Source organism: Novosphingobium sp. BL-A-28-Hi1-0D, from assembly GCF_055521755.1.
This window is the reverse complement of the sequence record NZ_CM145502.1, coordinates 3,398,654-3,621,759: the sequence shown is the minus strand read 5'-3', so window position 1 is coordinate 3,621,759 and position 223,106 is coordinate 3,398,654. Positions and strand designations below refer to the sequence as shown.

Here is a 223,106-nt window from a genome sequence, read left to right as displayed (position 1 = left end):
GGGCCTTTCTCGCGTCCGATCACGGATTTCAGCCCGCTCGCTACTGGCCTCCAGATAGCCCTGGTCAAGGCCAACCTTCTCCAGCACGCGGTGTTCGTCCAAGGCTCGCTAAATGCGCGCGATGTGGTGCAGACCTGTACTGCGGTTCCCGATACGCCAACCGGCAAGAAGCGTCTGGCCAACGGCATCCAGATTTTCCCCGGCTCGGTGCCAATCTATCGCGGCGGCAAGTTGGTCGGTGCCATCGGCATTTCGGGCGACGGTATCGATCAGGACGACATGATCGCTTTCCTGGGCGCGCATAATGGCGGCGCAAAAGTCGGCGGGATCGGCAATGCGCCCAAGGAAATCCGCGCCGATACCATCGTCGTGCCCGTGGGGCAGGGCGTGCGCCTGCGCTACGTGAACTGTCCCTTCGCCCCGTTCCTCGATACGAGCGAACAGAACGCCTGCGAGGGCAAGTGATGCAGCAGGTGGCTATCCTTCTCGCCCCGGTGCTTGGTATCGCACAGCCGCATAGCCAGCCTGCACCGCTAACCTTCTACATGCAGGACGCATCGGGGATGGCACCGGGTGCTGCCGAACCGCAGCAGGCACCAACGGCTGACAGCAAGGCTGCGCTCCCGGGTGGCGAAACGGACGCCGAGGGCGCACTAATTGACGGACGCCGCCGCCCCGGTTTCAACAAGCAGCTCCCCGAAAAGGTCGAGCAGGACAATCCCGGCGCAGTCAACGCCCCGCCTCCCGAAGCCTTCTATGACAAGTACGATGGTGAAGGCCCGGTCGGCGATCTCGGCCTTGATGTCAGCCTGCCCGATCGCTGGCGCATCATGGCCTCGCTCTGCCCGAAGAAGGACCCGGCGACCGGCAAGAAGGACCGCGCGCTCTACACCCTGTTCCCCAAGCTCGAATATGCCTGCCACTCGCAGCTCGATCCGTTCCATCACAACCTGCTCAAGGGTGACCGTCCGCTGGCCAAGGGCAAGCGCCCCGGCTTCCTCAAAGACGATGACTGGTACCTGATCGCAGGCGCCGTGTCTGATACTGTGGTTGAGCCGCGCAGCTTCCCGATTCCCGTCGGCAACCAGACCACGACCAACCCCAACGAGATCGATACCTTCGGCCGCAGCCACAGCCTCGTGCTGTCGCAGACTTTCATCGCCAGCGTCTCGCTGCTCAAGGGCATGACCGCGTTCAAGCCGCCGGTGGTCGAATACCGCATCGCGATTGCGGGCAACCTCAATCACGTCGAAGTGCCTGAACGTCGCGTGCTGTTTGTCGAGCCTTCAAAGGGTACCAAGCGCACCGATGGCTTCATCGGCCTGCAGGAAGCCTTCATCGATTATCACATCGGTCGGTTCGATTCGAAGCGCTTCGATTTCATCTCCTTGCGCACCGGTATCCAGCCGATGCAGTCGGATTTCCGCGGCTTTCTGTTCAACGACAACCAGCTCGGCATCCGCCTGTTCGGCAACCGCGACAACAACCGCGTCCAGTTCAATCTCGCCGCGTTTTGGCGGCTCGAGAAGGAAACCAATTCAGGCCTCAACGACATCAGCCAGACGCCTCGACGCGACTGGGTGTTCATGGCCAACCTCTATCGCCAGGATTTTCCCGCCGTCGGCGTAACCAGCCAGATCTCGGTTACTTACAACATGAACCGCGAACGCAATCAGGTTCATGTCGACACCAACGGTTTCCCAGTCCGCCCGGCGCTGATCGGCGATCTGCGCGGGCGTGAATATGACGTGGTCTATCTGGGATACGCGGCTGACGGTCATATCGGTCGCCTGAACCTAACCGCTCAGGCCTATGCTGCACTGGGCGAGGACCGGAACAACTTCCTCACCAGCCGTCCGGCCGAGATCAAGGCGTTCATGGCCGCTGCCGAACTCAGCTACGACATCGACTGGTCACGCATCCGGCTCTCGGGGCTGTGGGCGAGCGGTGACAGCGACCCCTACGACAAGACCGAAGGCGGCTTCGACGCGATCTTCGAGAACCCTCAGTTTGCAGGCGCCGATACGAGCTATTGGATCCGCCAGACCATCCCGTTCGCGGGCGGTGGCCGCAACATCTCGGTCAATGGCCGCAACGGCATCCTCAACTCGCTGCGCTCCTCGAAAGAGCAAGGCCAGTCGAACTTTACAAACCCCGGCACGATGCTGGTCGGCCTTGGCACCGATTTCGACCTGACGCCCACCTTGCGCGTCTCGACCAACGTCAACCACTTGTGGTTCGAGAACACCAAAGTGCTGCAGGTCCTGCGCAACGAAGGGTCGATCCCCAAGGACATCGGCTGGGACGCGTCGGTCTCGGCGATCTGGCGTCCCAACGCCTCGCAGAATCTTGTTTTCCGCCTTTCGGGCGCAGTGCTTGATCCGGGGGCGGGGTTTGATGACCTGTTCGCCCAGCAGGGCAAGGCAAGCCGCTTCTATTCCGTCCTCGCCAACGCGACCCTGGCCTTCTGATGACCCAGCACATGACCAACACGCGCAGCTTCCGCAAACTTCCGCTGGCATGGCTGGTGGCAGCGCTCGCCGCGCTGCTGGTGCCGAGCGCGCTCTACGCTTCGGGCGAGGAGACGCCGCAGAAGGTCACGCACACCCGCGCACCTGCCGCTCCGCGCGGCCAGCCGGGCGACACTGCGGAAGAGCAGTGGGCCTACGTCGACAAGCAGAACGCCGGCTGCGTCAGCTGCCACACCAAGAGCGATCACCGAACGATGCACGCCAGCCCCGCCGTGGTGCTGTCGTGCGCGGATTGCCATGGCGGCAACACCAAGGTCGTGGCTGACCGTTCGTGGAACCGCAATTCCATCGATTACGTCGCGGCAATGAAGGACGCTCACGTCCTGCCGAAGTATCCCGTGGCCTGGGGCTGGCCGTCCTCGGCAAACCCCAAGCGTTCCTATGCGCTGCTGGCCAAGGAAAGCCCGGAATTCATCCGCTTCATCAACCCCTCGGACTATCGCGTCGCGCGTGATTCCTGCGGGGCCTGCCACATGTCGATCATCGAGGCGTCAGAGCGCTCGCTGATGTCGACCGGCGCAATGCTGTGGGGCGGCGCGGCCTATAACAACGGCATCGTGCCCTTCAAGAATTACCTCTTCGGTGAAAGCTTTACCCGCAATGGTGAGCCTGCGCTGCTCAAGTCGGCGTCGAAGGAAATCGGCCCCGATGGCAAGCCGATGTGGGGCACTGTCACACCCAAGGAGAAGGCGCGCGGCGCGCTGCCGATCATGTATCCGCTGCCGCGCTGGCATACGATCCCGCCGGGCGACGTGTTCCGCGTGTTCGAGGACGGCGGCCGCACGATCAACCCGCAGTTCCCCGAAATCGGTCTGCCCAACTCGACCGGTCTGATCCAGCGTCTTGAAGAGCCGGGCCGTCCTGACCTCAAGCAGTCCAACCGTGGCCCCGCTACAGGCCTGCGCGTCGCGATTCCGGTGCTCAACATCCACAAGACGCGCCTGAACGACCCGTTTCTGTTCCAGATGGGCACCAACGACCAGCCGGGCGACTATCGTTCCTCGGGCTGCGCCGCGTGCCACGTGATTTACGCGAACGATCGCGAACCGCGCCACTCGCTGAACTACGGCAAGTGCGGGCGTGACGGGCAGACGATCACCGCTGACCCCACGATCAATGCCCTGCGCGAAGGCCAGCACCGCAAGGGGGCCTATGGCTCCTATGATGCCGCAAAGGAGGAACACCACGACAAGGTTCGTGGCACCGTACTTGGCGGCAAGGGCAGCTACCTCGGTGGCGACAAGACCGATCCCGAGCAGGCAAAGGACATGGAAGGTGATTGCGCCCGCGCGATCTCTTCCGCCGAACAGCTTGTCTATGCCCCGGCCAAGGGCGTCGCCCCGCATGGTACGATGGACCATGACAAGATGGATCAGGCCTCGGCCCATGCCATGGCGGGGCTTGATGCCAAGGGCCATCCCAAGAAGGGCGACCATGGCGAGGACTCGCACGACTCCGATGGCCCGGTCGCCATGCAGGATCGCGAACGCGGCCACCCGCTGGTCCACGCCTTCACCCGCGCCATCCCGACCGCGCAGTGCATGAACTGCCACATGCACCAGCCGAACATCTTCCTGAACTCCTACCTCGGCTACACGATGTGGGACTACGAATCCGATGCGCCCAGCATGTGGCCCGGGCCCGAGAACCGCGCGCCCAAGCCTGCGGGCATGTCTGACGAGGACTACGCCAAGACGTTCAAGAAGCAGTTCTATCCCAACATCGACGAGCAGCGCGAAGTGCTCGACCGCAATCCGGAAGGTGCGTCCACGCGAGGTCTGTGGCGCGATGTCGAATTCCTGCGCAACGTCTATGACCTGAACGACAAGCTCGAACGCACCCAGTTCGCCGATTACCACGGCCACGGCTGGAACTTCCGCGCTATCCTCAAGCGTGACCGTCGCGGCAACCTGCTCGATGACGAGGGCGATATGTCGTCCTACGGCACCGACAAGGCGCACATCATCTCGCCCGATGACCCGGAAAAGTTCCGCAAGGCGGGCGAGGGCAAGTTCGTCGAACCAGGCGAGAGCAATCCCGGCAAGGCGGTCCACATGATGGACATCCACGCCCAGCTAGGCATGCAGTGCGCCGATTGCCATTTCTCGCAGGACAGCCACGGCAATGGCATGATCTACGGCGAAGTCGCCAATGCGGTCGAGATCGGGTGCAAGGATTGCCACGGCACGCCTGACAGCTACCCGACGCTGCTGACCTCGAACATGGCTGCGCCGGAAAAGGGCAACAACCTTGCCCTGCTGCGCAACGCCGATGGCCAGCGCCGCTTTGAATGGTACAACGAGGCTGACGGCCGCCGCGTGCTGGTGCAGCGCTCGATCATCGATCCGAACCTGTCCTGGCGCGTCAGCCTGGTGAAGGATTCGGTCGACGCACGCTATGCCGGCAAGATGGACTCGACCGGCAAGCCGATCTTCAATCCCAAGGCCGCGCGCGCCAAGCTGATGGCCAAGTCCGCATCTGATGACGGCGTCTACAAGTTCGGCACCGGCGTGCCCAAGGAGCAGCGCGCCCACCGTGACGACGACATGGCCTGCTTCACCTGCCACCTTTCGTGGACCACCTCGTGCGCAGGCTGCCACCTGCCGATCGAGGCGAACTGGAAGTCGGCCACCCACAAGTACGAGGAAGACTACACCCGCAACTACGCGACCTATAACCCGCAGATCGCGCGTGATGACATGTTCCAACTCGGCAAGCACCAGCGCAACAAGTCGTCGGGCTCCGATCCGGTGCAGTTCGATGCGGCAGGCAACCCCGTCAGCGGTAAGGCGATTACCGCGCCCATCCGCTCGACCTCGGCGCTGATCCTGTCCTCGACCAACATCAACCGCGAACGCATCTACGTGCAGCAGCCGCCTATCTCCTCGATCGGTTACTCCAGCCAGGCCTTCGCGCCGCACTTCCCGCACACCGTCCGCAAGAACGAGACGAAGCAGTGCACCGACTGCCATGTCAGTCAGGACGAGGACAACAACGCCACGATGGCGCAGTTGCTCCTGCTCGGCACCAACTACGTGAACTTCGTCGGCATGAACGCCTGGTTCGGCCTCGACGGCGGTTTCGAAGCGGTCCGCGTGACCGAATGGGACGAGCCGCAGGCCGTGATCGGCTCCTATCTCCACCGCTACGCCTATCCGGACTTCTGGAAGCAGCACGTGGAAGACAACGGTCGCGAACTGAAGAACTGGACCCGCGGCAAATCGTTCGATGGCAAGCTCTCGGGCGAAACCACCGGGCACGAGCAATTCACCAATGTGGTCGAAGGCACCAGGGACGCGGTCCGCTGCTTGCAGATGCGTGGCGAATACATGTTCGTCGCCGAAGGTAAGGGCGGCTTCCGCGCCTATGACATCGCGGCTGTCGGCAACAAGGGCTTCTCCGAGCGCATCGTGAAGGCCCCGTTCTCACCGCTCGGCCACGATACCCATGTCGCCACCACCAACGCGACCTGCATGGCCTTGCCAACCAACCAGTCGATCGCGCCCACGCGCAACACGCCTGAGCTGCGCGGCCTCAATCAGGAGCAGCCGTTCTCGCCGATCTACAGCTATGCCTTTGTCACTGACGCGGTTGAAGGCCTGATCGCGGTCAACGTCGATACGCTGGCCGATGGCGAGTTCCGCAACAACTTCTTCGACCGCGCGCTGACCTTCAATCCGGACGGCGTGCTCACCGGCGCAAGGCACATCACGCTGGCGGGCGATTACGCCTACATCGTGACTGACAAGGCGCTGGTCACCGTCCACCTGCCCAAGCCGTGGTCCCCGCAGAAGCCCTGCGAGGTGAGTGAAAAGAAAGGCGGAGAGACCTGCCTTGATCCGCGCATCACCTCGGTTGTGCCCTTGCGCGATCCGCGCGCCACGGCGGTCCAGTTCCGCTACCTCTGGGTGACGACGGCCAACGGGCTTGAGCTGATGGACATCACCAATCTGGCCCAACCCAAGGCGGTGCCCTCCGCCACGGTGCCGCTGGCCGATGCCCGCCGCGTCTATCTTGCCCGTACTTACGCCTATGTCGCGGCCAAGTCGCAAGGGTTGGTGATCGTCGACATCACCGCACCGACGCGCCCGTCGATCTACACCAGCTACACCGCTGACGGGCAACTCAACGATGCCGAGGACGTGATTGTTGCGTCCACCAATGCCTCGCTCTTTGCCTACGTCGCCGATGGCCGGAACGGGATGAAGGTGCTGCAGCTGACGTCGCCTGCCAGCCAGCCGAACTTTTATGGCTTCTCGCCCGAGCCCAAGCCGGAACTGATCGCCTGGGCCCGCACGCCCACGCCAGCTCTCGCGCTGTCCAAGGGGCTCGACCGCGATCGCGGAGTGGATGAAACCGGCGGCCAGATGGCGGTCTTCGGTCGCCTCGGTTCGCGTCCTTTCACGCGGCCGGAGATGGAAGAGCTGTTCCTCAACAGCAAGGGCGACGTGTTCCGCGTCTCGAATGCCGTGGACATGAGCCTGTGGGTCGGCGCAAAGCCCGCCCCGATGCTGGCGAAGATCGACAAATAGAGTTTCACTGTTGGAGAGGAGAGCGGGTGCCTCACGGGGCACCCGCCGATCTCTCAGTCCGCGTCGAGCAGCAGGATCGCGCACTCCACTTCCAGCAGCGATGACGGCAGTAGTTCGTGGTCAACCCGTGTTACCGCAGCATCGGCCACCAGCTCGCGCCGCAGCTTGAACTCGTGCTCTGGCAACGCCGCCACGAAGGCCTCGCCATCGCTCACCGCATCGCTTCCGGCGAAACGCAGCACCAAGCGGTGGCGTGCCCCTGAAAAGGTGATGCTCGCCCAGGGCGTTTCGCCATGGCTGATGATTTCCGCCAGCGGTCCGGCGATTTCGCGTATCGCACGTAACAGCCGGTCGGCCGTCGTCGTCAGGGCACGCGGCGGTGCAGGAGTTTGCGCGACGGACTTCGTCTCGAAGGCGCTCGGATCAAGCAGCATGGACATTCACTCCATAATTGTTCATGAAATGTTCCACGCGTGATATCAGCGCGGAACGGGGCTCGCGGCCATTGCGCAAGTCGCCCACGAAGCGGGGGTCATGTGCGGCAAGGCGGCCGAATTTGGTGACGGGCATCCCCGTCTGGCGCAGGAAACTCTCGACCTTGCGGAGCAGCATGTTCTCTCACCCTCCTGATGCTGGCGTCTCGGAGACGACTCGAAATAGGATTTTTCCTATGTTGATCTCCAAATCCTACAATGCTAGGAAAAGTCCTTCGATATCGGAGGAAGGTTGAAATGGCCCTGCAGGATGGCGAATCGGATGATGGTGCCCGGTCCCGTCTCGTTGCACTCGCGGCGCAGCGTGGCGTCAGCCTCTCCGCGCTCTCTGCGCTGATCGGCCGCAACACCACTTATCTCCAGCAGTTCGTGCGCAAGGGCAGCCCCCGCAAGCTCGAGGAGAACGACCGTCGCACGCTGGCGGAATTCTTCGGCGTGCCCGAGAGCGACCTTGGCGCACAGCAGCGAGGCGGTGTTCTTGCCGTGGGGCAGGGGAGTGTGACCACTGCGCCTCCCGTACGCGCCATTACTCCCGAATGGGCTGACATTCCCCGCCTGCCGCTTGGCGCATCAGCTGGCCCCGGCACCCTGCCTGCAGAGGAAATCCCCTCCGGCCGCCTGCGCTTCAATCACCGCTGGCTCAAGGGGCAAGGCCTCGAACCCGCCATGCTCACCGTGATCGAAGTCGAGGGCGACTCGATGGAGCCGACCTTGCGTGACGGTGACGAGATCCTTGTCGACCGCACCCCGCGCCCCTTGCGCGCCGGGATCCACGTCATCCGCCTCGACGATGTGCTGTTGGTCAAGCGCCTCGAACCCGGCCCCGGCGGCACCTTGCGCGTCATATCCGACAATGCCGCCTATCCCCGCCTCGAACGTGCCGCCAGTGAAGTGGAGATTGTCGGTCGTGTCGTCTGGAAGGGCGGGCGGCTTTAGGCCCGGAACTCCATCTGGATCAGCGGGTACGGCCGTCCTTGCCCGTCGAGCGCCGAGCGCCCCGTTTCAGCAAATCCCATACGAGCATAGAAGGCGCGTGCGCCCATGTTCTGCTCGTTCACCTCGAGCTTCGTCGCACCCAACACCTCTACCGCGTGCCGCACCAGCGCATGGCCAATTCCTTGGCCATGGCACGCCGGATCGACGAACAGTGCCTCGATCACGCCGCTTGCGGCGAGCAGGAACCCCGTCGCCTGGTCCGAAAAATCGACCGCGAGCACGAGGGGCGCCTGTGGCAGAAATCCAGCTACCTCCACGCCGATTGCAAGACGATCGCCAAGCAGAAGAAAGTCATGCGTTGCATCGACAGCGGCGGCCCAGATCGCCAGCGCGCGGGAGCCATCTTCAGGGCGTGATCGGCGTAGCTTGTGCATCGCGGCACGTTATGTCGACGACCTGACCATTGCAATTGTCGCTCCCGCGTTCCAAATCCCCAACATGACCCAGCCCACAGCCGAACCCGCCTTCAAGGTCGCGATCATCCCCGTGACCCCGCTCCAGCAGAATTGCACGCTGGTCTGGTGCACGAAGACCATGAAGGGCGCCTTCATCGATGCAGGCGGTGATCTCGAAAAGCTGCGCAAGGCGATCGAAGTCACCGGGGTGACGATCGAGAAGCTGCTCGTGACCCACGGCCACCTCGATCACTGCGGCAGCGTTGGCATTTTCGCGCGCGAACTTGGGGTGCCGATCGAAGGGCCGCATGAGGCTGACCGCTTCTGGATCGCGCAGCTCGATGAGGATTCGCAGCGCTGGGGCATCCCTGCCGAGGTGTTCGAGCCCAATCGCTGGCTCCATGATGGCGACAAGGTCACCGTCGGAGAAGTCGAACTCGACGTGATCCACTGCCCCGGCCACACGCCTGGCCACGTGATCTTCCATCACGCACCGTCACAGGTCGCCATTGTCGGGGATGTGCTGTTCCAGGGCTCGATCGGGCGCACCGATTTCCCGATGGGCAACCATCAGGATCTTATCGATTCGATCACGCAGAAGCTCTGGCCACTCGGCAACGACGTGACTTTCGTGCCCGGCCACGGCCCCAACAGCACCTTCGGCCGCGAACGCCAGACCAACGTCTACGTCAGCGACTATGCGCTGAGCTGAGCAGACGCGCTCAAGATATTCCCCTCCCGCAGGCGGGAGGGGGTAGGGGTGGGCAGGATGCTACGCCACCCCCGAAACATTCACATATCCAGAGCGATCGATACCGCCCAAACGCCAAGGCCGAGCTGCGAAAGCATGGTCGTAAGCGTCCCCACGCCGCGCAGGAAGCCGAGCGGACCGCCGTCCATGCCCACGCCGTGGCCGACACGGCCAAGCATGTAGAGGGCTGCAACGCCCATCAGGTAAGGATTGCCGGTACGGGCAAGCTCGACCGCCGCGATAAGCACCAGCACGATCGGTGTGTTCTCGATGAAGTTCGCCTGCGCGCGCATGCGGGCGATCAGTTCCATGTCGCCGCCGTCGCCGATGCTGATCTTCTTGGCGGTGCGAACCATGCCGATGCGGATGGAAAGCCAGATGTTGATGGCAGCGGCCGCAGCAGCCGCGCACAGCGTGATTGGCAGGATTGTCATTCCTCAGGTTATCCCCTCTCAGATGGCCCCCATGTGAGGGTCCGTCGCCAAAGCTAGCGCGCCCCAGCTTGCAAAGCATCAGAAAATCCGTATAGGCGCGCCTTCGCCCAGCGATCGGCGAATCCCGTGACTTGTGGCGTCCTTCGCCGCGTGCGGGTCCTGTGCCAAACAGGGCTTGTGCGAAGGTCCGGTTTTCCCTATCGCGCCCGCAACAAAACTATGCAATTCTAAGAACAGGTGCCGAGATGGCCGTCCCCAAAAGAAAGACTTCGCCCTCACGCCGGGGCATGCGCCGCAGCCATGACGCACTGAGCGTCGAAGCGTTCCACGAATGCTCGAACTGCGGTGAACTCAAGCGTCCGCACAACCTGTGCAACGCTTGCGGTCACTACAACGGTCGCGAAGTCATCGCCGTCGGGCTCTAAGCCTTCAAACGGGGGGGACTGAGGACATGAGCCTGCCGCGTATCGCCGTTGATGCGATGGGCGGCGATGAGGGCGTGCGCGTGATGGTCGAAGGCGCGGCGCTTGCCCGTCGTCGTCATGACCGCTTCAAGTTCCTCCTCGTCGGTGATGAGGCCCGCATCAAGCAGGCCCTCGAAAACCATCCAAACCTGCGTGAAGCTTCTGAAATACTCCATGCACCCGATGTGGTGTCGGGGGATGAGAAGCCGACGCAGGCCCTTCGCCGTGCCAAGACCACCTCGATGGGGCTGGCGATCAATGCGGTGAAGCAGGGTCATGCCGGGGCTGCGGTCAGCGCTGGCAATACCGGTGCGCTCATGGCCATGGCCAAGCTCGCGCTGCGCACCATGCCGGGGATTGACCGGCCGGCCCTTTCTGCACTTCTGCCAACGCTCGGCGAACATGACCTCATCATGCTCGATCTTGGCGCCAACACCGATTGCGATGCCCGCAACCTGGTGCAGTTTGCGATCATGGGTGCGGCCTATGCCCGCATCGTCAATGGCCTCGAATCGCCCCGCGTCCGCCTGCTCAACATCGGCACGGAAGAGACCAAGGGTACCGATTCCCTGCGCGATGCCGCCAACCAGCTCAAGGAACTGGCGGGGGACCTGGCGATGACATTCGACGGCTTCACCGAAGCCGACAAGCTTTCGCGCGGCGATTGCGACGTCGTCGTTACCGATGGCTTCTCCGGCAATATCGCATTGAAGTCGATGGAGGGCGCTGCCCGTTTCGTGGCGGACCTGCTGCGCCGCAGCTTCTCCTCGTCGCTGCGCTCGAAGTTCGGCTTCCTGATCTCGCGCCCGGCGACCGAGCTGCTCAAGCATCACCTTGATCCCAACAACCACAACGGGGCCGTGTTCCTCGGCCTCAATGGCGTCGTGGTGAAGAGCCATGGCAGCGCTTCGGCGCTCGGCGTGGCCAATGCCGTTGCGGTAACAGCCCGACTGCTGGAGGAAAACCTGACCGAGCGCATCGAAGCCGACCTTGCGCGCCTCGGCGCGGAAGCCATTCGCACCGGCGGTCGCGGCAAGTCAGCTCCCGTCAGCAGCGAGGACGCGGCATGAGCCTGCGCGCGGTCATCCGAGGCAGCGGCTCCGCCCTGCCGCAGCGCTGTGTGACCAACGCTGAAATGGCGCAGATGGTCGACACTACCGACGAATGGATCGTCGAGCGCACCGGTATCCGCCAGCGCTACCTCGCGAGCGAAGGCGAAACGACGTCCACGCTCGCCACCGAAGCGGCCCGCAAGGCTCTCGAAGCGGCTGGAATCGATGCTGCAAAGGTCGATCTGATCGTTCTCGCCACGGCAACGCCCGACCAGACGTTTCCGGCCACTGCCACGATCGTGCAGCATAACCTCGGCTGCAACGGCGGCATCGCCTTCGATGTAGCGGCGGTCTGCTCGGGTTTCCTCTACGCGCTCGCCACTGCGGATTCGATGATCCGCACCGGCATGGCCAAGTGCGCACTGGTGATCGGCGCTGAGACCTTCAGCAAGATTCTTGACTGGGAAGACCGCACAACCTGCGTTCTATTCGGCGATGGTGCAGGCGCGGTCGTGCTAGAAGCGCAGGACGTTGACGAAAACGATCCTGCCGCCCCCGGCGTGATTGCCACGCGCCTCCACGCCGATGGCGCGCACAACGAACTGCTCTATGTCGATGGTGGTCCGTCCACCACCGGCACGGTCGGCAAGGTCCGCATGAAGGGCCGCGAGGTGTTCCGCCACGCCGTCACCAATCTGGCCAACGTCCTGCGGGAAGTGCTTGAAACTTCAGGGCATGATGCAACCGAGATCGACTGGGTCGTGCCGCATCAGGCCAACTTCCGCATTCTCGACGCCACCGCGCGCAAGCTCGATCTGCCTGCGGAAAAGGTCGTCGTTACGGTTGATCGCCACGCCAACACCAGCGCAGCATCGGTGCCGCTCGCCTTCGATACTGCCGTCCGCGATGGCCGGATCAAAAAGGGTGACCTCGTGATGTTCGAGGCGATGGGTGGCGGCTTCACCTGGGGCGCCAGCCTCGCGCGCATCTGAAGTCCCACGCACTTCGTCGTTGCGAGGGGCGTAGCGACGAAGCAATCCATAGTCAGCGCAAGACCGCCCTGGATTGCTTCGCTGCGCTCGCAATGACGGAGATGCAGGGCAATCCTCAACCAACCGTCCCACACCGGCCCAGTCTTATCCTTCCCCTGCAACGCATTGCATTGCGTTCCGCAGAATCAGCGTTATTGTCCATCGCCTTGGCGTCTTCTGACTTCTGGGGGGAATTAAGGATGCGTTCTGTAGGTACACTGACCCGGGCTGATCTGGCCGAGAGCATCAACCGACGTGTTGGGCTGTCGCGTGCGGATTCGCTCGAAATGGTTGAATCCATCCTGCAGCATATGTGCGATGCACTGGCTGAGGGTGAAAACGTGAAGATTTCGGGCTTCGGCACTTTCCTGCTGCGCGACAAGGCGGAGCGGATCGGCCGCAATCCCAAGACCGGCATCGAAGTGCCGATCACGCCGCGCCGCGTCCTCAGCTTCCGCGCCGCGTCCTCAGCTTCCGCGCCAGCCAGATGCTGAAGGACCGCATCGGCCAGGGCTGATCGCCAGCGGATGAACGCGCCCGAACTTCCCGGTGCCGGACCTGATCCGGAAGACGGCAAGGAACCGGGCGCATTCCGCACGATTGGCGAAGTGGCCAAGACGCTCGGCATCCGCCAGCACGTCCTGCGCTATTGGGAAGAGCAATTTCCCATGCTCCGCCCGCTCACCCGAGCGGGCGGCCGCCGCTACTACCGCCCCGAAGACGTCGCCCTCATCACCGAAATCCACCGCCTCCTCCACAAGGAAGGCTTCACGATCAAGGGCGCAAGGCAAGCGCTGCGCGGGAAGAAGGGGGTGGCTGTGGCTGTGCTCCCGTCGCCGGAGGCTGCGCCCATGGCCCCGGATGAACAATCCGCCGCCCCACTCGTGAACTACCTCCAATCCATCCGCGACCGGCTGGCTGCGGCGTTGGAGGAATAGGCGGCGCGAGCTATCGACCAACAATCCGTCGTTTCCTCCGCGCAGAACGGGCTATGTCCCTCGCGAGAATGCGCGCTTTAGCATGCCTGCACGAGGGACATGGGCCGCTAGGCAAGTCGAACCAACACCGGCTCATCAAGATTGGGACAGAATGCAATTGGACCGGTGCAAGTGATTTTTTCGGCCAGTGCTAATTCGCGCAAGCGCCATGTTGTGAAGCTGTCGGCTATAAAATGTCCCGCATTCCATAGAGCAATCGTTGCATCTGCTGAAACTCGATGAGCTTTGCGCCATTGAGTGGAGCATTTTTCAAGGATGATCTCGTCGAAAAAATCATCCTGCGCACTAAAGAGTGTACCGTTCTCCAATAGTCGCAAGTTGGTTCTATCATTGCAAAGTTCGACCCAGCGACTTCTTGCAAATCGCTTCGTATCTAGTGACCCTGAATTTGCATTTTTCAGCAAGTATTGATACTGTTCGACACCAAGTTCACCAATACCTCTCGGTGCTTGCCCCTGCCAAGTTCCTGGAAAGCAATGTTCCACCATAATGAACGATGCCCGCTCGACGCCAAAATGGTGAAGGTACCAATGAAGACCACAAAGCTCCTCGGTATTCTGTGGTGCGACCCAAACCAGATGTTCGTCACTTTGCTCAAGCTTAGTCAGAAACTCTTTAGCTCCGCTGGCGATCCAATCCCAGCTTTCGTCAACGGAGGTCGGGCTGGCATGAAACGGCAAATTTTGATTCAGCCAAGTTTGGCGTTCGCCAAAATCTTCGGTGGTGATCGGTCCCCAAGAGAGATCGTCGGTAATGTCTACCACTCTCTTGCGCTGATCGCGTAAATTGAGCGCTTGGCGAAGACTACCGGCACCTGACGAACTGAAGGTTACGTGGATCAATGGCTTAACCCAAGAAACATGTCAGACTCGCTGTTCCTCAATCCACCAACACCGGCCCCAACGTCGGATCCAGATCCCGCGGACGCTTGATCTCCACCAACCGAGCGCAGCCTTCCACCACGTCAGCCCAGTCATCCACATCAAGCTCCATCACCGCAAACGTCGCGGTCGGGAACTTCTCCTCCACCACTTCGCGCAAAGGCGAGGAGCCGTCATCCGGCACGAGGTCGAAGATCAGGTCCTCCAGCCCCGGATTGTGCCCGATCATCAGCACGCTCTTGGGATCGCCAGACAGTTCCTTGAGCAGGTCGATCAGCGTGGCCGAACTAGCAAGGTAGATGCGCCGGTCCCATTCGATCTTGAACGTGCACTTCCACGCCTTGCTGCTTTCCTCGACCGTCTCGGCCGCGCGGACGGCGGGGCTGGCGATCATGCGGTCAAACGTGCGGCCGGTATCGCGGATATATTCGCCCATCGCCCGCGCGCCGCGCTTGCCGCGCTCGTTCAGCGGGCGGTCGAAGTCCCGCGCGCGCGCGTCGCTCCAGTCGGATTTGGCATGGCGGAAAAGGGCGAGTGTCTTCACGAAATCCCCTCACGCGGCGGCTCTGCTCTCTCCCGTCCAGAAACACTGGCGCTCACGCTTTGTAAAGCCACATCGAGCGTTACCCGGCGGATCGGCGTGCCCGCCGGAAAGGCCGAGAGCAGCCGCGAGGGGAAGGCCGAGGACAGCACCACGAAGTGTCCCTTGTCCCCGGCAGAGCGGATCAGCCGCCCGAACGCCTGCGCCAGCCGCGCCCGGATGATCCTGTCGTCATAGGCCGACCCGCCGCCTGCCATCCGCCGCGCGCGGTGCAGGATCGAAGGCTTGGGCCACGGCACTTGCTCCATCACCACCAGCCGCAGCGAATCCCCCGGCACGTCCACCCCGTCACGCAGGGCATCGGTGCCGAGCAACGAGGCACGCGGATCGTCGCGGAAGATGTCGACCAGCGTGCCCGTGTCTATCGGATCGACATGCTGCGCGAACAGCGGCAAGCCACCGCGCGCCAGCCGGTCGGCAATCCGGCCATAGACCGCGCGCAACCGCCGGATCGCCGTAAACAGCCCCAGCGCGCCGCCGCCAGAAGCCTCGATCAGCCGCCCATAGGCCGCCGCCAGCGCCGGAATGTCGCCCTTGGGCACGTCGGTCACGATCAGCACTTCGGCCTGGGACGCGTAGTCGAACGGACTGTCAGCCGTGAACAGGCGCGGGGCGATGTCCAGATGCGGCGCGCCGCTGCGCTCCACCGCGCTGGACCAATCATCGCCATCGCGCAGCGTTGCCGAGGTCATCATAACCCCGTGCGAGGGCGCCAGCACCGCATTGGCAAAGGGCTTCATCGGATCGAGGTAATGCCGATGCAGCCCCACATCCCATTCGCGCCCGTCCGACCGCTCGACCGCGATCCAGTCGACAAAATCGGGATCGCCCGGACCACCCAGCCGCGCCAGTAGCGCAATCCACCCCGCAATCAGATCGCTGCGCCAACCGATAGCACTGCGCGCCCCTTCGATCCGCGCCCGCGCTGGTCCATCGAGCCAGTCCGGCCCATCCTCGACAATCGCCTCAAGCCGCAACCCCAGCCGCACCAGCGGCTTGCGCAACGCCTCCAGCGCCTCTTGCGCCCGCCCGGCAACCTCGATGAACCCGCCGTCCAGCTGCGCAATCTCGGTCTCGAGCCCATAGCCCGCTTCCTGCCCGCCGCTCTCGTCGCGCGCATAGGCCAGCGCCCGCGCCGCGCTGAGCAGGTCTTCAATCGGCCCAGAAGGTGTGCCCTCAACCACCCGTGCCAGCCAGCCTTCCGAGGGCAGGGCCTCTGCCGCGTCACGCGCCTGCGCAATCGCGCGTTCGCCTTCCTCGTCATAGCTGGCAACATCGGCCAGTCGCGCCGAAAGCCCGCGCCGCCGTCCGCGAGACTTGCCCTCCGGCCCGATCACCCAGCGCCGTAGCTCGATCGTCTCGGCCCCAGTCAGTGCCGCCGAGAACGTCGAATCCGCCGCCTCGAACACATGGTGGCCTTCGTCGAACACGATCCGCGTAGGCCGCTGCGCCGCATCACGCCCGCGCGCCGCGTTGACCATCACCAGCGCATGGTTGGCAATCACCAATTCCGCATCGGCAGAGGCCCGCGCGGCGCGTTCGATGAAGCATTTCCGGTAATGCGGACACCCGGCATAGACGCATTCGCCGCGCTGGTCGGTCAGCGCCGCAATCCCGCGCTTGCGGAACAGCGTGCCGAGCCAGCCCGGCAGGTCCCCGCCGATCATGTCGCCATCCTGCGAATACGCCGCCCAGCGCGCCACCAGTTGCGCCAGAATCGCCGCCCTCCCGGCAAACCCGCCCTGCAGCGCGTCCTCAAGGTTCAGCAGGCACAGGTAGTTCTCGCGCCCTTTGCGCACCACCACCGGCGGCTTGCCATTGCGCGAGGCCGGGAACGCGCGCCTGCTCTCGCGCCGCAATTGCCGCTGCAGCGCCTTGGTGTAGGTCGAAACCCAGACCGTGCCGCCCGATTGCTCGGCCCACAGCGACGACGGCGCGAGATAGCCAAAGGTCTTGCCCGTGCCCGTGCCCGCCTGCGCCAGCACCACGTGCGGCTGGCCCTGTCCCTGCCGCGGCGCGAACATCCGCGCCGCCTCGCGCGCATAGTCCTGCTGCGTCGGTCGGGCTTCTGCCCCGGCGCCGGTCAGTTCCGCCAGCCGCGCCACCACCGCATCGCCGCCCAACACGACTTGCGCAGGCTGCGGCCACTCCGCCGTCTCCTCCCACTCCGGCAACTTGGCGAAGAGCCAGCGCTCCGCCCGCTCCGGTTTCTTTATCCGGGGGCCAAGCAATGTCGCCCAAGGCCACCTCATCCGCACAAGCGATTGCAGCGCCGTCCAGGCCCCCTCACGCTCCGCCCAGTCCGCGCTTTCGCACGTGGCCAGCAGAGCCTCCGCCGCTTCCTGCAGCAGCTGCGGCACCTTGTCGTCGCCTGAAGGTTCGTCCAGTCCCAGGGCATGGGCCAGCCCCTTGGGCGTCGGCACCATGAATCGCGCGGGGTGCACGAACGCGAACAGCTCCAGCAGATCGAGCCCTGAAAGATCGGGATAGCCAAGCCTGCTCGCCACCAGTGGCGCATTGAGCATGAGCAGCGGCGTATCGGCCGCCGCCACGATCGCATCGCCCTTGCCAACCCCGCGCGTGGCAAAGCCATCGCGCAGCCAGCACCCGCCATGGCTTGCATGAATCGCTGGCAGCGAAAGGGCAGGGCGCTCCGTCACGCCCCAGCGTTAGAACAGGAATGGAACATCGGGCAACCCCGCCGCAGATGAAAAAGCAGACCTTTCACCGCGATTCACCACTGCCCTTAAAACCCGCTGCGGGCCGCCGTCCTTCTCCACAGTTACAGAAACCGGAGCATTTCGCAGTCACGCTCCGGCCCATAGTGGAGAATGGGACATGGCAGTCATCAACACCAACATCAGCGCCATCCGCGCGACCAATGCTTCGAACTCGGCCAACAAGATGCTCGGCAGCGCGATGGAGCGCCTCTCAACCGGCAAGCGCATCAACGGCGCCAAGGACGATGCCGCAGGCCTCGCGATCAGCACCACGATGACCTCGCAGATCAAGGGCATGGGCCAGGGCATCCGCAACGCCAATGACGGCATCTCTTTTGCCCAGACCGCCGACGGCGCGCTGAACGAAGTCACCGCCATGCTGCAGCGGGTCCGCGAATTGGCCGTGCAGTCCAAGTCGGCGACCTATCAGGACACCGACCGCGAATATATGGACGCCGAAGTCCAGGAACTGAACACCCAGATCAACGACGTGCTGAACAACGTGAAGTTCAACGGCAACAACGTCTTCGGCACGGCCGACACCACGTTTGACATTCAGGTTGGCGCAGAGACCACCGATGTTGTCACCATCACCAGCAAGGGCATCGCCAATGTCGCGTTTGACGTGACTAGCGTTGGCAATGCCAGCACCACGATGGACGATGTCGATACCTCGCTCGCCGAAGTCAGCGCCGCCCGCGCTTCGTTCGGTGCCGCCCAGAACCGGCTGGAATCGGTGATCAACAACCTGAACGACAACGTCACCAACCTGTCCGATGCCCGCTCGCGGATCATGGATACCGACTATTCGGCGGAAACCACCGCCATGGCCAAGGCCCAGATCCTTTCGCAGGCCTCGACCGCAATGATTGCTCAGGCCAACCAGGCCCAGCAGAACGTCCTCTCGCTTCTGAAATAAGCCTCCCTCAGAAGCCTCCACGGAAGGGCGGGATCGCGTGCGCGCGGTTCCGCCCTTTCGGCGTTCGCTTGATTACCCCCTTTTCACTTGCACCAACCGCCCCCACGCGCAAAAGGGCGGGCACTATGACCGATGCAATCCACACCGCCGCACAGACCTCCAAGGCTTGGCCCTTCGAGGAAGCCCGCAAGATTATCAAGCGGTATCCCGGCGGCAAACGCGATGCGTCTGGCGCACTGGTCCCGGTACTGTTCGAGACCGGTTACGGCCCCTCGGGCCTCCCTCATATCGGCACCTTCCAGGAAGTCCTGCGCACTACCTTCGTGCGTCGCGCCTATGAAGTGCTCACTGGCGGCCACCCCACGCGCCTAGTCGCCTTTTCCGATGACATGGACGGCCTGCGCAAGGTGCCCGACAACGTGCCCAACAAGGCGCTGCTCGATGCCCACCTCGGCCATCCGCTCAGCCGCATTCCCGATCCGTTCGAGAAGTTCGAAAGCTTCGCGCACCACAACAACGCGATGCTGCGCGATTTTCTCGATCGCTTCGGTTTCGACTACGAATTCGTCTCGGCCTCCGATCGTTACAATTCGGGCGAATTCGATGACGCGCTGAAGAACGTCCTGCGCAACTGGCAGGCAATCATGGACATCATGCTCCCAACCTTGCGCGAAGAACGCCGCAAGACCTACTCGCCGGTCCTGCCGGTCTCGCCCACCACCGGCGAGGTCCTGCAGGTCCCGGTCGAAGTGGTTGACGCCGAAGCCGGGATCGTCCGCTTCACCGACAGCAACGGCAAAACCATCGAACACACGATCCTCGGCGGCTGGTCCAAGCTGCAGTGGAAGGTTGACTGGGCGATGCGCTGGGTCGCGCTTGGCGTCGATTACGAAATGTGCGGCAAGGATCTTACCGACAGCGTCACCCAGTCCGGCAAGATCGCTCGCGTGCTCGGAGGCCAGCGCCCCGAAGGCCTGATCTACGAACTCTTCCTCGATGAGAAGGGCGAGAAGATCTCCAAGTCCAAGGGCAACGGCCTGACGATCGAGCAGTGGCTTGAATACGGCAGCGAGGAATCGCTCGGCTTCTTCCTGTTCCGCGAACCCAAGAGCGCCAAGTCGCTCCACGTCGGAATCATCCCCCGCGCGGTCGACGAATACTGGCAGTTCCGTGAAAAGATCCCCGGCCAGCCGGTCGAGCAGCAGCTCGGCAACCCTGTGTGGCACTTGCTGCGCACAAACGGCTACCATGGCGGCGAGGGGGAGAGCCTGCCGGTCACCTACGGCCTCCTGCTCAATCTCGTCGGCGTGCTCGGCGCGCAGGCCACGCGCGATCAGGTCTGGTCCTATCTCGGCAACTATGTCGAGAACGCCGATCCCGCCGCGCACCCCGCGCTCGACGGTCTTGTCACCCGCGCGCTCGCCTACAACCGCGATTTCATCGCTCCCACGCTACAGCGCCGCAAGCCGGAGGAGAACGAGGCGAAGGCCCTTGCCGCGCTCGATGAGGAACTCGCTGGAACCTCGGACGACGCCACCGCCGAAGAACTCCAGAACATCGTCTACGAGATCGGCAAGGACCCGCACTACGGCTTCGAAACCTTGCGCGACTGGTTCAAGGCGCTGTACGAAACCCTGCTCGGCTCCAGCGCCGGCCCTCGCATGGGCAGCTTCATCGCGCTCTATGGCGTCACCAACACCCGCAAACTGATCGCCGAAGCGCTGGGCGACTGACAGGTCTCACCCGTTCGTTCTGAGCCAACGTCCTTCGACAGGCTCAGGACGAGCGGGGGTGAGGTAACTACTTTCTCCCCTCCCGCAGGCGGGAGGGGTTGGGGGTGGGCCAGCAACAGCTGCTAACACAGAAGGCGCTATCGCCAAACTCCGCTCATGCTGAGCTTGTCGAAGCATCACCCTGAGCCTGTCGAAGGGTGTCACCGCGCCGCCCGCGTCCGCGCAATCCACCCGCGCACCTTGCCCTCAAGCACCGCCATCGGCAAAGCCCCGCTGCCCAGAACCTGATCGTGGAACTGCCGGATGTCGAACTTGCGCCCCAGCGCGCCTTCGGCCTCCTTGCGCAGCCGCTGGATCGTCAGCGCGCCGATCTTGTACGAAAGCGCCTGACCCGGCACCGCGACATAGCGGTCCACTTCCGCTTCTGCGTCGCTGCGCCCCATGCCTGAGTTCGCGAGCATGTAGTCCACCGCCTGCTCACGGCTCCAGCCCTTGGTGTGCAGCCCGGTATCGACGACCAGCCGCATCGCCCGCAGCATCTCGTCGTCGAGCGTGCCCCAGTGCTGCATCGGGTCCTTGTAGAATCCCATCTCGTAGCCTAGCGTTTCGGCATAGAGCGCCCAGCCTTCGATATAGGCCGTGTTTCCGCCAAACCGCTGGAAGTCGGGCAGGCTCGAATTCTCCTGCGCCAGACTGATCTGGAAGTGATGCCCCGGCGCACCCTCGTGCATGTAAAGCGTTGTCATCCCGGTCAGGAACCGGCTCTTGAGGTCATAGGTATTGAAGAAGAACGTCCCCGGTATCGATCCGTCGGGCGATCCTTGCGCATAGCTTCCGCCCGCCTCGAACTTCGCGCGATAGGCCGGGTAGGGCTGGATCTGCAGCTGGGTGCGCGGCAGGTGCAGGAAGTAGCGCGGCGCCAGCGCATCGACCCTGCGCGCCGCCAGCCGGAAGCCCTCGGCCAGATCCGCCTCGGTCCTGGGATGATAGCGTGGATTGGCGCGCAGATCGTCGAAGAAGGCGCGCAAGGGCCCCGCAAAGCCCAGCTCGTTCTTTACCATCTCCATCTCGCGCTGGATGCGCGCCACCTCGCGAAGGCCCAGGTCATGGACCGCTGCGGGATCGAGATCGAGCGTCGTATTCGCCCGCACCAGCTCGCGATAGAGTTCTGCCCCGCCGGGCAGGGCCGAAAGCCCCACCTGTTCGCGCGCGACCGGACGATACTCATTGGCAAGAAACCGGCGCAGCGTCCGGTAGGCGGGATAGACATCATGTCGCACCGCGTTGCCCAGTTCCCGCCGCAACCGGACGCGCTCGCTCACCGGCACGTCCTGCGGGAAGCTGCGCGCCGGTGACATGAACGGCGAGCGCTCCATCGGCTGGGCGAGCAGCGCATCGATCTGCGCGACCATGTTGTCCACGGTGAGCCGCGGCTCGGTCACGCCAGTGGCCATCCCCTCGCGGAAGCGGGCGATGGCGTTGTCGAACACGCGACCCAGCACCCGGTGGCGCGCGATCAGCAGCTCATAATCGCCCGTCGTGTCGAGCGCCACGCCGCTGCCGGGCGATGACAGCTCGGGGTAGGCGACATGGAAGCCGCCGAAGTGATTGAACGGCCGCAACTCCAGCAAGGTCTGCGTTTCCGGAGCCAGCAGCGCCTGCTCGGTCCGCTTGGCGTCCTCCATGACCGCGCGCGAGATGCGGTGCCCCTCGTCCAGCCGCGCCGGATCGATCTGCGCCAGCCGCGCCAGCACCTCGGCATTGGCCTCTCGCCGCTCGGCCGCCAGCTGCGGCGTGAACAGCATCAGCAACTCGTCTGCCGAAACCTTCTGCCCCTGCTGCAGCGCGCCCAGCGGATCGAGCGCGAAGCCGCGCCGCATCTCATCGGCAAGCAGCCGGTCGAGCACGGCATTCTGCGAGAGCTGCGCTGCAGGCGCGGGCTCTGCGTCGATCCGGGCGACAGCGCGTTCGTCAGCCAGCGCATGGCCAAACGCCGCGCCCCCGGGCGCAGCCAGAGCGAGCGCCAGTGCAAGCCCGGTCAGTGTCGCGCGCAGGCCTACTGCCACGGGCGCGCCCGGTACCATTTGGTCAGGACGTACTTCACGCCTTTCACCACCGGCATGCCGGCGTGCATCGCGTTGGGGTTGGGCGTGCCATCAGGCTTCATGTTGTTCCAGATCAGCAGGGCGCCCGGCTGGGGCGGTATCGAAAGGTCGACGCGGGGAAAGTCAGTCGTCCCGCCTTCCTCCACGGCGTTGAGATAGGCCATTGCCGTCCAACTACGCTGTCCCCCGCGCTTCTGTTCCGCGTCCCAGAACGGCTGCGAGGGCAGGAAATGGTCATAGTGTCCGCGAAACTCCTGTCCCGGTTCATAGCGTTGCCCCTGGATCGTCTCGCCCAGCGCGGGATCGATGCCCATCAGATCGTCGATCCGCCGCTGCAACATCAGCACGAACGGATCGAATGGATCGACGTCACCGGTGTAGCTCGTTCGCCCCGTCGCGTCGCTACCCTTGTATGTGGGCGAGGGCCGCGCCACGGCATCAACGATGGCAATCAGGCGATCACATTCGGCCTTCGAGAAAAAGTCGGCAACGCCAAATATTTCAAGCTCGTCGCGTGGAATCCGGTAAACGCCGGCGTCCTGCTGAAGACGTTTCCGAACAGTTTCGCCAACCTTGCGAAGTGCGCTCGTCTCGGCAGTTGATTGGGACTTCTTTGCAAACAAGGCCATACTCGGGCGTCTCATATTCTAGCACTGATGTTCTGTCTCACCAGATCAATTGGTCCGAATTGGACGCATGATACGAATTTCATAAAGCATTCTGCAACTGATTGCGTTAACCACGGGCGTAGTCGAACTTGTAAGCGGTCGCCAATTGATCACGAACGTCGGTCGGACATGCGCGTTAAAGGTGCCGTCTGCCGCCCTTCAGCGCAAGGGTTTTGCCCCGATGCCAAGGTCAGTTGTCGCCCGCCCGGGAGCATTGCTTGGACGCCATTTCCGATCACGATCCCGAAAGCCTGCGTCTGGCCGTAGCGCTTTACGCCCTGCGCCGGAAGCGCGATGCCATTTCAGGACGAAAGAGCCTGTTCGGCGAACCTGGGTGGGATATCCTTCTTGATCTGTACATTGCCGATCGTCGTCGCACCGAGATCCAGGTTTCGAGCGTGTGCCTTGATGCGGGCGTTCCTTCAACCACGATCCTGCGCTGGATCGCTCGGCTGGAAGAGGACAACCTCGTCTATCGCGAAGCGGATACGAATGATGCGCGTCGCCGCTACGTCCGCCTGACGGACGAAGGTCGAAATCTGATGCGCAGCGTGCTGAAAGCACTTTCGGCCACTGGCCTTTAACCTTTGCTCTCATTCACATTAGCAAAAGGCCCCCGCACCGATCGGTGCAGGGGCCTTTCAGGTTACGCCGGACTTACCAGAAGAAGTCGTAGATCACGTCCACCACTTCGCCCGAGTATGTGTCGACCAGCAGCACGTCGTCCCAGTACCGCACCCAGCGATAGCCGCCATAGGCCGGTGGCAGGCGATAGGACCATGGATCGTTGATCCAGTAGTTCTGGCCATAGAAGCCCGAGTTCAGGAATATCCCGATCGACAGGCGGTTGTAGTTGTACCCGCGATAGGGTGCGTAGTAACGGGGCAGGCGGTAGATGCCGCGATTGACAGAGCGATAGTGGCTCCAGTTGTAGCGGTTGTCACGGCGCCAGTCGTTGCTCCAGCGGCGATAGTCCCCGGCACCATGGTTGCGCCAGTTGTCGCGCCGCCAGTTGTCGTTGCGCCAGCTGTCGTTGCCCCGGTAATCGCGGTTGCGGTTGCGGTCGCTGTATGTGCCGTTACGGTCACGGTTCCACTCCCGTCCATCACGGTTCCATTCGCGCCCGTCACGGTTCAGGTCACGACCGTTGCGGTCGCGGCCATCCCGGTTCCAGTCGCGGCCATCGCGGTCACGGCCATCGCGATTCCAGTTGCGGCCGGCATCGGGGTTGGTCCCGTTCCACCGTGTCCCGTCCCAACCGCGCTGCGGCACCGCAGGTGTCCCTGCACGGTCCGGAGCAGGACGGTTCACCGTGCCCGACTGCCAGTCACGGCCCTGTGAACGACCCCAGTCGCGCTGCGAACCCTCGGCACGGCCCTGCCATGCCGGCTGCGCAGGCCTGTCAGGGCGCTGCTGTGCCTGCGGGTTGGAACCGCCCCATGGCGAACGCTGAGGCTGTGCCCGTGCCTGTGGCGGCAATTGCGGCCGGAACTGAGGTTGCGGCTGCGGCTGGCGTTGAGGACGCGCTTCGCCCTGTGGTTCACGGCGCCATTCCGGGCGCTGGCCCTGACCTGCCTGCTGGTTGCGAAAGTCGCCGCCACCACGCTGCCAGCCGCGCCCGCGCTCTTCGCGCTGCTCGGACTGCGCGAATGCCGCCGAAGGAATTGCCGTCGCGGTCATCGCCACGGCCAGCGCCGCGAGCGCGCTGCTTCTGAAGATTGACTTGGGCAACATGGTCGCCGACCTTTCCCGATAACCAGATCGCAAATCGTTCCGCGATCCGTGATGTCGTCTTGTTAGATGATTCGCGCTGTCCCAAGTCTGAACCGGTGTGATAGCTTCTCGTTCATGTTCGGTTGGAGAAAGATGAATGGATTTGACGCTCGACAGCGTCCTTGCCGATGCAGTTTCAAGGCTCCAGACGGCGGCACGCGATCGCCACCACGCGATGCACACCCCGGTCGTTGCAACGCCTGAAGCGGACATGCGCGTCATGGTCCTGCGCGAGGCCAGCGAGGGCCTTGCCACCTTGCGCTTCCATACCGATTTGCGCAGCCCCAAGGCGGACAGGATCGGCGCGGGCGCACCTGTCGGCGTGCTCGCCTATGACCCCGCCGATCGCGTCCAGTTGCGCATGCGCGGGGAAGGGCGGATCGAACATTGCGGCCCAACAGCCGACGCCGCGTGGGAGCGCGCCACCGCCTCCAGTCGCCGCTGCTACCTCGCCGGAACAGGTCCCTCGGGCGTCCTTGCCGCCCCCGGTTCAGCGCTGCCGGACCATCTGCTCCACCGCGCACCGACGCTCGACGAAACGCTCCCCGCGCGCGAGAACTTCTGCGTCCTGCTCGTCGAAGTCCGCTCGCTTGACTGGCTCCACCTCACCCACGAAGGCGGGATCCGCGCCCGCTTCACCCGGCCTGATGCAAGCGCGCCATGGCGTGGGGAATGGCTGGCGCCGTGACGGTTGCTTCGGGATGGAAGGCAGGAGGTCTCTCGCAGAGACGCAGAGAAGAAAGGGGAGACGCGAAGATGTAGCGCGCGCGGCGCAGCCGCTCTAAAACTCTGTAGTTTTCGCTGTATTCGACCTCTGATCAACAAAGCGGCTACGCCGCACTTACTTCCCCTCTGCGTCTCCCTTTTCTTCTCTGCGTCTCTGCGAGAAACAAAAAACGCCCCGCCAGCCACAAAGACCGACGGGGCGCTCCAATCACAAACCGCGTAAGATCAGCGCGTCAGCTTCTTGTACGCCAGCGCGGTCGGACGATCCGCAGCATCGCCCAGACGGCGGCGCTTGTCTTCTTCATAGGCCGCGAAGTTGCCTTCGAACCATTCGACGTGGCTGTTGCCTTCGAACGCGAGGATATGCGTGGCCAGACGGTCAAGGAAGAAGCGGTCGTGCGAGATGACCACGGCGCAACCGGCGAAGTTCTCGATCGCGTCTTCCAGCGCCGCCAGCGTTTCGACGTCGAGGTCGTTGGTCGGTTCGTCGAGCAGCAGCACGTTGCCGCCTGCCTTCAGCATCTTGGCCATGTGCACGCGGTTGCGTTCACCACCCGAAAGCTTGCCGACGTTCTTCTGCTGGTCCGGCCCCTTGAAGTTGAACGCGCCGACATAGGCACGCGTGCTCATGTCCTGCCCGTTGACCTTCATGTAATCGAGGCCGTCGGAGATTTCCTGCCACACGTTGTTGGCGGGGTTCAGGTCGTCGCGGCTCTGGTCGACATAGCCGAGGTGGACGGTCGAACCGATTTCGACGGTGCCGCTGTCGGGCTGTTCCTTGCCGGTGAGGATCTTGAACAGCGTCGACTTGCCCGCGCCGTTCGGCCCGATCACGCCAACGATGCCACCGGGCGGCAGCATGAACGAAAGGTCTTCGAACAGCAGCTTGTCGCCATAGGCCTTCGAGATGTTCTTGACCTCGATCACCTTGCCGCCAAGGCGCTCGGGCACCTGGATGACGATCTGGGCCTTGCCGATCGGGCGGTTGTCCTGGGCGTTCTGCAGTTCCTCGAACTTGCGGATACGCGCCTTGGACTTGGTCTGGCGCGCCGCCGGGGTCTGGCGAATCCACTCGAGTTCGCGCTGCAGCGCCTTCTGCTTGCCGCTTTCCTCGCGCTCTTCCTGGGCCATGCGCTTGGCCTTGGTCTCGAGGTAGGTCGAGTAGTTGCCCTCGTAGGGGAAGTACTTTCCGCGGTCGAGTTCGAGGATCCAGCCCACAACGTTGTCAAGGAAGTAGCGGTCGTGGGTGATCATCAGCACCGCACCGGCATAGTCCTTCAGATGGTTTTCCAGCCATTCGACGGATTCTGCGTCAAGGTGGTTGGTCGGTTCGTCGAGCAGCAGGATCGAGGGCTTCTGGATGAGAAGGCGGGTCAGCGCGATACGGCGCTTCTCACCGCCCGAAAGGCTTGCCACCGACCAGTCGCCCGGCGGGCAGCGCAGCGCTTCCATGGCAATCTCAAGCTGGTTGTCGAGCGTCCAGCCATCGACCGCGTCGATCTTGTCCTGCAACTCGGCCATCTCTGCGCCCAACGCGTCGAAGTCGGCGTCTTCTTCGGCCATTTCCATGCCGATCGCATTGAAACGCTCGACCATGTCGGCAATCTCGCGCGCGCCGTCCTTGACGTTCTCGAGCACGGTCTTGCTCTCGTCGAGCTGCGGTTCCTGTTCAAGGTAGCCGACGGTGATGTTCTCGCCCGGCCAGGCTTCGCCGGTGAAGTCCTTGTCGATGCCGGCCATGATCTTGATCAGGGTCGATTTACCAGCACCGTTCGGGCCGACGATGCCGATCTTGGCACCTTGGTAGAACTGCAGGTTGATATTGCTCAGCACCGGCTTCTGCGCGCCGGGGAAGGTCTTCGTCATGTCCTTCATGACGTAGGCGTATTGGGCAGCCATCTCGGGTCCTTGGGTAGAAGGCAAAAACTGTTGCGCGCCCTCTATCCGAGCGCGGGGGGTGGGGCAAGCGCGGCATGTCTGACAAGGGCGCGGGACGGGGCTTGGCAGGCCGTGGCCCGAGCGATAGCAAGAGCCATGCGAAACAACCTCCGCGCCCTTGCGCTCACCGCCGCCCTTTGTTCTTCAACCGCTTACGCGCAGGATGCCAAGGGCGACGTAGCGTGGGATCTGCTCGCAGGCCTCACCAGCGAAGTCGGACCGCGCCTTGCCGGCAGCGAGGGCGAAGCCCGTGCGCGGGTCTGGGCTGAAGCAAGGTTGAAGGCGCTCGGCTTCAGCAAGGTCTCGGTCGAACCCTTCCCGATCCGCGGCTACGTGCGCGGAAAGGACGAGGCGAGCCTCATCGCCCCGATCCCGTTCAGGCTGGCCGTCACTGCCCTTGGTTACAGCGGCACCACGCCGGACAAGGGAATCGAAGGCGAAGTCGTCTATTTCCCGACACTTGATGCGCTCAAGGCCGCGCCCGCAGGCTCGCTCACCGGCAAGATCGCCTTCATCGATCATGCCATGAAACGCAGCCAGGACGGCAGTGGCTACGGCCCCTACGGTCAGGTCCGCCGCGCCGGGCCGGGGATCGCGTCGGCGAAGGGCGCTCTGGGTGTATTGATCCGCTCCATCGGTACCGACAGCCATCGCAACCCGCACACCGGCGGCACCAATTTTCCTGATGGAATCAAGCCGATACCGGCGGGTGCCGTCTCCAACCCCGACGCCGACCTGATCGCCCGCATCGCCCGCAGCGGCAAACCCATCCGCCTCAACCTGACGCTCACCGGCAAGACCACCGAGGGCATGACGTCGGGCAACGTGATCGGTGATCTCCCCGGCCGCGATCCCTCGCTCCCGCCGATCCTGCTTGGCTGCCATCTCGACAGCTGGGATCTCGGCACCGGCGCGATCGACGATGCGGCTGGCTGCGCAATCATCACCGCCGCCGCACTGAAAGCGCAGGAAGGCGGCACGCCCTTGCGCACCATTCGCGTGCTCTGGGCCGGGTCTGAAGAGATCGGCGGGTTTGGAGGCAAGGCCTATGCCGAACGTCACGCCGAGCCTCATGCCCTTGCCATGGAAAGCGATTTCGGGGCGGGCAAGGTCTGGCGCGTGCAGTTCAACATGGGCGACAAGGCCCTGACCGACCGCATCGCCGCCGCGCTTTCGCCCATGGGAGTCGTGCGCGGGAGTGGCAAGGCGGATGGCGGGACGGACGTCGAGCCGGTGATCGAAAAGCAGAAGCTCAGCGTGGTCGATCTCAACCAGGACGGCACCTACTACTTCGACCTGCACCACACCCCGGACGATACCCTCGACAAGGTCGATCCTTCCGATCTGGCGCAAAATGTCGTGGCCTGGACCGAGGTTCTGAAGATCGTTGCGAACGAGGCGGGGCCGATCGCATCTGCCCCCTGACGGCTGTGCAATGGCGGGCCCGAGTTGGGGCTTTGCCTCGAGGAGTTGGGGGGGAGTTGCCCGTTGGCCTCGGAGAGTTGGAAAGTTACCGCGCGTCTTCGGGAAACTCGACGACGGTGGTCACGCCACTTGTCCCGTCGATGGTCACCGTGCCGCCGAGCTGTGCGGCAAAGCCCCGGATAATCGTGGTTCCGAGCCCGCGATGGCGTGGAACCTGCGCGTCAGGATCGGCTGAAAGTCCGCGTCCGTTGTCGGCAATGGTCAGGCGCAGCTGCCCTTCCGCGACCCGCTCCAGTTGCAGCCGGACTTCGCCGGATTGGCCATCGGCAAAGGCATGCTTGATGCTGTTGTTGAGCACTTCGGTGATCAGCAACATCAGCGTCATCATCCGGTCAATGGCCAGCCGGGCGTCGACTGCATTCACCGGAACCGAGACATGCGCGGCTTCGGCCACGTCCTTGGCTTGGGCAACCACGCTCTCGATCTGTTCGGGCAGGGGGAGGCCGCTGGCGGCGGGATCGTAGAGCTGGCGGTGGACGCGGCCCATCAGTTCGATCCGCTGGTCGGCGCTTTCCAGCACGGCGAGCGCGGTCTCTGGCGCACGCTCGATCTGGCGGCGCTGCAGGCGGAGCATCGATGAGACCGAGGCGAGGTTGTTGGCAACGCGGTGCTGCAACTCCTTGAAAAGCAGAGTTTGCTGGTCAGCCATGGCAGCAAGCTGACGCTGGCTTTCGAGCAGGCGTTCCTGCCGCTGCTGGAGCCCGTCGATCAAAAGGATGTCGACCACTACGACTGCTGCAAAGAACAGAAGGGCAGTGGCGACTGGCCATGACAGGGCGAAGGAATTCGCAGGGGGGATAAAGAAGTACCAGGAGGACAGCAGGCTCAGCAACCCGCACAGCGCACCCGGTCCGCGTCCCGCGACGAAGGTGGTGACGATGACCGCCGGGAAAAAGGTGAGGAACGGAAAGCCGGGCGGGAGAATATGCTCGGACGCATGCCGTATCAGGGTTGCAAGTGCTACGAGTGCAATCGAAAAAGCATAACCCGACAGTCTTCCGCTGAGCGGCCGGATAAGAGTGCGCGGAAAACTTGTCATCTTGCGCTGACGACTGCCATTGGCCGCAGCGCTTTGCAACGTAACAATTGCAACTGGATGAAAAGAAGGGGCCGACATCCTCGATGCCGACCCCTTAATGCTTTCAGCAACTTACTTTAGTCGATCAGATGCGCTCGATGATGATTGCCGGGGCCATGCCGCCGGCGGCGCACATCGTGACGAGGCCGTAGCGTCCGCCCGAGCGCTCGAGCTCGTCCAGCGCGGTGCCGATGAGGATCGATCCGGTCGCACCGATCGGGTGGCCGAGAGCCATGGCGCCGCCGTTGATGTTGACCTTGTCGCGGTCGAGTTCGAGGTCGCGGATGAACTTTTCGGCAACGACGGCAAAGGCTTCGTTGATTTCCCAGACGTCGATGTCTTCCTTGCTCAGGCCTGCCTTGGCCAGCACCTTCTTCGCGGCCGGGACCGGGGCGTTGAGCATAAGCGTGGGATCATCGCCCTGGTTGGCGTAGGCAACGATGCGCGCACGCGGCTTGAGTCCGTGCTGTTCGGCGTAGGCGGGCGAGACGATCAGCAGCGCGGCCGCACCGTCGACAACGCCCGAGGAGTTGCCGGCGTGGTGCACGCCCTTCCATTCCAGTTCGGGATAGCGGCGCTGGATCTGCTTGCGGAACGTCGTGCCGCCAAGGTCGAAGTCGGCGATGCCGTCAAAACTGGCCTTGAGCGAGGACAGCCCTTCCATCGTGGTTTCGGGACGCGGGAATTCCTCGTGATCGAGCGCCACGGTACCGTCCGGGTTGTAGACGGTGACCACTGACTTGTTGAAGCGACCTTCGCGGATCGCGCGGTCGGCGCGCTCCTGGCTGACGAGGGCGAGGGCGTCGAGCGCCTGACGGTCGATCCCTTCGCGCGCGGCAATCGCATCGCCGCACACGCCCTGATGCGATTGCGGATGGATCGCATCGAGTTCCATGTTGCCCGAACCCATGCCGAGCGGCCGGATGCCCGCGTTGGCCTGTTCTGCGCCATGGGCAGCAGTGAAGCTCATCATCTCGGTGCCGCCAGCGATCACGCAGTCTTCCATGCCGGACATGACCGATGCGCAGGCGAGGTTCACCGAGGTGATGCCGCCGCCGCAGAAGCGGTCGAGCGTGGTGCCCGAGGCCGAGATGTCATAGCCCGCCGCCAGAGCGGCCATGCGGCCAAGGTCGCCACCCTGCTTGCCTACCTGCGAGGAGGTCGACCAGATGATGTCATCGACCGTCGAAGTGTCGAGATTGTTGCGGTCTTTCAACGCCTTGAGTACGGTGGCGGCAAGGTGCTGCGGGTGCAGGTGCGAAAGCGCGCCCTTGCCGGGCTTGCCAACCCCGCGCGGGGTGCGGACGGCGTCGATGATATAGGCTTCGGGCATCGGGACTCTCTCCGTCTGGAATTATTTAACCGAACGATTAACTTGTCTTGCCCACTCGTGCAAGCCCTATCCCGAAGGCTCGACAGCGGCCCCGCAACGTGCCAGCCTTGGCACTATCCCTTCACGAGAGGCCTTCATGCTTCATCACGAACTGCTCGAACAGGCACGCGGGTTTTCCGATGCCATTGTCGCCCTGCGCCGCGCGATCCACGCCGAGCCCGAGCTTGGCCTGCAGACCCCGAAGACGCGCGACAAGGTGCGGGCGGCGCTTGCCCATCTGCCGCTCGAATGGCGCGAAGGGCCGTCGACGACGGGTCTTGTTGCAACGCTGAAAGGCAAGGCGGGGCCCGGTCGCCGGGTATTGCTGCGCGGTGACATGGACGCGCTGCCGATGAACGAGGAGACTGGGCTCGATTTCGCCTCGACCATTCCCGGCGCGATGCACGCCTGCGGGCACGATACCCACACCGCAATGCTGGCTGGCGCGGCAGAACTGCTTTGCGCACGGGCCGACCGGTTGGCGGGCGAAGTGCAGTTCATGTTCCAGCCGGGCGAGGAAGGCTTCCACGGCGCGCGGTTCATGCTGGATGATGGGCTGATCGATCCGTTGCCCGATGCCGCCTTTGCCCTGCACGTGATGCCCAACAGCCCGCACGGGCTCGTGGCCGGGCGCACAGGTGCCTTGCTTGCTTCGGCCGACCAGTTCGACATTGTCGTGCAGGGACGCGGCGGCCACGCCTCGATGCCTCACGACGCGCTCGATCCGGTGCCGGTGGCCTGCGAGATCGTCACCGCGTTGCAGTCGCTGGTAACGCGCAAGTTTCCGGTGAGCGATCCGGTGGTGGCGACTGTCGCCAAGATCGAGGCCGGCACCGCCCACAACGTGATCGCAGATCGCGTGGCGATGCGCGGCACCCTGCGCACGCTTTCGCCCACGAACCGCGCTCGCCTGCGCGAAGTGCTGGAGCACGCGGCACAGCATATCGCAGCGGCCCACGGCATGACTGCCGACGTCACGATCACGCCGGGCTTCCCGGTGACGGTATGCGACGGGCGCGCGGTGGACCTTGGCGAACAGGTGGTTCGCGAACTGACCGGCGATCACGGCTTCCACCGCCTCGAAAATCCGATCATGGGGGCCGAAGATTTCTCCTATGTGCTGGAGAAAGTGCCCGGTGCGATGTTCTTCCTTGGCGTGGCTCACGAGGGCGTGGACTGGCGCTCGTGCTGCTCGATCCATTCGACGCGGATGATGGTCGATGAAAGCGTCCTGCCGCTGGGCACCGCCGTGCTGGCAGGCTGCGCCGAGAAATTCCTGCGCGAAGGTTTTGCTGCGTGATCTGGTGGAATGGGGAAATGCCTTCGCTCGAGCGGCTGACGCGTCTCGGGAGTTCCTCGATGCCCGCGCATCTCGGGATCGAGTTCGTCGATTGCGGAGAGGACTGGATCAGCGCGCGGATGCCGGTGGATCATCGCACCCACCAACCTTTCGGACGGCTGCACGGCGGCGCTTCGGTGGCGCTGGCAGAGACGATCGGTTCGATGGCCGGCTCGATGGTGATCGATCCGGAAGGGTTGGCCTGCGTCGGCATGGAGATCAACGCCAACCACTTGCGGCCGGTGCGCGATGGGTGGGTCTACGCAACGGCTCGGCCTGAAGCGCTGGGGCGCAGCACACACGTCTGGTCCATCCGCATTGTCGACGAAGCGGACAAGCTGGTCTGCATTTCCCGGCTGACGCTGGCTGTGATTCCGCTGGAACGGAAGTGACGCTGTTGTTTTTAATGCCTTTTAGGGGAACCAAGCGGTAGCGTTTGCATTTCGGTGGCAGGTGCCACTGATATGACCCACAACAGTTTTGACGATACCCCCATGCCTGGACGGACGGATCAGGCCCACACCGCGTTTGACGCCTCGGTAGCCCGCTTCCGCGCGCAACACCCGGAAGATACTTTTGCCGGAGCGTCCGGCGTGCTGTTCGAACAGGCCATGGCGCAGACGCGCATGGCGATCTGCCTGTGCGATCCGCACAAGGCCGACATGCCGATCGTCTTTGCCAACCGCGCCTTCCGCCATCTGACCGGATACGAAGAGCACGAGATTGTCGGGCGCAATTGCCGTTTCCTGCAAGGGCCGCACAGCGATCGCTCGTCGCTGGCCCGCATCCGCAACGCCATTGCGCGCGAGGACGTCACCGTCGTCGAACTGCTGAACTATCGCAAGGATGGCACGGCCTTCTGGAACGCGCTGCATCTTGGGCCGGTCTATGATGCAGAAGGCCGGCTGGTCTATTTCTTCGGCAGCCAGTGGGACGTTTCGGACGTGCGCGCCGCGCGAGCCGACGAGCTACATGCCCGCGAACTCGCGCGCGAGCTTTCGCACCGCATGAAGAACATGTTCGCGGTAATCGGCAGCATCGTCAATTTCACCGGCCGCGTGCGCGGGATCGAAACCGAGGCGCGCGAGATCAACGACCGCATCCAGGCACTCGGGCGGGCTTACGAGACGACGCTTGACGATTCACGGCGCGGCACTGTCGAAGTGGGTCAGGCGATCCGCGCGGTGCTGGCACCCTACGACCCTGATGGCACGCGCATTCGCTTTGAAGGCAATGGGCTGCGTTCGGACTTCGCGTCTGTCTCTGTCCTGGGGCTTTCGCTGCATGAACTGGCCGTCAATGCGATCCGCCACGGAGCGCTCAGCACCGACAAGGGCTGGGTCACCGTGGCATGGCGCAAGAACGGTTCAGCCGATGGTCCGGCAATTCGCATCGATTGGGTGGAACACGGTCGCGGTTCAGGCGTCCCTGACAATGACAGTGCTTTCAGCGGTGCTGATGGAATCGTGGATCGGATGCTTGACATGGCAAGGGGAGGGATCGTCAGAGAATGGCACAGCGAAGGGCTCCGCGCGAAACTCAACATTCCGCTGCGGGAGTCCGCTGAATGAGCGGCATGCTTCCTTCATCGGGCGAACCGTGCCGCGTGCTGGTACTCGACGACGAACCGCTGATCCTGCTCGATCTCGAGTTTGCGGTGGAGGACGCAGGGTGCAAGCCGCTTACCGCGCTCGATCTGGTCGAAGCGCTTTCCATTGTGCGAAACCACGCCATTTCTGCAGCTATCCTCGATGTGTCACTGGGGCAGGGCCAGACCTGCGAGCAGGTGGCCCGGGCTTTGGCCGACATGGGCGTGCCTTATGTGCTCCATACCGGCGATCTGGACCGCATGGACGAGGCTGTGCGCAGCCTTGGCGGCACACTGGTGCCCAAGCCGACTCCGGCCTCGGTCGTGGTCGCCCGTGCGCTTGAACCGCTGGCTGCGCGTCACCCGTGAGGACTTGCGCCTGATCCGACTACCGAGCATGGCGGGGCGGGCGGCAAGGACGATTCCATGGATACCTCCACCGATGCCCGCGTGATCACGCTGGCCGGCATACACAACTTTCGCGATTACGGCGGCTACGGCGCGCGAGCAGGGCAGTTGCGCCGCGGCGTGCTCTGGCGGTCCGGCCAGCACAGCGAGGCGACGCCCGAAGATCTCGGCGTCGTCCATGGCCTCGGCATTGCCACGGTGATCGACCTGCGCGGCGACAGCGAGCGGCGGGGCAATCCCTGTCTGCGCCATGAGGAATGGTCCGGCCACGTGCTGTTCCATCCTGGCGAAACGGCAAGTGCCGAAGGCCGCGCGGTCCATGAGGAAATGGCAGCGCAAGTCCGCACCGCCGAAGACGCGCGCAATGCCATGCTTCGCCTTTACGAAACGCTGCCGTTCCGACCTGTGCTGGTCGGTACCTACCGGCTCTACATGAAGGCTCTGGCCGAGCGGGAGAGCCCGAGCCTGCTGCATTGCCTTGCGGGCAAGGACCGCACCGGGCTGGCCGCCGCGCTGGTTCACAACCTGCTTGGCGTGCACCACGATGACATGGTCGCCGATTATCTGCTGACCAACACGGCCGGCAATGCCGAAGCCCGTATCGAGGCAGGCGCGCGGCATGTGCGTGAAGGCTTCGGTCTGTCGATGGACGATGCGGCCGTGCGCGTGCTGATGGGCGTCGACGCGCAGTTCCTCGACCGCTCCCTTGCCACGATTGCCGATCGGCATGGCAGTGTCGAAGCCTACGCGCGCGATGTGCTGGGCGTGACGCCTGAGATGCTGGCAGCGATCGAGCGCAATCTGGTCGAGGCCTGAGCGCTTAGGCGGTTTTCACGTAGGCGTCGAGCCGAGCGATCATCCCGGCCTTTTCTGCCTCAGGTAGCCAAGCCGCTTCGAAACCGTAGCGGGTCATCCTGACCAGCTCCTCGCGTGTAAGGCGGCTGCGGTCGACCGCGCGGATCAGCACGTCGTCGATGTATTCGCTGCCCATGTAGGCCGGGTCATCGGACGAGATCGTGACTTTCAGCCCAGCGTCGAGCATCGCCCGGACGACGTCCACGGGCACCTTCTCGGTGCGGCGCAGCGTTCCTGAGAAGGTGGGGCAGACGGTGAAGTAGATGCCGCGTTCCTTTGCGATTGCGACGAGTTCAGGCGATTGGACAATGTTTCCGCCATGGTCGATGCGATCGACCTTGAGGTCGGTTAGCACGGTGCGGATGTTCTTTAGCGTATCGGTCTGGTCGACGTCACAATGCGCGGTGACCTTCAGCCCGTTGGCGCGGGCCTTGGCGAAGTGTTCGCGGAACTTCTCGGGCGGGTTGCCGGCCTCGTCGCTGTCGAGCCCGACGCCTACCAGATCGGCCTTGAACGGCAGCGCGGCATCGAGCGCGGCCATCGCACTTTCGGCGGAGAGATCGCGGACGAAGCACAGGATCAGTTGCGAACGGATGCCGAGTTTTTCTTGCGCATCGCGCCGCGCACGGGTGATGCCGCCGATCACGTCTGCCATGGGCACGCCGCGCTTGAGGTGCTCCTGCGGATCGAAGAACATCTCGGCATAGATCACCTTCTGCGATACCGCTTTTGACAGGTACGCATAGGCGAGGTCGTAGAAATCCGGCTCCTTTTGCAGAACCTTCATGCCGTCATAGTAGATGGCCAGGAAGCTCGGCAGGTCGTGGTACCGGTAGCTCGCCTTCATCGCGGCAACGTCGGCGAAGGGCAGGTTCATGCCGTTGCGCCTTGCCAGAGCGAACTTCATTTCGGCCTCCAGCGTACCTTCGAGGTGGACGTGATATTCGCTTTTGGGCAGGCCGTGGATGAACTTTGCCAGCGCCGGATCGGTAACGGGGGCGACTGCACTCGCGTGTCGGCCCAGCATGAGCCCGCCGCCAAGCGCTGCAAAACCCTTCACGAAATCCCTGCGATGCATCGGTCGTGCCCCTGTTGTGTCCCGTGGCACTTGTCGGGCGGGGCGGAGGCTCAAGTCAAAATCCTTTTGCGCAACGCCGCGTTGGCAAAATTCGCGCAGGGTCCCGCGAAGAAAATCTGTCCGATACCTGCGGATAAAGCCCCTTTGGCGGACTCGCTTTTGCCCCGCGCGCTGCTTATCTCGCCAACCGACTGGAGGAGTTTTCCATGGCGACCACGCACAAGACCCGCATGCTCATCATCGGTTCCGGCCCGGCCGGGCTTTCCGCCGCGATCTATGGCGCGCGCGCAGGCATGCAGCCGATCGTGGTGCAGGGCTTGCAGCCCGGCGGCCAGCTGACCATCACGACCGACGTCGAGAACTATCCCGGCTTTCGCGATGTGATCCAGGGCCCGTGGCTGATGCAGGAAATGCAGGCCCAAGCAGAGCATGTCGGCACGCGGATGATGTGGGACACGATCCTCGACGTCAGCCTCGATGGCAGTCCATTCCGCGCCGTGGGCGACAGCGGCGACATCTACGAAGGCGACGTGCTGGTCATCGCCACGGGCGCACAGGCCAAGTGGCTGGGCGTCCCGGGCGAGCAGGAGTTTTCGGGCAAGGGCGTCTCGGCCTGTGCCACGTGCGACGGGTTCTTCTATCGCGGCAAGAAGGTCGTGGTGATCGGCGGTGGCAACACCGCGGTCGAAGAAGCGCTTTACCTCACCAACCATTCGCCCGACGTCACGCTGATCCATCGTCGCGACAGCTTGCGCGCCGAGAAGATCCTGCAGGACCGTCTCTTCGCGCATCCCAACGTCAAGGTGCTGTGGAACGCCAAGGTTGACAGCTTCGTGGGCGAGGCGGGCAAGGGGCTGACCGGCGTGAAGGTGGTCGACACGGTGACCGGCGCTGAGTCCGTGGTCGAGACCGACGGCGCATTCGTCGCCATCGGCCATGCGCCCGCGACCGAACTGTTCAAGGGCAAGCTCGAACTCGACGAGAGCGGCTACATCGTTGTCGAGCCCGGCACCCCCAAGACTGCGATCCCCGGCGTTTTCGCCTGCGGTGACGTGATGGACCACACCTATCGTCAGGCCGTCACGGCGGCAGGCACCGGTTGCATGGCCGCGCTCGATTCCGAACGCTTCCTTGCCGAACTGGACTTCAAGGCCGCGCAGGCGGTTACCGCCTAAGCACCTCGATCAGCCGCGCGCGGAGCCATTCGCGCGCGGCTAGGTCGGAGAAGCTGTGCGAGGCGCTATCGATGCGCTGGATGCGCGGGTCGGTTCTGTCCCAGACCTCGCTGAACATCTGCGCAGTGCGATCACGGCTGGCTAGAAGGATTGTGGTCTCTCCGGCGAAGGCGGCCAGCCTTGCCTTCATTTCCTCGACCAGTCCGTGTGGCGCGGCGGATGGCGCGGCGGCACTGCGCAGGCCCTTGGCGAGCTTGGCAAGATTGACCCTGCCAGTCAGCAGGCGCCAGATTTCGCGCGGATTGGCAAGCTTGGCGAGATAGCGGCTTCGGATGGCCGAGGCAGGTATGGCCTCGGGCGCTTCCTCGCCATCGATGGTCCACGGATTGGCGAGTACCAAGGCGTCCAAGTCCAGCGCCGGCGCATTGAGCATCAGTGCCGCCGCCGCATCGCAATTGCCGAACGCCACCACGCGCGAGAGGTGCGGCATCGCCGCGCGGAAGGCGGCAAGGGCGGCGGCTATGTCAGGCCCGGAGTGGCGGAAGGTAAGGTTCTCGCCTTCGCTGTCACCCACCCCGCGCCGGTCGTAGCGGAACACCGGAAAGCCTTCGCCCGCAAGGCTTGCCGCAAGTTGCGCCTGTCCGCTCCACGCGCCTGAGCGCAACTCGTTGCCGCCCGAGACGATCAGCAGGCCCGCAGAATGGCTTGCCGTTTCGCGGTCGAGCGTGCCGACCAGCGTTGCGCCCTCGCAGGAGAAGGTCAGGTGGTGCCGGGTCATCAGGCGATAAACCGTGCCAGCGCCGCCGACTGCGCAGGGGCTGCGGCAGGCTCGGCCCGCAGCCAGAGGCCACCACCGCCGAGTTCCGACTGCGCGATCAGACGCTGGCCTTCGATCTCGGGTAAGGCATGCTCGAGACCCGCAATCAGCGAGGCCCCGCAGCGCCAGCCTGCCAATTCAAGCCCCTCGGTGCGCCCGCGTTCGAGCAAGTCCGCGCTCTCCTCATGCCTGCCTGCCTCACGCGCAGCGATGACCCTTGCGCGGAGCATTTGGCGCAGGATCGATGCGCCCTTGGCCGGTTCCAGCACCCATCCGGGCAAGGCATTCGGAAACACCAGCGCTCCGCCGCGCACCGAAAGCACTTCGCTCGCACCGAAGTGGCGCGCGGCCAGCACCATCGCGCTGCGCCAGCCATGGAGGCTTTGCGCGGTGAAGTCCTGCAGGCTTTCGTTGCAGCCGGGCAGGTCTGGCAGGAAGGTGTCGATCCCGGCATGATCGAGCAGTCGCATCGTATCGACCAGCATCCGCCGCATGCGGTTGGCTTCGTCAAACAGGGCAGGGACGATCAGCAGTCGCCGGGCGCGGTCGCGATCAAGGGCAAGCGCGTATTCCTCGCTCTGGCCATGCGGGCCGGGGCAAGGCCAGATTGCGATCACGCCGCTACTTTGGCTTCCAGGAACGACAGCAGGTTGCCGTAGCTCTCGAGCAGTTCACCATCGACCTCGTCGTCCTCGATCACGATGTCGAGCCGGTCCTCGATCTCGGTCAGCAGGCCCGCGACAGCCATCGAATCGAGCTCGGGCAACTCGCCGAACAGGCCGGTGGAGGCATCGAACCCCGCCACGCGGTCGGCTGAAAGGCCGAGTACGTCCTGAAGGATCGCGCGCAGTGTGCTGTCGGTGTCGCTCATCAGTGTTCCGGCTGCCATTGTGTAGTTCATCGCGCCCTTAACCATCGTGGTTCGGGGAAACAAGGGGTTGCAGCTTGCGACGCAGCAGAGCGCGCAGCAACGAGGGCCAGTGCCGGACAGAAGTTTTGCGCCAAGCCCGCACGCGCCAGCGGGTACGGACCTCTTCCATCCAGTCGCGCTTGTAGGGATCGTCGCCGGTGCCGAAGTCGATCAGCGAAACGTGATCGCGGTCGATGACATGCTCGAACATCGCGGCGCTGAGCAGGGTGCCGGGCGATTGCTTGCGGAAGCGTTCGTCATGCGCGAGCTTGTGGATGAACGCCGTCCCGCCCTCGACCGTCCAGAACTGCGCGGCAACCGGCTGCCCGTCGATCTCGGCAAGACCGAGGCGCAGGCGACCTGCCTCGCCCTCCATTTGCGCCCATGCGCGCACGAATGCGGGCGAGCCTTCGCCGGGCTTCCAGCTCAATGTGTAGATTGCCTCGTAAGCATCCCAATCTGCTTGGGAAAATCCGGTGACAAGGCGCAGATGCACTTCGCCCTTGCGGCCTCTGCGGCGCACCGTTTCGCGCAAGGCGCCAGGGCGCTCGGCCCAGTATTCGGCAAAGCTGCGGCCGTTGACGGGCAGGATATGGTTCGCGTCGCACGGTTCGGTGATCGTGATCCATCCGGCCTTGCGAAAGGCGCTGGCCAAGGCTTGGGCTTCGCCTTCAGGCATCGGAGCGAACATGGCGCGGCCATGGGGAAGGCTTTGTACAAGGTCTGACAGACCAGTCACATCTCCAAGTGGAGAAACGAAAAAATTGTACCAGTTTGCGAGAGGACCCACATGGCTACCAACATCCAGCCATGGCAGAGCAGTAGTCATGGCCCCGTCGCTGGCCACCCCGATCCACGCCTTATCGGCATCAAGGCAGTGCTCGGCCAGCAGGGCGAGCCAGTCCAGCCGCTCGAACGGCGAGGGGCCTTGCACCGCGATCACGCGCGGGTCGGCTTGCGCTTCCTTAAGACTGGCGTGATAGACGTCCAACGCTCTTGCCATTCCCCATAGAGACCCGAGTGCCCGAAACGCCCGATCCCACCGTGTATCCGCTTGATCACCTTGCCCTTCGCGGCGAGCGGAATGCTCCTGCGCTGGTGCTCAAGGATCGCACGCTAAGCCACGAAGCGTTAAATGCGCGTGTAGGAAGCCTTGCGAAGTGGTTGAAATCGCGTGTCGGTGATGCGGGCGCGCGTGTGGCGACATGGCTGCCCAAGACCGAACTCGCCTGCCTGATGCCGCTGGCGGCGGTGCGGGCGGGGCTGGTCCATGTGCCGGTCAACCCGCTGCTCAAGCGTGCGCAAGTGGCGCATATCCTTGGCGATAGCGGTGCGGCTTTGCTGATTGCCAACAAGGGGCGGCTCGATACGCTTGAGGCAGGAGACGCTGCCTGTCCCGTGATCGAAGAGGCCGCCGTCTGGGTACAAGTGGAAGCCGAAGGAGGCGAACTGCCGCCGTCCGACGCTGCGCCCGACAGCCTTGCCGCGATCCTCTACACCAGTGGTTCCACTGGGCGGCCCAAGGGGGTGATGCTCAGCCAGGCCAATCTCTGGCTGGGCGCGGTGAGCGTGGCGCATTACCTGAAGATTGCGCCGCAGGATCGAGTGCTGGCGGTGCTGCCGCTGGCTTTCGACTACGGCCAGAATCAGCTGCTGTCGACCTGGTACGCAGGCGGAAGCGTGGTCCCGCTGGATTACCTCACGCCGCGTGATGTGGTGAAGGCGGTAGCAAAGCATGGCGTCACCACCATCGCCGCCGTGCCGCCGCTTTGGTTGCAACTGGCGGAGCTGGATTGGCCGGAAGAGGCCGCTTCGTCGCTGCGGCGGCTGACCAACAGCGGGGGTGCATTGACGCTATCGCTTGTCCGGGCGCTGCGCACCACGTTCCCTGCGGCCGATCTGTACCCGATGTATGGCCTGACCGAAGCGTTCCGTTCCACTTATCTTGATCCAGCGCTGGTTGACGCGCATCCGACGTCAATCGGCAAGGCCATTCCCTTTGCAGAAATCCTTGTTGTCAATGATTTGGGCGGAGAAGCTCAGGCAGAAGAGGAGGGGGAGCTGGTCCATACCGGGCCGCTGGTCGCGCAAGGGTACTGGCAGGATGCCGAGCGGACGGCGGAGCGGTTCAAGCCTGCGCCTGCGTTTTCGAAGCTTGGCGGCATGGCGGTGTGGTCGGGCGACCGGGTGAAGCGCGACCCGCAAGGGCTATTGCACTTCGTCGGGCGGCGCGATGCGATGATCAAGACCAGCGGCAACCGCGTCAGCCCGCAGGAAGTGGAAGAGGCCGCCGTGGCGACGGGGCTTGTGGCCGAGGCCGTGGCGCTGGGTCTGCCCGATGCGCAACTTGGGCAGGCGATCCATCTTGTGGCGCGCGGCGTTCCTGGTGCCGAGCAGGCAGACCTGATCTCCGCGCTGACCCGCGCCCTGCCCAATTTCATGGTGCCGCGTCACGTTCACTGGCGCGAAGTCATGCCGGTCAGCCCCAATGGGAAGTTGGACCGGGTTGCACTCGCAGCGGAACTGGCCAAGGACATGACGCCATGAAACCGCTCGGCCCCATTCCCGCAGGCTACGAAGCCCTCGATGGCGTGCTGGCTATTGCCGGCCGCAAGGTGACCGATCTGGTGGCTGAGGCTGGCCGTACCCCTATTTTCGTCTATTCGTGCGATCTGCTCAGCGCCCGCGTAGCTGCCCTGCGTGCGGCAATGCCGGAGCGGTTGGCGATCCATTATGCCGTCAAAGCAAATCCTTATCAGCCATTGCTCAAGCATATGCTGGGCTTGGTCGATGGGTTCGACATCGCATCGGGCGGAGAACTGGAGATTGTGCGCACGGCGGGTATCGATCCGGCGCGGGTCAGCTTTGCCGGGCCGGGCAAGCGCGATGCGGAACTTGAAGCGGCGATTGCTGTCGGGGCGACGCTGAACCTCGAATCCGAGGGCGAAGCGAGCCGCGCGCTGGCGATTGCAGAGCGCCTCGGCATCGCGCCGCGTCTTGCCATCCGGGTGAATCCCGATTTCGATCTCAAGGGATCGGGGATGAAGATGGGCGGCGGGGCCAAGCCTTTCGGCATCGATGCCGAGCGTGTGCCTGCCCTGGCGCGCAAGCTGATCGCGGCAGGTGCGGACTGGCGCGGCTTCCATATCTTCGCGGGCAGCCAGGCGCTCTCGGCTGACGCCATCATCGAAACGCAAGGCCAGACATTGGCGCTTGCGGCGCGTCTGGCCCAAGAATCGGGCTCGGCGCTGCCCAAGTGCAATCTGGGCGGGGGCTTTGGCATTCCCTACTTCCCGGGCGACGAGCCGGTAGATATTGCCGCCGTCGGTGCTGCGCTGGCGGAGCGGTTCGCCGAACTGCCCGAGGTGCTGCAAGACACCGCATTCTGCATTGAACTCGGCCGCTATCTCGTTGGCGAGGCAGGCGTTTATCTCGCCACTGTGGTCGACCGGAAGGAGAGCCATGGCGAGACCTATCTCGTCACCGATGGCGGGCTTCACCACCAGCTGGCCGCGTCCGGCAACTTCGGCACGGTCGTCCGCCGCAACTATCCCAGCGCCATTGCCACGCGGTTTGGCGTGGCCGTGGAGGAAGAGGCAAGCATCGTCGGCTGCCTGTGCACGCCGCTTGACCGGCTGGCCGACAAGGGCGGTTTTCCGCGGGCTGACGTCGGCGATATCGTCGCCATTTTCTGTGCCGGGGCCTATGGTGCCAGTGCCAGCCCGGCGATGTTCCTCGGCCAGGGTCCGGCGGCGGAAATGCTTGTCTGACAATCGCATAGGTTCCCGCCGTTAACCCCTGACCTGAGGCCAGTCCCGTTACGGGACGCGACCGAATGGCCGCTTGGCGTCACGCCTTCAAGCAATCAAGGCTAACGCAATCTTCACCCTTTTTGGCGATAGCCAGCGGTGAATTGCGGCTCTGCGCGCGCTGTCTGCGGACAGGGCAAGCCGGGAACCACCGCAGCAAGAAGGACAGTCCATGCCGTTCAATTCGCGTCTTACCCGTATGCTTGCCGGCACGGCCATGCTGAGCCTTGCCTTGTCGGGTTGCGGCGGCGTCGGCAGCGGGCCGCAGTTGCCGCCTGCTTCGTTCGTGGCGCTGCAGGAAGGGCCGGGCGAGGAGTACGTGATCGGCCCGCTCGACGAGCTGACGATCTTCGTCTGGCGCAATCCGGAACTCGGCGCGAGCGTGCAGGTCCGTCCCGACGGACGCATCACCACGCCGCTGATCACCGACATGCCGGCTGTGGGCAAGACGCCTTCGATGCTGGCCGAAGACATCAAGCTCCAGCTCTCGCAGTATATCCAGGAGCCGATCGTTTCGGTCATCGTCAACAAGTTTGCCGGGACCTTCAGCCAGCAGGTGCGCATCGTCGGCGCGACCGAGAAGCCGGCCTCGATCCCGTTCCGCGCCAACATGACCCTGCTCGACGCGATGATCGCGGTTGGCGGGCTGTCGGAATATGCGGCGGGCAACAAGGCGCGGCTGGTGCGGTTCGACAAGCAGTCCGGCAACCAGAAGGAATATGCCGTGCGCATCGGCGATCTGCTGCGCAAGGGCGATACCAAGGCCAACGTCCTGCTCATGCCCGGTGACGTGATCATCATCCCCGAGAGCACGTTCTGAGCCGCCGATGACCAGCATCTACGAAGAAGTGCGCATCGCGCTCCATGGCATCTGGCACCGCCGCTGGATCGCGCTCGGCATTACCTGGGCGGTCTGTGCGCTGGGCTGGCTGATCGTGGCGATGGTGCCCAACAGCTATGAATCCAAGGCGCGCATCTTCGTCCAGATCGACGACGTGCTGGCCGACCAGATCGGCATCGGCGGCGACCGCAAGCGCGACATCGAGCGCGTCCGTCAGACGCTGACCAGCGCGGTCAATCTCGAGAAGGTCGTCCGCGCCACCCGTCTGGGCGACAAGGTGACCTCCGACAAGCAGATGCAGGCCGCAGTCGAAAGCCTCGGCAAGCAGGTGACGGTCGTCAGCCAGCAGGACAACCTGTTCGAGATCACCGGCACGGCAGGCGGCGGCGGGCGCAACGATGGCGAGAACGCCAAGCTGGCGCAGGACGTCGTCCAGAAGATGATCGACATCTTCCGCGAGGAGAACCTTGCCGGCGGTCGCGGCGAGATGACCGATACGCTGGCCTTCATGGACCAGCAGCTGGCTGACCGGAAAAAGGCGCTGGAAGCGGCGGAACTGAAGCGCACCGAGTTTGAATCGAAGAACGCAGGGTTCATCCCCGGCGCAGGCTCGCTCACCACCCGGCTCGAAGCCGCGCGCAACCAGATGCGCGATGTCGAATCGAACCTGCTGGCGGCACAGAGCGCGCTCGCCTCGATCAACGGCCAGCTTTCTGGCACGCCGCAGACGATTGCAATTCCGGGCGTTTCAGGCGGGGCCAAGGGCGCGCTTGCCCAGGCCATGTCCGATCTTGGCGCCATGCGCGCGCGCGGGCTGACCGACAGCCATCCGGACGTGATCTCCGCCAAGGCCCAGATCGCCAACCTGCAGAAGGCAGCGGCGGGCGAGGGCAGTGGCGGCGGTGCGCCGAACCCGGCCTACAGCTCGCTCGTCTCGATCAAGGCCGACCGCGAGGCGAGCCTCGTCTCGCTGCAGTCGCGCCGCGCCTCGCTCCAGGCCGAAATCTCGCAGCTCACCGCGCAGCAGTACAGCGAGCCCACAGTGGCCGCCGAGGCTGCACGCATCAACCGCGATTACGACGTGCTCAAGGAGCAGTACGACAAGCTGCTGCGCGACCGCGAGCAGCTCCGCCTGCGCGGCCAGGTCGAGACCGAGCGCGACGCGGTGAAGTTCGAAGTGATCGACCCGCCGACGATGCCGCGTGGCCCCGCTGCGCCGGACCGTCCGCTGCTGCTGTTCCTCGTGCTGATCGTGGGCATCGGTGCAGGCTGTGGCGGCGCCTTCGCCATCGGCCAGCTCCGTTCGGCCTATTCGACCACAGGCCAGCTCGAACGCGCGACCGGCCTTCCGGTGCTCGGCGGCATTTCCGAGGCGATCACCCGCACCGCACGGGCGGAGCGTGCGCGACGCCTCAAGTGGTTCGCAGGCGGCGTTGCCGGTCTGTTCGTGATGCTCTTCGTCCTCTTAGGGGTCGAGATGCTCAAGCGCGGCATGGTGGCCTGAGGAGAGATGCGATGACCGACCAGAGCAAGATCCCTCTGCCCGCCTCCGGCCCCTCGCTGATCGAGCGCGCTTCGGGTGCCTTTGACTTCCGCACCCTGACGCGGCCGGTCGTCCCTGACTTGCCGCCCGCGCCCACGCCCAAAGTGGTCGCCGCGCCAGCACCCAAGCCGTTCGTCGCTCCGGTAGCCTTGCCCGAGCCTGAACCCGAGCCCGAGGTACGCCAGTTCACAGGCCCGCGCCATGCGATCGACCGGGCGCACTTGCGCGAACAGTGCCTGATCGAACCCGAAAGCAGCGTCACCGGCCTGCTCGAGGAGTTCCGCATCGTGAAGCGCCAGCTGCTTCGCACCGCCGCCGAATCGCGCGGGGACCTGCATGGCGAGCGCATCCTCGTCGCCTCGGCTCATCCCGGCGAGGGCAAGACCTTCTGCGCGGTCAACCTCGCGCTGTCCATGGCGGCGGAGAAGGACACCGAAGTCCTGCTGGTGGACGCCGATTTCGCCAAGCCTTCGGTGCTCTCGACGCTCGGCCTGCCCGGCGGCCCCGGCCTGATGGACGCGCTGGCCGATCCCGACATCGCGGTTGAGGATTGTGTGCTCGGCACCGACATTGCCGGGCTCTATGTCCTGCCCGCTGGCAACGCCACCGGGTCTGACACCGAATACCTCGCGTCTGCCCGCACCGAGGTGGTGCTCGAGCGGCTGACGCGTCATTCGCCCAACCGCATCGTCATCTTCGATTCGCCCCCGGTGCTCGCCGCATCGCCCGCCAGCGTGCTCGCCCACCATGTCGGGCAGACGGTCGTGGTCGTGCGCGCCGATCTTACCGGCGAGGCTGCGCTGCGCGATGCGGTCAGCCTGCTCGGCGCGTGTGAAGACATCAAGCTCCTGCTCAACAGCACCCGGTTCTCGACCACCGGCCGTCGTTTCGGCACTTATTACGGATACAAGGAATGATCCGGACACGGCTTCCTCTGCGCATCACCGCTCTGGTCGGAGCTATGCTCCTGGCCGGGCCGCTGCATGCGCAATCGCTCGAATACGAGAGTGTCGATGGCGATACGCCGTCGGACAAGGCCGATGGGCCGGGCAAGAGCAAGGGCCGTGGCGTGACCTCGCGCGGCGCAGGCGGCGGGCCGCGCACCACCATCCGCCCCTATATCGAGGCAACGCAGAACGTGCTGTGGGAGCTTTCCCCCGGCGATGAAGTGCTGACCTACAGCACGATTGCCGCAGGCGTGGACATGAACCTCGATGGCCGCCGCACGCAGGGCGCGGTCTCGGTGCGTTACGAGCGTCGCATCTCGCAATCCAACCGCGTGCCCGATGGCGATACGCTGTCCGGTCTCGCCCGCGTCAAGCACGACCTGATCCCGCGTACGCTTTCAGTGGAAGCAGGCGCGCTTGCCGCCCGCACCCGCGTGGAGGGCAGTGGCGCATCGACGCTCAACCCGCTCGCCGCCAACGACGCGGTCAGCCAGGTCTATTCGATCTACGCAGGCCCTGCCGTCTCGACCCACGTCGGCGACGTCGCGCTCGCCGGGTCCTACATGCTCGGCTACACCAAGGTGCAGCAGAAGGACGCGGTCCAGCTTACCCCCGGCCAGCCGCTGACCGACATCTTCGACGATTCGGTCTCGCAATCGGCACAAGTCTCGGCGGGCATAGCGCCCGGCACGGTGCTTCCGGTCGGCATAACCGCCAGCGGCTCCTACTTTCAGGAAGACGTGACCAACCTCGACCAGCGCGTGCGTGACATGCGCGCAGGGGTGCAGTTGACGTACCCGGTGACCATGGAACTCGCGCTCGTCGGGGCAGTGGGCTACGAGAACGTCCAGGTGTCCTCGCGCGATGCCGTACGCGATGACAACGGCGTCCCGGTCCTCGGCAGCAATGGCCGATACGTCACCGACAAGTCGCGCCCGCGCGAATTGGCCTACGATACCGAAGGCTTCACCTGGGACGCAGGCGTGATGTGGCGGCCCAGCCGTCGCACCGCGCTCTCGGCCTTCGTCGGCCGTCGCTATGACAGCACGACCTACTACGGCAGCTTCTCCTACAACCCCAACGTGCGCAGTTCGCTCACGGTATCGGTCTATGACAACGTCTCGGGCTTCGGCGGACAGGTGAACCGCGCACTGCGCGATCTGCCGACCGACTTTCAGGTCAACCGCGATCCGTTCAACGGCCAGATCAGCGGTTGCGCGATCGGGTCCGAATCAGGCGGATGCGTCAACAATGCGCTGTCCTCGGTCGCCAGTTCGGTGTTCCGCGCCCGCGGCGTGAACGCCACATACGCTCACCGCATCGGCCGGATGCAGGCCGGCATCGGAGCAGGCTACATCCGCCGCAAGTTCATTGCCCGCGAGGATTCGGTGCTCGGCGCGGCGAACGGCGTGGTGGACGAGAGCTTCTATGTCGACGCAGGCCTCAACGGCCCGATCGATCGCCGTTCGAGCTTTGCCGTCTCGGCTTATGCCGCCTGGTTCCAGTCGGGCGCGTCCAGCCTTGGCGATGTGACCACGGTCGGCGCCAACGCCGCCTACTTCCGCAACCTGACCGACCGCCTCGTGGCGACCGCAGCGGTCGGTTTGGACAGTGTTAACCGTAAAGTGATTGAAGACCAGGTAGTAGCCTCGGGCCTTGTCGGCCTGCGCTATTCCTTCTGACGCCCGGAGACGGCTTCGATGTACGATGAATTCTATGGTCTTTCGGGTCGCCCGTTCCAGCTGACGCCCGATCCGCGCTTCTATTTCGAGAGCGGAACGCACCGCAAGGCCTTGTCTTATCTGGGTTATGGCCTTGCACAGGGGGAGGGCTTCATCGTCATCACCGGCGAGGTCGGCGCCGGCAAGTCCACACTCGCCGCGCACCTCATGGCCACGGTTGACCGCCAGCGACTCACTGCCGCGCAGATCGTTACTTCCGCTCTCGATGGCGAGGAACTGATCCACGTTGCGGCGCGCGCTTTCGGGCTGGAAGTCGCAGGCCACGACAAGGCCACCGCACTCGCTCAGATCGAGGCCTTCCTGCACCATGAAGCGCGCGAAGGTCGTCGCTGCCTGCTGGTGGTGGACGAATCGCAGAACCTCTCGGTCGAAGCATTGGAAGAGCTGCGCATGCTCTCCAACTTCCAGTTGGGCGCGCATCCGCTCCTGCAGATCCTGCTGCTCGGCCAGCCCGAATTCCGCACACTGATCCAGACCTCGCCTGAACTGGAGCAGCTGCGCCAGCGCGTCATCGCCTCGCATCATCTCGATGCGATGGAGCCCGCCGAAGTCGGTGCCTATGTCGAACACAGGTTGGCGCTGGTTGGCTGGCAGGGACGCCCGCAGTTCGATGCGCGGGTCTATGCCGATCTCGCCAAGGCCAGCGGAGGTGTGCCGCGCCGGATCAACCAGATCGTCAACCGCCTGATGCTGATGGGCGCGGTCGAACAGCGCGATCATATCGATGCGGCAATGCTGCAAGCCGTGCTGACTGACCTTGCCGGCGATGGCGCTTTCGGCAAGCCGCAAGTTGCCGTAACGCCCGCTCCCGCCGCAGACGTGCCGAAAATCGAGCTTCCGGTGGCCCCGGCTCCCGTGGCCGCGCCTGCCGCTCCCGCAATTGACGACAGCGCATGGCGCGTTGCTCTGGCCGAGCGTGACGAGCAGATTGCCGAATTGCAGCAGGCGATCATCGAACTGGCCGACATGCGCGCCGCGCCCGTCGCCCCCGTGCCCGATTTCGATCTGGCCGCCCAGCTCGAGGAAGCGAACCGCCGCATTGCCGCGCTGGAACAGCGTCCGGGTGACGAAGCCGTGCTCGAAGCGCTGGCCGAGGCGCAGCGCCGCGTCGCCGCGCTCGAATCGCGCACCAGCGAGCAGGAGCAGGCGATCCGCCACACGCTGACCATGCTGATCGAGTGGATTGAGGCCGAAGACTTCCATCGCGCTGCTGCTTGAGCGACGCATCAGGGGATAGTGCAATGTCGTCCGGGGTGCTGAACGGCCGTGTGCTGAACGGATTGTCGGTTGACGTGGAAGACTGGTTCCAGGTCGGCGCGTTCGAAACCGTGATCGACCGGGGAGACTGGGACGGGCTGACCTGTCGCGTCGAGCGCAACTGCCAGCAGATCCTTGCCCTGTTCGACGAGGCGGGCGTCAAGGGCACGTTCTTTACGCTGGGCTGGATTGCCGAACGTTACCCCGCGATGATGCGCCGGATTGCCGCTGCAGGCCACGAAATCGCCAGCCATGGCTGGGATCACGCCCGCGTGTTCGCGCTGGGGCGCGAGGCTTTTGCCGCGGACATCGAACGTGCGCGCAAGGTGCTGGAAGACGTGACCGGCCAGCGCGTCAACGGCTACCGCGCGCCGAGCTTCTCCATTGATGCCCGCACTCCTTGGGCGCACGAAGTGCTGGCAGAGCAGGGCTATGTCTATTCCTCATCGGTCGCCCCAATCGTCCACGATCATTACGGCTGGCGCGAAGCGCCGCGCTTTGCCTTTCGCCCGGTTTCGGGTGCAGACCTGATCGAGATCCCGGTGACCACCGCCGAAGTTGCGGGCCGGCGCATGGCGGCGGGCGGGGGCGGTTTCTTCCGGCTGCTGCCCTATGCCATCTCGCGCTGGGCGATCCGGCAGGTGAACGAGCGCGATTGTCGTCCGGCGGTGTTCTACTTCCACCCGTGGGAAATCGATCCCGACCAGCCGCGCCCACCGGTCGCCCCGCTCAAGTCACGGCTGCGGCACTATACCAACCTCGATGTCATGGCCGCCAAACTGGCGCGTCTGGTGCGCGAATTCCGCTGGGGCCGCATGGACGAGGTTGCCGTCATCGAAGCGGCGCGCACGCCCTTGCGCAAGGCTGCATGAACGCTCCGTTCTTCCCGTCCAGCGCCGTCGCACGCGTGGCCGATCCGGGGGACCGGACGGCGATAGCGCGCTTTCTGGCTGACCATCCCGATACCACCGCCTTCCATCGCAGCGAATGGCTCGATGCCGTCGAACGCTCGACCGGGCACCGCACCCACGTTCTCCTGTCAGAGCAGGACGGTGCCATCCGTGGTGTCCTGCCGCTGAATGAGGTTCATTCCCCGCTGTTCGGCCGCGCGCTTGTCTCCACCGGTTTCGGCGTGGGCGGCGGCGTGGTGGGTGAGGGCGATGCTGTGCTGTTTTCAGCCGCGCAGGAACTGGCCGTGCGTCTCAACTGCCCGACGCTCGAACTGCGCGGCGGGCCCTTGCCGCAAGGCGAGGGCTGGCATGTGAAGACCGATAGCCACGCAGGCTTCGTCATCGCTCTCGCAGCCGATGACGAAGCGCAACTGCTCGCCATCCCCCGCAAGCAGCGCGCCGAAGTGCGGCGTGGTTTGGGCCATGGCATGGAAGTGCGGACCGGGCGCAGCGCCCAAGACCGCGCGATGCACTATGCCGTCTATGCCGAATCCGTCCGCAATCTTGGCACCCCGGTATTCCCGCAACGCCTGTTCGATGCAGTGATGGATGCGTTCGGAGAGGATACCGACATCCTGACCGTGCTCCACGAAGGTGAGCCGCTCGCCTCGGTGCTGAGCCTCTACCATCGCGGCGCAGTCATGCCTTACTGGGGCGGCGGCACCCATGCCGCGCGGACCATGCGCGCAAACGATGTGATGTACTACGCGCTGATGAACCATGCGCGCGGGCGCGGGTGTGATCGCTTCGACTTCGGCCGTTCGAAGGTCGATACCGGCGCCTACCAATTCAAGCGCAACTGGGGCTTCACGCCCGAACCGCTTGCCTATGCGACATGGACCGCAGACGGGCAGGCCCCGCGCGACGTCAACCCGCTGAGCCCGCGCTACAAGGCCAAGATCGCGCTGTGGCAGAAACTGCCGCTCGGCCTCGCCAACCGCATCGGCCCGTTCATCGCCAACGGCCTTGCATGAGCGAAGTCCTGTTCCTCGCCCACCGCATCCCGTTCCCGCCCGATCGCGGCGACAAGATCCGCTCGTGCCACGTCCTGCGCCACATCGCGAAGCTGGCCACGGTCCACGTCGCCTGCTTTGCCGATGACGAAGGCGACATGGGCCATGAGCCGGACCTTGCTGCCGTTGCCGCCAGCCATTGCCTCGTACCCCGCACCCGCTCGCTCAAGCTGGCAGGCGTCGAGGCTCTTGCCAGTGCCAAACCCGTCAGCCTCACCGCCTTTGCCGACAAGCGCATCGCCGCCTACGTCGCGCAAGTTCTGGCTGAGCGCCCAGTAAGCGCGATCTACGTGTTCTCCGGCCAGATGGCGCAATACATCCCCGCGGACTTTCCGGGGCGCGTGGTGATGGACTTCGTCGACGTCGATTCGGCCAAGTTCGAAGCCTACGCCGCCGCCGCGCGCTTCCCCGTCAGCCGCCTTTACGCCCGCGAAGCACGCCTGCTCTCGCGCTTTGAAAGTGACATTGCCCGCCGCGCCCATGCGAGCCTACTCGTCACGCCCGAGGAAGCCGCACTCTTCCGCCAGCGCCTGACCCCCGGTGCAGAGCCGCGCGTGCTCGCGGTCGGCAACGGCATCGACACCGATTTCTTCGATCCCGAAGGGATGCCGCCCGCGCCGGAAATGGCAAGCGAGGGGCCGCAGCTGACCTTCACCGGCCAGATGGATTACCCGCCCAACGTGGCTGCCGTGGAAATGTTCGCCCGCGAAGTCATGCCGCAGATCCGCGCCACCTTTCCGCAGGCCCGCTTCAACGTCGTCGGCCGCGCCCCCACGCTCGCCGTCCGCACGCTCGAAGGCATGCATGGCACGCGCGTCACCGGCGCAGTGATCGACGTGCGTCCATGGCTGGCCGGAGCCGACCTCGTCGTCGCGCCACTGACCATCGCGCGCGGCGTGCAGAACAAGGTGCTCGAGGCCATGGCCATGGCCCGCCCGGTCCTCGCCACACCCGAGGCCGCCACAGGCATCCCCGCGCGTGAGGGCCAGGAGCTGGTCGTCGCCAGCGGAGCTGATGCTCTCGCCAGAACGGCGCTCAGCCTGCTCCACGACAAGGTCCGCGCCGCCACCATCGGCCAATCGGCCCGCGCCTTCGTGCTCGAAAAGTGTGGCTGGGCCGGAGTTCTCGCCCCCCTTGCTGACCTGCTCGGTCTGACCGGCCCAGAGTCCCCCCGTGTCGCCGCCTGACTTCGCGCTCAAGGCCCCGCTCGGCCGCGCCTTTGCCGCGCTGCCCGCGTCATGGCGTCGTGCGCTTGCTCTGCTGGCGCTGGCGTGGACCGGCAACGTCGTGCTCTTCGCCTCCGACTGGCAGGCGATGTTCCTGCAGTGGTGGGACAGCTCGACCTACAACCACGTCCTGCTCATCCCTTTCATCCTCGGCTGGCTGATCTCGCTGCGCTGGCGCGAAGTCGTGCGGATCGAACCGCAGGCGTGGTGGCCCGGCCTGATCCCCTTTGCTGGAGCCGCGTTTCTCTGGCTGCTCGGCACTTTCGCCGGACTCTCGCTCGCGACCCAGCTCGGCGTTGTGCTGATGGCGCAGGCGAGCGTGCTGGTCCTGCTCGGCCCCCGCGCCTGCGCCGCTCTGCTTTTCCCCATCGCCTACATGCTGTTCCTCGTCCCCGCAGGCGACGAGCTGATCCCCGCGCTCCAGACCATCACCGCGAAGATCTCGATGGCCATGCTCGACCTGAGCAACGTGCCCGCGCACATCGAAGGCGTGTTCATCACCACCCCCGGCGGCTATTTCGAGGTGGCCGAGGCGTGCTCCGGCGTGAAGTTCCTGATCGCGATGATCGCCTACGGAGCGCTCGTCGCCAACGTCTGCTTCGCCTCATGGAGCCGCCGCGCCGCCTTCATGGCGCTAAGCATCGCCATGCCGATCCTTGCCAATGGCGTGCGCGCATGGGGCACGATCTTCATTGCCGAGCATCGCGGCATCGAATTCGCCGCCGGGTTCGACCACATCTTCTACGGCTGGATATTCTTCGCGCTGGTCATGGCACTCGTCATGGGGCTGGCCTGGCGCTTCTTCGACCGCGCGATCGATGACCGCATGATCGATGCCGAAGCCCTGAACCGCAACGCCTTGCTGGCGAGGCTCTCAGCGTTTTCCATGGGGCAGGGCAGGGCTTTGGCCGCGCTCACAGCCCTCGCTCTCGTCTTCACCGGCTGGAGCGCATGGGCAGGCCGCCTTGAAGCCCCCGTGCCCGCACGAATAGCGTTCCCCACCGTTCCCGGCTGGACCCAGGTCGATTACACCCCGCAAGCCGCATGGAAACCGCTCCACACCGGCGCCGCCCATGTCCTGCTCGGCCGCTTCCGCGATGATGCGGGACACATCGTCGACGTCTCCTACGCGCTCTACGCCACGCAGGATGATGGCCGCGAGGCTGGCGGCTTCGGCCAGGGTGCAATCCCGCTCGGCAGCGGCTGGGCATGGGAAAGCTCGCCCGCCCCGCTGGCGCAAGGCCACGCCGACCGCATCCAGACCGTAGGCCCCGTCCACCGCTTGGCCGAGACCTTCTACCGCTCCGGCCCGCTGTTCACCGGCAGCAACACCCGCCTCAAGCTCGAGAACATCCTCGACCGCCTGCTGCTGCGCGAGCGCACCACCGCCACGCTGATCCTCTCTGCCGAAGATGCCATTCCCGGCCAGCCTCCGGCAGAAGCCTCCCTGCGCGCCTTCCTCAAGGCAACCGGACCCGTGGAGGCGTGGATGGACCGCGCCGCCACAGGCCGCTAGGCTTCCTTCGCATGTGCGGAATCGCCGGAATCATCCATACCGAAGGCCTGAAGCCGGTCGACCCTGACCGGGTCCGCCGCATGTGCGATGCCATTGCGCATCGCGGGCCGGACGGGGAGGGCGTGTGGACCGCACCCGGCGTGGGCCTCGGCCACCGCCGCCTGTCGATCATCGACCTTGCCGGATCGCCCCAGCCGATGATCGCGGCAGAAGGCGACGCGGTGATCGTGTTCAACGGCGAAATCTACAATTTCAGGGACTTGCGCGAGGAACTTCAGGCGCTGGGCGCCACCTTCCGCACCGATGGCGATACCGAGGTGATCCTGCAGGCGTGGCGGCACTGGGGCCTCGATTGCCTGCCCCGCCTCCACGGCATGTTCGCCTTCGCGCTCCACGACTTGCGCCAGCGCACCACCCTGCTGGTCCGCGACCGCTTCGGCGTGAAGCCGCTGTTCACCGCGCGCCTTGCCGATGGTGCGGTGATCTTCGGCTCGGAACTCAAGGCGCTGCTGGCGCATCCGTCGCTCAGGCGCGAGATCGATCCGCTGGCGGTGGAGGACTACCTCGCCTGGGGATACGTCCCCGATCACCGCTCGATCCTCAAGGGCGTAGAGAAGCTGCCCGCCGGACACTATCAGCTCCTGCGCCCCGATGCCCCGCCACCCGCGCCGGTACAGTGGTGGGACATTTCCTTTGCCGACCGCGAGAAGGGCAAGGCGGACGACCTCGGCGCACACCTTCTCCACCACATGCGCGAAGCCGTCACCTCGCGCATGCTCGCCGACGTCCCTTTGGGCGCATTCCTGTCGGGCGGAGTCGACAGCTCCAGCGTCGTCGCGCTCATGGCCGAAGCAAGCACGACCCCGGTCAAGACCTGCTCGATCGGCTTCGATGTCGCCGCGCTCGACGAAACAGCTTACGCCGACCGCATCGCCGCGCAGTTCCATACCCAGCACTGGAAACGCACGGTCTCGCCCGAGGACTTCTCGCTGGTCGACAGGCTGGCGGGAATGTTCGACGAACCTTTTGCCGACGCTTCCGCGCTTCCCACCTTCCGCGTCTGCGAACTGGCGCGCGAGCATGTGACCGTGGCGCTGTCCGGTGATGGCGCGGACGAGGCTTTTGCCGGTTACCGCCGCCAGACTTTCCAGCACCGCGAGGAACATGCCCGCGCACTTCTGCCTTCTGCTCTGCGCAAGCCGCTGTTCGGCGCGCTTGGCCAGCTCTGGCCCAAGGCGGACTGGGCACCACGCCCCTTGCGCGCCAAGACCACGCTGCTCAGCCTCGCCGGCAATGGCGAAGAAGGCTATGCTCGCGCCCTCGCCGTCACCTCGGCCGATTTGCGCGACACGCTCTACAGCCCCGATTTCAAGCGTTTGCGCGGCGGTTATCGCGCCGAACAGCCACTGGTCGATCTTATGCGCAAGGCGCCCGCGCGCTCAGGCCTCGATCGCGCCCAGTATGCCGATCTCAAGTTCTACATGCCCGGTGACATCCTGACCAAGGTGGACCGCACCAGCATGGCCGTGAGCCTAGAAGCGCGCGAACCGCTGCTCGATCACCGCCTCGTCGAATTCGGCGCGCGCCTGCCCGAGGGGCTGCGGGTCAAGGGATCTACGGGCAAGTGGCTGGTCAAGGAAACCATGCGCCGCTACCTGCCCGCAGACGTGCTGTTCCGCCCCAAGATGGGCTTTGTGACGCCCATCGCGCAGTGGTTGCGCGGGCCACTTGCCGAAGAAGCGCGCGGCCTTGCAGCAAGTGGCGCGCTCGCCCGCACCGGCTGGTTCGACAGCGCGCGGATCGACATGTTGGCCGAGGCCCACATTTCCGGTCGCGCAGACCATAGTCGTCTGATCTGGCAACTGCTGATGTTGCGGAAATCCTTGGATCGGCTTGGTTGATACGGGATTAAGTTTGTCCGCTCGGTAAGATGATCTTCACCAATCCGGACTAATCCAGCGTTGAAACAATGCCGCTGGAACCATGCTGAAGAAACTGCGCTCACCGCTGTATCTCGCGCTGCTTATCCCGGCGTTGCTGGCGCTTACCGATTTTCTGACGCCGATCGATCACGGTTACTGGAACGTTCGGTACAAGCTGAACCAGCATCCAGCTGACAGTTCCATCGTCGTCATCGAACTCGACGGCAACACCGAACACTCTGATGATCCGACTGTCTCCGCCTCGCGTCTGGCCAGCGTGCTCGAACGTGTCCGGCGGCAGATGCCCTATCGCGTGTACGTCGATGCGCCGGTGAAGTACGGCGCCGATGCGGCAGGCGACCGGAAACTTGTCGACGCGGTTCGGGCATTCGGCACAGGCGTGTCTCTCGTGGTGCGCAGCACGAACGTCGGCAGCCTGGAGCGCGGTGATTCGTTCAAGGATCTCAAGCTTCCCCCACCGGCGCTGGCAGTCGAAGCACCGGTCGTCGTATCGGCGTGGAATGCGAACTTTCTCGATTACGCCGTATTCTCGCCATACGTGGTCGAGGTAAAAGGCAAACGGTACCCAACTTTTGCCGCTTCGCTTGCCGGTGTCGGCTCTGGCATCCAGGACACGTTCCAACCCGATTTTCTGGTTGCACCTGATTCGGTTCCCCGAGTGCGCGAAGCGTCGCTGGCCAGCGGCAACTATGTGCCCGGACTTCTGACGGGGCGAACCGTAATTGTCACGCAGGCCGACAACGCTCCGCCCATTGGTTACTTTGGCAGCGGGCGGGTCCATCCGCTGGCGGTTGATATCGCGGGCGCTTCGGGCCTGGCCAAGCCCATGTCGTTCTGGTTTGGCCAACTCCCGCTTCTGATTCTTGTGTGGCTGCTCATGCGCGCCGGTTCGCGCAATGCGATGAAGCGGAAAAAGCTTTTCCTTCACGGCAGCGCCATTCTGTCGGCAATTCTTGTTCCGACGCTGCTCCAGATCGTCGGTATCAAGCTCGACGTTGGCGCAGCTCTCGCAGCGATCTGCGTCTATGGCGGTGGGCGCATCTGGCAACTGCGCGTTCGGCGAGTTCAGCACACCAGTGCCTCTGGCCTGCCAAACCTTCTGGCGCTCAGCGAGAAGCCCTTTGAGGTCGGCCGGGACGTGATCGTCGCCGTCATTGCGAGATACGAGGAAATTCTGGCGACCTTGCCCAAGGATCTTCACGGGGAATGCGCCCGTCAGATCGCGCGGCGTCTCTCCGTCGGATCGGGCATCGAGACGATCTACAACGGTGAGGGCGGCCACTTCGCCTGGACGGAAGAGGCGCGTCCGCTGGAGATGCAGCTGAACCACCTCGAAGGTTTGCGGGCCCTGTTTTCTGCACCATTGCAGATCGGCACCTACACTTTCGATACGAACATCCACTTCGGGCTGGATCGCAACGAAGGTCTCGATGCCCAGACCCGCGTCAATTCCGCTGTTGCCAGCGCGAACGATGCAATGAACAGCGGGCGTTCTGTCGAGCTTTTCGAAGCGGAGCGGCTTGCCGAAGCTTCATGGGAACTCTCTCTCCATGCGCGAATCGACGAAGGTCTTCGCAACGGAGAAATCTGGCTCGCATACCAGAGCCAGTGGGACATGCGCGAAGGCGTGCCATGCGGTGCAGAGGCGCTCATTCGCTGGAATCACCCCACCCGCGGCCCGATTGCGCCTGACGCCTTCATCCTGCAGGCCGAGCGTGCAGGGCGCATTGATGCGCTGACGTATTGGGTGTTCGAGGAAGCGATAACCGCTGCGCTCGCGCTGAATGGGCCGCTGCGGCGCTTCCAGATGAGCGTCAATCTCTCGGCACAAATGGTCGACAAGCCTTCGCTGGTCTCCACGCTTGTCGAAATCGTGCGGCGCCGAAACATCGATCCACGCTTGCTGACGGTCGAAGTTACCGAAACATCTAGCGTGCGCAACCGGCCGGCAGCGGTGCAAAACCTCTCGCAACTGCGCGCGATGGGCTTCAGGCTTTCGATCGATGACTTCGGCACAGGCGAGGCGAGCCTTGCCTATCTCGCCGACTTGCCGAGCGACGAATTGAAGCTGGATCGTCGCTTCGTTTCGCGCCTGCTGACTCACGAGCGTGAAAGCCACATCATACGTTCGACGATCGAATTGGCGCACGCTCTCGGGCAGACCGTGGTGGCCGAAGGAATCGAAGACGAAGCGACCTATCGTGCACTTGCCAGAATGGGTTGCGACGTTGGGCAGGGGTATTTTCTAGGTCGCCCACAGAGCTTTGCCGAGTTTAATCAGAGCCTTCTCAAAACGGGACGTCGCCAGATCGGAGTCGTTTAGAAGTTGTTAACCATATCCGATGCTGTTAACCATGAGCTTCCTAATGTGGATGGAGGCTCACATGTCGGCTTTGAACGCAATCATCGAAATCCTGCGCTGGATCTTCCAGTAAGGGCAACTTTCTGAGTTTTCTTTGAAAATTCAGTGTTTTGCAAGGTTACTGCGCTGCCGCTTCGAATGCGGCAGCGTAAAACCTTTGCCTCGGTCAATAAGGCCCCAAGTGATTCGTGGTTAACAGACTGAGCGCTGTCATGTGGAGCTTTTGGCTCCAGTTTGCACGATTCAGTCTTCGCCGTGGCCCAATGCCAGATAGTCCTGGCTCTGCATTTCCATTAAGCGGCTGACGGTGCGGTCAAACATGAACCGCCCTTCCTCATCACCCTTACCGCTCCAGTCATAAAGCTCGGCAGGCTCCGCGTCGGCGGTGGCGATGAGCTTGACCTTGTGCTCGTAGAGCGCGTCGATCAACGTGATGAACCGCGCGGTCTCGTTGCGCAGGTCTGCGCCGAGGCGCGGGATCGCGACGATGATCACGGTGTGGTAATGGCGCGCGATCGCAAGGTAATCCGCCGCGCCGCGTGCTTCGCTGCATAGGCGCTTGAAGCTGAACACGCCCACGCCCTTGAGGCTCTTGGGCACGTGGAGCAGGCGCCCGCCGCCGACGTCGAGCTCGCAGGCAGGCACGTGCTCGCTGTCTTCGGGCGGATAGTCGGTGAGACGGAAGAAGGCCTCGCGGACCTTCGCGGTCGATTCGGGCCCCACTGGCACGTGCCAGGTGCCCACGCCCTTCATGCGCTCCAGCCGGTAGTCGGTCGGGCCGTTGAGTGTGAGGACGTCGAGCCGCCCTTCGATCAGGGCAATGAACGGCAGGAAGTGTTCGCGGTTGAGGCCGTTCTTGTAGAGGTCTTGCGGCGCTCGGTTTGATGTTGTGACCACGGTGACGCCGCCATCGACCATCAGGGCGGTGAACAGGCGGCTCATGATCATCGCGTCGGCGCTGTTGTTGACGACCATCTCGTCGAAGCACAACACCCGCGTCTCGGCGGCGATGGCGGCGGCGACAGGCGGGATCGGGTCGCCGCTTTCCTTCTTCCGCTCCTCCCGCAGGCGGGCGTGAACGTCGAGCATGAATTCGTGGAAGTGCGCGCGGCGTTTGGCCGGGACGAACAGGTTGTCGTGGAACAGGTCCATCAGCATTGATTTGCCGCGCCCGACGCCGCCCCACATGTAGACGCCGCGCGGGGGGGCAGGGGGCTTGGCGCCGAACAGCTTGCCGAACAGACCCGGCGCAGGTGGCGGGGTTTCCAGTTCCTGCTGCAGCGCATCGAGCCGGGCAGCCGCGGCGGCCTGTTCGGGATCGGGCAGCAACTCGCCTGCTGAAACAAGCTCGTGGTAGCGCTGGAGGACCGAGGTCATCGCCCCGACAAATTCTTCAGGGTGGGCTTGCGGATCGTGCCGTTGAATGCGGCGATGGTGTCGCTGCCCTGTTCGACGAGACCGCGCAGGAAGACGAGGCGGCCGGTTTCGCGCAGCACTTCGACCACGGCGTCGAGCGGTTCGCCCACGCGGCCCGCGCCGATGAACTGGGTGGACAGGTCGAGCGTGACCGAGCCTGCCGCGTCACCCTGGAGCAGGGTGCGCATCCCGGCGAACAGGGCGATGTCGATCAGGGCCAGCGTGACGCCGCCGTGGACCGCTTCGAGCAAGTTCGAGTGGCGGCGTTCGGGGAACATGCGCAGCCGGGATACGCGCACGCCATCGGCGCGCTCCTCGATCCGGGTGAGCATCCGTCCCATCGTCTGGGCGTTGAACCGGGTCTCGTCGGTCAGGTTCCAGGTGAACCAGCCGGGGTGATCCTCGGCCGGTTCGTAACGGAAAGCTTGCGCACTCACCGGCTTAGACGAGGCGCTCGGCCTGCATCTTCTTGATTTCGGCGATGGCGCGGGCGGGCGAGAGACCCTTGGGGCAGACGTTCGCGCAGTTCATGATGGTGTGGCAGCGATAGAGGCGGAAGGGATCTTCCAGCTCGTCAAGCCGTTCGCCGGTCATCTCGTCGCGGCTGTCGGCCAGCCAGCGGTAGGCCTGGAGCAGGATGGCCGGGCCAAGGAACTTGTCGGAGTTCCACCAGTAGCTCGGGCACGAGGTGCTGCAGCAGGCGCACAGGATGCACTCGTACAGACCGTCGAGCTTTTCGCGCTGTTCAGGGCTCTGCAGGCGCTCCTTGCCCGACGGCGTGGGGCTGACGGTTTGCAGCCAGGGACGGATCGAGGCGTACTGCGCGTAGAAGTGGGTGAAATCGGGGACAAGGTCCTTGATCACTTCCATGTGCGGGAGCGGCGTGATGCGGATTTCGCCGTCGAGATCCTCGATCGCGGTGGTGCAGGCCAGGCCATTGCGGCCGTTCATGTTCATCGCGCACGAACCGCAGATGCCTTCGCGGCAGGAGCGGCGGAAGGTGAGGGTGGGGTCCTGCTCACCCTTCATCTTGATCAGCGCATCGAGCACCATCGGGCCGCACTGTTCGAGGTCGATGTCGAACGTGTCGTAGCGCGGGTTTTCACCCGAATCCGGATCGTAACGATAGACCTTGAACTTGCGGACCTTGCCGTTGGTGGCTGCCGCGTGGTGGCGGGCCTTGCCGGTGATCTTGGAGTTCTTCGGGAGCGAGAAGGTCGCCATCGTTCTGTCCTGTCCTTCGCACGTGCTTTGCGGCTTGATGAGTCGTCCTTAGCGATTGCAGCGCCGGGGGCAAGAGGGTGGTTCCTGCCCAAAGGTTGAGGTGCGCCTCTTTGTCAGCCGTTCGCGTATGTGAAAGGGGTTTACGGGGTTTACACAGTCCAGAGAAACCCTGGCGGGACTTTTTGGGGGCGGAATTCGGGATTTTGTACCTGTTTTGTTCACATATGAGAAAAGTGAGCGCCCCTCCGTCAGCCTCTTTGCGGCTGCCACCACCCCGTCTGCGCTTTGCGAAAACAGGGAGGATATGGCGTTGTGGTGGTTGGCTTGCATCAGCATGGCCGCACCATGCCATTTTACCTTCGTGTAGGACAGCGACGAATAAGGTGGTTCGTGCACTTGATCCCGTCGGCAATCTCTCTAGCCTGAAGCGACGCAATTCGTGGGGGACTTGTGCGAATACTTTCGACGGCGATGGCAGTGCTGCTCCTGTCTGCCGGAAATCTGAGCGCGCAATCTGTCCCATCCAGTCAGGCAGACGGGAAGACCGGGGCGTCCACACCTGCTGCCGTCACCGTTCAAGCACCTCTGCCGGCATCGGCCTATGCGCAATTGCCGTTTGTCGAGGGTGCACGCCTTTCGCCCGACGGACTATGGATTGCGGGGCAGTTTGCCGTGAACGGCAGCCAGCGGATCGTGGTGATTTCGCCGTTCGATTCCAGTTCTCTCAATCAGGCCGGACTGCCCGACGATGTCGAGGTCAGTTCGATGCAGTGGGTCGGCAACGACAACCTGCTGATCCGGATCCGGGCGATCCGGCCATTCGATGGCGGGGACAGGGCATATATCTCACGCGTCGTCTCGCTCAACCGCCAGACCGACAAGTACACAAAGCTGATGTGGGAACTCGGTGGGCAGAATGCCTCGGACGTCCTGTGGGTGCCCACCGACGGTTCGACCAGGATACTGTTGGGCGGGCAGAACTCGATCTACATGGGCGATGACTTCTGGCCGGCGGTCTATTCGGTCGATGTTACCAACGGCCGCCACACGACCGAAGCGAGCCCGCGGGCCGAAGTGCTGGACTGGATCGCCGATACGTCAGGCGTCGTGCGCGCCGCCATTTCCAATGACCGGGCAAAGGGCACGCGGACCCTGCTTTATCGCGGGAAAAAGGGAACCGCGTTCGATCGCAGGGATCGCCGCGCATTTGACGATCTCGAAGTGCCGGTGCTGATCCGTGCCAATGAGAACAAGATGCTTGTCCTGCGCCCGGGCACGGATGGCCGTGACGCGCTCGTCGAGATCGACGGCGACAGCGGCGCAGTCCTGCAGACGCTCTACCAGGCCGAGCCGGGCGTGGACATCGAGGGCGTGCGCTACGACGATTCGGGCAACGAGGTTCTGGGAGTCTATCTCGGCGGCAATGCGCCAGAACCGCTTCACTGGCTCGACCCTGCGCTCGACGAGTTGCAGAAAGCTTTCGAAAAAAGCCTGAAGGGTAGGCGCGCTCGGATCGTGTCCCTTTCTGCCAATCGTCAGCGCATGCTGGTGCGCGTGGACAAGCCCGACGAGGCGGGGCGGCTCTATTACTTCGATACCGCGGACGGGAATCTTCACCTTTTTGCCAATCTCAACAGCGCGACGAATGGCACCCGCGCGGGCAAGATGGAAAAAGTCCGCTACAAGGCGCGTGACGGGCTTGAGATCGAAGCGATCATGACCACTCCCCCCGGACGCGAGGCGAAGAACCTGCCCGTGGTGATCCTGCCGCATGGCGGACCCTGGGCACATGACACCATGGACTGGGACTACTGGGCCCAGTTCATCGCCAGCCGCGGATATCTGGTGATCCAGCCAAATTTCCGTGGGTCGACCGGCTATGGCGAAGCGTTCCTCAAGAAGGGCGAGGGTCAGCTTGGCCTTGCCATGCAGGACGACGTGAATGACGCGCTGGCCTGGGCCGCGAAGCAGGGGCTCGCCGATGCAAGCCGCGCCTGCGTGGTAGGGGCGAGCTATGGCGGCTACGTGGCGATGTGGGGCGCGGCACGCGATCCGGACATGTGGAGGTGTTCGATCTCGATCGCAGGCGTTGCAAACTTGCGCCGTGAAGTGAACGACTTCGGAGACCTGCTCTTCGGCAAGCGTTACCGCGAACAATGGGAGAAGATGACCCCGGATTTCCCGGCCGTATCACCGATGAACCATATCGATGCGATCAAGGTGCCGATGCTGTTGATCCACGGCAAGAAGGACCTGACCGTGGATCACGCGCAATCGCAGAGCATGTTCAACAAGATGAAGGCGGCGGGCAAGAACGTCGAGTTCGTATCGCTGCCCAAGGCGGATCACTACTTCACCCGCGAGCCGGACCGGCTGGCGCTGCTGTCGGCCATCGAGGCGTTTCTGGCCAAGCACAATCCGGTGGATTGAATGGCCCCTCCGTCAGCGCTTCGCGCTGCCACCTCCCCATTTGCACTTTGTGAAAATGGGAGGCGTATGTTGTGCCGTTTTCGTGGCTGCTCTGCTTGATCCTCCCTGTTTTTGCGGAGCACAAACGGGGAGGTGGCAATCGCGCCAGCGATTGACGGAGGGCTCCTTGCCTAGGCAGAAGCAGGAGCGGAATGTTGCTCTGGCGCGCAAGTTGCGCTCGGGCATGTCTCTGCCGGAAGTGATGCTGTGGCAGAGGCTGCGTCAGTCTGATGAGGCGAAGTTTCGTCGGCAGCATCCGCTTGGGTGTTATGTGCTCGACCTCTATTGTGCTTCTGCCCGCTTGTGCATTGAGGTTGACGGAATCTCGCATGACATGGGCACGCGGCCGTTGCGTGATCTGGAGCGGGATGCCTGGCTGGCGGGGCAGGGCGTGCGGGTGGTGCGGGTTCCGGCGGCCGAGGTGCTGCAGGATGTTGACGGGATTGCCGAGGCGGTTTTGCGGCTTTGTCGTTGTTCTTGAAAATGGCCCCTCCGTCAGCGCTTCGCGCTGCCACCTCCCCATTTGCACTGCGTGAAAATGGGGAGGAGCACGGGGCAGGGGACTGTGTTGTGCCGTTTTCGTGGCTGTTCTGCTTGATCCTCCCTGTTTTTGCGGAGCACAAATGGGGAGGTGGCAATCGCGTCAGCGATTGACGGAGGGGCGTCAGCGGGTTTTTACCGCAGCGCCCCATTCCATCCAGGCCGCCCATTTTGGCATGCCGTCCATGTATTGGTGACCGGGATGTTCCAGTTGGAATCCGGCTTGCAGGACGGGTGCGGTTACGGTGCGTGAAAGGTGGCAGCCGCCCATCAGGGGTTTCCAGACCGGCTCTATCCGCCGCTGGCACTTTGCGACATTCGCGTCAGGGCTGAGGCCATGCTCAAGGAAGAGGAGCGTGCCGCCGGGCTTGAGGATGCGGCGCAGTTCGGAAAGGACCTGTTGCGGATCGTCGACGGAACAGAGCGTGTAAGTGCAGACGGCGGTGTCGAAGCTCTCGTCCTCGAACGGGATGTCTTCGCCCACGCCTTCGCGGATGTCGGCCTGCCAGCCCTTTTTTGCAGCGGCCTCGCGGGCGTAATCGAGCAATTTGCCTGAAGGGTCGATCCCGGCAAACCCGGTGACGCGGGCGCTATCGTAGAACTGTTGGTTGAGGCCGCCGCCGCAGCCGATCTCGAACACGCGGCCCTGCGCGCGGGGCACGACACCGGCGCGCAGTTCCATGATCCCCGGCGATCCGCAAGCGCACTTTATCACGCGCGGCACTACATGCGCGTCCCATACCGCCTTCAGTCCCATCGTCTTCCCCCATTTTCTGAACGAAGATTGCCGATTTCAGTAAGGCGATGCAATCGTTGTGAGGGGCCGTTTCACTTGCGTGCGGGGCAGCCTTCCCGGGCGAGGCCCATGGCCCAGAGGATGCCCTGATCGAGCAGTTTCACGCTTTCGGGCTGGCTGTAGTTCTCGGGCCGGTGGCCGATGGCGGTGTAGAAGCTGCGGCCCTTTGCGAGGCAGCGGGTCCAGGCGATGGGATGGTCGCCCATGGCAAGCTTGCGACCGAAGCCTTCGCCGGGCTTGTAGGTGCTTTCATCCAGCGTTGCGAGCACGCGGACGCCGGGGCCGCGTGGGCTGCGGTCGAAGGAGTACCATTCTTCGGTCATGCGCCAGTCTGCCGGGAGGCCCTGCGCGGCGGGGTGGGCCTTGTCCTCGACGACGACGCGGGCTTCCTGGAATTGCGGGGTCATCGGGTGGCCGATGAAGCGGGCGCCGATCAGGCTATCGGCGTACCAGTCCCAGAAAAACTGCGGATCGCCGCCAGACCCATGGATGCCGGCAAAGCCCCCGCCGCGCTCGATCCATGTGCGGAAGGCGGCGCGCTGCGGAATGGTCAGGGCATCGCCGCTGACGTTGTTCCAGACGACGGCCTTGAAGCGCGCGAGGTCGGCTGCGTTGAACACGCCGCCCTTGTCGGTGAAGACGATGCCCCAGCCGTGGCGCGCGGCGATCTGGCGCAGGGCGGTTTCGGCGGCGTTGACCGAGGGGCTGTCGCGGAAGCCGGTGATCTTGCCGAAGACGAGGACGGATTCGCGCGGCAGATTGGCGGGGAGGGCGGGGCGGTCGTTGTCGTAAATGCGGCAGCGGGCGGCGACGTCGGCAGGCTTGAGCCTGACCTTGGCGAGACCTTTGTCGAGCTTTGCCACGAATGCCGGATCGCCCTTGCCGAGCATGGTCATGACCGAGCGCGGGGTGACGATGCGGTCAAAACCGGGGGGCAGGGCATTGCCGCCAAAGGGCTTCATCATCTTGTCCGCAAGACCGGGAGAAGCGGCTTCGACGACGGCGCGGGCGGCGGGAACGACGAGCACGTCGGCCAGCGGGGACTGGGTCGAGAGGGTCTGGCGGCCGAGCGGGCAATCCATCACGCCAGCGGCCTGAGCGCCGCCGCTCCAAAGTGCCAGCGCGGCTGCAGCCGTCATCATGATTCTCTTTCCCATCCCGCGCTCCATTCTTCGTGTTTGCGCTACCTTGGCGAGGCTGACAGCGATGGTCAATCGCCTGCGCTGGCACGCTCGCGCGAATGACGTATTGTCCCGCGCTTGTGAAAGTTCACGAAGGATGACTGATGGCCGGGGGACAAGTGGAAGCAGGGGAGAACAGGCTCGAGGCGGCGCTGCACGCGCGGCACGTGGCGATGATCGCGATTGGCGGGATCATCGGGGCGGGGCTGTTCGTCGGCTCGTCGACCTCGATCGCGCAGATCGGACCGGCAGTGGTGGTGAGCTACGGGCTCGCGGGACTTGTCATCCTCATGATCATGCGGATGCTGAGCGAGATGGCGATGCTCCATCCGGGGGCAGGATCGTTCACCGAGCATGTGCGGATCGGACTGGGGCCGCTGGCGGGGTTCGTCGCGGGGTGGCTCTACTGGTACTTCTGGGTGATCGTGGTTGCCATTGAAGCCATTGCCGGAGCGGTGATCCTGGCGCTGTGGCTGCCTTTCGAGGTGTGGCAGATTGGCTGCGTGCTGCTGGCGCTTATGACGGTGGTGAACCTGTTTTCGGCGCGGTCTTATGGCGAGTTCGAGTTCTGGCTTTCGACCGCGAAAGTGGCGGCGATCCTTGGGTTCATCGTGATTGCGGGACTTTGGGCGTTTGGCGTGACCTCGCCTGCGGGCAATACTTTTGCCAACCTGACCGCGCACGGCGGCTTTGCGCCAAAGGGCTGGGGCGCGGTGATCGGTGGGGTGACCAGCGTGATCTTCGCGCTGTGCGGAGCGGAGATCGCGACGGTGGCAGCGGCGGAATCGCATGCACCGGCCAAGGTGATCGCGCGGATGACCGGCTCGGTCGCGCTGCGCATCCTGCTGTTCTACGTGCTCTCGCTGATCCTGATCGTGGCGGTGCAGCCGTGGAACACGGTGGTGCCGGGGCAGAGCCCGTTTGCGAGCTCGCTGGCGCTGATGGGCATTCCCGGGGCTGCGACGATCATGAACGCGGTGGTGCTGGTGGCGGTGCTGTCGTGCCTCAATTCGGGGCTATACGTGACCTCGCGCGCGCTGTTTGGCCTTGCGCGGCATGGCGATGCTCCGCAGGCGCTGATCCGGTTGAACAAGCGCAAGGTGCCGGCGCGGGCGACGATCATTGCCAGTCTGTTCGGCTATGGCGCGATGGCGGCTTCGGTGCTTTCGCCCGAGGGGGTGTTCAGCTTTCTGGTGAGCGCTTCGGGCGCGCTGATGCTGGTGATCTACCTGATGGTCTGCCTCGCGCAGGTGCGGATGCGCAAGATTACCGAGGCGACGGCGCCCGAGACTCTGCACCTGAGGATGTGGCTTTTCCCGTGGCTGTCCTACGCGACGATTGGCGCGATCGGGGTGGTGCTGGTGGCGATGGCGCTGGTGCCCGAGTTGCGCCCGCAGTTTCTCGCCAGCGCGGTGACGGTGGGGATTGCCGCTGCCGCATGGTTTCTCTTCCGCCGACAAAGGACCTGACCGCCGATGAAAACCGCCCGCCTGCTCGCCCTCGCTCTTGCCGCTCTGCCGCTTCCTGCCTTTGCCGAGCAGGCCGACCTGCTGTTGGTGAACGGCAAGGTGCTGACGGTCGACAAGGACTTCTCGGTCCGCTCGACAGTGGCGGTGAAGGACGGGAAGATCGCGGCGGTGGGCGGGCCGGAAGTGGCAAAGGCGTGGAAGGCTGCGCGCACGGTGGACCTGAAGGGGCGCACGCTGATGCCGGGGTTCATCGATGCGCACCTTCACCTTATCAGCGTGTCGCCGCGTTCGGTGGAGCCTGCCAAGGCGCGCTCGATTGTCGAGATCGGCGCGATGGTTTCGGCCAAGGCCAAGGCGCTGGGGGCTGGCGAGTGGGTTATCGGATCGGGCTGGGACGAGGCGCTGCTGGCCGAGAAGCGCAATCCCACGCGGGCCGATCTTGATGCCATGGCGCCCGACAATCCGGTGGTGCTTGTCCGCGCGGGCGCGCACAGTGCGGTTGCCAATTCGCTGGCGCTCAAGCTTGCAGGGATCGACCGGAATACGCCTGACCCTGACGGAGGGTTGATCGAACATGGCCCGGATGGCGAGCCCAATGGCATCGTGCGCGAGCGCACGGACCTGATCCTCAAGCTGGTTCCGCCGAGCACGCCTGCGCAGATGCGGCCGAGCTATGTGAAGTCGCTGAAAGACCTGTTGGCGCTGGGTATCACCAGCTTCATGGAGGCGTGGACGACCATCGACGACGAGCCGGTCGAGCAGGGTGGCGTGCCCGGTGGCGGTGGCAATGGCGTGCGGGCGCATACCTTCAAGCAGTTGCGGGCGATCTATGCCGAGGAGGGCGAAAGCCTGCCGCGCGCGACGCTCTACATCATGTATCCCGGTGCCGAGCGGCTGAAGAAGTTTCCTTATCACACGGGGTATGGTGACGACCGGCTGAAGCTCGGCCCCATCGGGGAAAGCGCCTATGATGGAGGCTTTACCGGGCCGACGGCGCGCACGTCAAAGGATTACAAGGGCCAGCCGGGTTTTCGCGGCACGACGTTCATGAGCGAAAGTGCGCTGCACGAGATGGTGGCGACGTCGGCCTCGCTCGGCTGGCAGCTGGGCATCCATGCCATCGGGGACGAGGCGATCAACACCGTCGCCTTGGCCTATCACGACGTGCTGGCGACGCGGCCGAAGAGCGATCATCGCTGGTTCCTCTCGCACTTTACCATGCTGCCGACCGAGCAGACGATGAAGACGATGGCGGCGGACGGCGTGTGGACGACGGCGCAGCCGAACTTCACCTACAATCTCGAAGGCCGCTACCTGCAGGTGCTCGACGGGGAGCGGCTGGACCGGATCAATCCGGTGGCAACGCCGATCTCCTATGGCGTGAACGTTGTGATGAGCAGCGACAACCTGCCGATCGGGCCGATGGTGGGGCTCTATGCTGCCGTGACGCGCAAGGGGCTGACCGGGCACCAGTTCGCTTTGCAGGAAGCGATCACGCGCGAGGAGGCGATCCGGCTCTACACCGCCAAGGCGGCGGCGCTGGCATGGGATGAGGGCAAGAAGGGCAGCATCGAGCCGGGCAAGTTTGCCGACATGATCGTGCTGGACAGTGATCCTTTGAGCGTGCCGGCGGAGCAATTGCTGACGACGAAAGTGGATATGACGTTTGTGGGGGGCAAGCTGGTCTGGAACCGGACGGGGGAGTAGATTTTCCCCTCCGTCATTCGCTGAAGCGAATGCCACCTCCCCATTTGTGCTTTGCAAAAATGGGGAGGATCGCACGAAATCTGGCCCATTTGCGCTTTGCAAAAATGGGGAGGATCGCACGAAATCTGGCCCATTTGCGCTTTGCAAAAAATGGGGAGGATCATGTTCCGGGAAACGGAAAAGGCCCCGCCATTGCTGGCGGGGCCTTTCTGTTTCCAGACTTGCGGTGCCTCAGGCGCCGAAGGTGCGCTGCCACCAGCCGCGGCGTGGCGAGGATGCTTCGCCTTCCTCGGCACTTGCGGAAGCTTCGTCGGCGACCGGTGCTTCGGCGGTGACCGCTTCGGCAGGAGCTGCGTCGGAGGCGACGGCGTCGGCCTTTTTGCGGCGGGTGCGCTTGGGCTTTTCGGCCGGGGCTTCAGCTGCCGCTTCTGCTTCAGGAGCAGGTGCCTCGGCAGCAGGCGCCTCTGCCTCTGCTTCTGCTTCCGGAGCGGCCTCGACCTTCTTCTTGCGCGTGCGCTTGGGCTTTTCCCCGACCGGGGCAGGGGCCTCCTCGGCTACTGCTTCGACAGCGGGAGCTTCTGCGGCGGGAGCGGCTTCCTCGGCAACCGGTGCTTCGGCGGCAGGAGCGGCCTTCTTGCGACGGGTGCGCTTGGGCTTTTCTGTGACCGGAGCTTCCTCAGGCGCGGGTGCGGCTTCGGCTTCCACCAGAGCGGGCGCTTCGGCGGCCACGGGTTCAGCCGGAGCATCATCGCCATCGCTGTCCTCGACGCCGCCTTCGGCCTGATCCGAACCCGCTTCGCCGTTCTCACGGCCACCGCGCCTACGACGACCACGACGGCGACGCTTGCGGGGACCACGGTCCGTACCGTCGTCGTTCTCGTCGGTGCGGGCAGCTTCGTTGCCTTCAGCCTCGTTGCCTTCGCCGTCAGCTTCACCATCGGCGGCTTCGGCTTCATTGCCTTCGCCTTCGCTGATCTCGCTGCCGTCCTCGTTGCGATCGCGGTTGCGGCCCCGGCGGCGCTTGCGGCGCTTGCGACGGCCATCGCTGCCGCGCTCTTCGGATTCACGCTGGCCGGAACGTTCGCCACCTTCATCGGCATCGCGATTGCGGCCGCGACGGGGCTGTTCCTCGACTTCTTCTTCTTCGTCGAAGTCCTCCTCGACGATATCGTCCTCTTCAGGCTCGATGATCGGTTCGAAGCGGGGGACGAATTCAGGCTTGGGCCCGCGCGAGGCGACGCGCATCTTCGCGCCTTCGTTCTCGCCTTCGGGGATCACTTCGACAGTGACGCCGTAGCGCTCCTCGATCTCGGCCAGATCGCTGCGCTTGGCGTTCAGGACGTAGATCGCGGCTTCCTGCGACGCATAGAGCGTGACGACGTTGCCCTTGCCCTTGGCAGCTTCGTCTTCGATCAGGCGCAGCGCGGACAGGCCAGCCGACGAGGCGGTGCGGACGAGGCCGGTGCCATCGCAGTGCGGGCAGCCGCGCGTGGTCGCTTCGAGCACGCCGGTGCGCAGACGCTGGCGGCTCATTTCCATCAGGCCGAAGCCCGAGATGCGACCGACCTGGATGCGGGCGCGGTCGTTTTTGAGCGCGTCCTTCATCGCCTTTTCGACCTTACGGACGTTCGATCCGTATTCCATGTCGATGAAGTCGATGACCACGAGGCCCGCCATGTCGCGCAGCCGGAGCTGGCGGGCGATTTCGCGGGCGGCTTCGAGGTTGGTGGCGACCGCAGTCTGCTCGATGCCGTGTTCCTTGGTGGAACGGCCCGAGTTGATGTCGATCGAGACGAGCGCCTCGGTCGGGTTGATGACGAGGTAGCCACCGCTCTTCAGCTGGACGACCGGATCGTACATCGCGGTGAGCTGGTCTTCGGCGCCATAGCGCTGGAATAGCGGCACCGGATCGACATAGGCCTTCACGCGCTTGGCGTGGCTGGGCATCAGGAGCTTCATGAAGTCCTTGGCCGCACGGTAGCCATGCTCGCCCTCGACGACGACTTCCTCGATCTCGCGGTTGTAGATGTCGCGGATCGCGCGCTTGATCAGGTCGGAGTCCGAGTGGATCAGCGCGGGCGCGACCGACTTCATCGTGCGTTCGCGAATCTCGTCCCACAGGCGGGCGAGGTAATCGAAGTCGCGCTTGATCTCGGGCTTGGTGCGCTGGAGGCCTGCGGTGCGGACGATGCAGGACATCGAGCGCGGCAGTTCCATCTCGGTGATGATCGTCTTCAACCGCTTGCGGTCAGCCGAGGAGCTGATCTTGCGGCTGATGCCGCCGCCATGGCTGCTGTTCGGCATGAGCACGCAGTAGCGGCCTGCGAGGCTGAGGTAGGTGGTGAGGGCAGCGCCCTTGTTGCCACGCTCTTCCTTGACGACCTGGACGAGCAGCACCTGGCGGCGCTGGATCACGTCCTGGATCTTGTAGCGGCGGCGCAGCGCCATGCGCTTGGCGCGCAGTTCGTCGGCTTCCTTGCCCTGCGAACGGCCACCCTGACGGCGACGGCCCTGATTGCGGCCGCGACGGCGGTTGTTGTCGCCCTCTTCGCCTTCCTCTTCCGAGGTTTCGGTGGACTCGTCGCCTTCTTCGCCTTCGTGATCGAAGCCGTTTTCGACGACGCCGCCTTCGATGGTGGCGACCTGATCCTTTTCGGACGTGTCGACTTCGGTCACGCCCTCATCGGAGTCGTAGCCTTCGTTATCGCCGTAGTCTTCGTCGTCACCATCCTCGGCGGCGCGCAGAGCGGCCTCTTCCTCGGCGTGAGCGGCTTCTTCCGCCAGCAGGGCCTCGCGGTCCTCCTTGGGGATCTGGTAGTAATCGGGATGGATTTCGCTGAAGGCGAGGAACCCGTGACGGTTGCCGCCGAAATCGACGAACGCCGCCTGAAGCGAGGGTTCTACACGTGTTACCTTGGCGAGGTAGATATTGCCCTTGATCTGCTTATGATCGGCAGATTCAAAGTCGAACTCTTCAATCCGATTGCCCTTCAGCACCGCCACCCGGGTTTCTTCCTGGTGGCGCGCATCGATTAGCATGCGCGTGGTCATTACAAATTCTCCAGCCGCGCCGCCGCTGGGTTTCCACTTGGGTCAACCATGCGTTTCTGGCGCGGATCGTTTGGGATGCACGAAGGCCCTGCGCACGGATTGCTCCGTTGCGGTGGCCATTCGCGAATGCGGGTTTGCCGGATCGGAGCGTTGCGGCGCGCAGCATATCGGCTGCCTTGCCCTGTCGCTCGCCGCCCGGCGGCGGTTGGTTTGCGTCTGCTGTGAGGACAACTCGCGGCGAAATGCGCGTGCCGCCAACCGTCCAAGCCGCGACCGCCCCGGTGGGGCAGACAGGCAGGAACGAAACGCGGCTCATCATCACGGCATCAACCTTGTGGCATGGAGAGGGGGCGTTCGAGCCTGTTTCTCTCCACGTAGGCGGGATCTTCGCCAGCGGCCTGTCCCTCGCCCACCGCGGCGCAAATGTGCGCTTTCCGGCGGTTTCGACGTGGATGTGCCGGTGCTGGCTCGCCCCGGTAGATGGTTGCTAGCACTGCAATTGCAAAGCGGCAATTAAAACAATGTCGGGAAAGGCGCGTTAACCATACCTGCGTTTTCGGTCTGGACCGCCGGGGGTGGGGCGGGGCATAGGTCGTGGCAGATGGAGAGCCGGGGCGTAATCATAGCGGTGTTTGCAGCGCCAGTGCTGGCTGCTGCGGCGATGTGGGCGGCGTTCTCGACTGGCGTCGCCTCGATCGAACCACGCTATGTGATCCGGCTGACGATGCCCGAGAGTGGCGGGCGCATCGGCTTGCCCAAGGTCGAAGGGCCGCCCGATGCGGGGCGTCCGCTGGTGGTGATCGATGCGGGGCATGGCGGGCACGATCCCGGGGCAAGCGGCGCCGCGGGGGAGCGGGAGAAGGACCTGACGCTCCTGCTGGCGCAGAGTTTGCGCGATGCCTTGCTGGCCGAGGGGCGGGTTCGCGTGGCGATGACGCGCGATACGGACCGGTTCCTGGTGCTGGAAGAACGCGCTGATATCGCGCACCGGCTGGGCGCGGACCTGTTCGTTTCCGTTCATGCCGATGCGGCGCAGAGCGAGACGGCACAAGGGGCTACGGTTTATACACTGTCGGACAAGGCGTCGGACGCGGTGGCAGGCGCGCTGGCGGCGCGGGAGAACAAGGCGGATACCGTCAACGGAGTGAAGCTCGACGGGCAGGGGGCAGCGGTTTCATCGATCCTGGTCGATCTGGCGCGGCGCGAGATGCGCGAGCGGTCGGTGCGGTTCGGCGAACTGGTGGTGCGCGAGGGCCAACAGGCGCTGCGTTTTCACGAGACACCGCGCAGGGAGGCGGCGTTCGTGGTGCTCAAATCGCTCGACCTGCCTTCGGCACTGATCGAGGCGGGCTATATCAGCAATGCCGAGGATGCGCGGGCTATGCGTGATCCGGCGTGGCGGCGGGTGTTTGCAGCGTCTGTGGCGCGGGCGATCGAGATATTCCTGGCCGAGGCACAGGTCCCTGCGGCGGCGGAGAATGCGGCGCTTCGGTGAGTGGAGAAGGTTCGCTCTGGCTTGCCACGGCGCGGGCGTGCTAGAGGCGCTGCAACATGGCTGAAGAGACGTCCCAGCAATCCCGGTTCAAGCTCATCCGCGACGAAGGTCGTGCTCGGTGGCGGACCGCGTCCTCATGGTATCGCGCGAAGTGGGGCGCCAGCCGCCGGTTCCGGGTGCTGAACTATCTGGTCGGGGCGTTGCTCGTCGGCTGGTTCGTGCTGTGGGTAACCGTTATCCGCACGATGCCTTCGGCGGACATGCTGCTGACCTATCAGCCGCCTCTGCCGACGATGGTGCGCGGCAACGATGGCGAGATCGTATCGAGCTATGCCCGCGAGCGCCGCGTGCAGTTGCGCTTCGTCGATTTTCCCGAACCGCTGATCAACGCGTTTCTTTCGGCCGAAGACAAGACGTTCTGGACGCATGGCGGGATCGATTATCTCGGTTTTGCGGGGGCCGTGGTCGATTATGCGAGGAAGGCTGGCTCGGACGAGCGGGCCAAGGGTGGTTCGACCATCACGCAGCAGGTGGCGAAGAATATCCTGCTGGGTGACGAGTATTCGATCACGCGCAAGCTCAAGGAAATGGTGCTGGCGCGCAGGATCGAGGGCGTGCTGGACAAGCAGCAGATCCTTGAGCTGTACCTCAACGAAATTCCGCTGGGACGGCAGAGCTTTGGCGTGCAGGCGGCATCGCGTGCCTATTTCGACAAGGACGTGGGCGATCTGCAGCTGCATGAGGCAGCGTTCCTCGCGATCCTGCCCAAGGCGCCCGAACGCTATGGCCGCGCCAAGTACGAGGGCATGGCGATTGCCCGGCGCAACTGGGTGCTCGACCAGATGGTCAAGAACGGCTGGGCAACGCCGCAGGCCGCCGCTGCCGCAAAGGCGATGCCGCTGGGTCTCAAGCCGCGCCGGGCGGAGAACTACACGGCGGATGCGGGGTATTTCCTCGAGGAAGTGCGCCGCCAGCTGATCGAGAAGTTTGGCGAGAAGGCCGAGGACGGACCGCACAGCGTGTATGCAGGCGGGCTGTGGGTGCGCACCTCGCTCGACACGCAGTTGCAGACGGCTTCGCAGAACGCGCTGCGGGCGGCGCTTTTGCGCTATTCGGGCGGACGCGCTTGGCACGGGCCAATCGCGCGGGTCGATGTGGATGGCGACCGGTGGCAGACCGAGCTGATCACCAGCAACATATCGATCAATTACCAGAACTGGCGCATCGGCGTGCTGCTTTCGCGCAGCGGGTCGAGCGGACAGGTGGGCTTTGCCGATGGCAAGACCGCGAGCCTGATCGGTTTGCCGGACAAGATCCGTCCGGGAGACGTGACGGCAGTGGCGCCGGTCAACGGATCTACCTACGCGGTGCGCACGGTGCCCGAGGTTTCGGGCGGCATGGTGGTGGAAGACCCGCAGAACGGACGCGTGCTGGCGATGCAGGGCGGGTTCGATGCGCGGCTTGGGTCGTTCAATCGCGCGACGCAGGCCAACCGCCAGCCGGGTTCGACGATCAAGCCCTTCGTCTATGCGACGGGCCTCGACAACGGGATGACCCCGGCCTCGATGGTCGTCGACGGGCCGTTCTGCGTGTATCAGGGCGCGGCGCTGGGCGAGAAGTGCTTCCGCAACTTCAACAACGAAGGCGGCGCCGGCAGCCACACGATGCGTTGGGGCCTTGAGCAATCGCGCAACCTGATGACCGTGCGGATCGCCAACGATACCGGCATGGACCGGGTGGTGCGCACGATCAAGGCGGTGGGCATCGGCGAATACGAGCCGTACCTGTCGATGGCGCTGGGCGCAGGCGATACGACCGTGATGAAGATGGTCAACGCCTATGCGGCACTGGCCAATCAGGGCCGCCAGCACAGTCCGAGCCTGATCGACTACGTGCAGGACCGCAACGGCAAGGTGATCTGGCGCTCGGACAACCGGCGCTGCGATGGCTGCTCGATGCCGCAGTGGGACGGCAAGCCGATGCCGCGCCTGAAGGCAACGGGCAAGCAGGTTATGGACGCGCGCACGGCCTATCAGGTGGTGCATATGCTCGAAGGCGTGGTGGTGCGGGGCACGGCGGTGACGCTGCGCGACCTGAACCTGCCGCTGTTCGGCAAGACGGGCACGACCTCCGGGCCGACCAATGTGTGGTTCGTCGGCGGATCGCCCGATATCATCGCGGGGGTCTATATCGGGTATGACCAGCCGCGCAGCCTTGGCGGCTATGCACAGGGCGGACGGATCGCCGCGCCGGTGTTCAAGCAACTGGTGCAGGAAACGCGCTCGCGCTGGAAGGACATTCCCTTTGCCGCGCCAGAAGGCGTGCGCATGGTCAAGATCGACCGTGTTTCGGGCAAGCGCGTGTTCGGCGGAACGCCAGAGGACGACGTGGCCAAGGCATCGGTCATCTGGGAAGCGTTCAAGCCCGACACCGAGCCGCGGCGCACGGCGCGCGAGGGCGAGGTGAGCGCCAAGCAGGCGGTCGTTGACGCACTGCGCAGGGCGCGCGCGGCGCGCGGCATTCCTGCAGGCGGCGAAGAGGATGCGCCGGTCGAGCAGGACTTTCTGGAGGAGCAGGGCGGGATCTATTGATCCTGCCTATTCCGGCCTGCCCTCAAAGGCATTGGCGGGATGTCCTTTCGTCTGGTAGCGTACCGCGCATGAAGCTCCGCAACCTTGCCGCTGCCGCAGCAGCCTTCGCCTTTGTCGCCTCCGCTCCGGCATCTGCCGAACTCACGGCCGGTGCGCGCGCGCCCGACTTTGCCGCCAAGGGTGCGCTGGCTGGCAAGCCGTTCTCGTTCAGCCTGAAGGAGGCGCTGAAGAAGGGGCCGGTGGTCCTGTACTTCTATCCCAAGGCCTTCACGCAAGGCTGCACGCTGGAAGCCCACGCCTTTGCCGAGGCCAGCGACGACTTCAAGGCGGCTGGCGCGACGGTGATCGGCATGTCGAACGACAAGATCGAGACGCTGCAGAAGTTCTCGACCGAAGCCTGCCGTGACAAGTTTGCCGTGGCCGCCGCGACGCCGCAGGTGATCAAGTCCTATGACGTCGCGCTCAAGGCCGTGGGTATTCCGACCGGGCTGACCAAGCGCACCAGCTATGTCATCGCGCGCGATGGCAAGATCGTCATGGTCCACTCCGAAATGGACTATCGCGACCATGTGAAGCTGACGCTGGCCGCCGTGCGCAAGCTCGCCGGAGCGCGCTGAACGCAGAAGCAAGACACGCTTGGGCTTTACATGCCTGCCCGCTTCGCTAAGCGGCGCAGTTCGTTTTGCGTTTGACCGGAGTTGTTTCCATGCGTGCCGAGGGGCAGGCCCATATCGACCGCATCAATGCCGCGCTGGCACTGGTGCGAAAGTTCCTCGACTGGGACCGCGCCGTGCGCCGTCTGGACGAGCTGAACGCGCGCGTCGAGGACCCCAAGCTGTGGGATGATCCCAAGAAGGCCGAAGAGGTGATGCGCGAGCGCCGTCGCCTTGAAGCCTCGATCGGGACGGTGAACGAGATCGGTCAGGAAATGGCCGATGCGATCGAGTTCATCGAGCTTGGCGAAATGGAAGACGACGAGGCCACGGTGAACGAGGGCCTGGCCACGCTTGCCGCGCTGGCGGACCGTGCCGACAACGACAAGGTGCAGGCGCTGCTGGCCGGTGAAGCCGATGCCAACAACTGCTTCCTTGAAGTTCACGCGGGCGCCGGGGGCACCGAAAGCCAGGACTGGGCGGAAATGCTCCAGCGCATGTACACACGCTGGGCCGAACGCCATGGCTACAAGGTCGATCTGGTCGACTATCACGCGGGCGAAGCTGCCGGGATCAAGAGCGCGACGCTGCTGATCAAGGGCGAGAACGCCTATGGCTATGCCAAGACCGAGAGCGGCGTGCATCGCCTCGTCCGCATTAGCCCCTACGACAGCTCGGCGCGGCGGCACACCTCGTTCAGCTCGGTCTGGGTCTATCCCGAGATTGATGACAACATCGAGGTCGAGATCAATCCGGCCGACCTGAAGATCGATACCTATCGTGCTTCGGGTGCTGGCGGCCAGCACGTCAACACCACCGATTCGGCGGTGCGCATCACCCACGTGCCCACCGGGATCATCGTGGCGAGCCAGAACGACCGCAGCCAGCACAAGAACCGCGCAACCGCGATGGGCATGTTGAAGGCGCGCATCTACGAGGCGGAACTGGCCAAGCGCGAAGCTGCCGCGAGCGGCGAGTATCAGGCCAAGACCGAGATCGGCTGGGGCCACCAGATCCGCTCCTACGTGCTGCAGCCCTACCAGCAGGTGAAGGATCTGCGCACCGGCGTGGTCTCGACCAATCCCACCGAAGTGCTCGACGGGGCGCTCGATCCGTTCATGGCAGCGGCGCTGTCGCAGAAGGTGACGGGCGAGAAGGTTGCGGTGGAGGACGACGACTGATGGGCCGGGCTTCGGCCCATGCCAAGGTTGCCGTGGCCGTTCTGGCCCTTTTCGGCGTTGCTGCTTGCCAGCCAAAGGTTGAAGACAAGCGCGCCGAAACCGCGCGCGCGTTTCCGCTCGCCGATCGCCCTGTTTCCAAAGTCGTCAGCAGCCAGTTCTCGACCGAGGCCGACCGCGACCGGCAGGGCGAGGCGAACATGGTGATGGACCTTGCCGGGGTGAAGCCGGGCATGAGCGTGGCCGACATCGGCGCGGGCGAGGGCTACTACACGGTGCGCCTTGCCGAGCGGGTGGGGCCAGGCGGGCGCGTCCTGGCGCAGGATATCGATGGCGATGCGCTTCGGAGGTTGGGCTCTCGCGTCGAGAAGGATCGGCTGGACAACGTCTCGATCAAGCCGGGGGCGGAGGACGACCCGAGGCTGCCCGAGCGCAGCTTTGACCGCATCTTCATGGTCCATATGTATCACGAGGTGACCGAGCCATATGCCTTTCTGTGGCGGGTGTGGCCGGCGCTCAAGCCTGGAGGTCGGGTAGTGGTGGTCGACGTCGACCGCTGGACCGACAAGCATGGCATTCCTCCGGCGCTGCTGATCTGCGAACTGGAGGCGGTGGGCTTTCGCTTGGATGAATTTCACCGTAAACCGGAAATTGCCGGATATTACGCCCAGTTTACGGCCGCAGAGACGCGGCCCGAGCCGGGCAGTATCAGGCCATGCCGCCTCAAAGCGGCCAAGGGTGCGAGCGCGACAAGCGCGTTGAAAGGAAATTGATGTCTGCGTTCAAGGGGTTGAAGCCGATTCTCTATGGTGGCCGTGAAGTTTGGCCACTGGTCGAGGGCGGCAAGGGTGTGGCGGCAACGAACCACATGAGTTCGGGTGCCTGGGCCGCAGCCGGCGGTATCGGGACGGTCAGCGCGGTCAATGCCGACAGCTACGACGCCGAAGGCAAGATCATTCCACAGATTTATGATGCGCTGACCCGCAAGGAGCGGCACGAGCAACTGATCCAGTACGCCATCGATGGCGCTGTCGAACAGGTGAAGCGCGCCTACGACATCTCGGGCGGCAAGGGCGCGATCAACATCAACGTGCTGTGGGAAATGGGCGGGGCGCAAGCCGTGCTCGAAGGCGTGCTGGAAAAGACGCGCGGACTGGTGACGGGCGTGACCTGCGGCGCGGGGATGCCGTACAAGCTTTCCGAGATCGCGGCGCGGTTCAACGTGAACTACCTGCCTATCGTTTCTTCAGGCCGCGCCTTCCGGGCGCTTTGGAAGCGCGCCTATCACAAGGTTTCGCACCTGCTGGCAGCAGTGGTCTATGAAGACCCGTGGCTGGCGGGCGGGCACAATGGCTTGTCGAACGCGGAAGATCCCAAGAAGCCGGAAGATCCCTATCCCCGCGTCAAGGCGCTGCGCGACGTGATGCGCGCCGAGGGCGTTTCGGATGACGTGCCGATCGTGATGGCGGGCGGCGTGTGGTTCCTGCGCGAGTGGAACGACTGGATCGACAATCCCGAGCTGGGCGCAATCGCCTTCCAGTTCGGAACGCGGCCGCTGCTGACCGAGGAAAGCCCGATCCCGCAGGGGTGGAAGGACCACCTGCGTACCCTCGAGCCGGGTGACGTGCTGCTGCACCGGTTTTCGCCGACGGGGTTCTATTCCTCGGCAGTGCGCAATCCGTTCCTGCGCGCGCTCGAGGCGCGTTCGGAGCGGCAGATTCCGTATTCGCGCGTGGCGGCGGGCGAGCATACCGCGCAACTCGATGTCGGCGTGCGCGGCAAGAACTTCTGGGTTACGCCAAACGATCTGGCGCGTGCCCGCGAATGGTATGGTGCCGGGTTTGTTCATGCGCTGCGCACGCCCGATGACACGATGGTGTTCGTGACGCCGCAGGAGCGCGAGGAGATCCAGCAGGACCAGAAGGACTGCATGGGCTGCCTGTCGCACTGCGGGTTCTCGTCATGGAAGGACCATGACGACTACACCACGGGGCGCCTCGCCGATCCGCGCAGCTTCTGCATTCAGAAGACGCTGCAGGACATCGCGCATGGCGGGGACATCGACAAGAACCTGATGTTTGCAGGCCACGCGGCGTACCGCTTCAAGCAGGACCCGTTCTATTCCAACAACTTCACGCCGACGGTGAAGCAGCTGGTCGACCGTATCCTTACGGGCGACTGACGGCTGCGACAGGCTCGGAAACTTCGGCGGGGGCGCGGACGCGCTCCTCGCCGGGCTTGCGGAAGTGCTGGTCCAGCATGCGCTCCAGAACGAACATGCGCACGGCCAGCGCGGCATCGTCTGCAGACAATGCATTGCCAGCTCTCGCAAGCGCATCAAACCGGGCGCGGGCCTGCCGGAAGGTCTCGCCCGGATGCATAACACTCTCCACACGCTGGCGTAGAGCAAGGGTTGCCGAAATCAGCTCGAGCGCTTCGGCCTCTGTGCATTCGCCTGCAGCTGCACGATCCTGAAGTCGGCAGAAGTAACTTGAGCAGACTTTGGGACGCCATTTGTCGTAGATCGTGCAGGCTTTGCCATCGAGATAATGACAGGGGAGCGCGAAACCTTCGCCGCCAGTGGCTGGGCTGCACGTGGTAAAACCGGCACTTGCCGCTGCGGTGACCTCGTTGGTATCGAGTTGAGCATCGTCGTAAACTGTACCGTTGCAACACATGCCGCAGGAAAGGCACAACCTGCTTGCAAGTGAGATAGTGCTGTCCGCCGTTGCCATTGGCGCAGGATAGAAAAATGAACCCGAGCGGGCTATATGTTGAACGTTAACTCAGTGCCTTTCAAATCGCTAATACGTACTGACCAACTATTGTTCGCAGATGCGAAAGCTCTGAAGGTATCAGCGGTCCATGCTACGACGCGCCATCAGGCGGTCGCGATCGCCGAGCCGAAATTCGGCGTCCAGAAAGCGCTCAAGGACAAATAGCCGCACGGCGAAGGTGGCTTCCGCAGGGTCGAGTTGGCCACGCTTGGCAGAAATGGTTTCCAGGTATTGGCGGGCGTGTGAACGAGGAATGTCATTTGGCAGTTGAGCCGACATCGCATCGCGCAAATCCTGCGCTTTGGCGATCAGTGCGAGTGCTTCGTCCTCGGTGATTTCTCCTGAACCCGCGCGCGCCTGGACGCGGCAGAAGTAATCGCCGCAAACCGAAGGCCGCCAATCTCGGTAGCGTGTGCAGGCCCGGCCTTCGAGGTAATGACACGGGAGCTCGAATGCAGAGTAGCCGTTTTCGGTGCGGATGGTGGTGAAACCGAGCGCCATTGCCTGCGCGAGCTCATCCTCGCGGGCGACGGCGTGGGGATAGACCGTGCTGTCGCAACAAAGCCCGCAGGCGAGGCAGAGCTTGCTCGCGAGGGAAAGAGGTTCTGTACCGGCTGCCATGATCCAAAATTACAGTACGGCAGTGCAGCAATCTATCGGTCGGAAGTTAATGCCATGGCAAAATTACGTTAGCAGTTAATCGCACTTTAGTTAGCAAATAGCTTGGCAATCCTATGGGCTTGCGCTTGCTTTCGCGCTGCTGCGGGAAAACATGGCTTTGCCGGGACTGCGAAAGTAGCGATCGAGCAGGAGATCGAAAGCGGTCAATCGCAGAAGGAATGCCGTGTGCGCTGCAGCGAGGGCAGGGTCGGCGGCAATCTTCTGGCGACGCTCGCGTGCCTGGTTGAGCGTCTCGCCGTCGAGCAGGTACGGTTTGATCTGCTCACGCGCTCGAAGCATCTCGGATACGCGTCGGAAGGCTTCGGTGCTTTCGACTTCGCCCTTGCGCAGGGCCTTGAGCGTCTTGCAGCGGAAGGTGCGGCACGTGCCGGGACGCCGCTCGTAGACCTGGCAGCGCTGTTCGATCGAGTGCGGGCAGGGCTGGTAGAAGATCGCGTCGTCCGTGCGCGATTCCAGCGTGAAGAGATCGCCAAGCCGTGCTTCTTCGTCCTTGGTGATCTCGACAAACGAGAACATTGTGCCGTCACAGCAGGCGGCACAGCCGGTGCACAGGTCCTGCTCGAGCAGGGGAGGATCGGCTTCGGCCATGCTGGTCATGGCTGGAGCTTATGGACCAACATGCTGCAGCGCAAGGTGCGCCCTCTGGCGGGCGCACCTTGGCGGCGTACGGTTCAGTCGAATTCCCAGGCGCGTTCGCCGTGACTGGTGATGTCGAGGCCTTCGCGTTCTTCGTCCTCGGTCACGCGCATCGGGATGACCATCGATACCATCAACGCACAGACGACAGTGGCAAAGGCGCTCCACAGTGCAACGATGCCGACGCCCGCGACTTGCGCGACGATCTGGCGAGCCAGGTTCATGCCGTCGGCAAAGCCGGTGCCGCCGAAGGAAGGCGCGATGAAGATGGCAAGCAGGACCGAGCCGAGCATGCCGCCGACGCCGTGGACGGCGAAGACGTCGAGCGAATCGTCGATCTCGAGGCGCTGCTTGACCAGCTGGATCATCGGATAGCACACGACCGCCGCGAGAGCGCCGAACACCATGGCCGATCCAGGCGCGATGAAGCCTGCAGCCGGGGTGACGGTGGCGAGGCCAGCGACTGCGCCGGTGGCAAAGCCGACCGAAGTGGGCTTGCCGACGCTCATCTTTTCGATGCCGAGCCAGACCAACGCAGCAACGCAAGCAGCGATATGGGTGTTGATGATCGCCGAGGCGGCATCATCGTTGGCCGCAAGTGCGGAGCCGCCATTGAAGCCGAACCAGCCCACCCAGAGCAGCGCGGCACCGGCCATGGTCAGCGCGGGGCTGTGCGGCAGCATGAGCGTCTTGGGAAAGCCTGAGCGCTTGCCAAGCAGCATGGCAACGACCAGCGCCGAGATGCCGGCCGTTGTGTGGACGACGATGCCGCCAGCAAAGTCGAGCGTGCCGAAACGGGTGGCCAGCCAGCCGCCGCCCCAGATCCAGTGCGCGACCGGTGCATAGACCAGCAGGCCCCACAGCGCCGAGAAGGCGACAACCCAGCCGAAGCGCGCGCGATCGATCCACGCGCCGACCATGAGCGCAGGCGTGATCAGGGCAAAGCACATCTGGAACAGCGCAAATGCGCTTTCGGGGATGGCGGTGTTGGCGCGAACGTTGCCGAGATTGAGCAGCATCCAAGCGTTGCCACTGCCGAGCCAGCCGCCAGACACGTCGCCGAAAGCGAGCGTATAGCCGACCGCAACCCACAAAACCGAAGCAACAGCGGCAATCGCGCCGACCTGCACCAGCACAGCAAGAAAGCCCTTGGCGCGCACAAGGCCACCGTAGAACAGGGTCAACCCCGGCATGGCCATCATCAGCACGAAGGCGGAAGATACCAGAATCCAGGCCGTGTCGCCTGAATTGGCCGCGTCCTCGACGCTGACCGCACTTTGGGCATGGGCCAATGCCGGCAGCAACATTGCCCCGGCGGCGAGCGCAGTCGCCACAATCTTTCGCATGTACAGCTCTCCCCCTCGCACGGGGCAACCCGTGCCAGATACTCTCCGGGAGCGGCCTTAAAGCAACAATGCGGCAGCGCACAAGCATGGGCGCAAACGTTTGTTGTGCGAAATGCGACGAACGGGTTTGGAATCTGACCGCCGCAAGGCTTCAGACGAGACCCTCAAGCACCTGATCGGGCGGGCGGTGGCCGTCCGCCCAGAAGCGGATATTTGCGATGACCTTGTCGCCCGAAGCCTGCCGACCTTCGAATGTGGCACTGCCCATGTGCGGCAGGATCGCAACGTTGTGGTGCGCGAGCAGGCGGGCATCGACCTGTGGTTCGTGTTCGAAAACATCGAGGCCTGCGCCACCGATGCGTCCTTCGACGAGCGCCTGGATCAGTGCCTCTTCCTCGACCAGCGTGCCGCGCGCGGTGTTCACCAGATAGGCCTCGGGCTTCATCAGCGCGATGCGCCGCGCGTCGATCATGTGGTGCGTTTCAGGCGTGGCGGGGCAGTGCAGGGTGAGGATGTCGGCTTCGGCGACAAGGGTGTCGAGGTCGGGCTCAAAGCGGGCACCGAACATGGTTTCGAGCGCTTCGGGCAAGCGGTGGCGGCTGTGATAGACGACGTTGAGGCCGAAGGCGCGGGCGCGGTGGGCCACGGCCTGTCCGATGCGGCCCATGCCGACGATGGCCAGAGTCTTGCCGGCGATGCGGTGCCCGAGCATGGTCGAGGGGGCCCAGCCTTCCCATTTGCCCGCGCGCAACGTCCGTCCGCCATAGTTGAGGCGGCGTGCGACGGAGATGATCAGCGCGATGGTCATGTCGGCGGTATCGTCGGTGAACACGCCTGGGGTGTTGGTCACGATGATCTTGCGGGCGCGGGCGGCGGAAAGGTCGATGTGTTCGGTCCCGGCCCCGAAGTTTGCAATCAGGCCGAGTTGCGGGCCGGCTTCAGCGATCATCGCGGCGTCAATCCGGTCGGTCACCGTGGGAACGAGAACGTGTGCCGTCTGCATGGCCGCGACAAGCTGCTCGCGACTCATGGCGCGGTCGTCTGCGCTGAGCGTGACGTCGAACAATTCGCTCATGCGTGCTTCCGTCTCGGGCAGGAGACGGCGGGTGACGACGACGCGGGGAATGCCTTCGACGCGGCGGGTCGGGCGATAGTCGGCGGAACTGGGCATGGGGGAGAAGCTAGGCCTGCGGACCGCCACCGGTCAAGCGGTGCCAGGGTCCGGACGCAATCAGGGGTCATGATGGACGGTCGATAGTGGACAGGCGATAGTGGACAGGAGGCTATGCGGTGTTGCTCTTCGGCTACATTTTTGCGACGGCTGGCTTATGACCAAGAGTTACGCCCGGTTTCTTGCCGTCGTTAGTGCAATCCTCGTTTCCATGGCAATCGGCCCTGCCGGCACGCTCCATGCGCAGGAGGATGACGATGGCGTGCCGTACTGGGTCTCCACCCGCAAGGACACGGCCAACATGCGCGTCGGACCGGGGCGCGAATACCGCATCAACTGGACCTACACGCGCAAGGGCGTGCCGATGAAGGTGCTGCGCGTGATGGGCGGCTGGCGACTGGTAGAAGACCCGGATGGCGCGCGCGGCTGGGTGCTGCAGCAGTTCCTAAGCCGCGAACGCACGGGTATCGTGAAGGGCAGCATTACTGCGCTGCGCGAGAACAAGGACGGCACGGGGCGGCTACTGTGGCGCGTGGCGCCCGGCGTCATGGGCAGGATCGGCGATTGCAAGGCCGGATGGTGTGCGTTCGATGTCGACGGACGCAAAGGCTTTATCCGCGCCGGTGCGGTTTGGGGTGCAGGGCAGCCCTGACGATCGAGCGACATGGCTTGAAACGAAAAACCCCGGCCTTGCGACCGGGGTTTTCGTTTTTTGTGCGATGCGCTTGCCGTCAGACGAGTTCGACAGCCAATGCGGTTGCTTCGCCGCCGCCGATGCAGAGGCTGGCGACGCCCTTCTTGAGGCCGTGCTTCTTGAGCGCGGCGATCAGGGTGGTGACGATGCGGGTGCCCGAAGCTCCGATCGGGTGGCCCAGAGCGGTGGCGCCGCCGTGAACGTTGATCTTCTCGTGCGGGATGCCGAGATCGTGCATCGCGAACATGGCGACGCAGGCGAAGGCTTCGTTGACTTCGAACAGGTCAACATCGGCAATGGACCAGCCCGCCTTGTCGAGAACCTTCTTGATCGCACCGACCGGGGCGACAGTGAAGTCCTTGGGCTCCTGCGCGTGGGCGGCAAGGGCAATGACCTTGGCGACGGGCGTCAGGCCTGCAGCCTTGGCGACGCTTTCACGGGCGAGGACGACAGCAGCAGCACCGTCGGAGATCGACGACGAGGTGGCGGCGGTGATCGTGCCGTCCTTGGCGAAGGCGGGCTTGAGCGACGGGATCTTGTCAGGGCGGCCCTTGCCGGGGGCTTCGTCGGTATCGACGGTGACTTCGCCCGCGCGGGTCTTCACGGTGACCGGCGCGATCTCGTCCTTGAAAGTGCCATCGGCAACGGCCGTCTGAGCGCGGCGCAGCGATTCGACGGTGTAGGTGTCCTGCTGTTCGCGGGTCAGCTGGTAGGCGTTTGCGGTGTCCTGCGCGAAGGTGCCCATGGCGCGACCGGCTTCGTAGGCGTCTTCGAGGCCATCGAGGAACATGTGGTCGTAGGCGGTGTCATGGCCGATGCGGGCGCCCGAGCGGTGCTTCTTGAGCAGGTAGGGGGCGTTGGTCATCGATTCCATGCCACCGGCGACGACGACGTCGACGCTGCCCGAGGCGAGGGCTTCGGCACCCATGATGATCGTCTGCATGCCCGAGCCGCAGACCTTGTTCACCGTGGTCGCCTGCACCGACTTGGGCAGGCCAGCCTTGATCGCGGCCTGACGGGCAGGGGCCTGGCCGAGGCCTGCGGGCAGGACGCAGCCCATGTAGATGCGCTCGATGCTTTCGGGTGCGACGCCCGCGCGCTCGACAGCGGCCTTGACGGCGGTGGCGCCGAGATCGGTGGCGGCGACATCGGCGAGCGAGCCCTGCATCGCGCCCATCGGGGTGCGGGCGTAGGACAGGATGACAACGGGATCGGCGGACGAGAACTGTGCCATGGCTTGACTGTCCTTTGCGTTTGGCCCTTGTGTCCGGGCGCTGATGGGCGGGCTTGCAAGCGCCCGACTTTCCGCCGCTACATAGTGCTGCAGTGCAGCGAACGCAAATGGGGCATTGGTAGAACGGATGCTTGGAGCCGCATTTTCGCCGCCGTTGCCCGGAATTGCGCTGATAGGTGCATCCGTTCTGGGAGCGATTGTCGGCAGCTTCCTTGGCGCGGCGCTGGTGCGCTTGCCGGAAGGGCGCTCGGTGGTGACGGGGCGCTCGGCCTGCGACGGGTGCGGCAAGGCTTTGACGGTGGTGGAATTGGTGCCGGTCCTCTCGTGGCTGGCGCAGCGGGGCAAGTGCAGGGCCTGCGGGGCGCGGATCGGCGGATGGCAACTGGCCTGCGAGCTTGGCGGTGCGGCGGTGGGCATGGGCGCGGTGCTGGTGGCGCGTGAGGGGCTGGTGCTCGCGGCCATGTTGCTGGGCTGGCAACTGCTGCTGCTGGCATTGCTCGATCTGCGCCATCTGTGGCTGCCGCGCGCGCTTGTTGCTGTGCTGGCGGGGAGTGGTGCGCTGGTCGTGCTGGCGCGGGCGTGGTTCGCGCAGGATGTGGGGCCCGTGCAGATTGCTGCGGGGGGAGGTGCGCTCGGGTTCCTGATGCTGTGGCTGATCGCGCGATTCTATCTGAAGGCAAGGGGGCGTGAGGGCATGGGGTCGGGCGATCCGCCACTACTGGGTGCAATCGGGCTGTGGCTGGGACCTCTGGGCGTGGTCGAGACGATGCTTGGAGCGAGCATTCTGGGGATCGCGGCGGCTATTGTCATGCTTGTAAGCAAGCGTAAGATCGATGCCGAAACGGCACTGCCGCTGGGGACCTGCCTTGCCGCTACGGCATGGCCGCTGTTCCTGCTGCAGGGGCTGGGATGAGGCGATTCGGGGGGAGTCAGGAATGCTCAAGGAAACTGCGCGCGACGAGATGATGGCGGCGCTGGGCAAGCAGCGCGAGGCCTTCACGGCGGCGCGGCCGGAACCGCTCTCTACCCGGCACGACCGGCTTGAACGCTGCGCGCGGATGATGCTGGAGCATGGCGAGGACTTCGCGCGGGCGATGAGCGCCGATTTCGGCCATCGCAGCCACGAGCAGTCGATGCTGACCGACGTGATGCCCTCGATGAGCCTGATCCGCTATTCGCAGAAGCGGATGAAGGGGTGGAGCAAGCCGGAGAAGCGGCATGTGAACTTCCCGCTGAACCTTCTGGGGGCGCGGGCCGAGGTCCGTTACGAGCCCAAGGGCGTGATCGGGATCGTCGCTCCGTGGAACTTTCCGGTCGGGCTGACGATGGGGCCGCTGGCGCAGGCCTTTGCAGCGGGGAACCGTGCGATGCTCAAGCCCAGCGAGTTTACCGAGCGCACTTCGGAGCTGATGGCCGAGCTGTTCCCGAAGTTCTTTGGCGAGGATGAGGTGGCCGTGATTCTCGGAGGGCCGCAGACGGGCCAAGACTTCTGCTCGCTGCCCTTCGATCACCTGCTGTTCACCGGGGCGACCTCGATCGGCAAGCACGTGCTCCATGCGGCGGCGGACAATCTGGTGCCGGTGACGCTGGAACTGGGCGGCAAATCGCCGACGATCCTTGGGCGCAGCGCAGACGTTGCGAAGGCGGCGGAGCGGATCGCGCTGGGCAAGATGATGAACGCAGGCCAGATCTGCCTTGCGCCGGACTACATGCTCGTTCCCGAAGAACTGGAGCACAAGGCCATCGGCGCAGTGCAGGCGAGCGTGACGCAGATGTATCCGACGCTGCTGGCGAATGACGACTATACCTCGGTGATCAACCGGCGGCACCGTGACCGGCTGGTCGGGCTGGTGGATGATGCCGTGGCCAAGGGAGCCGAGGCCATCGTGGTCAATCCGGGGAACGAGAACTTCGAGGGATCGAATGGCAACAAGCTGCCGCTGACGATCCTCAGGAACGTGACCGACGACATGAAGGTCATGCAGGACGAGATTTTCGGGCCGGTGCTTCCGGTGAAAACCTATCGCTCGATCGATCAGGCCATCGACTATATCAACGCGCATGACCGGCCGCTGGGGCTCTATTACTTCGGCGAGGATTCAGGTGAGCGCGAGACGGTGCTGACGCGGACGATCTCGGGCGGGGTGACCGTCAACGATGTTATTTTTCATGTCTCGGCCGACGATCTGCCGTTCGGCGGGGTGGGGCCTTCGGGGATGGGGAGCTACCATGGCGTCGAGGGCTTCCGCTCGTTTAGCCATGCGCGCGCAGTCTACAGCCAGCCGAAGATCGATCTGGCCAAGATCGCAGGACTCAAGCCACCTTACGGCGCTGCGACGGCGCGGACGCTCAAGATGCAGCTGAAGTAAGCGACACATACGAATTCGCTCGGCTGCAACCCGGTGCCGGGTCGATCAGGTCTGGGCGAAAAGGAAGGGCAAATCCGCCCTTACCGCATTGCACACCACTTGCGCAGGCGCGCTGTCGGGACTAGGGCGCACCCGAACCTGCAGCTTCGCGAGTCAGCCCTTTGGTCGATCTGTCTCAATACCTGCCGATCCTGATCTTTCTCGGGATCGCCCTGGCACTTTCATCGGCGTTCGTGTTCCTTCCCATGGGCGTTTCGCGCCTGACGGGGGCTCACAATCCGAATGCCGAGAAGCTGAGCGAGTATGAATGCGGCTTTCCCGCGTTCGAAGATCCGCGCAGCCAGTTTGACGTGCGGTTCTATCTCGTCGCGATCCTGTTCATCATCTTCGATCTCGAAGCCGCGTTCCTGTTTCCCTGGGCGGTAAGCCTGAAGGAAACCGGTTGGGCCGGGTGGACGACCATGATGGTCTTCCTCGGCGAACTGGTGATCGGCTTCATCTATGCCTGGAAGAAGGGCGCGCTGGACTGGGAATGAGCAACATGGCCACGTCTCCCCTCATCACCGCAAATCAGGGTGCGGTTGCCGCGCCCGATCAGGCGTTTTTCGACAGCCTCAATGCCGAGGTCAACGACAAGGGCTTCCTCGTCACCAGCACCGAGGAACTGTTCCAGTGGGCCCGCACCGGCTCGCTGTGGTGGATGACCTTCGGGCTCGCCTGCTGCGCGGTCGAGATGATCCACGTCAACATGCCCCGCTACGACATGGAGCGCTTCGGCGTTGCCCCGCGCGCCTCTCCGCGCCAGTCGGACGTGATGATCGTGGCCGGCACGCTGTGCAACAAGATGGCCCCGGCGCTGCGCAAGGTCTACGACCAGATGTCGGACCCCAAGTATGTGATCTCGATGGGTTCGTGCGCCAACGGCGGCGGCTATTACCACTACAGCTATTCGGTGGTGCGCGGCTGCGATCGCATCGTGCCGGTGGACATCTATGTCCCCGGCTGCCCGCCGACCGCCGAAGCGCTGCTCTATGGCGTGATGCAGCTGCAGCGGAAGATCCGCCGCGCCGGCACGATCGAGCGCTGAGGAGCAAGGAACAATGACCGTTCTCCACTCCGCGCCGCGCTGGTCCTCGAACGAGGGCGTGAAGGATGCGCTGGCGGCTGCGCTCGGCGCGATGCTGGTTTCGGCTGACGAAGAGCATGGCGAAATCCTGTTGACCGTCGCGCGTGACAGCGTCGAGGGTGCCCTGCGCCTGCTGCGCGACCAGCACGAATACCAGCAGCTGATGGACATCGCGGGCGTCGACTATCCGCAGCGCGCCGAGCGCTTCGACGTCTGCTATTGCCTGCTTTCGGTGACGAAAAACCACCGCGTGATCGTGAAGGTTTCGACCGACGAGACGACGCCGGTGCCGACCGTGACGACGCTCTGGCCGAACGCCGGCTGGTATGAGCGGGAAGTCTACGACATGTTCGGCGTGCTGTTCGCGGGCAATCCGGACCTGCGCCGCATCCTGACCGACTACGGCTTCCAGGGTCACCCGTTCCGTAAGGACTTCCCGCTGACCGGCTATGTCGAGCTGCGCTATTCGGAAGAAGACAAGCGCGTGGTCTATGAGCCGGTGCAACTGGCGCAGGACCTTCGCCAGTTTGACTTCATGAGCCCGTGGGAAGGTGCCGACTACGTGCTGCCGGGTGACGAGAAGGCTGCAACGCCGCCGCCCGCACCTGCACCGGTGGCGACCAAGCCGGACACCAAGGGCGATCCTAAGGCCGACGTGCCGAAGACGACCGAGAGCAAGGCCGACACCGGCGCTGGCGATAAGGCCAACGACGCTGCCGCGAAGCCGGTTGCCGAAGCGGCGGCGCCTGCCGTGAGCAAGACCGACGAGCCTGCTGCGCCCGAGCCGACCGAAGATCGCCCGGCGAAGAAGCCGCGCGCGAAGAAGGTGGCCGACACCGAAGGCGCGACCGAACCGGCCGACAAGCCCAAGCGGACGCGCGCGAAGAAGACCGATGGAGAAGGCGCATGAGCCTGAGCCTCGAACAGTCGCCGACCACCGGCGACGAGGTCATCACCAACTACACGATCAACTTCGGGCCTCAGCACCCGGCAGCGCACGGCGTGCTGCGCATGGTGATGGAGCTTGACGGCGAGATCATCGAGCGCATCGATCCGCACGTCGGCCTGCTGCATCGCGGCACCGAGAAGCTGATCGAGCACAAGACCTACCTGCAGGCGCTGCCGTACTTTGATCGGCTCGACTACTGTTCGCCGCTCGGCATGGAGCACTCCTATGTGCTGGCGGTCGAAAAGCTGCTGAACATCGAGGTTCCGCTGCGGGCGCAGTACCTGCGCGTGTTGTTTGCCGAGCTGACCCGCATCTGCAACCACATGCTCAACCTCGGTTCGCACGTCATGGACGTCGGCGCGATGACGCCGAACCTGTGGCTGTTCGAAATCCGCGAGGACTGCCTCAACTTCTTCGAGCGCGCATCGGGCGCGCGCATGCACTCGGCTTGGTTCCGCCCCGGCGGCGTGCACCAGGACGTACCACTCAAGCTGCTGACCGACATGGCGGACTGGATCGACGAGCGTCTGTTCCCGCTGTTCGAGGACGCAATGAGCCTCGTTGTCGACAACCGCATCTTCAAGCAGCGCAATGTCGACATCGCTATCGTCTCCAAGGAAGACGCGCTGCGCTGGGGCTTCTCCGGCCCGATGATCCGTGGCTCGGGCATTCCGTGGGACCTGCGCAAGAGCCAGCCCTACGACGTATACGACCGCATGGACTTTGCCGTGCCCGTGGGCACAAATGGCGATTGCTATGATCGCTTCATGGTCCGCGTGGAAGAAGTGCGCCAGTCGGCCCGCATCATGCGCCAGTGCATTGCTGAAATGCCCGAAGGCCCCGTTGCCAGCACCGACCGCAAGGTTGTCCCGCCCAAGCGCGCCGAGATGAAGCAGTCGATGGAAGCGCTGATCCATCACTTCAAGCTCTACACCGAAGGCTTCCACGTTCCGGCGGGTGAAGTCTATGTCGCGACCGAGAGCCCCAAGGGCGAGTTCGGCGTCTATCTGATCTCGGACGGAAGCAACAAGCCGTACCGCTGCAAGATCCGCCCGACTGCGTTCAGCCACCTTCAGGCGATGGACTTCATGAGCGTCGGCCACATGCTGCCCGACGTGACCGCGATCATCGGCGCGATCGACGTGGTGTTCGGGGAGTGCGACCGGTGAGCAACCTCGAAACCGCCAAGGCCATGATTGCCGCCTACAACGCGCAGGACGTGGATACCTACGTCTCGTACATGACCGACGATGCCTGCGAGGCGAACTATCGCGGGGATGTGGTGCGTGAGGGCAAGGAGGGCACGCGTTCGGGCCTTGCCGCCGCGTTTGCGCGTTGGCCGCAGAACCATGCCGAGATCGTCGAGGCTCAGGCCATCGGCAACTACGTGCTGATGCGCGAGCATGTGACGCGCGGCCCCGCCACCGATGGTTCGGCACTGGTCGAGCCTTTCGACGTGATCGCAGTCTATTCTTTCGAGGGCGACAAGTGCTCTCGGGTGGAGTTTATCCGGTGAAGTCCACGTTTGACCTCATGCGCCTGTGGGCCATGCTGACGGGCCTCGCGCTCGCCGCATGGTACTTTGGCGAACTGTATCTTGGCGCGAAGGCGACCGAGACGCTGCCGATGCTGATCGCCGCCATCGGTGGGTTCGAGCTGTTCCACTATGCGCAGGACATCCTGATCAAGCGGGGGCGGAGCAATGGCTGATCGCTTTATCGAACCGGACAGCCCCGAACTGCGCGCCCGCTGGGGCGGCTTTGCGTGGACGCCCGAGAATGCCGAGCAGGCCAAGGTCATCGTCGCGCGCTATCCGGCGGGGCGTCAGCGCTCGGCAGTGATGCCGCTGCTCGATCTGGCGCAGCGTCAGGTGGGGGCTGAGCTTAACACGCAGGGCTGGCTGCCGATCCCGGTGATGGAATACGTGGCCAAGTACCTCGACATGCCGGTGATCCGCGTGGTCGAGGTGGCGACGTTCTATACGATGTACAACATCGCCCCGATCGGCCGCTTCCACGTGCAGGTCTGCGGCACCACGCCGTGCATGCTGCGCGGGTCGGACGACATCATGGCCGCCTGCAAGGGCAAGGGCCTGAAGAAGGGCCACACCACGGCGGACGGCATGTTCACGCTGACCGAAGTCGAGTGCATGGGCAACTGCGCCTCGGCCCCGATGGTCCAGATCAACGACGACAATTACGAAGACCTCACCGCCGCCGACATGGAGCGCATCCTTGACGAGCTGGCCGCGGGCAAGCAGCCGAAGACCGGCACGCAGCTGCCGGGGCGCCACACGGTGGAGCCGGCGGGGGCGCTCAGCAACCTGACGGCGATGGTTGACGCCAACCACGATTACCGAGGGGAGTGGTAAGATGGCCCTTCAGGACAAGGATCGCATCTTCACCAACGTCTACGGCTTCCAGCCGTGGAACCTTGCTGCCGCGAGGGCGCGCGGGGACTGGGACAACACCAAGGCCCTGATGGAGCGCGGGCAGGACGCGATCATCGAGGAAATCAAGGCCTCGGGCCTGCGCGGCCGTGGCGGTGCGGGCTTCCCCACCGGCATGAAGTGGTCGTTCATGCCCAAGGAATCGAAGGATGGCCGTCCGAGCTTCCTGGTGATCAACGCCGACGAATCCGAACCCGGTTCGTGCAAGGACCGCGAGATCATCCGCCACGACCCGCACAAGCTGATCGAAGGCGCGCTGATCGCAGGCTATGCGATGCGCGCGCGCGCTGCCTACATCTACATTCGCGGCGAATACATCCGCGAGGCCGAGACGCTGTTCGCCGCCGTGCAGGAGGCCTATGACGCCGGCCTGATCGGCAAGAACGCTTCCGGCTCGGGCTACGATTTCGACGTCTTCGTGCATCGCGGCGCGGGCGCCTATATCTGCGGTGAAGAGACCGCGATGATCGAAAGCCTCGAAGGCAAGAAGGGCCAGCCCCGTCTCAAGCCGCCGTTCCCGGCAGGCGCGGGCCTCTATGGCTGCCCGACCACGGTCAACAACGTGGAATCGATCGCGGTTGCGCCGACGATCCTGCGTCGCGGCGCTTCGTGGTTCTCCTCGTTCGGTCGCGAGAACAACAAGGGCACCAAGCTCTTCCAGATCAGCGGCCACGTGAACCGGCCCTGCGTGGTCGAGGAAGAGATGAGCATCCCGTTCAGCGAGCTGATCGAGAAGCACTGCGGTGGCATCCGTGGCGGCAAGGACAACCTGCTCGCCGTGATCCCCGGCGGCTCGTCGGTTCCGCTGGTTCCGGCGGCCGAGATCTGGGACGCGCCGATGGACTTCGATGGTCTTCGCGCGCTGGGCTCGGGCCTTGGCACCGCAGCGGTCATTGTCATGGACAAGTCCACCGACATCGTCCGCGCGATCAGCCGCCTTTCGTACTTCTACAAGCATGAAAGCTGCGGCCAGTGCACGCCGTGCCGCGAAGGTACTGGCTGGATGTGGCGCGTGATGGAACGCCTGCGCACCGGCGATGCAGAGGTCGAGGAAATCGACATGCTGTTCAACGTGACCAAGCAGGTCGAAGGCCACACCATCTGCGCTCTGGGTGATGCGGCCGCCTGGCCGATCCAGGGCCTGATCAAGCACTTCCGCCCTGAGATCGAGCGCCGGATTGCCGAGAACGCTCGGCCAGCACTGTCAGAGGCAGCAGAATAATGCCTAAAGTCAAAGTCGACGGCGTAGAGCTCGAAGTCCCCGCAGGCGCTACTGTCCTGCAGGCGTGCGAGTTGGCCGGCAAGGAAATCCCGCGCTTCTGCTATCATGAGCGGCTGAGCATTGCGGGCAATTGCCGCATGTGTCTGGTCGAAGTGAAGCCGGGGCCGCCCAAGCCGCAGGCTTCGTGCGCGCTGCCCGCTACCGAGGGCCAGGAAATCCGCACCGACAGCGAGATGGTCAAGAAGGCGCGGGAAGGGGTGATGGAGTTTCTCCTCATCAACCACCCGCTCGATTGCCCGATCTGCGATCAGGGCGGCGAGTGCGACCTGCAGGACCAGTCCGTCGCCTATGGCCGCGGCGCTTCGCGCTATCACGAGAACAAGCGCGCGGTGACCGAGAAGTACATGGGCCCGCTCATCAAGACGACGATGACGCGCTGCATCCATTGCACCCGCTGCGTGCGCTTCAGCGAGGAAGTGGCGGGCGTGGACGAGATCGGCGCGCTCTATCGCGGCGAGACGATGCAGATTTCCACCTATCTGGAAAAGGCTGCGGCGCACGAGCTTTCGGCCAACGTGATCGACCTGTGCCCGGTCGGCGCGCTGACCAGCCGCCCCTATGCGTTCGAAGCGCGTCCGTGGGAGCTGAAGAAGACGCTGTCGATCGACGTTTCGGACGCGCTGGGTTCGAACATCCGGCTCGACAGCCGTGGCCGCGAAGTGCTGCGCATCCTGCCGCGCGTGAACGACGACGTGAACGAGGAATGGCTGTCCGACCGTGGCCGCTACATGGTTGACGGGCTGACCCGCCGCCGCCTCGACAAGCCGTGGCTGCGCCGTGACGGCAAGCTGGTTGCCGCGACCTGGGCCGAGGCGTTCGAGGCTGTCGCGAAGATCAATCCAGGCTCGTCGGTGGCGGTGATCGCGGGCGATCTGGTCGATTGCGAGACGATGTTTGCGGCCAAGAAGCTGGCAGGGGCTCTGGGGTCGACGCTGCTCGAGGGCCGTCAGACGGGTCTGGCCTATGACACGTCGAACCTTGCGGCGGTGAACTTCAACTCGGGCCTGGCTGGCATCGAGGATGCGGACGCGGTGCTGATCGTGGGTTCGATGATCCGCGACGAAGCGCCGCTGCTCAACACCCGCCTGCGCAAGGCGGTGAAGAAGGGCGCGAAAGTGTTCGTGGTCGGCCCGCAGTGGGACCCGACCTATCCGGCGACGTTCCTCGGCGACGATCTGGCGGTGCTGGGCAACCTGCCTGCCGAAGTCAGCGATGTGTTCGGTGCGGCGCAGAAGCCTGCGATCATTCTGGGCGGTGCGGCTCTCGGCAAGGGCGCGCTCGGTGCTGGTCTGGCCTTTGCCGAGCAGTTCAATCTGGTGCGTGAGGGCTGGAACGGCTTCAATGCCCTTCACATGGCGGCGAGCCGCATGGGCGGGCTGATGCTGGGCTATGCGCAGGCTGGCGGCATTGCTGATCTGGTTGCGGCCAAGCCCAAGATGGTGATCTCGCTGGGCGCAGACGAGGTGGATTTCACCAGGTTTGCAGGCTCCATGATCGTCCACATCGGCCACCATGGTGACAAGGCGGCGCATGCTGCCGACGTGATCCTGCCCGCCGCCGCGTTCAGCGAGAAGGACGGCACTTACGTCAACACCGAAGGCCGCGTGCAGTATGCCGAGAAGGCCGTGTTCGCGCCGGGCGATGCCCGCGAGGACTGGACGATCCTGCGTGCGATGGCCGATGCGCTCGGCGTTTCGGTCGGCTTCGACAGCTTCGAACAGCTTCGCGCGGCGATGGTGGCTGAAGTTCCGGCGCTGGGCGTGGAAGGTCTGGCCGATTACGGCGCGCTGCCCTCGGCCCCTTCGGGCGCGAAGGCTGAGGGCGTGATCGCGGGCTATCCGATCAAGGACCGCTACCTGACCAACGCCATCGCCCGTTCCAGCCCGACGCTGCAGCGCTGCTCGGCGGAACTGCTGCATGGTGAGACATTTGCGGAGGCCGCCGAATGAGAGTGCGCGCCGCTATCCAAACAAGCCACGTCACCCTGAACTTGTTTCAGGGTCCATGGTGCCCCACCGCACAATCCGTGCAGGTTGAGGGATGGATGCTGAAACAAGTTCAGCATGACGAAACTGGAGGTCAGGGGGCATGACCGAATTCTTCCAGAACCTTGGCCTCTCGTACGAGTGGGCCTGGGGCATTGCCACCGTATGCGGGATCCTGCTGATCGCATTTCCGCTGATGCTTGGCGTTGCCATGATCATCTATGCCGACCGCAAGATCTGGGCGGCGATGGCGCTGCGCAAGGGGCCGAACGTGGTTGGGCCGCTTGGCCTGCTGCAGTCGTTCGCCGACGGTCTGAAGGTGTTCCTGCAGGAAACCATCATCCCTTCGGCTGCGAACAAGGGCCTGTTCCTGATCGCGCCGATCATCACCTTCACCGTCGCGCTGATGGCCTGGGCGGTGATCCCGTTCAATTCGGGTGCGGTGCTGGCCAACATCAACGTCGGCCTGCTCTACGTGCTCGCGATCTCGTCGCTCGGCGTTTACGGCGTGGTGATTGCGGGCTGGTCGTCCAACTCGAAGTACCCGTTCTTCTCGGCGATGCGCGCTTCGGCGCAGATGATCTCCTATGAAGTCTCGATCGGCTTCATCCTGATCTGCGTGGTGCTGTGGGCGGGGACGTTCAACCTGAACGACATCGTCAAGGCGCAGCAGAGCCACGTCTGGATCATCAACGGCTTCGTCGCGAACCCGCTGCTGTTCCCGATGTGGGTGATGTTCCTGATCTCGGGCATGGCCGAAACCGCACGCGCACCGTTCGACCTGACCGAGGCGGAATCGGAGCTGGTTGCGGGCTATCAGACCGAATACTCGTCGATGGCCTTCGCGCTTTACTGGCTCGGCGAATATGCCAACGTGCTGCTGATGTGCGCGCTGAACGCGGTGCTGTTCTGGGGCGGATACCTGCCGCCGCTCGACATTCCGGTGCTCTACCTTGTGCCGGGCTTCGTGTGGCTGCTGCTCAAGATCCTGTTCTTCTTCTTCATCTTCAGCTGGGTAAAGGCGACCGTCCCGCGCTATCGCTATGACCAGCTGATGCGCCTGGGCTGGAAGATCTTCCTGCCCGTATCGCTGCTGTTCGTGTTCCTCGTCAGCGGCTACCTCATGGCTACCGGACACTTCGCATGACCGTCGGACAGCTCATCAAGAGCTTCACCCTTTGGGAGTTCGTGAAGGCGCACTGGCTGACCTTGAAGTATCTCTTCAAGCCCAAGGCGACCATCAACTACCCGTTCGAGAAGAACCCGCTTTCGCCGCGCTTCCGTGGTGAACATGCGCTGCGCCGTTATCCCAGCGGCGAAGAGCGCTGCATCGCGTGCAAGCTGTGCGAAGCGGTGTGTCCGGCGCAGGCAATCACGATCGAGGCCGAACCGCGTGAGGACGGCAGCCGCCGCACCACGCGCTACGATATCGACATGACCAAGTGCATCTTCTGCGGCTTTTGCCAGGAAGCCTGCCCGGTCGATGCCATCGTCGAGGGGCCGAACTTCGAATACGCGACCGAAACGCGCGAGGAGCTGCTTTACGACAAGGCCAAGCTGCTCGCGAACGGGGACAAGTGGGAGCGGGCGATTGCCGCGAACCTTGAAGCCGATGCGCCGTATCGCTAGGGGGCCGCGCCAATGATTCAGGTATTCGCCTTCTATCTCTTCGCCACGCTCTGCATCTTCAGCGGTGCGGTGACGATCCTTGCGCGCAATCCGGTGCATTCGGTGCTCTGGCTGATCCTCGCGTTCTTCAACGCTGCCGGCCTGATGGTGCTGGTGGGCGCGGAGTTCATCGCGATGCTGCTGGTCATCGTCTATGTCGGCGCGGTCGCGGTGCTGTTTCTGTTCGTGGTCATGATGCTCGACATCGACTTTGCCGAACTGCGCGCAGGGTTCGTGAAGAACTTCCCGCTCGGGCTGGCGCTGGCGGTCGTGCTGTTCGTCGAACTGTTCGTCGGCCTGATCGTGCGCGGTGCTGGTTCCGTGGCATTGGGCAAGGCTGACGGGTCGGCTGCGCAAGCCGCTGACATGTCGAACATTCAGGCCATCGGCGCGCTGCTCTACACCCGTTACCTGTTCCTGTTCGAAGCAGCGGGCCTTGTCCTGCTGGTGGCCATGATCGGCGCGATTGTGTTGACGCACCGTGAGCGCAGCGGGACACGCGGCCAGAACGTCTCGAAGCAGAACGCGCGTCGTCCGGAAGAGGCGACGATCAATCTCCAGCCTGAGATCGGCAAGGGGGTCCAGATCTGATGATCGGCATCGAACACTATCTCGTCGTCAGCTCGATCCTGTTCGTGCTCGGCGTGCTCGGCATCTTCCTCAACCGGAAGAACGTGATCATCATCCTGATGGCGATCGAACTGATCCTGCTTTCGGTGAACCTCAACCTCGTCGCGTTCAGCGCATTCCTGCACGACCTCGTCGGCCAGGTCTTCGCGATGTTCGTGCTGACGGTGGCTGCGGGCGAAGCCGCGATCGGGCTTGCCATTCTCGTTATCTACTTCCGTGGCCGCGGCACGATTGCCGTTGACGATGTCAACCGGATGAAGGGCTAAGCGCATGTCTTCCATCCTGATCATCGTATTCCTGCCGCTTCTGGCAGCGATCATCGCGGGCCTCGGCAACAAGAAGCTGGGCGCGGTTCCGGCCAAGGTCGTGACCACCGGCGCGCTGTTCATCTCGTGCGCGCTGTCATGGCCGATCTTCCTCTCGTTCCTTGGCGGGACTGCCGAGGCGAGCGTGACGCCGGTGCTGCACTGGGTATCGTCGGGTGACCTCGACTTCTCGTGGGCGCTGCGGGTCGACACGCTGACCGCGGTCATGCTGGTGGTCATCACCAGCGTCTCGGCGCTCGTCCACCTGTACTCATGGGGGTACATGAGCGAGGAGCCGGATCAGCCGCGCTTCTTCGCGTACCTCTCGCTGTTCACCTTCGCCATGCTCATGCTGGTGACGGCGGACAACCTCGTGCAGATGTTCTTCGGCTGGGAAGGCGTTGGCCTTGCCTCGTACCTGCTGATCGGCTTCTGGTTCCGCAAGCCCTCGGCCAATGCTGCCGCGATGAAGGCCTTTGTGGTCAACCGCGTGGGCGACCTTGGCTTCATGATGGGCATCTTCGGGACGTTCCTGGTGTTCGGCACCGTGTCGATCCCGGCGATCCTCGAAGCCGCGCCCGGCATGGCTGGATCGACCATCGGGTTCCTTGGGGCTCGCTTCGACACGATGACTGTGCTGTGCCTGCTGCTGTTCATCGGCGCGATGGGCAAGTCCGCGCAGCTCGGCCTGCACACCTGGTTGCCTGACGCGATGGAAGGCCCGACGCCGGTGTCGGCGCTGATCCACGCGGCAACGATGGTGACCGCGGGCGTGTTCATGGTCTGCCGTCTTTCGCCGATGTTCGAAGTCAGCCCTACGGCGCTGTCGTTCGTGACCTTCATCGGCGCGATGACCTGCATCTTTGCGGCAACGGTTGGCACGACGCAGACCGACATCAAGCGCGTGATCGCCTATTCGACCTGTTCGCAGTTGGGCTACATGTTCTTCGCAGCGGGCGTCTCGGCCTATGGCGCGGCGATGTTCCACCTGTTCACGCACGCCTTCTTCAAGGCGCTGCTGTTCCTCGGTGCAGGCTCGGTGATCCACGCGATGCACCATGAGCAGGACATGCGGTACTACGGCGGCCTGCGGAAGCAGATCCCGTTGACCTACTGGGCGATGATGATGGGCACGCTGGCGATTACCGGCGTCGGCATCGTCGATGTGTTCGGCTTTGCGGGCTTCTACTCGAAGGACGCGATCCTCGAGGCGGCCTATGCCAAGGGTACCGAGCTGGGGCACTTTGCCTTCTTCATCGGCATCTTCGCAGCGCTGCTGACCAGCTTCTATTCGTGGCGTCTGGTGTTCCTGACGTTCTTCGGCAAGCCACGCTGGGAGCAGTCGGAGCATATCCAGCACGCGGTTCACGATGCACATGGGCATGACGATCATGCGCATGGCCACGATGACCACGCGCATGCCCATCACCATGACGATCATGCGCATGGCCACGATGACCACGCGCATGCCCATCACCATGACGAGCACAGCGACGGTACGGCGGGCTACCACCCGCACGAGAGCCCGCTGAACATGCTGGTTCCGCTCGGTGTGCTCTCGCTCGGCGCGGTGTTTGCGGGCTTCGTGTTCCATCACGCGTTCATCAGCGAAGGCACGGGCGAGTTCTGGAAGGGTTCGCTGGTGTTCGCCGAACACACGCTCCATGCGATGCACGGCGTGCCGACGTGGGTGAAGTGGGCGCCGTTTGCGGTGATGGCCACCGGCCTGTTCATCGCCTGGTATGCCTATATCAAGAACACGAAGTTCCCTGCGGCCTTCGTCGACCAGTTCGGGTTCCTCTACAAGTTCCTGCTCAACAAGTGGTACTTCGACGAACTCTACCACGCCATTTTCGTGGTTCCCGCGATGTGGCTGGGCCGGGTGTTTTGGAAGGTTGTCGACCAGGGCGTGATCGACCGTTTCGGCCCGAACGGTGCCGCATGGGTCGTGGCCCAAGGCAGCCGCGCCGCCGCCAAGCTCCAGTCGGGGTATCTCTATAGCTATGCGCTGGTCATGCTCGTCGGCCTTGTCGGCGCGATCAGCTGGGTGATCGCACAATGACCGGTTTTCCGATCCTCTCGCTGATGCTGCTGGTGCCGCTGGTAGCGGCCGTGGCCTGCCTCGTCGTGCCGCGCGAACAGGCGCGCTCCGTCGCGCTCGTCGCCACGCTGATCGATTTCGTGCTCGGTGTGATCCTCTGGGCGAACTACGACATCGGCGGTGCGCAGTGGCAGTTCACTGAAAGTGCGGCGCTGTTCGCAGGCTTCTCGTGGAAGCTCGGCATCGATGGCATCGCGCTGCTGCTGATCGCGCTGACGGTGTTCCTGATGCCGATCTGCATCGGCGCCAGCTGGACCTCGATCGACAAGCGCCAAGGCGAATACTACGCAGCGTTCCTGCTGATGGAAACGCTGATGATCGGCGTGTTCGCGGCGCAGGACCTGTTCCTGTTCTACATCATGTTCGAGGCAGGCCTGATCCCGATGTACCTGATCATCGGCGTGTGGGGCGGGGCTGAGCGTATCTACGCCAGCTACAAGTTCTTCCTCTACACGCTGCTCGGCTCGGTGCTGATGCTGATCGCGATGTTCTGGATGGTGAACGAGGCCGGCACGACCGACATCCCGACGCTGATGGCCTACAACTTCCCGGCGCAGGCGCAGACCTGGCTGTGGCTGGCCTTCTTCGCGAGCTTTGCGGTGAAGATGCCGATGTGGCCGGTCCACACCTGGCTGCCCGACGCGCACGTTCAGGCGCCCACTGGCGGCTCGGTGATCCTTGCAGGCGTGCTGCTGAAGATGGGCGGCTATGGCTTCATCCGCTTCTCGCTGCCGATGTTCCCCGAAGCTTCCGCTCAGTTTGCACCGTTGATCTTCGGCATGTCGATGGCGGCGGTGGTGATCACTTCGCTGATCGCGCTGGTGCAGCACGACATGAAGAAGCTGATCGCCTATTCGTCGGTCGCGCACATGGCGATCGTGACGATCGGCCTGTTCGCGTTCAACCGTCAGGGCCTTGAAGGCTCGATGCTGATCATGCTCAGCCATGGTCTGGTTGCGGGCGCGTTGTTCCTCAGCGTCGGCGTGATCTACGACCGCCTGCACACGCGTGAGATCGCGCGCTACGGCGGGCTGTCGATCAACATGCCGTACTACGCGCTGTTCCTGCTGCTGTTCACGATGGCCTCGATCGGCCTTCCGGGGACGAGCGGGTTCGTCGGCGAGTTTCTCTCGCTGATCGGCGTGTACCAGATCTCGAGCTGGGTGGCGCTGATCTGCACGACGGGGATTATCCTTGGTGCGGCCTACATGCTCTACCTCTACCGCCGCATTGCCTATGGCGAGCAGAAGAATGCCGATGCCGCCGCGATGCTCGATCTCGACAAGCGCGAGTGGGCGATGATGGTGCCGCTGGCAGCTGTGGTGCTGTGGATGGGCGTGTACCCCGAGAGCTTCATTGCGCCGATGCGCAAGGACATTGCCGCGCTCGATGCGCGCCTGGCGCAGGCCAAGCCCAAGGGCGATGCCCAACCTACTGCTGGAAAGCCGATGGCTGCTGCCCACACTGAACACTCTGCCGCGCACGGGGAGGCACACTGATGGACTTCGCCCGTTCGCTGGCGCTTACCGCGCCTGAAATCCTGATCTCGATCTCGGGCCTGGTCCTGTTGCTCGTTGCCGCCTGGGGTGGCGACAAGGCTTCGCGCCTGATCTCGATAGCCTCGGTTGGCGTGCTGACCGCTTGCGCTTTCCTCACAGCGCCCACGCTGTGGGGGCAACTCATGGGCGCTGATGTCTCGGCCTTCGGTGGTCAGCATCGCGCCGATGCCTTTGCCGCCTTTGCCAAGCTGCTGATCTATGCTTCGGCCGGTGTCACGCTGATCGTTTCGCAGTCGTTCTTCGACAAGGTGCGGGCGATGCGCGCGGAGTTTCCGCTGCTGGTGCTGTTCGCTTCGCTCGGGATGGGCATGATGGTCTCGGCCGGAGACCTGCTGGCGCTTTATGTCGGCCTCGAGATGAGCAGCCTTGCCTCCTACGTGATGGCATCGATGCTGCGCACGGACGAGCGTTCGGCGGAATCGGGCCTCAAGTACTTCGTGCTGGGTTCGCTCGCGTCGGGTATCCTGCTGTTTGGCATGAGCCTGACCTACGGCTTCACCGGTACGACCAGCTATGCCGGGATCAACGCCGCGCTGGCAGGCGGGCTCTCGACCGGTGCTACTTTCGGCGTGATCTTCATGCTTGCGGGCCTTGCCTTCAAGATCAGCGCCGCGCCGTTCCACATGTGGACGCCGGACGTGTATGAAGGTGCGCCGACGCCGGTAACGACGTTCTTTGCCACGGCTTCGAAGGTTTCCGCGCTCGGCCTGCTGATGCGAGTCAGCTTCGAAGCTTTCGGCAGCCAGCCGCACGCGTGGCAGCAGGTGGTGATCTTTGCATCGCTGCTCTCGATCGTGATCGGTGCGCTGGGCGCGATCGGCCAGAACAACATCAAACGCCTGATGGCCTATTCCTCGATCAACAACGTCGGCTTCATCCTGATCGGGCTTGCCACGGCGACCCGTGCAGGCGCTTCGGCGATGCTGGTTTACCTTGCGATCTATGTTGCGATGTCGGTCGCGGGCTTCGTCGCCGTGTTGCTGCTGCGCGACGAGAATGGCGAGCAGGTCGAGGCGATCTCGGACCTTGCCGGTCTTTCGAAGACGCGTCCGTGGATCGCGCTGGCCATGGCATCGGTGATGTTCAGCCTTGCTGGCATTCCACCGCTGTTCGGCTTCTGGGGCAAGTTCGTGGTGTTCCAGGCCGCAGTGCAGGCCGACATGATCGTGCTTGCCGCCATCGGTATCGCCGCTTCGGTGATCGGCGCGTTCTACTACCTCAAGGTCGTCAAGGTCATGTACTTCGACGAGGCAGTGGACAAGGTAAGGGGCGTGGGCGAAACATCCCACACGGTGCTGCTTGTCCTGTCGACGCTGGCGATCTCGCCGCTCGGTTACCTTGGCACCAAGTGCCTTGGCACGCTGGCCGATTACGCCACTGCCGCGCTGTTCCCGGTCGGCTGAGCACTTGATCGAAACGGTTGCCGAAATCCCCTCGACCAATGGCGCGCTACTTGCGCGCCTTGGCGGGGGAGAGGCCTTGCGCGAGGGTGACTGGCTGGTAGCCGACCGGCAGAGCGCCGGGCGCGGACGGGCCGGGCGGGTGTGGTCTGACGGCTACGGCAATTTCATGGGATCGACCGTCGTGCTGTTGCGCGGCTCCGATCCGCTCCCGCAGACGCTGGCGCTCGTCGCCGGTCTTGCCGTCCATGAGACGGTCAGCGCAATTGCGCCGGGGCTGGCTGATCTGCGGCTGAAGTGGCCAAACGATGTACTGGTTGGTGAAGCCAAGCTGGCGGGTATTCTGCTTGAGCGGCATGGCGATGCGGTCGTCGTCGGCATCGGCGTCAATCTGGCGCAGGCGCCCGTGGTCCCGGATCGGGCTACGGCATCGCTTTTGATGCTGGGCTGTGCCATTACCCGGGACGCCTTCGCCGCTGACCTTTCCGCGCGGTTCCGCGATGCGGTGGATCGCTGGCACTTTGGCGAATGGCCACTGCTGCGCCAGCAATGGATCGCGCGGGCCTTGCCCACTGGGACGCTTGTATCGGTCAAGGATAGCGAGCACGGCGTTATTGTGGGTGCGTTTGCCGGGATCGACGAGAACGGTGTGGCCCTTCTGCGCTTGGCGGATGGCGCAGTCCGTGCCATCCACGCGGGCGACATAGAAATGGTGGGTTCCCATGCTTCTGGCGGTTGACGTCGGCAATACCAACATCGTCTTCGCGCTGTTCGATGGCCGCGAGATCAAGTCGCGCTGGCGCGTGGCGACCGATCCGCGCCGGACGGCGGACGAATACGCGGTGTGGCTGCTGCAACTCATGCAGATTCAGGGCTTCGATCCCAAGGCGGTCAGGCAGATCCTGATCTCGACCGTTGTGCCGCGCGCACTGCACAACCTCACGGTACTGTCGCAGAAGTACTTCAAGCTTGAGCCGCTGATCGCGGGCCAACCGCCGGTTGAATGGGGCTTCGAGGCCGACGTCGATGAGCCGCGTTCGCTTGGGGCAGACCGTGCGGTCAATGCCATCGCCGCGCATGCCAAGTATCCCGGCGACCTGATCGTGGTCGACTTCGGCACGGCGACGACGTTCGACGTGATCGACTTCAACGGGGCCTACAAGGGCGGGATCATCGCGCCGGGGATCAACCTCTCGCTCGATGCGCTGGTCAATGCCGCGGCCAAGTTGCCACGCATTGCCATTGAAGCGCCGACGCGGACCAAGAGCGTGATCGGGCGTAATACTGAAGACCAGATGCACATCGGCGTGTTCTGGGGCTATGTGGCGATGATGGAAGGCCTGATTGCGCGGATGCGGTCTGAAATCGGGCGTCCGGCCAAGGTGGTCGCGACCGGCGGCCTTGCCGTTCTGTTCGGCGATCACACCGACATTTTCGATCATGTGGACACAGATCTCACGCTCGACGGGCTGGCGATTCTGGCAGAGCGGGCAGCAAATCAGTGAAGTCACCTAAAGAACTGCTGTTCCTCGCCCTTGGTGGGTCGGGCGAGATCGGGATGAACGTCAACCTCTATTGCTGTGACGGCAAGTGGCTGATGGTCGATCTCGGTATGACATTTGCCGATCCCTATTATCCCGGCATCGACCTCGTTTTCGCCGATCTCGACTTCATCGAGCAGCGGCTCGACGATCTGGTCGGCATCGTGCTGACCCATGCGCACGAAGACCACATCGGTGCGGTGCCCTATTTTGCGCAGGACCTTGGCGTGCCGCTCTATGCCACGCCCTTCACTGCCAAGCTGGTGCACGAAAAGCTGGTCGAGGCGGGGATCGAGGACGAGGTCGAGCTCAACGTGATCGATCATCTCGACCGGTTTGAACTCGGGCCGTTCGGCATCCGCTACGTTCCGCTCGCGCACTCGATCGCCGAGGGCAACGCGCTGCTGATCGACACGCCGCACGGGAAGATATTCCATACCGGCGACTGGAAACTGGACGACGAGCCGCGCATCGGCACGCCAGCGACCGAGGAAGAACTCACCGCGATTGGTGACGAGGGCATTCTCGCGCTGGTTTGCGATTCAACCAATGTGTTCAATCCCAAGCCTTCCGGCTCGGAAGGCGAAGTGCGCGCCGGGCTGTTAGAAGCTGTTGGGGCGCAGAAAGGGCGGCGCGTCGTGGTGACGACGTTTGCCTCAAACGTGGCGCGGCTGCAGACGCTGGGCGAAGTGGCCGAGGCAACCGGGCGCAAGCTGTGCGTAGCCGGGCGTTCGCTCGACCGGATCATCCGCGTGGCGAAATCCTGCGGTTACCTGAAGAACTTCCCCGACCTGGTCCATATGGACGACGCGATGGACGTGCCGCGCGGCGAACTGCTCGTGCTCGCCACGGGCGGGCAGGGCGAGCCGCGCGCGGCACTGGCGCGCATCGCGGGCGACCAGCATCCGGTGCGGCTCGAGAAGGGCGATGTAGTCCTGTTCTCCAGCCGCCAGATTCCCGGCAACGAACTCGCCATAGGCCGCATCCAGAACGCGCTGGTGGAAAAGGGCGTGCGGATCGTGACCGACAAGCAGTCGATGATCCACGTCTCGGGTCACCCCGGTCGCCCGGAACTGGTGGCGCTGTACGATTGGATCAGGCCTGAAATCCTTGTGCCGGTGCACGGCGAAATCCGCCACATGGCCGAGCAGGCACAGTTGGGGCTCGACGAGGGCATACCCAAGGCGATCCTGCAGAAGAACGGTGACCTGATCCGGCTTGCGCCTGATGGGCCGAAGAAGATTTCCGAAGAGCGCGCTGGGCGCCTTGTGCTCGACGGTGACATCATTGCGCCCGCCGATGGCGAAGGCGTGGTCGCAAGGCGCAAGCTTTCGCAGAACGGGTTGATCAGTGTCGCGCTCGCCGTGCGGCATGATGGCCAGCTGCTGTCGGACATCGACATCGGCGCAATCGGCATTCCGCTCGACGAGGACATGGAAGCCTTTGTGGCCGAGGCCAAGGTGGAAGCGGCGGACGCCGTGCGCAAGCTCAAGGGTGATCGCAAGCGCGACCGCGTTGCCGTGGCTGAAGCCGTGCGACTTGCGGTCAGGCGGGCAGGCCAGCGCTGGTCAGGCAAGAAGCCGGTCGTCCAGGTCTTGCTGCGGGAAAGCTGAAGCCGATGAAGATTACCTCGATCATTGCCATCTACGGGCTGTTCTGGGTCATGGCGGCGTTCATCGTCTTGCCGTTCGGCGTGCGCACGCATGACGAACTGGGGCAGTCGAAGATCCTGGGGCAGGCTGACAGCGCGCCCGGCAACTTCAATCCGCGCCGGACAGCGTTCCGCGCCACGATCCTCTCGGCTCTGATGTTCGGCTTCTACTATGCCAACTACATCAATGGCTGGATCACCGTCGCCGATCTGGACCTGACCACCTACTTCGCGCACTGACCGTGGGCGAGGGGGCGGGCGGCATCGGGGCAAGGCGCGGGATCGATCCTGCGCTGGGTTGGCTGCTTGTGCTGGCGCTGGCCCTCCGCATCCCGATCTCGCTGTTCACGGTCTATCACCATGCTGACGAAGTCTGGCAGTACATCGAGCCTGCCTATGGGCTGATCACGGGCGACTGGATACGCACCTGGGACATCCGGCTCGGTATCCGAAGCTGGCTGATCCCGCTGGTCATGGTGGGGCCGGTGTGGCTGGGCCATGCGCTCGATCCTGCAGGCGAGCTGCACTTGGTGCTGCCGCGCATGATGATGGCACTGGGATCGCTCGGCACCGTCTGGGCTGGCTGGTCGCTGGGGGCGCGGATCAGCAGGAGCCACGCCATTGTGGCGGCTTTCGTTGTCGCGACATGGATCGACTTCGCTTATTTTGCCCCGCGTACGTCGAGCGATACTTTCTCAGTGCTGGCGATCCTGCCGGGCCTCGCGCTGCTGGTGCGGTTTCGCGACAGCGGGCGCTGGAGCACGGCGCTGGCGGGCGGGTTTCTGCTGGGGCTGGGTTTCATCACCCGCTTTCCGCTGGGGCCTGCGCTGGCGATACCGTTCCTCTGGGCGGGGCGACTGGATGTCCGCAAGGCGTGGGTGCCGCTCCTTGCTGGCGCTGCCGGAGGTGTGTTGTGCGATGTTCTGGCGAACGTGGTGATGGGGCAGCCGCCCCTGCTGTGGATCTACAACAACGTGCTCGCCAACGTCGTGGCCAATCGCAGCCATGCCTATGGCGTGGAAACGGCGGACTGGTATCTGCGCGTGCTGGCGTGGGAGTGGCAGTACATCGCCATCGCGCTGCTGCCTGCCATGTGGCTGGGTGCGCGGCGTTATCCGGTGCTGGCGGCAACCGCGCTTGCGGTGATCGCCATCCACTCGGCGATCGGACACAAGGAATACCGCTTCATCCTGCTTGGCGTGTTGCTGCTGGTGCTGCTGGCGGCGATCGGGTCGGTCGATCTGGCCGAACGGATTGCCGCTTGGCGAGGCATGGCGTTCGGACGGCGGGGACTTGCCGCGCTTGCAACCCTGTGGTTGCTGGGATCGGTGCAGGTTGCCGCGACCGAGCCGTTCGTGATCAACTGGGGCGTGGGCAAACTGCCGCTCAAAGCTATGCGCACGATCCGTGCTCAACCCAATTTTTGCGGCCTTGCGACATACCGCATTCGCGATATCCCTTTCGTGTCGCGCGCTGTGCTGAATACGAAGGCGCAGGTCCTGTTCATCGATGGCCCGGCGGCGCAGGAAGTCGCCGCCAAGGTGCAGGCGCGCTACAATGTTGCCGTGGCACCGGTCGAGCACATGGGCGAACTGCCGTCGGCCTATCGCTTCGTCGGTTGCATGTCGCCCACGCAACCGCTGTTCGAGCAGCAGTATTGCGTAATGGCGCGGCAAGGGCCCTGCACGGAGAAGGCCGGAAAGCTCGATTACAATGAGGCGCTTGTCCGGATGGACAAGTAACCAATCAGACGCCTTCGAGCGCGTATCCGGCCGAGCGGACGGTTCGCACCGGATCGGCTGCGCCGGGGATGGCGACAGCCTGGCGCAGGCGTCGGATGTGCACGTCGACCGTGCGCAGTTCGATGTCGCTGCCGCTGCCCCATACCGCGTCGAGGAGCTGCCCGCGCGAGAACACGCGGCCGGGATGCTCCATGAAGTGCTTGAGCAGGCGGAACTCGGTGGGCCCGACCTTCATCGGCGTACCGCGACGGGTGACGCGGTGTGCGGTGGGATCGAGGGAGAGGTCACCCACCACGATGGTCTCGCCAGCAAGTGCAGGACGGACCCGGCGGAGCACCGCGCCGACGCGGGCGATGAGTTCGCGGGGCGAGAACGGCTTGGTCACATAGTCGTCAGCGCCGATCTCGAGGCCGCGAATGCGGTCGTCCTCGTCCGAGCGGGCAGTGAGCATGATGATCGGAACGTGTGCGGTTTCCTTGTTCCGGCGCAGGCGGCGACACACCTCAATGCCGCTGGTTCCGCCGATCATCCAGTCCAGAAGGACGAGATCGGGCGCGTCCTCTGCGGCCAGCAGCAACGCTTCGTCGCCATCATCAGTGGTGCGGACATCGTAGCCTTCGCCGCGGAACCGGTACTCGACCAGTTCGGCAAGGGCAGTGTCGTCTTCAACCAGCAGCAACTTGGGAGCAGGCACGCAAACCTCCTTGACGGTGAGCTTGCCAAAGCACGTCTTATGTTACCACCGTATGACGATGACGCGAAAAGGCCTGTCAGGCAGGTGGCAGGACCTCTTCGCGCTCGGGCAGATTGGCACCGGTGGATGCGTAGTACACCATTTCCGCGATGTTCGTTGCATGATCGCCGATACGCTCGATGTTGCGTGCAACGAACAGGAGCTGGGCGGCGCTGCTGATCGTGGCCGGGTTCTCGACCATGAACGAGACTAGGTTGCGGAAGATCGAATCGTAGAAGGCATCGACCTTGGCATCACGCTGGACAATCTCGGCGGCGGCCACGGGGTCGCGCGCGGCAAAGGCGGTCAACACGTCGTGAACCATTTCGGCGGCAAGGTCGTTCATCGCCGGGATCAGCGTCAGCGGTTCGAACCGCTTGCGGCCCTCGATGATGCCGACGCGCTTTGCGATGTTCTTGGCGTAGTCACCGATGCGCTCGATCACGCCGGCGATCTTGAGCGCGGCGATGACTTCGCGAAGGTCGTCCGCCATCGGTGCGCGCAGGGCGAGCACGCGGATCGCAAGCTTGTCGACTTCGGCCTCGAGCTGGTCGATGCGCTTGTCGCGCGCGATGACACCTGCGGCAAGGTCATGGTCACCGCGCAGCAGCGCGTCCATCGCTTCCGAAACGGAAAGCTCGGCAAGTCCGCCCATCTCCGCGACCAGGCCGCGCAGCCGGGTTATGTCGTCGTCGAAAGCCTTGACGGTATGTTCGGCCACCAGTTCGTCCTTCTCGTCGCGTTGCCGTGGCTCAGCCGTAGCGGCCGGTGATATAATCCTTGGTCCGTTCTTCACGCGGATTGGTGAAGATATCGGAAGTCTTGCCGTATTCGACGATCTTGCCAAGGTGGAAGAACGCCGTACGCTGAGAAACGCGTGCAGCCTGCTGCATCGAGTGCGTGACGATGACGATGGCAAAGCGTCCGCGCAACTCGTCGATCAGTTCCTCGATACGTGCCGTGGCGATAGGGTCAAGCGCGGAGCACGGCTCGTCCATCAGGATCACTTCAGGGTCGACCGCAATGGCGCGGGCGATGCAAAGGCGCTGCTGCTGGCCGCCGGAAAGCGCGGTTCCGCTGTCGGCAAGGCGGTCCTTCACTTCGTCCCAGAGGCCTGCGCGGCGCAGCGATTGCTCGACGATCTCGTCAAGCTCGGCCTTGCTGCCGGTGAGGCCGTGGATCTTGGGACCATAGGCGATGTTGTCGTAGATCGACTTGGGGAAGGGGTTCGGCTTCTGGAACACCATGCCGACGCGGGCGCGCAACTGCACCACGTCCATGCCCGACTTGTAGATGTCCTCGCCGTCGAGCAGGATTTCGCCTTCGACGCGGGCATTGGCGATGGTGTCGTTCATGCGGTTGAGCGAGCGCAGGAACGTTGACTTGCCGCAGCCCGAGGGGCCGATGAACGCGGTGACATAGCGCTGCGGAATTTCGATGGAGACATCGTCGATCGCGCGCTTGTCGCCATAGAACACCGAGACGTTCTTCGCGCTCATCTTCGAAGGCGCGTCGAAGTAGGGCCTGTCGTCAGCCTTCACTTCAGTCTTGATCGCTTCAGCGTTCATTTTACCACCGTTTTTCGAAGCGGTTGCGCAGGTAGATCGCAAGGCCGTTCATCAGGAGAAGGAAGACGAGCAGGACCACGATGGCGGCGCTGGTGCGCTCGACGAAGCCGCGGTCGATCTCGTCGGACCACAGGAAGATCTGCACCGGCAGCACGCTCGACGGGGCGGTGAAGCCGGAAGGCGGACTGGCGACGAAGGCGCGCATGCCGATCATCAGCAGCGGAGCCGTCTCGCCCAGCGCGCGGGCCATGCCGATGATCGTACCGGTGAGGATGCCGGGCAGCGCCAGCGGCAGCACGTGGTTGAACACCACCTGCACCTTGCTGGCGCCGATCGCCAGTGCAGCGTCACGGATGGATGGCGGCACTGCCTTGATTGCATTGCGGCCCGAAATCACGATGACCGGCATCGTCATAAGCGCCAGGGTCATGCCGCCGATCAGCGGGGCCGAGCGGTAGTTCGGAAAGAGGCCGAGGAAGACCGCGAGGCCGAGCAGGCCGAAGATGATCGAGGGCACTGCCGCCAGATTGTTGATCGAGATTTCGATCCACTCGGTCCAGCGGTTCTTGGGAGCGTATTCCTCAAGGTAGAGAGCCGAGAGCACGCCGACCGGGAAAGCCAGGACCAGCGTGATGAACATCGTCAGCATCGAGCCCTTGAGCGCGCCCCAGATGCCGACAGACTGCGGGCTGGTCGCGTCCGATCGGCTGAGGAAGCCCTTGTCGAAGGTGCGGACCAGCTTGCCCTCGCTGACCAGCTTTTTTGCCACTTGCTGCATGGCGGCATCGCCTTCGCCGCGCTGGGCGCTTGCAAGGTCGTCGCTGGCGGGCAGCGAGGCGTGGTAGGTGCCATTGAGCAGCGAAGGGTCTTCGATCAGGGCAGTCGCCACTTCGCGCCAGGCGCCTTGGGCGACGAGATCGTCGGCGTCCGGACCAAGTGCGTTCTTTGCGGCGCCCTCGACGACTTTTTCCAGCCCTGCCAGTTCCAGCCCGCCCATCGGATCGGCCTGAGTCAGGCGACGGGAATCGATCTGCATCGACCCGGCCAGCGGGATGTCGAAGCGTACTTCGCTGCGCTGGAACCCGGCGACACCGGCCGAACTCATGTTGACCAGCAGGAAGGCAAGCATCAGCGCGGAGAACGCCACGGCGATAAAGCCGAGCCAGCGGAAGCGGCGGTCGGCGGCGCGGCGGCGGGCAAGACCGCCTGCCATGCGCGCGCGACGCTGCGCCTGCAATTCGGTAAGCTGCGTGGTGGAAACCGTCTCGGTCATCACAGGGCTCACTCGTAGGCTTCGCGGTAACGCTTCACCACGCGCAGGGCGATGAAGTTCAGCGTCAGGGTGACAAGGAACAGGACCATGCCCAGCGCGAACGCGGAAAGCGTGGCGGGATGGTCGAAGCTGCCTTCGCCGGTCAGCATGGCGACGATCTGGAAAGTGACCGTGGTCATGCTCTCGAACGGATTGGCGGTAAGGTTGGCCGAGGCACCGGCAGCCATGACGACGATCATCGTCTCGCCGATGGCGCGGCTGATGGCGAGCATCACGCCCGCGACGATGCCAGGCAGGGCGGCGGGGACGAGGACCTTGGTGATCGTCTCGGCCGTGGTCGCGCCCATGGCGAGGCTGCCGTCACGCATGGCCTGCGGCACGGCGGCAATCGAGTCGTCGGCCATCGAGGAGACGAACGGGATGATCATGATGCCCATGACGAGCCCGGCCGCCACGGCGCTCTCGGTCGACGCGCTGGAGATGCCGATGGCCTGAGCCGCATCGCGCACCATCGGGGCGACGGTCAGCGCGGCGAAATAGCCGTAGACCACGGTGGGTACGCCCGCGAGGATCTCGAGCAGCGGCTTCATCACCTTGCGCACGCCGCTGCTGGCGTATTGGGTGAGGAAGATCGCGCTCATCAGTCCAAGCGGAATGGCAACGATCATGGCGATGATCGCGCCGATGTAGATCGTGCCCCAGAACAGCGGAATCGCGCCGTAATCGGTTCCGGTGGGCAGGCCCGAACTCATCGGGTCGGGCGACCAGTGGGTGCCGAACAGGAAATCGATCGGCGAGACCATGCCGAAGAAGCGCACTGTCTCGAACACCAGGCTGGCGATGATGCCGATGGTGGTGAGGATCGCGACCAGCGATGCGATCAGAAGCAGCGCCATCACCGCACGTTCGACGCGGGTGCGGGCAGTAAAGTCAGGCTTCAGGCGCAGGAACGCGAAAGCGCCCCCGGCAAAGCCGACCAGAATCGTTACGATAAGCCCGATGGAATCATAGAGCGTGATTGCTGCGCGATAGGGCGCGATCAGCCCTTGCGCTTCCTCGTTGAACACGCCGAATGCCTTGCCTTCGGCGACGGCACGGGCTTCTGCGAGCATTGTCTCACGCTCGAACCCGAAACCGGGCAGCAGTGAGGCGGCGGGATCGGCAAGGACGTGGGAAGTGATCAGTGTCGGGCTGATGGCATTCCAAAGCACCGCAAAGAGCAGGGCAGGGACGCCGATCCACAGCGCGACGTACCAGCCGTGGAAATTGGGCAGCGAGTGCAGCCGGGTGCCCGGCGCAGCCTTGCGAAAGGCCCAGGCACGGGAGCGTGCCGCCAGCCAACCGAACAGGCTCAGCCCGAAGGCGAGCAGAAGCAGGATGGCTGGCGACATGACTCCGGTATTACCCCCAGTTTTACTTCAGCTGCGAACCGTCAAGGACCGGGAGGTCGTTAACAGCCTTCGCGCTGCCTGCAAGCACATCGTCAGGTGCGACCACCATGCCGAGCTTGGCAAGCGCGCCATCCTTGCCCCAAAGCTTTGACCATTCAGTGACAAATGCCTGGAGACCCGGAATAGCCTTGAGGTGCGCCTTCTTCACATAGATGTAGAGCGGGCGGGCTCCGGGATAGGTGAAGTCCGAGATGGTGGCGTAAGTCGGCTCGACGCCCTTCATCGTCAGGCCCTTGATGCGGCCCTTGTTCTCTTCGAGGTAGGAATAGCCGAAGATGCCGATGGCCTTCGGGTTCGCCTCGATCTTCTGGACGATCAGGTTGTCGTTTTCACCGGCATCGACATAGGCGCCATCATCGCGAACTTCGCCGCAGATCTTGTCATGCTTGTCCTTGTCGCTGTCCTTGAGAGCCTTCATCTCGGCGTTCTCGTCGCAGCCCTTGGTCAGGATCAGTTCCTTGAGCGCGTCGCGCGTGCCCGAAGTCGACGGCGGACCGTAGACGAGGATCGGTTCGGCCGGGAGCGACGGGTTGACGTCCTTCCAGGTCTTGGCGGTGTTGGGCTTGCCATAGGGGTTCTTGGCAAGCGCCTTGTAGACGTCTTCCGGGGTCAGCGCGATGCCGGGGCCGCTCTGCGCCTCGGCGAAGGCAACGCCATCGAGACCGACCTGGATCTCGACGATGTCCTTCACGCCGTTCTTGGCGCAATCCTCGAACTCGGACTTCTTCATCCGGCGCGATGCGTTTTCGATATCGGGGAACTGTGCGCCGACGCCGGCGCAGAACAGCTTCATGCCCGCGCCCGTGCCGGTCGATTCGATGATCGGCGACTTGAGCGAAGGATCAGCCTTGGCCAGCGATTCCGCGACCGCCTTGGCAAACGGATAGACGGTGGACGAACCCACCGCACGAACCTGGTCGCGGGTGCCCGCTTCCTGGCTGCCGCAACCGGCAAGAGCGAGAGCGCCGAGTGCGGCGGCGGAGAGCGAAATCGTACGAATCATCGACATGGGTTCTAGCCTTCATCCCGTTGGCAGGGACGCCAATGCGACGATTACGTGACAGGTTTATGACAACGATCTGCCGTTTGTGTCAGTCTTCAGCAACATTTGTCTGCGGAGCGAGCGGAATGCGCACGGTGACCGTGGTTCCGACGCCGAGCGTGCTGGCAATATCCAGCTTGCCACGGTGCCGTTCGACGATGTGCTTGACGATCGCAAGGCCTAGGCCGGTGCCGCCCGCGGCGCGGCTGCGGCCCGGATCGGTGCGATAGAACCGGCGGGTGAGGTAGGGGAGGTGATCGGGGTGGATGCCTTCGCCCTTGTCGGTCACCACCAGTTCGGCCTCGCCGTTGCGCGCGGTGAGCCCGACGCGGACCGGCTGCGTGGGGTCGCCATATTTGAAGGCATTGTCGATAAGGTTGCGCACCAGTTGGTCGAGCTGCTGGCGGTCGCCCAGGACGATGGCTTCTGTGGCATCCGCTTCCAGTCGGCCTTCGCCCGCCGTCATCGCCGTCTCGCTGGCGATGCTGCCGACCATCTGCCCAAGGTCGATCCGATCGCGCGGCAGTTCGTGCTTCTCGGCCTCGATGCGCGAAAGCGACATGAGGTCCTCGACGAGGCTTTGCAGGCGGCGGGACTCGCGCAGGACTGTGGCGTGGAACTTCGCGGCCGTGGCTTCGTCCACTTTCGCGTCCGGATCGGCCAGCGTCTCGATGTAGCCGATGATCGAGGCGAGCGGCGTGCGCAGCTCATGGCTGGCGTTGGCGACGAAATCGGTATGTGCGCGGCTGATGTCGGCCTCGGCGGTGCGATTGACCATCTCGATCAGCGAGAAGCGTTCGTCGATGGGGACGCGGCTGACCTGCCAGATCGAGCGGGCGCCGGTCAGGCCGCGGACCAAAGCGCGGCCTTCGGGCTTTTGCAGCAGGCGGATCGCTTCGGGATGGCGCAGCGCGACGCGGGCATCCTGCCCGATGATATGGGTGCCCAGTTCCTCGCGCGCGGCAGCATTGGCAGCGGCAATGCGCTGGCCGTCGAGCATGAGCACGGGAAGACCGAAGGGTTCTACCAGTTCGATCATGGCCTGACGGGATACGCTGCCGTCGTCGCGGCTGATCGTTTCCACGACCGGCTCGGGGCGCGCCAGCCATAAGGTGGCAAGCCAGACAAGCAGGATGGCCAGCGCCATCCAGAAGCCGGAGCCTCCGAGATACATCACGATCGCTGCGCATGCGGCAACGATGATGCTGGGAAGTGGCAGCGACAAACCCTTCATCGAATCACGCCGTGTGGATTGCTCGTGCCTGCGAATCGCCGAACGGTGTGTCGGCTTCGTTGCACCGCGGATAGGCGAGAGCAGGCAGGTGACGCAAGCAAGGCTGAAGCGTTGTCACATTCGGCTTCCGATATGTCGCTGAAAAGCCTCAGGCAGATGCGCGGACAGCATGGTGACCCCTACGGGAATCGAACCCGTGTTTCAGCCGTGAGAGGGCCGCGTCCTGACCGCTAGACGAAGGGGCCAATCTGCGTGAAGGGCCAAGCTGTGCACTGCCGGCTTCATCCGGTTCGGGAAGAAGCAAGTGGTGACCCCTACGGGAATCGAACCCGTGTTTCAGCCGTGAAAGGGCCGCGTCCTAACCGCTAGACGAAGGGGCCACTGGGCTTGCGCCGCTGGGCAGGTCCGCGCCTCTAAGGGGATGATCGCGGGGCGTCAAGCGGCGATTTGCAGAAATTTCTCAGTCGGCGAAAGCGGCGTCCTCGACGTGGAGTTCGGCGGCGGGGCGGCTGCCCCAGTCGTCGATCTTGGCACGCCCTGCGAGCCAGAACTGCCGTCCGCGTGCGCCGTGGAGCAGGACCTGCCCCATCTCGGTCTGCGCCGCCCGGAAGGCAATGGCCTTGAACGAGCGGCCATCGGAGCCAGCTGCGATCATCCGCACGTGATCGGTACCGACCAGGTCACACTTTACCAGGCGCACGGGGCCGACCGCAACGCGAGGTCCTGGCCAGCCGATGCCGAAGGGGCCTGCCGATTCCAGCGTTTCGACCAGCGTAGGCGTCAGACCGCCGGGTGCCAGCGAGAGATCGAGCAACAGCGATTGCGAGGAGCGGGCGCCCACGACCTCGCGAGCGAGGCGTTCGTCCAGCCAGTCAGCAAGGCGATTGAGGTTCGCTGGATCGATCGTCAGCCCGCAGGCCATGGCGTGGCCGCCGCCTGCAATCAGCAAGCCTGCCTCGCGCGCGGCGATTATTGCTGCGCCCAGATCGACCCCGGCGATGGAGCGACCGGACCCCTTGCCTTGACCCGCCTCGTCGGCACCAAGCGCAATGACCAGCGATGGCTTGCCGGTCTTTTCCTTGATGCGACCCGCCACGATGCCGATTACGCCTGGATGCCAGCCGTGCCCTGCCAGCACCATCACTGCCCGGTTGTGCTGCGCGGCAATCTGCGCTTCGGCTTCTTCCTGTACCACCTGCTCGATGGCGCGGCGCTCTTCGTTGAGGCGGGAGAGCTGTGCGGAGATATCGCGGGCCTCGTCCGGGTCCTGCGTGGTCAGCAGGCGCACGCCGAGTGTCGCTTCGCCGACGCGGCCGCCCGCGTTGATCCGGGGCCCGAGCGCAAAGCCGAGATCGCTACATGTCGGCGCACGGCTGAGGCGGCTGGCATCAATGAGGGCAGAGAGACCGATGTTCTCGCGCCGCGCCATGATCTTCAGGCCTTGCGCAACCAGCGCCCGGTTCAAGCCCTTCAATTGCGCCACGTCGGCCACCGTTCCCAGCGCGACCAGATCGAGCAGGCGCATCAGATCTGGTGCCTTGCGTGTCTCGAAGTAACCACGCCCGCGCAAGTCACGAACCGTCGCCACGGCCAGCAGAAAGGCAACGCCGACTGCGGCCAGATGTCCATGGGCGGCCGCTTCGTCGCATTCGTCGAGGCGGTTCGGGTTGACCAGCGCAGCGGCGCGGGGAAGCTCGGGCGAGCACTTGTGGTGATCGACCACGATCACATCGACCCCGACTTCGGCTGCCGCCGCCAGCGCCTCGTGCGCCATCGCGCCGCAGTCGACCGTGACGATCAGGTTTGACCCTTCCTGCGCCAGCTTGACCAGCGCCTCGCCCGAGGGGCCATAGCCTTCGAGCAGGCGGTCGGGGATGTAATGGCCCGCGCTCACGCCAAGATCGCGCAGCAGCAGGATCAGCAGTGCCGCGCTGGTTGCGCCGTCGACGTCATAGTCGCCGTAGATCGTGATTCGTTCGCCCGAGAGCACGGCGTCGGCCAGGCGACGGGCGGCTGTGTCCATGTCGCGGAAAAGCGAAGGATCGGGAAGAAAATCGCGCAAGGTCGGACGACGGTGGCGTTCGATATCGTCCGGGCCGACCCCGCGCGAGAGCAGGAGCTGGGTGACGATCGCATCATCCACTTCGTTGCCACCCTGGCCTGAGCCTGAAAGGCCAAGGTCCATGTTCCCGCCGCGCCAGCGCCAGGCCTGTCCTGAAAGGGATTGCGTAATAGCCGTGACCGGAATCATCGCTTTGCGCTATACCATGGCGCAGGCTGCGGAAAGGGCAGGCGGGTGTGCTCTTGCTCACCGCGCTAGAATTGTCCCCCGCGCATAGGGTCGCATCGGTTCTGTAATCCTTGAGGAGGATGCTGAAATGCGCGCGAACATGGGACATTACCTCATCGGTGGTCTGGTCATTGCCGGGGCGGGCGCGGGTGGTCTCGCCCAGCAGACCAGCGCGCCAATCGCTCGATATGAGATGCGAGCCGAGACGATGTCGGGGTTTGGTGCGGGTGGTCAGGGTGGCATGGGCGCTGCCATGGCGATGGCGATGGGGGGCACGTCCAAGGCGCAGCACATGCTCTGGCTCGATCTTGGCACATCGCGCGCAGCCGCTGACGGGAAGCCCAAGGCGGAACATTTCATGCCGGCAGGAGCCAAGCTCGGAAAGTCCGTGCTGCTGAAAACACCCGTGAAGACGCCTGTGGAACCTGGCACGACGGATTTCCAGCGGCCCAAGGGGCGGATGCTGATCTTCTGGGGCTGCGGCGAACATGCGCCGAAGGGGCAGCCGGTGGTGATCGACTTCAGCAAGCTGGCAGCTGGGCAGGTCCCGCCCGGACTTTTCACCACCGCGGTGCCGGTGGATCGTTGGGTTTCTCCATCGTCGAGCCGCACCTACGGGACCTGGCCGAGCGACGACGGCAAGTCGGCCAAGCCCGATTCGTCGCTTGTCGGTGCCCACCGTGTGGTGGCCAATTACTCCCCGGATATTTCCTTAAGTCTGGCAAAAGACTTCATGGGACCCCTGAATGCCTCGAACAGTTCGCAACCCAGCGGCGCCACGCTTCTGCGCTGGGGGGCGGTGCCCGATGCGACCGGCTATTACGCGATGATCATTGGCGGAAAGCAGGCGCCCAAGGGGCAGGACATGATGGACATCGTCTGGTGGTCGTCCAGTGCGTCGCGCCAGTTCGGCGGCGGACTCTCGGACTGGCTTGCACCGGCGACCGTGGCGAAGCTTGTCACTGACAAGACCGTGATGTCCCCGCAGACGACGACATGCACCATTCCGGCAGAGGTCAAGGCGGCAGCGCCCGACTACATGTTCGGCACGCTCCACGCCTATGGCCCGGAAGAGTCGTTCGCCTATCCGCCACGCCCTGCCGATCCCAAGGTGAAATGGGTGCCCGAATGGACTGCGCGTATTCGCCATCGCTCCACGACCGGATTCCTTGTCGGTATCGAAGGCTTCGGCGGGGCGGCGAGCGCGGAGCCCCAGGCGCCCAAGCCGCAGTGCAAGCCCAAGAAGAAGGGGCTGGGCGGTCTGCTGGGCGGAGCCGTCGGCGGCGCGCTGGGTCTTCCGGGCGGCGGCGGGGACGGCTGCTGAGCGCATGGCGAACGGGCTTCTGATCGTCTGGCACAGCCGTACCGGGGCGGCTGAAGCGATGGCTTCGGCCGCGGCCGACGGGGCGAGAGCGGAGTGTGGTCCGGAAGCCTGCAAGCTGATCTGTGCGGAGCAAGCGTCCGTGCAGGACCTTCTCGGGGCAGCGGGATATCTGTTCTGTTGCCCCGAAAACCTCGGCAGCATGACCGGGGAAATGAAGGCATTCTTTGACCGGACCTACTATCCCGTTCTCGGGCAGATTGAAGGTCGGCCCTATGCAACGATGATCGCAGCGGGCTCGGACGGCACCGGAGCGGAACGGCAGATTGACCGCATCGTGACGGGATGGCGGCTGCGCCGTGTCGCCGAGCCGATGATTGCCTGCACACATGCGCAGACGCCCGATGCGATACTTGCGCCAAAGCAGCTATCAGCAGACACGCTGCAGAATTGTCACAATCTGGGACAAGCAATTGTAACAGGCCTCGCGATAGGGGTTTTCTAAGCAAACACCGACTATAGTCCGGAACGGGACAATCGTGGCGCGGTGGTGACTCGACGCTTCCCGAACGCTGTGCAACGCTGAGTCATTGCTGAAAGGTGGGCGAGTGGACGCTAGTGACCGGTCTGCAGATTGTGCGCCTGTCGCCGCGTTGCTGCATGGTGCTGAAAGCTTGCCTGCTCTTTCCGATCTTCTGTCGGGCCCTGAGCGGGGTTTGCGCTATTTCGTTTCCCACGCCCCCGAAGCCAGCGAAGGCTGGGCAGAAGTGCTCAGCAACGGGCTGACGTTCGACCTTCGCGGCCTGCGCGATGGTCCGGCCCAGCCAGCGCCGGACATTGCAAGTGCCCTCGGCCTGCCACTGCCGGTTCCCGCTGAATCCAGTTGGCTTACCGTTGCTCCAGGACCCCATCTTGCCGGAGCGGAGCGCCTGCTTCCGGTGATTCGCGTCGTCTCCATGCTGCTGATGGAGCTCGCGAAGGTCGGTCCGGCAAGGGGAGTCGCCTGGTTTCCCGCCCGTTTGGTCATTAAATCGGACTTGTTCGAGCGCGCTGTGCGTCCTTGGCTCGAAGGCGGCGCGTTCCCCGCGCCAGCCTTTGTCGCAATGCATCGCGGTGCCGATGGCTCGCTGCGGACCGAGGGACTCAATTTCCTGATAGGGCAGGAATTTCTTCTCGGCCCGGGCGAATCTGGCGATGTGCGTCAACTTCCGTTTGTCGCACTACGCCTCGTCGACTGGCTGGTCGCTAACGGGCCAGTGATCGAATCGGCAAAGGCAGTTCTTGCCGGAACGGGGGCAGTCTCGCTTGAGGCTGAAGGAGGCGAACGTATCCTTGCCCGGTGCGACTGAAACTGAGCCATTTCCGATCTGATAGGGGGTGCCTGCCATTCGGCAGCGTCAACATTCCCGGGCATTCGGGCTATCTGCCAGATCAGCAGCGCCACCACCTGATACCAAGGCAGGTTCTGAATTTCGCGCCACTTCAACGAATGATCAGTTCATTGGGAGCGGACCGCCTCGGCATTCACGACTTTCGCCGTAACGGCCAGTTGCTCCCGGCATCTGAACGAGCGGCCTTGCGCGCAGGTCTCCCGCTCCACCGCGGGCCGCACCGGGCCTATAACGAGATGGTCATAGAGCGGATCGGGCAGATCGAGGCCGACTGGTCCCGTGATCGCGACAAGGGCCGTGGTGCAGACTATGTCGCGCTAATGCGCTTCGATCTGCTGCAGCGTGCGCTGAGGCGAAGGCTGCTCGACCCGAGGAACTGGTCGCGAACGCCCTTGAACGCTCGCGACCCTGCTCTTGATTTCGGTCATCTCGACGAGATGGTAGACCTGTTCTGGTCGGATACGGCCTCTGTCGGCCTCGTAGTACACGCTAGGTGAGAAACGGCGTAGAATTGGCCGAAAGCGCCGAAGCGGCTTCACGGTACTGCGCTTCAAGACGGTCAACACGCGCCGCGACGGGTTCGACGGCCTTGACCGCGCCAATGCCCTGGCCCGAGCCCCAGATATCTTTCCACGCCTTGACTTCGGTGTTTCCGCCCGAGCCGAAGTTCATCTTGCTCGGATCGCTTTCTGGCAAATTGTCGGGATCGAGGCCGGAATTGACGATCGAGGAGCGCAGGTAGTTGCCGTGGACGCCAGTGAACAAGTTGGAATAGACGATGTCGCCTGCCCGGCTATCTACGATGGCTTGCTTGTAGGCCTGCTCGGCCCGGGCTTCCTCAGTCGCGATCCAGGCTGATCCGATATAGGCGAAGTCTGCACCCAGAGCTTGCGCGGCAAGGATCGAACGGCCGTGAGCGATTGCGCCCGACAGTGCAACGAGGCCATCGAACCATTCGCGGATTTCCTGCATCAGCGCGAAAGGCGACTGCGCGCCTGCGTGGCCACCGGCTCCTGCTGCGACCGGAATGAGGCCGTCGGCGCCCTTCTCGATGGCCTTGCGAGCGAAACGGTCGTCGATCACGTCGTGCAGCACGATGCCGCCCCAGCTATGCGCCGCGTTATAGACGTCTTCGCGCGCGCCGAGTGAGGTGATCAGCATCGGCACTTGCCACTTGGCGCACATCGCCATGTCTTCATCGAGGCGGTTGTTGGTCTTGTGGACGATCTGGTTGACCGCGAAGGGGGCAGCTGGACGGTCCGGGTTGGCCCGGTTGTAAGCCGCCAGTTCCTCGGTGATCTGGTGAAGCCATTCGTCGAGCTGGCTGATCGGACGCGCATTGAGCGAGGGGAACGAGCCCACGATCCCCGCCTTGCACTGCGCGATGACCAGTTCAGGGCAGGAGATGATGAACAGTGGTGAGGCGATCACGGGCAGGCGCAGGTTGGCGAACAGGGCGGGAAGTGGCATCCGGTTCCGATCCTTCTCGAACGGCGGTTAATCGGGCAGTTAAATGCGCGCTATGCCAAGCCGGCGCGCTTGTCAAAGGGGATCAGGCCAGCATGTCCTCGATGCCGTAGAAGCGCGCAGCGGTGCCTGCGAAGAGCGCGCGCTTCTCCGCCTTGGATGCGCCGTGGGCGAGGCGCTTGAACGTGTTCCACAAGACGTTGTAGCTCGCGCCCCACTTGTCGACCGGGTAGTTGCTTTCGAACATCGCGCGCTCAGGCCCGAAGGCCTCGATGCAGGTTTCAATGTAGGGCCGCCACATCGCGGCAAGCGTTTCCGAGGAAAGGCCTGCCATCGGTCCCTGCTCGGGCAATCCGCAGAACGACATGGCAAGGCCACCCAGCTTGATCGTGACGTTGGGGCATTGAGCGAGGGCGTGAATGCTCTCCCGCCACACATCAAAGCGTTCGTGAAGCTTGCCGTGATAGCTGGCGGTCCCAAGCGGCGTACCGCAGTGGTCGAGGCAGATTGGCTGGTCCGGAAAGGCGCGAGCAAGGTCAAGCGCGTCGGACAGTTGTGGCTCCAGCAGCCATGCGTCGAAGGTCAGACCCATTTCGCCAAGGTGCCTGAACCCCTGCCGGAATGCGTCTGAGCAGTAGAGTTCCGGCGGGGCATGGAACGGAGGGCCGAGCACGTCGGGATTTGCGTCCCACGCACCTTGATGGCGGACGCCCCGGAAGCGCCCGTTGCCCGCCTGTGCAAGCGCTTCCAGCACCGGGCGCGCTCCGTCGCCAAGGGTCAGGTCGGCGTGGCCGATGATTGCGGCGCAAGGGCGGAAATCGCCGTAAAGGCCGCTGGCACCCTGCGCTGCCACCCCGTTGACGAACTCGACTTCGCCAATCGGCTTCATCGCCGTGTCTGCCCCTGCACGATAGAAGGCACCGCACTCCATGTAGACAGTGGCAACTACGTTGTGTCCGCCTCGCGCGTCTGCCAGCAACTGGTCGAACGTGTAATAGGCCGAGTGGGACAGCGTCTCGATGAAAGGATGGCGCGGCTGCGGGAAGGCCGCGATCAGCGGGCGCAAGTCCCAAAGGTGGTGGTGCGGATCGATGATCGGCAGATCAGGTTCGAGAATCGCTTCTTGCGCCATAAGTCCTGTCCCGTTGCGTGCCTCTGGCGGGCATCGGGTGGACTATGGCGGATCGCCGGAGCGCGACAAGTGGATTTAACTGGCCGATTGAACAGGTGGCTCCGAAGAGCCACCTGCATGGCAATCAACCGACGGCGTTCGCAGCGCTGAGAACCGCGCGCACGCTTGCCGTGGCGACGTCTTCGTCGATGCCGACGCCCCAGATGGTGCGGCCATCGGCAGTCTTGCATTCGACGTAGGCTGCGGCGCGGGCATTGCTGCCGGCACCCATCGCGTGCTCCGAATAGTCGGTGATGTCGATCTCGACGCCGAAACCGTCCTTGAGGGTGGCGACGACCGACGAGATCAGGCCGTTGCCGCGGCCGGACACCGACTGAACCTTGCCGTCGACCTCGATCTTGCCTGCGAAGATACGCGTTCCATCAGGTCCGCGCGCTTCCTCGTAGTCGACAAGCTGGAAGTGCTGCGGCGCATCGAGGCGATAGGCCTTGCGGAACACGCCCCAGATGTCGGCTGCCTGCAGTTCGCGGCCGAGTTCGTCAGCCAGTTCCTGCACGTGGCGCGAGAAGTGCGCCTGCATCTTCTTGGGCAGCTTGAGGCCCTGATCCTGCTCGAGCACCCAGGCAAAGCCGCCCTTGCCGGACTGCGAGTTGACCCGGATCACCGCTTCGTAGCTGCGGCCGAGGTCTGCCGGGTCGATCGGCAGGTAGGGGATCGCCCAGAGCTCGTCGTTGCGCGTTTCCTGCGCTGCGAAGCCCTTCTTGATTGCGTCCTGATGGCTGCCTGAAAACGCAGTGAAGACCAGCTCGCCGCCATAAGGATGACGCGGGTGGACCGGCAGCTGGTTGCAGTACTCGACGGTCTGGATGACTTCGTCGATGTCGGAGAAGTCCAGCTCAGGATCGACACCCTGCGTGTACAGGTTGAGGCCCACGGTCACGAGGCAGCAGTTGCCGGTACGCTCGCCATTACCGAACAGGCAGCCTTCGACACGGTCTGCACCTGCCATCAGGCCCAGTTCCGCCGCAGCAACACCAGTGCCGCGATCGTTGTGGGTATGCAGCGAGATGACCGCGCGATCGCGGTTCGGCAGGTTGCGGCAGAAATACTCGATCTGGTCGGCGTAGATGTTGGGCGTCGCCGCCTCTACCGTTGCCGGCAGGTTGAGGATGATCGGCTTTTCGACCGTCGGCTGGAGAATCTCCATCACCGCCTCACAGCATTCGATGCTGAAATCGACTTCGGCAGTGGAGAAAGTCTCCGGGCTGTATTCGAAGTGCCAGTCGGTCTGCGGGAAGCGGGCGGCCTGATCGCGCAGGAACTTCGCCCCGTCCTGTGCGATCTTGCGCACGTCGGCCTTGTCCATGCCGAACACGACCTGACGCCACAGCGGCGAAACCGCGTTGTAGACGTGAACGATGGCCTGCTTGGCGCCAGCGAGGCTTTCGAAGCTGGTCTTGATCAGATCTTCGCGCGACTGGGTGAGAACCTGCACGAACACGTCGTCGGGAATGCGACCGGCATCGACGAGGCCGCGGATGAAATCATATTCGGTAGCACCGGCGGACGGGAAGCCGACCTCGATTTCCTTGAGGCCCACCTTGAGCAGCAGGTCGAAGAAGCGGCTCTTTTTCTCCGCATCCATCGGATCGATCAGCGACTGGTTGCCATCGCGCATGTCGGTGGAGAGCCAGCGCGGGGCCTTGGTGATCGTGCGACTGGGCCACTGGCGATCAGGCAGGTCGATCTGCGGGAAAGGACGGTACTTGGCCGAAGGATTCTTGAGCATAGTCATCGGAGTGCACTCGAATTGTCTGGATTTTGCCGGTTTTGCTTTTCATCCCCTGGGCGCCGTGCGCGCCGGGATGGACCGACGCGTCAGCTCACGCCCAAGGGCGGATAAGTCGCAGGGTAAGGTCCAGTCGAGTGGTCATGCGACAAGCCTATGGTGAATCGCGTCGCGCTTGTCCAGAATGAATGCGAATAGAATGGGAGAGATCGGGCATGAATGTTGCGCCTTTCATCGTCGACATACCGCGCAGCGAGATCGCAGACCTGCATCGGCGCATCGACATGACCCGCTGGCCCGAGAAGGAAACGGTCGACGACTGGTCGCAAGGCGCACCGCTCGCAGCGCTCCAGAGCTTCGTGGCACATTGGCGCAATGGCTATGACTGGTACCCCTGCCAGACGATGCTCAACGATTGGGGGATGTTCGAAACCGAGATCGACGGGGTGATGATCCGGTTCCTCCATGTCCGATCGCCCCATGAAGACGCGCGGCCTTTGCTGATGACACATGGCTGGCCCGGCTCGATCCTCGAGTTCCGCCATTGCATTGCGCCGCTGACGCGGCCTGAGGAACATGGCGGAAACGCGGCCGACGCCTTCCATCTCGTGATCCCATGCCTTCCGGGCTACGGATTCTCGGGCAAGCCGAAGGTCAAGGGCTGGGGCGTGCAGAAGATTGCGCAGGCCTGGGGCGAACTGATGGCGCGGCTGGACTACGATCAATGGTTGGCGCAGGGCGGTGACTGGGGGTCGATCGTGACGACGATGATCGGCGCGATGAAGGTGCCGGGCTGCAAGGGCATTCATCTCAACATGCCGATGGCCGCTCCTTCGCCCGAGGATATGGCCGCGCCCGAACCTGCCGATCTCAAGGCCATGGCGGCGTTGAAGCATTATCAGGACTGGGATTCGGGATACTCGAAGGAGCAATCCACACGGCCGCAGACCGTTGGTTACGGTCTGGTCGATTCGCCCGTGGGGCTCGCGGGATGGATCTATGAAAAGATGTGGGCCTGGACTGACAACGGCGGTGCACCGGAAGATGCACTAAGCCGGGACGACATGCTCGACAACATCATGCTCTATTGGTTGACCGCAGCAGGCGCGTCTTCGGCACGGCTCTACTGGGAGAGCTTTGGTGCCATAGGCGGGGTGCAGATCGATATCCCGGTAGCAGCGAGCGCCTTCCCGAAGGAAATCATACCTGCCCCGCGCAAGTGGTTCGAGCGGACTTGCTCGCAACTGGTTTACTGGGGGGAACTGGGCAAGGGCGGCCACTTTGCCGCGTGGGAGCAGCCCGAAGCCTTCGTGAAGGAACTCCGGGCCGCGTTTTCCCTGATGCGCTAGAGGCTTACTTCTTTTCGAAGGCCGCGGTGATGTCGAGCTTCACTTCGTCCGAGACGAAGGGAATGCCGTACGTCACGTTGAAGTCCGAGCGCTTGATCGTAGCCTTGCCGTGGAAGCCGAGCGTTGCCGCCTTGGTGAAGGGGTTGGTGCCGGCACCGGCAAAGGTCGCGTCGAGCGTGACCGGCTTGGTCACGCCGTTGAGCGTCAGGTCACCAGTGATCTTGGCGCTAACGCCGTCTGCGCCGGGGGCAACGCTGGTCGATACGAACGTGGCGTCGGCGGGCGTGGCACCGAAGAAGTCGGCGGGCTTGCCGTCAGCGCCGGGCTTGAGCAGGTGCGCGGTGAGGCCAGCATTCGCCGTGATGACCTTGCTGACCGGAATCTTGATCGAAACCTTTGCCGCGGCAGGATTGGCCGGGTCGATCTCGAGCGTGCCAGAAACATCGCCGAACAGGCCGAAGTAATCGTTGAAGCCGAAGTGGTTGACGCGCCAGCCAACCAGCGAGTGGCTGGCATCGGCCGTGTAGGATCCTGCAACAACGCGGGTCTTGTCGGCCTTGCCCGGGGCTTCGGGCATCTGGGCCACCATCGGTGCAGCGGCGGCGGCGAGGGCAAGCGGCAGGGCAAGCATCAGCGCGCGGGGCACGCGGGAAAACTTCGGCATGGATATCTCCTTGGGGAGGTAAGGAGCGCACTGGATGCCAAAGTGCTGTCAGCCACACAAGGCGAAACTCCCGTCGGAGTAGTGCTTCCAACGGAATTGGCCGCAATGGCTCAGCCGCAGCGAGCGGTCAGCAGCTTGCCTTTGTCATCCACGATGAGGTTGAGACGGTCGCCGCGCAGGTCCTGCGTGATTACGGCACCCGGACGTATGACCCGCATCCTGTCGTGACCCACTGTGCGTGCGAGCATGGTGCGCGCCTGGGGGGTGAAAAGCGTTCCGACAAGGCGAAGGGCGGCGCGCTGTCCACACGTGTCTGGCGCGGCCTGATCTGCAGTGGTTCCGGCAGCACGCGGACTTTGCGCGGCTGGCCTGCGAGACATTTCGTCCCCGGCGGCATTTGCCTGCCCGGCAAGCAGGCTCAGCGCGGCCATGCAGATGGGCAACCTTGGCAAGGGACAGCCTCGTGTGATCAAAATCTCCAGTTCGGAGTGATATAGATCACAATTCTGGCGTCCACTGCATTCGTCGATGCAGGGGGGATGTTAATGGAAAAGCCAGCCGACCGAGCCTGAGGCCGGACAAAAGAAAGGGCGGCCGAAACCGCCCTCTCCCGATATCTGCGCTGATGCGGAGCGATCAGTTCTTCGACTGGTCGACCAGCTTGTTCGCGCCGATCCACGGCATCATCGCACGCAGCTTGGCACCGGTCTCTTCGATCGGGTGACGCTGGGCGAGGCCGCGGGCAGCCTTGAGTTCGGGCTGGCCGGCGCGGTTGTCGAGCACGAAGTCCTTGACGAAGCGGCCAGACTGGATGTCAGCGAGAACGCGCTTCATTTCCTTCTTGGTCTCTTCGGTGATGATGCGCGGACCGGTCTTGATGTCGCCGTACTCGGCAGTGTTCGAGATCGAGTAGCGCATGTTGGCGATGCCGCCTTCATAGAGCAGGTCGACGATCAGCTTCAGTTCGTGGAGGCATTCGAAGTAGGCCATTTCCGGCGCATAACCGGCTTCGACCAGCGTTTCGAAACCGGCCTGGATGAGGGCGGTGGTGCCGCCGCAAAGCACGGCCTGCTCGCCGAACAGGTCGGTTTCGCATTCCTCGCGGAAGTTGGTCTCGATGATGCCCGAGCGGCCACCGCCAACGCCCGAGGCGTAGGCCAGCGCGACGTCATGTGCGTTGCCGGTAACGTTCTGGTGGACGGCGATCAGGCAGGGCACGCCGCCGCCACGCTGGTATTCGCTGCGGACGGTGTGGCCCGGGCCCTTGGGCGCGATCATGATCACGTCGATGTCGGCGCGCGCTTCGATCAGGCCGAAGTGGATGTTCAGGCCATGGGCGAAGGCGAGCGCAGCGCCCGGCTTCATGTTGGCGTGGAGGTCATCGGCGTAGATCGCGGCCTGATGCTCGTCGGGTGCGAGGATCATGAGCACGTCGGCCCAAGCAGCCGCTTCGGCGTTCGGCAGGACCTTGAAGCCGGCAGCTTCGGCCTTCTTGGCGCTGGCCGAACCGGGACGAAGCGCGATGGCCACGTCCTTGACGCCCGAATCGCGCAGGTTCTGCGCATGGGCGTGGCCCTGCGAACCGTAGCCGAGAATGGCGATCTTCTTGTCCGTGATGAGGTTCAGATCGCAGTCTGCGTCGTAATAGACCTTCATGTCGTTCCCAATCTTTGATGAATTCGTGAATGGATGGGGTTCAGTTGGTTCAGGCGGCGGTCGCGCCGCGGATCATGCCGACGATGCCGGTGCGGCCGACTTCGACGAGGCCGAGCTCCTTCATCAGCGAGACGAAGCTGTCGATCTTGTCGGGCGCGCCGGTCAGTTCGAAGATGAAGCTGGAAGTGGTGGTGTCGACGACCTTGGCGCGGAACACGTCGGCAAGGCGCAGCGCCTCGACACGGTTCTCACCCTTGCCCGAGACCTTGATGAGCGCCAGTTCGCGTTCCACGAACGGGCCGACTTCGGTAAGGTCAGTGACCTTGTGCACGGGCACGAGGCGCTCGAGCTGCGCACGGATCTGGTCGATCACCGGCGGCGGGCCATGGGTGACGATAGTGATCCGGCTGACGTCGTGGCCATCTGTAATGTCGGCCACGGTCAGGCTGTCGATGTTGTAACCACGCGCGGTGAACAGCCCTGCGATCTTGGCAAGGATGCCCGCCTCGTTGTCGACGGTGATGGTGAGGACGTGGCGCTCCTGCGCCTCCTGAGGGATGTGCATCATGTCCGGGGTCCTCAAACCAGCGCCTTGGCTTCGTCATCCATGGTCCCGGCCACTTCGTCGCCGTAAAGGATCATGTCGGTATGCGCCGCGCCCGAAGGGATCATCGGGAAGCAGTTGGCTTCCTTGGCAACGAGGCAGTCAACGAAGACCGGGCCATCATGGTCGATCATCGCCTGGATACCGGCATCCAGCTCGCTTTCATCGGTGATGCGGATGCCCTTCCAGCCGTAGGCTTCGGCCAGACGCACGAAATCGGGCAGGCTGTCGGAATAGGAGTTCGAATAGCGGCTTTCGTAGGTCAGCTCCTGCCACTGGCGGACCATGCCCATCCATTCGTTGTTGAGCACGAAGACCTTGACCGGCAGGCGGTACTGCGTGGCCGTGCCCATCTCCTGGATGTTCATCTGGATCGAGGCATCGCCCGCGATGTCGATCACGAGCGCATCGGGGAAGCCTGCCTGCGCGCCGATGGCGGCAGGAAGGCCATAGCCCATCGTGCCGAGGCCGCCCGAGGTCAGCCACTTGTTGGGCTTCATGAAGTGGAAGTACTGCGCAGCCCACATCTGGTGCTGACCGACTTCGGTGCTGATGATCGGATCGTGCGCCTTGGTCAGCTCGTAAAGCCGCTCGACCGCGTACTGCGGCATGATCGCCTTGGACTTGCGTGGATAAGCAAGGCTCTTCCTGCTACGCCAGCCATCGATCCGGGCATGCCAGGCGGTGAGGTCCTGCGCCTTGTAGCCACGCTCGAGCCATGCCTCGATCAGCTGCGCCAGAACCTTGCCGCAATCACCGATCACCGGCAGGTCGACGCGCACGGTCTTGTTGATCGAGGCGCGGTCGATGTCGATGTGGATCTTCTTTGAGTTCGGCGCGAAGGCGTCGAGGCGGCCGGTCACGCGGTCGTCAAAGCGGGCGCCGACGCAGACGATCAGGTCGGCCTGATTCATCGTCAGGTTGGCTTCATAGGTGCCGTGCATGCCAAGCATGCCCAGCCAAGCCGGATGATCCGCCGGGAATGCGCCGAGGCCCATCAGCGTCGAGGTGACGGGCGCGCCGGTCAGCGCCTGCAGTTCGCGCAGCAGACCCGTCGCTTCGGGGCCCGAATTGATCACGCCCCCGCCGGTGTAGAACACCGGAGCCTTGGCCTTCGCGATCATTTCGATGGCTTCGGCGATTTCGGCTGCGCCGCCTTCGGTCTGCGGGGTATAGCGGTTGCGCCGCTGCGGGGCAGCACCCGACCATGTTGCCAGCGCGATCTGGACATCCTTGGGGATGTCGATCACGACCGGGCCGGGGCGACCTTCGGTGGCGATGCGGAATGCCTCGTCGATCGTCGCGGCAAGCTCCGAAGGGTCCTTCACCAGATAGTTGTGCTTGGTACAGTGGCGGGTGATGCCGACCGTGTCGCACTCCTGAAACGCGTCAGAGCCGATCAGCGCGGTCGGAACCTGCCCGGTCAGCACGACGAGCGGGATTGAATCCATGAAGGCATCGGCAATGCCGGTGACCGCATTGGTCGCGCCGGGACCGGACGTGACGAGCACGACGCCGGGCTTGCCGGTTGCGCGCGCATAGCCTTCGGCAGCGTGGGCCGCGCCGGCTTCATGACGGACGAGGATGTGGCGGATGCGTTCGTCGCCGAACAGCGCATCGTAGATCGGCAGGACTGCGCCACCCGGATAGCCGAACACGAACTCGACGCCCTTGGCGACGAGGCTTTCGACCAGGATCTCGGCGCCGCTGCGCTCGCTTGTCACGTTACTTCATCCTTCTTCGCGTGCGAGGCCGTTAGACCTCCTGACACGCAGGAAAAACAAAAATTTCGGCCCGGCTGCAGCTTTCGCCGCGCCGGGCCGTCTCTCCCTTTCGGGTGCTTGATCGACATGCAAGATGGATCAGGCAATTGACGGCCTGCTACTTGACATAAAAGGTGGTGTCAAGCGGCTAAATGCGCAATAAACTTGCTGCATGATCGATGTCAATGGAATTTTCGTACGCGATGCGCGGCCAATTGCCCGGATTCTGGTTCTTCAGCCAAGTGTACTGCCGCTTGGCATAATTTCGTGTGGCCTGCTGGCCTGCGGCAATGGCCTCTTCGCGGGTAATTTGGTGACGCAAGTAGGCGGCAATCTCGGGCACGCCGATGGCGCGCATCACAGGTATCGATTCGGACAGGTCTCGCGCGAGAAGTGCCTCAACCTCGGCAATTGCGCCGCCCTCCCACATCAGTTCGAAGCGCAGGTCGCAGCGCCGGTAGAGCCACTGGCGCTCGGGCAGCAGGATGAGCGGGGCAAGATCGATGGCATCACCAATGCCGCCAACGCGCTGTTGCTGCCAGTGGGCGAGGGGACGACCGGTAGAGCGCACGACTTCGAGTGCGCGGGTAACGCGCTGCACGTCGGCGGGGCCGAGCAGCGCCGCCCGCTCGGAGTCTTCCTTGCAAAGCGCCGCATAGGCCTGCTCAACCGGCATCGCTCGCACCGCCTCGCGTATCTGAGGGTCGATTGCGGGTACGGGGGCAATGCCATGGAGCAGGGTGTTGATGTACATCCCGGTCCCGCCGACAAGGATCGGCAGAGCGCCGCGAGCATGGGCGGCATCGATCTCTGTGCGTGCGGCTGAGGCCCAGTCCGCGGCCGAGCAAGGGTCGGCCCCGTCCCACGCGCCGAACAGGACGTGCGGCACGCCCTGCATTTCTTCCTCGGACGGACGAGCGCTGAGAACCCGCAGGTCGGCATAGACCTGCGCGCTGTCGGCATTGATCACCACAGCCTCGCCGCCTTGCGCTTTGATGCGCAGGGCGAGTTTTACCGCGAGATCGCTCTTGCCGCTGGCCGTCGGCCCTGCGATTAGCGCGACGCGCGGGCCTCCGCCCGTATCTTTCGAAAAGGATTCCCCGTTGATCATCGCGCGGCTGATAGCAGACCCGGAGACGCTTGGTGACAATCTATCGCTCGCGATGGAGATGATCGAGGCGCGTGACTGGGAAGTGGCCGGGGCAGGAATGCTCGACACTTGCGACGATGTGCTCGAACTCGAGGTGGTCGAAGGCAATCCGGTCGGTATCCGCCAGATTCTCGACCAGTGCTTCCCCGAGAGCGATCTTCTCCTTGCCGAAGGGCTGATCGAAGTGCCCAACCTGTTCGTGTCGGACATGGATTCGACGATGATCGGGCAGGAATGCATCGACGAACTGGCTGATTTCGCCGGGCTCAAGGACCGCATCGCCGCGATCACCGAACGCGCGATGCAGGGCGAACTCGATTTCGAATCCGCGCTGCGTGAGCGCGTTGGCCTGCTCAAGGACCTGCCCGAAGCGGCGATCAAGCAGTGCCTTGATGAACGCATCCGCCCGATGGATGGTGCGCGCACGCTTGTCTCCACGCTCAAGGCGCGCGGCTGTCACACCGTGCTTGTGACCGGCGGCTTCCATTCCTTCGCCGATCCGGTGGCCGAACTGCTCGGCTTCGACCGCGTGGTCGGCAACCGGCTCGGCCTGCATGAGGGCGTCCTGACCGGCGGGCTGGTCGGTGGCATCGTCGACAGTTCGGTCAAGAAGCAGGTCCTGCTCGAAGAGACCGAGCGCCTTGACGGGGAAGTATTCAGCCTTGCAACCGGTGATGGCGCCAACGACATCCCGATGATTGAGGCTGCCAGCTACGGCATCGCCTACCGTGCCAAGCCAAAGGCGCGCGCCGCTGCAGATGGCTGGATCGACCGGGGCGATCTGACATCGATCCTTTCTCTCCTGGGCGTGCCGCGCGACCAGTGGGTATTCGACTGATCAGGCCAATGCTGGCGCTCGATACCGTCTGCGCGCCAGTATCCTGAGAAGCAGGGCAGCCAGCGCCAACGTCGTCATAGTTACGCCAATCGCGCGCGTTTCAGGCACTGGAATGCGCTTGGCATAGGCGAGGGTGAAGATCAGCCAGATCACGTGAATGCCCGCCGAGTGCAGCCGCTTCCAGTTGCGGCCCAGCGCGCGCATTGCGGTGTTGCTTGAGGTCAGCGCCATCGCGAGTATGAAGACATAGGCCGTTCCGCCCGGGATGAGGGACGCCAGGGTTCGCCGCTCCGGATCGAGGCGGATCGCGGCGAAGAGCGCCACGAGATGGATCGTGTGGCTTGCTGCAAATCCCAGTCCCCACGAGCGGCGGTCGCGCGCCAGCGCCCGGCTCCACGGCGCAGGGGACAGCCTGATCAGCGATGATGCGAGGTAGGTCAGGAGAAAGACGGGAAAGCCGACGCGCGCCGTCCAGCGGGCCGCCAGGTGCCAGCTTTCATGTGGCGTCTCTCCGACCGCCAGACCCGCGCCAAGCGCAAGCAGCGAGAGCATCAGTCCGAATGCGATCGGCCATTTGCGTGCCATGGTCCCGTCCTCCCCCAAGGATGTTGGGTAAGTTTGCCTTCGCCGATCGTTGCTGGCAAGCACCACCCCGCAGCGGGCAATTGACGATCTATTTACAGTGCTGTTAGTATTCCGCGAACAAGACAACCGGGAGAAACGCCGTGAATGCCATGACCGGCGCGTTGAGTGCTGACCTGCCCATCTATGACGAGCGGCGTCCCGAAATGCGGATGCAGCCGCTCAAGGCGTGGCATCATTTCCAGAACCTCCTGAAGGACAAGGAAAATACCGAGGAGGTGTTCTACATCTTCGAGGCTCTTCCATGGCGCAACCTGCGTGGCCGGGCCGAGGCTTTCCTGCGAAGCGAGCGTGGGCAGGCCTTGCGGGCAACCGAGCCCTACCTCCCGGCGATTCTCGACGATCACGAAGCCCTGCGCCGCACGCCAACGGGCTCGCTCGCCAACGCCTACTGCGATTTCATGGAACGCGAGGGCCTGACCGCGCAAGGGCTGGTCGACGAGTTCGATCGCTTCGCCGCAAAGCGCGAACGTTTTGAAGACCAGTTCCTCTGGTACCTCAACCGCATGCGCGACGTGCACGACATGTTGCACGTGCTGACTGGCTATGGCCGCGATGCGCTGGGCGAGGCTTGCGTTCTCGCCTTTACCTACAGCCAGCAGCCATCCCCGGCGCATCTGTTCATCGGCTACCTCGCCGGCATGAACATCAACAAGCAGACCAGGCGCAGCGCCCCGGTGCTACGTGCGGTTCGTGAAGGCCAGCGCCTCGGCAAGGCTTGCCCGCGCCTGTGCGAACAGGCGATCACCGAACTGCTGCCGCTGCCGATCGACGAGGTCCGCGCGCGCCTGAACATCACGCCCGCGGTGCGCTACAAGGAAGCGCACGCGATCTGGCAGGGCATGGGCATCGATCCCTATGATCTGCTCGGAAAGAACGCGGCCAAGCTCGCGGCCTGACGTCATAAACCTCGCGCCCCCGCCTTCGCGGGGGCGCAAAGGTCAGCCGGGCAGACTCAGCCTTCCATCCAGTCGCGGAAGAACGCCTCGTTGGCCTCGCGCAGGGCTGCAAGCTCGACGCCTGCAACCTGCGAGCCGCCAACCGTGCCGAGACGCATCGCACCCTCAAGCACTTCACCCGCCTTGGTCGTCACGACATAGCGTGACTGGTCCTCGCCGAATGCCGAGGCCGTGGTCAGCGCAACATCAAGCGCGCAGCCCTTGCTGCCGGCCAGTGCCATCTCGGTCAGCGCCACGAGCAGGCCACCATCCGAAACGTCGTGAACTGCGGTCAGCTTGCCCGCCGCGATCCATTCGCGGACCTGCTCACCATTCCTGCGCTCAACCGCCAGATCGACCGACGGCGCATCGCCATCTTCGCGTCCGTGGATTTCGCGCAGGTAGAGCGACTGGCCAAGGTGCGAACCTTCTCCGCCCACCAGCCAGATCACGTCGCCTTCGTTCTTGAACGCAACCTTGGTCATCACTTCGTGATCGAGCATCAGCCCGACGCCGCCGATCGCAGGCGTCGGCAGGATCGCCGAGCCGCCACCCGTCGCCTTCGATTCGTTGTAGAGCGAGACGTTGCCCGAAACGATCGGGTAATCCAGCGCGCGGCAGGCATCGCCCATGCCGTTCAGGGCCTGGACGATCTGAGCCATGATTTCGGGGCGCTGCGGGTTGGCGAAGTTGAGGCAATTGGTGATTGCCAGCGGCCGCGCGCCCACGGCGCAAATGTTGCGCCAGGTTTCGGCCACGGCCTGCTTGCCGCCTTCGTAAGGATCGGCATAGCAATAGCGCGGGGTGCAGTCGGTGCTGATCGCCAGCGCCTTCTTCGACCCATGGATGCGCACCACGGCAGCATCGCCGCCCGACTTCTGCAGCGTGTCCGCACCAACCTGCGAATCGTACTGCTCGAAGATCCAGCGACGATTGGCGAGGTCCGGGCAGCCGATCAACTTGACGAGGTCCGCGCCAATGTCTGCGCTTTCCGGCACCGAACCCAGCGGCGCAACATTCGCCCAGGCCTTGTAGTCGGCAAGCGACAGGGCAGGGCGGTCATAGAGCGGTGCGTCTTCGGCGAGAGGCCCGAGCGGAATATCGCAGACCGTCTCGCCCTTGAACTTCAGCACCATGTGGCCGGTGTCGGTCACTTCGCCGATCACGGCAAAGTCCAGCTCCCACTTGCGGAAGATGGCTTCGGCCATGGCTTCCTTGCCGGGCTTGAGCACCATGAGCATGCGCTCCTGGCTTTCCGAAAGCATCATCTCGTAAGGCGTCATGCCCTCTTCGCGGCACGGCACCTTGTCCATGTCGAGGATGATGCCGGCCTTGCCGTTGGTCGCCATTTCGACTGACGAGGAGGTCAGGCCCGCCGCGCCCATGTCCTGGATCGCCACGATCGCATCGGTTGCCATCAGTTCGAGGCAGGCCTCGATCAGCAGCTTTTCGGTGAAGGGATCGCCAACCTGCACGGTCGGGCGCTTCTCGTCGGATTTCTCATCGAAGTCGGCCGAGGCCATGGTCGCGCCGTGGATGCCATCGCGCCCGGTCTTGGAGCCGACATAGACGATCGGATTGCCGAGGCCTGTAGCCGCCGAATAGAAGATCTTGTCGGTATCGGCCACGCCCACGGTCATCGCGTTGACGAGGATGTTGCCGTCATAGGCCTTGTGGAAGTTGGTCTCGCCACCCACCGTCGGCACGCCGACGCAGTTGCCATAGCCGCCAATGCCCGCGACGACGCCCTGCACGAGGTGCTTCATCTTGGGATGATCCGGGCGGCCGAAGCGCAGCGCGTTCATGTTCGCCACCGGACGCGCGCCCATCGTGAACACGTCGCGCAGGATGCCGCCAACGCCCGTCGCGGCGCCCTGATAGGGTTCGATGTACGAAGGGTGGTTGTGGCTTTCCATCTTGAAGATGGCGGCCTGCCCATCACCGATGTCGATCACGCCTGCGTTTTCGCCCGGGCCGCAGATCACCCAGGGCGCCGATGTCGGCAGCTTCTTGAGGTGGATGCGGCTCGACTTGTACGAGCAGTGCTCCGACCACATGACCGAGAAGATGCCGAGCTCGACAAGGTTCGGCTCGCGCCCCAGAGCGTTCAGAACGCGCTGATACTCTTCCTCGGACAGCCCATGGGCGGCGACGACATCTGGCGTGATTTCGGACATGGCGCGCGCCTTAGCGATGTGGCGCGCCTTAGGCTAGTCCTGTCAGGCGAACTTGAGCGCCACCCATGTGGCGGCGGTGGCAGCGACAGTGGTGGCAAACGTGCCCCAGATCACGTCGATCACGGTAACGTGAACAGGCCAGCGGGCGAGCACGGCCTGGCTGGTCAGGTCATAGGTCATGTAACACATCGCGCCGAGGATCGCGCCGTTCAGCGCGGCTGCGCCCAGTCCCTGCGACATGCCCGGACGCACCGCAAACCAGAGCATTCCGGCCAGATAGAGCACGTAGAACACCAGTGCCGGAGTCGCGCGGAACTGCGGAGCAAGCAGATCGCCCAGGGCAGGCCGGTAGAGCTTCGATCCTGCCCAACCGAGCCAGAGCGCATCGAGCGCACCGAACACGACGGCGGCCGCTACATAGGCGATCACGTACTGCATGGCGCTTGGTCTCCCGGATTGCTGTTCATCGAAGCTTGACCACACCCCCGCGCGCCGTCAATGCTGCCTCTATGGGAACCGGACCTGAAATCGCGAGCCTGAGCTTTGAAGAGGCGCTGAAGGAACTCGAGACCGTCGTCAGGCGGCTTGAAAGCGGGGACGCGCCGCTGGATGAATCAATCGATCTTTATGCCCGTGGCGACGCTCTCAGGGCGCACTGCCAGGCACGGCTCGATGCGGCTCAAGCGCGAATCGAGGCGATCGTGGCCGATCGTGACGGCAAGCCACAGGCCTTGCGCGCCTTTGACGAAGCCCAGGGTTGAGCGAGGCGATCATGGCGGCTGATACCGGTCTGTTGAAGCCCGCGCTCACGGCGATTGCCGAGGACATCGACAAGAGCTTCGACCTGCTGCTCCCGCTTCCCGGCGATCCGCGTGACCGGCTGGTGGAAGCGATGCGCTATGCCACGATCGGTGGCGGCAAGCGGGTGCGCCCGCTGTTGGTCTGCGCCACGGCCAGTCTGTTCGGCGTCTCGCGTGAAGCTGCGGTGCGAGTCGGCACTGCGATAGAGGCGATCCACGTCTATTCGCTGATCCACGATGATCTGCCTTGCATGGACAATGATGCGCTGCGCCATGGCAAGCCGACGGTTCATCTTGCCTTCGACGATGCCGCGGCAGTGCTCGCAGGCGACGCGCTGCACGATTTCGCGTTCGAGATCCTGTCCGATCCGGCCACCAGTGGTGATCCGTTCACCCGCATCGAACTGATCCGCACGCTCGCTACGGCCAGCGGCATGAACGGCATGTGCGGCGGGCAGATGATGGATATCGTCGCCGAAACTTCGAGCTTCGACCTGCCGACCGTGACCCGTCTCCAGCAGTTGAAGACCGGGGCCTTGCTCTCCGCTTCGGTCGAGATGGGCGCGATCCTTGGCAAGGTGCCGCCCGAAGGCCGCACGCATCTGCGCGGATATGCACGCGATATCGGCCTTGCCTTCCAGATTGCCGACGACCTGCTCGACGCCGAGGGGGATGAGGCTGCTGCAGGCAAGGCGCTGCGCAAGGACGAGGCTCAGGGCAAGGAGACCTTCCTGTCTCTGCTGGGCCCGGAGCGCGCGCGCGAACAGGCCAGAATGCTGATCGATCAGGCCATCGAACTTCTTTCCAGCTACGGCCCCGAGGCTGAACTGCTGCGCGAACTGGCGCGCTTCATTGTCGAGAAGGAATCACTGATGGCACAGCGCATCGGCGTCTATCCGGGCACGTTCGATCCGATCACGCTTGGCCATCTCGACATCATCCGGCGCGGTGCCAAGCTGGTCGACAAGCTGATCATCGGCGTCACCACCAATCCGTCGAAGAACCCGATGTTCACGCCGGAGGAACGCATGGCCATGGTCGTGCGCGAAGTGGCCGAACAGGGGATCGACAATGTCGAGGTCGTCGGCTTCAATGCGTTGCTGATGAAGTTCGCCCGCGCTCAGGGGGCAAACGTCATCGTGCGTGGCCTGCGTGCCGTGGCGGACTTTGAATACGAGTACCAGATGGCGGGCATGAACCAGCAGCTCGACTCCGAGATCGAGACCGTGTTCCTCATGGCCGACGTCAGCCTCCAGCCCATCGCCTCGAAACTCGTCAAGGAAATTGCCCTGTTCGGCGGGGAGATTGCCGGTTTCGTTACTCCTGCCATTCGCGACGAAGTGGTTGCCCGGGTTGAGAAGATCGGTCGAATGGGCGACTACTGAGCGCACCTTGCTGACACACTGCGGCAATCGTTCATTGCAGCGACAGCGCGAGACGCCTATCGGCGATCAAGATTATCCGGAGTTCTTAAAGTCCATGGTTTCGCGCTTTCTAACCGCCTTTGCGCTCGGCGCTGCCCTGATCGTGTCGCCCGCCGTGGCGAAGGACAAGAAGGACGAGGCTGCGGCCCCCGCTCCCAAGGTGCTGAACTACGCCGTGAACGCCGATCAGTCGGTCGATCGCGAGAACATCCTTTACCTCGACCTCTCGAACGGTGGTCGCGTGGCGATCCGGCTCGTGCCGGATTGGGCGCCCGCGCATGTCGAGCGGATTAAGACGCTGGCACGCCAGGGCTTTTACAACGGCGTCATTTTTCACCGCGTGATCGATGGCTTCATGGCGCAGACCGGAGACCCGACGGGTACGGGGCAGGGCGGTTCGCCGCTTCCTGACCTGACGGCGGAGTTCAACGCCGTGCCGCATGTGCGCGGATCGGTTTCGATGGCCCGCACCAACGAGCCCAACACCGCGAACAGCCAATTCTTCATCGTGTTCTATCCACGCTTTGCGCTCGATCACAAGTACACGAACTTCGGCCGCGTGATCGCGGGCATGGACTATGTCGATGCGGTCGTGCGGGGTGAGCCGCCAGCAAACCCGACCAAGATCGTGCAGGCCTCGATCGCGGCAGACAACAAGCCGGTGCCGGCCATGGAAGCGCCTGCCGCTGCCAAGGCCATCACCGCAGACATGCTCAGCAACTCTTCGTCAAACTGAAGGGGTCGAACCTCGCCGCTTTTGCGGCTAGGGCGCAGTCATGCGCGTAGACCTCTTCGATTTCGAACTGCCCCAGGAAAACATCGCCCTGCGTCCAGCAAGGCCGCGTGATTCGGCGCGGCTGCTTGGCGTGGGAAGCAATGGGCCGTTCCGTGATCTCACGGTGCTTGATCTTCCTTCGTTGCTCAATCCGGGCGACGTTCTGGTGTTCAACGACACCCGTGTCATTCCGGCCCAACTTGAAGGCCAACGCGGCGAGGCGCGCATCGGCGCGACGCTGCACAAGCGCATCGACTTGCGCCGCTGGCAGGCCTTCGTTCGAAACGGCAAGCGCCTGCGTGAAGGCGACGAGATCCGCTTCGGCGCGGGCGTCACCGCCCATGCCGAGGGTCGTCTTGCCGATGGCAGCTGGACACTGTTCTTTCCGGGCGAGGAACCCGTCGAGGTCCTGCTGGAGCGTGCCGGACAGATGCCGCTGCCGCCCTATATAGCGGGCAAGCGGCCGACCGACGAGCAGGACCGCGAAGACTACCAGACCATGTTCGCGGCCAAGGATGGCGCAGTCGCGGCGCCCACGGCCGCGCTGCACTTCACCCCGCGCCTGATGGAAGCCATCGCCGCGCGTGGCATCCGGACCGAGACGCTCACCTTGCATGTTGGCGCGGGTACGTTCCTGCCGGTCAAGGCCGAGGACACCCAGGACCACCAGATGCACGCCGAATGGGGCACGATCGACGCTGCGACAGCAGACCGTCTCAACGCCGCACGTGCCGCCGGCAATCGCGTTATCGCGGTCGGAACCACCTCGCTGCGTCTCCTGGAAAGCGCAGCAGGCGACGACGCTGATGGAAATTGGGTGATTCGCCCCTTCGAAGGCGACACTGCGATCTTCATCACCCCGGGTTACACCTTCCGCGCCATCGACGGGTTGATGACCAACTTCCACCTGCCCAAGTCGACTCTGTTCATGCTGGTCTCGGCACTGATGGGCCTTGATCGCATGCAGGCGGCCTACGCCCACGCCATCGCACAAGGCTACCGCTTCTACTCCTACGGCGATTCAAGCCTGCTCCTGCCATAAAGCGCAGTTTCGGTCTGGCCTGCGCCGGGTAGCTTCCCCCAAACAGATCTGGGAGCAGGGCATGATACCGGCACACGTTCCGGCCGACCGCGTGGTCGACTTCGACATCTTCAATCCGCCGGGCGTCGAGAGCGACTACTTCGCGGCGTGGAAGACCCTGCTCGATGGGCCGGGGCTGGTCTGGACGACCGCCAACGGCGGGCACTGGATCGCTGCGCGCGGTGATGTGGTGCGCGAACTGTGGGGCGATGCCGAACGGCTTTCCAATCAATGCCTTGCCGTCACCCCCGGCCTCGGCGAAGTCATGCAGTTCATCCCGCTCCAGCAGGACGGCGCAGAGCACAAGGCTTTCCGCACCCCGGTAATGAAAGGCCTCGCCTCGCGCTTCGTCGTCGCGCTCGAACCGAAGGTCCGCGAAGTCGCGCGCGAACTGATCCAGGGCCTGCGCCCGCTAGGAAAATGCGATTTCGTTAGCGACTTCGCGGAAATCCTGCCCCTCAACATCTTCCTCACCCTGATCGACGTCCCCCTCGAAGACCGCCCACGCCTCCGACAGCTGGGCGTTCAACTCACGCGTCCGGACGGCTCGATGACGGTGGAGCAACTCAAGCAGGCGGCAGACGACTACCTCTGGCCCTTCATCCAGAAACGCATGGCCCAGCCGGGCGACGACCTGTTCAGCCGCATTCTTTCAGAGCCAGTCGACGGTCGGCCATGGACCGAGGACGAGGCGCGCAGGATGTGCCGCAATCTTCTGTTCGGGGGACTCGATACGGTTGCGGCGATGATCGGGATGGTCGCGCTGCATCTGGCGAGGCATCCCGACGACCAGAAATGGATGCGCGATAACCCCCGAGAGTTGCCCGGAGTTGCCGATGAGTTGATGCGGAGATACCCGACAGTTGCCGTGAGTCGCAATGCAGTTGGAGATATCCAGATCGATGGCGTCACCATCCGCACTGGCGACCTCGTCTACCTCCCCAGTGTTTTGCACAACCTTGATCCAAAATGCTTTTCTGCTCCCGAAGAGGTCCGCTTCGATCGCGGACTGACCCCCATCCGCCACACCACCATGGGCGTAGGCGCACATCGCTGCGTCGGCGCAGGCCTCGCCCGCATGGAAGTGATCGTGTTCCTCGAGGAATGGCTGTCAGGGATGCCGGAAGTCAGGCTCGATCCTGACAAGCCCGTGACGATGAAGGGCGGCAACGTCGGCGCCTGCACCGCGCTGCCACTGGTGTGGAATCCCTAGGAAAACCAGCCCCAGACCAACCGCACTGTCAGTCCGATGCTCACCACCACGAGCAGCGGGCGGATGACCTTGGCGCCGAACTTGGTGGCGTAGTGCGAGCCGATCCACGCGCCGGTCATCGCGCCTGCGCCCATGCATAGCCCTAGAATCCACATCGCCTGCCCGCCGATGGTGAAGACGATGACGCTGGCTATGTTGCTCGTAACGTTGAGGTATTTGGTCAGGCCCGTGGCCCGTGTCAGCCCCATGCCGCGCAGGCCGACGAGCGTGGTCGCAAAGAACTGACCGGCGCCGGGGCCGAAGAAGCCGTCGTAGAATGCCACGCCTGCGCCGACCGGCATGTAGCCGCGCTCGGACAGGTGGCCATGGCGGTCCTCGTCGGTCATGCCCGGCGAAAGCACTGTGTAGAGCGCAACTGCGATCAGCAGCACGGGGACGACCAGCTTCAGCACGTCGGCACTAAGGTGCTGAATCGCCAGTGATCCGCTGAGCGCGCCGACGAAGACCACGGCAGCCGTCGGCGCGCTCTTGCGGAAGCTGAACAGCCCGGCCTTGTGATAGCGCCAAGTGGCCATCGAGGTGCCGCACATCGACTGGATCTTGTTGGTGCCCAGAACCACGTGCGGGGGCAGGGGGGTGGAAAGCAGGACCGGCATCATCACCAGTCCGCCGCCGCCTGCCACCGCATCGATGAAGCCCGAAAGGACCGCGACGCAGGTCAGCGCCGGATAGAACCACAGATCGAGGTTTACGGGGTCAATCATCAGCAGGTCTGGCATTTGCGCGCTTTGGCGATTGCGCCTAAGGGCCGCAACACTCTTTTTGCCGAGATTGCCGCACAATGACCCGTTTCGCCTTCGACATCCATGCCACCGACGGAAAGGCGCGCACCGGCACGATCCGCATGATGCGCGGGGACATACGCACGCCTGCCTTCATGCCGGTGGGCACGGCGGCGACGGTCAAGGCGATGAAGATGGAGGACGTCCGCGCAAGCGGTGCCGACATCATTCTTGGCAACACCTACCACCTGATGCTGCGCCCCGGTGCAGAGCGCGTGGCGCGTCTGGGGGGCCTTCACAAGTTCGGCGGGTGGGACCGACCGATCCTGACGGACAGTGGCGGCTATCAGGTGATGAGCCTGTCCGACCTTCGGAAGATCACCGAGGAAGGCGTGACCTTCGCCAGCCACCTTGACGGGTCGCGCCACCTGCTCAGCCCCGAACGTTCGATGGAAATCCAGCGCCTGCTCGGGTCGGACATCGTCATGTGCTTCGACGAATGCCCCCGTGCGGACCAGCCGCGTGACGTGATTGCCAAGTCGATGGAAATGTCGATGCGCTGGGCAAGGCGCAGCCGCGACGCTTTCGATGCTGGCGGTGAACATGCCGAACGCTCGGCGCTGTTCGGTATCCAGCAGGGCGCTCTGGATGAGGGCCTGCGCAGGTATAGCGCTGACGCCCTGACCGAGATCGGCTTCGATGGTTATGCCATTGGCGGCCTTGCCGTGGGGGAAGGGCAGGAGGCGATGTTCGCCACGCTCGACTTTGCGCCACAGCAGTTGCCTGCGGACCGTCCGCGCTATCTGATGGGTGTGGGCAAGCCGGATGATCTTGTGGGGGCAGTGGAGCGCGGGGTCGACATGTTCGATTGCGTGCTGCCGACGCGTTCGGGGCGCAATGGGCAAGCCTTCACCTGGAACGGGCCGCTCAACATGCGCAATGCCCGCCACGCAGAGGATACCGGGCCGATGGACGAACGGTGCCCGTGTCCGACCTGCACGAAGTACAGCCGCGCCTATCTGCACCACCTGCACAAGTCGGGTGAGATGCTCGGCGCGATGCTGCTGACCGAGCACAACCTGTGGTTCTACCAGCAACTGATGGCAGGAATGCGCGCGGCTATCAGCGAAGGCCGGTTCGCCGCGTTCGCAGCCGATTTCCGACGGGATTACTTCGCGCGCTAGGCTGCCAGACCCTCGGCACCTGAGGGCATGACTGGCTCCTGCGTTTCCAGTCGCGTGTCCTTGTAGGCATAGAACATGCCGGTCCGCTCATCAAAAAAGCCTGCGCCGATGGCGAAGGCCTGCCGCTGCGCGGTGAGGAGATCGGGATACCATTTGCCGGTGCGGTGCGGGGTGACGAAGCGATAGAGGGACATGCCCTTCCAATGGCCATGTCGTGTGTCGGTTCCCTGACAAGGTCGAGATTTTGGCGCGAGAACGAAACGTAACGCCTTGTTTGCGAATGCGAAAAAGGCGGGGCTTGCGCCCCGCCTCTTCCTTGATCTGCAGTGGTCGGAAACCGATCAGCGCGAATAGAATTCGACGACCAGGTTCGGCTCCATCTTCACCGGATAGGGCACTTCGTCGAGCGTCGGCACGCGGGTGAAGGTGACCTTGTCGCCGTCGGCGGCAACGTAGTCAGGAACTTCACGCTCGGGCAGGGTCTGTGCTTCGGCGATCAAGGCCATTTCCTTGGCCTTCTTGCCGAGGCTGATCACGTCGCCGGGGCGAACGCGACGCGAGGCGATGTTGCACTTCACGCCGTTGACGTAAATGTGACCGTGCGAAACGACCTGACGGGCCGAGAAGATGGTCGGTGCGAACTTGGCGCGGTACACGACCATGTCGAGGCGCTGCTCGAGCAGGCCGATCAGGTTCTGACCGGTATCGCCCTTCATCTTCGCCGCTTCCTGATAGGTGCGCTTGAACTGCTTTTCGGTCACGTCGCCATAGTAGCCCTTGAGCTTCTGCTTGGCGCGGAGCTGAATGCCGAAGTCCGAGACCTTGCTCTTGCGGCGCTGGCCGTGCTGGCCGGGGCCATACGAGCGGCGGTTCACCGACGACTTGGGACGGCCCCAGATGTTCTCGCCGAGACGACGGTCAATTTTGTACTTTGATGCCTTGCGCTTGGACATGCGCTGCCTTTCAATCTGCATTGCACCGGCAACTCACCGATGCTTCAAGTCCCGGACCCGCACCACTCTGCCAATTGCAGAATGCGGCCACCGCTTCACCGGGAGTGCGAGGCCAATTGCGAAGCGCGGCCAAGAACAGACAATTAGGGCTTTGTCAAGGGCACCGGCCATAGACAGGCGGACGAAACTGGAGTGCTATCGCCAATGATGCACGAGAGGCCGCCTCGTCCTGAGCAATGCGAGCCGCTGGAAAGCCTTTCCAGCGGCGTGGAGGCGATCGACCTGCAGATACTTGCCCTGCTTTCCCAACGGTTTGGCATGTCGCGCGATGCGGTTGATGGGAGTGGCCTCGGGGACGAGGAAGACCGCAAGGCGCAGCTTTCGGTGATTCGCCGCAGGGCGTTCGAACTCGGCATCCCCGTCGGGCTGGTGACCGACTTCTGGGACCGGCTGCTCGATGCATCTGAAGCGATGCAGGCCCAGCGCGGCAATCGCGCGATCAACGAATAGCAGATCAGTTGCGCGGTTCGTCGCCGGGCTTCGATCCCGGCTTGCGGCGCAGCGCGCTCAACACGCCACGCATCGTGCGCACTTCCAGATGGTTCCAGCCCGGCTTGGTCAGCATGGTGCGCAAGGTGCGGCGGGTGGCTGCGGCGCGAGCTTCGGGTTCAAAGTAACCGCGCGGCTCGAGCATGGTGCAGAGCTGTTCGAACATGCCTTCGAACTCTTCCTGCGGCGCGGGCGGCAGGAGATCCTCGACCGTGGGCTGCACGAGGTCGACATGCTTCGACCATTCATAGGCGCACAGGATCACCGCCTGAGCAAGGTTCAGCGAGCCGAATTCCGGATTGATCGGAACGGTGATGATCGCGCGCGCCAGGGCTACGTCATCGGTCTCGAGGCCCGACCGTTCAGGGCCGAAGATGATCGCTCTGCGGCCGGGTGCGACGATGATGTCCTTGGCGGCCTGTTCAGGCGTCAGCACGGGCTTGGTCACGCCGCGCTTGCGCACGGTGGTGGCATAGACATGGCTGCAGTCGCCGACAGCCTCGGCAAGGGTATCGAAGACCTGCGCCTTTTCGAGGACGATGTCGGCCCCGGCTGCGGCAGGTCCTGCCGACGGATTGGGCCAGCCATCACGTGGCGAGACCAGTCGCATCTCGGTAAGCCCGAAGTTGAGCATGGCGCGCGCTGCCTTGCCGATGTTTTCGCCCAGTTGCGGGCGTACCAGCACGATTACCGGCTGGCGCTGGGCATTGTCGGCTTCGCTCACGTCAGACCGCTCATTTCCTGGACGCTGGAGGCAAACTCCTCGAAGTCACGCGCTTCGGTGAAATCGCGGTAGACACTGGCGAAGCGGATGTAGGCGACGCTGTCGAGCTGGCGCAGGCCCTCCATGACCATTTCACCGATCATCTTGGACGGCACTTCGGCATCGCCCATGGTCTCGATCTGGCGCTGGATGCCGGACACAAGCTGATCAAGCCGTTCCTGAGAGACTGGGCGTTTGCGGCACGCCAGGGCGACCGACTGCTCGATCTTGGAGCGGTCGAACGGTTCGCGGCGCTCACCGCTCTTGACCACGACGACTTCGCGCAACTGGACACGCTCGAACGTGGTGAACCGCGCGCCACAGCCTTCGCACTGACGGCGCCGACGGATCGAGGTGTTGTCCTCGCTCGGCCGGCTGTCCTTTACCTGGCTATTGTCGTGGGCGCAGAACGGGCATCTCATGCTGTCAGCGCTTGATCCGCTGCCAGAAGGCGAAGCCTGCGCCGACGGCAAGTCCGAGCGGCAGAGAAACAACCGGGAGGAGTACGCCTGCCACCGCACCGATCGCCGCGCCGGTCAGCACCGGCTTGGTCGACGGGTGGGCGAGGCCCTGCTTTGCCATGCCCGAGATCTCTTCCTTGGCGCGGGCGGCGATATCGTCCTGGTTGTTCATGGTCTTACAGCTCCGGATAGATCGGGAACTGCGCGCAAAGTTCGGCGACACGGTCGCGCACGCGCTGTTCGACCTGACCATCGCCCTCTTCGCCATTGCGCGCAAGGCCGTCGACCACTTCGACGATCAGCTTGCCGATGGTGCGGAACTCTTCCTCGCGGAAACCGCGGGTCGTGCCCGCAGGCGTGCCAAGGCGGATGCCCGAGGTGACGAAGGGCGAGCGCTTGTCGAACGGAACGCCGTTCTTGTTGCAGGTGAGCCAGGCCCGATCGAGGCCCTTTTCGGCGGCCTTGCCGGTCACGTCCTTGGGCGTGAGGTCAACCAGCATGAGGTGGTTGTCGGTGCCGCCCGAGACGATGCCGAGGCCTGCATCCTTGATGCTTTCGGCCAGTGCCTTCGCATTGCTGACGATCTGGTGGGCATAGGCCTTGAATTCAGGGCGCAGGGCTTCGCCGAAGGCAACCGCCTTGCCCGCGATGACATGGACCAGCGGTCCACCCTGCATGCCGGGGAACACGGCGGTGTTGAACTTCTTGGCCAGATCCTCGTCGTTGGTAAGGATTACGCCGGAGCGCGGGCCACGCAGCGACTTGTGCGTGGTGGTGGTGACGACGTGGGCATGCGGGAAGGGTGAGGGGTGCGCCCCGCCTGCGACCAGGCCCGAGATGTGCGACATGTCGACCAGCAGCCACGCGCCTATCTCGTCGGCGATGGCGCGGAAGGCGGCCCAGTCCCAAGTGCGCGAATAGGCGGTGCCGCCAGCGATGATCAGCTTGGGCTTGTGCTCGCGAGCGAGGCGGGCAACTTCGTCCATGTCGATCAGGTGATCGTCCGGGCGCACGCCATAAGGGATCACGTTGAACCACTTGCCGCTCATGTTGACCGGCGAGCCGTGAGTGAGGTGGCCGCCCGAGTTGAGGTCAAGCCCCATGAAGCTGTCGCCCGGCTGAAGCAGCGCGAGGAAGACGGCCTGGTTCATCTGGCTGCCCGAGTTGGGCTGGACGTTGGCGAAGTTGCAGCCGAACAGCTTCTTGGCGCGCTCGATCGCGAGGTTCTCGACGATGTCGGCGTATTCGCAGCCGCCGTAGTAGCGCTTGCCCGGATAGCCTTCGGCGTACTTGTTGGTGAAGACCGAGCCGGTGGCTTCGAGCACGGCGCGGCTGGTGATGTTTTCGGACGCGATCAGCTCGATCTTGGTCTGCTGGCGGTGCAGTTCACCCTTGATGGCGGCGAAGACTTCAGCGTCTGCCGTTTCCAGATGCTCGGTGAAGAAGCCGGCTTTGCGGATTTCCGGCGCTGCTGTGGCGGTGGTCATCTCTGGGGGCTCCTTCAAACGGTTGGGTTGGAAAGCTTTTCGACGCGGCCGGCATGGCGGCCACCGCCGAATTCGGTGGAGAGGAATGCGTCAAGGCAGGCCTTGGCCATGTCGATACCGGTGAGGCGCGCGCCCATCGCGATCACGTTGGCATCGTTGTGCTCACGGGCAAGGGCGGCGGACAGAGGCTCGGAGACCAGCGCGCAGCGGCAGGCTGCATTGCGATTGACGGCAATGGAAATGCCGATGCCCGAACCGCACAGGGCCACACCATAATCGACGATGCCTTCGGCGACGACACCGGCCAGCTTGTAGCCATAGTCCGGGTAATCGACGCGATCAGCGGTTTCGGGTCCGAGGTCGGCTACTTCATGGCCGAGGCCGATCAGATACTCGCGCAATTCGGCCTTCAGGTCGACGGCGGCATGGTCGGAAGCGATGGCGATACGCATGGGGGATCGTGTCTCGACAGCGGTTTTACGGGATTCGTTGGCGCGCCCATAAGCTCTTGCAGCGCAACAAGCCACCGCAAATCGACCTGCGAAATCTGCCCGATGGGGCTCATCCTAACAGGTGTGATTGTCTATGCGGTTGCGGCACCGGCCTCACGCGCGTAGAGGCGCGGCGTTTGATGCAGGACGGGATGGATTGGGGATGCCGCAGGAACACGTGCTCATTGCCGGTGGCGGCATTGGCGGGTTGGTACTCGCGCTGACGCTCCACCAGATCGGCGTTTCCTGCACGGTGTTCGAATCCGTGCGTGAATTGAAGCCCTTGGGCGTCGGCATCAACCTTCAGCCCAATGCCGTACGCGAGTTGGAAGACCTCGGCATCGGCGAGGACGAGATGGATGCTGTCGGCATCCCGGCGCGCGAATGGGCGCTGGTCGGGCTGAACGGTCGCGAGATCTATGCCGAGCCGCGCGGCAAGCTCGCGGGCTACAAATGGCACCAGTACGCGGTCCATCGCGGCGAATTCCACATGCTTCTCTATCGCAAGGTGATCGAACGCCTGGGGCCACAGGCGGTACGTTTGGGCAGCAAGGTCACCGGCTATCGCAAGGAAGCCGATGGCACCGTGACGGCTCTGGTCGAGGACCGCGCAGGTGTGGTCGAGGAAGTGGCCGGAACGCTCCTGTTCGGTGCGGACGGCATTCATTCGTCGGTTCGCGCGCAGATGCATCCCGATCAGCCACCGATCCACTGGGGTGGCACGATCATGTGGCGGGGGACGGCCAAGGGCGTGCCGATCCGTTCAGGCTCTTCGTTTGTGGGTCTTGGCACGAGCCGCCATCGCGTCGTGATCTACCCGATTTCGCATCCGGACGCCGAAGGCCTGTCGGACATCAACTGGATTGCTGAGCAGACCTATGACACAGACCATGACTGGACCAAGTCGGGCTGGTTCCGCCCTGTCGAACTCTCGGAGTTCGCGCGCGAGTTCGACGGTTTCGTCTATGACTGGCTGAACCTGCCGGAACTTCTGGCCAAGTCCGACATCGCCTACGAGAACCCGATGATCGACCGCGATCCGCTGCCGACGTGGGTCGATGGGCCGGTCGCCCTGATCGGCGATGCAGCGCATCCGATGTATCCGACAGGCTCGAACGGCGCATCTCAGGCCATTGTCGATGCCCGCCAGATCGGGCGGATCATGCTGGAACGCGGTGTCACGGCCGAGGCGCTTGCCCGCTTCGACGCCGAGTTCTGCGGTCCGATAGGTCAGGTCGCCATGCGCAACCGCGGTGCGGGGCCGTTCGGCCTGCTCAACATGGTGGACGAACGCTGCGGGGGGCAGTTCGACAACATCGACGATATCATCCCGGCGCAGGAGCGCAGCGCCTTCATGCTCGCCTACCAGCAGGCGGCAGGCTTTGCGAAGGACAAGCTGAACGCTGCCCCCCGCATGATTGCCGAAGGCGCGCGTGTGGGTCAGGTGCCCGCATGACCATTGCACTTACTCACGCGACCGATCTGGTTGTCGAGCTTGCGCGCCCGCACGAAATGGGCGCTTGCCCTGCGGGAACTCGGCGCATCATTCCGATCATCGGCGGCACTGCGAGCGGCCCGCTGCTGTCCGGGCGGATATTGCCGATCGGGGCTGACTGGCAGACGGTGCTGGCTGGCGGAATAGCCGATCTCGATGCCCGCTACGCGATAGAGACTGCCGATGGCGCGGTGGTCGAGGTCATCAGCCAGGGCATCCGCCATGCCTCGCCCGAGGTTCACGCTCGCATTGCCAATGGCGAGCAGGTCGATCCTCGCGAATACTACATGCGCTCGGCGATCCGGCTGGAGAGCGGGAGCGCCGCTTACAGCTGGGTCAATCGCTCCTTGTTCCTTGCGCAGGGAGGCAAAGTCGGAAACACGGTGCGGCTGGCGGTATACAGGGTCGACTGATAAACCGGGCAAGCCCCGGCCGTCACGCGACCAGGGCGTGATGCTTGTCTGAAAGAAAAATCGCGTTCTTGCGGGTAAGGTCGCCTTCGACCAGCCTCGTACCGTTCCAGCCGTATGGTGACAGTCCAAGCTTGCCCAGAATGACAACTGCCTGTTCGTCGGGGCGTTCGATGATCATGATGGGCTTGTGATCGGCAATTGTCTGAAGACCGCCACCGATCACTTGCGTCTCGAAGCCCTGAACGTCGATCTTGATCAGGTCGGGGGCAAGCTTGAGGGCGTCGAGACGCTCGACTTGGACCGTGAAACTGTCGACCGACAGATGCTTGCTTGAAAAGCGAGCGATTCTTCGTGAATTGAGCCACTCGACGGCTGCGTCGCGATCGAGCGATGCAATGCCGTCATAAATGTAGTTGCGATAGCGCGGCACATGCATCTGATGGTGGCCGGCCGTCAGTCCCAGACCCATCTCGATGACGTCCACATTGCCAGTGTCTGCAAACTGCATGCGCAGATGCTGCGCCAGAACAGGATTCGGCTCGAGTGTGATGATCCGGTCCGGCCGGGCATAGCGCTGCAGCGCCACCACACTTTGCCCCCAGTTGCCGCCGATATCGAGCGCAAGGCCAAGTGGATCAAGCTTGCGCAGAAGCCGGAATTCCGGATCGGCAAACAGGCCAAAACGGCGGGTGACGAGATTGAAGGCTGCGAACTTCGCGGCACGGGTACCGGGAAAATGCGTCTGCAGATCCCGGAACTGGCGACGAAGTTCCCTCAGCGGCCAGGGTTCAGGACGGTAACCCCAGTCCAGTTCCGGTCCTGAGGATTCACCGTCCATGCCCGCTGCGTGCTTACTGATCGAGGAACGAACGCATCTTGCGGCTGCGGCTCGGATGCTTGAGCTTCCGCAGAGCCTTTGCTTCGATCTGGCGGATACGTTCGCGCGTCACCGAGAACTGCTGGCCGACTTCTTCCAGCGTGTGATCGGTGTTCATGCCGATGCCGAAGCGCATGCGCAGAACACGTTCTTCGCGCGGAGTGAGGCTGGCAAGGACGCGGGTGACCGTTTCCTTGAGGTTTGCCTGGATCGCCGCGTCGACCGGGATGATCGCGTTCTTGTCCTCGATGAAATCACCCAGATGCGAATCTTCCTCGTCGCCGATCGGCGTTTCGAGGCTGATCGGCTCCTTGGCAATCTTCATCACCTTGCGAACCTTTTCGAGCGGCATCGAAAGACGCTCGGCCATTTCTTCCGGCGTCGGTTCGCGGCCCTGCTCGTGCAGGAACTGGCGGCTGGTGCGGACCAGTTTGTTGATCGTCTCGATCATGTGGACCGGGATACGAATCGTGCGCGCCTGATCCGCGATCGAGCGGGTGATCGCCTGCCTGATCCACCAGGTAGCGTAAGTCGAGAACTTGTAGCCGCGGCGGTACTCGAACTTGTCGACCGCCTTCATCAGGCCGATGTTGCCTTCCTGAATGAGGTCGAGGAACTGCAGGCCGCGGTTCGTGTACTTCTTGGCGATCGAGATCACGAGGCGAAGGTTCGCCTCGACCATTTCCTTCTTGGCGATACGCGCTTCACGCTCGCCCTTCTGGACCATGTTCACGATGCGGCGGAATTCGCCCAGCGACATGCCAGTGGCCGAAGCAATGTCGGAAATCTCGGCGCGGATGCGCTCGACCGGCACGGATTCGTTGGCTGCGAAAGCAGCCCACTTCTTGTCACGGGTGGCGAGCGCCTGAAGCCAGCCATCGTCAAGCTCGTGCCCGACGTACATGTCGAGGAAGTCCTTGCGCGGCACCTTGTGGCGCTCTGCCAGACGCAGCATCTGGCCGCCAAGCGTCGTCAGACGGCGGTTGAAGGCATAGAGGTTGTCGACGAGGTATTCGATCTTCGAGGCGTGGAACTGCACCGATTCCACCTGCGCCGTCAGGTCCTCGCGCAGCTTCTGGTACTGCGCTTCCTTGGCAGGCGGGAAATCGTTGCCCATGCCAAGAGCGTCCAGACGTTCGGCCTGGATCTTCTCGAACTGGCGGAACAGCGAGGTGATCTCGGCGAACCGTTCAAGCGCGGCAGGCTTCAGCTGTGCTTCCATCTGGGCAAGGCTGAGGGTGTTGTCCTCTTCCTCTTCCTCAGCGGGACGCGCGCGGCGCTCACGCAGTTCGTCGTCCTCGTCATCGGAAGCGACTTCTTCCTCGACGTCCTCTTCTTCCTTGAAGGTCGGACCGGCCGTGGCTTCGCTGATTTCCGGCTCGCCGGTTTCCTCGCCGTCTTCCGAGAGGTTCTCGGGCTGCGGTTCCTTGGACAGCATCGCGTCGAGATCGAGGATTTCGCGCAGCTGCATTTCGCCGGCGTTGAGCGCGTCGGACCACTGGATGATGGCGTGGAAGGTGATCGGGCTTTCACACAGCCCCATGATCATCGTGTCGCGACCGGCCTCGATGCGCTTGGCAATGGCGATTTCGCCTTCGCGGCTGAGCAGTTCGACCGCGCCCATCTCGCGCAAGTACATGCGCACGGGATCGTCGGTCCGCTCGACCGTTTCCTTGCGCTTGATGATGTCGGGGCGGTCCTCGGTGGTCTCCGCCTCGTCGAGTTCGTCGTCCTGCGCCTTTTCCTCAGGGTCGACCGCGTCTTCGTCGCTCTCGACGATATTGACGCCCATTTCCGAGATCGCGGCCATGATGTCCTCGATCTGGTCGGCAGACATCTGGTCCTGGGGCAGCGCTTCGTTGAGTTCGTCAACGGTGATGATTCCCCTGCGCTTGGCGCGGGCAATCAGCTTCCGGATTGAAGCATCATTGAGATCAATAAGCGGAGCGTCGCCATTGTCGGTCTTGTCGTTCGAAGCCATTTAACCCAGGTACCACCATCTGAGAGCCGGGCCTTGGCAGACCCGGGTGCGCCTATTGCTATAATTATAACGCAGCACGAGCACGGCCCATTTGCCCCAAACGGGCAAGCAATGCCAGCCTTCGCTGCAACAATCTCTGTTGTTCGGCGAAGCTTTCGTCGGAAAACTCCGTTTCGTGGCGTCTGGTGGCCTCACCAAGCGCCTCTTCCACGGCCGGAAGCTCGACCAGCAGAGCTACTGCTTCGGCAAGCTCGTCACCCGCCGAATCACCACCGCTGGCAAGAAAGCCGAATCGCATTCCGGCGTAATCCTGCGCCGACGGGAGCCGAAGCCCTCGTTCTAGCAATATGGTGGCAAGACCCTCGCTTTCAAGCGGTTGCCCGGTATCCGCGACCATCAACAGCGCATCGATCAGCGCCGATGCATCGGGATCGTCCGGCTGAAGCCGCGCCAGCGAATCGGCATGGCGGCCGATATGCTGCGGATGGCGGACAAGCCCGGTGAGCACGGCGGCCAGCAGGCTCGTGCTGGGACCGTTGCCGTTCCGCAGCATTTTCGCGCGGTCTTGTTCAGCCAGTGGAGCGGGGGCGGGCTTCCACGGCTGGCCCTTGCCGCGCTGCCCGCCACTGCCCTGCCGGGGCTGGAATGGCGCGCGCTCCTTGCGAGCGAAGGCGAGTTCGCCAAACCGCTCGGTCAGCTCGCGGCGATAGAGCGATTTGATGTCGGGGTGCTGGATCGTCTCGCAGTGCGCAAGCAGCCGAGCCTTGAGCCCGGCCTTGTCCTCTGGTGTGGCAAGCGGGGCGGCATCGCGTTCGGCTTCCCACAACACGTCCACAAGGCTGCGCGCGCCTTGCAGCAGGCTTTCCATCGCCGCCGCCCCCTGCTTCTTGACGACGTCATCCGGGTCCATCCCCGCGGGCAGGGTGGTGATGCGCAAGGAGTGGCCGGGGCGGAGCAGGGGCAGGGCGCGTGTTATGGCACGCATCGCCGCGCGCTGGCCCGCAGCGTCGCCATCGAAACAGAGCGTCGGCGTTTCCACCAGGCGCCAGAGCCGTTCGATCTGATGTTCGGTCAGCGCGGTGCCGAGCGGGGCGACGGCCTCGCCAATGCCTGCTGCTGCTAGCGCCACCACGTCCATGTAGCCTTCAACCACGACCACGCGGCCGTTCTGGCGCGAGGCAGGCCCTGCGCGGTGGAGGTTATAGACGGTGCGACCTTTGTCGAAGAGTGGCGTGTCCGGCGAGTTCAGGTACTTGGGCGCGTCAGTCTTCTCGGCGCTGAGGATGCGTCCGCCGAAAGCGATCACCCGCCCGCGCGGATCGAGAATCGGCAGCATAAGGCGACCGCGGAATCGGTCATAGGGTTCTTTCCCCTCGATCACGATCCTGAGGCCCGCCTCGATCAGCATCTCGTCGGGAAAGCCGGAAAGCGCCTCCTTCAGGGCGGTCCGGCTGTCCGGCGCGAAGCCGAAGCCGAATTCGCGGACGATCTGGGCCGGAAACCCGCGCGAGGCGAGATATCGACGCGCCTCGCTCCCGCGCTCCTCGCCAAGGCAACGCACGAAGAAGTCCTGCGCGGCCTGCATCACGTCGTGCAGCGACTTCTGCTGCTCGGCCTTCTTGGCCGCGCGCGGATCGGGGGCAGGGACTTCCATCCCCGCCTGCAGCGCCAGTTCCTTCACCGCATCCATGAACGGCAGGCCCTGATGGTCGGTCATCCAGCGGATGACGTCGCCATGCGCGCCGCAGCCGAAGCAGTGGTAGAAGCCTTTTTCGTCGTTGATGGTGAAGCTGGGCGTCTTCTCGTTGTGGAACGGGCAACACGCCTTGAACTCCCGCCCCGCCTTGGTCACGCGAACAGACCGCCCGATTACGCCCGAAAGCGAGATGCGGGTGCGGAGCTCGTCCAGCCATTGCGGGGTGAGGGTCATCGTCCGATCAGGCCGAAAGCGCCGCCTTCACCAGGCCGCTGGCCTTGCTCATATCAAGCTGCGTGCCGTGCCTGGCCTTCAGCGCGGCCACGACGCGGCCCATGTCCTTCATCCCCGCAGCGCCCGTTTCGGCGATCAGCGCGGCGATGGCGGCCTTTACGTCGTCTTCGCCCATCTGTTGCGGCAGAAATTCCTCGATCACCGCCAGCTCGGCCTTCTCGACATCGGCAAGCTCCTGTCTGCCGCCCTGCTCGTAGAGCGTGATCGATTCGCGGCGCTGCTTGGCCATCTTCTGCAGCACGTCGGTGACGAGCACGTCGTCCTCGGGCACGGCCGAGGCAGTGCGCAGTTCGATATCCTTGTCCTTCAGCTTGGCAAGGATGAGGCGGACGGCGGCGAGGCGGGGCTTGTCGCCCGCCTTCATGGCAGAAATCTGCGCGGCCTTGATGGTGTCGCGGATCATGTAATCGTATTTCCTGTGAGGTTGTCCGCGGGAAAAAGCGGAAGGCCGCCAATGTAGGCCAAACTTTCAGACTTCGCTAGGTTGACGCTGCGGCAATGCAGGTCTAACCGCCGCCCCTTAGCAACATCGCCAGAACCCCTGCCAACGGAGCGCCCCATATCATGGCCGACCCCGCACTTTCGCACGCGCCTCAACCGGATGGCGCTACGGGAGTCCTCGTTCTCGCCGATGGGTCTGTTGCCTGGGGACGCGGTTTCGGTGCCACCGGGCTTTCGGTGGGCGAAGTCTGCTTCAACACCGCGATGACCGGCTATCAGGAAGTGATGACCGATCCGTCCTACGCGGCGCAGATCGTGACCTTCACCTTCCCGCACATCGGCAACGTCGGCACCAACCCGGAAGACATGGAAAGCCATGACACGCCCGGCGCCGTCGGCTGCGTGGTGCGCGAGGATGTGACTGCGCCTGCCAACTTCCGCGCCGTGGCGAATTTCCAGCAGTGGATGGAAAAGCAGGGCAAGATCGGCATCTCGGGGCTCGACACCCGCGCGCTGACCCGCCGCATCCGGATGAGCGGCGCACCCAATGCGGTGATCGCGCACGATCCCAAGGGCGAATTCGATATCCCCGCGCTGGTCGAGCGCGCGCGCAACTGGCCCGGCCTCGAAGGCATGGACCTTGCCCGCGTCGTCACGCGTGACGGTCAGGAGACCTGGGAAGGCTCGATCTGGCATCTCGGCAAGGGCTATGGCCGCTCACCGCATGACAAGCGCCCCCACGTCGTCGCCATGGACTTCGGCGCGAAGGACAATATCTTCCGCAACCTCGTGGCAGCAGGCGCGGCCGTGACGGTGGTTCCGGCCGAGACCTCGCTGGAGACGATCCTCGCCCTCAAGCCCGATGGCGTGTTCCTGTCGAACGGCCCGGGCGATCCTGCGGCGACGGGCGCTTATGCCGTGCCGGTAATCCAGAAGCTGCTCGAAATGGACATGCCGGTCTTCGGCATCTGCCTCGGCCACCAGATGCTGGCGCTGGCCGCCGGCGCCCGCACCACCAAGATGCACCAGGGCCACCGCGGCGCGAACCACCCGGTCAAGCGCATGGAAGACGGCGTGGTCGAGATCACCTCGATGAACCACGGCTTTGCGGTCGACAACGCACCGGGCGCGCTGGGCGACAACGTGATCGAAACGCACGTCTCGCTGTTCGACGGCTCGAACTGCGGCATCGCGGTGAAGGGCAAGCGCGCGTTCGGCGTGCAGTATCACCCTGAAGCATCGCCGGGACCACAGGACAGCTTCTACCTGTTCGAGAAGTTCGTGGGGATGTTGGGGTGAAGGTCCGTTTCATCCTTGGAGCACTGGTACTTGCGGCAACTGTCCCGACTGTGGGAGTTGCGAAGCCGGGCGTTCCGGTTCGCTCGGCTGCTGGCGAGGCATCGCGCCTCTTAGGATATGCCGTCTTTGGCGATGCTGATGACGTTGCAGCCCTCGAAAAAGATCTCGCTCCACTTGCCTCTGTCGGGGTGAAGACAGCTCGACCGAAGACTTCGGATGGGCGAACTGAACTTTTGATCCTTTTTACTGAGGGTGTTGGGCCGATTTCCGCTGAGCTAGTCCGACAGAAAGTCTCTGACGGAAAGCTTGGGAAATTCGAGCTCGAAAGCATCCTCGCTCCTGAAATCGGCGGTAAAGTAATGCCCAAACGCACTGACATCTCCTCGATCCTGATCATCGGCGCCGGGCCGATCATCATCGGCCAGGCTTGCGAGTTCGATTATTCGGGCACGCAGGCGGTGAAGGCGCTCAAGGAAGAGGGCTATCGCATCATCCTGGTCAACTCGAACCCCGCGACGATCATGACCGATCCGGACATGGCGCACGCGACCTATGTCGAGCCGATCACGCCCGAAGTCGTCGCCAAGATCATCGAGAAGGAGCGCCCCGATGCGCTGCTCCCGACGATGGGCGGGCAGACCGCGCTCAACACCGCGCTGGCGCTGTTCAACGATGGTACGCTGGAGAAGTACGGCGTCCAGATGATCGGCGCCAATGCCGATGCGATCGACAAGGCCGAAGACCGCCAGCGCTTCCGCGAGGCGATGGACAAGATCGGCCTCGAATCCGCGCGCTCGGGCGTTGCCCACACCATCGATGAAGCGCTCGCGATCCTCGAACGCACCGGCCTGCCTTCGATCATCCGCCCCAGCTTCACCATGGGCGGCACCGGTGGCGGCATTGCCTACAACAAGGACGAGTTCGTCAAGATCGTGAAGGGCGGTCTTGAAGCTTCGCCCACCACCGAAGTCCTGATCGAGGAATCGCTCCTCGGCTGGAAGGAATACGAGATGGAGGTTGTCCGCGATAAAAAGGACAACTGCATCATCATCTGTTCGATCGAGAACGTCGATCCGATGGGCGTCCACACCGGCGATTCCATCACTGTCGCGCCAGCGCTCACGCTGACCGACAAGGAATACCAGATCATGCGCAACGCGAGCATCGCGGTGCTGCGCGAGATTGGCGTCGAGACCGGTGGCTCCAACGTCCAGTTCGCGGTGAACCCCGCCGATGGCCGCCTGATCGTGATCGAGATGAACCCGCGCGTGTCGCGTTCCTCGGCACTGGCATCGAAGGCCACCGGCTTCCCGATCGCCAAGGTGGCGGCGAAGCTCGCTGTCGGCTACACGCTCGATGAGATCATGAACGACATCACCGGGGCCACCCCGGCGGCGTTTGAACCCACCATCGACTACGTCGTCACCAAGATCCCGCGCTTCGCCTTCGAAAAGTTCAAGGGCGCAGAGCCGCTGCTCGGCACCGCGATGAAGTCGGTCGGCGAAGTCATGGCGATTGGCCGTAACATCAAGGAATCGATGCAGAAGGCCCTGCGCGGGCTGGAAACCGGCCTCGATGGCTTCAACCGCGTCGTCGGTCTCGAAGGCGCCAGCCGCGACGAGATCACGGCCGCGCTTGCCCGCGCCACGCCTGATCGCCTGCTGGTGATCGCTCAGGCGCTGCGCGAAGGGCTCTCGGTCGACGAAGTCCACGCCGTCACCAAGTACGAACCCTGGTTCCTGCGCCACATCGCCGAGATCGTCGCCGAAGAGCAGAAGATCCAGCAGGACGGCCTGCCCAACGATGCTGCCGGGCTGCGCCGCCTCAAGGCGATGGGCTTCTCGGACAAGCGCCTCGCCACGCTTGCCGTGCGCGGCATCGGCGTTGCCGGCGGCATGGGCGAGACCCAGGCCAAGCGCTCGGGACTGCTCCACGATGCCCTTCGCGCGATGGCTGGTGCCACCAGCGAAGCCGAGGTTCGCGCCCTGCGCCACAAGCTCGGCGTGCGCCCGGTGTTCAAGCGCATCGACAGCTGCGCCGCCGAGTTCGAGGCCGTCACGCCCTACATGTACTCCACGTACGAAGGCGCGCTGTTCGGCGAACCGGAAAACGAATCCGCCCCGACTGACCGCAAGAAAATCGTCATCCTCGGCGGCGGCCCGAACCGCATCGGGCAGGGCATCGAGTTCGACTACTGCTGCTGCCACGCCTGCTACGCGCTGGGCGATGCCGGGTTCGAGACCATCATGGTCAACTGCAACCCGGAAACCGTCTCGACCGACTACGACACCTCGGACCGCCTCTACTTCGAGCCGCTTACCGCCGAAGACGTGCTGGAAATCCTCGCGGTCGAACAGTCCAAGGGCGAACTCGTCGGCGTGATCGTGCAGTTCGGCGGACAGACCCCGTTGAAGCTGGCGCAGGCACTGCAGGATGCAGGCATTCCGATCCTCGGCACCTCGCCGGACTCGATCGACCTTGCCGAAGATCGTGAGCGTTTTGCCGCGCTGGTCGCCAAGCTTGGCCTCAAGCAGCCGATGAACGGCATCGCCCGCAGCCGTGACGAAGCCGTCGCTGTCGCCAGCCGCATCGGCTATCCGGTGCTGATCCGTCCGAGCTACGTTCTCGGCGGCCGCGCCATGGAAATCGTCGACAGTCAGGCGCAGCTTGACGACTACATTGCTACCGCCGTGCAGGTCTCGGGCGATAGCCCGGTGCTGATCGACCAGTACCTGCGCGATGCCATCGAATGCGACGTCGATGCGCTGGCTGACGGCACCGACGTGACCGTCGCGGGCGTGATGCAGCACATCGAAGAGGCGGGCATCCACTCGGGCGACAGCGCCTGCACGATCCCGCCCTACAGCCTCTCGGCCGAGATCATCGCCGAAATGGAGCGGCAGGCGGTTCTGCTCGCGCGCGGCCTCGACGTGCGTGGCCTGATGAACATCCAGTTCGCGATCAAGGACGGCGAGGTTTACCTCATCGAGGTCAACCCCCGCGCCAGCCGCACCGTGCCCTTCGTCGCCAAGGCCGTGGGCACGCCCATCGCCAAGTTCGCCGCGCGCGTCATGGCGGGCGAAAAGCTGGCCGATCTTCCGCCGATCAAGCGCGAGATTGACTACATGGCGGTCAAGGAAGCGGTGTTCCCGTTCGCGCGCTTCCCCGGCATCGACCCGGTGCTTTCGCCGGAAATGAAGTCGACCGGCGAAGTCATGGGCATCGACAGTACCTTTGCCGTCGCATTCGCCAAGTCACAGCTCGGTGCGGGCACGAAACTTCCGCAGGCCGGAACGGTGTTCGTATCGGTCAAGGATTCGGACAAGCCGGTGATCCTGCCTGCCGTGCGCAAGCTGATCGCGCTTGGTTTCAAGATCGTCGCCACGGGTGGCACGGCGCGATATCTCTCGGATGCGGGCGTGATGGTCGAGCGCGTGAACAAGGTGGCCGAGGGCCGTCCGCACATCGTCGACCGGATCATCGATGGCGATATGGCGTTGATTTTCAACACGACCGAGGGCTGGCAGAGCCACAAGGACTCGCAATCGATCCGCGCCTCGGCGCTCAACTCGCGCGTTCCGTACTTCACGACCGCCGCCGCTTCGGTAGCAGCCGTGGAGGCTATCGAAGCGCTGCGTTCGGCCGAACTTGAAGTGCGTTCGTTGCAGGACTATTATGGTTGAACCTAGGTAGTCCCCCGGCTTCGTGAGTTTGGTGGTCCGGCCCTGTGCATTCGGTACAGGACCGGTGGGGACAGGTTTTCCCGTGGATGCCGTAGCGGCAACCCGGGCGCGTGACAGGAAAGAGGCTTAACGGATGGCGAGTGTCGAAAAGCTGCCGATGCTTGCGGGAGGCTACGAAAGGCTTGTCGCGGAGCTGAAGGCGCTGCGCGAGGAGCGCCCCCTGATCGTTGACGCGATCGAGGAAGCGCGCGCGCATGGGGATCTTTCGGAAAACGCCGAATACCACGCCGCCAAGGAGCGTCAGGGCCAGGTCGAGGCGACGATTGCCGATCTCGAAGATCGGATGAGCCGCGCCCAGATCATCGACCCGTCGACTCTTTCCGGCGACAAGATCATCTTCGGCGCAACCGTGACGCTGCTCGACGAGGACGACAAGCCGGTCAAGTACCAGATCGTCGGCCCCTATGAGGCGGACGCTAAGAACGGCATGATCAGCTACAACTCGCCGCTCGGCAAGGCGCTGATCGGTCGCAAGGTCGACGAGGAAATCGAAGTTACGGTTCCCTCAGGCGACAAGTTCTATCTGGTCCAGAAGATCGAATTTATCTGACGTTCGTGGGTCCATCCTTCGACAGGCTCAGGATGAGCGGTTCGGGGTGACTTGAGGCCGAAAAGCCCCGCTCATGCTGAGCTTGTCGAAGCATGATGAGCCCAACAAAAAAGGCCCCGGAGCGATCCGGGGCCTTTTTGTTTTGGTGCGCGCTCAGGCCTTGGGGAGTTCCGGTTCGAGCAGGCGGTGCAGGTGCACGATCACGTAACGCATCTCGGCGTCATCGACCGTGCGCTGCGCCGCGCCGCGCCATGCTTCTTCGGCGCTGGCATAGTCGGGAAAAACGCCCACGACATCGATAGCCTTGAGGTCGACGAATTCGAGGCCCTGCGGGTCCTTGACCCGCCCGCCCATAACGAGGTGCAGCTTTTGCATTGGCGACTATTCCTTTGGGGAGGATTCGTCAGCGCCACTGACAAAAAGCACGGGTCCGCGCAAGTGAGCGATAGTCGTATTCGGCGGCTTTTGCGTCAATGCTTCATGCGCGAGGTCAGTTCGTTGACCTTGCGCAGAGCAGCTTCGCTCGCCTCCACCGCGGCGGAACGGACGATTTCGGAAAGGTCGATGGCCCTGCGACGGGCATCTTCCGTGCTGCCGGCAATCTTTTCGCCAACAGTTTCCGATACTTCCTCAACCTTGTGCAACCCGTCGCGACCGGCATCGCGGGCGCGGGTGGCGTAGTCGATGGCAAGCTTTCCAGCGACGGATGCCAGGCCCGCCGCGCTCTTGCGCAAGCCCCCGGCCGCATCCTTGGCCGCATCGCTCTTGCCACCAAGGCGGGGGAGGGCGCGTGCGACGAGTGCACCGAGCAGGATGCCTGCGGCAACCGAGGCGACCGGATGCTCTTCGATCAGACCCTTAACTGCCTGTATCGACTTGGAACTTTCCGTACGAGCGGCAAGCCGTGCCTTGGCCGCGTCGACCTTGTCGCGCAGGGTTTCGGCTTCGGGCGGGGTCAGGTCGTCTTGCATGTCAATCTCCAGGTCGGACCATATCGGCGCCGCGTTTGATCAGTTGCTGCAAAGGTTCACGCAGGAACCATGCGAGCAATGCTGCCAGCGTCGCGCCGATTACGGCCTTGTTCTCGCCCGCAATTTCGCGGGCAGTGTCGATCATTTCGAATGCTTCGTCGAGCGCGCGCTCTTTCACGCGCTTGGGCGAAGCCTCCAGTTTGGCTATGTCGAGATCGCCCTTGAACACGGCGAGCGCGTCGTCGCGCAGGGCGCGGGCCGCTTTGAGCGTTGCCGGGTCGCTCATGGCTGCGAAACTCCGCCAAGTGCTTGTTTCGCATGGCTCATTCGCTTGACCGCCCGCGCGAGGCAGATAGCCGCCAGAATTCCCAACACTCCCCCAACTATCGCGAGCGAAGCCCAGACTCCCACGTAACTCGCGAGGGCCAGGAGCAGGCCAACGACCAGCGCGAGCAGTGTGAAAAAGGCAAAGGCAAGTCCGAGTAGAAGCAACACGACTATCGCCTTGGCCTCGCCCAAGCCGTAGCTAGCCTGCGCCTTGCGATAGGCAATCTCCGCCTCGACGAGCGTCTGCCCGTCTTCGATCAGCGCCCTGATCGCGCCGCCGATGCCTTCATCGGCGGCGGTCTCGGGGGTAGCTTCGATGGTTTCCGTCTCGCTCATCGGACGCGGGCCTTCCGGGCCAACGCCGTCAGTCGTCCGATCCGCCCGAGAGCAGGCGCGCGATGGCGAAGCCTGCGATCGCGGCAACGCCGATGGCGACGCCCGGGCTTTTGCGCACGAATTCCTTCACGTCCTCGCCCAGCTCACCCAGGTCCTTGGCTTCGAGCTTGGCTGCGGTTTCCTGGATCGAGCGTGCGGCGCTGCGCGCATAGTCGCCGTACTGGACGCCGAGCTTTTCATCGATGGTGGCCGCAGTGTCCGAAATGGTCTTGCCGAGCGTCCCCAAGGCATCGCTGGCGCGGGCCTTGCCTTCGACGGCGAGGGCGGCACCCTTTTCCTTGGCCTGGCCTGCATAGACCTTGGCTTCGTCGACCCAGTCAGAGGTCGTGCCGCTGACCTTCGCCTTGTAAGCCGCGCCCTTTTCGAGAGCTTCGCCCTTCAGTGCTTCGGCACCGGCCTTGGCTTCCTCGATCGCCTTGCTGAAACGACCCCTGGCCGATTCCGCCACCGTTTCGGCTGAGGCCGTTGCCGCCATCACCGCGTCATCGATCTTCTTCTTGGTGCTGCGCTTCTTGGGAGCGTCTGCGGGGGTCATCGTGGTCTCGGCCATGTCTTGTATCCCTTCGGCTGTTCGCGCGGGTTGTGAACCCTCGATATGGGCGGTCTTCGCCATCTTGCTAGACCCTTGGCGCTCATTGCAAGAGCCTAGCTCTCAATGACCGCCCCGGATAGGTATGCTGCACTGCAAACGCGGCTTGCCTGCCACGGTTCCAGCCGATAGGAGCCGCGCCAAACCTTGGCGTCTATTTATCGCCAGCCAGCAGGGAGCAGACCATGACTGCGATCATCGACATCCATGCGCGTGAAATTCTCGACAGCCGTGGCAATCCCACGGTCGAAGTCGACGTTTTGCTGGAAGACGGCAGCTTTGGCCGCGCCGCTGTGCCATCGGGCGCGTCGACCGGCGCCCACGAAGCGGTCGAACTGCGTGACGGCGACAAGTCGCGCTACCTCGGCAAAGGCGTGACCAAGGCCGTGACCGCGGTGAATTCGGACATCTCCGAATGCATCCTCGGCATGGACGCCGAAGACCAGCGCGACGTCGATCTTGCGATGATCGAACTCGATGGCACCGAGAACAAGGGCCGTCTTGGCGCGAACGCTATCCTCGGCACCAGCCTTGCCGTGGCAAAGGCTGCGGCCGATGCGCGTGGCCTGCCGCTCTACAGCTATGTCGGCGGCGTTGCGGCCCATGTTCTCCCGGTGCCGATGATGAACATCATCAATGGCGGCGAACATGCCGACAATCCGATCGACTTCCAGGAATTCATGATCATGCCTGTCGGCGCACCTTCGCTTGCCGAGGCGGTGCGCTGGGGCGCCGAAGTCTTCCACACCCTCAAGAAGGGCCTGCACGAGAAGGGCCTTGCAACCGCAGTGGGTGACGAAGGCGGCTTTGCCCCGAACCTTGCCAGCACCCGCGATGCGCTCGATTTCGTGATGGCCTCGATCGAAAAGGCCGGGTTCAAGCCGGGCGTGGACATGATGCTCGCGCTCGACTGCGCCGCGACCGAGTTCTTCAAGAACGGCAAGTACGAGATCAGCGGCGAAGGCCTCTCGCTCTCGCCCGACGCCATGGCCGATTACCTCGCCGCACTGTGCGACGCTTATCCGATCATCTCGATCGAAGATGGCATGAGCGAGGACGACTTCGAAGGCTGGGCCGCGCTCACCGCGAAGGTTGGCAAGCGCGTGCAGCTGGTGGGTGACGACCTGTTCGTGACCAATCCGAAGCGCCTTGAAATGGGCATCGGCAAGGGGCTGGCGAACTCGCTCCTCGTCAAGGTCAACCAGATCGGCTCGCTGACCGAAACGCTCGAGGCCGTCTCGATCGCGCAGCGCAACGGCTACACCGCAGTGATGTCGCACCGTTCGGGCGAGACTGAGGATGCGACCATCGCTGATCTCGCGGTTGCGACCAACTGCGGCCAGATCAAGACCGGCTCACTCGCCCGTTCGGACCGTCTCGCCAAGTACAACCAGCTCATCCGCATCGAGGAAGAACTGGGCGTTTCGGCGCGTTACGCGGGCAAGGCAGCGTTCGGTCGTCTCGGCGCCTGATCGTTCGATTGACGTATCAAAGGGGCGGCTTCCTTCCGGAGGCCGCCTTTTTTGCGTCTGCCCTAGTGGGCGACCCTCAGGGAAGGTGGTTCCACGTTCTCTTCGCTGCGCATGTCGCCTGCGACCTCAGAGAAATAGGCCACCATCTTCTCGTAACCATCGGCTGAAAGGCGCACGAAAACGCGTCGCGCGTCGCTCATGTCGTTCTCGCGCAGGATGAGCCCCTTGTCCTCGAGCACGGTCAGCCAGCGAAGCGCCGTCGTGGCGGGGACCGCTGCTCCGATGCAGGCGCTGGTTACGGGGAGGCGTTTACGTTCCTTGGCCGCAATGAACAGGTCGAGCAGGATGTCCCAGGCAGGTTCTCCAAACAGGGTCGCATCGCGGAAGATGTTCGCTCGCCGTCGTCTGTCGCGATAGGCCGTGCGCGCAACCTCTGCCCAGACCGGGCTGTCCTTGACGCTGTGCGCGCTGGCCACCTCCTCGGTGCGGCCGTCGCCTTCGCTCAATTCCAGTTCGTGTGCGATGGCCAGCAATTCATTGGCGGTTGCGATGAGCCGCCGTGCCTTCGATCTCAGTTGTTCCTTGCCCATCTCCGCACCCCTGTGGCGCAACCCCTATTGCGCTGCCGCGACCGTTCGCCCAACGGTCATGGCAGACACGACATTGGCTAACCTGAGGGCTAGAACCATCCGTGATTGCCCTTAGCGATCTCGCTTAATCAGGATACTTCTTGCGTAAATTTCCAGCCAAAGCAGAGTATTGGCGAAGTTTCTCGATCTATCTCGGAAGACTATACCGCCGTTACGGACCAATTTTGCTGCCTTTGGCTGGGAGTTGGCTCCGATCCGGATTCAACAGGTAGCGCCAGACCCCCCAACCATTGATTCCCAGCAGGGCAATATTCTGGATCACCAGTGATATGGCCGAATTCAAAGCGCCGGAAATGATCCAGGTGATCGAAACGGCCATGAACAAAACGAAGCCCCATCCGGTCCACCGACGGCCGATGTCTGCCGCGACGAGCGCGGCAGCGATGATCGTGCCGATTGCTGCGATCCATTCGATTGGGCCATCCATTCTCACGCTCCTGCTCGCTGAACTTATGCAGACCGAACCGGTGGCGTTGTCGGGCGTTCCGGAGTGACCTGAGTTAATCGGTCATTTGAATGCCTCTTCCAAAGGCCTGCAGTCTCTGTCAGCCTGACCATGGGAGACAAGAGATGGCTGATTTTCCGACGCGGCCGGATGAGGTCGATGCGGCTTGGCTGGAGGCGCAATTCGCGCGGGGCGGGCTGCTCGGTGATGCCCGGATCAGAAGCATCGCGTGGGTCTCGATCGGGACAGGGCAGGTCGGCGATACCGCCCGCTTCACGCTGTCATACGATGGCGAGACGAACGGGGCACCGACGTCGGTCGCGGCCAAGTTCCCGTCGAGCGATCCCACTAGCCGCCAGACTGCAGCGGCCTTCTCGCTCTATTCGCGCGAGGTGATGTTCTACCGCGAGGTCGCTTCGCTTTCGGCCATGCGGGTTCCGAAGGTCCACGCGGCCGAACTTGACGCGAACGGGTGCGATTTCGTGCTGCTGTTTGAAGACCTCGGACCATGCGCGGCTGGGAATCAGCTGGTTGGCTGCACTTTGGCGGAGGCCGAGCAGGCCATGCTTCAGGCCGCTGCCCTTCATGCGCCGACTCGCGATCATCCGGTGCTTGACGCGGAATGGCTGCAGCTCGATCCGCAGGCCAGCGCTTCACTGCGCGCGCTCTATCCCCAAGCCCAGGCGATCTTTCACGAGCGCTACGCCGATCTGCTTGAGCCCGAACTCATGGCCATTTGCGAGACGCTGAACGACAACCTCGACCTCTGGTTCGACCGCAAGCATTCGAGCCGCAGCTTCCTGCATGGCGACTTCCGGCTCGACAACATGCTGTTCGGGATCAGGGGCGGCGCAGAGCCGATCGCGCTGGTCGACTGGCAGACTTCTGCGGTCGGCTGCGGGCTGACCGACATCGGCTACTTCCTCGGTTGTGGCACGGGGTCTGCCTTGCGGCGTCCGAACGAAGCGGCGCTTCTGGACCTGTATTGCGCCGAGATGACCAGGCTGGGGGTCCCGCTGACGCGCGAGGGCATTTGGGACGATTACCGCATCGGCGCGCTGCATGGGGTGTCGACCGCCGTATTCAGTGCCGCCTTCGTGGTGCGCACCGAACGGGGCGATGCGAACTTCCTGTCGATGGCGCGGGGCGCCTGCGAACTTGCGCTCGAACATGACAGCCTTGGTGCCTTGAAGCGCCGGATGGAGCACGCCTGATGTTGACCAAGGGTGACGATTTTCCGCTGCACCAGACGCCCGAGCCGGTGGCCTATTCAGGGACCGACCGGAACTTCTACGATCGGTACTTCTTCAATGGCTATGCGCCTGATGGCTCTGGCTTCTTTGCGGTCGCCTTCGGAATCTATCCGCATCTCAATGTTGCCGATGCGCATTTCTCGTGCATTCGCGATGGGGTACAGCACAATCTTCATGCTTCGCGCGAACTCAACATGGAGCGCTTCGACCTGACCGTGGGGCCGATCAGCATCGAGGTGATCGAGCCGTTGAAGGTCTTGCTGGTAAGAGTCTCCGGGGAAGGGCTGAGTGCCGAACTGACCTTCACCGGTCGTGCGTTCCCGATCGAGGAGCCGCGCTTCACTTACCGGATCGGTCCGCGCACGTTCATGGACTACACGCGTCTGACCCAGAACGGACACTACACCGGCTGGATCGAGATCGACGGCAAGCGCACCGATCTTGCGCCCGGCACCTGCGGCACGCGGGACCGCAGCTGGGGCGTGCGTCCGGTCGGAACGTCCGACGCGCAACCGCACGGACACGGCGTGGTCAGCAGCTTCTTCTGGCAGTGGACCCCGGTCAATCTGCCCACCCGCAGCCTGTTCTTCCACGTCAATGCCGACCGTCGTGGCGCGCCGTGGAACACGCGGGCCGTCATCGCGCCGGACGGGGCAGGGCATGACGGCTTCTACGAGACACCCTCATGCGGGATGACATCCCCGATGCAGCCGGGCACACGCTGGCCCGCCAGCGGCACGCTCACGGTGCAGCGGCCGGAGGGGCCGCTCGAACTGACTTTCGAGCCTGTGCTGCGCTTCCAGATGCGCGGGCTGGGGTACACCAGTCCCAAGTGGGGTCACGGGCTGTACCATGGAGCGCTTGCCGTTGAACGCGAGGACTTCCTGCTCGCCACGCTTGATCCGATGGTTCCAAGCCTCGAGAACCTGCACGTGCAGATGATCTCGCGCGTCACAACCAGCGATGGGGAGGTCGGGATCGGCGGGTTCGAGCAACTGGTGATCGGCCCCTACGAGCCGTGGGGACTGAAGGAGTACTTCGATGCCGGCTAGCAGCAGGTATTCCGCGCTCAAACTGGCGGGCGTCATCACGCTGGGCCTGTTTGCGGGAGCGGCGTCTGCGTTCGTGTCGATGAAGCATTTCGGCATGGGCAGCGAAGAGCACATGGGCTGGTCGGGAAGCCGGGTGACTGGGTCCAGCGAGGCTGGCCCCATGTTGCGCGCACGCGTGGCATTGACCGGGTTGCTGGCGCTCAATCGCAGCCAGGCGATCTACTTCACGCGCAAGGTCGATGATCTGGGTGAGCCCTTGCGCGAGGGGTGTCACTATCGGCTCTCGGGCGGGCCGCTACCGGGGCGCTGGTGGTCGATAACCGCTTATGCGGCGGACGATTACCTGCCGGAGAACAACGACGATGCCCTTTCGGTCGATGCGTCGGAAGTCCGGCCGGATGCGAACGGAGCATGGCAGGCAGAGGCGGGACCAAGCCGTAATCCGGCGATGCCATGGCTTTCCACCCGCAAGGCTGGAAAGTTCGACCTGACCTTGCGCATCTACAATCCCACACCCCAGGCGCAGCAGGATTTCGGCACCATACCGTTCCCCAAGGTGGAGCGCGTCTCTTGCGGAGATCCACAATGAAGCCCGCGTTGCGTTATCTGCTCGCCTTAGTCGCGGCGGCCGGGATCGGGCATTTGGGCACGATCTTCCTCGCCCCCAACGCGATCATGCATCTGGCGATGACAAAACTTTCCGAAGACGGGAAGCTGATCAACGCATTCCGCTTTTCGGATCGCACGACCTCGGCTTCGCGCTGGGTGGTGCGGCCTTCGCCGGACCTGGCCTATGCCAGCTGCGTCTATGATCTATCGAACGGGCCGATACTGGTTGACGTTCCCGCGACGCCCGGCGGTGGCTATGTCTCGGTGTCGGTCTTTGCCGGGAACACCGACAATGTCGCCGTGATGGATTCCATCCGGAGCCCCAAGGGGATACGCTTCGTTCTTCAGAAGGAACATAAGCTGGTGCATCCCGGCCAAGAGCCTGTGATCACCACACCGACGACCCGTGGCATCATCCTCGACCGCAGGCTGGCGCCAACGCAGGCTGCGTTCGAAGTGGCAGACAAGGCGCGCCGGTTGGATACCTGCGCGCCTCTCGGCTAGGCGATCAGCCCCAGCGTTCGCGCAGGGCGAGGAGGGCCATCGCCGCCTTGGCCGCTTCGCCGCCCTTGTCCTTCTGCGCAGGGTCCGCGCGGACCAGAGCCTGAGCTTCGTTCTCGACCGTGAGAATGCCGTTGCCGATGGCGAGGCCGTCCATCGTCAGCGCCATGATGCCGCGCGCGCTCTCGCCTGCGACGATCTCGAAGTGGTAGGTTTCGCCGCGGATCACCACGCCGATGGCGACGAAGCCGTCATAGTCTTCCGACTGGTCGGCCATGGCGATCGCGCCGGGGATCTCGAGAGCGCCGGGGACGGTGATGACCTCGACCTTGTGTCCGGCTGCCTTCAGCGCCGCCTTTGCGCCTGCCACCAGCATGTCGTTGAGGTGGTCATAGAAGCGGGCTTCGACGATCAGGAACTTGGCCATGCAAAACGGTCCTCGGGAAAAACTGTGGGGGGCGCAGTTCGCGCAGGCGGAGCCTTACAGACGTGTCCAGTCAATTGCTACGCCGATGCGCAGTGTAACGTTCGCGCACCGGTCTCGTGGCTGGAAATGATTCGGACAACTAAATGACGCATCAGTGACATGATTCGTCATTTGTCACATTATGATGTTGCCATCAAGCTGGGAATGTCATCATGATGTCATACATTTTTATGCAATCGTTGCCAAAATGGTCACGTCTGCAACGACCTTCCCTTACGGAAACCCGCATTTTTAATTATCCGGTTGACAAAGAATCGTCGAAGTTATGTCCTGTCCTTCAGGCAACCCGCGGTCAATGACGGGTGCCGCTGGAGAGAGAGGTCTGACTATGAGGGGCAAGCTTTCCCTGCTTGCGGGCGTGTGCGCCGCAGCCGTCGCTACACCGGTTTTCGCCCAGAGTGCGCCGCAATCGGCTAGCGAAAATGTTGGTCTTGAAGAAATCATCGTTACCGCGCAGCGCCAGGCCCAGTCGCTGCAGGACGTGCCGATCGCCGTTTCGGCATTCTCTGCCGAAAACCTGACCAAGCAGCAGATCCAGAACTCCTCCGACCTGCAGCTCTCGCTGCCGAACGTCACGTTCACCAAGACGAACTTCACCTCGTCGAGCTTCACCATCCGTGGCATTGGTGACCTTTGCGTCGGCGTTTCGTGCGATGCCGCAACCGGCATCCACCTCAATGATATGCCGATGGTGTCGAGCCGTCTGTTCGAAACCGAATTCTTTGATCTGGAACGCATCGAAGTGCTGCGCGGTCCGCAGGGAACCCTGTTCGGTCGCAACGCAACCTCGGGCGTGGTCAACGTCATCACCGCAAAGCCCGACCTGTCCGGCTTTGGTGCAGCGGGCGAAGCAGACTACGGTCGCTACAACTCGGTCCGCCTGAAGGGCATGGTCAACGTGCCGCTGGGCGAGACGCTCGGTGTCCGTCTTGCCGGCATGTACAACCGTCGCGACGGTTACACTTACAACATCGGCACGAACAGCCGGATCGACGGTCGCGACATGTATGCGTTCCGCGGTTCGCTGCGCTGGGAGCCGAGCCCCGACACCACGATCGATCTGTCGGCATACTATTTCCGCGAGAACGACAGCCGCAGCCGCGTCCAGAAGCAGCTCTGCCATCGTGACCCGACCGGCGTCCTTGGCTGCTTGCCCGACAAGCTCGCCAACGAGACGACCAATGCGGACTCTACGCTCGCCGCACTGCTCAGCTCGCGCGAATTCTTTGGTATCGCGGTCTCGCCTGCATTTGCGCCGCTTGGATTGGGCAGCATCTATGCCGATGATGGCGACAACTTCTCCGGTGCTACGAACCCGGCAGATGTCCGCACCGTCAACATCGACTACCTGCCGACCTACTTTGCGCAGGAAGAAGTCTACCAGGGCAAGCTCCAGCAGGCACTGGGCGATAGCCTCACGCTGAATGTGACTGCCGGCTACTCGAAGAACGAAGTTCGCAGCCGGACGGACTACAATCTTGCAACAGAGCGCAGCCTTGTCGGCAATCCGGGGCTATATGCGCTGGCCGCCTTTGCGCAGAGCCCTGCACTGGGCTTCGCTTTCGCCCCGATCGCTGCACGTCTGATCCCGAACGGTCCGACGGGCAAGATCTGCCAGTCGGACATCGATCCGAACAATGTCGGTGTCTACGGCGCCGGCAACAAGGCAATCTGCGCCAACACCTCGCTCGACTTCGACGAATCGAGCCAGACCTACAAGCAGTACGCGGCTGAAGCGCACATCGACTCCGACTTTGATGGCATGTTCAACTTCCTGATCGGTGCCAACTACCTGCGTGGCGTCACGACGAACAACAGCTACTACGTCAACTCGTTCGGCCTCGATTACGCAGCCGGCCTGCTTGGCGCCGCAGCCGCTACCACCGGAGCCTTCGGCCCGAACGCGGTGTTCCGTCCGTCGCCGTTCTTCCGCAGCAACACCGATCGCGGTACGCTCGACAGCTACGGCATCTTCGGTGAGAGCTACTTCAAGTTCAGCGACAAGGTTAAGCTGACCCTCGGTCTTCGCTACAACCACGACAAGAAGTTCACTCGCGCCCGCACGACCCTGCTCAGCGACGGTCGGTCTAGCGAGTTTGCCGGCGGTCAGGCGATCTATGCTCTCGTCGGGGCAGAATCGCTTGAAAAGGCGCTGAACTTCGCAGGAGCGGATTTCGACAAGGGTGTTGCTGGCGTTCAAGCCTTCCAGGAACGCTCGGTCAGCTTCGGTCGCTTCACCGGCCGTGCCGTGCTCGATTACCAGATCACTCCGGACAACCTGGTGTATCTGTCTTACTCGCGCGGCTACAAGTCGGGCGGCATCAACCCGCCGCTTTCGGTCGGTTCCGTGAATGACTCGTTCAAGCCGGAATCTGTCGACGCGTTCGAACTCGGTTCGAAGAACCGGTTCGGCGCACTGCAGCTCAACCTTTCGGCGTTCTACTACCGCTACAAGGACCTGCAGCTCAGCCGCATCACGGCGCGCACCTCGGTCAACGACAACATCGATGCCAACATTTATGGCCTCGAAGCTGAAGCAATCATGGCACCGACCCGCCACTTGCTGGTCAACATGTCGGCCAGCTACCTCAAGACCAAGGTCGTCGGCGACCAGTTCTTCGTCGATACCCGCGACGTTTCGGCTGGTCGTTCCGATACAGTTATCATCAAGGACATCACGCTCGGTTCGAACTGCGCCGTCACCGGTGCCAGCGCAGCTGCAGCCAATGCCTTCGTGAACGCGATCAATGGCGGCGTCGGCCTTCGCGGCACTACGCCGATCCCAGGCACCAACACGACCGGTGCCTTCTCGATCTGCGGGGCTCTCGCAGCCCAGGCAGCCGGTCCGGTTGGCACAGCCTTCGGTGGCATCCGTGTCAGCTCGGGCATCGAGAAGAACGTGAAGGGCAATCAGCTCCCGCAGGCACCTGAGTTCAAGTGGTCGGCAGGCGTCCAGTACACGATCGAGATGGGCGACATGACGATCGTGCCGCGCTTCGACATCAACTACACCGGTGAAAGCTACGGCACGATCTTCAACGGCAACATCAACCGGATCAAGGGCTACGACGTGATGAACGCCCAGATCCAGCTGAACGGGAAGGATGACCGCTGGTACGTGCGCGGCTACATCCAGAACATCGGCAACAACAACGCGACGACCGGTCTCTACGTCACCGACCAGTCGTCGGGTCTGTTCACCAACATCTTCACGCTGGAGCCGCGCCGCTATGGTGTGGCCGCCGGCTTCAAGTTCTAAGCTTCGACGTCGAACCAGACGCGAAAACCTTGCGCCGGGACCCTTGGGGTTCCGGCGCTTTTTCTTGATCAGTCGAATTGGGCGCGTGGAACGCCGCTTCCGTCATAGACGGGCTGCTTCTGCGTTACGCGATACTTGTCCACTTCGGCCCCCGTCATTCCTGCTTCGGCAAGGTATCCGGCCATGGCGCGGTAGAGCGGTCCTTCCAGATGCTCGGCCAGCGCATCGACGCTGTCCCATTCCTCGAACACCCAGATCCGGTGAGGCTTCAGCGGATCGGCATTCCACACATAGTGGATGCAGCCGCGCTCTTCGTAGGTCGGCAGGATGAACTGCGCGCCTCCGCGGACGATGTCCGCCGCGTCCTTCCCTTCGAAGTCGATCCAGCCCCAAAGTGTCACCCGCTCCATGCCTGTTCTCCCTGTTCGCGTTGGCCATGGTCTAGGTGGACAATGATCACCCCGGAATTGGCGTTTCCATCAGGTGGACCGGTGAAATCAGAATTTCGAGCTCCTGTGCCGTCACATCCCCGGATAGCCGTAGAGTGGCGCACAGGCCTCACGCCGGCTGTATACGTATGTCGCCAGCTTGCCGTCGGGACGGTGGCTGTTAGCCTCGTCATCCGAAAACATAGTACGGGGGATCAAGGTGATGACGAAAAGCGGGCTATGGCTTGCAGGCCTCTCGATGGCGGTCTCCCAGATTGCTCCGGTGGCTGCTTTCGCCGAAACATCTCCTTCGCAGACCGCCACCCGGTTCACGTCAGAGCGACCGGTCGCCAGAGTCGACTACTGGCAGAAGCGCGCAACGGAGATCGATCTGCAACTGGCCAGCGAGAAGAGCCTCGAGCCCGTCCGCATCGCCTTTGTCGGAGACTCTATCACCGACTTCTGGCACCTCGATGCCAATCCCTGGTTTCCCGGTCTCTATTGCGGTCGCGCAATCTGGGATGAAACCTTCGCAGGGACATCGCCCGAACTAAACGCGATCAATCTTGGCGTGTCGGGCGATCGCATCGAGCATGTGCTCCATCGCCTTCTTCCAGTCGCGCAAGGTGGGCAGGGGTGGCTTGACCGACCAGATCTGAAGCCCGCCACGATTTTCGTGATGTTGGGCATCAACAACTCGTTCGATTCCGAAAGTCCCGCGACCACAAGCATCTACAATGGCGTGCTCGCTGTCGTGGCGCGTATCCGCGAGCGCAAGCCCGATGCGAGGATCGTCATACAGTCGCTGCTTCCGACGGACTCTGCCACGAAGAACCGCGATCTGGTCATGCCCGTCAATGACATGCTGCGCGCCTATGCTGCCGCAAACGGCATGTCCTATCTTGATCTTTATAGCGGCTTTGTCGACGCTACGGGCACCCAGCGCCGCGATCTGTTCAACGACGCTCTGCATCCAAGCCGGGATGGCTACCGGGTCTGGCGGGATCGTCTTGTCGCCTTCCTTAAGCCGGGCAATTCATGATGCCAGCAGTGCGACAGTCGAACCGACCGCTGCACGCGAGGTTGGAACCAGAGCGGAAAATGTGGAGTGGTGGACGCACTAGGGCTCGAACCTAGGACCCGCTGATTAAGAGTCAGCTGCTCTACCAACTGAGCTATGCGTCCGTACCCGGCAAGGAACCGCTTGGTGGCGGTGAGGGGAAGGCGATGGTGGTGGACGCACTAGGGCTCGAACCTAGGACCCGCTGATTAAGAGTCAGCTGCTCTACCAACTGAGCTATGCGTCCATGCCATCAGGCATTCCCGTTCGGGAGCCGCCCCAATAGCGATTTTCTGACGGCTGCCAAGCCCAAAATTTGCGTTTTTCAGGACAGGCTGCGTGGAGCGTTCCGGCTCCAGCGTTCCACCGCCATGATCGTGCCGACACAGATCATGTTCGTCATCATCGAGGATCCGCCGTGGCTCATCCATGGCAGCGGAATGCCCACAACGGGAGCCAGCCCCATGACCATCATCAGGTTGATGCACATGTAGAAAAAGATGGTCATCGTCATGCCCGCCGCGAGCAGTCGCGAGAACCGGTCGGGCGCGTTTGTGGCGACTTTCAGGCCCCAACGGAAAATCAGCCCGAATACGATCAGGACGAACAATCCGCCAAGCATGCCCCATTCCTCGGCCATTGTGGCGAACACGAAGTCGGTGTGCGCTTCCGGCAGGTAATTGAGATGGCTCTGCGATCCGTTGCCGAAGCCCTTGCCGATGATTCCGCCCGATCCGATGGCAATCTTGGATTGGGTAATGTGATATCCGGTGCCTAGCGGATCGCTTTCCGGATCGAGGAACACGAGGACTCGGTTGCGCTGATAGTCATGCAGCAGGAAGAAGAACGCCAGTGGTGCGGCAACCAACCCTGCCGCTCCTGCACCTAGGAACCAGCGCAACGGGAGCCCTGCAAGAAACATCACGACCACAGCGCCGAAGGTTATGGCAAGGCCGGTGCCAAGGTCAGGCTGCAGCATGACGAGGCCTGCAGGCAGGCCGAGCAGCAAGCCTGCCGGAATGAGCGCGCGCCAGCCTTGCGTCTCGCCGATGGGCAGCACGGAATAGAACCAGGCGAGCACGAGCACAATCCCCGGCTTCATCAGTTCCGAAGGCTGCAACGTCATGAAGCCCAGATTGAGCCAGCGCTGGCTCCCGCCGCCGATCCCGCCGATCAGTTCGACAAGTATGAGCAGGAAGCAGAGCACCCCGTAGACCGGCAAGGCCATCCTGCGGAACAGGTCTTGGGGCAGCCGCGCGATGACCATGGCCATCATAAGGAAGACCACGAAGCGCAGCAGATGCGACATCGACCATGTCTCGAACCGTCCGCCCGCAGCTGAATCCAGCACCGCTGCTCCGAAGCTCACCAACGCCATGAGGGGCAGCAAGACGCCCCAGGGTTGGCGCGCAATCGCGGCCGGGACGTAAGCCTGAGGCATCATTGCCCTCCTGCGACGGGCGGTGACATTGCGGGCGAAGCGTCTGCCGGAGCGACGGCTGGTGCCGACCTGGGCTGTTCAGGCTCCGGTGCCGGCGTGGCTGCATCGGTCTGCGCCGTGGCAGGCTCTGGTGCCGCGCGATTGCCGACCTCGACCTGCTCGGTGAGGTCCTCGTCGTCCGGCACCGGCTTTGGCGCAGAGCCGCCGTACTTCGCCGCAAAGGCATTGTAGCGCGTGGCCATGCGCTGCTGGACGTTGCCACCCCACTGCTTCTCGAATTCCTCGAGCACGGCCATCGCCTTGTCGGGTGCGAAGATGTAGGTCATCACGTCACGTGCGATCGGGTAGGCAGCGCTCGATCCGCCGCCATGCTCGATCACCACCGCGCAGGCATACTTGGGCTTGTCGAACGGTGCGAAGCAGATGAAGTGCCCGTGGTCGCGGTACTTCCAGATCCCGCCCTTGCCATTGCCCATATTGAGCCCGACGACCTGCGCCGTGCCGGTCTTGCCCGCCAGCAGCACGTTGTCGACCGGCAGCCGCGCCCGACCCGCTGTGCCGCGCCCGTTGACCACTTCGCTCATCGCCGCATGGATGTAATCGAGATGCGCCTGGCTGAAGCCCATCGACTTCACCGGCGGCGCATTGCGGTCAAGCAGGAGCCGGGGCATCACTTCACGGCCAGAGGCGATGCGCGATGCCATGACTGCCTGCTGCAGCGGATTGACCAGCATGTACCCTTGGCCGATCGTTGCGTTCACAGTGTCGTAGAGCGCCCACTCCTTCTTGTACTTGCGCATCTTCCAGGCGGGGTCCGGCACAGTGCCATAAGACTGGCCGGGATAGGGCATCGGAAATTCCTGCCCGAGACCCAGCCTGCGCGCCATGGCCGCGATCTTGTCCATCCCGATCTTCTGCGCGAAGTGGTAGAAGTACACATCGCATGACTGGTAGATACCCTTGGCCATGTCCACTGTGCCGTGCCCGCGGCGCTCCCAGCAGTGAAACACGCGGTTGCCGACACGCAGGCCGCCACTGCAGTTGACCGTGGCATTGGGATCAAGCCCGGCCTCGAGGAACGACAGCGCGACCATGGGCTTGACGGTTGACCCTGGCGGATAGAGCCCGCGCAACACCTTGTTGCGCAAGGGCACATGGTCGTCCTCGGACAGCATCTTCCATTCGACGCGGCCGATGCCATCGGAAAAGCTGTTGGGATCGAAGCTGGGCATCGAGGCCATCGCAAGGATATCGCCCGTCTCGCAATCCATCACCACGACCGAGCCGGACTCGAGCCCGATGCGCCTTGCCGCATAGTCCTGCAGCCCGGCGTTGATGGTCAGCGCAATCGGCTTGCCCGGCACGTCCTCGCGGGTGCCGAGATCGCGCACGATGCGGCCCGAGGCCGTCGCTTCCACGCGCCGCGCACCGGGAACGCCGCGCAGCCGCGTCTCGAAGTGCTTTTCGAGGCCGTCCTTGCCGATCTTGAAACCCGGCGTGATCAGAAGCGGATTGCGCTCCTTTTCGTAGTCTTCGGCCGAGGCGGCGCCGACATAGCCGACCAAGTGCCCCACCGAAGCGCCCGCCGGATAGTAGCGCGAGTAGCCACGCTGCGGGATCACGCCCGGCAGTTCGGGCAGGCGCACCGAGACCGCGGCGAACTTGTCCCAGTCGAGGCTGGAAGCGACTTCGACCGGCTGGAACCCGCGCGCCTTGTCGAGCTTGTCGCGGATATCGCGGACCTTGTCGGGCGAGAGCGAGAGCAGGCCTGCCAGCGTTGCCATCGTCTTGTCGGGATCGTCCACGCGGTCGGGGATGAGGTCGACGCGGAAGTCGGCGCGGTTCGCGGCGAGCGCCTTGCCAAACCGGTCGAGCACCCAGCCACGGCGCGGCGGAATCAGCGTGAGGTTGACGCGGTTGCTTTCGGACGCCGCCTGATACTTCTCGTTTTGGGCGACGGCGAGATATCCAAGACGCGTCGCCAGCAGTACGCCAACCCCTGCTTGAAGGGTCCCCAGCACGAAAGTGCGGCGCTCGAAGCGGTTGGTGAGGATAGCGGACGTTACCGGCAGGCTCGATTTGCCCGCGAAGTTCCTTCCACCGCCGTTCGCTGCCATTCTCAGAGCCTTTTGAGTGGCAACAGCCGCACCCGGTCCAACAGCGCAACAAGGCGTGTGACGACCGGATAGAGCGCAAGCGAGACGAGCGTTTGCGGCAGGATCACGAACGGCAAGGGGTAGCCGGTCGCGATGCCCGCCAGCACGGAGCCGAGGAACAGATAGGCTGCGATAAGAGCGCATGCCGCGAGCCAGTCCTGAGCAAACCCGCGCCACAGGAATTTTTCGTCGATCAGTTCCATGGCCAGCATGGTGCCCGACCAAAGCACGACCCCCGAACCGAACGGCATCCCGGAATAGAGATCGTCGAAAAGCCCGAGCGGCAGGCCTGCCCACAATGGCAGCATGCCGGGCCGCATCATCCGCCATGCCAGCATCATCATGTAGGCAAGCGGGGGCATCACCGGGGCCGATGAGATTATTGGCGAGAAACTCGCCATAGAGGCCAGCATAATCGTCGCCCAGGGCAGTCCGACGGCGAGCAGGGGCAGGGGCGCGCGATTGATCCGCTTGCGGGCCAAGACCTCCCCGGTCTCGTCCAGATGACGCAGGTTCACTGCTCCGGTGCGGCGTTCGTCGCGCCGTCCTTCTCGATCTGCTCGATCTGCGTGTGCGCTTCGCCGCTGTAGGCGGTCTCCACGACCACAAACTCGTTGTCGGCCGGATCGGCCGCAAGATGACCGGTCGCTCCATCACGGTGCGGATCGGTGGCAACGGCAACAGGGATGCCCGGGGGATATAGTCCGCCGGAGCCGGACGTGACGAACACATCGCCCTTGCGGATCGGGTTCACGCCCTGGTTGATCAGGCGGATGTCGATGCGCCCGTTCGATGCACCCTGAACGAAGGCCGTCAGCCCGTCCTTTGCGCGCTTGACCGGCACCACGTTGTCGGGATCGGTCACCAGAAGTACGCGCGCGGTGCCGGGGCCAGCCTCGATCACCCGCCCGATCAGGCCAGAGGCCGCGCGGACCGGCTGTCCCGGCTGCACGCCGCGCGCGGATCCCGCATCGATGATGGCAAAGCGGCGCGTGCTTGCCGCAGTCGATCCTATCAGATGGGCGGTGGCGACAGGCTTGCGGGCAGGATCGACAATGCCGAGCAGTGCCTTGAGCCGCCGGTTCTCGTCCTGCAATGACTGCATCGATACCGCGTTCGCTCGGGCGGCCTCAACCTCGCGGCGTAGTTCGGCATTCTGCCGGCCTGCATTGAAATAGGCACCGACCGCGGCAAACACGCCTTGACCGGTAGACCGGCTTTCCGCGCTTGCCCGTCCGAGCGGGCGCGCTGCCTCTGCAGCAGCACTGCGGGCAAAGGAGAATGCATCCGGATTGATCAGCGATGTCACGAGCACGGCAATTCCCGCCACGACGCCAAGAATGGCGATCACGTAGCCGGTGAAAATCCCGTACTGCGCCCTGCGCGAATAGCCCGGGCGCCGGTCCTGCGACCGCGCCATCCGTTCACCCCTTCAAGCCGCAGCGCTTTTCGGCGCTGCGATGCAACCCGTAACCGTCCAGCTTCACGCCGTCATCAGCACGCCGCGATAGATCGGATCTTCCATCGCACGCCCGGTGCCGAGCGCCACGCACGAAAGTGGGTCTTCGGCAACGCTCACAGGCAGGCCGGTCTCTTCGCGCAGATGCTCGTCCAGGCCGCGGATCAACGCGCCGCCACCGGTCAGCACGATGCCCTGGTCGACGATGTCGGCCGCGAGTTCCGGCGCGGTGTTCTCCAGAGCGATGCGCACACCTTCGACGATTGCGCCGATCGGTTCGGACAGCGCTTCGGCGATGTTGGCCTGCGTGATCGTGATTTCCTTGGGCACGCCGTTCACAAGGTCGCGACCCTTGATGTGGATCGTTTCGCCGATGCCGTCAGCCGGAGCTGTGGCGATGCCGTAGTCCTTCTTGATGCGCTCGGCCGTGGCTTCCCCGATCAGCAGGTTGTGATGGCGGCGCACGTAGGACACGATGGCTTCGTCCATCTTGTCACCGCCCACGCGCACCGAAGTGGTGTAGGCAAGGCCGCGCAGCGAAAGCACGGCGACCTCGGTCGTGCCGCCGCCGATGTCGACAACCATCGAGCCGACCGGTTCGGTCACCGGCATGTCGGCGCCGATCGCCGCAGCCATCGGTTCGAGGATCAGATAGACTTGGCTGGCACCGGCATTGCTGGCCGCGTCACGGATTGCACGGCGCTCGACGCTGGTGGAGCCAGAGGGCACGCAGATCACGATTTCGGGGTAGCGCAGCAGGCTCTTCGATCCGTGCACCTTGCGGATGAAGTGCTTGATCATTTCCTCGGCCACTTCGATGTCGGCGATCACGCCATCGCGCAGCGGGCGGATCGCCTCGATGTTGTCCGGGGTCTTGCCCATCATCATCTTGGCGTCATCGCCCACGGCCTTGACGCGCTTGATGCCGTTGATCGTCTCGATGGCGACGACGGAAGGTTCGTTCAGTACGATCCCGCGATCCTGGACATAGACCAGCGTATTGGCCGTTCCGAGGTCGATCGCGATGTTCTGCGAGCCAAATTTGAAGAATCGGGAAAAGATCGAAGCCATCTAGAAATCCGTGATAATCTGCGGTTTGACGCACGGGCACGCGCCAGACCCCTCCAGAAAGTGCGCCCGGGAAGGCGGCTCATTAGCAGGCGAACCGGGCAAAGCCCATGGGTTTGTGCGGCTTTGGACGGATAACTTCACCGCTTGTCTCGAAATAAATCGGCTTCGGCGCTAGGGTCACTCAACCCATGCGAGTCATCCGCCGCCTTCCTGAAACTTTGATCAACCGCATCGCCGCCGGAGAGGTGGTCGAACGGCCTGCAAGCGCGCTCAAGGAACTGGTCGAAAACGCCATTGATGCCGGTGCAGGCCACGTCCATGTGCGCCTGTCCGAGGGTGGCCTGGCGATGATCGAAGTCTCGGATGACGGCTGTGGCATGCGGCCTGAAGAGATCGAACTCGCGCTCGAACGCCACGCCACGTCCAAGCTTCCCGACGAGGCCATCGAGATGGTCGAAACGCTCGGATTCCGAGGAGAAGCCCTGCCGTCGATAGCCTCGGTTGCCCGCGTCACCATCGAATCCCGCCCGCTAGGCAGCGCCGATGGCTGGAAGCGCGTGGTCGACAATGGGACGATGATCGCGGAAGGACCTGCCGCATTGCCGCCCGGAACCCGGGTGCGGGTGGAACAGCTGTTCGAGAAGATCCCGGCCCGTCGCAAATTCCTGCGCAGCCCGCGCTCCGAATGGGCGGCTGCTTCTGATGTCGTCCGCCGTCTCGCCATGGCGAGACCGGACCTTGGCTTTACGCTGGAGCACGATGGCCGCCGCGCGCTCCACGTGCAGGCGGGGGAAACGCTGGAGGCACGCGTGGCCCAGCTCGTTGCCCGCGAACTGGCCGGCAATTCGGTCGAGGTCGACCTGTTCCGGGGCGACTATCACCTCACCGGCATAGCGGGCCTGCCCACCTACAATCGCGGCGTGGCAGATCATCAGTACCTCTTCGTCAATGGCCGCCCAGTGAAGGACCGGCTGCTGATCGGTGCGGTGCGTGGTGCCTATGCCGACATGCTGGCGCGCGATCGCCACGCGGTGCTAGCGTTGTTCCTGCAGGTCCCGGCCAGCGAGGTTGACGTCAACGTTCACCCCGCCAAATCCGAAGTCCGCTTCCGCGATCCGGCACTGGTGCGCGGCATGATCGTCTCCGGCCTCCGCCACGCGCTGTCGACCGGTGATCAGCGCAGCGCTCAGGCCCCCTCGGCGAGCGCCATGGCCGCCTGGCAGGCCGAACCCATCGCGCCGCCGCCGCCTTCCTCACAAGGCAGCATGTTCGGCCAGCAATGGCGTCCCGAACCTCGCGTCAGCGAGGCGGGGCAAGCATGGCGTGGCTATGAGCAGTCTGTCATGGCTCCGCTGCAAGCGCGGGCGGAAGTCGCGGCAGAACCTGTCGTGGCAGCCGCAACGCATCCGCTGGGCGTCGCTCGTGGGCAGATTTCCAACACTTATATCGTGGCCGAAGCCGAGGATGGCCTTGTCATCGTAGACCAGCACGCCGCGCACGAGCGTCTGGTGCTTGAACGTCTGCGCGCTGCCGGAGCAGGGCAGGGCAATGCGCCCGCACAAGCGCTGCTGATCCCGGAAGTGGTGGAACTGGAAGAGGTCGCCTGCGACCGGCTCGAGGAAGCCTCGCCCAAGCTCGCCGAATTCGGCCTCGCCCTCGAACGCTTCGGCCCCAACGCCATGCTCGTACGCTCGGTCCCCGCAGCGCTGGCCAAGGGCGATCCTGCAAAGCTCGTCGCCGATGTGGCGGATGATCTGGCGCACCACGGCGATGCTTTGCTGCTCGGCGAGAAGCTTGATCTCGTCCTCGCCACCATGGCCTGCCACGGCTCGGTCAGGGCAGGGCGTGAGCTTTCGGTGACCGAGATGAACGCCCTCCTGCGCGAAATGGAAGTCACCCCACGCTCGGGCCAGTGCAACCACGGCCGCCCCACGTGGGTCAAGCTGGCGCACGGGGACATAGAAAAGCTGTTCGGGAGAAAGTGATGCTGCACGGATCTTCGCGTATCGCCCTGATGTCATTGGCAATCCTGGCCGCGTCCGCATGCTCCGAAAAAGAGCCTTCCGATGCCGAGGCCATTGCCGCCGTCAACGCTGCGCAGGATGGCAAGCCCCCGATCAAGCCGCTCGACCTGCAGCCGATCCTCTATCCCGATATCACGCAGAACAAGCTGCACGGCACCGGTTGCGCATTCGTCGCCGATGGTGGCGGGCTGGGGGCCGTGTTCCTCGCGCAGGACAAGCGCGGGGTGATCAAGTATGGCGATCGCGTTCAGGTCCTCGCGCCAGACGCCGGTTCGGCCAAGATGCCCAAGGGCAGCTTCTCGCGCTACACCGGCAAGGAGAACGCGGTCACGCTCACCACCGTTGGTCCTGTCACGCCTGTGGGGACGACAGAGCAGTTCAAGGGCAAGATGGTGGTAACCGACGCTTTCGAGCGTCCCATCTATGAGGCGACCGGCGACGTCCAGTGCAAGGCGATCTGAACGGTCAGGCCGCCGCTTCGGCCTCCCGCACGCGGATCAGACCGATGGACTTCATCGTCATCACGACCACGCCGTCCTGATTGTAGACCCGCACGTTCGAGCGGAAGCTGCCCATTTCCGGACGCGACGCACTGCGCTTCTTGTCGACGATCTCGGTTTCGACGCTGAGCGTGTCGCCGGGGTAAACCGGCTTGAGCCATCGTATCTCGTCCAGTCCCGGCGAGCCAAGCCCGGCCTGCTTGCGCTCCTTGAGGTTCTCGACAAGCATCGCCATGGTCATTGCACACGTGTGCCAGCCACTGGCGGAGAGGCGCCCGAAATGTGTCTGCGCTGCCGCCTCGTCACTCAGGTGGAACGGCTGCGGATCGTACTTCGACGCGAAGTCGATCACCTCCTCTCGCGATACAGCATAGCTTCCGAAGCGCTGGATCGCGCCGGGTTCGATATCTTCGAAGTACATCATCAGGCCATCGTTGCCGTTGCACCGGGCAATGTCAATCGATCGGTTAAAGCGTGAAGCGGCCCAATCGCCGCGTTGCCGGTACAGGGTCCGGGATGATCCGGTACCGTGCCGTGATCAGGCTGAACACGCCGAACAGCAGCAACCCGGCGGCAATCAGCAGGAAGGCCGTTTCCATTTCTCTGAGATCGTTGATCGCTCCGCCGAGCGAGACCACCTCGCTACTCCGACCGAACCATGCCGTCCGCAGCAAGGACCAACCGATCAGGGCCATGACCACCGCGCGCGCAGCGTGTCCCGCGCGTCCGATCCAGCACGTGGGAGCAGGCGCGCGTGACGAGACGTTGCGCATGAAGTGCGCGGTGATCGCGGTCTTTGCCTGAAACACGGCTGCCACAGCCAGTCCCGCACCGACAATGCCGAGCAGCGCCTCGCCGAATGGCACGTCGAGGACGCTTGCCGCCATTTCCGCCGATTGGTCCTCGCCCGCATCGCGCGCGCCACTCGCGATCTTTGCGGCGGTCCATGCCATCGCGCAGTGCACCAGCGCGCTGGCGAAATAGCCGATGCGGAGCATGACGCCTTTGGCAGATGAACCCTTGCGCTCGATGTCGAACACCGCCGCCGACAGGCGATAGACCGCATAGCCCACCAGCCCGGCTGCAGCCGCGCCCAGAACAAACGAGCCTCCCGGTATCGCATGCAGAACCCGGAAGATATCGCCCGCGCCGTCATCGACATCCGATTTGCGTGCGGTCAGCGCGAGATAACCAAGCAACACATAGACCAGCCCGCGCGCGGCAAAGCCTAGCCTCGCCAGCCACACCACCTTCTCGGACTTGTCGACCACGCGCGCTCCTCTCTCCCGTTACGGGGGAGGAACGCGCGAGGGCTGATACGGTGCCGCAGTCTGGCCTCAGGCCATCGAGGGCATGGCGAGCATCCACAGTGCCATGGCAACCATGACCACGTTCTCTGTCAGTGAAACGAAGCCCAGCGGCACCCGCCCTGACCCGCCCACGCAGGCGCACTTCAGTTCACGCTTCTGGATATAGACGGCGTAGAACACTGACAGGCCCCCGATCGTCCCGATGAACACGGCAATCGGGATCGAAAGCCAGGGCAAGGCACGCGCTGCCATCAGCACGCCGGCCAATGCCTCTCCGAAGGGATAGAGATAGGCGTAGGGAACCCAGCGCCGCGCCAGCAGGTCATAGCCGAGGAACATCGTGGCGAAGCGGTCGACGTCCTGCAGCTTGAGCATGGCAAGCAGAGCCATGGCGAAGGCGACAAACCACTCGATGGCCCGACCGGTAAATGGTGTAGAGAAGACGGCGAAGCTGACAGCCATCGCCAGCGCTCCGGCAATTGCGAACACGGCCAGGACCGGCACGTAGCTAACGGCATCGGGATCGGCGACCTTGAGGCCAAGAAACCTGCGCGTATCGTCGTGCCCGCCGATGCGCTTGCCATCGATGAACACCTGCGGCGTCGTTTTCACGCCATGCTCTGCCCTGAACGCGTCGGTTTCCTCGCGTGTGCGTAGCCAGTGGTCCTCCACGCGGTAGCCCTTGCTTTCCAGCAGGTGCTTCACCTTCACGCCATAGGGGCAGATGTGATTGGGCATTACCATGCGATGCAGCACGGCGGTTCGATTCGGGGTCTGTTCGTTTGTCATGCGAAGACCTATACCTTGCGTACCATGGTACGGAGTCAAGCGGTATGGCAATGACGATCTCGCAACTCGCCAAGGGCGCAGGCGTCGGCGTCGAAACGGTGCGCTTCTATCAACGCAAGGGCCTGCTCGATGATCCCAGACCCAGCCGCACTGGGAGGGAGGGGCAGAAGCACTACGGCGCCGAAGACCTGCGCCGCCTGCGCTTTGTCCGCAGCGCGCAAGCGGCTGGCTTCACCCTTTCGGAAATCGCCGAGCTTCTGGCGCTCGATGCCGGGCACGACCGGCCCCGCGCCCGCGAGATGGCACGCACGCGGCTCGAAGCCATCGATCAGGAAATCGCCCGCCTCGAAACCGCGCGTCAGTCACTGCGCAAGCTCGCCCGCGAATGCGCCATGGGCGATGCGGGGCCTTGCCCGATCATCGCCGCGTTCGAGAGTTGACCGTCAGACGTTGAACTTGAAGTGGAGGACGTCGCCGTCCTTCACCACGTATTCCTTGCCTTCCTGGCGCAGCTTGCCTGCATCGCGCGCTGCGATTTCACCGCCGAGGCTGACGAAATCGTCATAGGCGATGGTTTCGGCGCGGATGAAGCCGCGCTGCATGTCGGAGTGGATCTCACCCGCAGCCTCGGGTGCCTTTGCGCCCTGATGCACGGTCCATGCCCGCGCTTCCTTGGGGCCGACGGTGAAGAACGTAATCAGGTGCAGCAGATCGTAGCCTGAGCGGATGACGCGGGCGAGGCCGGTCTCATGCAGGCCCATCTCCTCGAGGAACACGGTCCGCTCCTCGGCGTCCATGCCCACCAGTTCGGACTCGATGGCAGCCGAGACGATCACGGCATTGGCACCTTCCGCCTTGGCCTTCTCGAACACGCGGGCGGAGAAGGCGTTGCCGTTCGCTGCGCTCTCTTCCTCGACATTGCAGACGTAGAGCACGGGCTTTGCCGTCAGCAACTGCGCCTGCTTGAACACCCGTAGTTCTTCATCGTCCTTGGGCTGGGTCAGGCGTGCGGGCTTGCCTTCGCGCAGCAGTTCAAGCGCCTGTCCGAGCACGGACGCGATGATCTTCGATTCCTTGTCGCCTGCCTTGGCCTTCTTCTCGGCCGCAGGAACGCGCTTTTCGAGGCTTTCGAGGTCCGACAGCATCAGCTCGGTCTCGACCGTCTCGGCGTCCGAGATCGGATCGACCTTGTTGTCGACGTGCTGGATGTCATCATTCTCGAAGCAGCGCAGCACGTGGACGATGGCGTCCACTTCGCGAATGTTGCCAAGGAACTGGTTACCCAGGCCTTCGCCCTTCGAAGCCCCGCGTACGAGCCCTGCGATGTCGACGAAGCCCAGCTGGGTCGGGATGATCTTCTGGCTGCCTGCGATCTGCGCCAGCTTGTCGAGCCGGGGATCGGGCACGCCGACGTTTCCGACGTTGGGTTCGATCGTGCAGAACGGATAGTTCGCGGCCTGCGCGGCCTGCGTCTCGGTCAGCGCGTTGAACAGCGTCGACTTGCCGACATTGGGAAGGCCGACGATCCCGCAACGAAAACCCATTTTCAAACTCCTTGGCTGGCCGCGCCTTTAGCGGGCCGCAGTGGATTTGGAAACCTTCACGGAAATTTCAGGGATTGGGCGCACTAAGCGCTTCACGCGTGGAGAGATTTGCGATGAAAAAGCTGGCGTTCCTAACACTGCCGCTGCTGCTGGCGGCTTGCACCGACAGCCCGCAGGAGCGCGCCGAGCGAGCGCACAGATCCTTCGAGGCGCATGATTATCGCGCGGCGCAAGTCGATCTCGCGGCCGCGCTCGAAGCCAGTCCGCAAGACCCTGCGCTGCTCGAACTCCACGCGCGCAATGCGCTGGCCATGGGTGATGGCATCGCGGCGGAAGCCTCGCTGGCCAAGCTGCCGGAGGGCAAGCGCCCCGCCGACTTCGCCCTGCTGATGGGCGAGGCCGATCTTCTGCGCGGGCTTCCAGACGATGCACTAACGGCACTAGGCAGCGAATCTTCACCTGCTGCGCAGCGTCTGCGGGCGCTGGCGCTGATGGCCAAGGAAGACCGCGAAGGAGCAGCCAAGGCCTTTACCGCTGGCGCTGCGGGCAAGCCCGATGCGCGGCTGCTGTCAGACTATGCGCGGTTCATGCTGATGGGCGGCGATGTGAAGCAGGCCCGCGCACTGGCGGACCGCGCCAAGGCGGCAGATCCCGGCATAATCGATGCGCTGCTGGCCGATGCCGAAGTTGCCACGGCAGAAGGTCGTCTGGCGCAGGCGCTCGCAGGCTATGAGGCCGCTGTCGATGCCTACCCCGGCAATCTCGCAGCGCTTGCAGGCAAGGCGGCGGTGTTGGGCGATCTTGGCCGTACAAAGGACATGGACGCCGTCCTCAAGGCTCTGGCCGAGGTCAAGGGGGGTGGGCAGGTCGCCTATCTGCAGGCCCGCGCAGCCGCGGCGCGCAGCGACTGGCAGACCGTACGTAGTGTGCTTCAGGCCAACGAAGCCTCGCTCGTGGGCAAGGATGAAGCAACCGTGCTCTACGCGCAGGCCCTTGTGCAGCTCAAGCAGCCCGAACAGGCCCGCGCCAAGCTGCAGCCTCTGCTGACGCGCAACCCCGGCAGCGCAACCCTCCGCCGCGAACTCGCCAAGGCGCAGCTTGCCGCAGGCGATCCACGCGGCGCTGTCGAGACGATGCGGCCATTTGCCGAGGTACAGACCGCTGATGCCGAGGACTTGCGCCTTCTTGCCAAGGCAGCGGAAGCCTCGGGAGACCCGGATGCGGCAAAGCTCGCCGAGAAGGCAAAGTTCCCCTCTGCGCAGGCCATGGCCGCAACGCTGGCACAGGCCGATACGGCGATGAAAGCGTCCAACTGGGGCAATGCGATTGCCGCCTACGAGCGCTTGCTCGCCGTCACTGACGGCAAGAACCCGCTTGTCCTCAACAACATGGCCTATGCGCAAGGGATGGTAGGCAACAAGACCAAGGCGCTGGAGTTCGCCGAGCGGGCCTACAAGGCCGCGCCCACGAGTGCCTCGGTTATGGACACGCTTGGATGGCTGCTGGTCGAGACCGGCAAGGACCGTTCGCGGGGACTGTCCCTGTTGCGTGATGCGGTGGCCAAGGCTCCGGACAACGCAACCATCGCAGGGCATCTGCGCAGCGCCGAAAAGGGCTGAGCGCAAACGAAAAGGGAGCCTGCTTGCGCAAGCTCCCCTTCCATAACCCTCGTTTCGCTATCAGGCCGCGAGCGCGATTCGACGCGGTGCCGTCTGGCGGCGACGGGCCAGTGCCAGGCCGACCAGGCCAGCACCGAGCAGGCCAAGCATGCCCGGCTCGGGAACCGGCGTGCCGCCCGTGGAACCACCGGTGGAGCCGCCCGTGCTGCTAAGCGTGCCCGAACCGCTGGCCGAGCTGATGCCGGGAACGCCGGTGATCGACTGGTAGCGCACATAGAAGTCGCTCAGCGTCAGCGAGCTGACCGGCTGCGAGAAGCTCAGCGTGAATGAACCCGTGCCGCTCTGGCCGAGCGTCAGGCCACCGCTGCCGCCGCCTGCGCAGCTGCCCGTCTGTGCGTCCTTGAAGCAGACGTCGACCGTGCCGATGCCGTTGGGATAGTTCGACGACAGCGTGGTGTAGGAGAATGCACCGGTGCTGCTGGCTGACGAGATGTTCGGATCGGTGTTGAACGCGAAGCTCGAGATGCGCGAGTCGGTTACCGGCGACGAACTGGTGTTCGCCACGCTGTAATCGAACGTGTAGTCGTTGCCCGAAACGCCGGTCAGCTTGAACGTGGTCGAACCGGTGAGGCCGTCGATGGTCGTGCCATTCGAGAAACCGTTGTAGTTGAGCGAGAAGCTTGTGCCGATGTCGCCCGAGCCGAGCGTCACGGAATCTGCAAAAGCGGGTGATGCGACCGCCATGGCCGCGCTGGCAGCAAGGCCGGCAAGAACTTTCCTGAGGGTCATCGATTCTGCTCCCATGAACCGAAATTCGGTTAATCGTTACGAAAGCAATGCCTGTGCCAATTGCGGATTTCAGCCATTTGTAATGATTAACGATATTGCGAGCGTAAGCTTTTCCGACAGCCACGCTGCTTTTTCCCAAGGCCCTTTCACCAAAGATTCAGTGCTCGCTGGCAAAAGCACCGGCATGAGATCGCATCATGCTCTTGCCTTGCTCCTTGCGCTTTCGGCATGCGGTGAAGACGCCGGTGATCGGCTGGACCGTGCCCGGCGCGAAATTGCCGGAATGGAACTCGCCGCAGCGCGGGTCGATCTTGCTGCAGCGCTGGCCGAAAAAGGCGATGATCCCGCGGTGCTCCGCCTGCTGGCCCAGGTGCAGCTGCAACTCGGTGATGGCGATGGCGCGGCGGCCACTGCATCGCGGCTCGAGCAGGCAGGGGTTACTGGACCCGAGCTTTCGCGGATCAGGGCGGAGGCCAGTCTGCTGCGCGGCAATGCCGAAGAGGCGCTGGCCTTGCTCGGTGCTGACCGGACGCCGGATGCCGAGCGCGTCCGTGCCGCTGCTCTTATTCAGAAGCAGGACGCAGTCGGCGCGCTTGCGGCGCTACGCAGAGGAGCCGATGCTGGCGCGAATGCACTGCTCCTGCGCGACTATGCTCGGTTTCTGATTGATTCACAGGATCTGGACGGTGCGGCGCAGCAGGTGGCGGCGCTCTCGCGCCTGCAGCCGGACGGCTTCGACGCTCTTATGCTGGGGGCCGACATTGCCTCGCGCCGCGGGCGTTATGCAGAGGCGCACAGCTATCTGGAAAAGGCCGCCTCACGATATCCGCGCGTGCCCGATCCCTTGATTGCCCGGGCAACGCTATTCGATCTTGAAGGCAAGCTGGACGACGCAATCGCGATGACGCTGCGCGCGGCCTCCGTTGCGCCCGATGACGTTCGGGTGCGCGATCTCAAGGTGCAGTTTGCGGCGATGAAAGGCGAATGGGAGAAAGTGCGGGACCTGTTGGCCAGAGACGAGCGCAATCTCGATCCGCTTTCGGCCAACGGCCTCAGCTATGCCGAGGCCATGCTGCGCACCGGGCATCCTGAACAGGCACGCGCGATGTTCCAGCGCGCGCTGACACGATCGCCCAACAACCCCTTTTCAAGAATGATGCTGGCCGAAGCCCAACTGGCGACGGGTGATGCCCGTTCGGCCTTTGCCACGGTCTGGCCGCTGGCAAGGAGCACGATGGCCGGGCCACGCGAACTCGACCTAGCGGCCAAGGCGGCCAAGGCGGCAGGACTTCCTGAAGCAGGAGTAATCCGTGCGAGGATTGCGGCGGCGCAGCAGGGGCTTTCCCGGAAGTTGTCCGAGCAGGGGCAGGCAGCGCTGGCCCGGGAAGACTGGGGTGCGGCCGCCGAGGCCTATGGCCAGTTGGCCCAGATGGGCGAGGACGCCGAGGTGATGAAGCGCCTTGCTCTGGCCCTGAGTCATTCCGGCAAGGCTGACGATGCGATCCGGGCGGCGGACAGGGCGCGCGCCCTGACGCCCGAAGATCCCGATACGGCCTATATGGCCGGACTCGTCCGGGCGAGAGCAGGGCGCGATGGCGCAACAGCCGTGGCCCTGCTTCGGCAGGCGAGCGAAGCTGCGCCGGACAATGTCGTGTTCCGGCGCGCGCTTGCGCGGTATCAGGTGCGCGAAGGGACCTGATACCGGTCGTCTCCGATCAGGCGCGCGGCTTGATCCTGCGCGAACGGGCATAGCCGACGCCAATCAGGCCAAGAGCCATCATGCCAAGCATTCCCGGTTCCGGAATGGGAGTGCCGCCCGAAGAGGTCGTCGTTCCGCCGGAACTGGTGGTGGTCCCGCCGCTCGTCGTCGTCGTGCCTCCCGAAGTGGTTGTAGTACCACCCGAAGTTGTCGTGGTGCCACCCGACGTTGTCGTGGTGCCACCCGAAGTCGTTGTCGTACCGCCCGAGGTCGTGGTGCCACCCGAGGTCGTGGTGCCACCCGAGGTCGTGCTGCCACCCGAGGTCGTTGTACCGCCGCACAGGCTGGACCCGCCGCTGTGTCCGCAGTTGCAGTAGTGCTTGTGCTTGAACAACCAGAGCGCGTTGGCCGGCGTTGCTGCAGAAAGTCCTGCCAAGGCTGTTGCAGCGATAACGATTGAGCGAATGTTCATCTAAACCCCCGTTGGTTAATCACGGTCTGCTCAATGCTCTGCAAAAGTGATGCCAAATTATAAATATCAGGGGGTTAGATCGTTAATGAAAGAGTAGATTTGCAGCTCTGTAAGGCGGAGCGACGAATTGCGTTTCCCGATTGTTTCCCCGCGCTCAATTCTGCTGGCGCAGCGCCACGTCGTTCATGAAACGAATGTCATCTTTCGTGGCCAGCCAGCTTGCTTCGGAGGCTACGGCTCCCAGCATGTCGACCAGATCGTCCTGTTCCGCCTTGGCGAACGGTCCGAGCACGTAGCCGGTGACACGGTCCTTGTGCCCCGGATGCCCGATACCTAGGCGCACGCGGCGGAAATCGGCGCCGAGGTGCTGGTCGATCGAACGCAGCCCGTTGTGGCCCGCGGTGCCGCCGCCCTGCTTCACCTTCACCTTGAACGGGGCAAGGTCGAGCTCGTCGTGGAACACGGTCAGCGCGTCGATCCCGAGCTTGTAGAACCGCATCGCCTCGCCCACCGAACGGCCGCTCTCGTTCATGAACGTGGCGGGCTTGAGCAGCAGGACCTTCTGGTTGCCGATCCTGCCTTCCTGCAGCCAGCCCTGAAACTTCTTCTGCACCGGCCCGAAGCCGTGCACCTCAGCGATCGTGTCGAGCGCCATGAAGCCAACGTTGTGACGGTGCAGCGCATACTGCGGTCCGGGATTACCGAGGCCGACCCAGAGTTGCATGTCTTTGCGGTTCCTTTGACAGGCGTTTGCAGGGCCTGATAGCGGATGGGGCGCCTGTGCCAATATCCTTCGACAGGCTCAGGATGAGCGGCGTTGGTCAGAAAGCGAGATTCACCCGCTCATGCTGAGCCTGTCGAAGCATCCCGCGCTTGGTCGACGTCCTTCGACAAGCTCAGGACGAGCGGGGTGGGGACGGAAGCTATCATCCCACAACCCCGCTCATGCTGAGCTTGTCGAAGCATCCCGCACGGGAAGCTGAAAAAAAGAACCCCTCCCGCACGAAACGGAAGGGGCTTCTTTTTCACGCGCCTGCCAAGGCAGGCGGCAAGGATGCCGATCAGGCGTCCTTGGTGGTGTCGCCTTCTTCGCTCTTCAGCGAGGAGGGAGCCACGATCGTCGCGATGGTGAAATCGCGGTCGGTGATCGCGGGCTTCACGCCTGCGGGCAGGGTGACGGCGCTGATGTGGATCGAATCGCCAACTTCGTAGCCCGAAACGTCGACGATGATGTCGTCGGGGATCGCGTCAGGCGAGCAGATCATTTCCAGCTCGTGGCGGACGACGTTGAGAATGCCGCCCTTCTTGAGGCCGGGCGACTTCTCCTCGTTGATGAAGGCCACCGGCACGTCCACGTGCACGACCGAGTCCTTCGAAACGCGCAGAAAGTCTGCGTGCTGCGGACGGTCGGTCACCGGGTGGAAGGCGACGTCCTTGGGCAGGGTACGGATGGTCTTGCCACCGACCGCGAGCTCGACGACCGAGTTGAAGAAGTGGCCGGTGCCCAGCGCCTTGTTGAGCGCCTTTTCTTCAAGATGGATCGCGATGGGTTCTTCGTTGCCGCCATAGATCACGGCGGGGGTGCGGCCTTCGCGACGCAGTGCACGGGAGGCTCCCTTGCCAGCCCGATCGCGCGTCTCGGCCGACAGGTTAAGCGTTTCGCTCATGTGTCAGTACCTTCAGCTATATTTAAACACACTTCCTCCGCCACGCCTCCAGGGATGACCATGACAGGGAAGCGGCGGCCCTTACCGGGTTTGCCGGGAAATGCAAGGGTTGGAGGTTTTGAGGATGTTCGGACTTTCTCAATCCACCAACTGCGGTGGTGCGGAAGAGGTGATGGCGATGCACCCACCACACAAGTAGATGTATGAAACTCCCGGCCCTTCGGAAATGTGCCAATGATTTACATTTCCAGGGGCTCGGTGGCTGGCAATTTCTTTGAAGTCGAGAATCGTATTGACGGAAGTTACCTCTGAAAAAATCACTTTTACGGGGATCCGATCGCGCGACTGGAATGTACTATAGCTATGAAAAATCACGGTAACGGTTTGGGTTACGGGATCAATTTCTAACTTATCAAACCGGGAGTCATGACCAGACATTTCGTCATCAAAAAGAATATTTGTCATCCGAAGGCTACTCTCACTGAGTTCGGTTTCCCTCAAGGCACCCGCCTGATTGTCCACCCACGCGCCATCATCAGGCGTTGCAGACTGTCCGTGCCTGCCAGATGCGCCGCGCCCACGGCCACGAAAGGCTTTGCGCCCGCCTTGAGCATCGCATCCAACTGGTCCGCCCAATTGCGGTTGCGGTCGGTCAGCAGCGCCTGATGCAAACCTGCGTCGGCAAGGAACCCCTCGTTCGCCTCCCGCGCGATCCCCAGATCATCGCCGCGCAGCCATAGCGCGACCATGTCGGCCTCCTCGTCCTTGTTGCTCGCCGCTTCCACCGTCACTTCCTGCAGCAGCACCTGCTGCTGGCGCGGGGGGAGGGCGTCGAACACGCCGAACTGGCTGTGGATCGTCTCGAACCCTGCGACCGGTTTGCCCGCCGCCAGCTTGCGCAAGGCAGGCTCTGCGCCACTGTCAGGGTCGGCCCCGGCCTTCTGCCCCGCAATGGCGGCAAGCTGCAGCGCTACCGCCCAGCTTTCAGTATCGGCAAAGTCCGCATCGGAAAGGCCAAGCTTGCGATAGACCTCGGCCAGTTTCGCCCGATACGCAGGCGCAAGGCGTTGCGAAGGCGGAGGCAGGCCTTCGGTCCCGGCAAGATCCGCCAGCGCATCCCCCGCCGTCTTCTGGTCCAGCGGCTCGGCAATCTCTAGCACCAGCCGGTCCGACCGCGCCAGCGCCTCGCCCACTGCAGGCCGCAGCCACTTCACTTGTGGTGGCAAGGCATGGACGGTGCCGAACAGATAGCCGCGCACCGCCCCGGTCTTGTCCTCGATCTGCCAGAGCGCGACCCGCGTGTCCGGCTCGGGCGCAGTCTTCCCGCGCTCCATCCACGCCATGACCATGCCCAGCAGTAGCGCCGGAACGATGGCCCACAACAGGCGGGGAAGGAAGCGGGTGAAGTTAGTCATTGCACGCGGGTTGAGGCGAAGCCTTGCGCCTTCAGCAGGTCCTGCACGCTCTGCGTCCCGGCCAGGTGGCCAGCGCCCACCGCGATGAACACCGTGCCGGGCTGGTCGAGCCGCTTTGCGATCCAAGAAGCCCAGTTCCGGTTGCGCTGATAAAGCAGCGTATCGGCAAGCTCGGGATCGTCCATCTGCTCGTTCATCAGCTTGCCGAGCCCCTCCGGATCGCCCGAGCCCCACTCGTCGGTCATCGTGCCGATGATGCCAAAGCTCTTGTCGAAATCGCGCACCGCTTCCCCAAGGAACTTGAGTTGCGCCTCGCGCGGCAACTGGTCGAACAGGCCAAGCTGGTAATCGACCGTCTCGAGTGCACCCAGCTTCTTGCCTTTGGCCACCGCCGCCTTGCGCAGCACGGCTTCTACGCCATCGTCCGCGCCATACCCCGCCATCGCATAAGGCATCACGCCCAGCGTAATCCCTGCAAGCCACGGCTCCATCGGATCAAACGCCTCTGCCGGAATCTTCAGCTTCGTCAGCAGCGCTTCATAGGCCACCCGGTCAGCATCCGGCATCATCGAACGCAGCGTTTCGCCCTTCAGCAGGCCCAGCGCCAGGACCGTCTTCTGCTGCTCGGCCGCGGGAACCTCCGGAATCTCGGTGATCAACTCGCCCGAACTGTCGAGCGCCTTGCCCACCGGCCCATCGAGCCAGACCAAGCCCTTGGGCAGCGCATGGATCGTGCCGAACAGGTAGATCGTGGTGTCAGCATCGGCGACTTTCCACAGCGCAGGCTTCAATTGCTTCGGCGCAGGTGCCGCAGCTGCAGGCTTTGCTGCAGGAGCTTCGGCATGAACCGAGCCGGTAAAGGCAAAGGCGGCCAGCGCAATGGCGGCGGTGAAGGTGCGATAGGCGCGTTTCATGGGTTGCTCCTTTTGCCCGGAAACAGGTTGCAGGGGAATGAAGGGATTCGAAAAGGCGTCAGAGATGGCGCTGGCGGAACCAGACCACGCCCCACACCGCCATCGTGGCGAGGTAGATCGTCACGCCGTCCGCCTCGGGCAGGAAACCCCCGCGATGGCCCAGCCACCAGATCGGTGCGGCAGCGCTGTAGAAATAGAGGCCGATCAGGGCTCCGCTGCGATAGGACTGTTCCTCATGCTCGTCGATGTTGCGGTGCCAGAACCAAGTCACCGGCGCGATGACGAGAACGATCACCGCGATCAACGCTGCGGCCACGCCTGCAGGTAGAGGGCCCTTGGCAATGTCGAAGGGCTGATCCGGCGCATCGCCCGCAAAGCTCATCCACGCGCCTGTGACCAGACCAATGCCGCAGGCGAGGGCTGCGCTGATCGTGGCGCGTCGCGCGCGCGGCGAGAGCGGGCCGTTCTCCCGGTAATAGCGCCGCACGCTGACCCATGCGAACCAGAATGCGGCAAGCGTGAGGCTGGCGAAAACGGCCATTATGACCCAGCCAATCGGCTTGACCTGCGCTTCCTTGCCAAACGCATCGATCAGGCCCGCCGTCGCTCCGGAAAAGAACACTGCGCCGACAGTCGCGCCGAACATGCGCAGGGCGAGCTTGCCGAAGCTCATGGCCGGTGGGTCAATCTGATCGTCAGTCATGTTGGAAACCATCATCGAAGATCTCCTCGATACGAAGCTGGAACAGGCGCGCGATGCGGAAGGCGAGGGGGAGCGAAGGGTCGTGCTTGCCCGTCTCGATCGCGTTCACCGCCTGGCGGGACACGTCGAGCTTGAGGGCAAGGTCGGCCTGGCTCCACTGCCGCTCCGCGCGCAAAACTCTCAATCGGTTGTTCATGTCATGCTGACCTGTCCATATGTCAGGTTATGCTGACAATATGTCGCGATTCGTTGACTATGTCAAGATAACCTGACATGAATGCAAAAGCGCCGCTTCCCGGTTGATTTGGCGGCCCTCATCGGCCAAAGCCGCGCGACCATGGCCGACACCAAACTCAAGCCCCTCAGCCTACAGGACATGATCCTGCGCCTCCACAGCTTTTGGAGCGAACAGGGCTGCCTGATCCTCCAGCCCTATGACATGCGCATGGGGGCAGGGACCTTCCACACCGCCACCACCCTGCGCGCCTTGGGGCCAGAGCCATGGAACGCCGCCTTCGTGCAGCCCTGCCGCCGCCCCACCGACGGCCGCTATGGTGAAAACCCCAATCGCCTGCAGCACTACTACCAGTATCAAGTCATCCTGAAGCCAAGCCCTGAGAACCTGCAGGAGCTCTACCTGCAGTCGCTGGTCGAGATCGGCATCGACCCGCTGGTCCACGATATCCGCTTCGTGGAAGACGACTGGGAATCCCCCACGCTCGGTGCATGGGGCCTCGGCTGGGAAGTGTGGTGCGATGGCATGGAAGTCACCCAGTTCACCTACTTCCAGCAGATGGGCGGCTTCGATTGCAAGCCCGTCGCTGGCGAGCTGACCTACGGCCTCGAACGCCTCGCCATGTACATCCAGGGCGTCGACAACGTCTATGACCTCGCCTTCAACAATCACGGCGTCACCTACGGCGAGGTGTTTCTCGAGAACGAGAAGCAGATGTCGAAGTGGAACTTCGAAGTCGCCGATACCGACAGCCTGTTCGAAGGCTTCCGCCGCGCCGAAGCCGAATGCGTCCGCAGCCTTGAAGCAGGCGTGCCCATCGCCGCTTATGAGCAGGCGATCGAGGCCAGCCACCTGTTCAACCTGTTGCAGGCACGCGGCGTGATCTCGGTGCAGGAACGCGCCAGCTACATGGGCCGCGTGCGCGATCTCGCCCGCGGCTCGTGCGAGGCCTACATGGAAAAGAACGCCGATCAGTGGGCGGCCAAGTACCCGGAGTGGAGCAAGTGACCGATTTCCTTCTCGAACTGCGCAGCGAGGAAATCCCGGCCCGCATGCAGGCCGGTGCCCGCACCGATCTGGAAAAGCTGTTCCGCAAGCAGCTTGACGCCGCTGGCCTCAAGGCGGGCGAGATCACCGTCTGGTCCACCCCGCGCCGTCTCGCGCTGATCGCCCGCGACCTGCCGCTGGCGACTGAGGCCGTATCCGAGGAAACCAAGGGCCCGAAGACCACCGCGCCTGAACAGGCTCTCGAAGGCTTCCTGCGCAAGACCCGCCTGACCAAGGATCAGCTGACCGAGCGCGATGGCGTCTGGTTCGCCGTCACCGAAAAGCCCGGCCGCGCCACCAGGGACGTGCTCGCCGAAGCCATCCCCGCGATCATCCGCGCCTTCCCCTGGCCCAAGAGCCAGCGCTGGGGCGCCGCCTCGCTCTCTACCGAATCACTGCGCTGGGTGCGCCCGCTCTCCGGCATCGTCGCCATCCTTGGCGAGGATCTGGTGGAATGCGAGATCGGGGCTGTGAAGTCCGGCTACGCCACACGCGGCCACCGCTTCCACTGCCCGGGTGAAATCACCATCGGCAGTGCGAACGACTACGCCGAAAAGCTGCGCGCCTGCCACGTCATCGTCGACCATGTCGAACGCGAGGCGATGGTGCGCGAGAAGGCCAAGGCTGTGGCGCAAGCCGCTGGTCTGGTGCTGGTCGAGGACGAAGGTCTGGTGATCGAGAACGCCGGCCTCACCGAATGGCCGGTGCCCTTGTTGGGACGCTTCGACGAGGCTTTCCTCGACGTGCCCCCCGAAGTCATCCAGCTCACCGCCCGCGTCAACCAGAAGTACTTCATCTGCCGCGACAGCGCCGGAAAGCTCGCCAACGCCTTCGTCTGCACCGCGAATATCGAGGCGAAGGACGGCGGCGCCGCCATCGTCGACGGCAACCGCAAGGTCCTCGCTGCGCGCCTCTCCGATGCCCGCTTCTTCGGGGAGCAGGACAAGAAGAAGCCGCTGGCCGAACAGGCGCAGAAGCTCTCGCGCATCACCTTCCACGAAAAGCTCGGCACCGTGGCCGACAAGGTCGAACGCGTCGCCAAGCTGGCCCGCTGGCTGGTGGAAGAAGGCATAGTAACGCCTGAACTCGCCAACCAAAACCTTCGTCATTCCCGCGGAGGCGGGAATCCAGCGGCAGGCGCCGCGCCAGAGTGGACCCCCGCCTCCGCGAGGGTGACGAAAGAGGAACTGGCAGACCAAGCCGAACTCGCCGCCCGCCTGTGCAAGGCTGATCTCGTCACCGAGATGGTCGGCGAATTCCCCGAACTCCAGGGCCTGATGGGCGGCTACTACGCCCGCGCCGAAGGCCTGCCTGACGCCGTGGCCGACGCCATTCGCGATCACTATGAGCCGGTCGGTCAGTGGGGCAAGGTGCCCACGGCTCCAGTTACGGTTGCGGTAGCGCTCGCGGATAAGCTGGATACGCTCCTAGGCTTCTTCGCAATCGACGAAAGGCCAACGGGTTCGAAAGATCCGTTCGCTCTCCGCCGAGCCGCGATCGGGGTTAATGCTTTACTGATTGCGAACAACCTGCCGTCGGTCAGTCAGGCAGTAATTGGTGCAGGAAGACAGCTCATCAACGAAGCATCGATCAAATCCAACGCGCGGCGGGAGACTCTGCTTGCGCGTCATCAGGCAGAGTTGGCTGATCTCGGTGCTTTGGACAACAAGTTGGCTTCCATGGAGCAGGTGTCGCGCCGCGAACAGATCTGGCAATCGCACATGAATGAGCTTCAGCTTTTCGACGAGGCAGAACGCGACGCTTCGCTTGCGCTGCTGGATTATGAAGTCCAGTATCCGCAAGTATTCGCCTTCTTAGTCGACCGCCTCAAAGTCCAGCAACGCGAAGCAGGCGTTCGCCACGACCTGATCGACGCCGTCTTCGCCCTTGGCGGCGAGGACGATCTCGTCCGCCTGCTCGCCCGCGTCCACGCGCTGCAGGCCTTCGTCGGCACCGAGGACGGCGTGAACCTGCTCGCAGGCTACAAGCGCGCCGCCAATATCCTCAAGAAGGAAGTGTACGAAGCCGCCGATGCGGAATACGCCCGCGAGCTCGCCGAACAGGCGCTGGTCGATGCGCTGAACGCTGCCGAGCCGCAGGCCGACAGCGCCATTGCTGCGGAAGACTTCACCGCCGCCATGGCCGCACTCGCCAGCTTGCGCGGCCCCATCGATGCCTTCTTCGAACACGTGACCGTCAATGACGCGGACGCTAACAAACGTTCAAGTCGTCTCGCCTTGCTTGACCGTTTCCGTGCTGCAGTGCACAAAGTTGCGGACTTTTCGCGCATAGAAGGGTAAGGAGCGGGCCGAATCCGGCCCTATCCGGCAAGAACAGACTGACGCAGGGAGCCTCGGTGGCGAAATGAGCGCATACGTATTCCATTTCGGCGGCGGTGCAGTGTCTTCGGACGCGCGCGCCAAGGACAAGACCATCGTCGGCGGCAAGGGTGCGAACCTTGCCGAGATGGCCGGGATCGGCCTGCCGGTGCCTCCGGGCTTCACCATCAGCACCGAAGTCTGCACCGCCTACAACGCCAGCGGCAAGACCTTTGACGATGCCCTGCGCGCAGGCGTCGCCAATGGCGTTGCGCATATCGAGAAGGCCACCGGCCGCACCTTCGGCGATGCCGCCAACCCGCTGCTCGTCTCGGTCCGCTCGGGCGCGCGCGTCTCGATGCCGGGCATGATGGACACCGTGCTCAACCTCGGCCTGAATGATGAGACGGTCGAGGGCCTTGCCGCAGGCTCGGGCGACCCGCGCTTCGCCTGGGACAGCTACCGCCGCTTCATCCAGATGTATTCCGACGTGGTGCTTGGGCTCGACCATCACCGGTTCGAGGACGCACTGGAAATCGTCAAGGAAGACAACGGCTTCTTCAACGATGTCGAATTGGGTGCCGAGCACTGGCAGGCGCTCGTCGGCGAATACAAGGCCATCGTCGCAGACCAGCTCGGCCGTCCGTTCCCGCAGGACGTTCACGAACAGCTCTGGGGCGCGATCGGCGCCGTGTTCGACTCTTGGGAGAGCGACCGCGCCAAGGTCTATCGCAAGCTCAACGACATTCCGCATGACTGGGGCACCGCCGTCAACGTGCAGGCCATGGTCTTCGGCAACATGGGCGAAACCTCGGCCACCGGCGTCGCCTTCACCCGCGATCCGGCCACCGGCGAGAAGGCGTACTACGGCGAATGGCTGGTCAATGCCCAGGGCGAAGACGTCGTTGCCGGCATTCGCACCCCGCAGTACCTGACGCTCGCCGCGCGCGAGCGGGCAGGGGCCAAGCCGCTGTCGATGGAAGAGGCGATGCCTGATGCATACGCCGAACTCGCCGCCGTGTTCGAGCTGCTCGAAAAGCACTATAAGGACATGCAAGACATCGAGTTCACCGTCGAGCAGGGCAAGCTGTGGATGCTGCAGACCCGCTCGGGCAAGCGCACCGCCAAGGCCGCGCTCAAGATGGCGGTCGACATGGTCGGCGAAGGCCTGATCGACGAGGCCACCGCAATCAAGCGCATCGATCCGATGGCGTTGGACCAGTTGCTCCACCCCACGCTCGATCCCAAGGCGGTGCGTGATGTGCTGACCAAGGGTCTTCCGGCATCGCCCGGCGCGGCTTCGGGCGCGGTGGTGTTCGATGCCGATACCGCGCAGGCGCGCGCCGAGCGTGGCGACGCGGTAATCCTCGTCCGCGTGGAAACCTCGCCAGAGGACATCCACGGCATGCACGCCGCCAAGGGCATCCTGACCGCACGTGGCGGCATGACCAGCCACGCCGCCGTGGTCGCACGCGGCATGGGCCGCCCTTGCGTCTCGGGCGCTTCGGGTGTCTCGATCGACATGGCCAGCCGCACTGCAAAGATCGGCAATCGCGAGATCAAGGAGGGCGATGTCATCACCCTCGATGGCTCGAATGGCGATGTCATGGCGGGTCTCGTCCCCACCGTGGAGCCTGAACTCGTCGGTGATTTCGGCACGCTCATGGTCTGGGCGGACAAGCACCGCCGCATGAAGGTGCGCACCAACGCCGAAACCCCGCTCGATTGCCAGGTCGCCCGCCAGTTCGGCGCCGAAGGCATCGGCCTGTGCCGCACCGAGCACATGTTCTTCGAAGCGGGCCGCATCAGCGCGGTGCGCCAGATGATCCTCGCCGAAGACGAGAAGGGCCGCCGCGCTGCCCTTGCCAAGCTGCTCCCCGAACAGCGCAGCGACTTCCAGTCGATCTTCGAGGTCATGGCGGGCCTGCCCGTTACGATCCGCCTGCTCGATCCGCCGCTGCACGAATTCCTGCCCCACGCCGATGCCGAGTTCGCCGAACTTGCCGAAGCCACCGGGCTTGGCGTCGAGCACCTCAAGCGCCGCGCCGGGGAACTCCACGAATTCAACCCGATGCTTGGCCACCGCGGCTGCCGCCTCGGCATCACCTTCCCTGAAATCTACGAGATGCAGGCCCGCGCCATCTTCGAAGCGGCCTGCGACGTTGCCGACAAGAGCGGCGATGCGCCGATTCCCGAAGTGATGATCCCGCTCGTCGCCACGCGAAAGGAACTTGAGATCCTGCGCGCGCTGGTCGACCGCGTGGCGCTTGAAGTCTTCGCCGAGAAGGGGCGGACGCTCGAATACATGGTCGGCACCATGATCGAACTGCCGCGCGCTGCGCTGATGGCGGGTGAGATTGCCGAGGAAGCGAAGTTTTTCTCGTTTGGTACCAATGACTTGACCCAGACGACGCTCGGCGTGAGCCGCGACGACGCTGCGCGCTTCCTCAACCCTTACGTCGATCAGGGCATCTACCCGCGCGATCCGTTCGTCAGCCTCGATATCGAGGGCGTCGGCCAGCTGGTCGAACTGGCGGCAGAGCGTGGCCGCAAGACCCGGCCCGACCTCAAGCTCGGCATCTGCGGCGAGCATGGCGGTGACCCGGCCTCGATCGCTTTCTGCGAGAAGACCGGCCTCGATTACGTCTCCGCCAGCCCCTACCGCGTGCCGATCGCAAGGCTGGCAGCGGCACAGGCGGCGTTGGCCTGATAACCTATTTGGAGTGTTTCCCCGGGGAAACACTCCAACATGGCCTGTCCGGCCAGATCAGAACTTGGGCGGGCGAAGCGCCTTTGCCCATCCGCTGAGCGTCAGGATCTCGAACCGCTCGGTCACCTTGCCATCGGCTTCCGTCCGCGCGGTGAAGGCTGCCTTGGCGCGGGCGAGGGCGGTCTTGCCTAGCGGCGTACCCGGCCGGGCAAGGCAGTTGCCCAGTCCTTGAGCGCGCAAGTCCGCGATCATTCCGTCGAGCGAGCGGAAGCGCACATCGATGTGATGGCTGTCGATCACCGGATCGGCAAAGCCGGCGCGCTGGAGCAATTGTCCGCCGGCGCGCACGTCGACCATCGGATGCACGCGCGGGGAAGGGCGCTCGCCATCGGCTTCCAGCATGATCGCCCGCAATGCTGGGAGCGATCCTGCGCCAATGAAGCTGGCGATCATCAGCCCGCCATCGGCCAGCGCACGCCGCAGATGCACCAGCGCGCCGGGCAGGTCGTTGACAGTGTCCAGCGTGCCGAGGGTCGCGATGAAGTCGAAGCCGCCCTCGGAATAGGGCGCTTCCTCGTTCAGCGGAGCCGCCCCAAGCGCCGGATCGCGTTCATCGACTGACGCGCCACTGCCTCTCAGGCTCTGCGCAACGGTTCCGGTCCAGTCGCCCACGACCAGAGCGCGACTCGGTTCGTGACGGAGAAAGGAAAGCCGGTCGAGCACATCGTCGGCCATGTCCTCGATCAAGTATCGGGGTGCGTCTGGCTGGCTCTGGAGCCGTGCCATCCGGCGACGCAGAGCATTGCGCCGTTCCGGAGCGAAAATAACGGGGGGAGTGCTGGCCATTTCCGGGCACTGCCCATGTCCGGGCGTCTTGCCAAGGGGGGCAATCGTGCGAGGATCGTCGCGTGAGGATTTCTGCCGCCCTGACGCCCGTCGTGGACTTCGTCTTTCCACCGCGCTGCCCGCTCTGCGGCGGACCCGTCGCATCGCATGGTGGCCTGTGCCATACGTGCTGGCATGGCCTTGCGGTGCCGTCGGGCACTTGCTGCTCGCTGTGCCAGCGGCCGTTGGGGGAAGATCACGGCCACGAGGCCGAGCTGGTCTGCGCGCCCTGCATGGCCGAGCCGCCCCGCCATGCCGGAATCGCCGCCGCCACGCTCTACAACGACCCGTCCCGCGCGCTCGTCCTTGCGCTCAAGCATGGCCGGCGCATCGGTCTTGTCCCGATGATGGCGCGGATGATTGCGCAGCGCTTGCCGACGCTCAAGGGAAACTGGCTGATAGTTCCCGTGCCGCTGCATCGCTGGCGGCTGATGCGCCGCGGCTTCAACCAGTCGGCCTTGCTCGCCCGCGAAGTGGCGCGCCTCACCGGCCAGCGTCTCGTCGTCGATGGCCTCGTCCGCACCCGACCGACGCCTTCGCTCGGAGGCCTGAATCGCTCCGCCCGCGCCAGGGTCCTGCGGGGCGCGATTGCGCCGCATCCGGGGCGGAGCGCTTTGCTGAAGGGCTGCAATGTTCTGCTGGTCGATGACGTCATGACCAGCGGCGCCACGACCGACGCGTGCATCATCGCTCTGCGCAAGGCAGGCGTGGCGCAGGTGCGCATCGCGTGTTTCGCCCGGGTTCTGGATGAAGCGCTGGATGCCTTGCGGGAACGAGTCGAATTGCAGGACTGAATTGCGTGGCAAGACCACAAACGAAACGCCCGGAACCGCAAGGTCCCGGGCGCCATCGTGACGAATTTCTGCGGGCGTTCGCGTGTTTCGCGATAGTGACGGCCCCCTGACCGTCCCGCCTTTTCCCTCACCTTCCGGAAGGCGCTTCGCGCGGCCCCTTTGGGCCTGCAGCGAGGCAGCCGACCGGCCCCTCATCGTGTGTCCCTGAACATTGGCGCGTCATGCACTGCCGCTTCTTGGAAGCTGGCCGTTCAGTTCGCGGCTCCCTCAAGCCGCTGACGCTTCATCACCCATTCATGCCGGGGACGGAAGCAGATTGTGCTGCGCGGGTGGATTTTGAGACCTTGTGTGGTTATCCTGCAACAAATCCGCCACGATCGGGCGGAGTGGAAAGGCGCAAACCATCTTGTCCAGCTCTGACGATACTGCCTTGCGTGAGCAGGGTGCTGAATTCATGCCGAAATTCGACTCCAACGGCTTGCTCACCGCCGTCGCGGTCGATCACGTATCAGGCGCGCTCCTGATGCTCGCGCACGTCAATCGCGAGGCTCTCGACAAGACGCTGGAGACCGGATTCGCCCACTTCTACTCCCGCTCGCGCAAGGCGCAGTGGATGAAGGGCGAGACCTCCGGCCACGTGCTCCGCGTGATCGAGATTCGCGTGGATTGCGACCAGGATGCGCTTGAACTGCGGGTCGAGGCGGCAGGTCCTGCATGCCACACGATGGCGCCTTCGTGCTTCTATCGTCGCGTTACCCCAGATGGAACGCTGGAACGCATCGCTGATTGACGCTTACGTAAAGGTTAGTTAGCAAAGCGGCATGTCACAGCAAGCTGCCGCAGCGACTCACGCTCCGATCGACCACACCGGTCACCTCGATCAGCCTGACGCGCTGAAGCGGGACCAGTTCACTATCTCCGATCTCTCGAACGAGTTCGGGGTGACTGCCCGTGCCCTGCGCTTCTACGAGGATGAAGGCCTGATCGCGCCAGAACGTGTCGGGCTTTCGCGGATCTATTCCAAGCGCGACCGTGCGCGTCTGGCCTGGATCATGCGCGCCAAGAACGTGGGCTTCAGCCTCGCCGAAATCCGCGACATGATCGACCTTTACGACATGGGCGACGGCCGCGCGGAACAGCGCCGCGTCACGATCGCCAAGTGTCGTGAGCGGATCGAGAACCTGCGCCGCCAGCAGGCAGACATTGCTGCGACCATCGAGGAACTGACCAGTTTCGTCGATCTCGTCATCGCCAAGGAGCGGTCCGAAGGCCGCAATCCAAGCGTCTGAACGCCGGACGCCTGAAAGGGACAGGATAAAATGCCGATCTACAACGCGCCCACCCGCGATACCCGTTTCGTCGTGAACGAACTGATCCGCCTTGAGAGCTATGGCAATCTGCCAGGCTTCGAGAGCGCCACGCCCGACATGACCGACGCAATCATCGAGGAAGCCGGACGCTTCGTCTCCGAAGTGATCGCTCCGCTGAACCTGTCGGGCGACAAGGAAGGCTGCACGCGCCATCCCGATGGCAGCGTGACCACGCCCACCGGCTTCAAGGACGCCTACCGTCAGTATGTCGAAGGTGGCTGGGGCACGCTATCGGCGCCGGAAGAGTTCGGCGGGCAGGGCCTGCCGCACGTGATGGGCTTCATCATGGAGAAGTACCTCGCCACGGCCAACCAGGCATTCGCGATGTATCCGGGCCTTGCCAACGGCGCGATCTCGGCAATCCGTGCCAAGGGCTCGCCCGAGCAGCAGGCGAAGTACCTGCCCAAGATGGTCAGCGGCGAATGGCTCGGCACGATGAACCTGACCGAGCCGCACTGCGGCACCGACCTCGGCATGATCCGCACGCGGGCCGAGCCGCAGGCCGATGGTTCCTATGCGATCACCGGAACCAAGATCTTCATTTCGGCGGGTGACCATGACCTGACGGAGAACATCATCCATCTCGTCCTCGCCAAGACGCCGGGCGCGCCGGAATCGAGCAAGGGCATCTCGCTGTTCATCGTGCCCAAGTTCATCGTCAATGCCGATGGTTCGCTGGGCGAGAAGAACGGCGTCAGCGTCGGCTCCATCGAGGAGAAGATGGGCATCCACGGCAACGCCACCTGCGTGATGAACTACGATGGCGCGAAGGGCTGGCTTGTCGGCGAGGAGAACAAGGGCCTTGCCGCGATGTTCATCATGATGAACGCGGCACGCCTTGGCGTGGGCATGCAGGGCCTCGCCCAGGCCGAAGTTGCCTATCAGAACGGCCTTGCCTATGCGCTCGACCGCCGTCAGGGCCGCGCGCTGACCGGGCCTGCCGATCCGCAGGCAAAGGCTGACCCGATCATCGTCCACCCCGACGTGCGCCGGATGCTGATGGACGCCAAGACCTTTATCGAAGGCATGCGCGCGCTGTGTCTATGGGGTGCGCTGCAGGTCGATCTTTCGCACAAGGCGGCAACCGCGGAAGAGCGCGAAATGGCGGACGACCTGATCAGCCTGCTGACGCCCGTGATCAAGGGCTACGGCACCGACATGGGCTACAAGGTTGCCACCGACATGCAGCAGATCTGGGGCGGCCACGGCTACATTGCCGAGAACGGCATGGAGCAGTTCGTCCGCGATGCCCGCATCGCGATGATCTATGAAGGCACCAACGGCGTGCAGGCAATGGACCTCGCCGGGCGCAAGCTTGCCCTGAATGGTGGGCGCGCTGTGCAGGCGCTGTTTGCGCTGATTGACGCCGAATGCGCCGAAGCGGCGGCTGACGATACCGTCAAGCTTGTGGCGGAGCGCCTTGGCAAGACGGCTGGAGAAATGAAGGCCGCGACGATGTGGTTCATGCAGAACGCCATGGCCAATCCCAACAATCTCGGTGCCGGCGCCTATGCCTACATGACGTTGACCGGGATCGTCTCGCTCGGCCTGATGTGGCTGCGCATGGCCAAGGTTGCGGCGGCTGCGATTGCGGACGGTGCTGACGACAAGGCATTCTACGAAGCCAAGCTCGCCTGCGCCCGCCACTGGGCCACCCGCTACACCACCGAAGCAGGCGCCCTGCGTCGACAGGTCGAGGCGGGCTGCGAAACGATCATGGCGCTGACGCCGGAACAGCTGGCCATCGCCTGATCTTTCAGGCCAGCAGCCAGCCGAGAAGGAAAAGCAGACTTCCAAGCAAGGCGGTGATGCAGAGGATGAGGATGAGCCCGAAGCCGTCCATAAGCCCACCATCACCGCCAAGGGCTGCGTAGCCTGCGATTGTCAGGATGCTCCAAGCCAGCCATGACACGAGCATCAACGGTGCCTTGATCAATCCGTTGCTGAAGTTTCGCCAACGCCACATGGCGTAGGCAGACCCAAAGACGACCAGACCCTGCACGCTCGAAATTGCGATGAGGATGATAAAGCTCAAGCAGCGAGCACTTCGTCGAGCATTTCCATGAGCGCGGCCCAACTCTGGCGGTCTGCGCTGGCATCGTAGCCTATGGCAGCCATGCCGCGCGCGTCGCTGCCGGGGTCGGTGAAGCCGTGGCGGACGCCGCTGTAGCTGTGGAAGTGCCAGTTGGCGCCTGCAGCGTCCATTTCTTCCCAGAAGGCCATGACTTGCGAGCGGGGGACCATCGGGTCTGCGTCACCGTGGCAGACGAGGATGCGGGCCTTGATCGCTCCGGGAGCAGCAGGAGCCTGCGTGTCGAGCAGGCCATGGAAGCTGGCTGCAAGCGCGAGGTCAGCGCCATCGCGCGCCAGTTCGAGTGCGGCTTGTCCGCCCATGCAATACCCGATGGCGGCGACCGGCAGGCCTTGCGCCTCCAGCAACCCCGTAAGCGCGGCAAGCCCCGCGCGCAGGCGCTGGCGGTAGCCTTCCGCGCTTTCCCGCAATGGACCTGCGAGTTCGCGCGCGTGGTCGAAATCGCGGACTTGCACGCCGTAGAAGTCAGCAACCATCGCCAGACAACCCGCCTGCGCCAGCATATGGGCGCGGCGGATAATCGGCGTGTTGCAATTGGCGATGGTCGGCAGGATGAGCACGACGGCGCGGGGCGGGCCCTCGGGCTTCACCAGGAAGCCGGTGAGGGCCACGTCGCCGTCGGCGTAATCGACCTGCTCGACCGCCATCGACCTTACTCCGGCAGGAAGTCCGGCACGGAGAGATAGCGTTCGCCGGTGTCGTAGTTGAATCCGAGGACGCGGCTGCCCGTTGGCAGGCTCTGCAGTTTCTGGGCAATGGCCGCCAGCGTCGCGCCCGAAGAAATGCCGACGAGAATGCCTTCCTTGGCCGCGCACTGCCGCGCAAATTCCTTGGCGTCCGCCGGATCGACGGTGATCGCGCCATCAATGGACTTGGTGTGCAGGTTGCCGGGGATGAAGCCTGCGCCGATGCCCTGGATCGGGTGCGGGGCAGGCTGTCCGCCCGAGATCACCGGCGAAAGCGTGGGTTCAACCGCATAGGCTTTCAGCGAGGGCCAATGCTTCTTGAGTTCCTCGGCACAGCCCGTCAGGTGGCCGCCGGTGCCGACGCCGGTGATGAGCACGTCGATCGGCTCGCTAGCGAAGTCCTTGAGGATTTCCTGCGCGGTGGTGCGGACGTGGACCGCGACGTTTGCCGGATTGTCGAACTGCTGGGGCATCCATGCGCCTTCGGTGGTCTCGACCAGTTCCTTGGCCCGCTCGATCGCGCCCTTCATGCCCTTTTCGCGCGGGGTGAGGTCAAACGTCGCGCCATAGGCCAGCATCAGGCGGCGCCGTTCGAGCGACATCGATTCGGGCATGACGAGGACGAGCTTGTAGCCCTTGACCGCAGCCGCCATGGCGAGGCCGATACCGGTGTTGCCGGAGGTCGGCTCGATGATCGTGCCGCCTGGCTTGAGGCTGCCGTCAGCCTCTGCAGCCTCGATCATGGCGAGGCCGATCCTGTCCTTGATCGAGCCGCCCGGATTGGCGCGCTCGTTCTTCACCCATACCTCGTGGTCGGGAAACAGGCGGGACAGGCGAACATGCGGGGTGTTGCCGATAGTGGCGAGGATGGAATCCGCTCTCATGTCGCTTGCTCCTTGAAGTGAAGGGAGGGTTGGAGTCTGGGACCTTGTCTAGGACGATCTGTATCGCGCTGCAAAGGTTCGTGCGTTCTTCAATTCAGGGAATAGGAAGAACCATGCGCCCGTAATGACTATAGCCGAGATGCCGCCGAACAGCACTGCGCCAACCGCGCCGATCAGTGCCGCAGCTACGCCGGACTGCATCTCGCCGAGTTCGTTGGAGGCGGAGATGGCAAGGCCCGAAATGGAAGAGACACGCCCGCGCACGTCATCGGGCGTGTGCAACTGGACCAGCGTGTTGCGGATGAACACCGAGACCATGTCGCCCGCGCCGATTCCCATCAGCATCAGCAGCGAGAGGTGGTAGTTGGTCGATAGCCCGAAACCGATGGTGAACAGGCCATAGACCGCGACGCCAAGCAGCATCTTGTTGCCGACGTTCTGCGTAATCGGCCGCCGTGCCAGCACGAAGGCCACGAGGGCTGCGCCTAGCCCCGGCATCGCGCGCATCAGGCCGAGACCGTCAGCGCCTACCGGCTTGCCATCAATGAACAGGATGTCGCGCGCGAACACCGGCAGCAGCGCCGTGGCCCCGCCAAGCAGCACTGCGAAGAGATCGAGAGTGACGCAACCGAGCAGGAAGCGGTCGTTCCATACGAACTTCAGGCCTTCGAGAATCTGGCGCACGGGATGGGCATTGCGGTTGCCCGCAGGCGGTGGCAATCGGCGAATGCCGAAGACGCAGAAGGCTGACAGCGCGAGAAGGGCAGTCGAGGTCCAGTAGGGCAGGGTGGGGTGCCCGGAGAAGAGCAGGCCTGCGATTGCAGGACCGCCGACCGAGCCGGTCTGCCATGCCATGGAGTTGATCGCGACGGCCTTGGGCATCAGTTCTGCAGGAACGATGTTCGGCGCCACGGAGGCGAGCGCAGGGCCGATGAACACGCGAGCGGTGCCATGCAGGGCGGCGAGGCCGAACAGCAGTGGCAGCGAGGTGATCCCCCTGGCCGTGCAGATCGCCAGCGTCAGAGCAACAACCATGTCGAGGCAGATCGAAATGCCCGCGACGTTGCGCCGATCGAACCGGTCTGCAACGACGCCGGCCACCGGGGTCAGCAGGAACAACGGCAGGAACTGGGCAAGGCCGAGCAATCCGAGCTGGAACGCCGCTTCGGCAATCGACATGCCGTACTGCCCGCGTGCCACGTCGTAGAGCTGATAGCCGAGGATGACGACCATTCCCGAGGTCGCGACGACCGAGAAGAACCGGGCGATCCAGAAGCGCCGGTAGTCGGGGATGGCGAGAGGCGAGGTGGGCGCGGGGGCCGTGTCGGTGTCGGATGATGAAGCAGTCACGCGGCGTGCAATGCCAGCCGATCGCCACCTTGCCAAGAAAGCAATAATTGTGGTCCGCCCAGCGAAGACCTCGCCCGAGCGCCGGTCAGCCCTGACTGCGCGAGCGCGGGCCGGGCTGCAGCGAACGGATCATCTTGTTGAAATCATCGAGACGGACGATGCGTTCGAACTGGAAACCGGCGCGATCGCCATCGCTCCACACGAGGAATGCCTCGATTCGCCCGACTACCGGCAGGCGCACCGTCACCCGCTCGCCGCGCCCGAGATCGCCCACGCCATGGGCCATGAAGCCGGTGGTCGAGATATTGGCGAATTGCAGCAGGATGTCGCCGCGCGCGCGATGCTCGCCGATCACCGGGAGGTTGACCGGGTGACGGGTGGATCGACGCAGATCGGTGACTGAAAGCTGGGCTCCGCCGCGCATCGTTCCTCCTGGCGCATGAGTGACTGTGCCGAAGGATATAGCTCCGAATTGGCGAACAATTGGTAAAGCCCCGGCAAAGGCTTGCCGGAACCGGCAGCTTTTTCCGTTAGGAATCGCTAAACCGGCAGGTTCTTCTCTCGTCAGCTGCGGCGCAGGATACCGTGCTTCTTCTTGCCCGAGGAAATGCGAATTTCCTGTGAAGACAATGAAATACGATGGCTTTCGTCGGTTACGGATACCCCGTCGACCCGCGCGCCACCTCCGGCGACCAGGCGCTTGGCCTCGCCCCTGCTGGCAGCGAAGCCGAGACCGACGAGCACGTCGATGATGGCGATGCTATCTTCGGTTATCTCCAGAACGGGGAGGTCCTGCCCGAGTCCCCCGCCGGCAAAAGTCGCCGCTGCGGTCGCTTCGGCGGCCCTAGCCGCTTCCTCGCCCCGCACCAGGCGCGTGACTTCGTTGGCCAGCACGACCTTGGCCGCATTGATCTCGCTGCCTTCGAGCGATTCGAGCCTTGCGATCTCATCGAGCGGCAGGTCGGTGAATAGGCGCAGGAACTTGCCGACATCGCGGTCGTCGGCATTGCGCCAGTACTGCCAGAAGTCCCACGCCGGCAGGGCGTCCTCGTTGAGCCACACCGCGCCCGCTGCGGTCTTGCCCATCTTCTTGCCGTCGGCGGTGGTGAGCAGCGGCGTCGTCAGGCCGAACACTTCCTTGCCGTCCTTGCGGCGGGTCAGTTCGATGCCGTTGACGATGTTGCCCCACTGGTCGGAGCCGCCCATCTGCAGGCGCACGCCCATGTTCTTGTTGAGGTGACGGAAGTCGTACCCTTGCAGGATCATGTAGTTGAATTCGAGGAAGGTCATCGGCTGCTCACGCTCGAGCCGCAGCTTGACCGAATCGAAGGTGAGCATGCGGTTGACGGTGAAGTGCGTGCCGACTTCCTGCAGCAGCTCGATGTAGCCGAGCTTGCCCAGCCAATCGTGGTTGTTGACCATGACCGCGTCGGTCGGGCCGTCGCCGAATTTAAGCAGCTTGGAGAAAACCGTGAAGATCGAGGCGATGTTGTCTTCGATCGTCTGGTCCGACAGCATCTTGCGGCTTTCGTCACGGCCCGTGGGATCGCCGATCCGCGTCGTCCCGCCGCCCATGAGGACCACCGGCTTGTGTCCGGCCTGCTGCAGGCGGCGCAGCATCATGATCTGCACGAGGCTGCCGACGTGGAGCGATGGCGCCGTGGCGTCGAAGCCGATGTAGCCCGGCACAACGCTCTCGCTCGCCAGCTTGTCGAGCCCTTCGGCATCGGTCAGCTGGTGGATGTAACCGCGCTCGTCGAGCAGGCGAAGGAGTGTGGAGCTGTACTGCGTCATGATCGCGCGCGCCTAGCACGATGGCGTGGGCAAACAAAGGCCCCGCCTTTGGCGAGTTCGCTAGCCTGCTAGGCGCCGACCTCGAAAATCGCGGCCAAAGCTTCCTTGTGGCTTGCGCTTTCACAACTTTCGGATGCGATGGAAACGTTGTGGATTGCTGCGCCAAGGCGGATCGTGCCGGTCGTGACGCATCCGCCCGGATAACCGCCAGCGACGTTTAACTGGGTGCCGGGTTTTGCATGAAGCGTGAGGTACGCCCGGACGGTGTCCCCACTGATGCGCACCACCGGTTGCAATTCGGTCTCAGTCGCCTGCGCCGCATAGGTTGCCTGTGCTGCCTTCGCGACATTCGCAGCATCGTCGATCTTGATGTCGCTGGTGGCCTTGTCGGTCTTGAACTTCATGTAGGAGACGAGAACGCCCGAGCCGGGGCCGCGCAGGCGGCTTTCGGTGGCTTCCTCCAGCATGTCCTTCATGCCCGGCATACGCATCGCCAGGTTCTGCATCGAGGTGCCGGTCCAGTCACTGCCAAGCGTCACCGTTATGCCGCCGCCGATGCCGAACTCCTTGGCCGAAGCCTCGCTGGCGAGCATGGCTGCGGCCGCTGCTGCCAGCGATATGATTGTTCGCATTCCGATCATTGCTTTCCTCTCCCGCCAGCGGTTAGTTCCAGACCATGCCGATCCTGTCCAGCCATCCCTTGCACCCGCCTCTGGAAGTCAGCTCCGTGGAATCGCGCGTTCTCTCGCATGACGCCCGATGGATGACCCTGCGCTGGCGGGTCGAGGGAGCGCAGCGGCTTGTTGTTCCACCGTTTGCAGGCAAGGGGCGGGCAGACGGATTGTGGCAGGCGACGTGTTTCGAGCTGTTCGTGAAGCCCGATGATGGTGAAGCCTATGCCGAATTCAACTTCTCGCCTTCGCAACGCTGGGCCGCCTATGATTTCAGAGCTTACCGTGAGGGCATGGCGGAGCGGCCGATGCCCCGCGATCCTGTCTGCACGCCGCGCAGTGGGCAGTCGGTGCTGATCTTTGACGTGTCATTGCCTTCCGCCGCGCTGCCCTCGCTCCCCGCTGCGATTGGACTGACGGCGGTGATCGAGGAAGACGGCGGGCGCAAGTCGTACTGGGCCATTGCCCACCGCGAGGACCGGCCCGATTTCCACCACGCGTCTTGCTTCGCAGGGCGGCTTGAGGCACCGAGCGCCCCATGAAATTCGGTATCGACCGGCTCATCGCCGACCCCGCCCTTAGGAAGCCGCTCGAAGGAAAGCGTGTGGCGCTGGTTGCGCATCCCGCTTCGGTGACGGCAGGGTTGGTCCATTCGCTCGATGCGCTGATCGCCGCAGGCTTGAACGTGACATCGGCTTTCGGCCCGCAGCACGGGCTGAAGGGCGACAAGCAGGACAACATGGTCGAGACGGCGGACGAGCTCGATCCGATCTATGGCATCCCGGTGTTCAGCCTCTACGGCGAAGTCCGCCGCCCGACGGCGCGGATGATGGACAGTGCCGATGTGTTCCTGTTCGACCTGCAGGACCTTGGCTGCCGCATCTACACTTTCGTGACCACGCTGCTTTACCTGCTCGAGGCAGCAAGCGGCACGGGCAAGTCGGTCTGGGTGCTCGACAGGCCCAATCCGGCAGGCCGTCCGGTCGAAGGCACCACGTTGCTGCCGGGGTGGGAAAGCTTCGTTGGCGCCGGGCCAATGCCGATGCGGCATGGCATGACTCTGGGCGAGATGGGCGCGTGGTTCGTGGAGCACTTCAAGCTCGATGTGGACTACCGTGTTATCACCATGGAAGGCTGGACGCCGGAGCAGGGGCCGGGGTTCGGCTGGCCGGAGAGCCGGATCTGGATCAACCCGTCACCCAACGCCGCCAGCCTGAACATGGCTCGCGCTTACGCTGGCACGGTGATGATAGAAGGAGCGACGTTGTCCGAAGGGCGTGGCACCACGCGTCCGCTTGAGGTGCTGTTTGGCGCGCCGGACGTGGATGCCAAGGCGGTGCTGGCAGAGATGCGCAATTTTGCGCCGCAGTGGCTGGAAGGCTGCGCGATCCGCGAATGCTGGTTCGAACCGACCTTCCACAAGCACGCCAAGATGTTGTGCAGCGCGCTGATGATCCATGCCGAGGGGGCGTTCTACGATCACCACGCATTCCGTCCGTGGCGGTTGCAGGCGCTCGCATTCAAGGCGATCCGCAGGCTATATCCCGATTACCCGATCTGGCGCGATTTTCCTTACGAGTACGTGTTCGACAAACTGGCGATCGATGTGATCAACGGCGGGCCTGCACTGCGCGAATGGGTGGACGATGCAGGCAGCGTGGCTGGGGATCTGGATGTGCTAGCGGGGCGCGACGAGGCCGCCTGGATCGAAGAGCGGCGGCGCTTCCTGCTGTACTGATGCCAAACAGACTGCAACTGGCCGCGCGTTCGCTTCCTACCCCTTGCCTGCCAGCTTGTCCCATTCTTCCCAGCCAATGGCGTGGCCGGGATAGGCTACCTTTGCGAAGGGCCAATCTCTTTCCAGCCACTTGACGACCCACGCGTAAAGCTCGGCTTCAAAGCCTGCATCGTACTCGGCCTTGGTCACCCACATCCGGACAACGGCATCGTAGCCTGCAACAGGGCTCGGCTGGACATAGACGCAGCCGCGCTCGCGCGTGCCATCTGGCGTCAGGACCGCGTAGGCAAAGGATTTACGCTGGGCGAAGCGGGCCTGCTCGGTCTCCATGTCGACCATGGCCTCGGCATCGGTGATGCCGGGATGCGGCCATGCGGTGTTGCGGGTGAAGGTCTTCTGCAGATGCTCGATCGACGACATGTAGGCGTCAAAGTCGATCTTCACGAGCGAAGGGCCGAGGGGGACGAGCTTGAAACCACTGGCTTCGACAAGCGTCGGGACCGCAAAGCCGGCAGGGACCAGCGGAGGCTTGCCCTCAGCGGCCATGACAGGGCGTGCCGCAAGGGTCGCAATGGTCAGGACCAGGCCTGTACAAGCTTGTCTTCGGTTCATTCGGGCATCTCCCTGACGTTGTCAGGGGACGGAGCTAGGGCGGGGCTACAGGACGCGGCAATACGTCGTTTGCCCTTGCCTCTCACCGCCACACGGGCGCACGCTTCTCCAGAAAGGCAGTGATGCCCTCGTCGGTGTTCTCGTCCATCATGTTGCGCGCCATGACTTCGCAGGCGAGCGCATAGGCTTCGGCGCGCGGGCGTTCGCGCTGGGCCTGGAACAGGGCCTTGCCGCGGCGGATCGCGTCGGGGCTCTTGGCGATGATCGTGTTGGCGAAGTCGTCCACGGCAGTATCGAGGGCTTCTGGAGCGGCCACGGTGTTGATCAGGCCCCAGTCGGACGCGGTGCGGGCGTCGATGAACTTGCCGGTGACGAGCATTTCGAAGGCGCGCTTGGTGGGCACGTTGCGGCTGAGCGCGACGGCTGGAGTCGAGCAGAACAGGCCGACGTTGATGCCCGAGACAGCAAAGCGGGCGGTCTCGGAAGCTATTGCCAGATCGCAGGCGCCAACGAGCTGGCACCCTGCTGCGGTGGCAACGCCATGGACGCGCGCGATGACTGGCACGGGCAGGGCGGCGATCGCCTCCATGACCTCGGTGCAGGTGGCGAAGAGACGGCGATAGGTATCGAGGCTGCGGTCCGCCTGCATCTCGGCAAGGTCATGGCCTGCACAGAACGCCTTGCCCGCGCCGGAGATGACCACGACGCGGGCGGCAGGGTCTGCGGCGATGTCGGCAAGTTCCGACTTCAGCTCGCCAAGCAGGGACTCGGACAGGGCGTTGAACTTGTCGGGGCGGTTGAGCACGAGGTCATGACGCCCTTGCGCCGTCCGTGTCACAAGGATCGATTTGCCCATGCTCTGCCTCCGGGAGTTCAGTGTTTCTTGCGGGTGAGTTCCCGCATGGCCCCGTCGAGTCCCTCAAGAGTTAGCGGGTACATGCTGCCGCCGATCAGGTCCTTGATCATCTTGGTGGACTGCGAATAGGTCCACTGCTTCTCCGGCACGGGATTGAGCCAGACGGTGGCCGGATAAGTCTGCGCCACGCGGTGCATCCACACCGCGCCCGCCTCTTCGTTGAAATGCTCGACGCTGCCGCCGGGGTGGCTGATCTCGTAGGGGCTCATCGCCGCATCGCCGACGAACACCACTTTGTAATCGTGGCCGAACTTGTGGAGGATGTCCCACGTTTTCGTGCGGTCCGACCAGCGGCGCTTGTTGTCCTTCCAAACGCCTTCGTAGAGGCAGTTGTGGAAGTAGAAGAACTCCATGTTCTTGAATTCCGCCGTGGCGGCGCTGAACAGTTCCTCGACCAGCTTGATGAACGGATCCATCGATCCACCGACATCAAGGAACAGCAAGAGCTTGACCGCATTGCGCTTTTCCGGACGCATCTTGATGTCGAGCCAGCCCTGGCGCGCGGTGCCCTCGATCGTGCCCTCAAGGTCCAGCTCATCCGCCGCACCCTCGCGGGCGAAGCGGCGGAGGCGGCGCAGGGCGATCTTGATGTTGCGGGTGCCCAGTTCCTTGGTGTTGTCGAGATTGGCAAATTCGCGCTTTTCCCAGACCTTCACCGCGCGCTTGTGCTTGCTTTCGCCACCGATGCGGACGCCTTCGGGGTTGTAGCCGGAATTGCCGAACGGGCTGGTGCCGCCGGTGCCGATCCACTTGTTTCCGCCCTGATGGCGTTTTTCCTGCTCTTCCAGACGCTTCTTGAGCGTCTCCATGATCTCTTCCCACGATCCGAGGGATTTGATCTTCTCCATCTCCTCTTCGGAAAGGAACTTTTCGGCAATGGCTTTCAGCCAGTCCTCCGGAATATCGACCGGGCGCTGGCCATAGTCGGTCAGCAGGCCTTTGAAGACCTTGTTGAACACCTGGTCGAACCGGTCGAGCAGGCCCTCGTCCTTCACGAAGGTGGCGCGCGAGAGGTAGTAGAACGCTTCGGGCGTCTGCTCGATCACGTCCTTTTCCAGCGCTTCGAGCAGCACGAGGTGCTCCTTGAAGCTGGCCGGAATGCCAGCGGCGCGCAATTCGTCGACGAAGTTGAAAAACACCGGTGGCCGCTCCTTTGACTTAACCGGATGATTAAGGGCTGCGCGGGCGATCGGCAAGGGCGTTGCGCGACCAATCGCGTGAAGGATTGCGCGATAGACGGTTGAGCACTCCCGGCAATTGGTTAATTCATGGATAAGCATAGTTAAGGGGCGTTAACCATGAGTCGCGCCGCGGGATTTCTTGGAATTGTCGTGCTGCTGCTTGGTCTTGCCGGGTCCGGACTTCTGGTGTCGGTTCGGCCCGCACGGGCAGATGCGCAAGATGCCGCTTTCCCGGTCGCCGCGCCGCAGCCCCTGCCACCCGCAAGCCGTCCGCAATTGCCGCCGCCGGTGCAGGACGTGCTGCAATCGGGCGTGCTGATCGTCGTCAGCAAGGCATCGCAGCGGATGCACGTGTTCAAGGACGGCGCACATTGGGGATCGTCGCCGGTGTCGACAGGACGCAAGGGGCATTCGACGCCTGCTGGCGTGTTCCCGATCCTGCAGAAGAAGGTTTACCACCGCTCAAACATCTACAGCAACGCGCCGATGCCCTTCATGCAGCGGCTGACCTGGCGCGGGATTGCGATTTACGCGGGCTATCTGCCGGGCTATCCTGCCTCGCACGGTTGCATCCGCCTGCCCCGAAGCTTTGCCAAGGCCCTGTTCGGCCTGACGCAGGCGAGCAGGACCACGGTGGTCGTCACCAACGCGCCGCTGCGCTCTGAGGAGGGGGCGATCACGCTGGCGCTGAATTTGTCAGGTCCTTTGCCACCAGGCGCGCCACCGCCAGGCGCCGCTGTGGCACTGGCTGCGGATGCACCGACGCAGACGATCCAGCTGGCCGCCGCGCTGAGCCCTGCTGAAGCCGAGACTCACTGGCTCGATGCGGTGTCGCGCCATCCTGAGTTGTCAGGCTTCCGCAAGGTGGTGGTTCCGGCAATGGTCGGCTCGCGCAAGTACTGGCGCTTGCGAGCCAGCGCCCCGGGAGCATATGCGGTCTGCTCGTCGCTCAAGCGATCAGGGACGTATTGCTTCAACGTGATCTGACGCGGTGGACGGCAGCGACCAGCACGAACGAGATGTACATCAGCAGATACCATGCTCCCAGCTTGGCGGGGGATACGAGCGTCCAGCCGTCGCGCTGGTCCGGGCAGATCCACGCGCGTGAAAAGGTGGCGATGTTCTCGGCAAACCATATGAACATGGCGACGAGAAACCATCCCAGCAACAGCGGCATCCGGCGATCCTCGCGCCAGACACGGAAGACGACCTGCGTCCGCCAGAACAGCACTGCCATCGCGGCAAAGAGAACGATCCGGACGTCTGGCAGCCAGTGGTGCGCAAAGAAGTTCACGTAGACGCCGATTGCCAGCGCATATGTCCACGCCGTCGGCGGGTAGTCCGCAAAGCGGAAGTCGAAGATACGCCAGACGCGGGCAATGTAGCTGCCGACGCAGGCGTACACGAAGCCGGAGAACAGCGGCACACCGCTGATGCGAAGCACGCTGGCTTCGGGATAGGTCCACGATCCGTAAGCTGTCTTGAACAGTTCCATGACCGTACCGACGACATGGAATGCCAGAATGACCTTGGCTTCGGACAGGGTTTCCAGCCGAAGCAGAAGCATGGCGATCTGTATCAGCAGGGCGCCGATCGTCAGCGCATCGTAGCGGGCGAGGGGAGCATCGGCAGGCCAGAGGAGGTGTGTGCCGAGGAGCATGGCCAGCATGAGGCCGCCGAAAAGGCAGGCCCAGCCTTGCTTGAAGCCGAACAGCAGGAATTCGTAGGCCCAGGCCGGAGGACCCGGGGCTGGGGCAAATGCCTCGAGCCGCGCTCGCACCGCGGCGAACCGCGTGTGGGCAGTTTTCGCAGTCCCGGGCTGGTGAAACGGTGAGTGCATGCCTCAGGTGGCTGGCGGCGGGGCCGGTGGCTGTTGCGGCCAGCTTTCGAGCGAGGGATCGATCTGCGCCCACTGCGGCGCGTCGTCCGTCCAGATGATCGCTTCGGGGCGCAGGCCATGTCCGGCATCGAGCGCGCCGAAGCGGACGGTCTTCAGGTGCGGACGGGCCGAGCTCTGGGCGTAGATCTGCGTGCCGCACGAAGGGCAGAAGTGAAACGTCAGGGTGTTGCCGCTGGCAGCCGTCCACGCATTCCGGGCGACAGCGCCGTCGATCTGGACGTCCTCTGCCTTGAAGATGGCATTGTTGGTCGGTCCCCCTGCGGCGATCTGTTGGCACTGGCGGCACCAGCACTGGCGCGTGGCGACCGGTTCGCCAGAGATTTCAAGGCTTATGGTCCCGCAGGCACATTGGCCGGTGTAGGGCATCTCCGAACCTTCCTTCTGCCCGCAGGCGATTGGGTATTGTTAGTGTTACATACAATTGTTTATGGTGAGTCCATTCGGAGAGGATAACACCAATATGCTCAAGCTCTACAGTTTTGGACCCGCCGCCAACTCGATGAAACCGCTGCTGACGGTGTTCGAAAAGGGCCTCGATATCGAAAAGCGCCGGCTCGATCCCGCAAAGTTCGAACACCATACCGACTGGTTCAAGGCGATCAATCCGCGCGGGCAGGTTCCGGCGTTGGTGGATGGCGATAAGGTTGTGACTGAGTCGACGGTGATCTGTGAGTACCTCGAGGACGAATATCCGACCGAGGTTTCGCTCCGCCCGGCCGACAGCTTTGGTCGTGCGCAGATGCGGATCTGGACGAAGTGGGTCGACGAATACTTCTGCTGGTGCGTCTCGACCATCGGCTGGCACCGCTATGTCGGCAACATGGTCAAGGGGCTGAGCGACGCCGAGTTCGAGGAGAAGGTGAAGGCGATCCCCGTGGTCGAGCAGCAGGTGAAGTGGCGCCGGGCTCGCGAAGGCTTCCCGCAGGATCTGCTCGACGAGGAAATGCGCAAGATCGCATACTCAGTGCGCAAGCTCGACGACCATCTGGCCGATCACGAATGGCTGGTGCCTGGGCAGTACACGCTGGCCGACATCTGCAACTTCGCCATCGCCAACGGCATGCCGTTCGGCTTCAAGGAACTTGTGAACAAGGATGACACCCCGCATCTCGTGCGCTGGATCGAGCAGATCAACGAGCGCCCGGCGGTGAAGGCTATGTTCGCGCAGGTTGAGCTGGAGAAGCTGGGGCCGCGGGAGTGAGGGCGCTGGTGCATGCTGCCGGGTGACGACCAAGCGTCGCCCGGCTCGCTTACTTCAGGCCCGATGAAATCGTGACATTGCCCTTGCTGTCGACCATCGAAACAGGGGCCTCGCCGTTTACGACGGCAAGGACCTGTTCGATCGTCGGCGAGGACTTGAACGGTGCGTAAATCAACGTTCTGTCTGGAAGTCGCAGCGTGACGTCCACTTTCTTGCCGCCGCCAAGCAAGGCCGCCGCAAGGCTCGGGCGCACATCTATGACGGGGCCTGCATCACCGAAAACCACGGTGTACCCACCCAATCCCCCCACCGGTTGATAGACTCCGAACGAATCCGTACTCGCGGCGTCTCGGCAGAATATCTCG

At 63.7% G+C, this 223,106-nt stretch carries 214 protein-coding genes, 4 tRNA genes and 2 pseudogenes (2 of these 220 running past the window's edge); 112 read left to right on the top strand and 108 right to left on the bottom strand.

Going from position 1 to position 223,106, the window contains the following annotated elements; all coding sequences use genetic code 11:
* The 3 genes in view from ACZ1JW_RS17475 to ACZ1JW_RS17465 are tightly spaced (at most 11 nt apart) and all read left to right on the top strand, a layout consistent with a single transcriptional unit that may run on beyond the window.
* Positions 1-465, top strand: the final stretch of a protein-coding gene (locus tag ACZ1JW_RS17475) for a GlcG/HbpS family heme-binding protein (protein WP_465141493.1). Its footprint begins 1,524 nt before the window's first position; the window shows 465 of its 1,989 coding nt (coding positions 1,525-1,989); the start codon falls outside the window, past its left edge; its stop codon occupies positions 463-465.
* A complete protein-coding gene (locus tag ACZ1JW_RS17470; protein WP_465141492.1) occupies positions 465-2,471 on the top strand; it encodes a hypothetical protein in 2,007 nt (668 codons plus the stop codon). The genes ACZ1JW_RS17475 and ACZ1JW_RS17470 overlap by 1 nt, the downstream gene beginning before the upstream one ends.
* A gap of 11 nt (positions 2,472-2,482) precedes the next feature.
* The gene (locus ACZ1JW_RS17465) at positions 2,483-7,063 is read left to right on the top strand and encodes an LVIVD repeat-containing protein (protein ID WP_465141491.1); all 4,581 of its coding nucleotides are present in this window, start codon (positions 2,483-2,485) and stop codon (positions 7,061-7,063) included.
* Between the two features lie 53 nt (positions 7,064-7,116).
* On the opposite strand, the gene ACZ1JW_RS17460 is transcribed toward ACZ1JW_RS17465, so the two are convergent.
* Positions 7,117-7,497: a hypothetical protein gene (locus ACZ1JW_RS17460; protein ID WP_465141490.1), complete on the bottom strand. Its 381-nt coding sequence runs from the start codon at positions 7,495-7,497 to the stop codon at positions 7,117-7,119.
* Entirely contained in the window at positions 7,487-7,675 is a 189-nt protein-coding gene (locus ACZ1JW_RS17455; protein ID WP_465141489.1) for a hypothetical protein, read from the bottom strand. The genes ACZ1JW_RS17460 and ACZ1JW_RS17455 overlap by 11 nt, the downstream gene beginning before the upstream one ends.
* Positions 7,676-7,794: 119 nt before the next feature.
* On the opposite strand from ACZ1JW_RS17455, the gene ACZ1JW_RS17450 reads away from it, so the two are divergent.
* A complete protein-coding gene (locus ACZ1JW_RS17450) occupies positions 7,795-8,493 on the top strand; it encodes a S24 family peptidase (protein WP_465141488.1) in 699 nt (232 codons plus the stop codon).
* On the opposite strand, the gene ACZ1JW_RS17445 is transcribed toward ACZ1JW_RS17450, so the two are convergent.
* The gene (locus tag ACZ1JW_RS17445) at positions 8,490-8,927 is read right to left on the bottom strand and encodes an acetyltransferase (RefSeq protein WP_465141487.1); all 438 of its coding nucleotides are present in this window, start codon (positions 8,925-8,927) and stop codon (positions 8,490-8,492) included. The two genes, ACZ1JW_RS17450 and ACZ1JW_RS17445, sit on opposite strands and share 4 nt — an antisense overlap.
* A gap of 64 nt (positions 8,928-8,991) precedes the next feature.
* Between ACZ1JW_RS17445 and ACZ1JW_RS17440 the strand changes: the two genes are divergently transcribed.
* On the top strand, positions 8,992-9,660 hold the full coding sequence (locus ACZ1JW_RS17440; RefSeq protein ID WP_465125487.1) for an MBL fold metallo-hydrolase: 669 nt from the start codon (positions 8,992-8,994) through the stop codon (positions 9,658-9,660).
* 80 nt (positions 9,661-9,740) lie between these two features.
* Here the strand turns inward: ACZ1JW_RS17440 and ACZ1JW_RS17435 are convergent, their stop codons facing one another.
* Positions 9,741-10,133 (bottom strand): MAPEG family protein, encoded by a 393-nt coding sequence (locus tag ACZ1JW_RS17435; RefSeq protein WP_465125488.1) that lies wholly within the window; start codon positions 10,131-10,133, stop codon positions 9,741-9,743.
* Between the two features lie 245 nt (positions 10,134-10,378).
* On the opposite strand from ACZ1JW_RS17435, the gene rpmF reads away from it, so the two are divergent.
* The 5 genes from rpmF (at position 10,379) to ACZ1JW_RS17410 (ending at position 13,618) form a co-directional block, all read left to right on the top strand.
* A complete protein-coding gene (rpmF, locus tag ACZ1JW_RS17430; RefSeq protein ID WP_039331452.1) occupies positions 10,379-10,558 on the top strand; it encodes a 50S ribosomal protein L32 in 180 nt (59 codons plus the stop codon).
* 26 nt (positions 10,559-10,584) lie between these two features.
* Positions 10,585-11,667, top strand: coding sequence for a phosphate acyltransferase PlsX (plsX, locus tag ACZ1JW_RS17425; RefSeq protein ID WP_465125489.1), 1,083 nt, complete (start codon positions 10,585-10,587; stop codon positions 11,665-11,667).
* Complete coding sequence (locus tag ACZ1JW_RS17420) at positions 11,664-12,641, top strand: beta-ketoacyl-ACP synthase III (RefSeq protein WP_465141486.1); 978 nt, start codon at positions 11,664-11,666, stop codon at positions 12,639-12,641. Before plsX ends, ACZ1JW_RS17420 begins: the two co-directional genes overlap by 4 nt.
* Before the next feature lie 239 nt (positions 12,642-12,880).
* Positions 12,881-13,174, top strand: coding sequence for an integration host factor subunit alpha (locus ACZ1JW_RS17415; RefSeq protein ID WP_465141485.1), 294 nt, complete (start codon positions 12,881-12,883; stop codon positions 13,172-13,174).
* 33 nt (positions 13,175-13,207) lie between these two features.
* Positions 13,208-13,618, top strand: coding sequence for a MerR family transcriptional regulator (locus ACZ1JW_RS17410; RefSeq protein ID WP_465141484.1), 411 nt, complete (start codon positions 13,208-13,210; stop codon positions 13,616-13,618).
* Between the two features lie 107 nt (positions 13,619-13,725).
* Here ACZ1JW_RS17410 and ACZ1JW_RS17405 read toward each other — a convergent pair whose 3' ends face one another.
* Genes ACZ1JW_RS17405 through ACZ1JW_RS17395 form a run of 3 tightly spaced genes read right to left on the bottom strand, consistent with a single transcriptional unit; the run spans position 13,726 to position 17,820 of the window.
* Complete coding sequence (locus tag ACZ1JW_RS17405) at positions 13,726-14,520, bottom strand: DUF3658 domain-containing protein (protein ID WP_465141483.1); 795 nt, start codon at positions 14,518-14,520, stop codon at positions 13,726-13,728.
* A 37-nt stretch (positions 14,521-14,557) separates the two neighbouring features.
* The gene (locus ACZ1JW_RS17400; protein WP_465141482.1) at positions 14,558-15,103 is read right to left on the bottom strand and encodes a SixA phosphatase family protein; all 546 of its coding nucleotides are present in this window, start codon (positions 15,101-15,103) and stop codon (positions 14,558-14,560) included.
* Positions 15,100-17,820 carry an ATP-dependent DNA helicase gene (locus ACZ1JW_RS17395; RefSeq protein WP_465141481.1) on the bottom strand — a complete coding sequence of 907 codons (2,721 nt, stop codon included), beginning with the start codon at positions 17,818-17,820 and terminating at the stop codon, positions 15,100-15,102. Before ACZ1JW_RS17395 ends, ACZ1JW_RS17400 begins: the two co-directional genes overlap by 4 nt.
* Before the next feature lie 178 nt (positions 17,821-17,998).
* Here ACZ1JW_RS17395 and ACZ1JW_RS17390 point away from each other — a divergent pair, with 178 nt between their 5' ends.
* Both ACZ1JW_RS17390 and ACZ1JW_RS17385 read left to right on the top strand, forming a co-directional pair.
* Positions 17,999-18,799, top strand: coding sequence for a flagellin N-terminal helical domain-containing protein (locus ACZ1JW_RS17390; RefSeq protein ID WP_465141480.1), 801 nt, complete (start codon positions 17,999-18,001; stop codon positions 18,797-18,799).
* 125 nt (positions 18,800-18,924) lie between these two features.
* Positions 18,925-20,532: a lysine--tRNA ligase gene (locus tag ACZ1JW_RS17385; protein ID WP_465141479.1), complete on the top strand. Its 1,608-nt coding sequence runs from the start codon at positions 18,925-18,927 to the stop codon at positions 20,530-20,532.
* A 200-nt stretch (positions 20,533-20,732) separates the two neighbouring features.
* On the opposite strand, the gene ACZ1JW_RS17380 is transcribed toward ACZ1JW_RS17385, so the two are convergent.
* Positions 20,733-22,598, bottom strand: a complete 1,866-nt coding sequence (locus tag ACZ1JW_RS17380) for a DUF885 domain-containing protein (RefSeq protein WP_465141478.1) — start codon at positions 22,596-22,598, stop codon at positions 20,733-20,735.
* Positions 22,589-23,266, bottom strand: coding sequence for a prolyl hydroxylase family protein (locus ACZ1JW_RS17375; protein ID WP_465141477.1), 678 nt, complete (start codon positions 23,264-23,266; stop codon positions 22,589-22,591). The genes ACZ1JW_RS17380 and ACZ1JW_RS17375 overlap by 10 nt, the downstream gene beginning before the upstream one ends.
* A gap of 257 nt (positions 23,267-23,523) precedes the next feature.
* On the opposite strand from ACZ1JW_RS17375, the gene ACZ1JW_RS17370 reads away from it, so the two are divergent.
* On the top strand, positions 23,524-23,889 hold the full coding sequence (locus ACZ1JW_RS17370) for a winged helix DNA-binding protein (protein WP_465125500.1): 366 nt from the start codon (positions 23,524-23,526) through the stop codon (positions 23,887-23,889).
* A gap of 73 nt (positions 23,890-23,962) precedes the next feature.
* On the opposite strand, the gene ACZ1JW_RS17365 is transcribed toward ACZ1JW_RS17370, so the two are convergent.
* The gene (locus ACZ1JW_RS17365) at positions 23,963-25,039 is read right to left on the bottom strand and encodes an RcnB family protein (protein ID WP_465141476.1); all 1,077 of its coding nucleotides are present in this window, start codon (positions 25,037-25,039) and stop codon (positions 23,963-23,965) included.
* A gap of 136 nt (positions 25,040-25,175) precedes the next feature.
* On the opposite strand from ACZ1JW_RS17365, the gene ACZ1JW_RS17360 reads away from it, so the two are divergent.
* Positions 25,176-25,766, top strand: coding sequence for a flavin-binding protein (locus ACZ1JW_RS17360; RefSeq protein ID WP_465125502.1), 591 nt, complete (start codon positions 25,176-25,178; stop codon positions 25,764-25,766).
* A gap of 263 nt (positions 25,767-26,029) precedes the next feature.
* On the opposite strand, the gene ettA is transcribed toward ACZ1JW_RS17360, so the two are convergent.
* Positions 26,030-27,703, bottom strand: a complete 1,674-nt coding sequence (ettA, locus tag ACZ1JW_RS17355; RefSeq protein ID WP_465125503.1) for an energy-dependent translational throttle protein EttA — start codon at positions 27,701-27,703, stop codon at positions 26,030-26,032.
* A gap of 135 nt (positions 27,704-27,838) precedes the next feature.
* Here ettA and ACZ1JW_RS17350 point away from each other — a divergent pair, with 135 nt between their 5' ends.
* A complete protein-coding gene (locus tag ACZ1JW_RS17350; protein WP_465141475.1) occupies positions 27,839-29,167 on the top strand; it encodes a M28 family peptidase in 1,329 nt (442 codons plus the stop codon).
* Between the two features lie 85 nt (positions 29,168-29,252).
* On the opposite strand, the gene ACZ1JW_RS17345 is transcribed toward ACZ1JW_RS17350, so the two are convergent.
* From ACZ1JW_RS17345 to ACZ1JW_RS17335, 3 genes and pseudogenes are all read right to left on the bottom strand, one after another.
* Positions 29,253-29,954: a sensor histidine kinase gene (locus ACZ1JW_RS17345; RefSeq protein WP_465142806.1), complete on the bottom strand. Its 702-nt coding sequence runs from the start codon at positions 29,952-29,954 to the stop codon at positions 29,253-29,255.
* Between the two features lie 9 nt (positions 29,955-29,963).
* Positions 29,964-30,266 (bottom strand): annotated as a pseudogene (locus tag ACZ1JW_RS17340) (DUF4118 domain-containing protein); the annotation flags it as partial.
* Positions 30,267-30,390: 124 nt separating this feature from the next.
* Complete coding sequence (locus tag ACZ1JW_RS17335) at positions 30,391-31,638, bottom strand: acetyl-CoA C-acetyltransferase (protein WP_465125506.1); 1,248 nt, start codon at positions 31,636-31,638, stop codon at positions 30,391-30,393.
* Between the two features lie 136 nt (positions 31,639-31,774).
* Between ACZ1JW_RS17335 and ACZ1JW_RS17330 the strand changes: the two genes are divergently transcribed.
* The 5 genes from ACZ1JW_RS17330 to ACZ1JW_RS17310 all read left to right on the top strand — a co-directional run bounded on the left by ACZ1JW_RS17330 (position 31,775) and on the right by ACZ1JW_RS17310 (position 35,828).
* Positions 31,775-32,977: a M20 metallopeptidase family protein gene (locus ACZ1JW_RS17330; RefSeq protein ID WP_465141474.1), complete on the top strand. Its 1,203-nt coding sequence runs from the start codon at positions 31,775-31,777 to the stop codon at positions 32,975-32,977.
* Between the two features lie 59 nt (positions 32,978-33,036).
* A complete protein-coding gene (locus ACZ1JW_RS17325) occupies positions 33,037-33,408 on the top strand; it encodes a hotdog fold thioesterase (RefSeq protein WP_465125508.1) in 372 nt (123 codons plus the stop codon).
* A gap of 102 nt (positions 33,409-33,510) precedes the next feature.
* Entirely contained in the window at positions 33,511-34,587 is a 1,077-nt protein-coding gene (locus ACZ1JW_RS17320; RefSeq protein ID WP_465141473.1) for a PAS domain-containing protein, read from the top strand.
* Entirely contained in the window at positions 34,584-34,973 is a 390-nt protein-coding gene (locus ACZ1JW_RS17315; RefSeq protein ID WP_465125510.1) for a response regulator, read from the top strand. Before ACZ1JW_RS17320 ends, ACZ1JW_RS17315 begins: the two co-directional genes overlap by 4 nt.
* A gap of 57 nt (positions 34,974-35,030) precedes the next feature.
* On the top strand, positions 35,031-35,828 hold the full coding sequence (locus ACZ1JW_RS17310) for a tyrosine-protein phosphatase (RefSeq protein ID WP_465141472.1): 798 nt from the start codon (positions 35,031-35,033) through the stop codon (positions 35,826-35,828).
* A 4-nt stretch (positions 35,829-35,832) separates the two neighbouring features.
* On the opposite strand, the gene add is transcribed toward ACZ1JW_RS17310, so the two are convergent.
* On the bottom strand, positions 35,833-36,945 hold the full coding sequence (add, locus tag ACZ1JW_RS17305) for an adenosine deaminase (protein ID WP_465141471.1): 1,113 nt from the start codon (positions 36,943-36,945) through the stop codon (positions 35,833-35,835).
* A gap of 206 nt (positions 36,946-37,151) precedes the next feature.
* On the opposite strand from add, the gene trxB reads away from it, so the two are divergent.
* Positions 37,152-38,120, top strand: a complete 969-nt coding sequence (gene trxB / locus ACZ1JW_RS17300) for a thioredoxin-disulfide reductase (RefSeq protein ID WP_465125513.1) — start codon at positions 37,152-37,154, stop codon at positions 38,118-38,120.
* Here the strand turns inward: trxB and ACZ1JW_RS17295 are convergent.
* Genes ACZ1JW_RS17295 through ACZ1JW_RS17280 form a run of 4 tightly spaced genes read right to left on the bottom strand, consistent with a single transcriptional unit; the run spans position 38,110 to position 40,850 of the window.
* Complete coding sequence (locus ACZ1JW_RS17295; protein ID WP_465141470.1) at positions 38,110-38,898, bottom strand: hydrolase 1, exosortase A system-associated; 789 nt, start codon at positions 38,896-38,898, stop codon at positions 38,110-38,112. The genes trxB and ACZ1JW_RS17295 overlap by 11 nt on opposite strands.
* The gene (locus ACZ1JW_RS17290; protein ID WP_465141469.1) at positions 38,898-39,554 is read right to left on the bottom strand and encodes an alpha/beta hydrolase family protein; all 657 of its coding nucleotides are present in this window, start codon (positions 39,552-39,554) and stop codon (positions 38,898-38,900) included. The genes ACZ1JW_RS17295 and ACZ1JW_RS17290 overlap by 1 nt, the downstream gene beginning before the upstream one ends.
* The gene (locus tag ACZ1JW_RS17285; protein WP_465125516.1) at positions 39,551-39,808 is read right to left on the bottom strand and encodes an acyl carrier protein; all 258 of its coding nucleotides are present in this window, start codon (positions 39,806-39,808) and stop codon (positions 39,551-39,553) included. Before ACZ1JW_RS17285 ends, ACZ1JW_RS17290 begins: the two co-directional genes overlap by 4 nt.
* 37 nt (positions 39,809-39,845) lie before the next feature.
* Positions 39,846-40,850: a GNAT family N-acetyltransferase gene (locus ACZ1JW_RS17280; protein ID WP_465141468.1), complete on the bottom strand. Its 1,005-nt coding sequence runs from the start codon at positions 40,848-40,850 to the stop codon at positions 39,846-39,848.
* A 17-nt stretch (positions 40,851-40,867) separates the two neighbouring features.
* Between ACZ1JW_RS17280 and ACZ1JW_RS17275 the strand changes: the two genes are divergently transcribed.
* The 13 genes from ACZ1JW_RS17275 (at position 40,868) to ACZ1JW_RS17215 (ending at position 58,957) form a co-directional block, all read left to right on the top strand.
* Positions 40,868-42,394 (top strand): acyl-CoA ligase (AMP-forming), exosortase A system-associated, encoded by a 1,527-nt coding sequence (locus ACZ1JW_RS17275; RefSeq protein WP_465141467.1) that lies wholly within the window; start codon positions 40,868-40,870, stop codon positions 42,392-42,394.
* Positions 42,391-43,617 carry a pyridoxal-dependent decarboxylase, exosortase A system-associated gene (locus ACZ1JW_RS17270; protein WP_465141466.1) on the top strand — a complete coding sequence of 409 codons (1,227 nt, stop codon included), beginning with the start codon at positions 42,391-42,393 and terminating at the stop codon, positions 43,615-43,617. The genes ACZ1JW_RS17275 and ACZ1JW_RS17270 overlap by 4 nt, the downstream gene beginning before the upstream one ends.
* Positions 43,618-43,828: 211 nt before the next feature.
* Positions 43,829-44,476 (top strand): XrtA/PEP-CTERM system exopolysaccharide export protein, encoded by a 648-nt coding sequence (locus tag ACZ1JW_RS17265; protein ID WP_465141465.1) that lies wholly within the window; start codon positions 43,829-43,831, stop codon positions 44,474-44,476.
* Between the two features lie 7 nt (positions 44,477-44,483).
* Complete coding sequence (locus tag ACZ1JW_RS17260; protein ID WP_465141464.1) at positions 44,484-46,001, top strand: XrtA system polysaccharide chain length determinant; 1,518 nt, start codon at positions 44,484-44,486, stop codon at positions 45,999-46,001.
* A gap of 11 nt (positions 46,002-46,012) precedes the next feature.
* The gene (locus ACZ1JW_RS17255) at positions 46,013-46,957 is read left to right on the top strand and encodes an AAA family ATPase (RefSeq protein ID WP_465141463.1); all 945 of its coding nucleotides are present in this window, start codon (positions 46,013-46,015) and stop codon (positions 46,955-46,957) included.
* A complete protein-coding gene (locus ACZ1JW_RS17250; RefSeq protein WP_465141462.1) occupies positions 46,954-48,669 on the top strand; it encodes a preprotein translocase subunit YajC in 1,716 nt (571 codons plus the stop codon). Before ACZ1JW_RS17255 ends, ACZ1JW_RS17250 begins: the two co-directional genes overlap by 4 nt.
* Before the next feature lie 18 nt (positions 48,670-48,687).
* The gene (locus tag ACZ1JW_RS17245; RefSeq protein ID WP_465141461.1) at positions 48,688-49,947 is read left to right on the top strand and encodes an XrtA/PEP-CTERM system-associated ATPase; all 1,260 of its coding nucleotides are present in this window, start codon (positions 48,688-48,690) and stop codon (positions 49,945-49,947) included.
* 23 nt (positions 49,948-49,970) lie between these two features.
* Positions 49,971-50,858: an XrtA system polysaccharide deacetylase gene (locus tag ACZ1JW_RS17240; RefSeq protein WP_465141460.1), complete on the top strand. Its 888-nt coding sequence runs from the start codon at positions 49,971-49,973 to the stop codon at positions 50,856-50,858.
* The gene (locus tag ACZ1JW_RS17235; protein WP_465141459.1) at positions 50,855-51,910 is read left to right on the top strand and encodes a FemAB family XrtA/PEP-CTERM system-associated protein; all 1,056 of its coding nucleotides are present in this window, start codon (positions 50,855-50,857) and stop codon (positions 51,908-51,910) included. The genes ACZ1JW_RS17240 and ACZ1JW_RS17235 overlap by 4 nt, the downstream gene beginning before the upstream one ends.
* Positions 51,907-53,136 (top strand): TIGR03087 family PEP-CTERM/XrtA system glycosyltransferase, encoded by a 1,230-nt coding sequence (locus tag ACZ1JW_RS17230; protein WP_465141458.1) that lies wholly within the window; start codon positions 51,907-51,909, stop codon positions 53,134-53,136. The genes ACZ1JW_RS17235 and ACZ1JW_RS17230 overlap by 4 nt, the downstream gene beginning before the upstream one ends.
* A complete protein-coding gene (xrtA, locus tag ACZ1JW_RS17225; protein WP_465141457.1) occupies positions 53,123-54,691 on the top strand; it encodes an exosortase A in 1,569 nt (522 codons plus the stop codon). The genes ACZ1JW_RS17230 and xrtA overlap by 14 nt, the downstream gene beginning before the upstream one ends.
* Before the next feature lie 11 nt (positions 54,692-54,702).
* Positions 54,703-56,592, top strand: a complete 1,890-nt coding sequence (locus ACZ1JW_RS17220; protein WP_465141456.1) for an XrtA/PEP-CTERM system amidotransferase — start codon at positions 54,703-54,705, stop codon at positions 56,590-56,592.
* Between the two features lie 82 nt (positions 56,593-56,674).
* On the top strand, positions 56,675-58,957 hold the full coding sequence (locus ACZ1JW_RS17215) for an EAL domain-containing protein (RefSeq protein WP_465141455.1): 2,283 nt from the start codon (positions 56,675-56,677) through the stop codon (positions 58,955-58,957).
* Positions 58,958-59,239: 282 nt separating this feature from the next.
* On the opposite strand, the gene zapE is transcribed toward ACZ1JW_RS17215, so the two are convergent.
* Genes zapE through ACZ1JW_RS17200 form a run of 3 tightly spaced genes read right to left on the bottom strand, consistent with a single transcriptional unit; the run spans position 59,240 to position 61,636 of the window.
* On the bottom strand, positions 59,240-60,373 hold the full coding sequence (gene zapE, locus ACZ1JW_RS17210; protein ID WP_465141454.1) for a cell division protein ZapE: 1,134 nt from the start codon (positions 60,371-60,373) through the stop codon (positions 59,240-59,242).
* Positions 60,370-60,849, bottom strand: coding sequence for a PaaI family thioesterase (locus tag ACZ1JW_RS17205; RefSeq protein WP_465125532.1), 480 nt, complete (start codon positions 60,847-60,849; stop codon positions 60,370-60,372). Before ACZ1JW_RS17205 ends, zapE begins: the two co-directional genes overlap by 4 nt.
* 4 nt (positions 60,850-60,853) lie before the next feature.
* Entirely contained in the window at positions 60,854-61,636 is a 783-nt protein-coding gene (locus ACZ1JW_RS17200) for a succinate dehydrogenase iron-sulfur subunit (RefSeq protein ID WP_465141453.1), read from the bottom strand.
* Between the two features lie 471 nt (positions 61,637-62,107).
* Here ACZ1JW_RS17200 and ACZ1JW_RS17195 point away from each other — a divergent pair, with 471 nt between their 5' ends.
* On the top strand, positions 62,108-64,066 hold the full coding sequence (locus ACZ1JW_RS17195; protein WP_465141452.1) for an alpha/beta hydrolase family protein: 1,959 nt from the start codon (positions 62,108-62,110) through the stop codon (positions 64,064-64,066).
* 82 nt (positions 64,067-64,148) lie between these two features.
* Positions 64,149-64,586: an endonuclease domain-containing protein gene (locus tag ACZ1JW_RS17190; protein ID WP_465141451.1), complete on the top strand. Its 438-nt coding sequence runs from the start codon at positions 64,149-64,151 to the stop codon at positions 64,584-64,586.
* A 183-nt stretch (positions 64,587-64,769) separates the two neighbouring features.
* Here ACZ1JW_RS17190 and ACZ1JW_RS17185 read toward each other — a convergent pair whose 3' ends face one another.
* Together ACZ1JW_RS17185 and ACZ1JW_RS17180 are read right to left on the bottom strand one after the other, a co-directional pair.
* The gene (locus ACZ1JW_RS17185) at positions 64,770-65,327 is read right to left on the bottom strand and encodes a class I SAM-dependent methyltransferase (RefSeq protein WP_465141450.1); all 558 of its coding nucleotides are present in this window, start codon (positions 65,325-65,327) and stop codon (positions 64,770-64,772) included.
* Positions 65,328-65,473: 146 nt separating this feature from the next.
* Positions 65,474-66,598: a ThuA domain-containing protein gene (locus ACZ1JW_RS17180; RefSeq protein ID WP_465141449.1), complete on the bottom strand. Its 1,125-nt coding sequence runs from the start codon at positions 66,596-66,598 to the stop codon at positions 65,474-65,476.
* Positions 66,599-66,726: 128 nt separating this feature from the next.
* Between ACZ1JW_RS17180 and ACZ1JW_RS17175 the strand changes: the two genes are divergently transcribed.
* Positions 66,727-68,091, top strand: coding sequence for an amino acid permease (locus tag ACZ1JW_RS17175; protein ID WP_465141448.1), 1,365 nt, complete (start codon positions 66,727-66,729; stop codon positions 68,089-68,091).
* Positions 68,092-68,097: 6 nt separating this feature from the next.
* Entirely contained in the window at positions 68,098-69,798 is a 1,701-nt protein-coding gene (locus tag ACZ1JW_RS17170) for an amidohydrolase (RefSeq protein WP_465141447.1), read from the top strand.
* Between the two features lie 231 nt (positions 69,799-70,029).
* Here the strand turns inward: ACZ1JW_RS17170 and ACZ1JW_RS17165 are convergent, their stop codons facing one another.
* Positions 70,030-72,849, bottom strand: a complete 2,820-nt coding sequence (locus ACZ1JW_RS17165) for an Rne/Rng family ribonuclease (protein ID WP_465141446.1) — start codon at positions 72,847-72,849, stop codon at positions 70,030-70,032.
* Positions 72,850-73,450: 601 nt separating this feature from the next.
* Between ACZ1JW_RS17165 and ACZ1JW_RS17160 the strand changes: the two genes are divergently transcribed.
* The 6 genes from ACZ1JW_RS17160 to ACZ1JW_RS17135 all read left to right on the top strand — a co-directional run bounded on the left by ACZ1JW_RS17160 (position 73,451) and on the right by ACZ1JW_RS17135 (position 80,948).
* Positions 73,451-74,344: an N-acetylmuramoyl-L-alanine amidase family protein gene (locus tag ACZ1JW_RS17160; RefSeq protein ID WP_465141445.1), complete on the top strand. Its 894-nt coding sequence runs from the start codon at positions 73,451-73,453 to the stop codon at positions 74,342-74,344.
* A 56-nt stretch (positions 74,345-74,400) separates the two neighbouring features.
* On the top strand, positions 74,401-76,935 hold the full coding sequence (locus ACZ1JW_RS17155; protein WP_465141444.1) for a penicillin-binding protein 1A: 2,535 nt from the start codon (positions 74,401-74,403) through the stop codon (positions 76,933-76,935).
* 68 nt (positions 76,936-77,003) lie between these two features.
* Positions 77,004-77,552, top strand: coding sequence for a peroxiredoxin (locus ACZ1JW_RS17150; protein WP_465141443.1), 549 nt, complete (start codon positions 77,004-77,006; stop codon positions 77,550-77,552).
* 89 nt (positions 77,553-77,641) lie between these two features.
* On the top strand, positions 77,642-78,769 hold the full coding sequence (gene prfB / locus ACZ1JW_RS17145; protein ID WP_144901370.1) for a peptide chain release factor 2: 1,128 nt from the start codon (positions 77,642-77,644) through the stop codon (positions 78,767-78,769).
* On the top strand, positions 78,769-79,539 hold the full coding sequence (locus tag ACZ1JW_RS17140) for a methyltransferase domain-containing protein (protein ID WP_465125544.1): 771 nt from the start codon (positions 78,769-78,771) through the stop codon (positions 79,537-79,539). Before prfB ends, ACZ1JW_RS17140 begins: the two co-directional genes overlap by 1 nt.
* Positions 79,539-80,948: an NAD(P)H-dependent flavin oxidoreductase gene (locus ACZ1JW_RS17135; protein WP_465125545.1), complete on the top strand. Its 1,410-nt coding sequence runs from the start codon at positions 79,539-79,541 to the stop codon at positions 80,946-80,948. The genes ACZ1JW_RS17140 and ACZ1JW_RS17135 overlap by 1 nt, the downstream gene beginning before the upstream one ends.
* On the opposite strand, the gene ACZ1JW_RS17130 is transcribed toward ACZ1JW_RS17135, so the two are convergent.
* From ACZ1JW_RS17130 to ACZ1JW_RS17110, 5 genes are all read right to left on the bottom strand, one after another.
* The gene (locus tag ACZ1JW_RS17130) at positions 80,935-81,444 is read right to left on the bottom strand and encodes a hypothetical protein (RefSeq protein ID WP_465141442.1); all 510 of its coding nucleotides are present in this window, start codon (positions 81,442-81,444) and stop codon (positions 80,935-80,937) included. The two genes, ACZ1JW_RS17135 and ACZ1JW_RS17130, sit on opposite strands and share 14 nt — an antisense overlap.
* Positions 81,445-81,621: 177 nt before the next feature.
* Complete coding sequence (locus tag ACZ1JW_RS17125; RefSeq protein WP_465141441.1) at positions 81,622-82,164, bottom strand: hypothetical protein; 543 nt, start codon at positions 82,162-82,164, stop codon at positions 81,622-81,624.
* A gap of 111 nt (positions 82,165-82,275) precedes the next feature.
* A complete protein-coding gene (locus ACZ1JW_RS17120; protein WP_465141440.1) occupies positions 82,276-82,821 on the bottom strand; it encodes a YkgJ family cysteine cluster protein in 546 nt (181 codons plus the stop codon).
* 74 nt (positions 82,822-82,895) lie between these two features.
* The gene (locus ACZ1JW_RS17115) at positions 82,896-84,206 is read right to left on the bottom strand and encodes an ammonium transporter (protein WP_465141439.1); all 1,311 of its coding nucleotides are present in this window, start codon (positions 84,204-84,206) and stop codon (positions 82,896-82,898) included.
* A 151-nt stretch (positions 84,207-84,357) separates the two neighbouring features.
* Complete coding sequence (locus ACZ1JW_RS17110) at positions 84,358-85,377, bottom strand: 2-hydroxyacid dehydrogenase (protein ID WP_465141438.1); 1,020 nt, start codon at positions 85,375-85,377, stop codon at positions 84,358-84,360.
* 157 nt (positions 85,378-85,534) lie between these two features.
* Between ACZ1JW_RS17110 and ACZ1JW_RS17105 the strand changes: the two genes are divergently transcribed.
* Positions 85,535-86,029: an SH3 domain-containing protein gene (locus ACZ1JW_RS17105; protein ID WP_465141437.1), complete on the top strand. Its 495-nt coding sequence runs from the start codon at positions 85,535-85,537 to the stop codon at positions 86,027-86,029.
* 79 nt (positions 86,030-86,108) lie between these two features.
* On the opposite strand, the gene ACZ1JW_RS17100 is transcribed toward ACZ1JW_RS17105, so the two are convergent.
* Positions 86,109-87,305, bottom strand: coding sequence for an acetyl-CoA C-acyltransferase (locus ACZ1JW_RS17100; protein ID WP_465125553.1), 1,197 nt, complete (start codon positions 87,303-87,305; stop codon positions 86,109-86,111).
* 154 nt (positions 87,306-87,459) lie between these two features.
* Here ACZ1JW_RS17100 and ACZ1JW_RS17095 point away from each other — a divergent pair, with 154 nt between their 5' ends.
* The 23 genes from ACZ1JW_RS17095 (at position 87,460) to ACZ1JW_RS16985 (ending at position 110,062) form a co-directional block, all read left to right on the top strand.
* Positions 87,460-88,218, top strand: a complete 759-nt coding sequence (locus ACZ1JW_RS17095) for a prepilin peptidase (RefSeq protein ID WP_465141436.1) — start codon at positions 87,460-87,462, stop codon at positions 88,216-88,218.
* 22 nt (positions 88,219-88,240) lie between these two features.
* Positions 88,241-89,674 (top strand): coniferyl aldehyde dehydrogenase, encoded by a 1,434-nt coding sequence (locus ACZ1JW_RS17090; protein ID WP_465141435.1) that lies wholly within the window; start codon positions 88,241-88,243, stop codon positions 89,672-89,674.
* A gap of 161 nt (positions 89,675-89,835) precedes the next feature.
* Entirely contained in the window at positions 89,836-90,210 is a 375-nt protein-coding gene (locus ACZ1JW_RS17085; protein WP_144901345.1) for an NADH-quinone oxidoreductase subunit A, read from the top strand.
* Positions 90,211-90,215: 5 nt separating this feature from the next.
* Positions 90,216-90,761 carry a NuoB/complex I 20 kDa subunit family protein gene (locus ACZ1JW_RS17080; protein ID WP_144901343.1) on the top strand — a complete coding sequence of 182 codons (546 nt, stop codon included), beginning with the start codon at positions 90,216-90,218 and terminating at the stop codon, positions 90,759-90,761.
* A 13-nt stretch (positions 90,762-90,774) separates the two neighbouring features.
* Positions 90,775-91,710 carry an NADH-quinone oxidoreductase subunit C gene (locus tag ACZ1JW_RS17075; protein WP_465141434.1) on the top strand — a complete coding sequence of 312 codons (936 nt, stop codon included), beginning with the start codon at positions 90,775-90,777 and terminating at the stop codon, positions 91,708-91,710.
* Entirely contained in the window at positions 91,707-92,918 is a 1,212-nt protein-coding gene (locus ACZ1JW_RS17070; protein WP_465125557.1) for an NADH-quinone oxidoreductase subunit D, read from the top strand. Before ACZ1JW_RS17075 ends, ACZ1JW_RS17070 begins: the two co-directional genes overlap by 4 nt.
* Positions 92,915-93,265, top strand: coding sequence for a nuclear transport factor 2 family protein (locus ACZ1JW_RS17065; protein ID WP_196274640.1), 351 nt, complete (start codon positions 92,915-92,917; stop codon positions 93,263-93,265). The genes ACZ1JW_RS17070 and ACZ1JW_RS17065 overlap by 4 nt, the downstream gene beginning before the upstream one ends.
* Positions 93,262-93,459 carry a hypothetical protein gene (locus ACZ1JW_RS17060; protein ID WP_465141433.1) on the top strand — a complete coding sequence of 66 codons (198 nt, stop codon included), beginning with the start codon at positions 93,262-93,264 and terminating at the stop codon, positions 93,457-93,459. Before ACZ1JW_RS17065 ends, ACZ1JW_RS17060 begins: the two co-directional genes overlap by 4 nt.
* Positions 93,452-94,120: a complex I 24 kDa subunit family protein gene (locus ACZ1JW_RS17055; protein WP_465141432.1), complete on the top strand. Its 669-nt coding sequence runs from the start codon at positions 93,452-93,454 to the stop codon at positions 94,118-94,120. Before ACZ1JW_RS17060 ends, ACZ1JW_RS17055 begins: the two co-directional genes overlap by 8 nt.
* A gap of 1 nt (position 94,121) precedes the next feature.
* Positions 94,122-95,420: an NADH-quinone oxidoreductase subunit NuoF gene (gene nuoF / locus ACZ1JW_RS17050; protein ID WP_465125560.1), complete on the top strand. Its 1,299-nt coding sequence runs from the start codon at positions 94,122-94,124 to the stop codon at positions 95,418-95,420.
* The gene (gene nuoG / locus ACZ1JW_RS17045; protein ID WP_465141431.1) at positions 95,420-97,429 is read left to right on the top strand and encodes an NADH-quinone oxidoreductase subunit NuoG; all 2,010 of its coding nucleotides are present in this window, start codon (positions 95,420-95,422) and stop codon (positions 97,427-97,429) included. The genes nuoF and nuoG overlap by 1 nt, the downstream gene beginning before the upstream one ends.
* A gap of 139 nt (positions 97,430-97,568) precedes the next feature.
* A complete protein-coding gene (gene nuoH, locus ACZ1JW_RS17040; RefSeq protein WP_465141430.1) occupies positions 97,569-98,612 on the top strand; it encodes an NADH-quinone oxidoreductase subunit NuoH in 1,044 nt (347 codons plus the stop codon).
* A complete protein-coding gene (nuoI, locus tag ACZ1JW_RS17035; RefSeq protein WP_465141429.1) occupies positions 98,609-99,094 on the top strand; it encodes an NADH-quinone oxidoreductase subunit NuoI in 486 nt (161 codons plus the stop codon). The genes nuoH and nuoI overlap by 4 nt, the downstream gene beginning before the upstream one ends.
* 12 nt (positions 99,095-99,106) lie before the next feature.
* A complete protein-coding gene (locus tag ACZ1JW_RS17030; RefSeq protein WP_465141428.1) occupies positions 99,107-99,724 on the top strand; it encodes an NADH-quinone oxidoreductase subunit J in 618 nt (205 codons plus the stop codon).
* The gene (nuoK, locus tag ACZ1JW_RS17025; RefSeq protein WP_011445933.1) at positions 99,724-100,029 is read left to right on the top strand and encodes an NADH-quinone oxidoreductase subunit NuoK; all 306 of its coding nucleotides are present in this window, start codon (positions 99,724-99,726) and stop codon (positions 100,027-100,029) included. The genes ACZ1JW_RS17030 and nuoK overlap by 1 nt, the downstream gene beginning before the upstream one ends.
* Positions 100,030-100,033: 4 nt before the next feature.
* Positions 100,034-102,130, top strand: coding sequence for an NADH-quinone oxidoreductase subunit L (gene nuoL / locus ACZ1JW_RS17020; RefSeq protein ID WP_465141427.1), 2,097 nt, complete (start codon positions 100,034-100,036; stop codon positions 102,128-102,130).
* On the top strand, positions 102,127-103,668 hold the full coding sequence (locus ACZ1JW_RS17015) for an NADH-quinone oxidoreductase subunit M (protein WP_465141426.1): 1,542 nt from the start codon (positions 102,127-102,129) through the stop codon (positions 103,666-103,668). The genes nuoL and ACZ1JW_RS17015 overlap by 4 nt, the downstream gene beginning before the upstream one ends.
* Positions 103,668-105,131 (top strand): NADH-quinone oxidoreductase subunit NuoN, encoded by a 1,464-nt coding sequence (gene nuoN / locus ACZ1JW_RS17010; protein WP_465141425.1) that lies wholly within the window; start codon positions 103,668-103,670, stop codon positions 105,129-105,131. Before ACZ1JW_RS17015 ends, nuoN begins: the two co-directional genes overlap by 1 nt.
* 4 nt (positions 105,132-105,135) lie before the next feature.
* Positions 105,136-105,867 carry a biotin--[acetyl-CoA-carboxylase] ligase gene (locus ACZ1JW_RS17005; protein WP_465141424.1) on the top strand — a complete coding sequence of 244 codons (732 nt, stop codon included), beginning with the start codon at positions 105,136-105,138 and terminating at the stop codon, positions 105,865-105,867.
* Positions 105,851-106,633 (top strand): type III pantothenate kinase, encoded by a 783-nt coding sequence (locus ACZ1JW_RS17000; protein ID WP_465141423.1) that lies wholly within the window; start codon positions 105,851-105,853, stop codon positions 106,631-106,633. The genes ACZ1JW_RS17005 and ACZ1JW_RS17000 overlap by 17 nt, the downstream gene beginning before the upstream one ends.
* 53 nt (positions 106,634-106,686) lie before the next feature.
* The gene (locus ACZ1JW_RS16995; protein WP_465142805.1) at positions 106,687-108,282 is read left to right on the top strand and encodes a ribonuclease J; all 1,596 of its coding nucleotides are present in this window, start codon (positions 106,687-106,689) and stop codon (positions 108,280-108,282) included.
* 5 nt (positions 108,283-108,287) lie between these two features.
* Positions 108,288-108,560 carry a DUF1467 family protein gene (locus ACZ1JW_RS16990; RefSeq protein ID WP_465141422.1) on the top strand — a complete coding sequence of 91 codons (273 nt, stop codon included), beginning with the start codon at positions 108,288-108,290 and terminating at the stop codon, positions 108,558-108,560.
* A gap of 2 nt (positions 108,561-108,562) precedes the next feature.
* Positions 108,563-110,062, top strand: a complete 1,500-nt coding sequence (locus ACZ1JW_RS16985) for a glycosyltransferase family protein (protein WP_465141421.1) — start codon at positions 108,563-108,565, stop codon at positions 110,060-110,062.
* A 4-nt stretch (positions 110,063-110,066) separates the two neighbouring features.
* On the opposite strand, the gene phoB is transcribed toward ACZ1JW_RS16985, so the two are convergent.
* The 10 genes from phoB to recJ all read right to left on the bottom strand — a co-directional run bounded on the left by phoB (position 110,067) and on the right by recJ (position 119,614).
* On the bottom strand, positions 110,067-110,756 hold the full coding sequence (phoB, locus tag ACZ1JW_RS16980) for a phosphate regulon transcriptional regulator PhoB (RefSeq protein WP_144901307.1): 690 nt from the start codon (positions 110,754-110,756) through the stop codon (positions 110,067-110,069).
* A 76-nt stretch (positions 110,757-110,832) separates the two neighbouring features.
* On the bottom strand, positions 110,833-111,519 hold the full coding sequence (phoU, locus tag ACZ1JW_RS16975; protein WP_144903028.1) for a phosphate signaling complex protein PhoU: 687 nt from the start codon (positions 111,517-111,519) through the stop codon (positions 110,833-110,835).
* A 28-nt stretch (positions 111,520-111,547) separates the two neighbouring features.
* Positions 111,548-112,363, bottom strand: coding sequence for a phosphate ABC transporter ATP-binding protein PstB (gene pstB / locus ACZ1JW_RS16970; protein WP_465125573.1), 816 nt, complete (start codon positions 112,361-112,363; stop codon positions 111,548-111,550).
* Between the two features lies 1 nt (position 112,364).
* The gene (gene pstA, locus ACZ1JW_RS16965) at positions 112,365-113,636 is read right to left on the bottom strand and encodes a phosphate ABC transporter permease PstA (RefSeq protein ID WP_465141420.1); all 1,272 of its coding nucleotides are present in this window, start codon (positions 113,634-113,636) and stop codon (positions 112,365-112,367) included.
* 8 nt (positions 113,637-113,644) lie between these two features.
* Complete coding sequence (gene pstC / locus ACZ1JW_RS16960) at positions 113,645-115,027, bottom strand: phosphate ABC transporter permease subunit PstC (protein WP_465141419.1); 1,383 nt, start codon at positions 115,025-115,027, stop codon at positions 113,645-113,647.
* A gap of 22 nt (positions 115,028-115,049) precedes the next feature.
* Positions 115,050-116,090, bottom strand: coding sequence for a substrate-binding domain-containing protein (locus tag ACZ1JW_RS16955; RefSeq protein ID WP_465142804.1), 1,041 nt, complete (start codon positions 116,088-116,090; stop codon positions 115,050-115,052).
* An 88-nt stretch (positions 116,091-116,178) separates the two neighbouring features.
* Entirely contained in the window at positions 116,179-117,363 is a 1,185-nt protein-coding gene (locus ACZ1JW_RS16950; protein WP_465141418.1) for a sensor histidine kinase, read from the bottom strand.
* Between the two features lie 170 nt (positions 117,364-117,533).
* A tRNA-Glu gene (locus ACZ1JW_RS16945) sits at positions 117,534-117,608 on the bottom strand.
* A gap of 60 nt (positions 117,609-117,668) precedes the next feature.
* Positions 117,669-117,743 (bottom strand) — tRNA-Glu (locus tag ACZ1JW_RS16940).
* A gap of 80 nt (positions 117,744-117,823) precedes the next feature.
* Positions 117,824-119,614, bottom strand: a complete 1,791-nt coding sequence (gene recJ / locus ACZ1JW_RS16935) for a single-stranded-DNA-specific exonuclease RecJ (protein ID WP_465141417.1) — start codon at positions 119,612-119,614, stop codon at positions 117,824-117,826.
* Between the two features lie 127 nt (positions 119,615-119,741).
* On the opposite strand from recJ, the gene ACZ1JW_RS16930 reads away from it, so the two are divergent.
* From ACZ1JW_RS16930 to ACZ1JW_RS16915, 4 genes are all read left to right on the top strand, one after another.
* Positions 119,742-120,977 carry a hypothetical protein gene (locus ACZ1JW_RS16930; RefSeq protein WP_465141416.1) on the top strand — a complete coding sequence of 412 codons (1,236 nt, stop codon included), beginning with the start codon at positions 119,742-119,744 and terminating at the stop codon, positions 120,975-120,977.
* Positions 120,978-120,981: 4 nt separating this feature from the next.
* A complete protein-coding gene (locus tag ACZ1JW_RS16925; RefSeq protein ID WP_465141415.1) occupies positions 120,982-121,479 on the top strand; it encodes a flavodoxin family protein in 498 nt (165 codons plus the stop codon).
* Positions 121,480-121,648: 169 nt separating this feature from the next.
* Entirely contained in the window at positions 121,649-122,323 is a 675-nt protein-coding gene (locus ACZ1JW_RS16920) for a hypothetical protein (RefSeq protein WP_465141414.1), read from the top strand.
* A gap of 53 nt (positions 122,324-122,376) precedes the next feature.
* Positions 122,377-122,862, top strand: a complete 486-nt coding sequence (locus tag ACZ1JW_RS16915) for an AHH domain-containing protein (RefSeq protein WP_465142803.1) — start codon at positions 122,377-122,379, stop codon at positions 122,860-122,862.
* On the opposite strand, the gene ACZ1JW_RS16910 is transcribed toward ACZ1JW_RS16915, so the two are convergent.
* The 3 genes from ACZ1JW_RS16910 to leuA form a co-directional block, all read right to left on the bottom strand.
* Positions 122,855-123,835, bottom strand: coding sequence for an NAD(P)H-dependent flavin oxidoreductase (locus ACZ1JW_RS16910; RefSeq protein WP_465141413.1), 981 nt, complete (start codon positions 123,833-123,835; stop codon positions 122,855-122,857). The two genes, ACZ1JW_RS16915 and ACZ1JW_RS16910, sit on opposite strands and share 8 nt — an antisense overlap.
* An 82-nt stretch (positions 123,836-123,917) precedes the next feature.
* Positions 123,918-124,964: an amidohydrolase family protein gene (locus tag ACZ1JW_RS16905; protein ID WP_465141412.1), complete on the bottom strand. Its 1,047-nt coding sequence runs from the start codon at positions 124,962-124,964 to the stop codon at positions 123,918-123,920.
* A gap of 124 nt (positions 124,965-125,088) precedes the next feature.
* The gene (gene leuA, locus ACZ1JW_RS16900) at positions 125,089-126,759 is read right to left on the bottom strand and encodes a 2-isopropylmalate synthase (RefSeq protein WP_465141411.1); all 1,671 of its coding nucleotides are present in this window, start codon (positions 126,757-126,759) and stop codon (positions 125,089-125,091) included.
* 209 nt (positions 126,760-126,968) lie between these two features.
* Between leuA and ACZ1JW_RS16895 the strand changes: the two genes are divergently transcribed.
* Positions 126,969-128,102, top strand: a complete 1,134-nt coding sequence (locus ACZ1JW_RS16895) for an epoxide hydrolase family protein (RefSeq protein ID WP_465141410.1) — start codon at positions 126,969-126,971, stop codon at positions 128,100-128,102.
* Positions 128,103-128,106: 4 nt separating this feature from the next.
* Here the strand turns inward: ACZ1JW_RS16895 and ACZ1JW_RS16890 are convergent, their stop codons facing one another.
* The 6 genes from ACZ1JW_RS16890 to miaA all read right to left on the bottom strand — a co-directional run bounded on the left by ACZ1JW_RS16890 (position 128,107) and on the right by miaA (position 133,900).
* Positions 128,107-128,766, bottom strand: a complete 660-nt coding sequence (locus ACZ1JW_RS16890; RefSeq protein WP_465141409.1) for a YceI family protein — start codon at positions 128,764-128,766, stop codon at positions 128,107-128,109.
* 110 nt (positions 128,767-128,876) lie between these two features.
* On the bottom strand, positions 128,877-129,197 hold the full coding sequence (locus tag ACZ1JW_RS16885; RefSeq protein ID WP_465141408.1) for an I78 family peptidase inhibitor: 321 nt from the start codon (positions 129,195-129,197) through the stop codon (positions 128,877-128,879).
* A 205-nt stretch (positions 129,198-129,402) separates the two neighbouring features.
* The gene (gene ilvC, locus ACZ1JW_RS16880) at positions 129,403-130,422 is read right to left on the bottom strand and encodes a ketol-acid reductoisomerase (RefSeq protein WP_465125604.1); all 1,020 of its coding nucleotides are present in this window, start codon (positions 130,420-130,422) and stop codon (positions 129,403-129,405) included.
* A gap of 49 nt (positions 130,423-130,471) precedes the next feature.
* Positions 130,472-130,987, bottom strand: a complete 516-nt coding sequence (gene ilvN, locus ACZ1JW_RS16875) for an acetolactate synthase small subunit (RefSeq protein ID WP_465126355.1) — start codon at positions 130,985-130,987, stop codon at positions 130,472-130,474.
* Positions 130,988-131,001: 14 nt separating this feature from the next.
* Complete coding sequence (locus ACZ1JW_RS16870) at positions 131,002-132,750, bottom strand: acetolactate synthase 3 large subunit (RefSeq protein WP_465141407.1); 1,749 nt, start codon at positions 132,748-132,750, stop codon at positions 131,002-131,004.
* Positions 132,751-132,937: 187 nt separating this feature from the next.
* Positions 132,938-133,900, bottom strand: coding sequence for a tRNA (adenosine(37)-N6)-dimethylallyltransferase MiaA (gene miaA, locus ACZ1JW_RS16865; protein ID WP_465141406.1), 963 nt, complete (start codon positions 133,898-133,900; stop codon positions 132,938-132,940).
* On the opposite strand from miaA, the gene serB reads away from it, so the two are divergent.
* On the top strand, positions 133,893-134,777 hold the full coding sequence (gene serB / locus ACZ1JW_RS16860; protein WP_465141405.1) for a phosphoserine phosphatase SerB: 885 nt from the start codon (positions 133,893-133,895) through the stop codon (positions 134,775-134,777). The two genes, miaA and serB, sit on opposite strands and share 8 nt — an antisense overlap.
* Here the strand turns inward: serB and ACZ1JW_RS16855 are convergent, their stop codons facing one another.
* A complete protein-coding gene (locus ACZ1JW_RS16855; RefSeq protein WP_465141404.1) occupies positions 134,778-135,362 on the bottom strand; it encodes a cytochrome b family protein in 585 nt (194 codons plus the stop codon). It abuts the gene before it with no gap.
* Positions 135,363-135,511: 149 nt separating this feature from the next.
* Here ACZ1JW_RS16855 and ACZ1JW_RS16850 point away from each other — a divergent pair, with 149 nt between their 5' ends.
* Positions 135,512-136,318, top strand: a complete 807-nt coding sequence (locus tag ACZ1JW_RS16850; RefSeq protein ID WP_465142802.1) for a Coq4 family protein — start codon at positions 135,512-135,514, stop codon at positions 136,316-136,318.
* Positions 136,319-136,374: 56 nt separating this feature from the next.
* Here the strand turns inward: ACZ1JW_RS16850 and purL are convergent, their stop codons facing one another.
* Entirely contained in the window at positions 136,375-138,534 is a 2,160-nt protein-coding gene (purL, locus tag ACZ1JW_RS16845) for a phosphoribosylformylglycinamidine synthase subunit PurL (RefSeq protein WP_465141403.1), read from the bottom strand.
* A gap of 42 nt (positions 138,535-138,576) precedes the next feature.
* Entirely contained in the window at positions 138,577-138,972 is a 396-nt protein-coding gene (locus ACZ1JW_RS16840) for a DUF2177 family protein (protein ID WP_465141402.1), read from the bottom strand.
* A 71-nt stretch (positions 138,973-139,043) separates the two neighbouring features.
* Between ACZ1JW_RS16840 and ACZ1JW_RS16835 the strand changes: the two genes are divergently transcribed.
* From ACZ1JW_RS16835 to ACZ1JW_RS16810, 6 genes and pseudogenes are all read left to right on the top strand, one after another.
* The gene (locus tag ACZ1JW_RS16835; protein ID WP_465141401.1) at positions 139,044-139,295 is read left to right on the top strand and encodes an exodeoxyribonuclease VII small subunit; all 252 of its coding nucleotides are present in this window, start codon (positions 139,044-139,046) and stop codon (positions 139,293-139,295) included.
* Between the two features lie 11 nt (positions 139,296-139,306).
* Positions 139,307-140,200 (top strand): annotated as a pseudogene (locus ACZ1JW_RS16830) (polyprenyl synthetase family protein); the annotation flags it as partial.
* 6 nt (positions 140,201-140,206) lie between these two features.
* Positions 140,207-140,719 (top strand): pantetheine-phosphate adenylyltransferase, encoded by a 513-nt coding sequence (gene coaD, locus ACZ1JW_RS16825; RefSeq protein ID WP_465142801.1) that lies wholly within the window; start codon positions 140,207-140,209, stop codon positions 140,717-140,719.
* Positions 140,720-140,813: 94 nt separating this feature from the next.
* Positions 140,814-141,494 carry a peptidylprolyl isomerase gene (locus ACZ1JW_RS16820; protein ID WP_465141400.1) on the top strand — a complete coding sequence of 227 codons (681 nt, stop codon included), beginning with the start codon at positions 140,814-140,816 and terminating at the stop codon, positions 141,492-141,494.
* Positions 141,495-141,534: 40 nt separating this feature from the next.
* Complete coding sequence (gene queA / locus ACZ1JW_RS16815) at positions 141,535-142,575, top strand: tRNA preQ1(34) S-adenosylmethionine ribosyltransferase-isomerase QueA (RefSeq protein ID WP_465141399.1); 1,041 nt, start codon at positions 141,535-141,537, stop codon at positions 142,573-142,575.
* 61 nt (positions 142,576-142,636) lie between these two features.
* Positions 142,637-143,827: a cytochrome P450 gene (locus tag ACZ1JW_RS16810; RefSeq protein ID WP_465141398.1), complete on the top strand. Its 1,191-nt coding sequence runs from the start codon at positions 142,637-142,639 to the stop codon at positions 143,825-143,827.
* On the opposite strand, the gene ACZ1JW_RS16805 is transcribed toward ACZ1JW_RS16810, so the two are convergent.
* Positions 143,824-144,606: a TSUP family transporter gene (locus tag ACZ1JW_RS16805; RefSeq protein WP_465141397.1), complete on the bottom strand. Its 783-nt coding sequence runs from the start codon at positions 144,604-144,606 to the stop codon at positions 143,824-143,826. The two genes, ACZ1JW_RS16810 and ACZ1JW_RS16805, sit on opposite strands and share 4 nt — an antisense overlap.
* Positions 144,607-144,668: 62 nt before the next feature.
* Between ACZ1JW_RS16805 and tgt the strand changes: the two genes are divergently transcribed.
* Complete coding sequence (tgt, locus tag ACZ1JW_RS16800) at positions 144,669-145,793, top strand: tRNA guanosine(34) transglycosylase Tgt (protein WP_465141396.1); 1,125 nt, start codon at positions 144,669-144,671, stop codon at positions 145,791-145,793.
* Here tgt and ACZ1JW_RS16795 read toward each other — a convergent pair.
* Both ACZ1JW_RS16795 and rpsD read right to left on the bottom strand, forming a co-directional pair.
* The gene (locus ACZ1JW_RS16795) at positions 145,790-145,987 is read right to left on the bottom strand and encodes a hypothetical protein (protein WP_465141395.1); all 198 of its coding nucleotides are present in this window, start codon (positions 145,985-145,987) and stop codon (positions 145,790-145,792) included. The genes tgt and ACZ1JW_RS16795 overlap by 4 nt on opposite strands.
* 147 nt (positions 145,988-146,134) lie before the next feature.
* Entirely contained in the window at positions 146,135-146,746 is a 612-nt protein-coding gene (rpsD, locus tag ACZ1JW_RS16790) for a 30S ribosomal protein S4 (RefSeq protein ID WP_465125619.1), read from the bottom strand.
* Between the two features lie 204 nt (positions 146,747-146,950).
* On the opposite strand from rpsD, the gene ACZ1JW_RS16785 reads away from it, so the two are divergent.
* Entirely contained in the window at positions 146,951-147,256 is a 306-nt protein-coding gene (locus ACZ1JW_RS16785) for a chorismate mutase (RefSeq protein WP_465125620.1), read from the top strand.
* 4 nt (positions 147,257-147,260) lie between these two features.
* Here the strand turns inward: ACZ1JW_RS16785 and ACZ1JW_RS16780 are convergent, their stop codons facing one another.
* From ACZ1JW_RS16780 to rpiB, 5 genes are read right to left on the bottom strand one after another with little or no spacing between them, the layout of a single operon-like run.
* Complete coding sequence (locus tag ACZ1JW_RS16780) at positions 147,261-148,019, bottom strand: RNA methyltransferase (protein WP_465141394.1); 759 nt, start codon at positions 148,017-148,019, stop codon at positions 147,261-147,263.
* Entirely contained in the window at positions 148,016-148,480 is a 465-nt protein-coding gene (nrdR, locus tag ACZ1JW_RS16775) for a transcriptional regulator NrdR (RefSeq protein WP_465125622.1), read from the bottom strand. Before nrdR ends, ACZ1JW_RS16780 begins: the two co-directional genes overlap by 4 nt.
* Positions 148,481-148,484: 4 nt before the next feature.
* Positions 148,485-148,691, bottom strand: coding sequence for a hypothetical protein (locus ACZ1JW_RS16770; RefSeq protein ID WP_465125623.1), 207 nt, complete (start codon positions 148,689-148,691; stop codon positions 148,485-148,487).
* A 4-nt stretch (positions 148,692-148,695) separates the two neighbouring features.
* Positions 148,696-150,006: a serine hydroxymethyltransferase gene (gene glyA, locus ACZ1JW_RS16765; protein ID WP_465125624.1), complete on the bottom strand. Its 1,311-nt coding sequence runs from the start codon at positions 150,004-150,006 to the stop codon at positions 148,696-148,698.
* 14 nt (positions 150,007-150,020) lie between these two features.
* Complete coding sequence (gene rpiB, locus ACZ1JW_RS16760) at positions 150,021-150,458, bottom strand: ribose 5-phosphate isomerase B (protein ID WP_465125625.1); 438 nt, start codon at positions 150,456-150,458, stop codon at positions 150,021-150,023.
* A gap of 202 nt (positions 150,459-150,660) precedes the next feature.
* Here rpiB and ACZ1JW_RS16755 point away from each other — a divergent pair, with 202 nt between their 5' ends.
* Together ACZ1JW_RS16755 and ACZ1JW_RS16750 are read left to right on the top strand one after the other, a co-directional pair.
* Positions 150,661-151,953, top strand: a complete 1,293-nt coding sequence (locus ACZ1JW_RS16755; RefSeq protein ID WP_465125626.1) for a flavin-dependent oxidoreductase — start codon at positions 150,661-150,663, stop codon at positions 151,951-151,953.
* Positions 151,950-152,405, top strand: coding sequence for a DUF3237 domain-containing protein (locus ACZ1JW_RS16750; protein WP_465141393.1), 456 nt, complete (start codon positions 151,950-151,952; stop codon positions 152,403-152,405). The genes ACZ1JW_RS16755 and ACZ1JW_RS16750 overlap by 4 nt, the downstream gene beginning before the upstream one ends.
* A gap of 22 nt (positions 152,406-152,427) precedes the next feature.
* On the opposite strand, the gene ACZ1JW_RS16745 is transcribed toward ACZ1JW_RS16750, so the two are convergent.
* The 4 genes from ACZ1JW_RS16745 to ACZ1JW_RS16730 all read right to left on the bottom strand — a co-directional run bounded on the left by ACZ1JW_RS16745 (position 152,428) and on the right by ACZ1JW_RS16730 (position 157,656).
* Positions 152,428-153,243: an FkbM family methyltransferase gene (locus tag ACZ1JW_RS16745; protein WP_465125628.1), complete on the bottom strand. Its 816-nt coding sequence runs from the start codon at positions 153,241-153,243 to the stop codon at positions 152,428-152,430.
* A gap of 13 nt (positions 153,244-153,256) precedes the next feature.
* Positions 153,257-155,263 (bottom strand): RNA polymerase sigma factor RpoD, encoded by a 2,007-nt coding sequence (gene rpoD, locus ACZ1JW_RS16740; protein ID WP_465125629.1) that lies wholly within the window; start codon positions 155,261-155,263, stop codon positions 153,257-153,259.
* Positions 155,264-155,327: 64 nt separating this feature from the next.
* Positions 155,328-157,193 (bottom strand): DNA primase, encoded by a 1,866-nt coding sequence (dnaG, locus tag ACZ1JW_RS16735; protein WP_465141392.1) that lies wholly within the window; start codon positions 157,191-157,193, stop codon positions 155,328-155,330.
* 7 nt (positions 157,194-157,200) lie between these two features.
* Positions 157,201-157,656, bottom strand: coding sequence for a GatB/YqeY domain-containing protein (locus ACZ1JW_RS16730; RefSeq protein ID WP_465141391.1), 456 nt, complete (start codon positions 157,654-157,656; stop codon positions 157,201-157,203).
* Positions 157,657-157,817: 161 nt separating this feature from the next.
* On the opposite strand from ACZ1JW_RS16730, the gene carA reads away from it, so the two are divergent.
* The 3 genes from carA (at position 157,818) to greA (ending at position 163,286) form a co-directional block, all read left to right on the top strand.
* The gene (gene carA, locus ACZ1JW_RS16725) at positions 157,818-158,993 is read left to right on the top strand and encodes a glutamine-hydrolyzing carbamoyl-phosphate synthase small subunit (protein ID WP_465141390.1); all 1,176 of its coding nucleotides are present in this window, start codon (positions 157,818-157,820) and stop codon (positions 158,991-158,993) included.
* A gap of 359 nt (positions 158,994-159,352) precedes the next feature.
* On the top strand, positions 159,353-162,676 hold the full coding sequence (gene carB, locus ACZ1JW_RS16720) for a carbamoyl-phosphate synthase large subunit (protein ID WP_465141389.1): 3,324 nt from the start codon (positions 159,353-159,355) through the stop codon (positions 162,674-162,676).
* A gap of 133 nt (positions 162,677-162,809) precedes the next feature.
* A complete protein-coding gene (gene greA / locus ACZ1JW_RS16715) occupies positions 162,810-163,286 on the top strand; it encodes a transcription elongation factor GreA (protein WP_144901217.1) in 477 nt (158 codons plus the stop codon).
* A 153-nt stretch (positions 163,287-163,439) separates the two neighbouring features.
* On the opposite strand, the gene ACZ1JW_RS16710 is transcribed toward greA, so the two are convergent.
* From ACZ1JW_RS16710 to ACZ1JW_RS16690, 5 genes are all read right to left on the bottom strand, one after another.
* Positions 163,440-163,661 (bottom strand): DUF4170 domain-containing protein, encoded by a 222-nt coding sequence (locus ACZ1JW_RS16710; protein WP_465141388.1) that lies wholly within the window; start codon positions 163,659-163,661, stop codon positions 163,440-163,442.
* Between the two features lie 95 nt (positions 163,662-163,756).
* Positions 163,757-164,257: a hypothetical protein gene (locus tag ACZ1JW_RS16705; protein WP_465141387.1), complete on the bottom strand. Its 501-nt coding sequence runs from the start codon at positions 164,255-164,257 to the stop codon at positions 163,757-163,759.
* 1 nt (position 164,258) lies between these two features.
* Complete coding sequence (locus ACZ1JW_RS16700) at positions 164,259-164,543, bottom strand: hypothetical protein (protein WP_465125636.1); 285 nt, start codon at positions 164,541-164,543, stop codon at positions 164,259-164,261.
* Positions 164,540-164,920 (bottom strand): phage holin family protein, encoded by a 381-nt coding sequence (locus ACZ1JW_RS16695; protein WP_465141386.1) that lies wholly within the window; start codon positions 164,918-164,920, stop codon positions 164,540-164,542. The genes ACZ1JW_RS16700 and ACZ1JW_RS16695 overlap by 4 nt, the downstream gene beginning before the upstream one ends.
* Before the next feature lie 28 nt (positions 164,921-164,948).
* Entirely contained in the window at positions 164,949-165,530 is a 582-nt protein-coding gene (locus ACZ1JW_RS16690) for a hypothetical protein (RefSeq protein WP_465141385.1), read from the bottom strand.
* A gap of 224 nt (positions 165,531-165,754) precedes the next feature.
* Between ACZ1JW_RS16690 and eno the strand changes: the two genes are divergently transcribed.
* Complete coding sequence (gene eno, locus ACZ1JW_RS16685; protein WP_465141384.1) at positions 165,755-167,041, top strand: phosphopyruvate hydratase; 1,287 nt, start codon at positions 165,755-165,757, stop codon at positions 167,039-167,041.
* Between the two features lie 62 nt (positions 167,042-167,103).
* Here the strand turns inward: eno and ACZ1JW_RS16680 are convergent, their stop codons facing one another.
* On the bottom strand, positions 167,104-167,631 hold the full coding sequence (locus ACZ1JW_RS16680) for a MarR family transcriptional regulator (RefSeq protein WP_465141383.1): 528 nt from the start codon (positions 167,629-167,631) through the stop codon (positions 167,104-167,106).
* Positions 167,632-167,842: 211 nt separating this feature from the next.
* Positions 167,843-168,118 (bottom strand): hypothetical protein, encoded by a 276-nt coding sequence (locus tag ACZ1JW_RS16675; RefSeq protein ID WP_465141382.1) that lies wholly within the window; start codon positions 168,116-168,118, stop codon positions 167,843-167,845.
* A gap of 143 nt (positions 168,119-168,261) precedes the next feature.
* On the opposite strand from ACZ1JW_RS16675, the gene ACZ1JW_RS16670 reads away from it, so the two are divergent.
* The 4 genes from ACZ1JW_RS16670 to ACZ1JW_RS16655 are packed head-to-tail and all read left to right on the top strand — an operon-like array spanning position 168,262 to position 171,554.
* Complete coding sequence (locus ACZ1JW_RS16670) at positions 168,262-169,350, top strand: phosphotransferase family protein (RefSeq protein ID WP_465141381.1); 1,089 nt, start codon at positions 168,262-168,264, stop codon at positions 169,348-169,350.
* Positions 169,350-170,441, top strand: a complete 1,092-nt coding sequence (locus tag ACZ1JW_RS16665) for an Rv3169 family protein (protein WP_465141380.1) — start codon at positions 169,350-169,352, stop codon at positions 170,439-170,441. The genes ACZ1JW_RS16670 and ACZ1JW_RS16665 overlap by 1 nt, the downstream gene beginning before the upstream one ends.
* Positions 170,431-171,030, top strand: coding sequence for a DUF1214 domain-containing protein (locus tag ACZ1JW_RS16660; protein ID WP_465125644.1), 600 nt, complete (start codon positions 170,431-170,433; stop codon positions 171,028-171,030). The genes ACZ1JW_RS16665 and ACZ1JW_RS16660 overlap by 11 nt, the downstream gene beginning before the upstream one ends.
* Positions 171,027-171,554 (top strand): DUF1254 domain-containing protein, encoded by a 528-nt coding sequence (locus tag ACZ1JW_RS16655; protein WP_465141379.1) that lies wholly within the window; start codon positions 171,027-171,029, stop codon positions 171,552-171,554. The genes ACZ1JW_RS16660 and ACZ1JW_RS16655 overlap by 4 nt, the downstream gene beginning before the upstream one ends.
* A gap of 4 nt (positions 171,555-171,558) precedes the next feature.
* Here ACZ1JW_RS16655 and ribH read toward each other — a convergent pair whose 3' ends face one another.
* The gene (gene ribH / locus ACZ1JW_RS16650; RefSeq protein WP_465125646.1) at positions 171,559-171,978 is read right to left on the bottom strand and encodes a 6,7-dimethyl-8-ribityllumazine synthase; all 420 of its coding nucleotides are present in this window, start codon (positions 171,976-171,978) and stop codon (positions 171,559-171,561) included.
* Positions 171,979-172,366: 388 nt separating this feature from the next.
* Between ribH and ACZ1JW_RS16645 the strand changes: the two genes are divergently transcribed.
* Complete coding sequence (locus tag ACZ1JW_RS16645) at positions 172,367-175,297, top strand: TonB-dependent receptor (protein WP_465141378.1); 2,931 nt, start codon at positions 172,367-172,369, stop codon at positions 175,295-175,297.
* A 68-nt stretch (positions 175,298-175,365) separates the two neighbouring features.
* Here ACZ1JW_RS16645 and ACZ1JW_RS16640 read toward each other — a convergent pair whose 3' ends face one another.
* The gene (locus tag ACZ1JW_RS16640; protein WP_465125648.1) at positions 175,366-175,707 is read right to left on the bottom strand and encodes a putative quinol monooxygenase; all 342 of its coding nucleotides are present in this window, start codon (positions 175,705-175,707) and stop codon (positions 175,366-175,368) included.
* Between the two features lie 241 nt (positions 175,708-175,948).
* On the opposite strand from ACZ1JW_RS16640, the gene ACZ1JW_RS16635 reads away from it, so the two are divergent.
* Positions 175,949-176,767 carry a GDSL-type esterase/lipase family protein gene (locus tag ACZ1JW_RS16635; protein ID WP_465141377.1) on the top strand — a complete coding sequence of 273 codons (819 nt, stop codon included), beginning with the start codon at positions 175,949-175,951 and terminating at the stop codon, positions 176,765-176,767.
* A 67-nt stretch (positions 176,768-176,834) separates the two neighbouring features.
* Here ACZ1JW_RS16635 and ACZ1JW_RS16630 read toward each other — a convergent pair.
* The 7 genes from ACZ1JW_RS16630 to ACZ1JW_RS16600 all read right to left on the bottom strand — a co-directional run bounded on the left by ACZ1JW_RS16630 (position 176,835) and on the right by ACZ1JW_RS16600 (position 182,912).
* Positions 176,835-176,910 (bottom strand) — tRNA-Lys (locus ACZ1JW_RS16630).
* 46 nt (positions 176,911-176,956) lie between these two features.
* Positions 176,957-177,032, bottom strand: a tRNA-Lys gene (locus ACZ1JW_RS16625).
* A gap of 78 nt (positions 177,033-177,110) precedes the next feature.
* Positions 177,111-178,226, bottom strand: coding sequence for a rod shape-determining protein RodA (rodA, locus tag ACZ1JW_RS16620; protein WP_465142800.1), 1,116 nt, complete (start codon positions 178,224-178,226; stop codon positions 177,111-177,113).
* Positions 178,226-180,343 (bottom strand): penicillin-binding protein 2, encoded by a 2,118-nt coding sequence (mrdA, locus tag ACZ1JW_RS16615; protein ID WP_465141376.1) that lies wholly within the window; start codon positions 180,341-180,343, stop codon positions 178,226-178,228. Before mrdA ends, rodA begins: the two co-directional genes overlap by 1 nt.
* Before the next feature lie 2 nt (positions 180,344-180,345).
* Positions 180,346-180,900, bottom strand: coding sequence for a rod shape-determining protein MreD (locus ACZ1JW_RS16610; RefSeq protein WP_465125652.1), 555 nt, complete (start codon positions 180,898-180,900; stop codon positions 180,346-180,348).
* Positions 180,897-181,802: a rod shape-determining protein MreC gene (gene mreC, locus ACZ1JW_RS16605; RefSeq protein WP_465125653.1), complete on the bottom strand. Its 906-nt coding sequence runs from the start codon at positions 181,800-181,802 to the stop codon at positions 180,897-180,899. Before mreC ends, ACZ1JW_RS16610 begins: the two co-directional genes overlap by 4 nt.
* 63 nt (positions 181,803-181,865) lie before the next feature.
* Positions 181,866-182,912, bottom strand: a complete 1,047-nt coding sequence (locus ACZ1JW_RS16600; protein WP_144907129.1) for a rod shape-determining protein — start codon at positions 182,910-182,912, stop codon at positions 181,866-181,868.
* A 188-nt stretch (positions 182,913-183,100) separates the two neighbouring features.
* On the opposite strand from ACZ1JW_RS16600, the gene mutL reads away from it, so the two are divergent.
* Both mutL and ACZ1JW_RS16590 read left to right on the top strand, forming a co-directional pair.
* Positions 183,101-184,897, top strand: a complete 1,797-nt coding sequence (mutL, locus tag ACZ1JW_RS16595; protein ID WP_465141375.1) for a DNA mismatch repair endonuclease MutL — start codon at positions 183,101-183,103, stop codon at positions 184,895-184,897.
* Positions 184,897-185,397, top strand: a complete 501-nt coding sequence (locus ACZ1JW_RS16590) for a hypothetical protein (protein WP_465141374.1) — start codon at positions 184,897-184,899, stop codon at positions 185,395-185,397. The genes mutL and ACZ1JW_RS16590 overlap by 1 nt, the downstream gene beginning before the upstream one ends.
* 4 nt (positions 185,398-185,401) lie before the next feature.
* Here ACZ1JW_RS16590 and ACZ1JW_RS16585 read toward each other — a convergent pair whose 3' ends face one another.
* The 3 genes from ACZ1JW_RS16585 to ACZ1JW_RS16575 all read right to left on the bottom strand — a co-directional run bounded on the left by ACZ1JW_RS16585 (position 185,402) and on the right by ACZ1JW_RS16575 (position 187,535).
* Positions 185,402-185,860, bottom strand: coding sequence for a MaoC family dehydratase (locus ACZ1JW_RS16585; protein WP_465125656.1), 459 nt, complete (start codon positions 185,858-185,860; stop codon positions 185,402-185,404).
* A 43-nt stretch (positions 185,861-185,903) separates the two neighbouring features.
* Positions 185,904-186,707: a DUF1206 domain-containing protein gene (locus tag ACZ1JW_RS16580; protein ID WP_465141373.1), complete on the bottom strand. Its 804-nt coding sequence runs from the start codon at positions 186,705-186,707 to the stop codon at positions 185,904-185,906.
* A gap of 66 nt (positions 186,708-186,773) precedes the next feature.
* Positions 186,774-187,535, bottom strand: a complete 762-nt coding sequence (locus ACZ1JW_RS16575; RefSeq protein ID WP_465141372.1) for a MauE/DoxX family redox-associated membrane protein — start codon at positions 187,533-187,535, stop codon at positions 186,774-186,776.
* A 44-nt stretch (positions 187,536-187,579) separates the two neighbouring features.
* Between ACZ1JW_RS16575 and ACZ1JW_RS16570 the strand changes: the two genes are divergently transcribed.
* The gene (locus ACZ1JW_RS16570; RefSeq protein ID WP_465141371.1) at positions 187,580-187,975 is read left to right on the top strand and encodes a MerR family transcriptional regulator; all 396 of its coding nucleotides are present in this window, start codon (positions 187,580-187,582) and stop codon (positions 187,973-187,975) included.
* A gap of 3 nt (positions 187,976-187,978) precedes the next feature.
* Here ACZ1JW_RS16570 and ychF read toward each other — a convergent pair whose 3' ends face one another.
* On the bottom strand, positions 187,979-189,079 hold the full coding sequence (gene ychF / locus ACZ1JW_RS16565; RefSeq protein ID WP_465141370.1) for a redox-regulated ATPase YchF: 1,101 nt from the start codon (positions 189,077-189,079) through the stop codon (positions 187,979-187,981).
* A 113-nt stretch (positions 189,080-189,192) separates the two neighbouring features.
* On the opposite strand from ychF, the gene ACZ1JW_RS16560 reads away from it, so the two are divergent.
* Complete coding sequence (locus ACZ1JW_RS16560) at positions 189,193-190,698, top strand: tetratricopeptide repeat protein (protein ID WP_465141369.1); 1,506 nt, start codon at positions 189,193-189,195, stop codon at positions 190,696-190,698.
* A gap of 60 nt (positions 190,699-190,758) precedes the next feature.
* Here ACZ1JW_RS16560 and ACZ1JW_RS16555 read toward each other — a convergent pair whose 3' ends face one another.
* Positions 190,759-191,487, bottom strand: a complete 729-nt coding sequence (locus ACZ1JW_RS16555) for a cistern family PEP-CTERM protein (protein WP_465141368.1) — start codon at positions 191,485-191,487, stop codon at positions 190,759-190,761.
* A 184-nt stretch (positions 191,488-191,671) separates the two neighbouring features.
* On the opposite strand from ACZ1JW_RS16555, the gene ACZ1JW_RS16550 reads away from it, so the two are divergent.
* The gene (locus tag ACZ1JW_RS16550; RefSeq protein ID WP_465141367.1) at positions 191,672-193,186 is read left to right on the top strand and encodes a tetratricopeptide repeat protein; all 1,515 of its coding nucleotides are present in this window, start codon (positions 191,672-191,674) and stop codon (positions 193,184-193,186) included.
* A gap of 16 nt (positions 193,187-193,202) precedes the next feature.
* Here the strand turns inward: ACZ1JW_RS16550 and ACZ1JW_RS16545 are convergent, their stop codons facing one another.
* Positions 193,203-193,265: a hypothetical protein gene (locus tag ACZ1JW_RS16545; protein WP_465142799.1), complete on the bottom strand. Its 63-nt coding sequence runs from the start codon at positions 193,263-193,265 to the stop codon at positions 193,203-193,205.
* Position 193,266: 1 nt separating this feature from the next.
* Between ACZ1JW_RS16545 and ACZ1JW_RS16540 the strand changes: the two genes are divergently transcribed.
* Positions 193,267-193,563 (top strand): hypothetical protein, encoded by a 297-nt coding sequence (locus tag ACZ1JW_RS16540; RefSeq protein WP_465142827.1) that lies wholly within the window; start codon positions 193,267-193,269, stop codon positions 193,561-193,563.
* A 249-nt stretch (positions 193,564-193,812) separates the two neighbouring features.
* Here ACZ1JW_RS16540 and pth read toward each other — a convergent pair whose 3' ends face one another.
* From pth to ACZ1JW_RS16505, 7 genes are all read right to left on the bottom strand, one after another.
* Entirely contained in the window at positions 193,813-194,382 is a 570-nt protein-coding gene (pth, locus tag ACZ1JW_RS16535) for an aminoacyl-tRNA hydrolase (protein WP_465125664.1), read from the bottom strand.
* 337 nt (positions 194,383-194,719) lie between these two features.
* Complete coding sequence (locus ACZ1JW_RS16530) at positions 194,720-195,325, bottom strand: 50S ribosomal protein L25/general stress protein Ctc (protein WP_465141366.1); 606 nt, start codon at positions 195,323-195,325, stop codon at positions 194,720-194,722.
* Positions 195,326-195,463: 138 nt separating this feature from the next.
* The gene (locus ACZ1JW_RS16525; protein WP_465141365.1) at positions 195,464-195,790 is read right to left on the bottom strand and encodes a hypothetical protein; all 327 of its coding nucleotides are present in this window, start codon (positions 195,788-195,790) and stop codon (positions 195,464-195,466) included.
* Positions 195,791-195,822: 32 nt separating this feature from the next.
* Complete coding sequence (locus ACZ1JW_RS16520) at positions 195,823-196,740, bottom strand: TraB/GumN family protein (protein ID WP_465141364.1); 918 nt, start codon at positions 196,738-196,740, stop codon at positions 195,823-195,825.
* Positions 196,737-197,654 carry a TraB/GumN family protein gene (locus ACZ1JW_RS16515; protein WP_465141363.1) on the bottom strand — a complete coding sequence of 306 codons (918 nt, stop codon included), beginning with the start codon at positions 197,652-197,654 and terminating at the stop codon, positions 196,737-196,739. The genes ACZ1JW_RS16520 and ACZ1JW_RS16515 overlap by 4 nt, the downstream gene beginning before the upstream one ends.
* 58 nt (positions 197,655-197,712) lie before the next feature.
* Entirely contained in the window at positions 197,713-198,372 is a 660-nt protein-coding gene (locus tag ACZ1JW_RS16510; protein WP_465141362.1) for a hypothetical protein, read from the bottom strand.
* The gene (locus ACZ1JW_RS16505) at positions 198,350-198,553 is read right to left on the bottom strand and encodes a helix-turn-helix transcriptional regulator (RefSeq protein WP_039331181.1); all 204 of its coding nucleotides are present in this window, start codon (positions 198,551-198,553) and stop codon (positions 198,350-198,352) included. The genes ACZ1JW_RS16510 and ACZ1JW_RS16505 overlap by 23 nt, the downstream gene beginning before the upstream one ends.
* Positions 198,554-198,694: 141 nt before the next feature.
* On the opposite strand from ACZ1JW_RS16505, the gene ACZ1JW_RS16500 reads away from it, so the two are divergent.
* From ACZ1JW_RS16500 to ppdK, 3 genes are all read left to right on the top strand, one after another.
* Entirely contained in the window at positions 198,695-199,600 is a 906-nt protein-coding gene (locus ACZ1JW_RS16500) for a glycine--tRNA ligase subunit alpha (protein WP_465125669.1), read from the top strand.
* Positions 199,597-201,939 carry a glycine--tRNA ligase subunit beta gene (gene glyS, locus ACZ1JW_RS16495; protein ID WP_465141361.1) on the top strand — a complete coding sequence of 781 codons (2,343 nt, stop codon included), beginning with the start codon at positions 199,597-199,599 and terminating at the stop codon, positions 201,937-201,939. The genes ACZ1JW_RS16500 and glyS overlap by 4 nt, the downstream gene beginning before the upstream one ends.
* A 64-nt stretch (positions 201,940-202,003) precedes the next feature.
* Positions 202,004-204,667, top strand: coding sequence for a pyruvate, phosphate dikinase (gene ppdK, locus ACZ1JW_RS16490; protein WP_465141360.1), 2,664 nt, complete (start codon positions 202,004-202,006; stop codon positions 204,665-204,667).
* Between the two features lie 57 nt (positions 204,668-204,724).
* Here ppdK and ACZ1JW_RS16485 read toward each other — a convergent pair whose 3' ends face one another.
* Positions 204,725-205,513 carry a class I SAM-dependent methyltransferase gene (locus ACZ1JW_RS16485; RefSeq protein ID WP_465141359.1) on the bottom strand — a complete coding sequence of 263 codons (789 nt, stop codon included), beginning with the start codon at positions 205,511-205,513 and terminating at the stop codon, positions 204,725-204,727.
* Positions 205,514-205,575: 62 nt separating this feature from the next.
* Here ACZ1JW_RS16485 and ACZ1JW_RS16480 point away from each other — a divergent pair, with 62 nt between their 5' ends.
* The 4 genes from ACZ1JW_RS16480 to ACZ1JW_RS16465 all read left to right on the top strand — a co-directional run bounded on the left by ACZ1JW_RS16480 (position 205,576) and on the right by ACZ1JW_RS16465 (position 209,468).
* Positions 205,576-206,346: a double zinc ribbon domain-containing protein gene (locus ACZ1JW_RS16480; protein ID WP_465141358.1), complete on the top strand. Its 771-nt coding sequence runs from the start codon at positions 205,576-205,578 to the stop codon at positions 206,344-206,346.
* Positions 206,347-206,800: 454 nt separating this feature from the next.
* A complete protein-coding gene (gene hisI / locus ACZ1JW_RS16475; RefSeq protein ID WP_465141357.1) occupies positions 206,801-207,136 on the top strand; it encodes a phosphoribosyl-AMP cyclohydrolase in 336 nt (111 codons plus the stop codon).
* A gap of 31 nt (positions 207,137-207,167) precedes the next feature.
* Positions 207,168-207,635 (top strand): MerR family transcriptional regulator, encoded by a 468-nt coding sequence (locus ACZ1JW_RS16470; protein ID WP_465141356.1) that lies wholly within the window; start codon positions 207,168-207,170, stop codon positions 207,633-207,635.
* A 30-nt stretch (positions 207,636-207,665) separates the two neighbouring features.
* Positions 207,666-209,468 carry an acyl-CoA dehydrogenase C-terminal domain-containing protein gene (locus ACZ1JW_RS16465; protein WP_465141355.1) on the top strand — a complete coding sequence of 601 codons (1,803 nt, stop codon included), beginning with the start codon at positions 207,666-207,668 and terminating at the stop codon, positions 209,466-209,468.
* A 4-nt stretch (positions 209,469-209,472) separates the two neighbouring features.
* Here the strand turns inward: ACZ1JW_RS16465 and ACZ1JW_RS16460 are convergent, their stop codons facing one another.
* The 7 genes from ACZ1JW_RS16460 to ACZ1JW_RS16430 form a co-directional block, all read right to left on the bottom strand.
* On the bottom strand, positions 209,473-209,751 hold the full coding sequence (locus ACZ1JW_RS16460; protein WP_465141354.1) for a hypothetical protein: 279 nt from the start codon (positions 209,749-209,751) through the stop codon (positions 209,473-209,475).
* Positions 209,748-210,455, bottom strand: coding sequence for a dienelactone hydrolase family protein (locus ACZ1JW_RS16455; RefSeq protein ID WP_465141353.1), 708 nt, complete (start codon positions 210,453-210,455; stop codon positions 209,748-209,750). Before ACZ1JW_RS16455 ends, ACZ1JW_RS16460 begins: the two co-directional genes overlap by 4 nt.
* A 5-nt stretch (positions 210,456-210,460) precedes the next feature.
* A complete protein-coding gene (gene cysK, locus ACZ1JW_RS16450) occupies positions 210,461-211,378 on the bottom strand; it encodes a cysteine synthase A (protein ID WP_465141352.1) in 918 nt (305 codons plus the stop codon).
* A 48-nt stretch (positions 211,379-211,426) separates the two neighbouring features.
* Positions 211,427-212,728, bottom strand: coding sequence for an MFS transporter (locus ACZ1JW_RS16445; protein WP_465141351.1), 1,302 nt, complete (start codon positions 212,726-212,728; stop codon positions 211,427-211,429).
* Between the two features lie 85 nt (positions 212,729-212,813).
* Positions 212,814-213,152, bottom strand: a complete 339-nt coding sequence (locus ACZ1JW_RS16440) for a PilZ domain-containing protein (protein WP_465125680.1) — start codon at positions 213,150-213,152, stop codon at positions 212,814-212,816.
* A gap of 140 nt (positions 213,153-213,292) precedes the next feature.
* The gene (gene tyrS / locus ACZ1JW_RS16435; RefSeq protein WP_465141350.1) at positions 213,293-214,522 is read right to left on the bottom strand and encodes a tyrosine--tRNA ligase; all 1,230 of its coding nucleotides are present in this window, start codon (positions 214,520-214,522) and stop codon (positions 213,293-213,295) included.
* 68 nt (positions 214,523-214,590) lie between these two features.
* On the bottom strand, positions 214,591-215,154 hold the full coding sequence (locus ACZ1JW_RS16430; protein ID WP_465141349.1) for a hypothetical protein: 564 nt from the start codon (positions 215,152-215,154) through the stop codon (positions 214,591-214,593).
* A 44-nt stretch (positions 215,155-215,198) separates the two neighbouring features.
* On the opposite strand from ACZ1JW_RS16430, the gene ACZ1JW_RS16425 reads away from it, so the two are divergent.
* Positions 215,199-215,735, top strand: a complete 537-nt coding sequence (locus ACZ1JW_RS16425) for a DOMON-like domain-containing protein (RefSeq protein ID WP_465141348.1) — start codon at positions 215,199-215,201, stop codon at positions 215,733-215,735.
* Entirely contained in the window at positions 215,732-216,931 is a 1,200-nt protein-coding gene (locus ACZ1JW_RS16420; RefSeq protein ID WP_465141347.1) for an exo-beta-N-acetylmuramidase NamZ family protein, read from the top strand. Before ACZ1JW_RS16425 ends, ACZ1JW_RS16420 begins: the two co-directional genes overlap by 4 nt.
* Positions 216,932-216,967: 36 nt before the next feature.
* On the opposite strand, the gene ACZ1JW_RS16415 is transcribed toward ACZ1JW_RS16420, so the two are convergent.
* The 3 genes from ACZ1JW_RS16415 to ACZ1JW_RS16405 form a co-directional block, all read right to left on the bottom strand.
* Complete coding sequence (locus ACZ1JW_RS16415; RefSeq protein WP_465141346.1) at positions 216,968-217,543, bottom strand: twin-arginine translocation pathway signal protein; 576 nt, start codon at positions 217,541-217,543, stop codon at positions 216,968-216,970.
* Between the two features lie 82 nt (positions 217,544-217,625).
* Positions 217,626-218,399, bottom strand: coding sequence for an enoyl-CoA hydratase (locus ACZ1JW_RS16410; protein WP_465125686.1), 774 nt, complete (start codon positions 218,397-218,399; stop codon positions 217,626-217,628).
* A gap of 17 nt (positions 218,400-218,416) precedes the next feature.
* Positions 218,417-219,598: a vWA domain-containing protein gene (locus ACZ1JW_RS16405; protein WP_465125687.1), complete on the bottom strand. Its 1,182-nt coding sequence runs from the start codon at positions 219,596-219,598 to the stop codon at positions 218,417-218,419.
* A 159-nt stretch (positions 219,599-219,757) separates the two neighbouring features.
* On the opposite strand from ACZ1JW_RS16405, the gene ACZ1JW_RS16400 reads away from it, so the two are divergent.
* On the top strand, positions 219,758-220,627 hold the full coding sequence (locus tag ACZ1JW_RS16400; protein WP_465141345.1) for a L,D-transpeptidase family protein: 870 nt from the start codon (positions 219,758-219,760) through the stop codon (positions 220,625-220,627).
* Here ACZ1JW_RS16400 and ACZ1JW_RS16395 read toward each other — a convergent pair.
* The gene (locus ACZ1JW_RS16395) at positions 220,614-221,480 is read right to left on the bottom strand and encodes a DUF817 domain-containing protein (RefSeq protein ID WP_465141344.1); all 867 of its coding nucleotides are present in this window, start codon (positions 221,478-221,480) and stop codon (positions 220,614-220,616) included. The genes ACZ1JW_RS16400 and ACZ1JW_RS16395 overlap by 14 nt on opposite strands.
* A gap of 3 nt (positions 221,481-221,483) precedes the next feature.
* Positions 221,484-221,906, bottom strand: a complete 423-nt coding sequence (locus ACZ1JW_RS16390) for a GFA family protein (protein WP_465141343.1) — start codon at positions 221,904-221,906, stop codon at positions 221,484-221,486.
* Positions 221,907-222,000: 94 nt separating this feature from the next.
* Here ACZ1JW_RS16390 and ACZ1JW_RS16385 point away from each other — a divergent pair, with 94 nt between their 5' ends.
* Entirely contained in the window at positions 222,001-222,741 is a 741-nt protein-coding gene (locus ACZ1JW_RS16385; protein WP_465125691.1) for a glutathione S-transferase family protein, read from the top strand.
* A 49-nt stretch (positions 222,742-222,790) separates the two neighbouring features.
* Here ACZ1JW_RS16385 and ACZ1JW_RS16380 read toward each other — a convergent pair whose 3' ends face one another.
* Positions 222,791-223,106, bottom strand: the end of a protein-coding gene (locus ACZ1JW_RS16380) for a hypothetical protein (RefSeq protein ID WP_465141342.1). It continues 764 nt past the right edge of the window; 316 of the gene's 1,080 nt are visible here — the last part of the coding sequence; its start codon lies beyond the right edge, outside the window; the stop codon is at positions 222,791-222,793.

Excerpts from the sequence above, each read along its gene's own strand:
- ACZ1JW_RS17470 (WP_465141492.1), top strand. The coding sequence starts at position 465 with ATGCAGCAGGTGGCTATCCTTCTCGCCCCGGTGCTTGGTATCGCACAG.
- ACZ1JW_RS17465 (WP_465141491.1), top strand. The coding sequence starts at position 2,483 with ATGACCAACACGCGCAGCTTCCGCAAACTTCCGCTGGCATGGCTGGTG.
- ACZ1JW_RS17460 (WP_465141490.1), bottom strand. The coding sequence starts at position 7,497 with ATGCTGCTTGATCCGAGCGCCTTCGAGACGAAGTCCGTCGCGCAAACT.
- ACZ1JW_RS17455 (WP_465141489.1), bottom strand. The coding sequence starts at position 7,675 with ATGCTGCTCCGCAAGGTCGAGAGTTTCCTGCGCCAGACGGGGATGCCC.
- ACZ1JW_RS17450 (WP_465141488.1), top strand. The coding sequence starts at position 7,795 with ATGGCCCTGCAGGATGGCGAATCGGATGATGGTGCCCGGTCCCGTCTC.
- ACZ1JW_RS17445 (WP_465141487.1), bottom strand. The coding sequence starts at position 8,927 with ATGCACAAGCTACGCCGATCACGCCCTGAAGATGGCTCCCGCGCGCTG.
- ACZ1JW_RS17440 (WP_465125487.1), top strand. The coding sequence starts at position 8,992 with ATGACCCAGCCCACAGCCGAACCCGCCTTCAAGGTCGCGATCATCCCC.
- ACZ1JW_RS17435 (WP_465125488.1), bottom strand. The coding sequence starts at position 10,133 with ATGACAATCCTGCCAATCACGCTGTGCGCGGCTGCTGCGGCCGCTGCC.
- rpmF (WP_039331452.1), top strand. The coding sequence starts at position 10,379 with ATGGCCGTCCCCAAAAGAAAGACTTCGCCCTCACGCCGGGGCATGCGC.
- plsX (WP_465125489.1), top strand. The coding sequence starts at position 10,585 with ATGAGCCTGCCGCGTATCGCCGTTGATGCGATGGGCGGCGATGAGGGC.
- ACZ1JW_RS17420 (WP_465141486.1), top strand. The coding sequence starts at position 11,664 with ATGAGCCTGCGCGCGGTCATCCGAGGCAGCGGCTCCGCCCTGCCGCAG.
- ACZ1JW_RS17415 (WP_465141485.1), top strand. The coding sequence starts at position 12,881 with ATGCGTTCTGTAGGTACACTGACCCGGGCTGATCTGGCCGAGAGCATC.
- ACZ1JW_RS17410 (WP_465141484.1), top strand. The coding sequence starts at position 13,208 with ATGAACGCGCCCGAACTTCCCGGTGCCGGACCTGATCCGGAAGACGGC.
- ACZ1JW_RS17390 (WP_465141480.1), top strand. The coding sequence starts at position 17,999 with ATGGCAGTCATCAACACCAACATCAGCGCCATCCGCGCGACCAATGCT.
- ACZ1JW_RS17385 (WP_465141479.1), top strand. The coding sequence starts at position 18,925 with ATGACCGATGCAATCCACACCGCCGCACAGACCTCCAAGGCTTGGCCC.
- ACZ1JW_RS17375 (WP_465141477.1), bottom strand. The coding sequence starts at position 23,266 with ATGGCCTTGTTTGCAAAGAAGTCCCAATCAACTGCCGAGACGAGCGCA.
- ACZ1JW_RS17365 (WP_465141476.1), bottom strand. The coding sequence starts at position 25,039 with ATGTTGCCCAAGTCAATCTTCAGAAGCAGCGCGCTCGCGGCGCTGGCC.
- ACZ1JW_RS17360 (WP_465125502.1), top strand. The coding sequence starts at position 25,176 with ATGGATTTGACGCTCGACAGCGTCCTTGCCGATGCAGTTTCAAGGCTC.
- ettA (WP_465125503.1), bottom strand. The coding sequence starts at position 27,703 with ATGGCTGCCCAATACGCCTACGTCATGAAGGACATGACGAAGACCTTC.
- ACZ1JW_RS17350 (WP_465141475.1), top strand. The coding sequence starts at position 27,839 with ATGCGAAACAACCTCCGCGCCCTTGCGCTCACCGCCGCCCTTTGTTCT.
- ACZ1JW_RS17335 (WP_465125506.1), bottom strand. The coding sequence starts at position 31,638 with ATGCCCGAAGCCTATATCATCGACGCCGTCCGCACCCCGCGCGGGGTT.
- ACZ1JW_RS17330 (WP_465141474.1), top strand. The coding sequence starts at position 31,775 with ATGCTTCATCACGAACTGCTCGAACAGGCACGCGGGTTTTCCGATGCC.
- ACZ1JW_RS17325 (WP_465125508.1), top strand. The coding sequence starts at position 33,037 with ATGCCCGCGCATCTCGGGATCGAGTTCGTCGATTGCGGAGAGGACTGG.
- ACZ1JW_RS17320 (WP_465141473.1), top strand. The coding sequence starts at position 33,511 with ATGCCTGGACGGACGGATCAGGCCCACACCGCGTTTGACGCCTCGGTA.
- ACZ1JW_RS17315 (WP_465125510.1), top strand. The coding sequence starts at position 34,584 with ATGAGCGGCATGCTTCCTTCATCGGGCGAACCGTGCCGCGTGCTGGTA.
- ACZ1JW_RS17310 (WP_465141472.1), top strand. The coding sequence starts at position 35,031 with ATGGATACCTCCACCGATGCCCGCGTGATCACGCTGGCCGGCATACAC.
- add (WP_465141471.1), bottom strand. The coding sequence starts at position 36,945 with ATGCATCGCAGGGATTTCGTGAAGGGTTTTGCAGCGCTTGGCGGCGGG.
- trxB (WP_465125513.1), top strand. The coding sequence starts at position 37,152 with ATGGCGACCACGCACAAGACCCGCATGCTCATCATCGGTTCCGGCCCG.
- ACZ1JW_RS17295 (WP_465141470.1), bottom strand. The coding sequence starts at position 38,898 with ATGACCCGGCACCACCTGACCTTCTCCTGCGAGGGCGCAACGCTGGTC.
- ACZ1JW_RS17285 (WP_465125516.1), bottom strand. The coding sequence starts at position 39,808 with ATGAGCGACACCGACAGCACACTGCGCGCGATCCTTCAGGACGTACTC.
- ACZ1JW_RS17280 (WP_465141468.1), bottom strand. The coding sequence starts at position 40,850 with ATGGCAAGAGCGTTGGACGTCTATCACGCCAGTCTTAAGGAAGCGCAA.
- ACZ1JW_RS17270 (WP_465141466.1), top strand. The coding sequence starts at position 42,391 with ATGAAACCGCTCGGCCCCATTCCCGCAGGCTACGAAGCCCTCGATGGC.
- ACZ1JW_RS17265 (WP_465141465.1), top strand. The coding sequence starts at position 43,829 with ATGCCGTTCAATTCGCGTCTTACCCGTATGCTTGCCGGCACGGCCATG.
- ACZ1JW_RS17260 (WP_465141464.1), top strand. The coding sequence starts at position 44,484 with ATGACCAGCATCTACGAAGAAGTGCGCATCGCGCTCCATGGCATCTGG.
- ACZ1JW_RS17255 (WP_465141463.1), top strand. The coding sequence starts at position 46,013 with ATGACCGACCAGAGCAAGATCCCTCTGCCCGCCTCCGGCCCCTCGCTG.
- ACZ1JW_RS17250 (WP_465141462.1), top strand. The coding sequence starts at position 46,954 with ATGATCCGGACACGGCTTCCTCTGCGCATCACCGCTCTGGTCGGAGCT.
- ACZ1JW_RS17245 (WP_465141461.1), top strand. The coding sequence starts at position 48,688 with ATGTACGATGAATTCTATGGTCTTTCGGGTCGCCCGTTCCAGCTGACG.
- ACZ1JW_RS17240 (WP_465141460.1), top strand. The coding sequence starts at position 49,971 with ATGTCGTCCGGGGTGCTGAACGGCCGTGTGCTGAACGGATTGTCGGTT.
- ACZ1JW_RS17235 (WP_465141459.1), top strand. The coding sequence starts at position 50,855 with ATGAACGCTCCGTTCTTCCCGTCCAGCGCCGTCGCACGCGTGGCCGAT.
- ACZ1JW_RS17230 (WP_465141458.1), top strand. The coding sequence starts at position 51,907 with ATGAGCGAAGTCCTGTTCCTCGCCCACCGCATCCCGTTCCCGCCCGAT.
- ACZ1JW_RS17220 (WP_465141456.1), top strand. The coding sequence starts at position 54,703 with ATGTGCGGAATCGCCGGAATCATCCATACCGAAGGCCTGAAGCCGGTC.
- ACZ1JW_RS17215 (WP_465141455.1), top strand. The coding sequence starts at position 56,675 with ATGCTGAAGAAACTGCGCTCACCGCTGTATCTCGCGCTGCTTATCCCG.
- zapE (WP_465141454.1), bottom strand. The coding sequence starts at position 60,373 with ATGACCTCGGTCCTCCAGCGCTACCACGAGCTTGTTTCAGCAGGCGAG.
- ACZ1JW_RS17200 (WP_465141453.1), bottom strand. The coding sequence starts at position 61,636 with ATGGCGACCTTCTCGCTCCCGAAGAACTCCAAGATCACCGGCAAGGCC.
- ACZ1JW_RS17195 (WP_465141452.1), top strand. The coding sequence starts at position 62,108 with ATGGCAGTGCTGCTCCTGTCTGCCGGAAATCTGAGCGCGCAATCTGTC.
- ACZ1JW_RS17185 (WP_465141450.1), bottom strand. The coding sequence starts at position 65,327 with ATGGAACTGCGCGCCGGTGTCGTGCCCCGCGCGCAGGGCCGCGTGTTC.
- ACZ1JW_RS17180 (WP_465141449.1), bottom strand. The coding sequence starts at position 66,598 with ATGGGAAAGAGAATCATGATGACGGCTGCAGCCGCGCTGGCACTTTGG.
- ACZ1JW_RS17175 (WP_465141448.1), top strand. The coding sequence starts at position 66,727 with ATGGCCGGGGGACAAGTGGAAGCAGGGGAGAACAGGCTCGAGGCGGCG.
- ACZ1JW_RS17170 (WP_465141447.1), top strand. The coding sequence starts at position 68,098 with ATGAAAACCGCCCGCCTGCTCGCCCTCGCTCTTGCCGCTCTGCCGCTT.
- ACZ1JW_RS17165 (WP_465141446.1), bottom strand. The coding sequence starts at position 72,849 with ATGACCACGCGCATGCTAATCGATGCGCGCCACCAGGAAGAAACCCGG.
- ACZ1JW_RS17160 (WP_465141445.1), top strand. The coding sequence starts at position 73,451 with ATGGAGAGCCGGGGCGTAATCATAGCGGTGTTTGCAGCGCCAGTGCTG.
- ACZ1JW_RS17155 (WP_465141444.1), top strand. The coding sequence starts at position 74,401 with ATGGCTGAAGAGACGTCCCAGCAATCCCGGTTCAAGCTCATCCGCGAC.
- ACZ1JW_RS17150 (WP_465141443.1), top strand. The coding sequence starts at position 77,004 with ATGAAGCTCCGCAACCTTGCCGCTGCCGCAGCAGCCTTCGCCTTTGTC.
- prfB (WP_144901370.1), top strand. The coding sequence starts at position 77,642 with ATGCGTGCCGAGGGGCAGGCCCATATCGACCGCATCAATGCCGCGCTG.
- ACZ1JW_RS17140 (WP_465125544.1), top strand. The coding sequence starts at position 78,769 with ATGGGCCGGGCTTCGGCCCATGCCAAGGTTGCCGTGGCCGTTCTGGCC.
- ACZ1JW_RS17135 (WP_465125545.1), top strand. The coding sequence starts at position 79,539 with ATGTCTGCGTTCAAGGGGTTGAAGCCGATTCTCTATGGTGGCCGTGAA.
- ACZ1JW_RS17130 (WP_465141442.1), bottom strand. The coding sequence starts at position 81,444 with ATGTGTTGCAACGGTACAGTTTACGACGATGCTCAACTCGATACCAAC.
- ACZ1JW_RS17125 (WP_465141441.1), bottom strand. The coding sequence starts at position 82,164 with ATGGCAGCCGGTACAGAACCTCTTTCCCTCGCGAGCAAGCTCTGCCTC.
- ACZ1JW_RS17120 (WP_465141440.1), bottom strand. The coding sequence starts at position 82,821 with ATGACCAGCATGGCCGAAGCCGATCCTCCCCTGCTCGAGCAGGACCTG.
- ACZ1JW_RS17115 (WP_465141439.1), bottom strand. The coding sequence starts at position 84,206 with ATGCGAAAGATTGTGGCGACTGCGCTCGCCGCCGGGGCAATGTTGCTG.
- ACZ1JW_RS17110 (WP_465141438.1), bottom strand. The coding sequence starts at position 85,377 with ATGCCCAGTTCCGCCGACTATCGCCCGACCCGCCGCGTCGAAGGCATT.
- ACZ1JW_RS17105 (WP_465141437.1), top strand. The coding sequence starts at position 85,535 with ATGACCAAGAGTTACGCCCGGTTTCTTGCCGTCGTTAGTGCAATCCTC.
- ACZ1JW_RS17100 (WP_465125553.1), bottom strand. The coding sequence starts at position 87,305 with ATGGCACAGTTCTCGTCCGCCGATCCCGTTGTCATCCTGTCCTACGCC.
- ACZ1JW_RS17090 (WP_465141435.1), top strand. The coding sequence starts at position 88,241 with ATGCTCAAGGAAACTGCGCGCGACGAGATGATGGCGGCGCTGGGCAAG.
- ACZ1JW_RS17080 (WP_144901343.1), top strand. The coding sequence starts at position 90,216 with ATGGCCACGTCTCCCCTCATCACCGCAAATCAGGGTGCGGTTGCCGCG.
- ACZ1JW_RS17075 (WP_465141434.1), top strand. The coding sequence starts at position 90,775 with ATGACCGTTCTCCACTCCGCGCCGCGCTGGTCCTCGAACGAGGGCGTG.
- ACZ1JW_RS17070 (WP_465125557.1), top strand. The coding sequence starts at position 91,707 with ATGAGCCTGAGCCTCGAACAGTCGCCGACCACCGGCGACGAGGTCATC.
- ACZ1JW_RS17055 (WP_465141432.1), top strand. The coding sequence starts at position 93,452 with ATGGCTGATCGCTTTATCGAACCGGACAGCCCCGAACTGCGCGCCCGC.
- nuoF (WP_465125560.1), top strand. The coding sequence starts at position 94,122 with ATGGCCCTTCAGGACAAGGATCGCATCTTCACCAACGTCTACGGCTTC.
- nuoG (WP_465141431.1), top strand. The coding sequence starts at position 95,420 with ATGCCTAAAGTCAAAGTCGACGGCGTAGAGCTCGAAGTCCCCGCAGGC.
- nuoH (WP_465141430.1), top strand. The coding sequence starts at position 97,569 with ATGACCGAATTCTTCCAGAACCTTGGCCTCTCGTACGAGTGGGCCTGG.
- nuoI (WP_465141429.1), top strand. The coding sequence starts at position 98,609 with ATGACCGTCGGACAGCTCATCAAGAGCTTCACCCTTTGGGAGTTCGTG.
- ACZ1JW_RS17030 (WP_465141428.1), top strand. The coding sequence starts at position 99,107 with ATGATTCAGGTATTCGCCTTCTATCTCTTCGCCACGCTCTGCATCTTC.
- nuoK (WP_011445933.1), top strand. The coding sequence starts at position 99,724 with ATGATCGGCATCGAACACTATCTCGTCGTCAGCTCGATCCTGTTCGTG.
- nuoL (WP_465141427.1), top strand. The coding sequence starts at position 100,034 with ATGTCTTCCATCCTGATCATCGTATTCCTGCCGCTTCTGGCAGCGATC.
- ACZ1JW_RS17015 (WP_465141426.1), top strand. The coding sequence starts at position 102,127 with ATGACCGGTTTTCCGATCCTCTCGCTGATGCTGCTGGTGCCGCTGGTA.
- nuoN (WP_465141425.1), top strand. The coding sequence starts at position 103,668 with ATGGACTTCGCCCGTTCGCTGGCGCTTACCGCGCCTGAAATCCTGATC.
- ACZ1JW_RS17000 (WP_465141423.1), top strand. The coding sequence starts at position 105,851 with ATGCTTCTGGCGGTTGACGTCGGCAATACCAACATCGTCTTCGCGCTG.
- ACZ1JW_RS16995 (WP_465142805.1), top strand. The coding sequence starts at position 106,687 with ATGAACGTCAACCTCTATTGCTGTGACGGCAAGTGGCTGATGGTCGAT.
- ACZ1JW_RS16990 (WP_465141422.1), top strand. The coding sequence starts at position 108,288 with ATGAAGATTACCTCGATCATTGCCATCTACGGGCTGTTCTGGGTCATG.
- pstB (WP_465125573.1), bottom strand. The coding sequence starts at position 112,363 with ATGAACGCTGAAGCGATCAAGACTGAAGTGAAGGCTGACGACAGGCCC.
- pstA (WP_465141420.1), bottom strand. The coding sequence starts at position 113,636 with ATGACCGAGACGGTTTCCACCACGCAGCTTACCGAATTGCAGGCGCAG.
- pstC (WP_465141419.1), bottom strand. The coding sequence starts at position 115,027 with ATGTCGCCAGCCATCCTGCTTCTGCTCGCCTTCGGGCTGAGCCTGTTC.
- ACZ1JW_RS16955 (WP_465142804.1), bottom strand. The coding sequence starts at position 116,090 with ATGATTCGTACGATTTCGCTCTCCGCCGCCGCACTCGGCGCTCTCGCT.
- ACZ1JW_RS16950 (WP_465141418.1), bottom strand. The coding sequence starts at position 117,363 with ATGAAGGGTTTGTCGCTGCCACTTCCCAGCATCATCGTTGCCGCATGC.
- recJ (WP_465141417.1), bottom strand. The coding sequence starts at position 119,614 with ATGATTCCGGTCACGGCTATTACGCAATCCCTTTCAGGACAGGCCTGG.
- ACZ1JW_RS16930 (WP_465141416.1), top strand. The coding sequence starts at position 119,742 with ATGCGCGCGAACATGGGACATTACCTCATCGGTGGTCTGGTCATTGCC.
- ACZ1JW_RS16925 (WP_465141415.1), top strand. The coding sequence starts at position 120,982 with ATGGCGAACGGGCTTCTGATCGTCTGGCACAGCCGTACCGGGGCGGCT.
- ACZ1JW_RS16910 (WP_465141413.1), bottom strand. The coding sequence starts at position 123,835 with ATGCCACTTCCCGCCCTGTTCGCCAACCTGCGCCTGCCCGTGATCGCC.
- ACZ1JW_RS16905 (WP_465141412.1), bottom strand. The coding sequence starts at position 124,964 with ATGGCGCAAGAAGCGATTCTCGAACCTGATCTGCCGATCATCGATCCG.
- leuA (WP_465141411.1), bottom strand. The coding sequence starts at position 126,759 with ATGACTATGCTCAAGAATCCTTCGGCCAAGTACCGTCCTTTCCCGCAG.
- ACZ1JW_RS16895 (WP_465141410.1), top strand. The coding sequence starts at position 126,969 with ATGAATGTTGCGCCTTTCATCGTCGACATACCGCGCAGCGAGATCGCA.
- ACZ1JW_RS16890 (WP_465141409.1), bottom strand. The coding sequence starts at position 128,766 with ATGCCGAAGTTTTCCCGCGTGCCCCGCGCGCTGATGCTTGCCCTGCCG.
- ACZ1JW_RS16885 (WP_465141408.1), bottom strand. The coding sequence starts at position 129,197 with ATGGCCGCGCTGAGCCTGCTTGCCGGGCAGGCAAATGCCGCCGGGGAC.
- ilvC (WP_465125604.1), bottom strand. The coding sequence starts at position 130,422 with ATGAAGGTCTATTACGACGCAGACTGCGATCTGAACCTCATCACGGAC.
- ilvN (WP_465126355.1), bottom strand. The coding sequence starts at position 130,987 with ATGCACATCCCTCAGGAGGCGCAGGAGCGCCACGTCCTCACCATCACC.
- miaA (WP_465141406.1), bottom strand. The coding sequence starts at position 133,900 with ATGATCAACGGGGAATCCTTTTCGAAAGATACGGGCGGAGGCCCGCGC.
- ACZ1JW_RS16855 (WP_465141404.1), bottom strand. The coding sequence starts at position 135,362 with ATGGCACGCAAATGGCCGATCGCATTCGGACTGATGCTCTCGCTGCTT.
- ACZ1JW_RS16850 (WP_465142802.1), top strand. The coding sequence starts at position 135,512 with ATGACCGGCGCGTTGAGTGCTGACCTGCCCATCTATGACGAGCGGCGT.
- purL (WP_465141403.1), bottom strand. The coding sequence starts at position 138,534 with ATGTCCGAAATCACGCCAGATGTCGTCGCCGCCCATGGGCTGTCCGAG.
- ACZ1JW_RS16840 (WP_465141402.1), bottom strand. The coding sequence starts at position 138,972 with ATGCAGTACGTGATCGCCTATGTAGCGGCCGCCGTCGTGTTCGGTGCG.
- ACZ1JW_RS16835 (WP_465141401.1), top strand. The coding sequence starts at position 139,044 with ATGGGAACCGGACCTGAAATCGCGAGCCTGAGCTTTGAAGAGGCGCTG.
- coaD (WP_465142801.1), top strand. The coding sequence starts at position 140,207 with ATGGCACAGCGCATCGGCGTCTATCCGGGCACGTTCGATCCGATCACG.
- ACZ1JW_RS16820 (WP_465141400.1), top strand. The coding sequence starts at position 140,814 with ATGGTTTCGCGCTTTCTAACCGCCTTTGCGCTCGGCGCTGCCCTGATC.
- queA (WP_465141399.1), top strand. The coding sequence starts at position 141,535 with ATGCGCGTAGACCTCTTCGATTTCGAACTGCCCCAGGAAAACATCGCC.
- ACZ1JW_RS16810 (WP_465141398.1), top strand. The coding sequence starts at position 142,637 with ATGATACCGGCACACGTTCCGGCCGACCGCGTGGTCGACTTCGACATC.
- ACZ1JW_RS16805 (WP_465141397.1), bottom strand. The coding sequence starts at position 144,606 with ATGCCAGACCTGCTGATGATTGACCCCGTAAACCTCGATCTGTGGTTC.
- tgt (WP_465141396.1), top strand. The coding sequence starts at position 144,669 with ATGACCCGTTTCGCCTTCGACATCCATGCCACCGACGGAAAGGCGCGC.
- ACZ1JW_RS16795 (WP_465141395.1), bottom strand. The coding sequence starts at position 145,987 with ATGTCCCTCTATCGCTTCGTCACCCCGCACCGCACCGGCAAATGGTAT.
- rpsD (WP_465125619.1), bottom strand. The coding sequence starts at position 146,746 with ATGTCCAAGCGCAAGGCATCAAAGTACAAAATTGACCGTCGTCTCGGC.
- ACZ1JW_RS16785 (WP_465125620.1), top strand. The coding sequence starts at position 146,951 with ATGATGCACGAGAGGCCGCCTCGTCCTGAGCAATGCGAGCCGCTGGAA.
- nrdR (WP_465125622.1), bottom strand. The coding sequence starts at position 148,480 with ATGAGATGCCCGTTCTGCGCCCACGACAATAGCCAGGTAAAGGACAGC.
- ACZ1JW_RS16770 (WP_465125623.1), bottom strand. The coding sequence starts at position 148,691 with ATGAACAACCAGGACGATATCGCCGCCCGCGCCAAGGAAGAGATCTCG.
- glyA (WP_465125624.1), bottom strand. The coding sequence starts at position 150,006 with ATGACCACCGCCACAGCAGCGCCGGAAATCCGCAAAGCCGGCTTCTTC.
- rpiB (WP_465125625.1), bottom strand. The coding sequence starts at position 150,458 with ATGCGTATCGCCATCGCTTCCGACCATGCCGCCGTCGACCTGAAGGCC.
- ACZ1JW_RS16755 (WP_465125626.1), top strand. The coding sequence starts at position 150,661 with ATGCCGCAGGAACACGTGCTCATTGCCGGTGGCGGCATTGGCGGGTTG.
- ACZ1JW_RS16750 (WP_465141393.1), top strand. The coding sequence starts at position 151,950 with ATGACCATTGCACTTACTCACGCGACCGATCTGGTTGTCGAGCTTGCG.
- ACZ1JW_RS16745 (WP_465125628.1), bottom strand. The coding sequence starts at position 153,243 with ATGGACGGTGAATCCTCAGGACCGGAACTGGACTGGGGTTACCGTCCT.
- rpoD (WP_465125629.1), bottom strand. The coding sequence starts at position 155,263 with ATGGCTTCGAACGACAAGACCGACAATGGCGACGCTCCGCTTATTGAT.
- dnaG (WP_465141392.1), bottom strand. The coding sequence starts at position 157,193 with ATGACCCTCACCCCGCAATGGCTGGACGAGCTCCGCACCCGCATCTCG.
- ACZ1JW_RS16730 (WP_465141391.1), bottom strand. The coding sequence starts at position 157,656 with ATGATCCGCGACACCATCAAGGCCGCGCAGATTTCTGCCATGAAGGCG.
- carA (WP_465141390.1), top strand. The coding sequence starts at position 157,818 with ATGGCCGACCCCGCACTTTCGCACGCGCCTCAACCGGATGGCGCTACG.
- carB (WP_465141389.1), top strand. The coding sequence starts at position 159,353 with ATGCCCAAACGCACTGACATCTCCTCGATCCTGATCATCGGCGCCGGG.
- greA (WP_144901217.1), top strand. The coding sequence starts at position 162,810 with ATGGCGAGTGTCGAAAAGCTGCCGATGCTTGCGGGAGGCTACGAAAGG.
- ACZ1JW_RS16710 (WP_465141388.1), bottom strand. The coding sequence starts at position 163,661 with ATGCAAAAGCTGCACCTCGTTATGGGCGGGCGGGTCAAGGACCCGCAG.
- ACZ1JW_RS16705 (WP_465141387.1), bottom strand. The coding sequence starts at position 164,257 with ATGCAAGACGACCTGACCCCGCCCGAAGCCGAAACCCTGCGCGACAAG.
- ACZ1JW_RS16700 (WP_465125636.1), bottom strand. The coding sequence starts at position 164,543 with ATGAGCGACCCGGCAACGCTCAAAGCGGCCCGCGCCCTGCGCGACGAC.
- ACZ1JW_RS16695 (WP_465141386.1), bottom strand. The coding sequence starts at position 164,920 with ATGAGCGAGACGGAAACCATCGAAGCTACCCCCGAGACCGCCGCCGAT.
- ACZ1JW_RS16690 (WP_465141385.1), bottom strand. The coding sequence starts at position 165,530 with ATGGCCGAGACCACGATGACCCCCGCAGACGCTCCCAAGAAGCGCAGC.
- eno (WP_465141384.1), top strand. The coding sequence starts at position 165,755 with ATGACTGCGATCATCGACATCCATGCGCGTGAAATTCTCGACAGCCGT.
- ACZ1JW_RS16680 (WP_465141383.1), bottom strand. The coding sequence starts at position 167,631 with ATGGGCAAGGAACAACTGAGATCGAAGGCACGGCGGCTCATCGCAACC.
- ACZ1JW_RS16675 (WP_465141382.1), bottom strand. The coding sequence starts at position 168,118 with ATGGATGGCCCAATCGAATGGATCGCAGCAATCGGCACGATCATCGCT.
- ACZ1JW_RS16670 (WP_465141381.1), top strand. The coding sequence starts at position 168,262 with ATGGCTGATTTTCCGACGCGGCCGGATGAGGTCGATGCGGCTTGGCTG.
- ACZ1JW_RS16665 (WP_465141380.1), top strand. The coding sequence starts at position 169,350 with ATGTTGACCAAGGGTGACGATTTTCCGCTGCACCAGACGCCCGAGCCG.
- ACZ1JW_RS16660 (WP_465125644.1), top strand. The coding sequence starts at position 170,431 with ATGCCGGCTAGCAGCAGGTATTCCGCGCTCAAACTGGCGGGCGTCATC.
- ACZ1JW_RS16655 (WP_465141379.1), top strand. The coding sequence starts at position 171,027 with ATGAAGCCCGCGTTGCGTTATCTGCTCGCCTTAGTCGCGGCGGCCGGG.
- ribH (WP_465125646.1), bottom strand. The coding sequence starts at position 171,978 with ATGGCCAAGTTCCTGATCGTCGAAGCCCGCTTCTATGACCACCTCAAC.
- ACZ1JW_RS16645 (WP_465141378.1), top strand. The coding sequence starts at position 172,367 with ATGAGGGGCAAGCTTTCCCTGCTTGCGGGCGTGTGCGCCGCAGCCGTC.
- ACZ1JW_RS16640 (WP_465125648.1), bottom strand. The coding sequence starts at position 175,707 with ATGGAGCGGGTGACACTTTGGGGCTGGATCGACTTCGAAGGGAAGGAC.
- ACZ1JW_RS16635 (WP_465141377.1), top strand. The coding sequence starts at position 175,949 with ATGACGAAAAGCGGGCTATGGCTTGCAGGCCTCTCGATGGCGGTCTCC.
- rodA (WP_465142800.1), bottom strand. The coding sequence starts at position 178,226 with ATGCCTCAGGCTTACGTCCCGGCCGCGATTGCGCGCCAACCCTGGGGC.
- mrdA (WP_465141376.1), bottom strand. The coding sequence starts at position 180,343 with ATGGCAGCGAACGGCGGTGGAAGGAACTTCGCGGGCAAATCGAGCCTG.
- mreC (WP_465125653.1), bottom strand. The coding sequence starts at position 181,802 with ATGGCGCGGTCGCAGGACCGGCGCCCGGGCTATTCGCGCAGGGCGCAG.
- ACZ1JW_RS16600 (WP_144907129.1), bottom strand. The coding sequence starts at position 182,912 with ATGGCTTCGATCTTTTCCCGATTCTTCAAATTTGGCTCGCAGAACATC.
- mutL (WP_465141375.1), top strand. The coding sequence starts at position 183,101 with ATGCGAGTCATCCGCCGCCTTCCTGAAACTTTGATCAACCGCATCGCC.
- ACZ1JW_RS16590 (WP_465141374.1), top strand. The coding sequence starts at position 184,897 with ATGCTGCACGGATCTTCGCGTATCGCCCTGATGTCATTGGCAATCCTG.
- ACZ1JW_RS16585 (WP_465125656.1), bottom strand. The coding sequence starts at position 185,860 with ATGATGTACTTCGAAGATATCGAACCCGGCGCGATCCAGCGCTTCGGA.
- ACZ1JW_RS16575 (WP_465141372.1), bottom strand. The coding sequence starts at position 187,535 with ATGACAAACGAACAGACCCCGAATCGAACCGCCGTGCTGCATCGCATG.
- ACZ1JW_RS16570 (WP_465141371.1), top strand. The coding sequence starts at position 187,580 with ATGGCAATGACGATCTCGCAACTCGCCAAGGGCGCAGGCGTCGGCGTC.
- ychF (WP_465141370.1), bottom strand. The coding sequence starts at position 189,079 with ATGGGTTTTCGTTGCGGGATCGTCGGCCTTCCCAATGTCGGCAAGTCG.
- ACZ1JW_RS16560 (WP_465141369.1), top strand. The coding sequence starts at position 189,193 with ATGAAAAAGCTGGCGTTCCTAACACTGCCGCTGCTGCTGGCGGCTTGC.
- ACZ1JW_RS16555 (WP_465141368.1), bottom strand. The coding sequence starts at position 191,487 with ATGACCCTCAGGAAAGTTCTTGCCGGCCTTGCTGCCAGCGCGGCCATG.
- ACZ1JW_RS16550 (WP_465141367.1), top strand. The coding sequence starts at position 191,672 with ATGAGATCGCATCATGCTCTTGCCTTGCTCCTTGCGCTTTCGGCATGC.
- ACZ1JW_RS16540 (WP_465142827.1), top strand. The coding sequence starts at position 193,267 with ATGCCAAGCATTCCCGGTTCCGGAATGGGAGTGCCGCCCGAAGAGGTC.
- pth (WP_465125664.1), bottom strand. The coding sequence starts at position 194,382 with ATGCAACTCTGGGTCGGCCTCGGTAATCCCGGACCGCAGTATGCGCTG.
- ACZ1JW_RS16530 (WP_465141366.1), bottom strand. The coding sequence starts at position 195,325 with ATGAGCGAAACGCTTAACCTGTCGGCCGAGACGCGCGATCGGGCTGGC.
- ACZ1JW_RS16525 (WP_465141365.1), bottom strand. The coding sequence starts at position 195,790 with ATGACAAATATTCTTTTTGATGACGAAATGTCTGGTCATGACTCCCGG.
- ACZ1JW_RS16520 (WP_465141364.1), bottom strand. The coding sequence starts at position 196,740 with ATGACTAACTTCACCCGCTTCCTTCCCCGCCTGTTGTGGGCCATCGTT.
- ACZ1JW_RS16515 (WP_465141363.1), bottom strand. The coding sequence starts at position 197,654 with ATGAAACGCGCCTATCGCACCTTCACCGCCGCCATTGCGCTGGCCGCC.
- ACZ1JW_RS16510 (WP_465141362.1), bottom strand. The coding sequence starts at position 198,372 with ATGATGGTTTCCAACATGACTGACGATCAGATTGACCCACCGGCCATG.
- ACZ1JW_RS16505 (WP_039331181.1), bottom strand. The coding sequence starts at position 198,553 with ATGAACAACCGATTGAGAGTTTTGCGCGCGGAGCGGCAGTGGAGCCAG.
- ACZ1JW_RS16500 (WP_465125669.1), top strand. The coding sequence starts at position 198,695 with ATGGCCGACACCAAACTCAAGCCCCTCAGCCTACAGGACATGATCCTG.
- ppdK (WP_465141360.1), top strand. The coding sequence starts at position 202,004 with ATGAGCGCATACGTATTCCATTTCGGCGGCGGTGCAGTGTCTTCGGAC.
- ACZ1JW_RS16485 (WP_465141359.1), bottom strand. The coding sequence starts at position 205,513 with ATGGCCAGCACTCCCCCCGTTATTTTCGCTCCGGAACGGCGCAATGCT.
- hisI (WP_465141357.1), top strand. The coding sequence starts at position 206,801 with ATGCCGAAATTCGACTCCAACGGCTTGCTCACCGCCGTCGCGGTCGAT.
- ACZ1JW_RS16470 (WP_465141356.1), top strand. The coding sequence starts at position 207,168 with ATGTCACAGCAAGCTGCCGCAGCGACTCACGCTCCGATCGACCACACC.
- ACZ1JW_RS16465 (WP_465141355.1), top strand. The coding sequence starts at position 207,666 with ATGCCGATCTACAACGCGCCCACCCGCGATACCCGTTTCGTCGTGAAC.
- ACZ1JW_RS16455 (WP_465141353.1), bottom strand. The coding sequence starts at position 210,455 with ATGGCGGTCGAGCAGGTCGATTACGCCGACGGCGACGTGGCCCTCACC.
- cysK (WP_465141352.1), bottom strand. The coding sequence starts at position 211,378 with ATGAGAGCGGATTCCATCCTCGCCACTATCGGCAACACCCCGCATGTT.
- ACZ1JW_RS16440 (WP_465125680.1), bottom strand. The coding sequence starts at position 213,152 with ATGCGCGGCGGAGCCCAGCTTTCAGTCACCGATCTGCGTCGATCCACC.
- tyrS (WP_465141350.1), bottom strand. The coding sequence starts at position 214,522 with ATGACGCAGTACAGCTCCACACTCCTTCGCCTGCTCGACGAGCGCGGT.
- ACZ1JW_RS16430 (WP_465141349.1), bottom strand. The coding sequence starts at position 215,154 with ATGCGAACAATCATATCGCTGGCAGCAGCGGCCGCAGCCATGCTCGCC.
- ACZ1JW_RS16425 (WP_465141348.1), top strand. The coding sequence starts at position 215,199 with ATGCCGATCCTGTCCAGCCATCCCTTGCACCCGCCTCTGGAAGTCAGC.
- ACZ1JW_RS16420 (WP_465141347.1), top strand. The coding sequence starts at position 215,732 with ATGAAATTCGGTATCGACCGGCTCATCGCCGACCCCGCCCTTAGGAAG.
- ACZ1JW_RS16415 (WP_465141346.1), bottom strand. The coding sequence starts at position 217,543 with ATGAACCGAAGACAAGCTTGTACAGGCCTGGTCCTGACCATTGCGACC.
- ACZ1JW_RS16410 (WP_465125686.1), bottom strand. The coding sequence starts at position 218,399 with ATGGGCAAATCGATCCTTGTGACACGGACGGCGCAAGGGCGTCATGAC.
- ACZ1JW_RS16400 (WP_465141345.1), top strand. The coding sequence starts at position 219,758 with ATGAGTCGCGCCGCGGGATTTCTTGGAATTGTCGTGCTGCTGCTTGGT.
- ACZ1JW_RS16395 (WP_465141344.1), bottom strand. The coding sequence starts at position 221,480 with ATGCACTCACCGTTTCACCAGCCCGGGACTGCGAAAACTGCCCACACG.
- ACZ1JW_RS16390 (WP_465141343.1), bottom strand. The coding sequence starts at position 221,906 with ATGCCCTACACCGGCCAATGTGCCTGCGGGACCATAAGCCTTGAAATC.
- ACZ1JW_RS16385 (WP_465125691.1), top strand. The coding sequence starts at position 222,001 with ATGCTCAAGCTCTACAGTTTTGGACCCGCCGCCAACTCGATGAAACCG.